General features: G+C 67.1%; 211 protein-coding genes, 3 tRNA genes and 1 riboswitch (2 of these 215 running past the window's edge). Of the genes, 105 read left to right on the top strand and 109 right to left on the bottom strand.

What is annotated here, in order from left to right; genetic code table 11:
- Positions 1–1,219, bottom strand: partial view of a dicarboxylate/amino acid:cation symporter gene (locus AC07WJ_RS13055; protein ID WP_494935023.1) — the 5' portion only. It extends 113 nt beyond the left edge of the window; the window shows 1,219 of its 1,332 coding nt (coding positions 1–1,219); its start codon is at positions 1,217–1,219; the stop codon falls past the left edge of the window.
- 312 nt (positions 1,220–1,531) lie between these two features.
- Here AC07WJ_RS13055 and AC07WJ_RS13050 point away from each other — a divergent pair, with 312 nt between their 5' ends.
- The 3 genes from AC07WJ_RS13050 (at position 1,532) to AC07WJ_RS13040 (ending at position 6,036) form a co-directional block, all read left to right on the top strand.
- On the top strand, positions 1,532–3,376 hold the full coding sequence (locus tag AC07WJ_RS13050) for a sensor histidine kinase (RefSeq protein ID WP_494935587.1): 1,845 nt from the start codon (positions 1,532–1,534) through the stop codon (positions 3,374–3,376).
- Entirely contained in the window at positions 3,376–4,707 is a 1,332-nt protein-coding gene (locus AC07WJ_RS13045) for a sigma-54-dependent transcriptional regulator (RefSeq protein WP_494935022.1), read from the top strand. Before AC07WJ_RS13050 ends, AC07WJ_RS13045 begins: the two co-directional genes overlap by 1 nt.
- 66 nt (positions 4,708–4,773) lie before the next feature.
- Positions 4,774–6,036, top strand: coding sequence for an acetyl-CoA hydrolase/transferase family protein (locus tag AC07WJ_RS13040; protein ID WP_494935021.1), 1,263 nt, complete (start codon positions 4,774–4,776; stop codon positions 6,034–6,036).
- 15 nt (positions 6,037–6,051) lie between these two features.
- Here AC07WJ_RS13040 and AC07WJ_RS13035 read toward each other — a convergent pair whose 3' ends face one another.
- Entirely contained in the window at positions 6,052–6,303 is a 252-nt protein-coding gene (locus tag AC07WJ_RS13035; protein ID WP_494935020.1) for a hypothetical protein, read from the bottom strand.
- A gap of 95 nt (positions 6,304–6,398) precedes the next feature.
- Between AC07WJ_RS13035 and AC07WJ_RS13030 the strand changes: the two genes are divergently transcribed.
- The gene (locus tag AC07WJ_RS13030; RefSeq protein WP_494935019.1) at positions 6,399–6,668 is read left to right on the top strand and encodes a hypothetical protein; all 270 of its coding nucleotides are present in this window, start codon (positions 6,399–6,401) and stop codon (positions 6,666–6,668) included.
- A gap of 504 nt (positions 6,669–7,172) precedes the next feature.
- Positions 7,173–9,062: a sigma-54-dependent Fis family transcriptional regulator gene (locus AC07WJ_RS13025; RefSeq protein ID WP_494935018.1), complete on the top strand. Its 1,890-nt coding sequence runs from the start codon at positions 7,173–7,175 to the stop codon at positions 9,060–9,062.
- Positions 9,063–9,152: 90 nt separating this feature from the next.
- Here AC07WJ_RS13025 and AC07WJ_RS13020 read toward each other — a convergent pair whose 3' ends face one another.
- Both AC07WJ_RS13020 and AC07WJ_RS13015 read right to left on the bottom strand, forming a co-directional pair.
- A complete protein-coding gene (locus tag AC07WJ_RS13020; protein ID WP_494935017.1) occupies positions 9,153–9,659 on the bottom strand; it encodes a flavin reductase family protein in 507 nt (168 codons plus the stop codon).
- A 128-nt stretch (positions 9,660–9,787) separates the two neighbouring features.
- The gene (locus AC07WJ_RS13015; RefSeq protein ID WP_494935586.1) at positions 9,788–10,888 is read right to left on the bottom strand and encodes an LLM class flavin-dependent oxidoreductase; all 1,101 of its coding nucleotides are present in this window, start codon (positions 10,886–10,888) and stop codon (positions 9,788–9,790) included.
- A gap of 348 nt (positions 10,889–11,236) precedes the next feature.
- Between AC07WJ_RS13015 and AC07WJ_RS13010 the strand changes: the two genes are divergently transcribed.
- The 3 genes from AC07WJ_RS13010 to AC07WJ_RS13000 are packed head-to-tail and all read left to right on the top strand — an operon-like array spanning position 11,237 to position 13,799.
- The gene (locus tag AC07WJ_RS13010) at positions 11,237–12,352 is read left to right on the top strand and encodes a 4-oxalomesaconate tautomerase (protein WP_494935016.1); all 1,116 of its coding nucleotides are present in this window, start codon (positions 11,237–11,239) and stop codon (positions 12,350–12,352) included.
- Positions 12,353–12,381: 29 nt separating this feature from the next.
- Complete coding sequence (locus AC07WJ_RS13005; RefSeq protein ID WP_494935015.1) at positions 12,382–13,104, top strand: PIG-L deacetylase family protein; 723 nt, start codon at positions 12,382–12,384, stop codon at positions 13,102–13,104.
- Complete coding sequence (locus AC07WJ_RS13000) at positions 13,101–13,799, top strand: 4-carboxy-4-hydroxy-2-oxoadipate aldolase/oxaloacetate decarboxylase (protein WP_494935014.1); 699 nt, start codon at positions 13,101–13,103, stop codon at positions 13,797–13,799. The genes AC07WJ_RS13005 and AC07WJ_RS13000 overlap by 4 nt, the downstream gene beginning before the upstream one ends.
- Positions 13,800–13,992: 193 nt before the next feature.
- Here the strand turns inward: AC07WJ_RS13000 and AC07WJ_RS12995 are convergent, their stop codons facing one another.
- From AC07WJ_RS12995 to AC07WJ_RS12975, 5 genes are all read right to left on the bottom strand, one after another.
- Positions 13,993–14,988 carry a Bug family tripartite tricarboxylate transporter substrate binding protein gene (locus tag AC07WJ_RS12995; protein ID WP_494935013.1) on the bottom strand — a complete coding sequence of 332 codons (996 nt, stop codon included), beginning with the start codon at positions 14,986–14,988 and terminating at the stop codon, positions 13,993–13,995.
- A 67-nt stretch (positions 14,989–15,055) separates the two neighbouring features.
- Positions 15,056–15,934: an amidohydrolase family protein gene (locus AC07WJ_RS12990; RefSeq protein WP_494935012.1), complete on the bottom strand. Its 879-nt coding sequence runs from the start codon at positions 15,932–15,934 to the stop codon at positions 15,056–15,058.
- An 11-nt stretch (positions 15,935–15,945) separates the two neighbouring features.
- Positions 15,946–16,791 (bottom strand): NAD(P)-dependent oxidoreductase, encoded by an 846-nt coding sequence (locus AC07WJ_RS12985; protein ID WP_494935011.1) that lies wholly within the window; start codon positions 16,789–16,791, stop codon positions 15,946–15,948.
- A gap of 112 nt (positions 16,792–16,903) precedes the next feature.
- Positions 16,904–17,818, bottom strand: a complete 915-nt coding sequence (locus AC07WJ_RS12980) for a LysR family transcriptional regulator (RefSeq protein ID WP_494935010.1) — start codon at positions 17,816–17,818, stop codon at positions 16,904–16,906.
- A gap of 174 nt (positions 17,819–17,992) precedes the next feature.
- Entirely contained in the window at positions 17,993–19,699 is a 1,707-nt protein-coding gene (locus tag AC07WJ_RS12975) for a methyl-accepting chemotaxis protein (RefSeq protein WP_494935009.1), read from the bottom strand.
- A gap of 511 nt (positions 19,700–20,210) precedes the next feature.
- Between AC07WJ_RS12975 and AC07WJ_RS12970 the strand changes: the two genes are divergently transcribed.
- From AC07WJ_RS12970 to AC07WJ_RS12935, 8 genes are all read left to right on the top strand, one after another.
- On the top strand, positions 20,211–20,837 hold the full coding sequence (locus AC07WJ_RS12970) for an ankyrin repeat domain-containing protein (protein ID WP_494935585.1): 627 nt from the start codon (positions 20,211–20,213) through the stop codon (positions 20,835–20,837).
- An 818-nt stretch (positions 20,838–21,655) separates the two neighbouring features.
- Positions 21,656–22,639, top strand: coding sequence for an amidohydrolase family protein (locus AC07WJ_RS12965; RefSeq protein WP_494935008.1), 984 nt, complete (start codon positions 21,656–21,658; stop codon positions 22,637–22,639).
- 28 nt (positions 22,640–22,667) lie between these two features.
- On the top strand, positions 22,668–23,690 hold the full coding sequence (locus AC07WJ_RS12960; protein WP_494935007.1) for a TRAP transporter substrate-binding protein: 1,023 nt from the start codon (positions 22,668–22,670) through the stop codon (positions 23,688–23,690).
- Positions 23,691–23,747: 57 nt separating this feature from the next.
- Positions 23,748–24,293, top strand: a complete 546-nt coding sequence (locus AC07WJ_RS12955) for a TRAP transporter small permease (protein WP_494935006.1) — start codon at positions 23,748–23,750, stop codon at positions 24,291–24,293.
- Positions 24,290–25,573, top strand: coding sequence for a TRAP transporter large permease subunit (locus AC07WJ_RS12950; protein WP_494935005.1), 1,284 nt, complete (start codon positions 24,290–24,292; stop codon positions 25,571–25,573). The genes AC07WJ_RS12955 and AC07WJ_RS12950 overlap by 4 nt, the downstream gene beginning before the upstream one ends.
- 54 nt (positions 25,574–25,627) lie before the next feature.
- The gene (locus AC07WJ_RS12945) at positions 25,628–26,614 is read left to right on the top strand and encodes a TRAP transporter substrate-binding protein (protein WP_494935004.1); all 987 of its coding nucleotides are present in this window, start codon (positions 25,628–25,630) and stop codon (positions 26,612–26,614) included.
- Positions 26,614–27,291, top strand: coding sequence for a cyclase family protein (locus AC07WJ_RS12940; protein WP_494935003.1), 678 nt, complete (start codon positions 26,614–26,616; stop codon positions 27,289–27,291). Before AC07WJ_RS12945 ends, AC07WJ_RS12940 begins: the two co-directional genes overlap by 1 nt.
- 135 nt (positions 27,292–27,426) lie before the next feature.
- Entirely contained in the window at positions 27,427–28,125 is a 699-nt protein-coding gene (locus AC07WJ_RS12935; RefSeq protein WP_494935002.1) for a GntR family transcriptional regulator, read from the top strand.
- Positions 28,126–28,175: 50 nt separating this feature from the next.
- On the opposite strand, the gene AC07WJ_RS12930 is transcribed toward AC07WJ_RS12935, so the two are convergent.
- Entirely contained in the window at positions 28,176–28,763 is a 588-nt protein-coding gene (locus tag AC07WJ_RS12930) for a bifunctional transcriptional activator/DNA repair enzyme AdaA (protein ID WP_494935584.1), read from the bottom strand.
- A gap of 100 nt (positions 28,764–28,863) precedes the next feature.
- Here AC07WJ_RS12930 and AC07WJ_RS12925 point away from each other — a divergent pair, with 100 nt between their 5' ends.
- A complete protein-coding gene (locus AC07WJ_RS12925; protein ID WP_494935001.1) occupies positions 28,864–29,556 on the top strand; it encodes a GNAT family N-acetyltransferase in 693 nt (230 codons plus the stop codon).
- On the top strand, positions 29,526–30,755 hold the full coding sequence (locus AC07WJ_RS12920) for an MFS transporter (protein ID WP_494935000.1): 1,230 nt from the start codon (positions 29,526–29,528) through the stop codon (positions 30,753–30,755). The genes AC07WJ_RS12925 and AC07WJ_RS12920 overlap by 31 nt, the downstream gene beginning before the upstream one ends.
- A 53-nt stretch (positions 30,756–30,808) precedes the next feature.
- Here the strand turns inward: AC07WJ_RS12920 and AC07WJ_RS12915 are convergent, their stop codons facing one another.
- The 9 genes from AC07WJ_RS12915 to AC07WJ_RS12875 form a co-directional block, all read right to left on the bottom strand.
- Positions 30,809–31,156, bottom strand: coding sequence for a DUF488 domain-containing protein (locus AC07WJ_RS12915; RefSeq protein ID WP_494934999.1), 348 nt, complete (start codon positions 31,154–31,156; stop codon positions 30,809–30,811).
- A 66-nt stretch (positions 31,157–31,222) separates the two neighbouring features.
- Positions 31,223–32,509, bottom strand: coding sequence for a serine hydroxymethyltransferase (glyA, locus tag AC07WJ_RS12910; RefSeq protein WP_494934998.1), 1,287 nt, complete (start codon positions 32,507–32,509; stop codon positions 31,223–31,225).
- 10 nt (positions 32,510–32,519) lie between these two features.
- A complete protein-coding gene (locus AC07WJ_RS12905) occupies positions 32,520–33,893 on the bottom strand; it encodes an L-serine ammonia-lyase (protein ID WP_494934997.1) in 1,374 nt (457 codons plus the stop codon).
- 30 nt (positions 33,894–33,923) lie between these two features.
- Positions 33,924–34,493 (bottom strand): sarcosine oxidase subunit gamma, encoded by a 570-nt coding sequence (locus AC07WJ_RS12900; protein ID WP_494934996.1) that lies wholly within the window; start codon positions 34,491–34,493, stop codon positions 33,924–33,926.
- Entirely contained in the window at positions 34,486–37,491 is a 3,006-nt protein-coding gene (locus AC07WJ_RS12895) for a sarcosine oxidase subunit alpha (protein ID WP_494934995.1), read from the bottom strand. The genes AC07WJ_RS12900 and AC07WJ_RS12895 overlap by 8 nt, the downstream gene beginning before the upstream one ends.
- Positions 37,488–37,790, bottom strand: coding sequence for a sarcosine oxidase subunit delta (locus AC07WJ_RS12890; RefSeq protein WP_494934994.1), 303 nt, complete (start codon positions 37,788–37,790; stop codon positions 37,488–37,490). Before AC07WJ_RS12890 ends, AC07WJ_RS12895 begins: the two co-directional genes overlap by 4 nt.
- Positions 37,791–37,810: 20 nt before the next feature.
- The gene (locus AC07WJ_RS12885; RefSeq protein WP_494934993.1) at positions 37,811–39,064 is read right to left on the bottom strand and encodes a sarcosine oxidase subunit beta family protein; all 1,254 of its coding nucleotides are present in this window, start codon (positions 39,062–39,064) and stop codon (positions 37,811–37,813) included.
- Between the two features lie 137 nt (positions 39,065–39,201).
- Positions 39,202–39,732, bottom strand: a complete 531-nt coding sequence (locus tag AC07WJ_RS12880; protein ID WP_494934992.1) for a DUF5943 domain-containing protein — start codon at positions 39,730–39,732, stop codon at positions 39,202–39,204.
- Positions 39,733–39,735: 3 nt separating this feature from the next.
- Entirely contained in the window at positions 39,736–40,713 is a 978-nt protein-coding gene (locus tag AC07WJ_RS12875; protein WP_494934991.1) for a dipeptidase, read from the bottom strand.
- Between the two features lie 287 nt (positions 40,714–41,000).
- Here AC07WJ_RS12875 and AC07WJ_RS12870 point away from each other — a divergent pair, with 287 nt between their 5' ends.
- From AC07WJ_RS12870 to AC07WJ_RS12845, 6 genes are all read left to right on the top strand, one after another.
- Positions 41,001–42,182 carry a branched-chain amino acid ABC transporter substrate-binding protein gene (locus AC07WJ_RS12870; protein ID WP_494934990.1) on the top strand — a complete coding sequence of 394 codons (1,182 nt, stop codon included), beginning with the start codon at positions 41,001–41,003 and terminating at the stop codon, positions 42,180–42,182.
- 33 nt (positions 42,183–42,215) lie between these two features.
- Positions 42,216–43,127, top strand: a complete 912-nt coding sequence (locus AC07WJ_RS12865) for a branched-chain amino acid ABC transporter permease (RefSeq protein ID WP_494934989.1) — start codon at positions 42,216–42,218, stop codon at positions 43,125–43,127.
- Complete coding sequence (locus AC07WJ_RS12860) at positions 43,124–44,356, top strand: branched-chain amino acid ABC transporter permease (protein WP_494934988.1); 1,233 nt, start codon at positions 43,124–43,126, stop codon at positions 44,354–44,356. Before AC07WJ_RS12865 ends, AC07WJ_RS12860 begins: the two co-directional genes overlap by 4 nt.
- Positions 44,353–45,153 (top strand): ABC transporter ATP-binding protein, encoded by an 801-nt coding sequence (locus tag AC07WJ_RS12855; protein WP_494934987.1) that lies wholly within the window; start codon positions 44,353–44,355, stop codon positions 45,151–45,153. Before AC07WJ_RS12860 ends, AC07WJ_RS12855 begins: the two co-directional genes overlap by 4 nt.
- Entirely contained in the window at positions 45,150–45,869 is a 720-nt protein-coding gene (locus tag AC07WJ_RS12850) for an ABC transporter ATP-binding protein (protein ID WP_494934986.1), read from the top strand. The genes AC07WJ_RS12855 and AC07WJ_RS12850 overlap by 4 nt, the downstream gene beginning before the upstream one ends.
- A 110-nt stretch (positions 45,870–45,979) precedes the next feature.
- Positions 45,980–47,185 carry a GlxA family transcriptional regulator gene (locus tag AC07WJ_RS12845; RefSeq protein ID WP_494934985.1) on the top strand — a complete coding sequence of 402 codons (1,206 nt, stop codon included), beginning with the start codon at positions 45,980–45,982 and terminating at the stop codon, positions 47,183–47,185.
- A 39-nt stretch (positions 47,186–47,224) separates the two neighbouring features.
- Here the strand turns inward: AC07WJ_RS12845 and AC07WJ_RS12840 are convergent, their stop codons facing one another.
- The 5 genes from AC07WJ_RS12840 to AC07WJ_RS12820 form a co-directional block, all read right to left on the bottom strand.
- A complete protein-coding gene (locus AC07WJ_RS12840) occupies positions 47,225–50,374 on the bottom strand; it encodes an efflux RND transporter permease subunit (RefSeq protein WP_494934984.1) in 3,150 nt (1,049 codons plus the stop codon).
- Positions 50,375–50,378: 4 nt separating this feature from the next.
- Positions 50,379–51,530, bottom strand: a complete 1,152-nt coding sequence (locus AC07WJ_RS12835; RefSeq protein WP_494934983.1) for an efflux RND transporter periplasmic adaptor subunit — start codon at positions 51,528–51,530, stop codon at positions 50,379–50,381.
- Between the two features lie 336 nt (positions 51,531–51,866).
- Positions 51,867–53,117: a c-type cytochrome gene (locus AC07WJ_RS12830; RefSeq protein WP_494934982.1), complete on the bottom strand. Its 1,251-nt coding sequence runs from the start codon at positions 53,115–53,117 to the stop codon at positions 51,867–51,869.
- A gap of 5 nt (positions 53,118–53,122) precedes the next feature.
- Positions 53,123–54,892, bottom strand: a complete 1,770-nt coding sequence (locus AC07WJ_RS12825; RefSeq protein ID WP_494934981.1) for a GMC family oxidoreductase — start codon at positions 54,890–54,892, stop codon at positions 53,123–53,125.
- Positions 54,893–54,952: 60 nt separating this feature from the next.
- Positions 54,953–55,705 carry a gluconate 2-dehydrogenase subunit 3 family protein gene (locus tag AC07WJ_RS12820; RefSeq protein WP_494934980.1) on the bottom strand — a complete coding sequence of 251 codons (753 nt, stop codon included), beginning with the start codon at positions 55,703–55,705 and terminating at the stop codon, positions 54,953–54,955.
- Positions 55,706–56,134: 429 nt separating this feature from the next.
- Here AC07WJ_RS12820 and AC07WJ_RS12815 point away from each other — a divergent pair, with 429 nt between their 5' ends.
- The 7 genes from AC07WJ_RS12815 to AC07WJ_RS12785 are packed head-to-tail and all read left to right on the top strand — an operon-like array spanning position 56,135 to position 62,006.
- Positions 56,135–57,007: a branched-chain amino acid ABC transporter permease gene (locus AC07WJ_RS12815; protein ID WP_494934979.1), complete on the top strand. Its 873-nt coding sequence runs from the start codon at positions 56,135–56,137 to the stop codon at positions 57,005–57,007.
- Complete coding sequence (locus AC07WJ_RS12810; RefSeq protein WP_494934978.1) at positions 57,007–57,846, top strand: branched-chain amino acid ABC transporter permease; 840 nt, start codon at positions 57,007–57,009, stop codon at positions 57,844–57,846. The genes AC07WJ_RS12815 and AC07WJ_RS12810 overlap by 1 nt, the downstream gene beginning before the upstream one ends.
- A complete protein-coding gene (locus AC07WJ_RS12805; RefSeq protein ID WP_494934977.1) occupies positions 57,843–58,616 on the top strand; it encodes an ABC transporter ATP-binding protein in 774 nt (257 codons plus the stop codon). The genes AC07WJ_RS12810 and AC07WJ_RS12805 overlap by 4 nt, the downstream gene beginning before the upstream one ends.
- 3 nt (positions 58,617–58,619) lie before the next feature.
- Positions 58,620–59,363 carry an ABC transporter ATP-binding protein gene (locus AC07WJ_RS12800; protein ID WP_494934976.1) on the top strand — a complete coding sequence of 248 codons (744 nt, stop codon included), beginning with the start codon at positions 58,620–58,622 and terminating at the stop codon, positions 59,361–59,363.
- A gap of 26 nt (positions 59,364–59,389) precedes the next feature.
- Positions 59,390–60,568, top strand: coding sequence for an ABC transporter substrate-binding protein (locus AC07WJ_RS12795; RefSeq protein WP_494934975.1), 1,179 nt, complete (start codon positions 59,390–59,392; stop codon positions 60,566–60,568).
- A gap of 52 nt (positions 60,569–60,620) precedes the next feature.
- Positions 60,621–61,307, top strand: a complete 687-nt coding sequence (locus AC07WJ_RS12790; protein WP_494934974.1) for a DUF2848 domain-containing protein — start codon at positions 60,621–60,623, stop codon at positions 61,305–61,307.
- 15 nt (positions 61,308–61,322) lie between these two features.
- The gene (locus AC07WJ_RS12785; protein WP_494934973.1) at positions 61,323–62,006 is read left to right on the top strand and encodes a GntR family transcriptional regulator; all 684 of its coding nucleotides are present in this window, start codon (positions 61,323–61,325) and stop codon (positions 62,004–62,006) included.
- Positions 62,007–62,530: 524 nt separating this feature from the next.
- On the opposite strand, the gene AC07WJ_RS12780 is transcribed toward AC07WJ_RS12785, so the two are convergent.
- Genes AC07WJ_RS12780 through AC07WJ_RS12770 form a run of 3 tightly spaced genes read right to left on the bottom strand, consistent with a single transcriptional unit; the run spans position 62,531 to position 65,055 of the window.
- Positions 62,531–62,911 carry a cupin domain-containing protein gene (locus AC07WJ_RS12780; protein WP_494934972.1) on the bottom strand — a complete coding sequence of 127 codons (381 nt, stop codon included), beginning with the start codon at positions 62,909–62,911 and terminating at the stop codon, positions 62,531–62,533.
- A gap of 30 nt (positions 62,912–62,941) precedes the next feature.
- On the bottom strand, positions 62,942–64,429 hold the full coding sequence (locus AC07WJ_RS12775; RefSeq protein WP_494934971.1) for a 4-hydroxyphenylacetate 3-hydroxylase family protein: 1,488 nt from the start codon (positions 64,427–64,429) through the stop codon (positions 62,942–62,944).
- A gap of 53 nt (positions 64,430–64,482) precedes the next feature.
- The gene (locus tag AC07WJ_RS12770; protein WP_494934970.1) at positions 64,483–65,055 is read right to left on the bottom strand and encodes a flavin reductase family protein; all 573 of its coding nucleotides are present in this window, start codon (positions 65,053–65,055) and stop codon (positions 64,483–64,485) included.
- Between the two features lie 342 nt (positions 65,056–65,397).
- Here AC07WJ_RS12770 and AC07WJ_RS12765 point away from each other — a divergent pair, with 342 nt between their 5' ends.
- Positions 65,398–65,976, top strand: a complete 579-nt coding sequence (locus tag AC07WJ_RS12765) for a MarR family winged helix-turn-helix transcriptional regulator (RefSeq protein WP_494934969.1) — start codon at positions 65,398–65,400, stop codon at positions 65,974–65,976.
- Positions 65,977–66,583: 607 nt separating this feature from the next.
- Here AC07WJ_RS12765 and AC07WJ_RS12760 read toward each other — a convergent pair.
- From AC07WJ_RS12760 to AC07WJ_RS12745, 4 genes are all read right to left on the bottom strand, one after another.
- Entirely contained in the window at positions 66,584–67,363 is a 780-nt protein-coding gene (locus AC07WJ_RS12760) for an SDR family oxidoreductase (RefSeq protein ID WP_494934968.1), read from the bottom strand.
- 44 nt (positions 67,364–67,407) lie between these two features.
- The gene (locus tag AC07WJ_RS12755) at positions 67,408–68,190 is read right to left on the bottom strand and encodes a 2-keto-4-pentenoate hydratase (RefSeq protein ID WP_494934967.1); all 783 of its coding nucleotides are present in this window, start codon (positions 68,188–68,190) and stop codon (positions 67,408–67,410) included.
- Between the two features lie 115 nt (positions 68,191–68,305).
- The gene (locus tag AC07WJ_RS12750; RefSeq protein WP_494934966.1) at positions 68,306–69,883 is read right to left on the bottom strand and encodes an ABC transporter substrate-binding protein; all 1,578 of its coding nucleotides are present in this window, start codon (positions 69,881–69,883) and stop codon (positions 68,306–68,308) included.
- On the bottom strand, positions 69,880–70,821 hold the full coding sequence (locus tag AC07WJ_RS12745; RefSeq protein ID WP_494934965.1) for an amidohydrolase family protein: 942 nt from the start codon (positions 70,819–70,821) through the stop codon (positions 69,880–69,882). The genes AC07WJ_RS12750 and AC07WJ_RS12745 overlap by 4 nt, the downstream gene beginning before the upstream one ends.
- A gap of 181 nt (positions 70,822–71,002) precedes the next feature.
- Here AC07WJ_RS12745 and AC07WJ_RS12740 point away from each other — a divergent pair, with 181 nt between their 5' ends.
- Entirely contained in the window at positions 71,003–71,482 is a 480-nt protein-coding gene (locus tag AC07WJ_RS12740) for an Lrp/AsnC family transcriptional regulator (protein WP_494934964.1), read from the top strand.
- A gap of 89 nt (positions 71,483–71,571) precedes the next feature.
- Here the strand turns inward: AC07WJ_RS12740 and AC07WJ_RS12735 are convergent, their stop codons facing one another.
- Positions 71,572–72,618, bottom strand: coding sequence for a LacI family DNA-binding transcriptional regulator (locus tag AC07WJ_RS12735; protein ID WP_494934963.1), 1,047 nt, complete (start codon positions 72,616–72,618; stop codon positions 71,572–71,574).
- Between the two features lie 394 nt (positions 72,619–73,012).
- Here AC07WJ_RS12735 and AC07WJ_RS12730 point away from each other — a divergent pair, with 394 nt between their 5' ends.
- The 4 genes from AC07WJ_RS12730 (at position 73,013) to AC07WJ_RS12715 (ending at position 77,539) form a co-directional block, all read left to right on the top strand.
- Positions 73,013–73,855, top strand: coding sequence for an amidohydrolase family protein (locus AC07WJ_RS12730; protein WP_494934962.1), 843 nt, complete (start codon positions 73,013–73,015; stop codon positions 73,853–73,855).
- A gap of 94 nt (positions 73,856–73,949) precedes the next feature.
- The gene (araD1, locus tag AC07WJ_RS12725) at positions 73,950–74,945 is read left to right on the top strand and encodes an AraD1 family protein (protein ID WP_494934961.1); all 996 of its coding nucleotides are present in this window, start codon (positions 73,950–73,952) and stop codon (positions 74,943–74,945) included.
- Positions 74,946–75,074: 129 nt separating this feature from the next.
- Positions 75,075–76,367, top strand: coding sequence for an MFS transporter (locus tag AC07WJ_RS12720; RefSeq protein WP_494934960.1), 1,293 nt, complete (start codon positions 75,075–75,077; stop codon positions 76,365–76,367).
- Between the two features lie 287 nt (positions 76,368–76,654).
- Positions 76,655–77,539: a helix-turn-helix domain-containing protein gene (locus tag AC07WJ_RS12715; RefSeq protein WP_494934959.1), complete on the top strand. Its 885-nt coding sequence runs from the start codon at positions 76,655–76,657 to the stop codon at positions 77,537–77,539.
- Positions 77,540–77,809: 270 nt separating this feature from the next.
- On the opposite strand, the gene AC07WJ_RS12710 is transcribed toward AC07WJ_RS12715, so the two are convergent.
- A complete protein-coding gene (locus AC07WJ_RS12710) occupies positions 77,810–79,015 on the bottom strand; it encodes an EAL domain-containing protein (protein ID WP_494934958.1) in 1,206 nt (401 codons plus the stop codon).
- 485 nt (positions 79,016–79,500) lie between these two features.
- Here AC07WJ_RS12710 and AC07WJ_RS12705 point away from each other — a divergent pair, with 485 nt between their 5' ends.
- Positions 79,501–80,388 (top strand): helix-turn-helix transcriptional regulator, encoded by an 888-nt coding sequence (locus AC07WJ_RS12705; RefSeq protein ID WP_494934957.1) that lies wholly within the window; start codon positions 79,501–79,503, stop codon positions 80,386–80,388.
- 1,151 nt (positions 80,389–81,539) lie between these two features.
- On the opposite strand, the gene AC07WJ_RS12700 is transcribed toward AC07WJ_RS12705, so the two are convergent.
- Positions 81,540–81,616: transfer RNA gene (locus AC07WJ_RS12700), tRNA-Arg, on the bottom strand.
- Between the two features lie 168 nt (positions 81,617–81,784).
- On the opposite strand from AC07WJ_RS12700, the gene AC07WJ_RS12695 reads away from it, so the two are divergent.
- From AC07WJ_RS12695 to AC07WJ_RS12635, 13 genes are all read left to right on the top strand, one after another.
- Positions 81,785–83,233, top strand: a complete 1,449-nt coding sequence (locus AC07WJ_RS12695) for a sodium:proton antiporter (protein WP_494935583.1) — start codon at positions 81,785–81,787, stop codon at positions 83,231–83,233.
- 100 nt (positions 83,234–83,333) lie between these two features.
- Positions 83,334–83,657, top strand: coding sequence for a hypothetical protein (locus tag AC07WJ_RS12690; protein WP_494934956.1), 324 nt, complete (start codon positions 83,334–83,336; stop codon positions 83,655–83,657).
- A 146-nt stretch (positions 83,658–83,803) separates the two neighbouring features.
- The gene (msrA, locus tag AC07WJ_RS12685; RefSeq protein WP_494934955.1) at positions 83,804–84,454 is read left to right on the top strand and encodes a peptide-methionine (S)-S-oxide reductase MsrA; all 651 of its coding nucleotides are present in this window, start codon (positions 83,804–83,806) and stop codon (positions 84,452–84,454) included.
- Positions 84,451–85,224 (top strand): CHAD domain-containing protein, encoded by a 774-nt coding sequence (locus AC07WJ_RS12680; RefSeq protein ID WP_494934954.1) that lies wholly within the window; start codon positions 84,451–84,453, stop codon positions 85,222–85,224. The genes msrA and AC07WJ_RS12680 overlap by 4 nt, the downstream gene beginning before the upstream one ends.
- A gap of 26 nt (positions 85,225–85,250) precedes the next feature.
- Positions 85,251–85,760, top strand: a complete 510-nt coding sequence (locus AC07WJ_RS12675) for a GNAT family N-acetyltransferase (RefSeq protein ID WP_494934953.1) — start codon at positions 85,251–85,253, stop codon at positions 85,758–85,760.
- Positions 85,761–85,999: 239 nt separating this feature from the next.
- The gene (locus tag AC07WJ_RS12670; protein ID WP_494934952.1) at positions 86,000–86,458 is read left to right on the top strand and encodes a hypothetical protein; all 459 of its coding nucleotides are present in this window, start codon (positions 86,000–86,002) and stop codon (positions 86,456–86,458) included.
- 11 nt (positions 86,459–86,469) lie between these two features.
- Entirely contained in the window at positions 86,470–86,631 is a 162-nt protein-coding gene (locus AC07WJ_RS12665) for a hypothetical protein (RefSeq protein ID WP_494934951.1), read from the top strand.
- Between the two features lie 140 nt (positions 86,632–86,771).
- Positions 86,772–87,113 carry a phosphoribosyl-ATP diphosphatase gene (locus AC07WJ_RS12660; RefSeq protein ID WP_494934950.1) on the top strand — a complete coding sequence of 114 codons (342 nt, stop codon included), beginning with the start codon at positions 86,772–86,774 and terminating at the stop codon, positions 87,111–87,113.
- On the top strand, positions 87,110–88,102 hold the full coding sequence (coaA, locus tag AC07WJ_RS12655; RefSeq protein ID WP_494934949.1) for a type I pantothenate kinase: 993 nt from the start codon (positions 87,110–87,112) through the stop codon (positions 88,100–88,102). Before AC07WJ_RS12660 ends, coaA begins: the two co-directional genes overlap by 4 nt.
- 354 nt (positions 88,103–88,456) lie before the next feature.
- Positions 88,457–89,230: an enoyl-CoA hydratase gene (locus tag AC07WJ_RS12650; RefSeq protein ID WP_494934948.1), complete on the top strand. Its 774-nt coding sequence runs from the start codon at positions 88,457–88,459 to the stop codon at positions 89,228–89,230.
- Between the two features lie 152 nt (positions 89,231–89,382).
- Positions 89,383–89,670, top strand: a complete 288-nt coding sequence (locus AC07WJ_RS12645; protein ID WP_494934947.1) for a DUF2218 domain-containing protein — start codon at positions 89,383–89,385, stop codon at positions 89,668–89,670.
- A gap of 180 nt (positions 89,671–89,850) precedes the next feature.
- Positions 89,851–91,179: a malonyl-CoA decarboxylase gene (locus AC07WJ_RS12640; RefSeq protein WP_494934946.1), complete on the top strand. Its 1,329-nt coding sequence runs from the start codon at positions 89,851–89,853 to the stop codon at positions 91,177–91,179.
- A gap of 170 nt (positions 91,180–91,349) precedes the next feature.
- Positions 91,350–91,997 carry a hypothetical protein gene (locus AC07WJ_RS12635; RefSeq protein ID WP_494934945.1) on the top strand — a complete coding sequence of 216 codons (648 nt, stop codon included), beginning with the start codon at positions 91,350–91,352 and terminating at the stop codon, positions 91,995–91,997.
- A gap of 68 nt (positions 91,998–92,065) precedes the next feature.
- Here AC07WJ_RS12635 and AC07WJ_RS12630 read toward each other — a convergent pair whose 3' ends face one another.
- The 3 genes from AC07WJ_RS12630 to rpsO form a co-directional block, all read right to left on the bottom strand.
- Positions 92,066–93,313 carry a TMEM43 family protein gene (locus tag AC07WJ_RS12630; protein ID WP_494934944.1) on the bottom strand — a complete coding sequence of 416 codons (1,248 nt, stop codon included), beginning with the start codon at positions 93,311–93,313 and terminating at the stop codon, positions 92,066–92,068.
- 101 nt (positions 93,314–93,414) lie between these two features.
- Positions 93,415–95,556, bottom strand: coding sequence for a polyribonucleotide nucleotidyltransferase (gene pnp / locus AC07WJ_RS12625; protein ID WP_494934943.1), 2,142 nt, complete (start codon positions 95,554–95,556; stop codon positions 93,415–93,417).
- 254 nt (positions 95,557–95,810) lie between these two features.
- Positions 95,811–96,080, bottom strand: a complete 270-nt coding sequence (rpsO, locus tag AC07WJ_RS12620) for a 30S ribosomal protein S15 (RefSeq protein WP_136960669.1) — start codon at positions 96,078–96,080, stop codon at positions 95,811–95,813.
- Positions 96,081–96,373: 293 nt separating this feature from the next.
- Here rpsO and AC07WJ_RS12615 point away from each other — a divergent pair, with 293 nt between their 5' ends.
- Positions 96,374–96,865 (top strand): MmcB family DNA repair protein, encoded by a 492-nt coding sequence (locus AC07WJ_RS12615; protein ID WP_494934942.1) that lies wholly within the window; start codon positions 96,374–96,376, stop codon positions 96,863–96,865.
- Between the two features lie 25 nt (positions 96,866–96,890).
- Here AC07WJ_RS12615 and AC07WJ_RS12610 read toward each other — a convergent pair whose 3' ends face one another.
- The 5 genes from AC07WJ_RS12610 to rph form a co-directional block, all read right to left on the bottom strand.
- Positions 96,891–97,463, bottom strand: a complete 573-nt coding sequence (locus AC07WJ_RS12610) for an ActR/PrrA/RegA family redox response regulator transcription factor (protein ID WP_494934941.1) — start codon at positions 97,461–97,463, stop codon at positions 96,891–96,893.
- 70 nt (positions 97,464–97,533) lie between these two features.
- Complete coding sequence (locus AC07WJ_RS12605; protein ID WP_494934940.1) at positions 97,534–98,925, bottom strand: ActS/PrrB/RegB family redox-sensitive histidine kinase; 1,392 nt, start codon at positions 98,923–98,925, stop codon at positions 97,534–97,536.
- A 63-nt stretch (positions 98,926–98,988) separates the two neighbouring features.
- Positions 98,989–100,170 (bottom strand): radical SAM family heme chaperone HemW, encoded by a 1,182-nt coding sequence (gene hemW, locus AC07WJ_RS12600; RefSeq protein ID WP_494934939.1) that lies wholly within the window; start codon positions 100,168–100,170, stop codon positions 98,989–98,991.
- A 9-nt stretch (positions 100,171–100,179) separates the two neighbouring features.
- Entirely contained in the window at positions 100,180–100,839 is a 660-nt protein-coding gene (locus tag AC07WJ_RS12595) for a non-canonical purine NTP pyrophosphatase (RefSeq protein ID WP_494934938.1), read from the bottom strand.
- Positions 100,839–101,552: a ribonuclease PH gene (rph, locus tag AC07WJ_RS12590; protein ID WP_494934937.1), complete on the bottom strand. Its 714-nt coding sequence runs from the start codon at positions 101,550–101,552 to the stop codon at positions 100,839–100,841. Before rph ends, AC07WJ_RS12595 begins: the two co-directional genes overlap by 1 nt.
- 150 nt (positions 101,553–101,702) lie before the next feature.
- On the opposite strand from rph, the gene hrcA reads away from it, so the two are divergent.
- Together hrcA and AC07WJ_RS12580 are read left to right on the top strand one after the other, a co-directional pair.
- Positions 101,703–102,785 (top strand): heat-inducible transcriptional repressor HrcA, encoded by a 1,083-nt coding sequence (hrcA, locus tag AC07WJ_RS12585; RefSeq protein ID WP_494934936.1) that lies wholly within the window; start codon positions 101,703–101,705, stop codon positions 102,783–102,785.
- A gap of 117 nt (positions 102,786–102,902) precedes the next feature.
- Positions 102,903–103,283: a VOC family protein gene (locus AC07WJ_RS12580; RefSeq protein ID WP_494934935.1), complete on the top strand. Its 381-nt coding sequence runs from the start codon at positions 102,903–102,905 to the stop codon at positions 103,281–103,283.
- A 106-nt stretch (positions 103,284–103,389) separates the two neighbouring features.
- Here AC07WJ_RS12580 and AC07WJ_RS12575 read toward each other — a convergent pair whose 3' ends face one another.
- Positions 103,390–104,253 (bottom strand): hypothetical protein, encoded by an 864-nt coding sequence (locus AC07WJ_RS12575; protein ID WP_494934934.1) that lies wholly within the window; start codon positions 104,251–104,253, stop codon positions 103,390–103,392.
- 394 nt (positions 104,254–104,647) lie between these two features.
- Here AC07WJ_RS12575 and dnaK point away from each other — a divergent pair, with 394 nt between their 5' ends.
- The 3 genes from dnaK (at position 104,648) to dnaJ (ending at position 108,252) form a co-directional block, all read left to right on the top strand.
- Positions 104,648–106,549, top strand: coding sequence for a molecular chaperone DnaK (gene dnaK, locus AC07WJ_RS12570; protein WP_494934933.1), 1,902 nt, complete (start codon positions 104,648–104,650; stop codon positions 106,547–106,549).
- A gap of 78 nt (positions 106,550–106,627) precedes the next feature.
- The gene (locus AC07WJ_RS12565; RefSeq protein WP_494934932.1) at positions 106,628–107,098 is read left to right on the top strand and encodes a hypothetical protein; all 471 of its coding nucleotides are present in this window, start codon (positions 106,628–106,630) and stop codon (positions 107,096–107,098) included.
- 2 nt (positions 107,099–107,100) lie between these two features.
- A complete protein-coding gene (dnaJ, locus tag AC07WJ_RS12560; protein ID WP_494934931.1) occupies positions 107,101–108,252 on the top strand; it encodes a molecular chaperone DnaJ in 1,152 nt (383 codons plus the stop codon).
- 18 nt (positions 108,253–108,270) lie between these two features.
- Here dnaJ and AC07WJ_RS12555 read toward each other — a convergent pair whose 3' ends face one another.
- Positions 108,271–108,810: a dihydrofolate reductase family protein gene (locus AC07WJ_RS12555; RefSeq protein WP_494934930.1), complete on the bottom strand. Its 540-nt coding sequence runs from the start codon at positions 108,808–108,810 to the stop codon at positions 108,271–108,273.
- An 87-nt stretch (positions 108,811–108,897) separates the two neighbouring features.
- On the opposite strand from AC07WJ_RS12555, the gene AC07WJ_RS12550 reads away from it, so the two are divergent.
- Entirely contained in the window at positions 108,898–109,464 is a 567-nt protein-coding gene (locus AC07WJ_RS12550; protein WP_494934929.1) for a TetR/AcrR family transcriptional regulator, read from the top strand.
- Between the two features lie 97 nt (positions 109,465–109,561).
- Here AC07WJ_RS12550 and AC07WJ_RS12545 read toward each other — a convergent pair whose 3' ends face one another.
- The 4 genes from AC07WJ_RS12545 to AC07WJ_RS12530 all read right to left on the bottom strand — a co-directional run bounded on the left by AC07WJ_RS12545 (position 109,562) and on the right by AC07WJ_RS12530 (position 113,281).
- Positions 109,562–110,407, bottom strand: coding sequence for an ABC transporter permease (locus tag AC07WJ_RS12545; protein WP_494934928.1), 846 nt, complete (start codon positions 110,405–110,407; stop codon positions 109,562–109,564).
- Positions 110,404–111,237: an ABC transporter ATP-binding protein gene (locus tag AC07WJ_RS12540; RefSeq protein ID WP_494934927.1), complete on the bottom strand. Its 834-nt coding sequence runs from the start codon at positions 111,235–111,237 to the stop codon at positions 110,404–110,406. Before AC07WJ_RS12540 ends, AC07WJ_RS12545 begins: the two co-directional genes overlap by 4 nt.
- Before the next feature lie 20 nt (positions 111,238–111,257).
- Positions 111,258–112,301, bottom strand: coding sequence for a taurine ABC transporter substrate-binding protein (locus AC07WJ_RS12535; protein WP_494934926.1), 1,044 nt, complete (start codon positions 112,299–112,301; stop codon positions 111,258–111,260).
- A 116-nt stretch (positions 112,302–112,417) separates the two neighbouring features.
- On the bottom strand, positions 112,418–113,281 hold the full coding sequence (locus AC07WJ_RS12530; RefSeq protein WP_494934925.1) for an IclR family transcriptional regulator: 864 nt from the start codon (positions 113,279–113,281) through the stop codon (positions 112,418–112,420).
- On the opposite strand from AC07WJ_RS12530, the gene AC07WJ_RS12525 reads away from it, so the two are divergent.
- A complete protein-coding gene (locus AC07WJ_RS12525) occupies positions 113,245–114,549 on the top strand; it encodes a pyridoxal phosphate-dependent decarboxylase family protein (RefSeq protein WP_494934924.1) in 1,305 nt (434 codons plus the stop codon). The two genes, AC07WJ_RS12530 and AC07WJ_RS12525, sit on opposite strands and share 37 nt — an antisense overlap.
- Positions 114,550–114,553: 4 nt before the next feature.
- Here the strand turns inward: AC07WJ_RS12525 and AC07WJ_RS12520 are convergent, their stop codons facing one another.
- The 3 genes from AC07WJ_RS12520 to AC07WJ_RS12510 form a co-directional block, all read right to left on the bottom strand.
- Positions 114,554–115,738 carry a DNA recombination protein RmuC gene (locus tag AC07WJ_RS12520; protein WP_494934923.1) on the bottom strand — a complete coding sequence of 395 codons (1,185 nt, stop codon included), beginning with the start codon at positions 115,736–115,738 and terminating at the stop codon, positions 114,554–114,556.
- A 126-nt stretch (positions 115,739–115,864) separates the two neighbouring features.
- Entirely contained in the window at positions 115,865–116,488 is a 624-nt protein-coding gene (locus AC07WJ_RS12515; protein WP_494934922.1) for an SCO family protein, read from the bottom strand.
- A 7-nt stretch (positions 116,489–116,495) separates the two neighbouring features.
- Positions 116,496–116,666, bottom strand: coding sequence for a hypothetical protein (locus AC07WJ_RS12510; protein WP_494934921.1), 171 nt, complete (start codon positions 116,664–116,666; stop codon positions 116,496–116,498).
- Between the two features lie 96 nt (positions 116,667–116,762).
- On the opposite strand from AC07WJ_RS12510, the gene AC07WJ_RS12505 reads away from it, so the two are divergent.
- From AC07WJ_RS12505 to AC07WJ_RS12475, 7 genes are all read left to right on the top strand, one after another.
- Positions 116,763–117,821 (top strand): ligase-associated DNA damage response exonuclease, encoded by a 1,059-nt coding sequence (locus tag AC07WJ_RS12505; protein ID WP_494935582.1) that lies wholly within the window; start codon positions 116,763–116,765, stop codon positions 117,819–117,821.
- Positions 117,818–119,455 carry a cisplatin damage response ATP-dependent DNA ligase gene (locus AC07WJ_RS12500; protein ID WP_494934920.1) on the top strand — a complete coding sequence of 546 codons (1,638 nt, stop codon included), beginning with the start codon at positions 117,818–117,820 and terminating at the stop codon, positions 119,453–119,455. Before AC07WJ_RS12505 ends, AC07WJ_RS12500 begins: the two co-directional genes overlap by 4 nt.
- A 72-nt stretch (positions 119,456–119,527) precedes the next feature.
- On the top strand, positions 119,528–120,589 hold the full coding sequence (locus AC07WJ_RS12495) for an AbrB family transcriptional regulator (protein ID WP_494934919.1): 1,062 nt from the start codon (positions 119,528–119,530) through the stop codon (positions 120,587–120,589).
- 88 nt (positions 120,590–120,677) lie between these two features.
- Positions 120,678–121,397, top strand: a complete 720-nt coding sequence (locus AC07WJ_RS12490; protein ID WP_494934918.1) for an SGNH/GDSL hydrolase family protein — start codon at positions 120,678–120,680, stop codon at positions 121,395–121,397.
- A 116-nt stretch (positions 121,398–121,513) separates the two neighbouring features.
- Positions 121,514–122,707, top strand: a complete 1,194-nt coding sequence (locus AC07WJ_RS12485; protein WP_494934917.1) for a cell surface protein — start codon at positions 121,514–121,516, stop codon at positions 122,705–122,707.
- A gap of 23 nt (positions 122,708–122,730) precedes the next feature.
- On the top strand, positions 122,731–123,663 hold the full coding sequence (locus tag AC07WJ_RS12480; protein WP_494934916.1) for a DUF6384 family protein: 933 nt from the start codon (positions 122,731–122,733) through the stop codon (positions 123,661–123,663).
- Positions 123,664–123,675: 12 nt separating this feature from the next.
- On the top strand, positions 123,676–125,133 hold the full coding sequence (locus tag AC07WJ_RS12475; RefSeq protein ID WP_494934915.1) for a hypothetical protein: 1,458 nt from the start codon (positions 123,676–123,678) through the stop codon (positions 125,131–125,133).
- Between the two features lie 498 nt (positions 125,134–125,631).
- Here the strand turns inward: AC07WJ_RS12475 and AC07WJ_RS12470 are convergent, their stop codons facing one another.
- From AC07WJ_RS12470 to AC07WJ_RS12455, 4 genes are all read right to left on the bottom strand, one after another.
- Entirely contained in the window at positions 125,632–126,330 is a 699-nt protein-coding gene (locus AC07WJ_RS12470; protein WP_494934914.1) for a pyrimidine 5'-nucleotidase, read from the bottom strand.
- The gene (locus AC07WJ_RS12465) at positions 126,330–127,355 is read right to left on the bottom strand and encodes a DUF1036 domain-containing protein (RefSeq protein ID WP_494934913.1); all 1,026 of its coding nucleotides are present in this window, start codon (positions 127,353–127,355) and stop codon (positions 126,330–126,332) included. The genes AC07WJ_RS12470 and AC07WJ_RS12465 overlap by 1 nt, the downstream gene beginning before the upstream one ends.
- Positions 127,356–127,359: 4 nt before the next feature.
- Complete coding sequence (gene argB, locus AC07WJ_RS12460; protein WP_494934912.1) at positions 127,360–128,244, bottom strand: acetylglutamate kinase; 885 nt, start codon at positions 128,242–128,244, stop codon at positions 127,360–127,362.
- 166 nt (positions 128,245–128,410) lie between these two features.
- Positions 128,411–128,650, bottom strand: coding sequence for a putative quinol monooxygenase (locus AC07WJ_RS12455; protein WP_494934911.1), 240 nt, complete (start codon positions 128,648–128,650; stop codon positions 128,411–128,413).
- 240 nt (positions 128,651–128,890) lie between these two features.
- Positions 128,891–129,016: riboswitch (TPP riboswitch) on the top strand.
- A gap of 191 nt (positions 129,017–129,207) precedes the next feature.
- On the opposite strand from AC07WJ_RS12455, the gene thiC reads away from it, so the two are divergent.
- On the top strand, positions 129,208–131,064 hold the full coding sequence (gene thiC / locus AC07WJ_RS12450; RefSeq protein WP_494934910.1) for a phosphomethylpyrimidine synthase ThiC: 1,857 nt from the start codon (positions 129,208–129,210) through the stop codon (positions 131,062–131,064).
- A gap of 65 nt (positions 131,065–131,129) precedes the next feature.
- Here thiC and AC07WJ_RS12445 read toward each other — a convergent pair whose 3' ends face one another.
- The 4 genes from AC07WJ_RS12445 to AC07WJ_RS12430 all read right to left on the bottom strand — a co-directional run bounded on the left by AC07WJ_RS12445 (position 131,130) and on the right by AC07WJ_RS12430 (position 134,115).
- Positions 131,130–131,345 (bottom strand): DUF1059 domain-containing protein, encoded by a 216-nt coding sequence (locus tag AC07WJ_RS12445; RefSeq protein ID WP_494934909.1) that lies wholly within the window; start codon positions 131,343–131,345, stop codon positions 131,130–131,132.
- A gap of 141 nt (positions 131,346–131,486) precedes the next feature.
- Entirely contained in the window at positions 131,487–132,068 is a 582-nt protein-coding gene (locus AC07WJ_RS12440; protein WP_494934908.1) for a DUF3159 domain-containing protein, read from the bottom strand.
- A 149-nt stretch (positions 132,069–132,217) separates the two neighbouring features.
- Complete coding sequence (locus AC07WJ_RS12435; protein WP_494934907.1) at positions 132,218–132,466, bottom strand: hypothetical protein; 249 nt, start codon at positions 132,464–132,466, stop codon at positions 132,218–132,220.
- A gap of 245 nt (positions 132,467–132,711) precedes the next feature.
- The gene (locus tag AC07WJ_RS12430; RefSeq protein WP_494934906.1) at positions 132,712–134,115 is read right to left on the bottom strand and encodes a carotenoid oxygenase family protein; all 1,404 of its coding nucleotides are present in this window, start codon (positions 134,113–134,115) and stop codon (positions 132,712–132,714) included.
- Positions 134,116–134,222: 107 nt separating this feature from the next.
- Between AC07WJ_RS12430 and AC07WJ_RS12425 the strand changes: the two genes are divergently transcribed.
- Both AC07WJ_RS12425 and AC07WJ_RS12420 read left to right on the top strand, forming a co-directional pair.
- The gene (locus AC07WJ_RS12425) at positions 134,223–134,903 is read left to right on the top strand and encodes a TetR/AcrR family transcriptional regulator (protein ID WP_494934905.1); all 681 of its coding nucleotides are present in this window, start codon (positions 134,223–134,225) and stop codon (positions 134,901–134,903) included.
- A gap of 99 nt (positions 134,904–135,002) precedes the next feature.
- On the top strand, positions 135,003–136,016 hold the full coding sequence (locus AC07WJ_RS12420) for an NADP-dependent oxidoreductase (RefSeq protein WP_494934904.1): 1,014 nt from the start codon (positions 135,003–135,005) through the stop codon (positions 136,014–136,016).
- 352 nt (positions 136,017–136,368) lie between these two features.
- Here the strand turns inward: AC07WJ_RS12420 and AC07WJ_RS12415 are convergent, their stop codons facing one another.
- Positions 136,369–136,899 (bottom strand): VOC family protein, encoded by a 531-nt coding sequence (locus AC07WJ_RS12415; protein WP_494934903.1) that lies wholly within the window; start codon positions 136,897–136,899, stop codon positions 136,369–136,371.
- 235 nt (positions 136,900–137,134) lie between these two features.
- Here AC07WJ_RS12415 and dapD point away from each other — a divergent pair, with 235 nt between their 5' ends.
- The 4 genes from dapD (at position 137,135) to dapE (ending at position 140,209) form a co-directional block, all read left to right on the top strand.
- Positions 137,135–137,977 (top strand): 2,3,4,5-tetrahydropyridine-2,6-dicarboxylate N-succinyltransferase, encoded by an 843-nt coding sequence (dapD, locus tag AC07WJ_RS12410; protein WP_494934902.1) that lies wholly within the window; start codon positions 137,135–137,137, stop codon positions 137,975–137,977.
- A 28-nt stretch (positions 137,978–138,005) separates the two neighbouring features.
- Entirely contained in the window at positions 138,006–138,473 is a 468-nt protein-coding gene (locus tag AC07WJ_RS12405; RefSeq protein ID WP_494934901.1) for a DUF805 domain-containing protein, read from the top strand.
- Between the two features lie 120 nt (positions 138,474–138,593).
- Positions 138,594–139,052 (top strand): DUF805 domain-containing protein, encoded by a 459-nt coding sequence (locus tag AC07WJ_RS12400; RefSeq protein WP_494934900.1) that lies wholly within the window; start codon positions 138,594–138,596, stop codon positions 139,050–139,052.
- Positions 139,049–140,209, top strand: coding sequence for a succinyl-diaminopimelate desuccinylase (dapE, locus tag AC07WJ_RS12395; protein ID WP_494934899.1), 1,161 nt, complete (start codon positions 139,049–139,051; stop codon positions 140,207–140,209). Before AC07WJ_RS12400 ends, dapE begins: the two co-directional genes overlap by 4 nt.
- Positions 140,210–140,534: 325 nt before the next feature.
- Here dapE and truA read toward each other — a convergent pair whose 3' ends face one another.
- The 4 genes from truA to AC07WJ_RS12375 form a co-directional block, all read right to left on the bottom strand.
- Positions 140,535–141,332, bottom strand: a complete 798-nt coding sequence (truA, locus tag AC07WJ_RS12390; protein WP_494934898.1) for a tRNA pseudouridine(38-40) synthase TruA — start codon at positions 141,330–141,332, stop codon at positions 140,535–140,537.
- Positions 141,332–142,258: a methionyl-tRNA formyltransferase gene (fmt, locus tag AC07WJ_RS12385; RefSeq protein ID WP_494935581.1), complete on the bottom strand. Its 927-nt coding sequence runs from the start codon at positions 142,256–142,258 to the stop codon at positions 141,332–141,334. Before fmt ends, truA begins: the two co-directional genes overlap by 1 nt.
- 2 nt (positions 142,259–142,260) lie before the next feature.
- On the bottom strand, positions 142,261–142,779 hold the full coding sequence (def, locus tag AC07WJ_RS12380) for a peptide deformylase (protein ID WP_494934897.1): 519 nt from the start codon (positions 142,777–142,779) through the stop codon (positions 142,261–142,263).
- Positions 142,780–142,897: 118 nt separating this feature from the next.
- Complete coding sequence (locus tag AC07WJ_RS12375; RefSeq protein ID WP_494934896.1) at positions 142,898–143,407, bottom strand: MarR family winged helix-turn-helix transcriptional regulator; 510 nt, start codon at positions 143,405–143,407, stop codon at positions 142,898–142,900.
- A 216-nt stretch (positions 143,408–143,623) separates the two neighbouring features.
- Here AC07WJ_RS12375 and AC07WJ_RS12370 point away from each other — a divergent pair, with 216 nt between their 5' ends.
- The 4 genes from AC07WJ_RS12370 to AC07WJ_RS12355 all read left to right on the top strand — a co-directional run bounded on the left by AC07WJ_RS12370 (position 143,624) and on the right by AC07WJ_RS12355 (position 150,132).
- Positions 143,624–144,661 (top strand): branched-chain amino acid ABC transporter permease, encoded by a 1,038-nt coding sequence (locus tag AC07WJ_RS12370; protein ID WP_494934895.1) that lies wholly within the window; start codon positions 143,624–143,626, stop codon positions 144,659–144,661.
- Between the two features lie 3 nt (positions 144,662–144,664).
- On the top strand, positions 144,665–146,425 hold the full coding sequence (locus tag AC07WJ_RS12365) for a branched-chain amino acid ABC transporter ATP-binding protein/permease (RefSeq protein ID WP_494934894.1): 1,761 nt from the start codon (positions 144,665–144,667) through the stop codon (positions 146,423–146,425).
- Positions 146,422–147,135: an ABC transporter ATP-binding protein gene (locus tag AC07WJ_RS12360; protein ID WP_494934893.1), complete on the top strand. Its 714-nt coding sequence runs from the start codon at positions 146,422–146,424 to the stop codon at positions 147,133–147,135. Before AC07WJ_RS12365 ends, AC07WJ_RS12360 begins: the two co-directional genes overlap by 4 nt.
- Before the next feature lie 657 nt (positions 147,136–147,792).
- A complete protein-coding gene (locus AC07WJ_RS12355; RefSeq protein ID WP_494934892.1) occupies positions 147,793–150,132 on the top strand; it encodes a molybdopterin guanine dinucleotide-containing S/N-oxide reductase in 2,340 nt (779 codons plus the stop codon).
- 94 nt (positions 150,133–150,226) lie between these two features.
- Here AC07WJ_RS12355 and AC07WJ_RS12350 read toward each other — a convergent pair whose 3' ends face one another.
- From AC07WJ_RS12350 to AC07WJ_RS12270, 17 genes are all read right to left on the bottom strand, one after another.
- Positions 150,227–151,603: an NAD(P)/FAD-dependent oxidoreductase gene (locus AC07WJ_RS12350; RefSeq protein ID WP_494934891.1), complete on the bottom strand. Its 1,377-nt coding sequence runs from the start codon at positions 151,601–151,603 to the stop codon at positions 150,227–150,229.
- A gap of 24 nt (positions 151,604–151,627) precedes the next feature.
- Complete coding sequence (locus AC07WJ_RS12345; RefSeq protein ID WP_494934890.1) at positions 151,628–152,818, bottom strand: NAD(P)/FAD-dependent oxidoreductase; 1,191 nt, start codon at positions 152,816–152,818, stop codon at positions 151,628–151,630.
- A 466-nt stretch (positions 152,819–153,284) separates the two neighbouring features.
- A complete protein-coding gene (locus tag AC07WJ_RS12340; protein WP_494934889.1) occupies positions 153,285–154,526 on the bottom strand; it encodes an NAD(P)/FAD-dependent oxidoreductase in 1,242 nt (413 codons plus the stop codon).
- The gene (locus AC07WJ_RS12335; protein ID WP_494934888.1) at positions 154,523–155,575 is read right to left on the bottom strand and encodes an Ldh family oxidoreductase; all 1,053 of its coding nucleotides are present in this window, start codon (positions 155,573–155,575) and stop codon (positions 154,523–154,525) included. The genes AC07WJ_RS12340 and AC07WJ_RS12335 overlap by 4 nt, the downstream gene beginning before the upstream one ends.
- A 117-nt stretch (positions 155,576–155,692) precedes the next feature.
- Positions 155,693–156,403: a GntR family transcriptional regulator gene (locus AC07WJ_RS12330; RefSeq protein WP_494934887.1), complete on the bottom strand. Its 711-nt coding sequence runs from the start codon at positions 156,401–156,403 to the stop codon at positions 155,693–155,695.
- A gap of 102 nt (positions 156,404–156,505) precedes the next feature.
- On the bottom strand, positions 156,506–157,336 hold the full coding sequence (locus AC07WJ_RS12325) for an amino acid ABC transporter ATP-binding protein (RefSeq protein ID WP_494934886.1): 831 nt from the start codon (positions 157,334–157,336) through the stop codon (positions 156,506–156,508).
- 22 nt (positions 157,337–157,358) lie between these two features.
- Entirely contained in the window at positions 157,359–158,024 is a 666-nt protein-coding gene (locus AC07WJ_RS12320; protein ID WP_494934885.1) for an amino acid ABC transporter permease, read from the bottom strand.
- A 10-nt stretch (positions 158,025–158,034) separates the two neighbouring features.
- Positions 158,035–158,700, bottom strand: a complete 666-nt coding sequence (locus AC07WJ_RS12315; RefSeq protein ID WP_494934884.1) for an amino acid ABC transporter permease — start codon at positions 158,698–158,700, stop codon at positions 158,035–158,037.
- Between the two features lie 152 nt (positions 158,701–158,852).
- Positions 158,853–159,734 (bottom strand): transporter substrate-binding domain-containing protein, encoded by an 882-nt coding sequence (locus AC07WJ_RS12310; RefSeq protein WP_494934883.1) that lies wholly within the window; start codon positions 159,732–159,734, stop codon positions 158,853–158,855.
- A gap of 164 nt (positions 159,735–159,898) precedes the next feature.
- Positions 159,899–160,873, bottom strand: coding sequence for a Bug family tripartite tricarboxylate transporter substrate binding protein (locus AC07WJ_RS12305; protein WP_494934882.1), 975 nt, complete (start codon positions 160,871–160,873; stop codon positions 159,899–159,901).
- A gap of 568 nt (positions 160,874–161,441) precedes the next feature.
- On the bottom strand, positions 161,442–162,620 hold the full coding sequence (gene pobA, locus AC07WJ_RS12300) for a 4-hydroxybenzoate 3-monooxygenase (protein WP_494934881.1): 1,179 nt from the start codon (positions 162,618–162,620) through the stop codon (positions 161,442–161,444).
- Between the two features lie 81 nt (positions 162,621–162,701).
- On the bottom strand, positions 162,702–163,862 hold the full coding sequence (locus AC07WJ_RS12295; protein ID WP_494934880.1) for an ABC transporter substrate-binding protein: 1,161 nt from the start codon (positions 163,860–163,862) through the stop codon (positions 162,702–162,704).
- Positions 163,863–163,929: 67 nt separating this feature from the next.
- Positions 163,930–164,346, bottom strand: a complete 417-nt coding sequence (locus AC07WJ_RS12290; protein WP_494934879.1) for an acyl-CoA thioesterase — start codon at positions 164,344–164,346, stop codon at positions 163,930–163,932.
- Positions 164,347–164,355: 9 nt separating this feature from the next.
- A complete protein-coding gene (locus tag AC07WJ_RS12285) occupies positions 164,356–165,600 on the bottom strand; it encodes a thiolase family protein (RefSeq protein ID WP_494934878.1) in 1,245 nt (414 codons plus the stop codon).
- Positions 165,601–165,607: 7 nt separating this feature from the next.
- Entirely contained in the window at positions 165,608–167,467 is a 1,860-nt protein-coding gene (locus AC07WJ_RS12280) for a feruloyl-CoA synthase (RefSeq protein WP_494934877.1), read from the bottom strand.
- A gap of 69 nt (positions 167,468–167,536) precedes the next feature.
- The gene (locus AC07WJ_RS12275; protein ID WP_494934876.1) at positions 167,537–168,340 is read right to left on the bottom strand and encodes a crotonase/enoyl-CoA hydratase family protein; all 804 of its coding nucleotides are present in this window, start codon (positions 168,338–168,340) and stop codon (positions 167,537–167,539) included.
- Positions 168,341–168,579: 239 nt separating this feature from the next.
- Positions 168,580–169,443: a ChaN family lipoprotein gene (locus AC07WJ_RS12270; protein ID WP_494934875.1), complete on the bottom strand. Its 864-nt coding sequence runs from the start codon at positions 169,441–169,443 to the stop codon at positions 168,580–168,582.
- Between the two features lie 214 nt (positions 169,444–169,657).
- On the opposite strand from AC07WJ_RS12270, the gene AC07WJ_RS12265 reads away from it, so the two are divergent.
- A complete protein-coding gene (locus AC07WJ_RS12265; protein WP_494934874.1) occupies positions 169,658–170,521 on the top strand; it encodes an extensin family protein in 864 nt (287 codons plus the stop codon).
- Between the two features lie 527 nt (positions 170,522–171,048).
- Here the strand turns inward: AC07WJ_RS12265 and AC07WJ_RS12260 are convergent.
- The 7 genes from AC07WJ_RS12260 to AC07WJ_RS12230 form a co-directional block, all read right to left on the bottom strand.
- Entirely contained in the window at positions 171,049–171,735 is a 687-nt protein-coding gene (locus AC07WJ_RS12260) for a response regulator (RefSeq protein WP_494934873.1), read from the bottom strand.
- A gap of 37 nt (positions 171,736–171,772) precedes the next feature.
- Positions 171,773–174,466, bottom strand: a complete 2,694-nt coding sequence (locus AC07WJ_RS12255) for a DUF4118 domain-containing protein (RefSeq protein ID WP_494934872.1) — start codon at positions 174,464–174,466, stop codon at positions 171,773–171,775.
- A 9-nt stretch (positions 174,467–174,475) separates the two neighbouring features.
- A complete protein-coding gene (gene kdpC / locus AC07WJ_RS12250) occupies positions 174,476–175,078 on the bottom strand; it encodes a potassium-transporting ATPase subunit KdpC (protein WP_494934871.1) in 603 nt (200 codons plus the stop codon).
- An 11-nt stretch (positions 175,079–175,089) separates the two neighbouring features.
- A complete protein-coding gene (kdpB, locus tag AC07WJ_RS12245; RefSeq protein ID WP_494934870.1) occupies positions 175,090–177,141 on the bottom strand; it encodes a potassium-transporting ATPase subunit KdpB in 2,052 nt (683 codons plus the stop codon).
- Between the two features lie 10 nt (positions 177,142–177,151).
- Entirely contained in the window at positions 177,152–178,858 is a 1,707-nt protein-coding gene (kdpA, locus tag AC07WJ_RS12240; RefSeq protein WP_494934869.1) for a potassium-transporting ATPase subunit KdpA, read from the bottom strand.
- A 48-nt stretch (positions 178,859–178,906) separates the two neighbouring features.
- Positions 178,907–178,993, bottom strand: a complete 87-nt coding sequence (gene kdpF / locus AC07WJ_RS12235; protein WP_494935580.1) for a K(+)-transporting ATPase subunit F — start codon at positions 178,991–178,993, stop codon at positions 178,907–178,909.
- A gap of 599 nt (positions 178,994–179,592) precedes the next feature.
- Positions 179,593–180,237 (bottom strand): DUF2026 family protein, encoded by a 645-nt coding sequence (locus tag AC07WJ_RS12230; RefSeq protein ID WP_494934868.1) that lies wholly within the window; start codon positions 180,235–180,237, stop codon positions 179,593–179,595.
- A 94-nt stretch (positions 180,238–180,331) separates the two neighbouring features.
- Between AC07WJ_RS12230 and AC07WJ_RS12225 the strand changes: the two genes are divergently transcribed.
- Positions 180,332–182,260, top strand: coding sequence for an ATP-binding protein (locus AC07WJ_RS12225; protein WP_494934867.1), 1,929 nt, complete (start codon positions 180,332–180,334; stop codon positions 182,258–182,260).
- A gap of 380 nt (positions 182,261–182,640) precedes the next feature.
- Positions 182,641–186,105, top strand: a complete 3,465-nt coding sequence (locus tag AC07WJ_RS12220; RefSeq protein ID WP_494934866.1) for a DEAD/DEAH box helicase — start codon at positions 182,641–182,643, stop codon at positions 186,103–186,105.
- Between the two features lie 310 nt (positions 186,106–186,415).
- Here AC07WJ_RS12220 and AC07WJ_RS12215 read toward each other — a convergent pair whose 3' ends face one another.
- On the bottom strand, positions 186,416–187,111 hold the full coding sequence (locus tag AC07WJ_RS12215; protein ID WP_494934865.1) for a helix-turn-helix transcriptional regulator: 696 nt from the start codon (positions 187,109–187,111) through the stop codon (positions 186,416–186,418).
- Positions 187,112–187,216: 105 nt separating this feature from the next.
- Here AC07WJ_RS12215 and AC07WJ_RS12210 point away from each other — a divergent pair, with 105 nt between their 5' ends.
- Entirely contained in the window at positions 187,217–188,146 is a 930-nt protein-coding gene (locus tag AC07WJ_RS12210; RefSeq protein WP_494934864.1) for a DMT family transporter, read from the top strand.
- A gap of 43 nt (positions 188,147–188,189) precedes the next feature.
- On the opposite strand, the gene AC07WJ_RS12205 is transcribed toward AC07WJ_RS12210, so the two are convergent.
- On the bottom strand, positions 188,190–188,537 hold the full coding sequence (locus tag AC07WJ_RS12205; protein ID WP_494934863.1) for a low affinity iron permease family protein: 348 nt from the start codon (positions 188,535–188,537) through the stop codon (positions 188,190–188,192).
- A gap of 308 nt (positions 188,538–188,845) precedes the next feature.
- Positions 188,846–189,958, bottom strand: a complete 1,113-nt coding sequence (locus AC07WJ_RS12200; protein ID WP_494934862.1) for a LysR family transcriptional regulator — start codon at positions 189,956–189,958, stop codon at positions 188,846–188,848.
- A gap of 59 nt (positions 189,959–190,017) precedes the next feature.
- Here AC07WJ_RS12200 and AC07WJ_RS12195 point away from each other — a divergent pair, with 59 nt between their 5' ends.
- From AC07WJ_RS12195 to AC07WJ_RS12155, 9 genes are all read left to right on the top strand, one after another.
- Complete coding sequence (locus AC07WJ_RS12195; RefSeq protein ID WP_494934861.1) at positions 190,018–190,617, top strand: hypothetical protein; 600 nt, start codon at positions 190,018–190,020, stop codon at positions 190,615–190,617.
- 53 nt (positions 190,618–190,670) lie between these two features.
- On the top strand, positions 190,671–191,219 hold the full coding sequence (locus tag AC07WJ_RS12190) for a GNAT family N-acetyltransferase (protein WP_494935579.1): 549 nt from the start codon (positions 190,671–190,673) through the stop codon (positions 191,217–191,219).
- Positions 191,219–191,797: an isochorismatase family protein gene (locus AC07WJ_RS12185; RefSeq protein WP_494934860.1), complete on the top strand. Its 579-nt coding sequence runs from the start codon at positions 191,219–191,221 to the stop codon at positions 191,795–191,797. The genes AC07WJ_RS12190 and AC07WJ_RS12185 overlap by 1 nt, the downstream gene beginning before the upstream one ends.
- A gap of 44 nt (positions 191,798–191,841) precedes the next feature.
- The gene (locus AC07WJ_RS12180; protein ID WP_494934859.1) at positions 191,842–192,114 is read left to right on the top strand and encodes a hypothetical protein; all 273 of its coding nucleotides are present in this window, start codon (positions 191,842–191,844) and stop codon (positions 192,112–192,114) included.
- Between the two features lie 213 nt (positions 192,115–192,327).
- Positions 192,328–192,720, top strand: coding sequence for a helix-turn-helix domain-containing protein (locus AC07WJ_RS12175; protein WP_494934858.1), 393 nt, complete (start codon positions 192,328–192,330; stop codon positions 192,718–192,720).
- Positions 192,721–192,881: 161 nt separating this feature from the next.
- Complete coding sequence (locus AC07WJ_RS12170) at positions 192,882–193,661, top strand: YbaY family lipoprotein (RefSeq protein WP_494934857.1); 780 nt, start codon at positions 192,882–192,884, stop codon at positions 193,659–193,661.
- A gap of 57 nt (positions 193,662–193,718) precedes the next feature.
- Entirely contained in the window at positions 193,719–194,396 is a 678-nt protein-coding gene (locus tag AC07WJ_RS12165) for a hypothetical protein (RefSeq protein WP_494934856.1), read from the top strand.
- Positions 194,397–194,667: 271 nt separating this feature from the next.
- Positions 194,668–194,931, top strand: a complete 264-nt coding sequence (locus AC07WJ_RS12160) for a hypothetical protein (protein ID WP_494934855.1) — start codon at positions 194,668–194,670, stop codon at positions 194,929–194,931.
- A gap of 344 nt (positions 194,932–195,275) precedes the next feature.
- The gene (locus AC07WJ_RS12155; RefSeq protein WP_494934854.1) at positions 195,276–197,432 is read left to right on the top strand and encodes an AfsR/SARP family transcriptional regulator; all 2,157 of its coding nucleotides are present in this window, start codon (positions 195,276–195,278) and stop codon (positions 197,430–197,432) included.
- Positions 197,433–198,383: 951 nt separating this feature from the next.
- Here the strand turns inward: AC07WJ_RS12155 and AC07WJ_RS12150 are convergent.
- A complete protein-coding gene (locus AC07WJ_RS12150) occupies positions 198,384–199,133 on the bottom strand; it encodes an alpha/beta fold hydrolase (RefSeq protein WP_494934853.1) in 750 nt (249 codons plus the stop codon).
- Positions 199,134–199,285: 152 nt separating this feature from the next.
- Entirely contained in the window at positions 199,286–200,074 is a 789-nt protein-coding gene (locus tag AC07WJ_RS12145) for an outer membrane protein (RefSeq protein WP_494934852.1), read from the bottom strand.
- 134 nt (positions 200,075–200,208) lie between these two features.
- Here AC07WJ_RS12145 and AC07WJ_RS12140 point away from each other — a divergent pair, with 134 nt between their 5' ends.
- The gene (locus tag AC07WJ_RS12140; protein ID WP_494934851.1) at positions 200,209–200,586 is read left to right on the top strand and encodes a hypothetical protein; all 378 of its coding nucleotides are present in this window, start codon (positions 200,209–200,211) and stop codon (positions 200,584–200,586) included.
- Positions 200,587–200,825: 239 nt separating this feature from the next.
- Here AC07WJ_RS12140 and AC07WJ_RS12135 read toward each other — a convergent pair whose 3' ends face one another.
- The 3 genes from AC07WJ_RS12135 to AC07WJ_RS12125 all read right to left on the bottom strand — a co-directional run bounded on the left by AC07WJ_RS12135 (position 200,826) and on the right by AC07WJ_RS12125 (position 202,449).
- Entirely contained in the window at positions 200,826–201,236 is a 411-nt protein-coding gene (locus tag AC07WJ_RS12135) for a hypothetical protein (protein WP_494934850.1), read from the bottom strand.
- Positions 201,237–201,764: 528 nt separating this feature from the next.
- Positions 201,765–202,175 carry a hypothetical protein gene (locus tag AC07WJ_RS12130; RefSeq protein ID WP_494934849.1) on the bottom strand — a complete coding sequence of 137 codons (411 nt, stop codon included), beginning with the start codon at positions 202,173–202,175 and terminating at the stop codon, positions 201,765–201,767.
- Positions 202,176–202,374: 199 nt separating this feature from the next.
- A tRNA-Thr gene (locus AC07WJ_RS12125) sits at positions 202,375–202,449 on the bottom strand.
- A 142-nt stretch (positions 202,450–202,591) separates the two neighbouring features.
- On the opposite strand from AC07WJ_RS12125, the gene AC07WJ_RS12120 reads away from it, so the two are divergent.
- From AC07WJ_RS12120 to AC07WJ_RS12105, 4 genes are all read left to right on the top strand, one after another.
- The gene (locus AC07WJ_RS12120; RefSeq protein WP_494934848.1) at positions 202,592–202,783 is read left to right on the top strand and encodes a hypothetical protein; all 192 of its coding nucleotides are present in this window, start codon (positions 202,592–202,594) and stop codon (positions 202,781–202,783) included.
- A 244-nt stretch (positions 202,784–203,027) separates the two neighbouring features.
- Positions 203,028–204,317 (top strand): UDP-N-acetylglucosamine 1-carboxyvinyltransferase, encoded by a 1,290-nt coding sequence (murA, locus tag AC07WJ_RS12115; protein ID WP_494934847.1) that lies wholly within the window; start codon positions 203,028–203,030, stop codon positions 204,315–204,317.
- A gap of 113 nt (positions 204,318–204,430) precedes the next feature.
- A complete protein-coding gene (locus AC07WJ_RS12110) occupies positions 204,431–204,733 on the top strand; it encodes a PilZ domain-containing protein (RefSeq protein ID WP_494934846.1) in 303 nt (100 codons plus the stop codon).
- Positions 204,734–204,906: 173 nt separating this feature from the next.
- Positions 204,907–205,446 (top strand): PRC-barrel domain-containing protein, encoded by a 540-nt coding sequence (locus AC07WJ_RS12105; RefSeq protein ID WP_494934845.1) that lies wholly within the window; start codon positions 204,907–204,909, stop codon positions 205,444–205,446.
- Positions 205,447–205,592: 146 nt separating this feature from the next.
- Here AC07WJ_RS12105 and AC07WJ_RS12100 read toward each other — a convergent pair.
- From AC07WJ_RS12100 to AC07WJ_RS12060, 9 genes are all read right to left on the bottom strand, one after another.
- Positions 205,593–205,677 (bottom strand) — tRNA-Leu (locus AC07WJ_RS12100).
- A 56-nt stretch (positions 205,678–205,733) separates the two neighbouring features.
- On the bottom strand, positions 205,734–206,657 hold the full coding sequence (truB, locus tag AC07WJ_RS12095) for a tRNA pseudouridine(55) synthase TruB (RefSeq protein ID WP_494934844.1): 924 nt from the start codon (positions 206,655–206,657) through the stop codon (positions 205,734–205,736).
- A complete protein-coding gene (rbfA, locus tag AC07WJ_RS12090) occupies positions 206,654–207,094 on the bottom strand; it encodes a 30S ribosome-binding factor RbfA (RefSeq protein WP_494934843.1) in 441 nt (146 codons plus the stop codon). The genes truB and rbfA overlap by 4 nt, the downstream gene beginning before the upstream one ends.
- Before the next feature lie 98 nt (positions 207,095–207,192).
- Positions 207,193–207,888 (bottom strand): nucleotidyltransferase family protein, encoded by a 696-nt coding sequence (locus tag AC07WJ_RS12085; RefSeq protein WP_494935578.1) that lies wholly within the window; start codon positions 207,886–207,888, stop codon positions 207,193–207,195.
- A 29-nt stretch (positions 207,889–207,917) separates the two neighbouring features.
- A complete protein-coding gene (gene tsaE, locus AC07WJ_RS12080; RefSeq protein WP_494934842.1) occupies positions 207,918–209,426 on the bottom strand; it encodes a tRNA (adenosine(37)-N6)-threonylcarbamoyltransferase complex ATPase subunit type 1 TsaE in 1,509 nt (502 codons plus the stop codon).
- On the bottom strand, positions 209,423–211,954 hold the full coding sequence (locus tag AC07WJ_RS12075) for a sensor histidine kinase (RefSeq protein WP_494934841.1): 2,532 nt from the start codon (positions 211,952–211,954) through the stop codon (positions 209,423–209,425). Before AC07WJ_RS12075 ends, tsaE begins: the two co-directional genes overlap by 4 nt.
- A gap of 187 nt (positions 211,955–212,141) precedes the next feature.
- Entirely contained in the window at positions 212,142–212,642 is a 501-nt protein-coding gene (locus AC07WJ_RS12070) for a GNAT family N-acetyltransferase (RefSeq protein ID WP_494934840.1), read from the bottom strand.
- Positions 212,642–213,331 (bottom strand): tRNA (adenosine(37)-N6)-threonylcarbamoyltransferase complex dimerization subunit type 1 TsaB, encoded by a 690-nt coding sequence (tsaB, locus tag AC07WJ_RS12065; RefSeq protein WP_494934839.1) that lies wholly within the window; start codon positions 213,329–213,331, stop codon positions 212,642–212,644. The genes AC07WJ_RS12070 and tsaB overlap by 1 nt, the downstream gene beginning before the upstream one ends.
- A gap of 41 nt (positions 213,332–213,372) precedes the next feature.
- Positions 213,373–214,257, bottom strand: a complete 885-nt coding sequence (locus AC07WJ_RS12060; RefSeq protein ID WP_494934838.1) for an AraC family transcriptional regulator — start codon at positions 214,255–214,257, stop codon at positions 213,373–213,375.
- 35 nt (positions 214,258–214,292) lie between these two features.
- Between AC07WJ_RS12060 and AC07WJ_RS12055 the strand changes: the two genes are divergently transcribed.
- Positions 214,293–214,703, top strand: a complete 411-nt coding sequence (locus tag AC07WJ_RS12055) for a DUF2000 family protein (protein ID WP_494934837.1) — start codon at positions 214,293–214,295, stop codon at positions 214,701–214,703.
- Positions 214,704–214,731: 28 nt separating this feature from the next.
- Here AC07WJ_RS12055 and AC07WJ_RS12050 read toward each other — a convergent pair whose 3' ends face one another.
- On the bottom strand, positions 214,732–215,292 hold the full coding sequence (locus AC07WJ_RS12050) for a NifU family protein (protein WP_494934836.1): 561 nt from the start codon (positions 215,290–215,292) through the stop codon (positions 214,732–214,734).
- A gap of 271 nt (positions 215,293–215,563) precedes the next feature.
- Between AC07WJ_RS12050 and AC07WJ_RS12045 the strand changes: the two genes are divergently transcribed.
- Positions 215,564–217,012, top strand: coding sequence for a GGDEF domain-containing protein (locus tag AC07WJ_RS12045; RefSeq protein WP_494934835.1), 1,449 nt, complete (start codon positions 215,564–215,566; stop codon positions 217,010–217,012).
- Between the two features lie 266 nt (positions 217,013–217,278).
- Here AC07WJ_RS12045 and AC07WJ_RS12040 read toward each other — a convergent pair whose 3' ends face one another.
- The gene (locus AC07WJ_RS12040) at positions 217,279–217,776 is read right to left on the bottom strand and encodes a universal stress protein (protein ID WP_494934834.1); all 498 of its coding nucleotides are present in this window, start codon (positions 217,774–217,776) and stop codon (positions 217,279–217,281) included.
- A 198-nt stretch (positions 217,777–217,974) separates the two neighbouring features.
- Between AC07WJ_RS12040 and AC07WJ_RS12035 the strand changes: the two genes are divergently transcribed.
- The 6 genes from AC07WJ_RS12035 to AC07WJ_RS12010 all read left to right on the top strand — a co-directional run bounded on the left by AC07WJ_RS12035 (position 217,975) and on the right by AC07WJ_RS12010 (position 221,581).
- Positions 217,975–218,463, top strand: coding sequence for an OsmC family protein (locus AC07WJ_RS12035; RefSeq protein ID WP_494934833.1), 489 nt, complete (start codon positions 217,975–217,977; stop codon positions 218,461–218,463).
- A 131-nt stretch (positions 218,464–218,594) separates the two neighbouring features.
- Positions 218,595–218,747: a hypothetical protein gene (locus tag AC07WJ_RS12030; RefSeq protein ID WP_494934832.1), complete on the top strand. Its 153-nt coding sequence runs from the start codon at positions 218,595–218,597 to the stop codon at positions 218,745–218,747.
- Positions 218,748–218,818: 71 nt separating this feature from the next.
- Positions 218,819–220,624, top strand: a complete 1,806-nt coding sequence (gene lepA / locus AC07WJ_RS12025; protein WP_494934831.1) for a translation elongation factor 4 — start codon at positions 218,819–218,821, stop codon at positions 220,622–220,624.
- A 63-nt stretch (positions 220,625–220,687) separates the two neighbouring features.
- On the top strand, positions 220,688–220,999 hold the full coding sequence (locus AC07WJ_RS12020) for an antitoxin MazE-like protein (protein WP_494934830.1): 312 nt from the start codon (positions 220,688–220,690) through the stop codon (positions 220,997–220,999).
- Positions 220,992–221,333: a type II toxin-antitoxin system PemK/MazF family toxin gene (locus tag AC07WJ_RS12015; protein WP_494934829.1), complete on the top strand. Its 342-nt coding sequence runs from the start codon at positions 220,992–220,994 to the stop codon at positions 221,331–221,333. Before AC07WJ_RS12020 ends, AC07WJ_RS12015 begins: the two co-directional genes overlap by 8 nt.
- 74 nt (positions 221,334–221,407) lie before the next feature.
- Positions 221,408–221,581: a hypothetical protein gene (locus AC07WJ_RS12010; protein ID WP_494934828.1), complete on the top strand. Its 174-nt coding sequence runs from the start codon at positions 221,408–221,410 to the stop codon at positions 221,579–221,581.
- 60 nt (positions 221,582–221,641) lie between these two features.
- Here the strand turns inward: AC07WJ_RS12010 and AC07WJ_RS12005 are convergent, their stop codons facing one another.
- Together AC07WJ_RS12005 and AC07WJ_RS12000 are read right to left on the bottom strand one after the other, a co-directional pair.
- Entirely contained in the window at positions 221,642–222,718 is a 1,077-nt protein-coding gene (locus AC07WJ_RS12005) for a class I SAM-dependent methyltransferase (RefSeq protein WP_494934827.1), read from the bottom strand.
- A 111-nt stretch (positions 222,719–222,829) separates the two neighbouring features.
- Positions 222,830–223,693: a type 1 glutamine amidotransferase gene (locus AC07WJ_RS12000; RefSeq protein ID WP_494934826.1), complete on the bottom strand. Its 864-nt coding sequence runs from the start codon at positions 223,691–223,693 to the stop codon at positions 222,830–222,832.
- Between the two features lie 273 nt (positions 223,694–223,966).
- Here AC07WJ_RS12000 and AC07WJ_RS11995 point away from each other — a divergent pair, with 273 nt between their 5' ends.
- Positions 223,967–224,704, top strand: a complete 738-nt coding sequence (locus tag AC07WJ_RS11995) for an IclR family transcriptional regulator domain-containing protein (protein WP_494935577.1) — start codon at positions 223,967–223,969, stop codon at positions 224,702–224,704.
- Between the two features lie 65 nt (positions 224,705–224,769).
- Positions 224,770–227,017, top strand: partial view of a DNA mismatch repair protein MutS gene (gene mutS / locus AC07WJ_RS11990; RefSeq protein ID WP_494934825.1) — the 5' portion only. Its footprint extends 467 nt past the window's final position; 2,248 of the gene's 2,715 nt are visible here — the first part of the coding sequence; the start codon lies at positions 224,770–224,772; its stop codon lies off the right edge, out of view.

Genomic DNA, 227,017 nt, shown 5'->3' with positions numbered 1-227,017 from the left:
TGGTGGCAACCGCGTTGCCGACAAAATTGGTCAGCGCGCGGCATTCCGACATGAAGCGATCAATGCCGAGGATCAGCGCCATGCCGGCGACCGGCACCGCCGGGACCACCGAGAGGGTGGCCGCGAGCGTGATGAAGCCGGCGCCGGTAATGCCGGCCGCGCCCTTGGAGGAGAGCATGGCGACGAGCAGCAGCAGCACCTGGTCCCACAGGCTGAGCTGGATGCCGGTGGCCTGGGCAATGAACAGCGCCGCCATGGTCATGTAGATATTGGTGCCGTCGAGATTGAACGAATAGCCGGTCGGGATGACCAGGCCGACCACCGATTTGCGGCAGCCGGCGCGTTCCATCTTCTCCATCAGGCTCGGCAGGGCGGCTTCCGAGGAGCTGGTGCCGAGCACCAGCAGCAGCTCTTCCTTGATATAGCGGATCAGCGCCAGGATCGAGAAGCCGTTATAGCGGGCGACCAGGCCGAGCACGACGAAGACGAACAGGAAGGAGGTCAGGTAGAAGGTCGCGACCAGCAGCAGCAGGCTGGCGATGGAACCGATGCCATATTGGCCAATGGTGAAGGCCATGGCGCCGAAGGCGCCGATCGGGGCCGCCTTCATCAGGATGGCGACCAGCTTGAACATGGCCTGCAGCATGGACTGCATGACATCCATGACCGGCTCGCCGCGATCGCCGACGGCGGCCAGCGCGATGCCGAACAACACCGAGAAGAACAGCACCTGCAGCACGTCGCCGGAGGCCAGCGCGCTGACCGGCGAGGTCGGGATGATGTTCATCAGGAAGGCGGTGAGGGTCTGCTCATGCGCCTTGGCGGTATAGCCGGCCACCGCCTTGGGATCGAGCGTTGCCGGATCGATATGCAGGCCGGCGCCGGGCTGGACGAGATTGCCGACGATCAGCCCGATGATCAGCGCCAGCGTCGAGAAGGTCAGGAAATAGATCATCGCCTTGCCGGCGACGCGGCCGACCTTTTCCAGGTCGCGCATGCCGGCGATGCCGGTGACGACGGTCAGGAAGATGACCGGCGCGATGATCATCTTGACCAGCTTGATGAAGGCGTCGCCGAGCGGCTTCATCTCGGCGCCGAGGGTTGGATAGAAATGCCCGAGCAGGATGCCGGCGGCGATCGCGGCCAGGACCTGAACATAGAGATGCTGGTGGAATTTCTTCTGCGCGGCCACAGCCGGCGCTTCGAGCGCATAAGCCATCCTGGTCTCCTCGCCTCTGGGCCGCGGCGCCTCGTCTTGGACGCCGTTCGTGCCGTCGCTGGGTTTCATGATCTCCGGCGCTGTTTCACACCGGGGCAGCACCACGTCCGCAAGGCCCGTGCCAGCGGCCATCGACTTGGGCCGCCGGAGCTAGCCCCTTGCAAAATCTACGATTCCCGCTGAGGCTCGCAGGACGCGACAAGAGCTGCTGTGCGGAAATCCGCACAACGTGCTAGGGTCGTGGCGGATTTTCGCACGCGGGTCCCGCCGGTTCGGCGGCGGCCGGCGGCATCGGAGAAGACAGCCCGCGTGATGTCGGCCTTCGTGTCTCCCGAGCCCGGCAGGACCAGGCGGTGGCTCACGCCACGGCGGGCGGTCGCCGTGCTGCTGGCGCTGGCGACCCTGGTCGCGCTCGATTTGGGCGCGCGTTACGCCGCCGCGCGCTGGGCCTATGCCAGTGTCCGCGTCGCCGCGGAGACCGCCGCCGAGCTGCGGGTCGCCGTGCTGCAGAGCGAGATCGAGAAACATCGCTCGCTGCCGCTGATCCTGGCCGAGGACCCGGATGTCCGCGCGGCGCTCGCCTCGAAGAACCCGGAGCGGATCGCCGCGCTCAATCCCAAGCTCGAGACCTTGAGCACCGGCGCGCGTGTCTCGGTGATCTATCTGCTCGACCCCGGCGGCATGACGATCGCCGCCAGCAACTGGCGCACGCCGACCAGTTTCGTCGGCAACAACTATGCCTTCCGGCCCTATTACCGGCTGGCCATGGAGCATGGCGCGGCCGAGCATTTCGCCTTCGGCACGGTGAGCCAGTTGCCTGGCCTGTTCCTGACCCGCCGGCTCGATGGGCCGGACGGGGTGATCGGCATCGTCGTGGTGAAGGTCGAGGTTCAGGCGATTGAAACCGAGTGGCGGCGCTTCGCCACGCCGACTTTCGTCACCGACGAACGCGGCATCGTGCTGATCTCGAGCGAGCCGGCCTGGCGCTTCCATGCGCTCGCACCGATCGCCCCGGACCAGCGCGCCGAGATCCGCGCCAGCCTGCAATTCGGCGACGCCTCGCTCGAGGTCCTGCCGCTGGCGACCCGGCTGACCGGAACTGACCGCGATGTCGTCAGGCTGCGCCTGCCGGACGGAACCCAGGACCGGATGTTCGTCGAACATGCGGCTCAGGTGCCGACCACCGCCTGGCGCCTGCATGTGCTCGCCCCCGCCGAACCGACGCTCGGCCTCGCCACCACCGCGGCCCAGGCCGTCGCCCTGCTCGCCGGGCTGATCGGCATCGGCGCCACCGGCCTCTGGCGCCTGACGCGCCGGCGCCGCGCCAACGAACGGACACGGCAGGAGCGCCTGAGGCGCGAGCTCGAGACCAATGTCGCCGAGCGCACCGCCGAGCTGCGCAGCGTCAACGGCCAGCTCTTGGCCGAGATCGACGAAAGGCAGCGGGCGCAAACAGCTCTCGACGACCTGCAGGACGAGCTGGTCCAGGCGAGCAAGCTCGCCGTGCTCGGCCAGATCTCGGCAAGCGTCGCCCACGAGATCAACCAGCCGGTCGCCGCCATCAGGACCTTCGCCGACAATGCCCGCGCGCTTCTGGCGCGCAACGACCTGGCGACCGCCGGCGGCAACCTCGCCACCATTGCCGCGCTGACCGAGAAGATCGGCAGCATTACCGGCGAACTCCGGGCCTTCGCGCGCAAGGCGCCCGCCAAGGTGGAGGCCGTGCCGCTGGCCGCCGTCATCGACGGCGCCCTGCTCCTGGTCGGCCACCGGCTGCGAATGCAGGCCGTCGACCTCGATGTCGCCATGGCCGAGCCGGACCTGGCGGTCACGGCCGACCGTATCCGCCTGGAACAGGTGCTGGTCAATCTGTTGCAGAACGCGATCGAAGCGCTCTCCGACCGCGAGGACGGCGCGATCCGGATCGCCGCGCGGCGTCAGGCCGACCAGGTCGTCGTCGAGATCGCCGATAATGGCCCGGGCTTGCCGCCCAAGGTCATGGGCGCCCTGTTCATGCCGTTCACCACCACCAAGGCCGATGGCCTCGGCCTCGGCCTGGTGATTTCCAACGATATCGTCACCGAGGCCGGCGGCAGCTTCGCCGTCGAGAACCGCAACGGTGCCGTCTTCACCATCACCTTGCCGAGGGCTCCCTGATGGACGTCGCCTTCATCGACGACGACGACATCCTGCGCGCCGCCAACGTCCAGTCGCTCGTGCTGGCCGGCCTCGACGTCGTCGCCTTTCCCTCGGCGACCGCGGCGCTCGACGCGCTCGACGCGGGTTTTGCCGGCGTCGTGGTCAGCGATATTCGCATGCCCAGGGTCGACGGCCTGGAGCTGTTCCGGCGGTTGAAGAAGATCGACCCGGACCTGCCGGTCATCCTGATCACCGGCCATGGCGACATCGCCATGGCGGTCGATGCCATGCGCGAGGGCGCTTATGACTTCGTCGCCAAGCCCTATGCGGTCGACCGGCTGATCGGCAGCATCCGCCATGCCCTGGAAAAGCGCCGGCTGGTGCTGGAAAACCGCGCGCTGCGGCGCGCCGCCGAGGCCGCCAGCGACGACCTGCCGCTGCTCGGCGTCACCCCGGTGATGGAGCGGCTGCGCCAGACGCTGCACCAGGTCGCCGATGCCGATGTCGACGTGCTGGTGGAAGGCGAGACCGGCAGCGGCAAGGACGTGGTGGCCAATGCCCTGCATCGCTGGAGCCACCGGGCGGCGCGCCCCTTCGTCGCGGTCAATTGCGGCGCGCTGCCCGAAACGGTGATCGAGAGCGAATTGTTCGGCCATGAACCGGGCGCCTTCACCGGTGCCCAGCGCAAGCGCATCGGCCGGTTCGAATATGCCCATGGCGGCACCCTGTTCCTTGACGAGATCGAGGCCATGTCGCCGGGGCTGCAGGTCAAGCTGCTGCGCGTGCTGGAGGCCCGCGAGATCACCCCGCTCGGCACCAATGAGGTGCGCCGGGTCGACGTCCGCCTGGTCGCGGCGACCAAGACCGACCTCTTGCAGCTCGCCAAGCAGGGCGCCTTCCGCGAGGATCTCTATTATCGCCTGCATGTCGTGTCGGTGCGCGTGCCGCCGCTCAGGGAACGGGCCGACGACATCCCGCTGCTGTTCGGCCATTTCCTGACGCGCGCGGCGAAGCGTTTCCGCCGCGAGCCGCCGGCGCTCGACGCCGCCGTCCGGCGCCATCTCGCCGGCCATGACTGGCCGGGCAATGTCCGCGAGCTCGCCCATTATGCCGAGCGCGTGGCGCTCGGCCTGGTGGCGCATGCCTCGCCGGCGCCCGCGACCGCCCATGCCCAGTCGCTGCCCGAACGGGTGGAGGCCTATGAGGCGGGCCTTATTCGCGAGGCCTTGGCGGCAAGCCGCGGCGACGTGCGCGTGGCGATCGAGGCGCTCGGCCTCCCCCGGAAGACCTTCTACGACAAGCTGCGCCGATATGGCATCGATCAGAACCAGTATCGCACGGCGGGGTGATGCGCGGCGTCATCGCCGCGGCGGGTCCCGGCCTGCCCGCATCACAGCGACGATGGGACAAGACCCTTGGTTCGACAGATCAGCCCCGACCACCTCGACCTCGCCGAATTCCTGCGGCCCGACGACCGGATCGTCTGCGGCCAGCTGACCGCCGAGCCGGTGACCCTCACCGAAGCGCTGGTCGACCAGGCCGACCGCATCGGTGCGCTCGAGGTGTTTCTCGGCACCAGCTTCTCGCACACCTTCGCGCCCGAGCGCGCGCCGACGCTCAGCTTTCTCAGCTATGGCGCGACCGGCACCAATACGCGCCTCGCCAAGGCCGGCCGGCTCGACGTCCTGCCACGTCACTACGGCGCGCTCAACGCCGCCTTCGAGACCGGCGAGATCCACGCCGACGTGGTGTTCCTGCAGCTCGCCGAGGGACCGGGCGGCTATAATCTGGGACTGGCCAACGATTATGTGGCGCTCGCCGCGCGGCACGCACGCTGCGTGCTGGCCGAGACCCATCCCGATATCCCGGTGACATCAGGCGCGCCCTTGCCTGACGGCGTGACCATCACCGCGACGATCCCGGCGCGCCGGCCGCCGATCGAGCTCAAGGCCAGCCGGCTCGGCGCCATCGAAGAGCGCATTGCCGACCATATTGCCGGCCTGATCGGCGATCGCGCGACGCTGCAGATCGGCATCGGCACCATTCCCGACGCCATTCTGAGCGGGCTAGGCCACCATCGCGATCTGGGTTTCCATTCCGGCGTGATCACCGACCGGGTACTCGACCTGATCGAGCAAGGCGTCATCACCAATGCCCATAAGACGATCGACCCCGGCATCACCGTCACCAATACGGTGTGCGGCACCCACCGGCTGAACCGCCACTTGCACATGAATCCCGGTGTCGCGGTCATGCCGGCGGCGCATACCCATGGGCTCGACGTGCTGAGCCGCCAGGACAATTTCATCTCGGTCAATTCGGCCATCGAGGTCGACCTGACCGGCCAGGTGAATTCGGAACTGGCCGGAGGCTCGGCGATCGGCGGAGTCGGCGGCCTCGCCGATTTCGCCCGCGGCGGCGTCGCTGCGCGCGGCGGCCGGGCGATCATCGCCCTGCCCTCGACGGTGCGCGACGGCGCGGCAAGCCGCATCGTCGCCAGCACCCGGCGCGTCACGCTCGGCCACAGCGATGTCGACCTGGTGGTGACCGAACACGGCGTCGCGGACCTGCGCAACGTGCCGCTGCACCGCCGCGCCGAACGGCTGATCGCCATTGCCGATCCGCGGTTTCGCGAGGATCTGGCGCGTCAGGCCCACGCCATGGCGCGGGAGGGGTGAGGCTTTCCGCTCGTTTCAGCCCCGCGCGGCGACAAACTCGTCGGGCACGACGCCGATCCTGAGCAGGATCTCGGCCTCGTCGAACTCGCCGAGATTGGGATCGCCCGAGCGGCAGAAGGCGATGGCGCCGCGGTCCTCGCCAGTGACGGCCAGGCGCGCGGCCGTGCGCGCCGCATCGGCGCTACGCTTCTCGATCGGCTCGCCGGGCACGATCTCGCCGTCGACCAGCCTGTAGGGCTGCACCACGTAATAGGTCGTCTTCGCCATCTCGACCTCCTGGGGATCGGCGCCAGAGGGACTTGCGTCTCATCTCCAAATGAGAACATAAAGAGAACGGAAAAGTCAAACGATGGATCAGGACCATGGCCGACCAGCCAGGCGGCAAAGCCATTCGCGAAACCGCCGACAGTCCGACGGGGCGGCGCGGCGGGCGCGAGGTCTCCGAGGCCGAGACCGCAGCTCTGCTCGGCAGAATCAGCAGGCTCCGCACGCAGTGCGTCCGCGCCCTCGCCGCGTTGCCCGTCGGAGGACCTGAATATCGGGTCGCCGCCACCGCCATGACCGCCATGGACGATCTGGCCGAACGATTGACCGGGCATTCGCCTGTGCAGGCACCGGTGATCGCCTCCTGACCGGACAGGCTGCCCGATCGGCCAATGCCGGGGCGGGAGCCGGGACCGGGGCGTCGACCGATCGGTGCCGGTCGCCGCCGGGCATGACCCGATCTCGGCGCGCGGCGGCGGCCCGGCGCCGGAATTGACATATGACGGACCGGTGCGAAACTGCCGTCGCAGCTCGGATGGCCGGGGCCGTTGCCAGCACCCGGTTTGTCCGATCCTTGCCTGAACCGGACATGTCGCGTTTCGTCTCGTCACGATGAGAGGGCCTTCATGATCGCCCCGACGCACGCACGATCTGGCCCGCGACCCAGCCTTGGGAGGCGTGCGCCGTGATGAACGCCGTGGCCTTGCGCGACATTGGCCATCCGTTCGCACGACCGGCCGGCGCGCCGCCACCCGGCTTCGGCCTCACCGCCTTGCCCACCATGACCGTCACGCCCGCGGCGGGGAATGAACGGCCGCGGATGAGACGACCCAAAACAAAAAACCACGGGGATACCGGGAGGGAGACGACGCATGGCCAGCCTGAGCACGATGCACCATGCCGAGCGCGTTCTGTCGGCGGCGCAGAACCTGCCGCGCCTCGCCGCCGACCGGCGCATCGCCAGTTCCTGGCGCCGCTGCCTCATCGACCATAAGCTCGACCCGGCCAGGAACGGGCCGCCGCGGACACTGACCCGGAGCGAGCTGAAGGATTTCATCGCGCCGATGGACGAGCTGATCCATCTGGCCATGCCGGAGATCGAGAACCTCTACCGGGTGGTGCGCGACAACGGCTATTGCGTCAATTTCACCGATACCAACGCGGTCATGATCGCCAGCCGCATTCCGCCCGCCGACGAGGCCGAATTCCGCCGCTGGAAGCTCTATACCGGCTCGATGTTCTCCGAGGCGGTGGAAGGCACCAATGGGGTGGGCACCTGCCTGGCCGAGGAACGGCCGATCACGGTGCATCGCACCGACCATTTCCGCGAGCATTGGGCGGCGATGAGCTGCAAGGTCGCGCCGGTCTTCGATCATTGCGGGCGGCTCGCCGGCGCCCTCAACATCACCTCCTGCCGGGCCGACCTGGAGCGGCCGGCCAATGATCTGGCCTTGGCGATCACGGTCGAGGCCAGCAGGCGGATCGAGGAACGCTTTTTCCGCGCGCATTTCCGCAGCGCCTGGATCGCCGCGCTGGTCCAGCATGGCCCGGATGACGAGGGCGGCTTCGTCGCCTTCGACGAGGATCAGCGCATCGTCGGGGCGAGCCGCTCGGCCAGGCTCGGCCTCGGCCTGTCGGATGCCACGATCCAGGCGGGCGCCCGCCTGTCGGATGTCGTCGTGATCGACAAGGGCGCCACGGGCGCGGAGCCCGAGACGCCGCTGGCCATGCGCCGGCCCGACGGCACGCCGCTCGGCCATATCCGGATCAGCGAACCGGCGGCACCGCGGCGGACCACGACGACGGCCCGCCACGGCGCCGATCGACGGCCTGCCGCGCGCGACGACGCGCTGATGCGGCTGGCCGGCGGCCATGGCGCGCTCGTCAGAGATGTCCAGCGGCTGGCCGCTGTCGCCGACCATGATTTGCCGGTGCTGCTGCAGGGCGAGACCGGCACCGGCAAGGACCTGTTCGCACGCAGCCTTCACGCCGCGAGCAGCCGGGCGGCGCGGGCCTATGTCGCGCTCAATTGCGCGGCCATGCCGGAGAGCCTGATCGACAGCGAATTGTTCGGCTACGAGGCCGGCGCCTTCACCGGTGCCCGCCGCGACGGATCGAAGGGGCTGATCGTCCAGGCCGACAAGGGCACCCTGTTCCTCGACGAGATCGGTGACATGCCGCCGGCGCTGCAGACCCGCCTCCTCCGGGTTCTGGAAAACCGCGAGGTGCTGCCGCTCGGCGCCGGGCGGCCGGTGCCGGTCGATTTCAGGCTGATCAGCGCGACGCACGAGGATCTTGCCCAGCTGGTGCGCGAGGGCCGGTTCCGTGCCGACCTGTATTATCGCCTGCGCGGCATGCAGGTCGCGTTGCCGGCCTTGCGGGAGCGGACCGACAAGGCCGCGCTGATCGACGCCATGGCCGGCGAGGAAGCGCCCGGGGCGCTGTTGACGCCGACGGCCCGGGCGGCCCTGCTCGCCTATGACTGGCCGGGCAACATCCGCCAGTTGCGCCACGTGCTGCGGCTCGCGGCCTGCCTGGCGCAGGCCGGTGTGATCGCTGTGGAAGATCTGGACCTGCCCGCGTCAGCGGCACCGGGCGAAAGTCCTTCACCGAGCCTTGCCGCCGCCGAACGGGCCGTGATCGACGACGCCCTGCGTTGCCATGGCGGGCGGGTGCCGGAAGCCGCCGGCGCACTCGGCATCAGCCGGGCGACACTCTACCGGAAGATCAAGCGGCTCCGGAACGGCGCCGGGCGCGTTTAGGGTTCGATCATCTGGAATCGAACCGGGCATGTGGCTATGTGCAAGCCACTTCACTCCGAAGCGATCAGCCCCTCAGCTCAACGCAAGCTCTCAGGCGATCGTCCTGACCCCATGGAAACCACCGCGGACATAGACCAGGGGGCTCGCCCCGGCGCCGATATGGCCCTCGCTGAGATAAACGTCCCGCACATTGCCGACAAAGACCGAATGGGTGCCGGTCTCGAACTCCTCCCGCAGGTCGCAATCGAAGGCGACGACGGCATCGGCGAGAACCGGCGTGCCGGTGGCGCGCGCCGCCCAATCCCCAAGCGCGAAACGCGCGTCGCCGGCGAGCCCCTTCTGGCCGGCGAAAGTGAGCGCCAGCGGCGCATGGTCCTCGCCGAGGAAATTGACCACGAAACAGCCCTCCTCGCGAATGCGCGGATGGGCGCTGGCATTGCGATTGACGCAGACGATGAGCGAGGGCGGATCGTCCGACAGCGAGCAGACCGAGGTGACGGTCAGGCCGGTCCGTCGGCCGGCCTCGCGGCCGACCGTCACCAGCGCCACGGCGCCGGCGCAGTGGCGCATGGCCTGTTTGTAGATCTGAGCTTCCATTGTCGTGAGGGTCCCCTGGCCGTTTCGACGCGCGATCCCGCGGCCGCAAGGGACATCTCCCGCGCGCCCTCGAGACCACCCGACAGGCTGTGTGGAGACGGAGCGGCGGGGCCGCCCCGTCGCTTGTCCTACGCGGCGCGAACCAGGTTCGGCGACAGGTGCTTCAGTCGCGGCATGACCTCTTTCGCCAGCAGCCGCAGGGAGTTGTGCCAGACCTCCGGATTGTCCTTGTAGTCGAAACCGAAGACCAGCAGCGTGCCGAAGCCGCCGACCTGATTGTAGATCGTCTCGATCTTCTCGGCGACCGTCGACGGCGAACCGACGATCCAGTTGTGCCGCGCGCAATAGTCGACGGTCACGTCGCTGTCGGGCACGTCGGGGGCATGTTTGAGATAGTCCTTGAAGCCGAAATGGGCGAGCAGCTGCAGGAAATACTCACTCATCATCCGGCCCATCATGCCGCCGACCGACAGCTTCCAAGCCTCCTCGTCGGTCTCGGCGACGAAGACCTCGCGCACCATGCGCCAATCCTGACGGTTGGGCGTGCGGCCGGTGCGGGCGGCACCGATCTCGACCGATTCCCAGTGGCTGGAGACATAGGCCGGGTTCAGATTGAGGCTCATCGGGATGAAACCGCGTTCGCCGGCGAGCTTCAGCGTGTCCGACCCCTTGCTCAATCCCGCCACCGCGATCGGCGGATGCGGGCTCTGGACCGGCTTGATGTGCGGTTTCAGGAAGTCGAACATCACGTCCGGCTTGGTCACCGTCCAGAACTTGCCCTGGTGGGTGAACGGGGCATCCTCGGTCCACAGCCGCAGGATGATCTCCAGCGCCTCGCGGGTCATGTCGCGGTTCTGCCCCGACATGCCATCGACATTGAACATGGCCCAGTCGCTCGGCAGGCCGCTCGCCGCCACGCCGAAATTGAGCCGGCCCTCGGACAGGTGATCCAGCATGGCGACGCGGTTGGCGAGTTCGGCAGGGTGGTGATAGGGCAGCAGGAAGCCGCCCGGGCCGAGCCGGATATTCTTGGTCTGCAGGAAGGCCTGGGCGAGCAGCAGGTCCGGCGCCGGATGCGGCTCCCAGGGCGCGGTGTGGTGCTCGCCGATCCAGGCCTCCTGATAGCCGAGTTCGTCGCACCAGCGCAGAACCTGCAGGTCCCAGTCGTGGCCGTCCTTCAGCCCTCTCTCCGGCGGATGGGACGGCATGGTGAAATAGCCGATTTCCATGGTGTTTCCCTTCATGTGGTGTCGTCGCAAGCGTCTTGTCGCGCCTTGCGGGGTCTGTTCAGCAACAGCCATGCCATGGCGAAGCGACTGCGGCGGCGGGCCGGAAAACCGAGACTTTTCAGATCTACCGATCGACGGCCCGGAAGTACGCCTGCCGATCCCGTCGCAACCTCGCGACGCCGATGTCGCAGGTGTGAGACGACATGAGACCGCGGTCCCGGCGAGCGAACGTCCGCGCGCGTCGCCCTGTGCTTTGATCGATTTGGTTCATCGATCGCGGAGAACAGATCATTTGCTTCATCAGTCGGCCGGCGTCATCGTGGCGTCATTCCACCGAGACCCAAGCCGATGCAGACAGCCCTTCGATGCATGATGATGCGCGGCGGCACGTCCAAGGGAGCCTATTTCCTGGCGTCCGACCTGCCGGCGGATAGCGCGTTGCGCGACGCCCTGCTGCTATCCGTGATGGGCTCGCCCGACCCGCGCCAGATCGACGGCATAGGCGGCGCCCACCCGCTGACCAGCAAGGTGGCGATCGTCTCGCGATCGACCGAGGCCGATTGCGATATCGACTTCCTGTTCGCCCAGGTGCTGGTCGACAAGCCACGCGTCGATACCAACCAGAACTGCGGCAATATCCTGGCCGGCGTCGCGCCCTTCGCCATCGAGCGCGGGCTGATCGCGGCGCAGGATCCGGTGACCCGGGTCAAGGTGCGCACCGTCAATACCGGCACGATCGCCGAGCTGCTGATCGAGACCCCCGGCGGCCGGGTCAATTACGCAGGTGATGCCCGCATCGACGGCGTGCCAGGCACGGCCGCACCCGTCGCCATCGACTTTCTCGACGCGGCGGGTTCGGTCTGCGGCGCGCTTTTGCCGACCGGCCGGGCCGTGGATCATGTCGCCGGCGTCGACGTCACCTTGATCGACAACGGCATGCCGGTGATCGTGCTCGCCGCCTCCGCCGTCGGCCGCACCGGCTACGAGCCGCATGACCAGCTCAACACGGATATGGAGCTGAAGGCCCGGCTCGAAGAGATCCGGCTCGCCGCCTCGCCCTTGATGAATATCGCCGACGCGGCCAACAAGAACGTGCCGAAGATCTGCCTGGTGGCGCCGCCGATCGCCGACGGCCACGTCTCGACGCGCAGCTTCATTCCCCATGAATGCCATGCCGCGATCGGGGTCTTCGCGGCCGTTTCGGTCGCCACCGCCTGCGTGCTGCCGGGCTCGCCCGCGGCCAAGGTCGCGCGCCTGCCGGAAGGGTCGACCAAGCTGGTTTCGGTCGAGCATCCGACCGGCGAATTCACCGTCCGGCTCGAGGTCGGCGGGACCGCGGATGCGCCGGTCGTCGCCCGCGCCGGCCTGCTGCGTACGGCGCGCGCGCTGTTCGACGGCACGGTCTTCGTCCACGCCGCCGTGCTTCCGGAAGGCGCCGCCCTGTTTCCCCGCGCCGCCGAATAGGCCTTCCCTTCGTCCACGAGGTTTCACCCATGTCCACGCAGAAGAGCGGTCTCGTCGTCACCGCCCATCCCGGCGATTTCGTCTGGCGCGCCGGCGGCGCCATCGCGCTGCATGCCCGTAAGGGCTACCGGATGAAGATCGCCTGCCTCAGCTATGGCGAGCGCGGGGAGAGCCAATGGGCCTGGAAGAAGGCCGGCATCAGCATGGAGGAGGTCAAGGCCGGCCGGCGCGCCGAGGCCGAAGCCGCCGCCGCCTTGCTCGGCGCCGAGATCGAGTTCTTCGACGCCGGCGACTATCCGCTCAAGCCCACGGAAGCCATTCTCGACCGGCTGATCGATATCTATCGCGAGGAGAAGCCGTCCTTCGTGCTGACCCACGCCCTGGAGGACCCCTATAATTTCGATCATCCGGTGGCCGCCCATCTCGCCCAGGAGGCGCGCATCGTCGCGCAGTCGGCCGGCCACAAGCCGGATCCGGACAGGGTCTATGCCGCGCCGCCGGTGTTCCTGTTCGAGCCGCACCAGCCCGAGCAGTGCAATTACAAGCCGAACCTGATCCTCAATATCGACGAGGTCTGGGAGCTGAAGCGCCAGGCCTTCGAGATCCTCGCCGCGCAGAAGCACCTGTGGGAATACTATACCCGCGTGGCGCTCAACCGCGGCGTCCAGGGCGGCCGCAACAGCGGCAAGCCGATGACCTATGGCGAGGCCTATCAGCGGCTGTTCCCCGAAGCCCTGGAGGTCCTGGCATGATCGGCGTCGTCGTTCGCAACATTCCACGCATCGAGCGCACCGTCACCGAGCGCTTGGCCAAGGCCGGCGTCTCCACCGTGCACGAGGCCATGGGCCGGCTCGGCCTGATGAAGCCTTATATGCGGCCGGTCTGGCCGGGCGCGGCGATCGCCGGCAGCGCGGTCACCGTGCTCGGCCAGCCCGGCGACAACTGGATGATCCATGTCGCCGTCGAGCAGTGCCGGCCGGGCGACGTGCTGGTGGTGGGCATGACCACCGATTCGACCGACGGCATGTTCGGCGATCTGCTGGCGACCTCGCTGAAGGCCCGCGGCGTCGTCGGCCTCGTCATCGATGCCGGCGTGCGCGATGTCGCGACCTTGCAGGAAATGGGTTTTCCCGCCTGGTCGCGCGCCGTCTCGGCCAAGGGCACGGTGAAGGCGACCATCGGCTCGGTGAACGTGCCTGTTGTCTGCGCGGGGGCCAACGTCCATCCCGGTGACGTGATCGTCGCCGACGACGACGGCGTGGTGATCGTACCGCACAAGATAGCCGGCAAAGTGGCGGATGCCGCCGATGCGAGGCTCGCCAATGAAGAGGACAAGCGGCGGCGACTGGCCTCCGGCGAACTCGGCCTCGACCTCTACAAGATGCGCGAGCCGCTGGCCAAGGCGGGCCTGCGTTATGTCGACAGCCTGGATGAGCTGGAGGGGTGAAGAGGGGGCTGCTCGCGAAACAACCCTCTCCCAAAGGGAGAGGGTGGCAGCGTCAGCTGCCGGGTGAGGGGTCGTCCCTCTCCAGATAGGGCGCTATGCGCGACGAGCGTCGGCTTCAGTTCGGAGACCTCACGCCCCTCACCCGGCGCCTGACGGCGCCACCCTCTCCCTCTGGGAGAGGGTTATTGGCCCCTCAACGGAACGACTGGCGCTGCAGGCCGGCCTTGTCGATGACGGCGGTCCATTTGGCGATGTCACCCTTGAGCTTGGCACCGAGTTCTTCCGGCGTGCTCGCGGCGGCCTCGATGCCGAGTTCCTGGAAACGCGCCTTGACGCCCGCGTCGTTCACCGCTTCGCGCAGGCGCTGGTTGAGCAGCGTCACGATCTCGGCCGGCGTGCCCTTCGGCGCGAAGACCGCGTTCCACGAGGTCACGTCATAGTCGGCGACGCCGGCCTCGGCCACGGTGGGCACGTCGGGCAGCGAGGCCGAACGCTTGGCGCCGGAGACCGCCAGCGGCTTCAGCTGCTTGCCGGAAATGCTGCCGCCGAGCGAGGCAAAACTGTCGATGGCGATATCGACATCGCCGCGGATCGCGCCATTGGTCAGGTCCGGCGTGGCCCGATAAGGCACATGGGCGAAGTCGATGCCGGTCGCCGACTTGAACAGCGCGGCCGAGAGATGCTGGGTCGAGCCGTAGAGAATGGTGCCGACATTGAGCTTGCCCGGATTGGCCTTGCCGTAGTCGAGCATCTCCTTCAGCGTCTGGCGCGGCGCCGTGGCGCTGGTGGCGAAGACGAAATCGAACAGGCCGAGCGTCGAGACCGGCACGAAATCATTGACCGGGTCGAATTGCAGGTTGGTGTAGAGCGCAGCACTCACCGCCGTGCCGTTGGTCAGCAGCGCCAGCGTATAGCCGTCGGCATCCGAGGTCAGCACCTGGCGCGCCGCCGACATGCCACCGGGCCCCGGCTGGTTCATGATGGTGAGCTGCTGGCCGATCAGGCCGGTCAGCTTTTCGCCGACGATGCGGGTGGTGATGTCGGCAATGCCGCCGGCCGCGAAGGGCACGAAGATGCGGATCGGCCGGTTTGGAAAGCCGGCCTGGGCCAGGGCGGGCGCGGCGAGCGGCAGGGCGGCCGCGGCGCCGAGGCCAGCCAGCACCTGCCGGCGGGTCGTGAGGTGATCCATCATCTCTTCTCCAGCCCGGTTCCGGGGGCAAAAAACAGGAGCGGCGGCGCCACCGGCTTCGCAGGTGTCAGGCGAAACGGTAGAGCCGCGCGGGATTGTCGACGAACAGCGCCTGCTGCAGCGCCGGATCGGCGGTGTAATGGGGCACGATGTCGACGAGATCGCCGTCGTTCGGCATCAGCTTGACGTTGGGATGCGGCCAGTCGGTGCCCCAGAGCACGCGCTCGGGCGCCGCCGCGATCAGCGCCCGGGCGAAGGGCACGACGTCGTGGAAGGGCGGACCGGCGGCGCTGATGCGCTCCGGCCCGGTCACCTTCATCCAGCACTTCTCGTCGGCGCGCAGCAGGTCCACCAGCGCCGCGAAGGACGCGGCGTCGTGGATCGCGCCGGCCCTCACCCCGCCCATGTGGTCGATGACGTAGGTGAGCGGCAGCGCCCGCAGCATGGGCACGAAATCCGGCACGTCCTGGGCCTCGAAATAGAGGTCGACATGCCAGCCGAGCGGCTTGATGCGCTGGACGATGCGCTGGAAGGCGGCGAGATCCGGAACGGCGCCGAGCCGGCGGACGAAGGTGAAGCGGCAGCCGCGAATGCCCTGCTCGGTCAGCCGTTCGAGCTCCCGGTCGGTAAAGCTTTCGTCGATATTGGCGACGCCGAGATAGCGCCCGCCGCTCTCGGCGATGGCATCGGTCACCACGCTGTTGTCGCGGCCATGGCAGGTGGCGTTGACGATGACGGCGCGCTCGACGCCGAGCTTGCTGTGCAGCGCGCGGAAGGCCGAAAGCGGCGCGTCATGCGGCGTATAGGAGCGGCCGGGCGCATAGGGGTAACGCGCATGCGGCCCGAAGATGTGGCAATGGCTGTCGCAGGTCAGCGGCGGCAGCGTGAAGGCCGGCGTCCTCGTGTCGGGATCGGGCGCCAGAATGGTCGGTTCGGGTTGGCTCATCGGGTGTCCGCTCATTTCGGTTTGGCGCCACGCCGGTCTCTCGCAAGACGCGCTCCGCGCTCTTGAGCATCCGCGACGGCGCGGCAAAGCCCCGGATCGATGCCGAGATCGGCAACCATCTCGGCGGCCTCGCGCATTTCGGCGGCGCGCCTGACGCCGTGTTTTTCCACGCGCTCGGCCATGTTGGCGGCGAGCGCCGGCCAGTCGATCGACGGGAAGGTCTCGGCGAGGCTGCCGAAGACTTCGGCCTCGACATTCCAGGCCTTGGCCGAGGCGGCGCTCTCGACGATCAGCGCCTCGATGCCCTTGATCATGATCGACCGGCAGAGCTTCATGGCCGAGGCGCGGCCGTGCTCGACGGCGACCGCGGTGACATCCATGCCGATGGCGTTGAGCATGACCGCGACGCGCGCGGCCTCCGGTCCGCCGGCGAGAATCGGCACACGAATGCCATAAGGCCCGACCGGCGCCATTACCGCACCCTCGACATAAGAAGCACCGGCGGCCTGAACCCGTTCGGCAGCCTGCCGCTTGGTGGTGGGCGAGGCCGAATTGACGTCGAAAAAGACCTGTCCGGCCTTCAGGAAGGGGGCGGCCGTGCCGGCGACGTCGAGCACGGCCGAGGCGGTCACCGCCGAGACGACGATATCCGCGCCGGCGATGGCGCGCGCGGCGGAAGCCGCCGGCGTCACCCCCAGGCCGCCGGCCAGCGCCCGATGGGCCTCGGCCCTGGCGGGATCGTCGAACAGGATGTCATAGGCCGTGACGCTGACATCGCCGCGCGCCAGCCATTGCCGGGAAAAGGTCTGGCCGACCTCGCCGAAGCCGATCAGCGCCAAAGACAAGGTGTTGGTCATGGATCCCCGCCGGCCCGCAGGGGCCGCCCAGCGTGAACGTCAACGGACGACACAGAAGCGAAAGCCGACCCATGAATCAAATGAGAGTTTTGATATGACTCTCCCAACCGGCTCAGCTATCGGCGTCGCCTTTCGCCCCTTCGCGCAAATGGGCGACGATCAGTTCGAGCAAGGTCGCCGCCGGCGGCGACGGCGGAATGCCGTGTTTGGAAACGATGCCGAGGGTGCGGGTAACGCCGGGATTGCGCAGCGACAGCGCGACGACGCCGGCCGGGTCGACCGCGCCGAAGGCGAGGCGTGGCACGATGGTCAGGCCGATGCCGGCCCTGACCATGCTGACCGCGGTCGCCACATGCTGGACCTCGTAGCGCCAGTCGAGATTTTCCCGGCGCGAGCCGAGGGCGTCGTCGATCAGCACGCGGTTGCCGGTCTGCGGCGCGATGCGCACCAGCGGCACGCCTTCGAGCGCCGACCAGTTGACCGCCGGCTCGCGCGCCAGCGCATGACCCTCGGGGCAGACCAGCATGAAGGGTTCCTTCAGCAGCGGCCGGATCTCCAGGTCCCAGCGATTGGCGGCGACAATGGTCAGGCCGAATTCGGCGCGGCCGGCCTGGACATGTTCGGCGATCTCGGTGGCGGAATTGTCATAGACGCGCACGCCGACCTGCGGATGGGCCTGCTTGAACGCCGCCAGCACCGTGGGCAAATAGGCGACCGCAATGGTCGGCAGGCAGCCGATGGCGATGCGCTCCAGCCGCTCCCGGCCGCGATCGCGCAGCGCCACGAAGGACGAGGTCAGCTCGGCCATCACGCCCTGCGCCTTGGGCAGCAGTTCCAGGCCGGCCGGGGTCAGCGTCACCTGGCGGGTGGTGCGGGTGAGCAGACGAACCCCGAGATCGTCCTCGAGCTTCTTCATGCGATGGCTGAGCGCCGTCTGCGACAGGTTCAGATGGGCCGCCGCGCGGTTGAAACTGCCACGCTCGGCGATCGCGACGAAGGCCTCGAGCCCCAGGAAGTCGATACGCATGGACAAGGCTCCTGCCGCGACCGGCCGGCGTCACGCCGCGCCGGCCTTAGACAGGTGCATAGAATGAATTGATGCCGCTGGAAATGCGCCACGCCTCATATAGCACCGCGAGCCGGCATCGTTTCCGGCGGCGGAGGCGAAGCCACGACGGCTCCGCCTTCGCCTTGTCCGGCGTCAGGCGGCGCGGACATTCTCCAGGAACTTGTGCAGTTCACCACGCAGCATTTCCGACTGGCGCGACAGGTCGGAGGCCGAAGCCAGGACCTGGCTGGAGGCGGCGCTGGATTCGGCCGCGGCCTGGGTCACGCCGGCGATATTGGCCGAGACCTCCGACGTGCCGGCCGAGGCCTGGGCGACGTTGCGGGCGATTTCCTGGGTGGCCGCGCCCTGCTCCTCGACCGCGGCGGCGATCGAGCTGGCGGTATCGTTGATCCGCCTGATCACCCCGGTAATGCCCTGGATGGCGGCTTCCGATTCCGTGGTCGAAGCCTGGATATCGGCAACCTGGGTGCTGATCTCGGCGGTCGCCTTGGCGGTCTGGTCGGCCAGCGCCTTGACCTCGGAGGCGACCACCGCGAAGCCCTTGCCGGCCTCGCCGGCGCGCGCCGCCTCGATCGTGGCATTGAGCGCCAGGAGATTGGTCTGGCCAGCGATATTGCTGATCAGGCCGACAATGTCGCCGATCTTCTGGGCCGCCACCGACAGCCGGCGCATCTTCTCGGCCGTGCCGTCGGCATCACCGGCGGCCTGGGTGGCGATGGTCGCGGATTCGCTGACCTGGCGGCTGATCTCCTGCACCGAAATCGACAGTTCCTCGGCCGCGGTCGCCACCGTCTGGACATTGGTGGAGGCCTCCTCGGAGGCGCTCGCCACCGCCAGCGACTGGGCCGAGGTTTCTTCCGCCGAGGCGGTCATGGTCTGGGCCGCGGCCTGCAGCTCGGTCGCCGCCGACGACACCGCGTTGACGATGCCGCCCACCGCCTTCTCGAAGCCATCGGCCAGTTCGGCCATGGCGACGCGCTTGTCGGCTTCGCTCTGCGCCTTGATGCGCTCCTGTTCCTGCTCCAGGCGGATCTTGTCGAGGCCGTTATCCTTGAACACCAGCGCCGCCTTGGCGACTTCGCCGACCTCGTCGCGCCGCTCGGCGCCGGTCACCGCGGTGGTGTAGTCGCCGCCGGCCAGGCGCTGCAGGATCGCGACGATCGAGCGGATCGGCCGGGCGATGCCGAACTGGCCGACCAGGAAGCCGAAGACCAGGCCAAGCGCGATGCCGAACCCGGCAATGGCGGTCAGCACCATGGAGGAGCGCTGATATTCGGCGGTCGCGGCGCGCGACACCGTCGCGACGCGCTGGTCGAGCTTGTCGCCCAGCGCCCGGACCGCCAGCCGCAGCTTCTCGGCCACCGCCTGGCTCGACAGAGCCTCACGCTGCAGGCGCTGCAATTCCTCGGAAGCCTGGAAATTGCGCACCGCTTCCGCGGCGACGAAAGTGCCGCGCAATTCCTTCTGATAGGCCTCGAAGGTCTGCTCGATCTCGCGCAGCGCCGCCATGTCTTCCGCGTCCAGGCCGCGGCGGGTCTCGACGAGCCGCTGGCGGAAGCGGGCGATGTCCTCGTCGATCGGCTTGCGAATGGACTGGATCACCTCGGGCCGGGGATCGCCGGCCAGCTGGAACTCGGCGCGGTTGAGCGACAGCACGATGGAGCCGAGGCGGGTCGCGCCGAGCGCGCCGCCGGAGGCGGCCTCCATGGCGTCGGTCGCATCGCTCAGCGACTTCAGCGAAACGATGCCGAGGCCGGCCACCACGCAGGCGATCAGAGACAGGAAGCCGACGATCGAAAGGACTTTGGTCAGAACGCGAAAACGCGCGAGGAACGACATGAGGGAAACTCCAGCAGCTCGGCCGATGCTCGCGCGATGCAATCGACGAATGCCGGGACGCGAGTCGTTACTCACTGCGCTAACAAGAAGATCGTTAACGCCAAGTGAAGGCGTGGAATAGGCCGCATCACTCCACCCCGAACACTCTTTGTACTATTTGAAATACTTACCAATTCTCAGGCAGCCGTTGCCAATAGAAGCAGCCGCGATACAGGTGTTGCTGGCGGCGAATGTGAGCAATTGAACGAGTGTGACACAGTCCCGCCACATTCATTGCACGCGCCGAGCCGGGGCGACGTTAGGGCAGCGCCACGCTTCGTCGGCACCACGGTACCTGAAGACTTGTCATGGCCGCACGATCACGGATCATCGGGCGCCGCGCACGACGTTTCATGACGGGCTTGTCACGGTCACACGCGAAGGCTAGCTGTCGAGAAACCTGCGGGAACCGCCGATGATCCTGACCAGAAGCCGGCTGCTGACCGGCCTCATCACGCTTGGAGCGCTCGCCATGTCCAAAGGATCGGGCCGAGCCGCCAGTGCCGCGCTCGACCGCCAACTCGTCGCGGCGGCCCAGGCCGGCGACGCCGCGGCGATCGGGCGGCTGCTCGGCGAGGGCGCCAATCCCAATGCCCGCGGCCTCAACGATGCGCCCGCCGTACTGATCGCCACCCATGGCAATCATGTCGCCGCGGCCAGGCTGCTGATCACCGCCGGCGCCGACGTCAATGCCAAGGACGGCATCCGCGACAGCGCTTATCTCTATGCGGGAGCCCGCGGCCACCTGGAGATCCTGAAGCTGACGCTCGCCCATGGCGCGGACCTGAAAAGCACCAATCGGTTCGGCGGCACGGCGCTGATCCCGGCCTGCGAACGCGGCCATGTCGAAACCGTCGCCGAGCTGATCCGCGCCGGCGTCGCCGTCGACCACGTCAACCGCCTCGGCTGGACCGGCCTGCTCGAGGCGATCATCCTGTCGGACGGCGGCCCGCGCCATGTCGCGATCGTCAAGCTGCTGCTCGAGGCCGGCGCCAATCCCAATCTCGCCGACAAGGACAGCGTCACGCCGCTCCGGCACGCCCGGCAAAGGGGCTATCGCGAGATAGTGCAATTGCTGGAGGCGAAGGGCGGGCGCTGAGCAGAGCCGTGTTGCGGGCAGCCCCTGAGTTTCGGTGGTGTGGCTGCCGCCGATGGTGACGAGATACCCCGAACATCAGACCCTCGGCCGCTTGGCCTGGCGTTCGCACACATCTCAGAAATATTCGTCCTCTTAGCGCTTTGCGCGACGGTTTGCCGTCCTTCGAGGTTCGCGTCGGAACCACGCACCCTCACCTCTTCCCGGCGGGGAGAGGTCGACCTTGAGCGTAGCGAAAGGTCGGGAGAGGGGGCGAGGCACGAGACGAGATGTCACCATGCGAAACGCGTAAAGCCTTGTTCTGAAACTGCAACTCCCCCTCTCCCGACCTCATAGCATCGAGCGAACGCGAGATGCGTTCGCACTCGCTATGCGGCCGACCTCTCCCCGCCGGGGAGAGGTAAGGAGGGGTGGTTCCGGCGCGACATCTCAAAGAGCGCCCATTCAGACTCATCTGAAAGACGTGCGCCAACGCCGGGCCGTGTGGCCGGGGGTGCCGTCCAGCCCGGCCGGGGCGGTGAACATCGGCCTTTCGCCGCTCACCAATAGCCAGCGCATTTCAATCGATTCGCTCCGGCCTTCGCGCCATTTACCTCGACCGCAGCCCTGCGGTCGTCCGATACCAGCCGCGCTTTGACAGCCTGCACTCTATGTGCAGTATACAGTGTTCAGGAACATGAAGTGCTCGCGGCAACGCCTCGGCGAACCGAAGAAGCATGACCAGGAAATGACAGGGAGACGGTGATGGCGGGCCTGACGGCACCCCTTGTTCGCGCTGGCTCGCAGCCCGGCCGCAGGCCTTGCCGCGCACCGGCCCTGGCATGCCGGTCGGCCGCGCGGTGACGGCCATGGAGGTCGCGTCGATCGACGGCCAGCGCGCGCGGTTTCTCGCCACGGGCAAGAATGCCGACCTGCCTGTTGTCGACGCCCATCATCATTTCTTCGATCTCGCGGCGAACGACCATCCCTGGCTCAAGGGCGCGCGGCTCGCGTCGTTCCGCTATGGCGACTATTCCGCGATCTGCCGCGACTTCATGCCTGCCGATTACCAGCGGGCGGCGGCCTCGCATCTGATCGTCAAGACCGTGCTGATGGAAGGCGAGTGGAACCCGGCCGATCCGGTGGGCGAGGCACGCTGGGCCTCGGGGCTCGCGGCCGGCGCCGGCCGGCCGAATGCCATCGCCGCGCAGATCTGGCTCGACCGCGACGATGTCGGCGCGGTGCTTGGCGCCTATGCCGGGCTGCCGCTGGTGCGCAGCGTGCGCCACAAGCCGAAGGCGACGACACGGGCGGATCATCACGACGGCTTCGCGGCGCCGGGATCGATGCGCTGCCCGCGCTGGCGCGACGGTTATGCCCGGCTCGCCGCAGCAGGCCTGCATTTCGAGCTGCAGGCCCCCTGGTGGCATTTCGCCGAGGCCGCCGAACTCGCCCGCGACTTTCCCGCGACCCTGATCATCGTCAACCATGCCGGCCTGCCGGCCGATCGCAGCGCCGAGGGCCTGAAAGCCTGGCGCGCGGCGCTCGATCTCCTGGCGCGCCAGCCGAACGTGGTGATGAAGGTTTCCGGCATCGGCGTGCCCGGCGAAGCCTGGACCCTGGCGCTGCAGACGCCGGTCATTGCCGGCACGCTGGCGGCTTTCGGCGCCGACCGCCTGGCCTTTGCCAGCAATTATCCGGTCGACAGCCTCTGCGCGTCGTTCACGACCATTTTCGACGTGTTCAAGGCGGCGACCGCCGATCAGGCGCCGGCGACCCGCCTGGCGCTTTTCCACGACAACGCAACGAACTGGTACCGGCTCTGACGGCGCCACCCACGGGGAGGAGGACACCATGGCATTTCACAGGCTCTTCAAGCTGGCCGGAGCGGCGCTGGCGCTCGGCCTGAGTGTCGGCCTCGCCGTGCCGGCGGCGGCCCAGCAGATCCGCGCCCGGCTCGGCACCAGCCTGCCCGACGCCCATCCGCAGACGCTCGGCGCGCGCAAATTCGCCGAGCTGGTCGCCGCCAGGACCGGCGGCCGCATCGCCGTCTCGGTCTATTCCAACGGCGCGCTCGGTTCCGACGTCCAGATGACCTCGGCGCTGCAGGGCGGCTCGCTCGAATTCACCGTGCCCTCGACCGCCACCATCGCCAATATCGTGCGCGATTTCGGCGTGGTCGGCCTGCCCTTCTCATTCACCAGCGAACGCGAGGCGGATGCGGTGTTCGACGGGCCGTTCGGCCAGGCGCTGCTCGCCAAGCTGCCGGAAAAGAACCTGATCGGCCTGGCCTTCTGGGAAAACGGCTTTCGCAACGTGACCAATAGCCGGCGGCCGATCCGCACGGTGGAGGACCTGCAGGGCATCAAGATCCGCACCATGCAGAACAATCTCTATATCGACATGTTCAACGGCATGGGCTCGAACGCCGTGCCGCTGGCGGTCACCGAACTGTTCAGCGCGCTGGAAACCCGCGCCGTCGACGGCCAGGAAAACCCGTTCACCGTGGTCTTCGCCCAGAAATTCTACGACGTGCAGCGCTATCTCTCGACCACCGGCCATGCCTATGACGCGCTGGTCCTGCTCGCCGGCAAGACCTTCTGGGACAAGCTGAGCGAGGCCGACCGGCAGGCGGTGCAGGAGGCGGCCCGCGAGGCGACCCTCTACGAGCGCCAGCAGAGCCGGACGCTGAACGGCGAATTGCGCGCCCAGCTGATCGCGGCCGGCATGCAGGTCAACGACCTCAGCCCCGAGGAGCGCGCCCGCATGCGCGAGCGCCTGAAGCCCGTCATCGACAAATATTCCGCCCTGCTCGGCCAGCCGCTGGTGACCGCCTTCTTCGAGGCGATCGCCAAGGCCCGGGCCGCCGGCCAGTAAAGCGCGAGCACCGCCGGCGGGGCCCCGCTCCGCCGGCCGACCAGGGAGGGACCCGCCATGGATATCCAGAGGCTGCTCATACGCAGCGTCGAGAACCTGCTGATCTTCGGCTTCGTCGTCATGATCGTCATGGTCTTCGGCAATGTCGTGCTGCGCTACGGCTTCAATTCCGGCATCACCGTTTCGGAAGAAGCCTCGCGGATGATCTTCGTCTGGCTGACCTTCGGCGGCGCCTTCCTGGTCGCCCGCGAAGGCGGTCATCTCGGCATGAATTCGGTGGTCGCCATGTTCGGCACGCGCGGCCGCTGGTGGTGCCGGCTCGCCGCCGAGGTGCTGTCTCTGTTCTGCATGGCGCTTGTCGTCATCGGCTGCTGGAAGCAGACGCTGATCAATCTCGACAACATCGCCCCGGTCACCGGCCTGCCGCTGGCGGTGACCTATGCGGCGGGCCTTGTCTGCGGCATCGGCATCGGCGCCTTGAACATCCTCACCATCGGCCGCCTGCTGAGGGGCGAGATCGCCGAGAACCAGCTGATGATCGGCGCTGAATCGGAAGAACTCGCCGCCTTCGAGGCGAGCCAGGCGGAGAAGAACCGCAAATGACCGTCGTCGTCTTCCTGTTCTCGCTGCTCGGCGCCATGGCGCTGGGCATGCCGATCGCCATCGCGCTGCTGGTCTGCGGCGCGGCGCTGATGGTCCATCTCGACACATTCGACGCGCAGATCCTGGCGCAGAACCTGGTCAACGGCGCCGACAGCTTCCCGCTGATGGCGGTGCCCTTCTTCATGCTGGCCGGCGAGCTGATGAATGCCGGCGGCCTGTCGCGCCGCATCATTCAGGTCGCCCTCAGCCTGATCGGCCATGTCCGCGGCGGCCTCGGCTATGTCGCCGTGCTCGCCGCGGTGGTCATGGCCAGCATTTCCGGCTCGGCGGTGGCCGATACCGCGGCACTCGCCGCCATCCTGATCCCGATGATGCGTCAGGCCGGCTACCGGCTCGACCGCTGCTGCGGCCTGATCGCCGCCGGCGGCATCATCGCCCCGGTCATTCCGCCCTCCATCGGCTTCGTCGTGTTCGGCGTCGCCGCCGGCCTGTCGATCACCCGGCTGTTCCTCGCCGGCATCGTGCCCGGAATCCTCATGGGCGTAGCCCTGATCATCACCTGGTACATCGTCGCGCGCGACGAACCGGTGGCGCGGGCGAAACGCGCCAGCCTGAAGGAGGTCGCCAAGGCGGTGATCGACGGGGTCTGGGCGCTCGGCCTGCCCGTGGTGATCATCGGCGGCATGAAGATCGGCGCCTTCACGCCGACCGAAGCCGCCGTGGTCGCCGCCGTCTATGCCCTGTTCGTCGGCATGTTCATCTATCGCGAGATCAAATGGGAGGACCTGCGTCCGGCCTTCCTGTCGGCGATCCTGACCTCGAGCTCGGTGATGTTCCTGGTCGCGGCGGCGCTGGTCTCGGCCTGGCTCATCACCATTGCCGACATTCCCGGCGAGGTCGCCAACCTGCTCGGGCCGCTGATCCAGAACAAGACGCTGGTGCTGATCGCCATGATGCTGCTGGTGGTGGTGGTCGGCACGGCGCTCGACTTCATCCCGACCGTGCTGATCCTGACGCCGGTGCTGATGCCGATCGTCAAGCAGGCCGGCATCGACCCGATCTATTTCGGCGTCCTGTTCATCATCAACAACGCCATCGGCCTGCTGACCCCGCCGGTCGGCACCGTGCTCAACGTCGTCTGCGCGGTCGGCGGCGTGTCGATGGACCGGGTGGTGAAGGGCGTCATGCCGTTCCTGATCGCCCAGCTCATCGTGCTCGCCTTGCTGGTCGCCATCCCGGAACTGGTCACCGTTCCCGCCAAATTCTTCTACGGGCGCTGACGGCGCACGCCGCCATCGCCACCACGCAATCCAACCCAACGACCGGAGGACAGCATGATGATCACCCGCCGCACGGCGCTCGCCGGCACCGGTGTCGCCCTCTTCGCCATCGGCCGGCCGGCCCGCGCGCAGGCGACGCGCCTGCGTTTCGGCCATCCGCACCCGGAAGTGGATTCCTGGCACAAGGCGGCACTGGTCTTCGCCGAGCGGGTCAAGGCGAAGAGCCAGGGCGCGCTGGAGGTGCAGGTCTTCGCCAATGGCGCGCTCGGCTCCGATCCCGCCATGATCAGCTCGGTGCGCGGCGGCACGCTCGACCTCTGCCTGACCGGCAATCCCTTCTTCACCGGGCTGGCGCAGAAGCTGAACGTGCTCGACCTGCCCTTCCTGTTCGACACGCGCAAACATGTCGCAGCGGTGCTCGACGGCCCGATCGGCGACGGACTCCGGCGCGAGCTCGAAGGCTCCAACCTGAAGGCGCTGGCGACCTGGGAGGTCGGCTGGCGCAACCTGACCAACAGCCGGCGGCCGGTGCAGACGGCCGCCGATATCCGGGGCCTGAAGATCCGCACCACGCCGAACCCGGCCCATATCCGCGCCTTCCAGCTGCTCGGCGCGGTACCGACGCCGATGGCCTTCACCGAATTGTTCTCGGCGCTCGAAACCGGCGCGGTCGACGGCCAGGAAAACCCGGTGACGCTCATCCTCAACGCCAAGTTCAACGAGGTGCAAAAGCATATCTCGCTGACCCGCCACGCCTTCACCAGCGGTCCGTTGGTGATGAACAAGACCAAGTTCGAGGCGATGGCGCCGGCGACCCGTGCCATGCTGGTCGAAACCGCGGCCGAATGCGCGGTGATCCAGCGCGAGATGAACGAAGGCAGCGAAGCCACCAGTCTCGCCGAACTCAAGAAAGAGGGCATGCAGGCGGTGGAGACGCCCGACCGCGCCTCGTTCTCGGCGGTGGTCGCGGCGGAAGTGCGCAAGGAGTTCGTGACCAAGTTCGGCAGCGAGCTGATCGACGCCATCGTGAAGGTGGCCTGATGCGCATCATCGATCTCAGCATGCCCATCGAGCAGCATTTCCGTTGGCCGACGGAGCTGCTGGTGAAAGGCGATATCGGCGCGGGCGACCAGTTCCGCGTCAGCCGCTTGCATACGACCTGCCACGGCTTCTCGCATGTCGATGCCCAGGCCCATGTCATCGCCGACAGCCCGACTATCGAGGCGACGCCGCTGGAGCGGGTGGTCGGCCCCTGCCGGGTGCTCGACCTGCGCGACGTCAGGCCGGGCGAGGCGATCGACGACATCAGGCTCGCCGCGGCCGATCCGGGCGGACCGGAGGGCGAGATCCTGCTCCTGTCGACCGGCTGGGACCGCCAGCGCGACTACAAGACACGGGATTTCTGGCTCGACGCCCCCTATCTGACCCGGGCGGCCGCCGAATGGCTCGCCGCGCGCAAGCCGACGGCGCTCGCCTTCGACTTCCCGCAGGATTACCCGATCCGGCTCCTGCTCGATAACAAGCACGTGCCGTTCAGCGAGCATGTCACCCACGATGTCTGCCTCAGGGCCGGCATCACGCTGATCGAATATCTGGTCAATACCGCGGCGCTTCCGGGCCCGCGCACCTTCCTCTGCGCCGCGCCGCTGAAGATTCCGGATGCCGATGGTTCGCCGGCTCGCATCTATGCAATCGACGGGCTGACCGTTAATGACTGAGCATCGCGCCGGGGGGTATCGCCACGCGATTCGCCGCGGCGCCATTCCCGGCCGGCCCATGACTTGCCGGCCCATGACTTGCCGGCCCAAGACCTGCCGGCCCAAGACCTGCCGTGCCCTGGAGAACGAGGCATCGTGAGCGAGCAAGCGGACCAGGGGCCGGGCGACGGCAGTTTCGCGGATGTGCCGCGCATTACGCGCCGGACGCTGCATGACGAGGTGCTCAATCACCTGCGCGACATGATCATCGAAGGGCGGCTGGCCCCCGGCGCGCGGATCAACGAGGGCCTCGTCGGCGCCATGCTCGGCGTCTCGCGCACGCCGTTGCGCGAGGCGATCAAGACCCTGGCGAGCGAGGGACTGGTCGAGATCGTGCCGGCCAAGGGCGCGGTGGTCCGCCGCCTGACCGAACAGGATCTCATCGCGATCCTCGAAGTGCTGAAGGAGATCGAGCAACTGGGCGGGCGGCTTGCCTGCGCGCGCGCCGACGACACGACGATCGCCGCCATCGCCGACCTGCATGACCAGATGATGGTGCTCTACCGGGCCCGCAACCGGCTGGACTATTTCAAGCTGAACCAGGCCATCCACGCGGCCATCGCCCGGGCCTCGGGCAATCCGGTTCTGGCCGAAACCCATGCCATGCTGCAGTCGCGCATCAAGCGGATGCGCTTCATCGGCAATGGCGAGCCGCCGAAATGGGCCGGAGCGGTGGCCGAGCACGAGGCGATGATCGTCGCCTTGAAGGCGCGCGACGGCGAGGCGCTGGCCCGCATCATCGGGGTGCATCTCGACCAGACGCTGGTCCGCGTGCGCGACGCCATCCAGGCCTGAGCCATGCGGCATGGGAGGCCACGAGCCCGGCCTTCTCGCACCGGCCGGCGTCAGGGGTGCGGCACCAAGGCCACATCACTGCGACGGCTCCTGCGGATTTCGGTCGGCGCGCGCTTGTAGACCTCGGCGAATACCGCGTTGAAGCGGCGCAGGCTGCCGAAACCGGATCGCATCGCGATCTCCGCCATGGCCAGATCCGTCTCGTCGAGCAGCCGCTTGGCCCGCTGCACGCGTGTCGTCCGCGCGACCTGGACCGGGCTCGCGCCCAGGTGCTTCTCGAACAGGCGGCTGAGATGCCGGCTGCCGATGCCGAGCCGCGCGGCGAGCGCGGCGACGCCGTCGTCGTCGAGCGCGCCGCCATCGATCAGCCGCAGCGCACGCTCGACCGTTGTCCGCGAGCCTTTCCAGGCCGGTGAGAAGGGAGCCGCCTCGGGGCGGCAGCGCAGGCACGGGCGAAATCCGGCCGCCTCCGCCGCGGCCGCGGACGGGTAGAACGTGACATTCCCGGACCGGGCCGGGCGCACCGGGCAAACCGGCCGGCAGTAGATCCGCGTCGTCCGCACGCCGGTGAAGAAGCGCCCATCGTAGCGCCCGTCCCGGCCGATACGGGCACGCTCGCACTCCTCGGGATCAAGCATCGATACCTCGAAGACGGTCAGGCGACGGAGTCCGAATCCGGCGAGCCAAGGTGATGTGCCGATGCTATCGCAGGCACCCGTCAGGGCGAAGGATAATGCCATGAGCCAGATCCTCGACAATCCTGTTTGGCATGCCTTGACCGGCCCGAACGCCACCTTCGCCGTCGGCTCGGGCCTTGCCCGTCACTTTCCGCGCGACATGGCGCCGTTTTCCGCGATCGCGGCGGCGACGCCGGCGGCCTATGCGGACCTTGCCGTCGGCCTGCCCATGGATACGGAAGCGCGGCTTTTCCGGCTTTTTGACGAGCCGCCGCCGGAAGGCTGGGTCGCGATCGATGCGTTCCCCATGCTTCAAATGGTGGCCCGGGACATCTCGCCCGGCCGGTCCGGCGAGCTCACCCCTGTTTGCCTGACGGCCGCGGACATCGGCCAGATGATGGAGCTTGCCGCGATCGCGAAGCCCGGCCCCTTTGGCGCCCTGACCCCTCGGTTCGGCACCTATCTCGGGATCCGCGAGGGCAACCGGCTCATCGCCATGGCCGGCGAACGCATGCGCGTCCCCGGCTTCGTCGAGCTCAGCGCCATCTGCACCCATCCGGACGCACGGGGCCGGAGCCTTGCCGCCCATCTGACCGCCCTGTTGATGCAGGCCGCCCGGGATCGCGGCGAGGTGCCCTTCCTCCACGTTCGCCCGGAGAACAAGGCGGCCGTCCTGCTCTATCAACGCCTCGGCTTCGCGGTCCGCCGCACGATCTGGATCCTGTGGCGCAAGCCGATGGCGCAACCGGCATGACGGCGGCGCAGCGCTTTCCCGGCTGGTCGGTCGTCTGGGTCGCCTTCATCGTCGCCGTGTTCGCCTGGGGCATCGGCTTCTACGGCCCATCGGTGTTCCTGCTGACGCTGCATATGACGCGCGGCTGGCCGATCTCGATCATCTCGGCAGCGATCACCACGCACTTCCTGCTGAGTGCGGCGATCGTCGCCTTTCTGCCCGAGCTGCATCGCCGATTCGGCATCGCGCAGGCGACCATGGCCGGCGCCGTGCTGTCGGCGCTGGGCTTATGTGCCTGGGCGAGCGCCGCGGCACCATGGCAGCTCGTTCCGGCAACCCTTCTGTCCGGCGCCGGATGGGCCCTGACCAGCGGAGCGGCCATCAACGCCATGGTTGCCCGCTGGTTCGACCATGATCGGCCGAAGGCGCTCAGCCTCGCCTTCAACGGCGCGAGCATCGGCGGCGTCGTCTTCACGCCGCTCTGGGTCGCGCTCATCACGCATCTGGGCCTGCCGGCCGCGGCCCTGGCCGTCGGGATCACGATGGTCGCGATCGTCTGGCCGCTCGCGGCACGCTTTCTCAAGGCCGGCCCGGCGGATCTCGGCTTGCAGCCGGACGGTCGGAGTGCCGCCGCTGTCGCGCCGGAACAGCACCCCAAGCTGCCACGGGCAGCATTGCTCCGGGACCACCGATTCGCGAGCCTCTCGACCGCCTTCGCCCTGGGCCTGTTCGCGCAGATCGGACTTTTCGCCCATCTGGTCGCACGCCTCGCCCCCGAACTCGGCGCGGGCGGTGCCGCGGCCGCCGTCAGCCTGGCCACGGTCAGCGCCGTTTTCGGCCGCACCTTGCTCGGCTGGTGTATCGGCGAGCGCGATCGGCGGATCGCATCCGCCGCCAATTTCCTGGTTCAGGCCATGGGCACGCTGCTCATCAGCTTCGGCACGGGCCTTGCCCCGCTGATGCTCGGATGCGTGCTTTTTGGTCTCGGTGTCGGCAATCTCATCTCGCTGCCGCCCCTCATCGCGCAGAAGGAGTTTGCGCGCGCCGATGTCGGAACCGTCGTCGCGCTCGTGACGGCGATCAACCAGGCCGTGTTTGCCCTGGCGCCGGTCATGTTCGGCGCATTGAGAGACGCATCCGACAGCTATGCCTTGCCTTTTGCATTGGCTGCCGGCGCCCAGGTCGTCGCGGCGGCGATCGTGCTGATGAGACGGCGCTGAGCCGGCCTTCGCCGAGAACCGGACAGACCGATTGGCGGCGGCGCAATCGGCCATCACGGATTTTCCAGGATATCCTTCAAAGCCACGGCCTGATTATGCACCGTGTCCCGGGCGCCGAACAAAAGCGTGACATGTTCTTTCGCGGCGAGGTCGCGCAGTGGCTCCAGCACGGCCGGCAGCAGTGCCAGCTCCGCCCGGTAGCGTTGCCTGAACATCTCCCAGCGCTCCGGCCTGTGGTCGAACCACTGCCGCAACGCGGTCGAGGGCGCGACGTCGCGCATCCATGTGTCGAGCGCCACCTTGTCCTTGGACAGTCCACGCGGCCAGACCCGGTCGACCAGGATGCGCCGGCCGTCGGACGGCTGAGCGGGATCGTAGACACGGCGTACGGAAATCTGCATCGCGGCGGTCCTTCAAGCCTTCGCGATACTCATCCAACAGCCGGGATGGGCGCGTGGCAACAGGGCTCACCCGTAGATCGGGAAAGCCCGGGTCAGCTCCGCCACCTTGGCCTTGACGGCCGCCTCCGCGCCCGATGCCGTGCCGTCATTGGAGATCGCCACCGCGTCCAGCACCTCGGCGATCAGCCGGCCAATGGTGGCGAATTCCGGCTTGCCGAAGCCACGCGAGGTGGCCGCCGCGCTGCCCAGGCGAATGCCCGAGGTCACCGTCGGCTTTTCCGGGTCGAAGGGGATGCCGTTCTTGTTGCAGGTGATATGGGCGCGGCCGAGCGCCGCCTCGGCGACCTTGCCGTTCAGGCCCTTGGAGCGCAGGTCGACCAGCATGAGGTGGTTGTCGGTGCCGCCGGACACGATGGCGTAGCCGGCCTCCATCAGCGTCTCCGCGAGGACCCGGGCATTGTCGACGACATCGGCGGCGTAACGGCGGAAGGCCGGCGTCAGCGCCTCGCCGAAGGCGACCGCCTTGGCGGCGATGACATGCATCAGCGGGCCGCCCTGGAGCCCCGGGAAGATCGCCGAATTGAGCCTCTTCGCCAGCGCCTCGTCATTGGTCAGGATCAGGCCGCCGCGCGGCCCGCGCAGGGTCTTGTGGGTGGTCGAGGTGACCACATGGGCATGCGGGAAGGGCGAGGGATGGGCGCCGCCGGCGACCAGCCCGGCGAAATGGGCCATGTCGACGAACAGCGTGGCACCGACCGCGTCGGCGACGCGGCGGAAACCGGCGAAATCCCAGAAACGCGAATAGGCCGAGCCGCCGGCGACGATCACCTTGGGCCTGTGCTCATGGGCGAGCCGCTCGACCATCTCCATGTCGACCAGCTGGTCCTCGAGCCTGACGCCATAGCTGACGACATTGAACCATTTGCCGGACATGTTGGGCTTGGCGCCGTGGGTGAGATGGCCACCGGCGGCCAGATCCAACCCCATGAAGGTGTCGCCCGGCTGCATCAGCGCCATGAACACCGCCTGGTTGGCCTGGCTGCCGGAATTCGGCTGAACATTGGCGAAACCGCAGCCGAACAGGTCCTTGGCCCGCGCGATGGCGATCTCCTCGGCGACGTCGACGAACTGGCAGCCGCCGTAATAGCGGCGGCCCGGATAGCCCTCGGCGTATTTGTTGGTCAGCACCGAGCCCTGCGCCTGCAGGACGGCATGGGAGACGATGTTCTCCGAGGCGATCAGCTCGATCTCGTCGCGCTGGCGGCCGAGCTCGTTGGCGATGGCCTCGGCGATGGCGGGATCGGCCTCGGCAATGTCGGCGCTGAAGAAGCTCTTGAGCTCGATCCTGGTCATGGCGGTCCCTTCAGCATTCGGCGAGATTGACGGCGAGACCTCCGAGCGAGGTCTCCTTGTATTTCGACTGCATGTCGCGGCCGGTCTCGCGCATGGTGGCGATGACCTTGTCGAGCGAGACGACATGGGTGCCGTCGCCCTGCAGGGCGAGGGACGCGGCATTGATGGCATTGACCGTGCCGAAGGCGTTGCGCTCGATACAGGGCACCTGGACCAGGCCGCCGATCGGATCGCAGGTCATGCCGAGATGGTGCTCCATGCCGATCTCGGCGGCGTTCTCGATCTGCTCGTTCGTGCCGCCGAGCACCGCCGCCAGGCCGGCCGCGGCCATGGAGCAGGCGACGCCCACCTCGCCCTGGCAGCCGACCTCGGCACCCGAAATCGAGGCGTTCATCTTGAACAGCGCGCCGATCGCCGAAGCGGTCAGGAGGAAGCGCCGGATACCCTCGGCATCGGCGCCCCGGCAATGGTCGCGGTAATAGCGCAGCGCCGCCGGCACGATGCCGGCCGCACCATTGGTCGGCGCGGTGACGACCCGGCTGCCGGCGGCATTCTCCTCGTTGACGGCAATGGCATAGAGACTGAGCCAGTCCATCACCTCGTGCGGCGCGCGCGTATTGGAACCGGCGGCGGCATCGAGCTTGCGTTTCAGCGCCGGCGCCCGGCGGCGGACATGCAGGCCGCCGGGCAATTCGCCCTCGGTGACCATGCCGCGATCGATACAGGCCATCATGACGCTGGCGACCCGGTCGAGATGGGCCTCGACATCCGTCGCCGGACGCCGGCTCAGCTCATTGGCCATGACCATGTCGGCGATCGTCAGGCCGGCGGCGGCGCCCATGGCCAGCAGGTCGCGGCCGGACCGGAAGGGATAGGGAACCGGCCCGCCGGTTTCGACCTGGGGCTCGCCGATCGCCTCCTCGCGCAGGACGAAGCCACCGCCGACCGAGCACCAGCGTTCGCTCGCCAGCACCACGCCCGCGTCGTCCAGTACGGTGAAGGCGAGCGTGTTGGGATGAGACGGCGTGGCGCTGACGCCGTCGAAGACGATGTCGTCGGCGGCATCGAAGCGGATCGCCCGGCGGCCGGCGAAGCGCAGCTCATGCCGGTCGCGAACGCCCGCCGCGATGCCGTCGGCGGCATCGGGATCGATGGTGTCGGGCGCCTCGCCCGCCAGCCCCAGGATGACCGCCTTGTCGGTGCCGTGGCCCTTGCCGGTCCAGGCGAGTGAGCCGAACAGGTCGGCGCGAACGCGTGTGACACGCGGCAGCAGGCCGGCGCCCGCGACGGACGCCGCGAAGGCGGCGGCCGCCTTCATCGGCCCGACCGTGTGCGAGGATGACGGGCCGATGCCGATCTTGAACAACTCGAAGACGCCGATCATCGTGCCGCCCGCTGTCCGGAGAAAAAGCCGTCAGGCGAGTTCGCCGCGCGCCTCGTCCAGCAATTGCCAGACATAGGGTGCGAAGGACCGCCAGACATCGATATGGAACCTATCAGGTGCCGGCCGCGACAGGATGACCGTCGCCTTGCCGATCAGCGTGCGCGTGCACATGCCGACCGGGAAGGTGGCGACCGAGAGGTCGAGCGGGCAGCCATGGTTGAGCACATAGGCGCTTTTCGGACCGGACAAGGCGAAGGCGTCGGAGCGATGGCTGACATCGACCAGCGAATGAGATTCGCCCGATAGCGCCTGGCCGAAGCTTTCGAACAGCACAGCCGGATCCTCGCCCGTCGCCTGCAGCAGCCATTCGTCCGGGCCGAGCCAGAAGGCCGTGCGGCCGCCCTTGGCGTTGAACCGGCAGGCCTCGCGCGGCAGGTCGAGGCCGAAGGCCCGCTCCGCCGCGGCGAGCGCCGCCGGGCGGCCGCGGAACACCAGCTTGGCGGCATCGGGCAGCACGCCGAGCTCGGCCGCCGGAATGGCGCGGGCGCGCGGAGCCAGATGGTCGAGCGCGCCGGCGCGCAGCTTGGATTGGTCAAGCATCGAGCCGTTCTCCCTTGGCGTCGTAGAACACCGGCTCGACCACCTCGACGGTGATCGGCCCGTCCGGCATGGGCACCGACAGACGCTGGCCGATGCGGGCCCGACCGCCACGCACCAGCGCCAGCGCGATGGACCGGTCGAGCGCCGCGCTCCAATAGGACGAGGTGACGTGGCCGATCATGGTCATCGGGATCGGCTGGGCGGGATCGGCGACGATCTGCGCGCCCTCCTCCAGCACGGTCTTCGGATCGACGGTGAGCAGGCCGACCAGCTGCTTGCGGTCGTCCCTGAGCATGGCGGGACGGGCGAGCGAGCGCTTGCCGACAAAATCCTTCTTGGCCTTGCCGATCGCCCAGCCGAGGCCGGCATCGTCGGGCGTCACCGTGCCGTCGGTCTCCTGGCCGACAATGATGAAACCCTTCTCGGCGCGCAGCACATGCATGGTCTCGGTGCCGTAGGGCGTGATGCCGTGGGCTTTGCCCTCGGCGACGATGGCCTCCCAGACGGCACGGCCATGGCCCATGGGCACATTGACCTCGAAGCCGAGCTCGCCGGTGAAGGAGACCCGGAACAGCCGGGTCGGCACGCCGCAGATCCGGCCCTCGCGCACGCTCATATGCGGCATGGCCTCGCGCGAAAGGTCGATGCCCTCGACCAGCGGCTCCAGCACCTTGCGGGCATTCGGCCCCTGCACGGCGATCACAGCCCATTGTTCGGTGGTCGAGGTCAGCCAGACGTCGAGATCGGGCCATTCGGTCTGGAGATAATCCTCCATCATGGCCAGCACGCGGGCCGCCCCGCCGGTCGTGGTGGTGACGTGGAAGCGGTCCGGCGCCATGCGACCGACCACGCCGTCATCCATCACGAAGCCGTCCTCGCGCAGCATCACACCGTAGCGCAGCCGGCCGGGCTCCAGCTTGGTCCAGGCATTGGTGTACATGCGATTCATGAATTCGGCGGCGTCGCGGCCGACGATCTCGATCTTGCCGAGCGTCGAGGCATCAAAAATGCCGACCGCGCGGCGCACCGCCAGGCATTCGCGCGCCACTGCCCGGTGCATGTCCTCGCCGGCCCGCGGGAAATAGTGCGCCCGCTTCCACTGGCTGACATCCTCGAAGGCCGCGCCGGCGGCCTCGGCCCAGCCGTGGATCGCCGTGCGCCGCACCGGATCGAACAATTCGCCGCGCGACTGCCCGGCGAAGATGCCGAACGTGGTCGGGGTATAGGGGGGACGGAAAGTGGTCAGGCCGATCTTCGGCACCGGCAGCTTCAGCGCCTCGGCCACGACGCCGAGCGCGTTCATGTTGGAGGTCTTGCCCTGGTCGGTCGCCATGCCCGTCGTGGTGTAGCGCTTGACGTGCTCGATCGAACGGAAGCCCTCGCGGGTCGCCAGCCTCACATCCTTTTCGGTCACGTCGTTCTGGAAATCGATCCAGGCACGGGTCTTGAGGGGATCGCGGCCATGCGGCGTCGCGCCGATGAAACCATCGCTGCCGACGCTCTCGGCCTCGACCGTGAAGGAGCCGACACCGCCGGCTTCGAAACCCGCGGCCGCGGCCGCTGCGGCGCCACCGGCGAGACCATCGGCCAGCACCTGGCCGAGATCGGTGAGGCCGCGGCAGGCGCCGGCCGATCGCTCGCGTTCGGCTGAAGCCCCCGGAAGGTAGGCTTGCAGCGCCTCGTCATAAACGAGCTTGCCGCGCGACTGCGAGAACAGGTGGACGCTCGGCGTGAACCCGCCGGACATCAGCACGAGGTCGCAGGCAAGGGTCTCGGCCGCGCCGAGCCGGCCGGCGGCGCCGAGCCGGGCCAGGGTCACGGAAGCGACGCGCAGGCGCCCGTTGGTGCCGGTGATCACGGAGGCGGGCCGCACGTCGATGCCGGCGGCCCTGGCACGCTCGACCCAGGGGCCCGCGGGCGCCGGCCTGAGATCGGCAATGGCGGCAATGACGACGCCGGCGGCCTTCAGGTCGAGGGCGGCGCGATAGGCGCTGTCGCAGGCGGTGAACACCACCGCCCGATCGCCCGGCCTGACGCCGTAGCGATTGACGTAGGTGCGGGCGGCTTCCGCCATCATCACACCCGGCCGGTCATTGTCCGGGAAAGCCAAAGGCCGCTCGATGGCGCCGGTCGCCAGCACCACTTCGCTTGCGCGCACCTGCCAGAGCCGCTCGCGCGGCAGTTTCGGGTCGGCGCTCGCGAGATGATCGGTGACGCGCTCGGAGAGGCCGAGGAAATTATGCGGGTACCAGCCGAAGGCGGTGGTGCGCGGCATCAGCGTGACGTTGTCCCGGCCGGCAAGGTCGGCCAGCGTCTCGGTGAGCCAGAGGGCGGCGGCGCGGCCATCAATGGTCGCCGTGGTTTCCGCCAGCAGCGAGCCGCCGAGTTCGGCCTGCTCGTCGCAAAGGATCACCTTGGCACCGGTCCGGGCGGCGGCGAGCGCGGCGGCAAGGCCGGCCGGGCCGGAGCCGACCACCAGCACGTCGCAATGGGCATGGACCTGGGTGTAGCGGTCGGCATCGGGCCTGGTCGGTGCCCGGCCGAGGCCCGCGGCGCGGCGGATGATCGGCTCGTAGAGCTTTTTCCAGGCGGCGCGCGGCCACATGAAGGTCTTGTAGTAGAAGCCGGCCGGCAGGAAGGCCGAGACCAGTTCATTGGCTGCGCCGAGATCGAAGCCGAGCGAGGGCCAGCGGTTCTGGCTTTCGGCGACGAGGCCATCATGAATCTCGACCTGGGTGGCCCGCAGGTTGGGCGTGTAGCGGGTCTCGGCGGCGCCGACGCCGACCAGCGCATTGGGTTCGTCCGAGCCCGCCGTCACGATGCCGCGCGGCCGGTGATATTTGAAGGAACGACCGATGAGGTGAACGCCGTTGGCGATCAGCGCGGAAGCCAGCGTATCGCCGGCGAAACCCTGATAGGTCCGGCCGTCGAAATTGAAATGAACTGGCCGGCTGCGGTCGATGCGACCGCCGGAGGGCAGGCGGAACGGCGCGCTCATCGGCCCGTCTCCTCTTGGGTCGAAGCCGGCTTCGGCCGCGGCGTGCCGGCCGGATAGCTGGTGGCGATCGCGTCGCTCTGGGTGTCGCGCAGCACATTGAAGAAGCGGCCGCAGCCATGGGCATGGCGCCAGCGTTCGGCATGCTCGCCCTTGGGATTGGCGCGCATGTAGAGGAAGGCCGCCCAGGCCTCGTCGTCGAGGCTCATGGGGTCGAGAGGCCGGGCGATATGGGCCTCGCCGCCATAGGCGAATTCGGTCTCGGGGCGCTGGCCGCAATAGGGGCAGGTGATGAGAAGCATGATCGCTCGAACTCCCGCGCTCAGTGGGCGACGGCGGCGGCCGCCGCCTCGTCGATCAGCACCCCGTCGCGGAAGCGCTCGATGGTGAAGGGCGCATTGATCGGATGCGGTTCGTCCCTGGCGATGGTCCAGGCGAAGACATGGCCGGCGCCCGGCGTCGCCTTGAAGCCGCCGGTGCCCCAGCCGCAATTGACATAGAGGCCCGGCACCGGGGTCTTGGCGAGAATCGGCGAGCGATCCGGCGTGACGTCGACGATACCGCCCCAGTTGCGCAGCATGCGCAGCCGGCGAAACATCGGCACGAGCTCGCAAATGGCGTCGAGCGTATGGGTGGTGATGTGCAGCGCGCCGCGCTGCGAATAGGAGGTATAGGCGTCGGTGCCGGCGCCGATCACCATCTCGCCCTTGTCCGACTGCGAGATATAGGCGTGGATGGTGTTGGACATGACCACGCAGGGAAAGGCCGGCTTGACCGGTTCGGAGACCAGGGCCTGCAAGGGATAGCTCTCCAGCGGCAGGCGCACGCCGGCCTGGTCCATGACGACGCTGGTATGGCCGGCGGCGGAGACGCCGATCTTCTTCGTCCGGATGAAGCCGCGGCTGGTCTCGACGCCTTCGACCGCGCCGCTGTGGCCCCGCCGGATACCGGTGACCTCGCAATTCTCGATGATGTCGACGCCGCGCGCATCGGCGGCGCGGGCATAACCCCAGGCGACCGCGTCATGGCGCGCCGTGCCGCCGCGCCGCTGCAAGGCGCCGCCGAGGATCGGATAGCGCATGCCCGGGCCGATATTGAGCGCCGGGCAGAATTCCTTGCATTCGTCCGCCGTCAGCCACTCATTGTCGATGCCGTTCAGCCGGTTGGCATGGACATGGCGCTTGAAGCTCTGCACGTCGTGAATGTTGTGGGCGAGCATCAGGACGCCGCGCGGCGAATACATGACGTTGTAGTTCAGGTCCTGCGACAGGCCTTCCCACAGTTTCAGCGCGTGTTCGTAAAGCGCGGCGCTCTCGTCGAACAGGTAATTGGAGCGGATGATCGTGGTGTTGCGGCCGGTATTGCCGCCGCCGAGCCAGCCGCGCTCGACCACCGCGACATTGGTGATGCCGTGCTCCTTGGCGAGATAATAGGCGCAGGCCAGGCCATGGCCGCCGGCGCCGACGATGACCACGTCATATTCGGCCTTGGGTTCGGGCGAGCGCCATTGCCGCTGCCAGCCGGCATGACCGCCGAGCGCGCGGCGGAACAGGGAAAGGGCCGAATAGTTCTGCATCGGAGCGGCTCCGGTGAGGATGGGCCATGCTGGACCGGCGCGCCGCCTTCCGGCGAGCACAAGACAGCCGTGGCGCTGGGACGGAAGCGACATGCGGACGCGCCCGGGCGGCCCTTTGGTTCAAGCGTCGGCCGGCCTCACGGCTGCGGCATGACCTCGAACAGGCAGTGATCGTGCAGGCCTTCCGCCGCGCAATAGACCTCGCGGGCCTTCAGCCTCTGCTTGCGGCCGGCGCTGGCCGCGACATATTCGAGCGAGCCCTCGAGCCAGGCCGCGAACATGTAGCAGACCTTGCGTCCGCCTTTCCGGTGCGCCGCGTCGACCATGGCCGAATTGTTCAGGCGGACATGAGCGGTGCCGGCCTCGGGGTCGAGATCGAGCACCTCGAACTGGCCCCAGCCGCGCTGGGTGATCCGCTTCATGTAGTGGTGGAACACCTCGACGCCGCCCATGTCGTGATGGGCGGCCTCCTTCTCGCACCAGAAAAAGGCCGAGCGGTGCCCGGCGGGCCGCAGGATCTCCTCGAGCTTGTCGGCGCCCAGCGCCGCCTCGACGGCGTAGTGGTTGTTGAGGAAGAAGTGCTGCGGCACCAGGATCATCGGCAGCGCATCGACCGACCAGCGGCCGGTCGTGTCGTCGACCTCGATGTCGACCTGCGGCTTGCCCATGGCTCAGGCTCCCCAGACGGTCTTGAGCAGGTTGAACCAGTTCTGGCCGATGACCGCCTCGATACGGCCGGTCGACCAGCCGCGCCGCTCCATGGCCGCGGTCAGGTTCGGCCACTCGCCAATGGTGCGCAGGCCTTCCGGGTTGATGACCTCGCCGAAATTGGTCAGGCGGCGGGCATAACCCTTGTCATGGGTGATCCAGTCGAAGAATTCCTGGCCATAGCCCTGGGTGAAATCGGTGCCGATGCCGACATTGCCCTCGCCGCAGATGTCGATGACATATTCGATCGCCTCGACATAGTCGTCGACATTGGCGGCCGGCCCGCGCTTCAGGAAGGGCGGGAACATGGTGACGCCGACGAAACCGCCGTGGTCGACGATGAATTTCAGCTGCTCGTCGCTCTTGTTGCGCGGATGCGCCTTCAGGCCGGCCGGCAGGCAGTGCGAATAGGCGACCGGCTGCTTGGAGGCGAGGATGACGTCGGTGCTGGTCTGGGCGCCGACATGGGAGAGATCGCAGAGAATGCCGAGCCGGTTCATCTCGGCGACCACCTCGCGGCCGAAATCCGACAGGCCGCCGTCTTTCGTTTCGTAACAGCCGGTGCCGACCAGGTTCTGGGTGTTATAGGCCATCTGGATGATGCCGATGCCCAGTTCCTTGAACAGGCCGAGATAGCCGATCTGGTCCTCGATGCCGGTAATGTTCTGCCAGCCGAGGATGATGCCGGTCTTGCCCTCGGCCTTGGCCTTGAGGATGTCGGCGGTGGTGTAGATCTGGCTGATGATGTCGCCGTGCTCGCGAAACCAGGCCTTCCAGCGCATGACGTTGCGCATGGTCTCGGTGAAGCCTTCCCAGACGCAGCAGGTGCAATTGGCCGCGGTCAGGCCGCCGCGGCGCATGTCCTCGAACACCGGCCGGCCGAAATCGGAAATGATCAGGCCGTCGATGACAACGGACGTCTGGTGCAGATCGGAGGACATGGGCTTTTCCCTGATTGCTGGCTCCGGCATCGGCGGTGGCTGCGCGCGCAGCCCGTCCCGTGCGGCCTCGACTTGGTATGGTCGGATTGTTCGGCCGGAGCGGCCAAGGCCGATAGGACGATTGCGCCATGACACTGGGACAGGCGCGTCGCGTGGTGGCAATCTTCTCCGCCCGGGCGCGATCGGAGATGACGCATTCGTTCAAGCCCGAGCGCCCTTGCGTCCTAGCTTGGCGTTTCGCCCGCCGCCTAACGTTCGGGGAGAAAAATAACTTCCGGAGATGAACCATGGCGACGATGACGAAGCGGACCTTCACCGCGCTTGCCGCATCCGGCGTGCTGCAGCTCGCCCGCGGTGCCGACCAGGCTTTTGCCAAGGACAAGGTCAAGATCGCCTTTGTCGGGCCTCTGACCGGCGCCCTGTCGCCGCACGGTATCGGCGGACGCAATTCGGCCGAGCTCGCGGTCAAGCTGATGAACGCCGATCCGGCGAGCAAATATGAATACGAGCTGGTGGTGCTCGACGACGAGTGCAAGCCGAATGTCGGCGTGCAGGTGGTCACCAAGATCGCCTCGGACCGCTCGATCATCGCGGCGATCCCGCATTATTGCTCGGCGACCGCCATTGCCACCGTCGACATCTTCAACCGTTTCAAGCTGCCGATGGTGGTGTGGGCGGCGGTCCTGCCGGAAATCACCTATGCGAAGAAATATCCGGAAGTGCATCGGGTCAGCGGCATCCTGATCGGCCAGAACCGCGTCGGCGCGCAGTTCATGAAGGAGCGCGGCTACAAGAAATTCGTCTCCTTCGTCGACTCCACCGACTACGGCAAGTCGATGAACAAGTATTTCTCCCAGTTCACCCTGGAGAACGGCAACGAGATCCTCGGCACCTTCGCCGTGCCGCCGGACCAGCAGGACCTCTCGGCCGAGCTGACCAAGATCAAGGAACTGAAACCCGAGGTGATCTATTTCGGCGGCCTGACGCCGCTCGGCGCGCGGCTGCGCACGCAAATGGAGAAGCTCGGCATCGTCGCCCAGCTCGAAGGCAATTCCGGCATCATGGGCGATGCCTTCATCGCCGCCGTCGGGCCGGAGCTCGCCGAGGGCACGCTGACCTTCTTCGACAGCCCGCCGATCTCGCGCATGCCGGGCGGCAAGTTCTTCACCGACAATTACGCCGCCGCCGGCTATCGCGATCCGCCCGAGGCCTATGGCCCGTTTGCCTATGTGGCGACCCACCTGGTGCTGGAAACCATCGAGAAGACCGGACCGGACCGCGCCAAGGTGACCGCGGCGCTCGGCGACGTGAAGGACCGTCCGTCCATCGTCGGCCCGATCAATTTCGACGATCACGGGCAGAACATCACGCCGCTGACCACCAAATATGTCGTGCAGGACGGCAAATGGGTGGTCTGGGAAGACAGCGAATATGCCAGCGGCAAGCGCAAACTGAAAAACCTGCCCTGAGTCCTGCGGACATCTGAAGTCAAGGATGCTCCCATGGGCATGATCGGCCAGCACCTGCTCAATGGCCTGATGCAGGGCACAATCTATGGCCTGGTGGCCATGGGGTTCACCATCTTCTTCGGGGTGATGAACGTCATCAAGTTCTCCCATGGCGACGTGCTGACGCTTGGCGCCTTCGGCGGCCTGGTCGCCGCCTGGGCCACCCATGCGCTGGGGCTGCCGGTCGGCATCCAGCTGATCGCGGTCTTCGCGGCGGCCATGCTGCTGTCGGCTGTGGTTGGCGCCGGCATCTCGCATTTCCTGATCATGCCGCTGCGCAACGCGCCGCCGCTCAACATGCTCTTGATGACCATGATGGTCGGAACGCTGCTGCGCGAGGCGATCCGGCTGTTCTTCCCGAATGGCACCAATCCCCAGCGCTTCCCGGAACTCCTGCCGTCGGGCGGCTTCAATCTCGGCAATGTCTTCGTGCGCAATGACGGGCTGATCCTGATGGTCGCCGGCATCGCCTCGATCGCGGTGGTGCACTGGATCATCAACCGGACCCGCTTCGGCCTCGCCATGCGGGCGGTGGCCGAGGATGTCGAGACGGCCCGTACCATGGGCATCAATTACGCGCGGGTCATCCCGCTGACCTTCGCGCTCGGCTCGGTCACCGCCGGTTTCGCCGGCACGATCTACGGGCTCTATTACAGCGAGGTCAATTACGGCATGGGCCTCTTGCTCGCGGTGATCGGCTTCAGCGCGGCGATCGTCGGCGGCCTCGGCAATATCTGGGGCGCCATTATCGGCGGCTATCTGTTCGCGGGCCTGCAGACCTTCGTGGTCGCGGCGATGCCGTCGATGAGCGACTACAAGAACGTCTTCGCCTTCGTCCTGGTCATCGTTCTGATCACCTGGCGGCCGACCGGACTGCTCGCCGAACGGGGGAGCGAGCGGGTATGACCGATCTCAGCCAAGCAAGCCGCGCCGACCAGGTCGCCGGCGACCCGCCGGCGCGCGCCGGAGCAGGCGAATGGCGCCGGCCGGAGCGGCTCGCCGCCCGCTGGCCGCTGGTGGCGGCGGTTGCCTTCGCGGCCACCGCCCTGACCGTCCTGGTGCTGATCGAGAACCAGAAGCTTCTCGGCCTGGCGCTCGCCGCGATCGCCGCCATTTGCCTGGCCGCGGCGCGCTTCGGCGGCATCGCCGCGACGGAAGCCGCCGCTTCCGACCACCCCTGGCTGCTGCGCGGCCTCGTCACGGCCGCGACGCTCGCCGTGCTGTTCGTGCTCAGGGACGACAATTTCGGCCTGCTGATGCTCGCGACCGTGCTGATCTACGCCACCGTCTGCGTCGGCCTGACCATCCAGATGGGTTATGCCGGACTGACCAATTTCGCCGCCGCCGCCTTTGTCGGCACCGGCGGTTATACCGCCGCCATGCTCGGCCAGGCCGGCGGTCTGCCCGATCCGGTCGTGCTCATCGCCGGCGGGCTGGTGGCGGTCGCCATCGGCTCGCTGCTGATCCTGCCGGTGCTGCGCACGCGCGGCCATTACGCGGCGCTGACGACGCTCGCCTTCGGCGTGATGTTCAACGTCTTCCTCGACGCCAACGAACTGCTCGGCGGGCCGCAGGGCCTGAAGATCCCCGGCATCAACCTGTTCGGCTGGGATTTTTCCGAGGATCTGCACATCGCCGGCTTTACCATTTCGTTCTACGCCAATTACGTGCTGCTCACCGGCGCGCTGGCGTCGCTCGCCATGATCGTCGCCGGCCTGATCGACCGGTCCTGGATCGGCATCTGGCTCGACGCCGTCCGGCTCGACGAGACCGCGGCCTCGGTGTTCGGCCTGAAGATCGGCCGCTGGAAGATCCTGGCCTTCACGCTGGGCAATTTCCTGGCCGGCGTGATGGGCGCGGTCTACGCAAAAATGACCGGCTTCATCGCGCCGAGCAATTTCACCTTCGGCGACTCGCTGGTCATGGTCTCGATCGTCATTCTCGGTGGCATCGGCAACCGCTGGGGCGTGCTGCCGGCAGCCCTCATCGTGGTGCTGCTGCCGGAGAAGCTGCAATTCATCCAGGAATACCGGCTGCTGCTCTACGCGCTGCTGGTCATCGTCATCCTGATCGCCCGGCCCGACGGACTGGTGGCGCGGCGGGTGCGCAAGCTTCGCCTGGAGGCGCGGTCATGACGGCAGCTTCCGCACCGGCCAACCCGGCAAGACTGCTCGAATGCCGCGGCCTGTCCGTACGTTTCGGCGGCCTCATGGCGCTGAACGAACTCGACATCGATGTCGGCCGCGGCGAAGTGCTGGGGCTGATCGGCCCCAACGGCTCGGGCAAGACCACCTTCTTCAACGTGGTCAGCGGCGTCTATGCGGCCAGCGCCGGCGCGATCCGCCTCGACGGCGTCGACGTCACCCGCGCCCAGGCACAGTCCCTCTCGGCGCATGGGCTTGCCCGCACCTTCCAGCGCTCCCGGCTCTGCCTGCCTTTGTCGGTGTTCGACAATATCGCGCTCGGCGCCCAGGGACGCCTGAACAGCGGGCTGTGGCACAACCTGTTCCGCCGCAAGGCCTTCGCGACCGAGGCCCGCGCCATGGCGGCCGAGGCGCGCGACCTCTTGCACGTGTTCAGCCCGACGCTCGCCGACAAGCTGTTCGAACCGGCCATTTCGCTCGGCATGATCGACCGCCGCCGGGTCGAGATCTGCCGCGCCCTGATCGGCCGGCCGAAGCTGGTGCTGCTCGACGAGCCCTCCGCCGGCATGACCCATGACGAGACCGACCAGCTGATGGACGAGATCCTCGGCGTGCGCCGCTCGCTCGGCGACCTCACCATCATCATCGTCGAGCACGAAATGGGGCTGATCGAGCGGGTCACCGATCGCTGCGTGGTGCTCAATTACGGCAAGAAGATCTGCGAAGGCCGGTTCCGCGACGTCGCCGCGGATCCGGTCGTGCGCGAAGCCTATCTGGGGCAATCATGACCGGGCGGCTGACGGTTTCCGACATCTACACCGCCTATGACCGGGCCGACGTGCTCTCCGGCCTGTCGATCGAGGTCGCGCCCGGCCGCATCACCTGCATTCTCGGCTCCAACGGCGCCGGCAAGTCGACGCTGATCCGCTCGATCCTGCGCCTGACGCCGCCGCGCTCCGGCTCGATCGCCTTCGACGGGCAGACGCTCGACAGCCTGCAGACCCACGAGATCGTCGGCCTGGGCATTGCCTGCATTCCCGAGGGACGGCGCATCTTCGCCAAGATGACCGTGGAGGAGAACCTCAGGCTCGGCGCCTACCGGGTCGCCTCCGAGAAGGTCATCCGGGCGCGCATGGACAAGGTGTTCGAGACCTTTCCCCGGCTCGGCGAACGCGCCAGGCAATTGGCCGGCACCATGTCGGGCGGCGAACAGGCCATGGTCTCGATAGGCCGCGGCCTGATGACCGAGCCGAAACTGCTGGTCGTCGACGAACCCTCGCTCGGCCTGTCGCCCTTGTTCGTGCAGGAGAATTTCAACGTCATCCGGCGGATCAACGAGACCGGCGTGACGGTTCTGCTGGTCGAGCAGAACGTCAACCAGACGCTGGCGATCGCCCATTACGGTTATGTGCTGTCGCAGGGGCGCATCGTCGTGCACGGCACGCCCGAGGTGCTGATGGCCGATGCCGAGGTGCAGCGCGCCTATTTCGGCGGTGCCCATTGACCTGCCCCGACCTCGCGAAGCTCCCGGCCGAGGTCGAATAATTGGCCCGATCCTTGCTGTTGTTTCCCGGACTGATAGGCTCGCCCGAGCGCGGCCATTCCGGAGGACGCATGGCAGAGTTCGGTCACCATCGCGGCCTTCCCACCGGCAAGGCGCCCCGGCGCCAATTGTCGGTCGGCTTCGTGCTCTTGCCCAATTTCACCCTGATCGCCTTTTCGGCGATCATGGACCTGTTGCGGCTGGCCGCCGACGAGGGGGACCGGAGCCGGCCGGAGCGCTGCTCCTGGAGCGTGCTGGCGCCGGATCTCAGCCCGATCACCGCCAGCTGCGGCTTGCAGGTCCTGCCCTGGGAGACCTTCGACCGCCCCGAGCGCTTCGACTATATCGTGGTCATCGGCGGCCTGGTCGACCGCGGCACGACCTATCATCCCAAGACGCTGGATTTCCTGCGCCAGGCGGCGGCCAGGAATGTTTCGATCGCCGGCGTCTGCACCGGCAGCTTCGCGCTGGCCGAGGCCCAGCTGATGCGTGGCCGCAAATGCTGCGTCAGCTGGTATCACCTGCCCGACCTGATCGACCGCTATGGCGACATGGTGCCGGTGGCCGACCAATTGTTCGTCGAGGACGGCCCGTTCATCACCTGCGCCGGGGGTCTGGCGGCGCTCGATCTCGGCGCCTGGATGGTCGAGCGGCATCTGGGCCCCGGCCGGGCCCAGAAGAGCCTGCACATCATGGTGACCGACAAGGCACGGCCGGCGGCCGGCGCCCAGCCGCAGCCGCCGAGCGCCGGCGCGGTCGACGATACCAGGGTGCGCCGCGCCATGCTGCTGATCGAACAGAACCTCAGCACGCCGCAGAAGGTCGACGACATCGCCCACACCGTCGGCTTGTCGAAGCGCCAGCTCGAGCGGATCTTTCGCAAGGTCGTCGGCAAGAGCATCCAGGAATTCTCGCGCGACCTCAGGGTCTTCTACGGCCTCTGGCTCTTGGCCAATTCCGACAAGACCATCACCATTGTCGCGACCGAAAGCGGCTTTTCGGACATTTCGCATTTCAACCGGCTGTTCCGGGCGACATTCGGCTGCGCGCCATCGGTCATCCGCCGCGAAGGACCCGAGGCGATGAAGGCGCTGATCCAGCGCTGGCAGGCAGCCCAGACCGGCCCGGTCCCGGCCAAGCTCGCCGCGATGGAACAGGCCCGCCCCGAGTGGACCGCCGCGATCGACCCGCCGGCCAGCCTGCGCGGCGCGCCCCTGTCCGACCCCGACATGGCGACGCCGGGCTTCCTGCAACGTGAACGGCGCCCCTATATCTGATCGCCGCAGACCGGGTCCGAGCTCCGGGAGCCGGCCGGACTACCCCTCGGGCCGCGGCTGGGGGGCCCTGTCGCGCCGGCGGAAAAACGCGCCGCTCCGTTCCCGCACGGTCTCCCAGAAGACATAGAGCATGGGGATCAGGAAGAGCCCGATGCTGCTGGCCGCGATCATGCCCGCGAAGACCGGCGTACTGACCGCGTGGCGCGCGATCTGCGACGCGCCGGTGGCCCAGACCAGAGGCACCAGCCCGAGGATGAAGGCGATCGAGGTCATCAGCACCGCGCGAAAGCGCATCTTGGCGCCCAGCGCCGCGGCATCGGCGATGCTCAGTCCCTGCTCGTGCTGTTCCTTGGCGAATTCGACGATCAGGATGGCGTTCTTCGCGGCCAGCGCGATCAGCACGATCAGGCCGATCTGGGCATAGAGATCGACCGTAAGCCTGGCGACCAGGACCCCGGCGATCGCGCCGAGAACACCGACGACAACCGAGAGCAGGACCGGGATCGGCACGATCCAGCTCTCATAGAGGCCGACCAGGAACAGGAAGGCGAACAGCAAGGCCATGCCCAGGACGACCGTGGTCTGGCCGCTCGCCCCTTGCTCCTGATAGGCCGTGCCGGTCCATTCGAAGGCATAGCCGGGCGGCAGCGTCTTCGCCGAGACCTCGGCCATGGCGGCGAGCGCCGTGCCCGAGGCAACGCCCGGAGCCGGGCTGCCATTGATCGTCACCGAACGGTAATTGTTGTAACGCGTGATCACCTGCGGCCCGGTGACGGTGCGCACCGCGGCGATCGATTGCAGCGGCACCATGGCGCCCTGCGAACTCCGGATGAAGATGTTCCAGAGCGCCGAGACGTCACGCCGGTCGGCCGCCTCGGCCTGCAGATTGACTTGCCACGTCCGGCCGAACAAGTTGAAATTGTTGATGAAATATCCGCCGAGCGTGGCTTGCAGGGTGACGAAGACGTCGCTGAGGGTCAGGCCCAGGGACTGGGCCTTGTCGCGGTCGATATCGAGATAGACGGAGGGCGCACTGGCGCCATAGGTCGAGAATACGCGGGCGAGCCGCGGGTCCTGATTGGCCGCGGCGACGAGACCCTGGACCACGCTGGCCATCGCCACCGGATCCGCGCCTTCCAAGTTTTCGAGCTGATATTCGAAACCGCCGGTGGTCGACAGCCCCACCACCGGCGGCAGGTTGAACGGCAGGACATTGGCGGTGCGGATCTGCTGCACGGCGCCGAACAGCCTTCCGATCAGCGCCTGCGCGGAGTCCACGGCCTGGGTGCGGTCGGCGAATGGCTTCAGCCTGGCGAGCAGGAAGGCATTGTTGCTGGCCGAATAGCCGTCCAGCAGCGAATAGCCGATGATGGCGACCGTATCCTGGACCTGCGGCATGGCTTTCAGGATGTCCTCGACCTGGCGAACCGCCTCGCTGGTCCGGTTGACCGATGCCCCGTCGGGCAGTTGCACGTTGATGAAGAAGGCGCCCTGATCCTCTTCGGGCAGGAAGCCGGTGGGGGTCAGGCGCAACAGCCCGGCGACGCCCAGGCCGAAAACCGCGACCAGCACGATCGACAGGACCGACAGGCGCAAGGTCTTGCGCACCACTGTGGCATAGCCGTCGCGCACCCAATCGATGCCTTGGCCGATGCGCCCCATCACCCCGCGGCGCGGACCGGAGTGGCGCAGAAAGACGGCGCAGAGCGCCGGCGACAGGGTCAGGGCATTGACCGCCGAGATCAGCACGGAAGCGCTGATGGTGACCGCGAACTGGCGAAACAATTCGCCCGAGATGCCGGAGATGAAGGCGATCGGCACGAAGACCGAGAGCAGGACCAGGGTGATGCCGATGATCGGCCCGGTCACCTGGGCCATGGCCTTCTTGGTGGCATCGGCCGGCGAAAGATCCGGCTCCTCCTCCATAACGCGCTCGACATTCTCGACGACGACGATGGCATCGTCCACCACGATGCCGACGGCCAGCACCAGCGCCAGCAGCGAGACGGTATTGGCCGAATAGCCGAGCGCCAGCAGGATGACGAAGCTGCCGACCAGGCTGACCGGAATGGCGATGATCGGAATGACGGTCGCGCGCAGGTTTCCCAGGAACAGGAACACCACGAGGGCGACGAGCACGAAGGCTTCGAGCAGCGCCTGAATGACCGCATTGATCGTGTCGGTGACGAAAATCGTCGAATCGTGAACGACCCGCACCTTCAATCCGGCCGGAAAGCGCCCGCCCACCTTGGCCAGCGTCGCATTGACCGCCGCGGCCACCCGGATGGCGTTGGCGCCGGGCGCCAGATAGATCGCCATGACCACGGCCGGATTGCCGTTGAGGCGGCTATAGGTATCCTCGTTCTGGGCGCCGAGCTCGATGCGGGCCACATCGCTCACCCGCAGCACCGAGCCGTCGGGATTGGCCCGAATGACGATCGCGCCGAATTCCTCCGGCGTGGCGAGACGCCCGCGGGTTTGCACGTTGAGCTGGAATTGCTGGTCGGCCGGCACCGGCCGCGCGCCGAGGCGGCCGACCGGTGCCTGGATGTTCTGCGTCTGCACGGCCCGAATGACATCGGAGGGCGCCAGGCCGAGGCTGGTCAGCCGCGTCGTATCGAACCAGATGCGCATCGAATAGTTCTGCAGGCCGAACAGGCTCGCCTGCCCGACCCCGGGCGTGCGCGACAGCTCGTCCATGACATTGATCAGGGCGTAGTTGGTGATGAACAGCGGGTCGAACGTGCCGCTCTCGTCGTAAAGCGAAATGAATTGCAGGATCGAGGACGAGCGCTTCTGGACCGTCAGGCCCTGCAGCTGGACCTCCTGCGGCAAGGTGGCCATCGCAGTCTGGACGCGATTGTTGACATTGACCGTGTTGATGTCCGGATCGGTGCCGAGCGCGAAGCTGATGGTCAGGTTGTAGCTGCCGTCGCTGCCGCTGCTGCTCTTCATGTAGATCATCTTGTCGACGCCGACGATCTTCGACTCGATCGGCTGCGCCACGGTCGATTCCAGCACCGCCGCCGATGCCCCGGGATAGACGGCCGAGACCTGGACCTGCGGCGGGACGATGTCGGGCAGCTGGGCCACCGGAATGCGCGAGAGGGCGAGCAGCCCGGCGAGCGAAATGACGATGGCGATGACGATCGCCATGCGGGGACGATCGATGAACAGCGACGAGATCATGGCGTCACCTTCCCGCCGGCGTCGGTGCGGCCGGTGCGGGCGCCACCACGATGTTCGGCCGCACACGCTGGATGCCCTCGACGATCACCTGCTCGCCCTGTTTCAGGCCGTCGAGGACGGCGGCGACGGCGGGCGTCGACTGGCCGAGCCGCACGCGCCGCTGCTCGGCCCGGTTCTCGGCATTGACGACATAGACGTAGTCGCCCTGCTGGTCGGTCAGAACGGCCGAACGCGGGATGGCCAGCACGCTCTGCGGCTGCACGGCCTCGAGCGAGACGGTGACGAATTCGTCATCGGTCAGTTCGTGCAGCGGGCTGGTGCCGACCATCTGGATGACCGGATTGGCGATCGTGCCGCGCAGCATGATGGTGTCGGTATCCTTGGCGACGGCGATATCGACGAAGTCGAGCTTGCCGGTCTGGCCATACATCCGGCCATTGGGCAGCCGGAGGCGCATCGTCACGGCGTCGAAGCCGCCCTTGTCGGCATAGCGATCGCGCAGCTCCAGGATGCGGCGCACGGCAACCGGGAAAACCACATACATGGGGTCGGCGCTGACCACCGTCGCCAGGGCGCCGCTGGTCGGGCCGACGACATTGCCGGTGGTGATCGCGGTGCGGCCGATGCGGCCGGCGATGGGCGAGCGGATTTCCGTGTAGTCGAGATTGATCTGCGACTGGTGCAATTGCGCCTGGGCTGCCTGCACCTGGGCGGCGGCCACGCGCTGCGTCGCCTGGGCGCTGTCGACCGCGACCTGGGTGCCGGCGGTTCGCTGCAGCAGCTCCTGGGCCCGGGCCAGCGTGAGATTGGCATTTTCGAGCTGGGCCTGGGCCTGGGCGACGGCGGCCTGCTTGGCTTCGACGTCGGCCTGGAACGGCGCGCGCTCGAGGCGATAGAGCAGCTCGCCCTCCTTGACCTCGGCGCCTTCGACGAACAGCCGCTCGTTCAAGAAGGCGGTGACGCGCGCAACCAGATCGACCCGTTGCCGCGCCTGGATCCGCCCGTTGATCTCGGTCGTCTCGGTCATCGGTCGAAGCTCGGCCGCCACGACACCGACCGCGGGCGGCCCCGCCGGGCCAAACTGCGCGGCGGCCGGCGCTGCCCATAAGATCGGCGCGACGAGAATGGTGGCCCGGAACAAGAAGGATGCACGCATGCTGTTTTACCCTTTTGCACGGTCGGGCTGAAAACAGTCCGCTGTCGGTCAAAGGAAAATGCGAGAGCCTTGTTCCGATCTAACCACTGATCCGGCGCCATTGCCAAGCAATCAGAAAGCTTCAAAATTGATGGATACTGCGCAACCGCCCGGTTGAATTCGCCGCATCGCCGGGAATGACGCCGCCCTGCCGCCTCCCGGCGGCCGGTCCTTCGCCTGTTCCGGCCGCAGCTCTTGCGCATCGGCCAGCGTCATCGGCAGGGCCCATGAGCACATCGCCATGGCAATACCGGGCTTCCTGCGGCGCGCCGCGCCGCTCCATCCGATCGGCATCGATCAGGGCGTCGCGCCGTCAGGGCTGAGATTGTGTTTCAAAGACGTGACCAGCGACGGCGAGACCGCCGGGGCCGCATTGCCCCAGGCATTGCGGATATAGGTCAGCACCGCGGCGATCTGCTCGTCGTTCAGCTTCCAGTCGAAGGGAGGCATGGCCGGCGCGGTCGGCGCCGTGGCGGTGGAGGCCGCGCGCACGCCCTGGCTGATCACCCTGACGAGTGTCGTGCTGTCGGGTGCCTGGACCACGGCGCTGCCCCGGAGCGCGGGAAACATGCGTGCCACGCCGGCGCCCGACGAGACGTGGCAGGCCGAGCAATTGTCGAGATAGATCGCCTTGCCGGCCACCATCACCGGATCGGTTTCGGCCAAGGGCGGCGCGGCCGACACGGCGGGGGTCACCGCCGGCAGGTCCTTCAGATAGGTGGCGATCGCCTTCAGGTCGGCCTCGGTCATGTGCTGGGTCGAGAAATAGACGACCTCGGCCATGGGTCCGGAGGCGGTCGTGCGCTGGTTGCGGCCGGTCTTGAGATATTCGACGATCTCTTCGGCCGACCAGCCGCCGATGCCGGTGCGCAGGTCGCGGCCGAGATTGGGCGCGTGCCAGCCGATCAGCGTGCCGCCGGAAAAGGCCGCGGTGGTGTTTTCGCCGCCGAGCGAATTGCGCGGCGTGTGGCAGGCGCCGCAATGGCCGAGCCCCTCGACCAGATAGGCGCCGCGGTTCCATTCCGCCGATTTGGCCGCGACCGCGCGATATTCGCCCGGCGTGAAGAACAGCATGTTCCAGCCCCACATGGAGAAGCGGATGCTGAACGGGAAAGGCAGCTGGTTGACCTGGACCGGATTGACCACGGGGTTGAGGGTGGCGAGATAGGCCTTGATCGCCAGGAGGTCGTCGCGGGTCGCCTTGGTGTAATAGCTGTAGGGCAGCGCCGGATAGAGCCGCTTGCCGCCGCGGCCGATGCCCTCGCGCATGGCGCGCAGGAATTCCGCATCGGTCCAGTTGCCGAGCCCGGTCGCCGGATCCGGCGTCAGATTGGGCGTCACCAGCATGCCGAAGGGTGTCTCGAGCGGGCGGCCACCGGCAAAGGGAACGCCGCCCGGGGCGGTGTGGCAGGAAATGCAGTCGCCGACGGTGGCGAGATAGCGGCCGCGCTGAATGGTGACGAAATCCTGTTCGGCGGCGCTCGAGCCGGTCGAACCCAGACCCAGAAGACCGGCGAGAAGGCCGAGGACGGCGGTTGCGCGCTTCATCGTCGTCACGCCTGTACCAGGGGGCCGGGATTCCTAAGATATTGCGTGCGGATGGCATCCGCCGCCCAGAGCGCCAGGGCGCCCACCGTGCCGGTCGGATTGTAGCCGGCGTTCTGCGGGAAGGCCGAGGCGCCGAAGACGAAGACATTGTGTACGTCCCAGCTCTGCAGGTAGCGGTTGACCGCGCTGGTCTTGGGATCGGAGCCCATGATCGCGCCACCGGTATTGTGCGTGCTCTGATAGGGCACGACGTTGAAATGCTCGGGCAGCGAACTCGGCCGGATCGTCTTCGCCCCCATTGCCTTGCCGATCTCGGCGCAGCGCTGGGCGATGTAGCGCGTCATCTTCTTTTCGTTGTCGTGCCAGTCGAAGGTCATGCGCAAAAGCGGCCGGCCGAAGCGATCGGTATAGGTCGGGTCGAGGTCGAGATAGCGGTCGCGGTAGCTGTAGACGCTGCCCTGGCCGCCCACCGATGTGGCGTTCTGGTAGGTCGCGGTGAGCTGCTTCTTCCAGGCCGAGCCCCAGCGCGGCCCGCCGGCCAGGCCATTGGCCGAGGAGGCGATGGGCCGGCCATGGGTATTGGCGCAGGTGATGCTGGCGCCGCCGAGGAAGCCCAAGCCAGCATGGTCGAAATTGTCGCCGTTGAAATCGTCGATGGCGGTGCCGAGCGAGCCCGCTCCGATGAACGGGTTGAAGGTCTTGCCCTCGAACAGCAGGCCGGCGCCGCCGGCCGACTGATAGGCATAGTTGCGCCCGACGGTGCCTTCGCCGGTCTTGGGATCATAGGGTTTGCCGATGCCCGACAGGAGCATCATCCGGACATTGTGCAGGCCATAGGCGCAGACCAGCACCAGGGCCGCCGGTTGCTCGAATTCCTCGCCGCTGGCATCGACGAAGGTCACCCCGGTCGCCACCTTGCCGGAAGCGTCCTTGTTGATGCGCAGCACCTCGCTCTCGCTGCGCAAGGTGAAATTGGATTTGCGCATCAGCACCGGCAGCACGCAGGTCTGCGGACTGCCCTTGGAATAATTGCCGCAGCCGAAACGCTCGCAGAAGCCGCAATAGGTGCAGGGGCCCATGGTGATGCCGAGCGGGTTGGTATAGGCCTCCGAGGTATTGGCCGCCGGCCGGATGAAGGTGTTGTAGCCCATGCCGCGCGCGGCCTGGCCGAACAGGGCGGTGGCGGCGCTCTCCTTCAAAGGCGGCAGCGGATATTCGCTGGAGCGCGGCCCTTCGAAATGGTTGCCGCCGGGCTGCTTCTGACCCTTGATGTTGCCGGCCTTGCCGGACACGCCGGCGATGCGCTCGAACTTGTCGTAGAACGGCTCCAGGTCGGCATAGGTGACGCCCCAGTCCTGGATCGTCATGTCCTCGGGCAAGGCGCTCGCGCCGTAACGCTCGGTCAGATGGCTCTTCAGGACGAAGTCGGTTTCCAGGAAGCGCCAGGTCTGGCCGTTCCAATGTACGCCTGCGCCGCCCACGCCGTTGCCGACGATGAAGGCGCCGAACCAGCGGATCGGCGCCGCCGTCGCCATCAGGTTGTGGCGCAGCGTGAAGGTTTCCTGGGCCGGACGCAGGAACAGGTCGAGCCGGATCGCATAACGCAATTCATCCGGATCCTGGGTCGGGGCGAAATCGGTGGCGGTATCGCGCCAGGGCCCGCGCTCAATGGCGACGACGTCGAGCCCGGCATCGGTCAGCTCATGCGCCAGCAGCGATCCGGTCCAGCCCAGGCCGATGACGACGACGTCCTTGGCGGGCAGTTTTCGCGCCATCTCACAGTCCTCTTCATCATGCGGCCGGGCGCCGGAACGCCGCCTGCGATGGCGGAACGATCAGCGGGCCGGCGTCCATCCGGGCCGGCCCTGAAGGCCGACCGGAGGCAAGGGATAGGGTTGGTTGGGCTTGTCGATATGGTCGCGGTAGTCGTAGCGGGCGCCGGGAAAGCCGATCAGTTTCCAGCCCGCCATGTCGCGGTTGCCGCCATAGATCGGATCCGCGAAGAACCCTTCCATGGTGTTCTGATGGACCAGGTTGAAAAAGGCGCGCGCCTCGATGCCGTCGAGCGTGACGCTGCCCTTTTCCAGCGCGGTCAGCACCTCGTCGCGCTGGGCCGGCGGCAATTCGGCGAAGGGCTTGCTGAAACTCGTGCGGCAATAGGTGTCGAGCGCCTTCAGGCCGACCCGGTATTGCGCGGCCGGCGGCAGCTCCGACTGGATGCCGAATTCCGGCGCGACCTTGACGAAGGGCGGCCGCATGTAAAGCATTTCCGCACCGCCATAGGGGCCGGCGAGCTGGCGGTCGATGAACACGGCGCAGCCGGCGTCCTTGCCGCTCGGCCCCAGTTCATCGGCCGGGATCAGGCGCTCGACGATCGCCTCGATGGCCGCGGCCTCGGGACCGGTCAAGTAGAGCCAGCCGCCGGGAACGACGGGCGTCGGCGGCGAGGCCGCGTTCGGCGCCCAGGGCACGCCGCCGGAGATCACCCGGGCGCCCACCCCGCTGGATGCCGTCATGGCCAGGAAGCTCACCGTGGAAACCAGCATGTGCCGGCGGGTCAGGCTTGCCTTGATATCGCGTCCGGCCATCTGAAAGGTTCCGAGGAACGCAGAAGCGTTCCGGGGAACGCGGGGCGGCGTCAGCTATCGGAGTTCAGAATAGTTCCAGGCAGGCAGGAGGCAAGCCGAACGGTCATGCCAAATTGCCTGAGGAGATATGCGCCAACATGTCGCAGGCGTGGCGGGCCGGCCGCGGCATCCCACGCCGCCTGACCGGCGCGCGGACCATGCTGCCGCAAAGGTCGGGTGCCCCAATTCGCAGCCATCATGCCAAGCAGCCGCCGCGACCCCCGCTGCCGGATCCCATTGCCCGAAATCTCGACGATCTGCCGCGGGCCGAGGCACGCGTCCTGCCTCCGCCGGCTGCGCGGCGTATGAAATTTCAGCTTGACTTCGATTTTAGATAGCTTTCTTCTAAAGCTAATTAAGAATGATAATTCTCAAGCGAGGAGAGTGCCCATGCTGGCGCAGCAGATCGTCAACGGGTCGATGCTGGGGAGCATCTATGTGCTCGTTGCCGTGGCTTTCACGATCGCCATCGGCATCCTCAATTTCCTGAACTTCTCGATCCCCGGCCTGTTCATGGTCGGCGGCATGGTCAGCTGGGCCATGCTGGCCGCCGGCTGGCACTGGACGGTCGCCATCGTCACCGCGCTCGCCGCCGCCGCCGCCGTCGCGCTCCTGGTCGAGCGCCTGTCCTATCGCCTGATGGCCGAGGGCGATCCGGAGATCCCGCTGGTCAGCTCGCTCGGCTTCCTGGTGCTCTTGGAAAACCTGGTGCTGATCCGTTTCGGCTCCGACCAGCAGTCCTTTCCGGCCCTGATCCCGGATTTCAACATTCGCGTCGCCGGCCTGGTGATCGGCAGCGCCCAGTTGATCAGCCTCCTGGTCGCGCTCGCCCTGGTCGCGGGATTGTCGGTCTTCCTGAAGGCGACCAATGCCGGCCGGCGCATCCGCGCCATCGCCGAGAGCCGCGAGACCGCCACCTTGCTCGGCGTCAACGTCTCCCGGCTGATCCCGCAGGTCTTCGTGTTCTCGGCGGTGTTCACCGCCATGGGCGGCATCCTCTTCGCCATGAACTACCAACAGGCCTCGCCCTTCATGGGCGAAGTGGTCGGCTTCAAGGGCGTCGCCGCCATGATCATCGGCGGCATGGGCAGCATCTGGGGCGCCATTCTCGGCGGCATGATCATTGGCCTCGCCGAGGTCCTCTCCATCCATTTCCTCGGCGCCAACATGGTCAACATCACCGTCTACGGCCTGCTCCTGGTCATCCTGGTCATCCGGCCGCAGGGCCTGCTCGGCGCCAACCTCGCGCGGGAGAAGCTGTGATGACCAGCTATCAGCTCGGCATACTCGTCATCCTGTCGTTCAACATCATCGCGGCCTATGCGGTCTATCTGCCGCTCGCCGCCGGCCAGCTCAATCTCGGCATTGCCGGCTTCATGGCGATCGGCGCCTATGCGGCGGCCTATCTGACCAACGAATTCGGCTGGTCGGTCGCGCTGGCGATCCCCGCCGGCGGGCTGCTCGCCGGGCTCGTCGCGCTTGCCGTCGCCGTGCCGGTGCTGCGCACCCACGGCATCTACCTGGCGCTCGCCACCTTCGCGCTCGGCCAGCTGATCGCCGCGATCTTCCTCAATGTCGAGGCGGTCGGCGCGGCCGCCGGCTATCCGGTCACAACCTTTGTCGGCGCGCCCTGGGTGATCGGCGCCGCCGCGGCGATCCTGCTCGTGGTGTTCCTGATCTCGCGCACGCGCTTCGCGCTCTATCTGACAGCGGTCAAAAGCGACGTGGTGGTGGCCGACCTGCTCGGCCTCAATGTCCGCGGCCTGCAGGTCGCCGCCTTCACCATCGGCGCGGTCATCGCCGGCATTGGCGGCGGCTTCTACGCCCATCACTTCAGCTTCGTCGAGGCGCAGCATTTCAGCGTGCTGCTGAGTGTCTATACCGCGCTCTACGTGCTGCTCGGCGGCACCCAGACGGTGTGGGGGCCGCTGGTCGGCGCGGCCTTCTTCACGCTGCTGCCGGAACTGCTGCGCACCAGCTCGCAATGGCGCTACGCGGCCTTCGCCGCCCTCATCATCCTGATCATGGCCGCGCGGCCACAAGGGCTCGTCACCACCGACCTGTTCACCCGCCTCAAGCGCCGTGCGGGAGGTGCCCGATGACGACCTCCTCCCATCCCGTCCTGTCGATCGCCAACCTGTCGAAATCGTTCAACGCCCTGCAGGTGGTGCGCGACCTGAGCTTCGAGGTCCGGCGCGGCGAGGCGACCGCGCTGATCGGGCCGAACGGCGCCGGCAAGACCACGGTGTTCAACCTGATCAGCGGCGTCTATGGCGTCACCGGCGGCCGGATCAGCGTCGACGGCCATGACGTCACGACCGTGCCGTCGCGCCGGCGCATCCGGCTCGGCCTGTCGCGCAGCTTCCAGAACATCCGCCTGATGACCCATCTCTCGGTCATCGAGAACCTGCTGGTCGGGCAGCACGTGCAGACCAGGGGCCTTCGGGACCTGGCCAGCCCGTTCCGGCTGTTCGCCGATCACCGCTGGCGGCGCGAGGCCCGCGCCGCGCTGGAGGAATGGGGCCTCGAAGGCTTTGCCGATGCGCCGGTGGCTTCGCTCTCCTATGGCGTGCGCAAGCGGATCGACCTGGTGCGCGCGACGCTCGCCAAGCCGACCCTGCTGCTGCTCGACGAACCGGCCGCAGGCCTCAATCCGAGTGAGACCGAGACGCTGCGCGAGCATCTCATGGCGCTCAAGGCGCGTGGCGTGACCTTGCTGGTGGTCGAGCACGACATGCATTTCGTCGACAGCCTCTGCGAACACGTGGTGGTGCTGAACTTCGGCGAGAAGATCGCCGAAGGCGCGCTCGCCGACATCCAGCGCGACCCGCGGGTGCGCGAAGCCTATCTCGGCACGACGGGAGGGATCTGACCCATGGCGCTCCTCGAAATCTCCGATCTCGCCGTCGACTATGGCCGCATCCGGGCGCTTTCGGGCGTCTCGCTGAGCGTGCGCGAAGGCGAGATCGCCACCGTGCTCGGCGCCAACGGCGCCGGCAAGAGCACGCTGTTGCGCGCCGTCATCGGCACCGCCAGGGCGGCACGAGGCGGCATTCGTTTTGCCGGCTCCGAGATCGCCCGCGCTCCTGCCCATGCGCGGCTCGCCCAGGGCATCGTGCTGGTGCCGGAGGGCCGGCGCATCCTGATCTCGCTGACCATCGAGGAAAACCTCCGGCTCGGCGCGCATCTGCGCCGTGACGGCGCGGCCGTCCGGCGCGAGATCGAGATGATCTACGAGCGCTTTCCCAATCTCGCCGGGCGCCGGACCATGACGGCCTCGTGCCTTTCCGGCGGCGAGCAGCAGATGCTGGCGATCGGCCGAGCGCTGATGGCCAAGCCGCGCCTGATGATGCTGGACGAGCCCTCGCTCGGCCTGTCGCCATTGTTCGTCGAGCGCCTGTTCGATCTGCTCGGCGAGTTCAACCGCGACGGCCTGACCATCCTGCTGGTGGAGCAGAACACCGGCAAGGCGTTGGCCGCGGCCGACAGCGCCACGGTGCTCGAGCTCGGCCGCGTGCTGATGGCCGGCGATCCGCGCCAGCTCGCCGCCGACCCGGCCCTGCAGGCCGCCTATCTCGGCGCCACCAAACCCGCACCGAGCCCCGTCACGACAAACTGAACTTCGACCACTGGAGGATCCGACCCATGCAGACACGACGTCAAGTTCTCGCCGCCGGCGCCGGCCTCGCCCTCATGTCGGGTGCCAAGGCCGCCGGACCGCAGGAGCTGATCCTCGGCTATTCCATGGCCAAGACCGGCCCCTATGTCAGCCTGGCCGCGGCCAACGAGGTGGCGGTCGATTTCGCGGTCGAGGAGATCAACGCGTCAGGCGGGATCAACGGCAAACGTCTGAAAGTGGTCAAGTTCGACACCGGCGGCGAGCCGCGCCAGGCCCAGCTCGCGGTGCGCCAGCTCGCCGAGGACAACAAGGCGCTGGCCATTATCGGGCCGTTCTCGTCGAGCGAGGTGCGGGTCGCCTTCCCGGCCGGCGACCGCGCCGGCATTCCGCAGATGTCGATGGCCTCGTCCGCCCCGAGCCTCGCCAAGGGTTTCCGCTTCGCCTTCCGCAACACCACCGACGAGGGCCAGGTCATCGACCAGGTGCTGGCCGCGATCAAGGCCAAGGGGCTGGCGGCCGGCTCCGGCGCGATCGCCTTTGCCTCCGACGACACGGTGTCGAAATCGATCGGCATCACCGTGCTGCCGACGCTCATGCCGAAACACGGCGTACCGATCCTCGGCTCGGTCGATTTCCAGCTGAACGCCTTCGACCTGTCGCCGCAGGTGTCGCGGCTCGCCCAGATGAAACCCGACATCGTCGGCCTCGGCGCGCCGCCGGAAGGCGCCATCAACCTCGCCAAGGAATTGCGCCGGCAAGGCGTCAGGACCCGCGTCATCGGCGGCACGACCATTGCCGATCCCGACCTGCCGGCCCGCATGGACGGCGCCGGCGAGACCATGACCATCGGCACGACCTTCTTCCGCGACGTCGACCAGCGCACCAGGGCCTTTGCCGAGGCCTTCGCCAGGCGGGCCAAGGCGGCGGGCCTGGCGCGCACCGAGCCGAACCAGTTCGACGCTTCCGTCTATGACATCGTCTACCTCTATGCCGAGGCAATGAAACTCGCCAAGGTCACCGGCAATCCGGCCCAGGCGGCCGAGGAGCGTGTGCAGATCCGCGATGCCCTGCGCGCCCTGAAGAACTATCCGGCGCTGGAAGGGCCGATCAGCTTCGATGCCGACGGCGACGCGATCAAGCCGGTCTATGTCATCGAGGTGAAGGACGGAAAATGGGTCCTGCTCGACCGGCGCTCGGCCTCCTGACCCCTGTCGGCGGGCCATTGCCCCGCCGGCTTCACCAACAGCGGAACCACCCATGACCTCGTCCCTGCTCTTTTCCGTCCAGCGCAAGCGCCAGCCTGGCACCGAGACCTTCACCATCGACCACGCCGTGATCGCCGGCTGGACCGGCCGCGATCCGGTGGCGCGGGAAAAACACATTGCCGAGCTGGAAGAACTCGGCGTCAGGCGCCCGGCGACCACGCCGGTCTATTACCGGGTGGCCGCGAGCCGGCTCACCACCGCCGGCCGGATCGAGGTCTCGGGGCGCGAGTCGAGCGGCGAGGTCGAGTTCATGCTGCTCAACGCCGGCGGCGTGACCTATGTCGGCGTCGGCTCGGATCATACCGACCGGCGGGTCGAGACCTATGACGTCACCGTGTCGAAGCAGATGTGCGAGAAGCCGGTGGCGCCGAAGCTGTGGCTGCTCGACGACGTCAAGGACCACTGGGACCGCCTGATCTTGCGCTCCTGGGCCACCATCGGCGGCAGCCGCGTGCTCTATCAGGAAGGGCCGGTCGACACGATGCTGCCGCCCGACACGGTGGTCGGCGGCTATGCCGGCGGCCCGTCCCTGCCCGAGGCGACCGCCATGTTCGGCGGTACGCTTGCCGCCCATGGCGGCATTCGCGCCGCCGACCGCTTCGACTTCGAGATCGAGGATCCGGTGCTCGGCCGTCGCATCCGGCACGGCTATGACGTCGTCGTCCTGCCGCTCGCCTGACCGCGGCCGGACACCTTGAGCGACGGTCCACATGACGCGGCAAGGCAACCGGCGGCATTCCCACCGGCGGCGACGTCGTGCAACGACCTGGCTTATCAGACGCTCAAGCACCGCCTGATCACCTGCGCCTACCGCCCCGGCGAATGCCTGAGCGAGGCGGTGGTCAGCGCCGCGCTCGGCCTCGGCCGCACCCCGGTGCACCAGGCTTTCATTCGCCTCGCCCGCGACGGCCTGGTCGAGGTCCTGCCGCGCAAGGGCATCCTGGTCCGGCCGATCAGCCTGGACGAGGTGCTCGACATCGCCAGCGTGCGCCTCGTCAACGAGAGCCATTGCGTGCGCCTGGCGGTCGAACGCGCGACACCGCGGGACATCACCGAACTCGACGAGAATGTCGACGAGGCCGGCCGGGCGGCGCGGGCCCGCGACATTTCCCGGCTCATGCTGCTCGACCGCCGGTTCCACCAGGTGATCGCCACCAGCGCCGGCAATCCGGTCCTGGCGGAGATATTGGCGCATCTGCACGACCGATCGCTGCGCGTCTGGTTCATGTCGCTGCGCGACGCCGAACAGCACCGGCGCGTCATCACCGAGCACCGGGCCATCGTCGCGGCGCTGCGGGCCCGCGACGCCGATGCCGCCGAACAGGCTATGCGGGCCCATATCGCCGGCTATCGCGGCCATATCGTCAGGCAGCTGTGAGGCGGGCTCGGAAGAGGAAGTCGGTTCCTTCGTGGCGAGCTGCCTGCTCTTCGCTTTCAAGCCAAGCACGACGTCCCCACCGGGCGAGCGCAGCGAGCGGAAGGGGGGTCCAGGAGCCAACAGGCCGCGTCATCAGCGCATGCGTCGCGGTGATTTTGCAGCGTTGGGGAGCGTGTCCTGCACCCCCTGGCCCCCCTTCCGCTCGCTACGCTCGCCCGGGGGTGACGTAGAGCTTGTGTCGACTGGCCGCATGCCTCGCTCTGTTGAAGCCCGGCAATCCGACGCGCTTTAGACAACGGGAACCTGTCGCCAGCACCGCCGGATACGCCGCTTTCCGCCCCATCCGTCATGACCGGCCTTGGGCCGGTCATCCACGCATTGTCTTGACCACCGAAGACGTGGATGGCCGTGACAAGCACGGCCATGACGCGGTGAAAGCCGAGGCGCCAAGAAAAAGACCCGCCACGCGAGCCGTGACGGGCCTTTCGAATGCGGATCCTGCCTCACACCGCCGGAACGCCCGCTCAGGCCGGGTCGAAATAGTGGATCTCGAGCAGCAGGCAGCCGGTCTCCGACTTGAACGGGCCGTGGAAGGCGCCGGGCGGGCGGCAGGCATAGGTGAAGGGCTGGAACGGCGTGCCGCCCTCACCGGCCTCGTCATTGCCGACGGTGAGGTCGCCGGAGACCAGGAACACCTCTTCCCAATAGTCATGCACGAAGGGCTTGGTGGTGAAGGTGCCGGCGTCGAATTTCAGCAGCCGCGTGCGGCTGCCCCGGCGGTTCGGCTCGTCGAGCGCACCCGACAGGATCTTCTGCTTGATGCCGGCCGGATAACCCTCGGGCACCGCCCAGCCATTCGCCATGTCGAGGCTATGGAATTCGTCGTGCAGCTTGTTGATGGCCATGCCTTGGCTCCCTGGAATTGGTGTCTGCGATCAGGCGGCGGGGGCCGCGGCGCGCCCCGGCACCTCGTCGCCGAGCGCATAGCCGTCGAGCATCAGATTGAGCGCGCGGTCGGCCCGCGCCCAGTCGTAGCTCCGGTAGGAATGGCCCTTGGTGACGAAAGTCGCGCCGGCATAAAACATCTCGTACTGGGTGTGGCGCGAGGCGAATTCCGAGCCGACGGCGTCCCAGGCGAGCTTGTAGAACTTCACCTTGTCGACGGCGCTGGCCGCCGGCGACTGCTGGGTCTTCTCGATCAGGCCGGCGAGCTCCGGGTTCTGGAAATCGTGGATCGACGACGGCAGCATGATCATGCCGCCGCCCGCGAGCTCCCGCAGCGTGGTCATCACCTTGGGATAGAGCTGCTGGGTCAGGGTCTGGGCGGCATAAAGCGTATGGGTATGCGGCACGAAATAGGCGCCGCGCTGCGATCCCTGCACCTCCATGCAGGCGATCAGCGCATCGACCATGCCGACTTCCGCCGCCAATTGGCCGAGCGTCTCGCGCACCTGCGGGAAGTTCACCACGCCGTTCATGTCGGCGGTGCGCTTGGCGATGCCGATCAGGAACCGCAGCTTCACCGACAGGCGGATCATCGCCTGGTAGTTCTGATAGACATGCGCCGGGGTCGCGTGGAACTGCTTCTGGCACATCTCGACATTGTCGACGACGAAGACCCGCTCCCACGGCACCTTGACGTCGTCGAAATAGAGCACCGCGTCATTCTCGTCGAAACGGCTCGACAGGGGATTGTCGAACACCGAGGGCGCGGCCGCCTCATAGGACTTGCGCGACAGGATCTTCAGACCCTTGGTGTTCATCGGGATGGCGAAGGAATAGGCGTATTTCTCCTCGCCCGGCTGCAGCGGCTGAATGATGGTGACCAGCACCTCATTGGCCATGATGCCGCCGGTCGCCAGCATCTTGGCGCCGCGCACCGTGATGCCCTCGCGGTCGCGATCGACCACGCCGGCTGCGAGAAACTCGCTCTTCTGCTGGGCCGCGCTTTTGGAGCGGTCGGCCTGCGGATTGATGATCACATAGGTCAGATAAAGGTCGTTGTCGCGGGCGTAGCGGTAATAGTCGGCGAGCGCCGCCGCGCGCTTCGGATCATAGGCCTCGAACACCTCCAGGCCCATATACATGCCGGCGATGCAGGAGGCGACGTGATCGGGCGCGCGCCCCATGAAGCCGCCATGCAGCTCGGTCCAGGCTTCCAGCGCCTTTCGCCGCTCGACCAGCTCCTGATAGGATGCCGGCAATTGCCAGATGCGGTTGGCGCGCACGCCGCTGTCCGGCGCGACAAAGGTCATCAGGTCCTGGTTGGCTGCGGCCGAATGGAAATCGAACAGCATGCCGGTGGAGCGGACGGCATTGCGATAGGCCGGATGGATGGTGACGTCGCCGACACGCTTGCCGTCGATATAAACCTCGCGGCCGTCGCGCAGCGAAGCGATATGCTCTTTGCCGTTCTTCATCATGAGAAACCTCCCTGGAGCGGTGATTGTCCTGCCGTTACGGATATGTCGGCGGGCTAGTAGTGGATCGGCAGCGGCCAGAGCGGCGCGCGCTCGCCTTCGGCGTCGACCCCGTGATATTTGCCGCGGAAGAACAGCAGAGGCTGGGTTTCCGGTTGTTCCGGCGTCGCAAAGCGCAGGACCCTGCCGACGAAGATGACGTGGTCGCCGCCGTCGTAATGGGCGTAGGGCGCGCATTCGAAATGGGCGAGCGCGCCCTTCAGGAGCGGCGCCTCGGCATGGCCGGCATGGTGGCTCACCGCCGCCCATTTGTCGGCCTGCGCCCGGGCGAACTGATTGGACAGATGTTCCTGGCCACGGCTCAGGATGTTCACCGCGTAGCCCTTGGCGGCGAGCATGGCCGGCAGGCTCAGGGCCTTGCGGTCGGCGCTGAACAGGATCAGCGGCGGATCGATCGACACCGAGTTGAACGAGCTCATGGTCAGCCCGATGGCTTCGCCGGCGCCGCCATGGGCGGTGACGACGGCGACGCCGGTGGCGAACTGGCCAAGCGCCCGCCGAAACGCCCGGCCATCGAAAGCCGGAGCCTGGGGCCCCCCTGACAGACTTGATCCGTGATCGTCGGTCATTGAAAGTATCTTTGTTAATTAGCTTATAAAGAAAGCTATCTTGAACAGTTCTTCGCTGTCAAGTGCCTTGGCCGCCGCCGGCCGCGATGCCGGAAGCGCCTGACGCCGCAGGCGATTTCGACGCTGTCGGCAAGCCATGCCGAGCGCGCCCGGCCAGGCACGAGGGGCAGGACCTCCCACCGATGCGCCAGGTGACCGCGCCATCGCCGGTGTTGACCGCCCCGAAAACGCGCTATAGGTGCGCCATCACGTCTCGGCCTCACGCCGACGCGCGGCATCCGGCGCGGCCAGGGCGAGCGAGACGGCGGCGATGACATGCGGAGGGCGGCCGGGCGGTCGGGTATGGCGAGAAAGCTCTCAGCGACGAAGGACGCCGCGGCTCAGGCCGGGCAGCCCCTGACGGTGTCCAGGCCGGAATTGCTCAAGAACGGCTCGGACCGGGCCTTTCGCCACTTCGTGCACGATACGCTCGCCTTCGCGGCGCGGATCCAGGAGGTGCGCGGCCGGCTCGGCGGGCTGATCGGCCTGACCAGCACGCAATATACGATCCTGATTACCATCGCCCATCTCGCCAATCCGGCCGGTGTCGGCATCAACGCGGTGGCCGAGCACGTCCACCTGAGCGGCGCCTTCGTGACCATCGAGGTCAACAAGCTGGTGGCCAAGAAGCTGGTCTCCAAGGAAACCAGCCTGGAGGACCGGCGCCGGGTCAACCTCACCATTACCGCCAAGGCGCGCGCCCAGCTCGACGAACTGACCGTGGTGCAGGCGCCGGTCAACGACGCGCTGTTCGCCGACCTGACCGCCGCGGAATTCGACGCGCTGCGGCAGATCATGACCCGGCTGGTCGACACCGCCGACCGGTCGCTGCACCTGTTCGAGTTCCTGGCGCCGGACGGGCGGGGCACGGACTACGCCTAGAGATTTTGCCGGCAAGCATGACCGGGCCCATTGGCCCGCGCCGAAATCGCGGCGGCGGCCGACCAGGGTCGATTGGACCATATCGGCCCCCGCGGAATGGGCCGTCCCGCCCGCCTTGGCTGCCTGGGATCGCATAGAGCGACAGCCGACACCTGGATCAAGCGCTGCCGCGAACAGGGCAATCCGGAGAGGCGCGCGCGGCCGATCAAGCCCCAGGGCGGCCCGAATCACCCCCCAGCACCTTGGTGGCGCCTGATTAAGGCAGAGGCATGCAGCCCGGAAAATGCTGCCCTGCACGGCAGATGATGCTTAGTTCTTGATCATTGTGCACTGCGAAGGCTAATGTTGCGACGCGAGATTGGCTTCCTCCCTTTTCGCTGCCCCTCGACTCGAGGGGTGTTCCCCTCTGGAAAAACAGACTTGGCCGCAGGCTTGTCCTGCGGCCTTTTTTTTCGTGCGGCGCGCGGATGCGAATGCCGGATACAGGCGCCTGGCCGGATCCGCGGCGAGCGCGACGGTCGGCACACCGCGATGGCGGCAGGCGGGCCTTGAGAGCAATCGCTTGTCGCCGCCTTCGGACCCGCGAAGGATTCCGCCGCGCGGCCGCTCAGAACGTGCCGGGATAGGCGCCGCCGTCGATGAGAATGTTCTGTCCCGTGATATAACCGGCCTGCCGGCTGCAATAGAAGGCGCAGAGCTCGCCGAATTCGGCCGGGTCACCGAAGCGTTTCGCCGGAATGCCGTCCTGGCGTCGGCGTGCCGCGTCGTCGACGCTGGAGCCCTCCGCGGTCGCCCAACTGCCGATCGTCTGCTTGAGCCTGTCGGTCAGGAACATGCCCGGCAGGAGATTGTTGATGGTGACGTTATGCGCCACCGTCTCGCGCGCCAGCCCGGCGACAAAGCCCGTCAGCCCCGACCGGGCGCCGTTCGAGAGCCCGAGAATTCCGATCGGCGCCTTCACGGCCATCGAGGTGATGTTGACGATCCGGCCGAAGCGGCGCGCCATCATGCCGTCGACAAAGGCCCGGATGAGCATGATCGGCGCCAGCATGTTGGCGTCGATCGCCTTCAGCCAGTCGTCGCGTTCCCACGCGCGAAAATCGCCAGGCGGCGGGCCGCCGGCATTGTTGACCAGGATGTCCGGCTCCGGGCAGGCCTCGGCGATCTTGGCGCGTCCGGAATCCGTCGCGACATCGGCAGCGATCGCCTGCACCTCGACCCCGGTCGATTCCCTGATCTCATCGGCCGCCGCCTCGAGCGAGGCCGCCGATCGCGCGACGATGAATACAGCCGCGCCCTGATGCGCCAGGGAATTGGCGCAGGCGAAGCCCAGGCCCTTGCTGGCGCCGCAGACGATGGCGCGCTTTCCCGTCAGCCCAAGATCCATTGGATGCCTCCCGACGAACTGATTTCAAGCGGTGTCCCGAGCGATCAGGAAAACGAGACGTCCACCGCGCCGAGGCCGGAAAGCGCGAAGCGGAAGCGGTCGCCGGCGACCGGAAACCGCGTCGGGACGAGACTGCCGGTCATCACGACATCGCCCGCCTTCAGGCTCTCGCCGCGCTGCCAGAGATGGCGGCAGAGCCAGAGCAGCGGCTCGAACGGATGGCCCATGACGTCACGGCCATGGCCGCGATCGAGGAGCTGGCCGTTCTGCTCGACGACACCCTCCATGGCCCAGAGATCCGGCCAGGACGTCTCGAACGCGCCGATGACGATGCCGGCATTCCACGAATTGTCGGCGACGAGGGTGAGCATGTCGAGCGCCTTGTAGTCGGCATGCCGATCGTCGATGAGTTCGACCGCGGGCGCGACCGCATCGACCGCCCTGGCGAGATCGGCGATCGTCGCGACGGCGCTGTCGGGACCGAGCGTCTCGCCGATGCGGACGGCGATCTCGAATTCGATGCCGAGATGGCCGAAACCCGACAGCGGAATCGCCGCCCCGGCGCGGTGCACCCGGCTGTCGAGAACCACGCCGGCGATGGGGTGCGGAATCCCGCACATTTCCTGCATCCGCAACGAGGTCAGGCCGATCTTGTAGCCGACGGCGCGATGGCCGCCGCGGTCCTTGAGGCGCCGGACCAGCTGGTCCTGGATCGCATAGGAGGTCGCGATGTCCTCGAACGGAAAATCGTCGCGGATCGACCGAAACGGCCGGGCATCGTCATGGTCGCGAAGGAGCGCCGCCGCGGCATCGTCAAACTGGAACACGGGCTTTCCTCATGCAGAGATGTGTGCGCCGGCCATGCTGTCCCGCCGGCCGGCGGGCGGCGATCCCGACGCCCCAAAAGAGCCCGGCGAGAGCCGGCGCGCGGTGCGTTTCCAGCTAGGCCCGGGCAATCGTCCAGAACACCGGAAAACCCTTGCCCACGCCGGTCAGCGACTTCCGGTAGGCGGTCGAATAGAGATACTGTCCGAGCGGCACATAGGGCACCGCGGCAAAGGCCTCGGTCTGGATATCCCGGGCCAGTTTCTTCTGGCTGTCAAGGTCCGGAGCCGCGAGCCATTGCGTCCTGAGGTCCTCGAGCTTCGGGTTGTCCGGCCAGCCCGGCGCGGCGCCCTGGCCATTGCTCCACAGCATGGTGTGGGTCATCGGATTGAGCTGATCCAGTCCGCCGGTGAAATTGTTGATCACGCTCCAGCCGCCGGCGCTGACCGGATCGCGCTTGGCGCGCCGCTGCACGACCGTTCCCCAATCGGTCGTCACATAGTCGAGATTGAAGCCCAGCTTGACCAGATAGTCGCGCCCGACCTCGGCGATGGCCGCCAGGATCGGAATGTCGGTGGCGCCGAGCATGACGATCTTCTCGCCCTTGTAGCCGGCATCGACGATCTGTTTGCGCGCCTCGCCGATCGACAGCTGTGGCGGGACACCGGCATCGCTCGCCATCGGCGTGCCGGGGCTGAAGAAGCCGACGCCGTCGCGCCACGACGACCGGTCGTCCCCCGCCGCGCCTTGCATGAACTCCGCCTGCGGCAGCGCCTGCAGGACCGCACGCCGGATGGCCGGGTTGTCGAAGGGCGGATGCAGCTGGTTCATCCGCATGATGCCGATATAGCCGGCCGGGTCCTGGATCTCGACCTGCAGGTTGCGGTCGCGGCGCAATTGCGGCAGCAGATCCGGAATCGGCAGCTCCCACCAGTCGACGCCACCGGTGCGCAAGGCGGCGCTGGCGGTGGCGGAATCGGTGACCGTCTGCCATTCGACCCGGTCGAAATTCACCACCTTGGGCCCGGAGGTCCAGTCGGGCGTGCCGGAGCCGCGCGGCACATAGCCGCTGAACCGCTCATAGACGGCCAGCGCGCCGGGCACGCGTTCGTCGGCCTTGAAGCGGAACGGGCCGCTGCCGACCATTTCCGTGACCTGTTTGAACGGGTCGGTCTGGGCCAGACGCTCCGGCATCATCGCGGCCATGTTGTTGGTCGCCTTGCCGAGAACGTCGGGCAATTGCGGAAACGGCCGCTTGAGGCGGAACTGAATGGTGCGGTCGTCGGGGGCCGAGATCTCGTCGCAGGCCGCCAGCAGCAGGCTGCCCAGGTTGTCGCGCTTGCCCCAGCGGTTGATGCTCGCGACGCAGTCGCGCGCCAGCACCGGCTGGCCGTCATGCCATTTCAGGCCGTCGCGCAGCCTGAGCTTCCACAGCAGCTGGTCGTTCTCGACGGTGTGGCCTTCCACCATCTGCGGGCTGGTGCGGAAATTGCTGTCCTGCCCATAGAGCGTGTCGAACACCATGAAAGCGTGATTGCGCGTGACATAGGCGGTCGTCCAGACCGGATCCAGCACGCCGAGATCGGCCTGCGGAATGAATTTCAGCACCTTGTTCGCCTGCGCGCCGGCGAGCCGCGGGGCCGACAGGCCGCCGGCCAGAAGCAGCGATCCCGCTAGAAATTGGCGTCGTTTCACCGCGAAGTCTCCCTGCCCTGTTCGAAGTCCATCCGGTAATATCCTTGCGCGGTGTCGTGGAAGATCGCGCGCTGCTCGTCGTCCGAGAAGTCGGCGAGCAGATCCTTGAGCGTGTCGCAGACCTGGTCGAAACCCATGCTGCGGCGTGCCACCGGATAGTCGCTGCCGAACATGGTCCGCGCCGGCCCGAAGGCCTCGATGCACGGCATCACGGTGGCGCGCAGATTGCCGATCGAGCGGTCCGGGTCGTAGGCGCCGTAATTGGACAGTTTGATCGCCACATTGGGCGCCCGCGCCATGGCGATCAGCCCGGCTTTCCAGCGCGCCAGGCCATCGGCATCGCGATCGACCGGGCTCGCGCAATGATCGACAACGAACACCTGGTCCGGGAAGTCGGCCGCCAGCGCCGCCACGTCGCCGGCCTGATAGGGGTTCATCAGCAGTTCCAGCACCAGCCCATGCCTCTTCAGCAGGCCGACGCCGCGGCGCCAGGCGGGATCGTGGAGCAGCGCCTTGTCGGTCCAGCGCTTCGCCGGATCGGGATGCCAGCGTACGGTTTCGCGCAGGCCGGCGACGCGCTCGAAGGCCACCTGGCGCTCCAGCACCCGCTCGGCATCGGCGGCATCGAGCTTCACATAGGACACATAGCGCGCGGCGATATTGCGCGGCTTGTCGGCGGCCTCGAACCAGGCGGTTTCCCCGACCGGATCACGCGCCCAGTCCCAAAGCGCTTCGATGCAGACGGTTGCCACCACGTTCTGGTTGGCCGCGTCGCGCCAATAGTCATCCGCGAGGTAATTGCGCCTCATATAGCCGATGTCGCCGAGCGCGGCGATATTGGCGGCGCTGTCGGTCAGCCAGGGATGGCGTCCCAGGCTCACGTCCCAGAGATGATGATGGGCATCGATGATCGGTCCCGCGTACCGCCGCGCCGCCATGTTGTCCGTCCCAGCCGCTCGGGCGCAAAGGCCCTGCCGATCCCGTCTGGCGATGCTGAAATGCCTCGCGACACGCGTGCAAGCCTACACGGGCCACGGCAATAATTTCATTGCGGTTATGGCCCTCGAGTGTCAAATTTTGAAATGAACATTCTGGAAAAGATCAACAATTGGAAGAATCGTGCAAGGCAAAGACTTTGACCGGATCGACATGCAAATTCTGGCGGCCTTGCAGGCCGATGGCCGCCTGTCCAGCACCGAACTCGCCGAGCGGGTTTCGCTGAGCGCGTCACCATGCTGGCGGCGTGTCAGGCGCCTGGAGGAGGACGGCGTCATCCGGGGATACCGGGCCGATATCGACGCCAAGAAGCTCGGCTTCAATGTCACGGCCTTCGTCCACATTTCACTGGATCAGAAGGGTGCCGACCGCGTTCGCGAATTCGAGGAGGCGGTCAGCCGCATTCCCGAGGTCCTGTCCTGCCATTGCGTTTCCGGCCGCTACGATCACCAGCTCACGGTGATTTCCCGCGATCTCGACACGTTCGGCGAACTCGCCCGCCACGTCCTGGGAGCGCTTCCAGGGGTCAAGGAGGTCTATACGTCGTTCGTTCTGAAAGAAGTGAAGAGCGCGGTGCAGGCAACCTGGAGCGCGCGGCGCTGACCATGTCCGTCGCGGCATGCGCAGGGCCAGGCTGAACCAGGCCGAACGCCAATAAGGTCGCGTCCGATCCAGGCTGGAGCGGCGCCGGCTCAGGTCGTTTCGCCGAAGTCCAGATGGACCGGCAGCACGACGTCCCTTTCCTGAAAACGCCCGCTGGCAAAACGGTCCAGCAGGATCTGTCCGGCGCGTTCGCCGATGGCATAGGCCGGCGACATCACGGTGGTGATCAGCGGCCGCGCATAACGGCGGGACTCGAAGCCGTTGAAACCGGCAATGCGCACCTGGCCGGGAATGGCGATGCCCCTTGCCTGCAGCAGCAGCATGGCGCCGATGGCCAGGCGGTCATTGGCGCCGAAGATGGCGTCGGGCAGCGGGTGGCTGTCGAGATAGGCCGCGACGCTGTCCTGGACGCTGTCGAAGTCTTCCGTCGCCGTGCGGATGATGTCGATGCTGGCTTCGGGCACCAGATGGGCCATCGCCTGGCAGAAGCCCGAGACGCGCGCCTCGATCGCCGACCATTCCGTTTCCGGCCTGATCACGAGATAGCGCGCGAGCCGGCGTGCCGCGAAGTGATCGGCCAGCACCCGCCCTCCGCCGGCGTCGTCCTGCCGGACCAGGCAGATATCCTCGGCCTCGGGTGCGCGCGTCTCCTGAAGCAGCACCACCGGCTGATCCAGCCGGATCAGCGCGTCGACGATCTCGGCGCGCCGGGCCGGCGGTCCGGACATGATCACGCAGAAGCCGTCCACCGCGAAGTTCTGCGTCACCATCGATTTGCTGAACTGCTGCGGCGGGATGCCCTGCACCATCAAGGTGTGGTTGTTGCGGCTCAGCACGTTGCTCAGCCCGGCGACCACCTGGGAGTTGAAGTGATCGGAGAGAAAGGCCTGGGTCTCGTCGACGACGGCGATGCCGACCGAGCGCCGATACGCGGTGCGCAAGCCGCGGGCGCTCTCCTGGACGCGGTAGTTGAGGCGCGCGATCTCCTTCTCGACCAGCTTGCGCGTCGCCTCGCCGACGAACTGGTGGCGGCCGTTGATGACGTTGGACACCGTCATCGGCGACACGTTCGCGGCGGCCGCGACGTCCTTGACGGTGACGCGCCGGCGTTTCGGATCGCGGTCGCCCGGCATCATGTGCCGCGCGCCATCAGGCCGGGCGCCGGGTCATCCTCTTTCGGCACCGCCGCCCTCCTTGATCCAGCCCTCGCCATCCGGCCTCCGGTCGTCCTCTGCCCATCCGTTCGGGATCGCCGGGATAGGAGCGATCCGCATCGCATCGACAACCCGTCCCGGGCCGAGATCCGGGCGGGCCGCATTTAACGATACAGGCCGCAGCGCGCGCCGGTGGCCCCGATACCAAATTGTCATATCCCCGATATTCGCGCCGGCCGCAAGGCAGCCAAGCGATCGGCCCGCCCCTCTTGACAGATCCGGGCCCTCTTCATGTAACGTTAAATGCCTTGAAATATCCGACACCGAATGCGGGCCGGCGGGCATAAGGGAGTGGAATGTGATCGTCGATTGCCATGTGAACGTGTTTGACGCCGCGCAGACCTTGCCGCTCTTTCACAGCCTGACCCCGACCTCCCGTCCCGGCGCCATGGGCCTCGCCGCCGACCCGGACACGCTCCACGACGCGATGGCGGCGGTCGACAAGGCGATCATCTTTTCGCTGCGCTACAAGGACTCGATCGGGGTCGACGGCGACGACGAGGTGACGGCACGGGCGGTGGCCAAATATCCCGAAAAATTCGTCGGCTTCGCCGCGGTCGATCCGCGCCGTGCCGACACCATGGATCTGCTGGTCCACGCGATCGAGGACCTGAAGCTGAAGGGCGTGAAGTTCGGCCCGATCTACAACGGCGTCTCGCTGCTCGATCCGCGCATGGTGCCGGTCTACGAATATCTGCAGAAGCACAACCTGCCGCTGACCATGCATATGGGCACGACCTTCGGCGCCAACGCGCCGGTGCACTATGGCCGACCGCTCGACGTCGACACCATTGCCGCGCGCTATCCCGACCTGAAGATGATCATGGCCCATATGGGCCACCCCTGGTACGAGGAATGCATCATCGTCGCGCGCAAGCAACCCAATGTCTATTGCGAGGTGTCGGCGCTGTATTACCGGCCCTGGCAGTTCTACAACATCCTGATCTGCGCCCAGGAATACCTGATCACCGAGCGTGACAAGATCTTCTGGGGCACCGATTTTCCCTGGAGCACAGTCGAGGAATCGATCCAAGGGCTGCGCAACATCAACGACCAGGTCGAAGGCACGCGCCTGCCGCGGGTGGCGGCCACCACGATCGACCGCATTCTCCATTCCAATCCGCTCGAGCACTGGTGGCACGGCGGCTATCCCGGCTGACCGGGCCGCGGCTTCCGGCACGCGGCCGCGCGGCACCTTCCCGTTCCAATTTCCCGTTCCCCCGCACCGCCCGTTTCGGGCGAGAGGACCATCCATGCATCTCGTTCAATACCGCGAAAACGATCACACGCGCCGGGTCGGCATCGTCGAGGCCGGTGGTTCGACCATTGCGCCGCTGGTCGGCTACGGCACCACCTACGACCTCGCCACCGCGGCGATCGCGCAAGGCTCGACGCTCGCCGCGTTCTGCGCGACGCTGCCGCGCGATGCGGCGGTCGACTATGACGATATCCTGGCGTCCGGCCGCATTCTCGCACCGCTCGATCATCCCGAGCCCGCGCGCTTCCTGGTCACCGGCACCGGCCTCACCCATCTCGGCAGCGCCGATGCCCGCGACAAGATGCATGCGCTTGAGCACGGCGAAGACGCCGAAATCTCCGATTCGATGAAGATCTTCCGGATGGGCATCGAGGGCGGCAAGCCGGCGGACGGCGCGGTCGGCGTTCAGCCCGAATGGTTCTTCAAGGGCGTCGGCACCTGCATCGTGGCGCCCGAAGCGCCGCTGGAGCTGCCGGCCTATGCGCTGGCGGGCGGCGAGGAGGCCGAGATCGTCGGCCTCTACCTCATCGGCCCCGACGGCACGCCGTGGCGCCTGGGTTTCGCCATGGGCAACGAGTTCTCCGACCAGGTGACGGAAGCGCTGAACTATCTCTACACCGCCCATTCGAAGCTCCGGCAATGTTCCATCGGACCGGAATTGCTGGTCGGCGAGCTGCCCGACCATGTCGAGGGCGCGGTTCGCATCCAGCGCGGCGGTGAGACGCTGTGGGAAGGCAAGTTCCTCAGCGGCGAAAGCAACATGTCGCACTCGATCCACAATCTCGAGCACTATCATTTCCGCTACGACACCTTCCGCCGGCCGGGCGACCTGCACGCCTATTTCATGGGCGCGGCCCTGCTCAGCTGCGCGCACGGGGTCACGGCCGAGGCCGGCGACCGTTTCGAGATCGACGTGCCGGCCTTCGGCCGGCCGCTGCGCAACACCATGACGGCGGTGGAAGCACCACGCTTCACGGTGAAGGCGCTCTGAACCATCCGGCCGGTCACCGTCCCGCTCGCGCGGCGCGGCGGCCGGCCTCCACACATCAGCAAAGACACCAGCGTGCAAAGGCGACGGCCCGGCTTTTCGCCGGCCGGCCAAAAGACTTTGGGGGGACACATGCAACCATCGGCCTTGGAACTCGAACGATCGACGATCCGCAAACTCGATCGCCGGATCATCTTCATACCCTTCATTCTCGCAGTGGTGTCGTTCATCGATCGGGTGAACATCAGCTACGCCGCCCTGCAGATGAACAACGACCTCTCGCTCACCACCACGACCTTCGCCTTCGGCGCCGGCATCCTGTTCCTGGGCTATTGCCTGTTCGAGATCCCCAGCAACCTGGCCCTGCAAAAGGTCGGCGCGCGGGTCTGGCTGGCGCGCATCGCCATCACCTGGGGCCTGATCACCATGGGCATGGCCTTCGTCGGCGGCATCTGGTCGTTCTACACGCTGCGCTTCCTGCTCGGCGTCGCCGAGGCCGGCCTGTTTCCCGGCGTCTATCTCTACCTGACCTATTGGTACCCCGATAAGCACCGCGGCAAGGCCAACGCACTGTTCCTGACCTGCATCCCGGTCGCGGTCATCGTCAGCGCGCCGCTCTCCGCCTGGCTCGTCAGCTTCGACAAGACGGTGCTGAACCTGTCCGGCTGGCAGCTGATGTTCCTGGTCGAAGGCGCGCCCGCCATTCTGCTCGGCTTCATTGTCCTGGCCGTCCTGCCGGATCGCCCCGCCCACGTCTCCTGGCTCACCGGGCCCGAGAAGAAATGGCTGACCGACACGCTCGAAAGCGAGACGCGCGCGGCCACCCGCGAAGGCCGGCACGATTTCGGCTTCGCCTTCCGCAGCCCGACGGTCTGGGGCTTCATCATCGCCTATTTCTGCTTCGCCTGCGGTTCATACGGCCTGACGCTGTTCCTGCCGCAAATTCTCGCGCAGATGAAGTTCACCACGCTGCAGACCGGCATGGTCGGCGCCTTGCCCTATGTCGCCGGCCTGGTCGCCATGGTCATCAACGGCAAGCATTCGGACGCCACCGGCGAGCGCCGCTGGCATTTCGCGCTGCCGATGATGATCGCCGGCGTCGCGATGTGGCTCGCCGGCATGACCATGGCCCAGCCGCTGGTGGCGCTGGCCTTCCTCACCATCGCCGGTGGCGGGCTCTATGCCTCGCTCGCCACCTTCTGGGCGCGGCCCATGGCCTTCCTGGCCGGCACGGCGGCGGCCGCCGGCATCGCGCTGATCAACTCGCTCGGCAATATCGGGGGCTTTGTCGGCCCCTACATGATCGGCTACCTGAAGGCGTCGACGGGCGACTATTCGATCGGCCTGATCGTGCTGGCGGGCATCCTCGTCCTCGGCGGCGTCATCTGGCTCCTGCTGCGTGACAAGCCGGCCCAGACCGCCTGAGGCCGTGCGTCTCCACGGCGAGGACGGCTTCGCGCGATCATATCGGATCGCGCGTCCGTCCTCGCTCGCGCCGTGCGGCGCCCGCCCCGGCGCCGCATTGGCCGCGGCCGGCGACGGCGAGGCCAGGGATGACGAGCCGAGGCAAACGGCCTCCTGTCGATCGTGCTGGTCAATGTCCCGACCGCGGACAACGGGGAAATACTGTTGAAAGACCTGCGGTATATCACTACCGGGAGTGGATTTTCCGATCGCGGCCGCTAGCCTTGGCGGGGTCGCGAGGCATCGAAATGGAATTTGCGCTCGACAAGACGTCTTTCGTCCCCTCGGAAAACCGGCGGGTCATCGGGAGCAGCGCGGGTCTCGGCTGGGCCGACATAGCGGGCGTGGTCGTCGACGCACCGGATCCCGACGAGAATGTCTACCATCCCGTCGAGGCGCTTGCGGTGGCCTGCTCCTTCCGTCCCTTCGAGGTGGAAGCCCTGGTCGGAGGCAAATCGCAAACCGGATCGGTCCAGAGCGGTTCCGTGACCATCTTTTCGCCGAACACGCGCATCGAGGTGCAGACCCGCGCTGCCACCCTCACATGTCACCTGTTCATGAAGCCGGCGTTCGTCTCGGGCGTGTCGAAAGAGATCTACGGCAAGACGATCGATCATTTCGACCTGGTATCGGTGCTCGGAGCCCCGGATTCGATCATTTCGCACCTGATGCAGGCCTTCAATGCCATGCTTGCCGAGCCGGATGGCCGGACGTTTCGCGGCGACTACATCGCGAGCGCCATCGCCAGCGAGCTTCTGACGCGGCATGCGGCCTTGATCGACGTGCCGCGACTGGAAGAAAATCGCGCGCGGCTCTCACCGCGCCAGATGGAAATGATCAGGGATTTTCTCGAAGGCAGCCTTGATGGCGATTTTCATTTTGGCGACCTCGCCGCAAGCATAGGCCTGAGCAGGACCACCTTCTTCGAACGTTTCACGCGCACGACCAACCGAACGCCCAACCAGTACCTTCAGTCGCTGCGCATCGGCAAAGCCAGGCAGCTTTTGAAGGAAACGAAGCTGCCGATCGCCGATGTCGCGGTGGCCAGCGGCTTTGCGGATCAATCGCATCTGACACGCTTCTTCAAGCGCATCGTCGGGATGTCTCCTGCGCATTACAGGAGAGAGTCATGAGCACAGACAACACCGACCCAAGGCGGCGGCCCATCGCATGCGGAGATGAGCAGCCCATCCGCTCCATAGCCCTCCCGTGACCGCAGCAGCTTTCGCGGCATCGCATTGGCGGCCAGGCAATCCGACCGAAGCGAGGTGGCGACGCCGCCGACAGCCAAGCAGGCCCAGCGCCACGCGCGCGCCAGCACGGGCGTTGCCGGCCGCCCAGTCTGCGATATACCCGGATGTTCGTCGAAACAGGTCGAACCCGTTTCATTTGACGGCAAAGCTTCAGCCGCCCCGGCCGCCCTCGAACCCTCCGTCCGGGCGCCTCCCGAACGGCCGCGCGACGGTCGACGATTTGTATTTTGTGATGTCGACGATCGCCAGGGAGATACCGACCACCTCGTCATCCTCGTCGCGCGCGGGCGACACCGTCGACAGCAAGATGCGACGGCCGTCGGGGGCCAGGCTTTCCATCGGCGGAAGAACGTTTCCGTTCGCGACCGCGCCGAGAATATCCGTCAGCATCGGCAGGGAATCGGGGCTCATGTCGTCGACGCGCCGGCCGACGATGTCGTTCAGTCCGATGCCGATCAAGGCGGCGAATTTCTCGTTGGCGCTGACGAAGCGGCGCGACATGTCGATGAAGCACAGGGCGAACGGCGCGGTCGCATAGATCGCATTCAGCTGCGCCAGCCGCAGGTTGCAGGAAAGATTCCGCGGCAGAATTTCGCACGCGCTCTCCCCGCGCGAGTTCAGAATGCGTCGGGCCAGCTTCGCAAGCGAGGGTCGTCCAAACAGGTAGCCCTGGCCAAAATCGCAACCGAGCCGGGTCAGCATGCGGGCCTCGTCGACGGTCTCGATCCCCTCCGCGATCACCGCCATCCCCAGGCTCTGCCCAAGGCCGATAATGGCGCTCACGATCTTGCGGCTGCCTCGTGACGTCGTCATCGTTCGTACGAAGCTCGCGTCGATCTTGATCCTGTCGAACGGCAGCGCCTGCAGCCGGGTGAGGCTGGAAAAGCCCGTTCCGAAATCGTCGAGCGCGATCCGCATGCCGAGAGCTTTCAACCGGGCGATCAAAGACCGTGCGGTTTCGAGATCGTCGATGAGCGCGCTCTCGGTGATCTCCAGGAGGATGCGCGGGAAGGGAAATCCGGTGCGCCGGATCGCCGCCTCGATTTGCGCCGGAAGGGCAGCGTCCCGGAACTGAACCGGCGAGATGTTGAAGGCGAGCTGAAACCGGCCGCCCCACTGACGGGCCGCCGTGCAAGCCGTCTCCATCAGATGTGTCGTCAGCGGCGCCATGAGCCCCGCCCGTTCCGCGACCGGGATGAAACGGCTGGGCGGCACAGCGCCCATTTCGTCGTCCTGCCAGCGTGCGAGCACCTCGAACCCCGCGACGGCCCCCACCGGCAGCGTGACGATCGGATGAAAGACCGGAAATATCTCACCGCGCTCGATCGCGCGTCGCAACCGCCTCTTGTCGATCATGGGGCGCGGAGCCGACGCCGAACCGTTCCAGGACTTTGCCGATACTGCATCCACCGCCGGGCTCCGAACATCGATCGCGAGCCCAAGATATGAAACCGGCAGCCGATGCAGACGCAATTTCGCAGAAGCGACAAGCTTCTTCAAAACGGCCAGAAATGGCGCAGTGGCCTGTTTCGAAATATTTCGACACGCGTTTGCAATAATAATATTACCGCGACTTATTGTCACGGAAAGGCCCGCAGCAACCGAACCTAAGTGCTTGGTGCCTCATGCTGGCGAGGCGGCCGAACAACTTGCGCATGTCGGAGAAGTTTTTACACACCTAGAGGTATGTAAACACCGTCAAGAGGCTTTGATAAGCTCTAAACGTCATACGTTATATTCGGATTCGGGCTACTCACGAAGATCTGCGATTCCGGTCAGAACATTTTGCATCCGTTCGATGCCGGCCCGTTCCCACGATGCCCATCCTTTGGGAGACGAACGTGGACGACGATCGCGATCTAGGACCTTTCCGCTTCGACGACGAGCCGCCAGCGCAAGACAAGGCGGCGAAATGCGCCGGGCATGTCGCGTCCTCGCGCGGCATCCAGCTGGCCGCGGTCGACGGCCGCCTGCATTCCGCTCCTTGTGCCGTCACGACCACCGGATGGTTCTTCCACGCGTTCGTCGCGCTTCCGACCGAAGGGTCGGCCCAAATCGATTCCGGCCCGGAACGGCCCATTCCGCATCTGGCGTTCTTTCGGCCCGGCCTTCCGATCAAATGGAACATCGGGTCGTTCGCCGCCGCCGTTTGTCAGTTTGAGCCAAGCTTCATGGCCGCTCTGACGGAGGCCGAACCTCACTTGCGATTGGACGCGCTGGACCTCGTCCTGGGCAAGGAATCCAAACGTCTGACTTACCTTGCCCAGCAAATTTTCCGTGAGTCGCTGTCGCCCGGCTTTGGAGCGACGCTTTTCGCGGAGGCCGCCGGCCTGGAGATCGCGCTGGAAATCGTTCGCTGCGATCGTGCCCTTGCGCTGGAAGCGGCGCCGCTGCGGGGTGGACTGGCGCCCTGGCAAATGCGACGGCTCGAATCCTATGTGGGCGAGCATCTGTCGGATGAACTGTCGCTGCAAAGCCTGGCAGCGCTGCTCGGCATGAGCCCGCGGCATCTGTCGCGCGTGGTGAAACACGACAAGGGCGTCGGCGTCCACCGCTGGGTCGCGGAACAGCGCCTGACCGAGGCCCGGCGGCTGTTGGCGCAGACCGGATTGCCGCTCCACGAAATCGCGCAGCGCACCGCGTTCAAGAGTCCCGGAGCCTTCTCCACGGCATTTCGCGCGGCCTGCGGCCTGTCGCCATCCGAATACCGGCGCCTCACGCTCCGGTGATCGCTTGGGCGAACCCGCCTCGCCACGATGGCGGCAGTTGCGCCGGCCTCGGGGAGAACGCTCATCGAAAAAAGGGAACGAAACCCGCGGATGGAAAACCATTCTGCCCGCCAACCGCTCCGCCCGGTCTCGATCCGACGCAAAGGGCTGGTATGAATCGACGACGATCAAGCATTCCGGGGCCTGCAGTTCGGCGGGTCATCGAAGGGATGGCGGACATGGCGATGTATGAACCTGGCGATTCCGGATGCCTGATTTGCGGCTTTCAAGGCTATGTCGCGCTCTTTGCGGACGGGTCGCCGACCTACGATATCTGCCCCAGTTGCGGATTCGAATCCGGTGTCGACTGCCGAGGGTGGGCGACCGAGAAGCGCAATAGGTTCCTCCGCCAACGCTGGCTCGACGACGGCGCGAGATGGTGGGCCACCGGCAGGCCACCTCCGCATGGCTGGAATGGCCTTGAGCAACTCCACGCCGCCGGGCTCATAGGGCCCCACGACGCAGACGAGGACGACAATGGCTGATCACACGACATCGCAAGCCCGATTCAGGACTGAAGATGGAATATCACCGGGCAGGGGTGTCGAAACGGACGAGAATCCGGGCTTCCATTTGGGAGCAAAGACGGCTGGCGGGCCGACGTCGAGCGGAACAAGCCACTGACCATCGTTGCAATCGTCAACGGCGAGAGGCGTTGCGTGTACGGTAAGGTGGGAGCTCTCGGTGACGAATGGAGGCCCGCTGATCGTAGTTCCGGTCCGCTACCGCCCCTACGCTGCGAGCCATATCGAGCCGAGAACCAGTTCCCTGTCGCGTTCGCCCGGACCGAACGACCTGCGCTGTCATCCGATCCGCTGCGGTGCGTCCAAAGCGAGCGCTTCTGCCAAGCGTGGTCACCTGGAACGCAATTTGCGCCGGGCGTGTGTTTCGTGGTGCGCGGTCGCTCCCGCATCACCGAAAAGATTCCGAATTGAAACGCGCCTTCATGCGCAGCTTGCGGCGGGAACAACGGCTCCCCCGCAACCGTTGGGCCGCTCGATACGAGCAGCCAGCCGTCGTGGGGGATAGCGACGGGCCATCACTGGCGGGCAGCGCAGGATGGCCGGCAATTTAAGCCGTTGATTTCGCTGACGAAATATTGACAGAATGAATGGCGCACCCATCAGGATTCGAACCTGAGACCTTTGCCTTCGGAGGGCAACGCTCTATCCAGCTGAGCTATGGGTGCAAGCCGGCGACGCAACGCGTCGGTGACACGTCTTTAGCGGATCGTCGTGGCCTCGGCAATCGCCGTTGCGCAAGGTCTTCCGTTGTCGGTGAAACAAGTGACGGATAGAAGCGCGGAGCTCGGGCGGATCGCGCCACCGGGCGCCAACGCCCGGGGGAGCCCCTTTTGCTGCATCCGTTGATCCGGACCGCCGGCCTTGTCGCCGCGACGGCTGTCGTCACCGCCGGGCTGACCCAGCCGGCCGCCGCGGCGGAAGCCCTGGACGGACGGAACCTGAGCCTCTGGTGGGGCTTGCCCTTTGTCGGCCTGCTGTTGTCGATCGCCACCGGCCCGGTGTTCTATCCCCATGCCTGGGAGCATCATTACGGCAAGATCGCCGGCCTCTGGGCCGCGCTGGTGATCGTGCCGCTGTTCCTGCTGGTGCCGCCAGGCCAGGCGGTCATCGGCCTCGGCCATGCCCTACTGATCGAATATCTGCCCTTCATCATCCTGATCTTCGCGCTTTACACCATTGCCGGCGGCATCGTGGTCACCGGCAACCTGCATGGCTCGCCGGCGACCAACGGCGCCATCCTGGCGATCGGCGCGGTGCTGGCGAGCCTGGTCGGCACCACCGGGGCCTCGATGATCCTGATCCGGCCGATCATCCGCGCCAATGACGACCGCATCCACAATGTCCATGTCGTGGTGTTCTTCATCTTCATCGTGTCGAATTGCGGCGGCGCGCTGACGCCGCTCGGCGACCCGCCGCTGTTCGTCGGCTTCCTCAAGGGCGTCGACTTCTTCTGGACCACCCGCTTCCTGCTGGCCGAGACGGTGGTGGTGGTCGGGCTGCTGCTCGCGGTGTTCTGCGCGATCGACGCCTTTCTCTACGCCCGCGAGGGCCGCACCAAACCGGATCCGACGCCGGATTCGCGCGTGGGCGTGAAAGGCCTCGGCATGCTCGGCCTGATCGCCGTGGTGGTGGGCGCGGTCCTGCTGCGCGGATCCTGGGCGCCGGGGATCTCGTTCCGCTGGCTCGGCCTCGACTTTCCGCTCCAGGACCTGGTGTCGAACCTCGCCATGCTGGCGGCGGGGCTGGCCTCGCTCAAGCTCGCCAAACCCGAACACCGCATCCAGAACGGCTTCAACTGGGGGCCGGTCGCCGAGGTCGCCAAGCTGTTCGCCGGCATCTTCGTCTGCATCGTGCCGGTTCTGGCGATCCTGGCCGCCGGCCGCAACGGCGCGGCGGCGCCGCTGGTCCAGCTGGTGTCCAGGCCCGACGGCACGCCCGACGCCGTCATGTATTTCTGGCTGACCGGCCTTTTGTCGTCGTTCCTCGACAATGCGCCGACCTACCTGGTGTTCTTCGAGCTCGCCGGCGGCGACCCGGCAACCCTGATGGGGCCGCTCGCCACGACGCTCGCCGCGCTCTCCACCGGCGCGGTGTTCATGGGCGCCAACAGCTATATCGGCAATGCGCCGAACTTCATGGTCTATGCCATCGCCAAGGACAAAGGCGTGAGAATGCCGTCCTTCTTCGGCTACATGGCCTGGTCGATGACGATCCTGATTCCGACCTTCATCCTGGTCACCGTCCTGTTCTTCATGCCGGGGGCGCCGCTCGCCGGCTGGTGACCGGCGCGGGCCCGCGGCGCGCCGCGAAGCGGGGTTCACCCGGCTTGCGGCTGCCGCGCGGCATGGTTATCTGGCATGGGGACAGGATGCCTTGCTTGCCATGATCCGCTTCGTCTTGCGCCTTATCGGCTTTGTTTTGATCGCGCTCGGCTTCATCGCGCTGGTCATCGACGGCACCAAGTCGATCGCCGGCGGCCGGCTGATCTATACGGTCATCGGCGAAACGTGGCGGACCCTGCATCCCGACAGCCTGCAGGCGGTGCAACCGGCGCTCGAAACACGGGGGCTCGGCTGGCTGTGGGACCCGATCATGCTGACCCTGCTGATCCTCCCCACCGCGCTTGCCGGCCTCGGCCTCGGCGCCCTGCTGATGATCGCCGGGCGCAAGCATGAACCGCGGATCGGCGTCATCGGCCGGCGCTGATGCGCAGCGCAGGCCGGCCATGCAGGTTCATGCAGGCTTGTTCACTCTCGCCGCCGGCTCGGGTAACGTTTGGCGGCTGCCGAGCGAATTGCGGGTTATCCTAGCCCTCTCGAGTACGGACCCCAGGACCTTCAAGGAGGTTTTCCATGTTCTCGTTCAAGAAGCTTGCAGTGCCGGCCGCCCGCGAGGCCCTGCCCGGCCGGACCACCGCCATTCCGACGGCCGAGCGCCATTTCGTCAATGGCCGGCCGCTGAAGGGCCCCTATCCGGAAGGCCACGAGACAATCATCGCCGGGCTCGGCTGCTTCTGGGGCGCCGAGCGCAAGTTCTGGCAATTGCCGGGGGTCTGGGTGACCGCCGTCGGCTATGCCGCCGGGCTGACGCCCAACCCGACCTATGAGGAGGTCTGCTCCGGCATGACCGGCCACAACGAGGTGGTGCTGGTGGTCTATGATCCGGCCCAGGTGTCGACCGAGGCGGTGTTGAAGACCTTTTGGGAAAGCCACGACCCGACCCAGGGCATGCGCCAGGGCAATGATGTCGGCACGCAATATCGCTCCGGCCTCTATGTCACCAGCGCGGCCCAGCGGGCGGCGGCGGAAGCCTCCAAGGCGGCCTACGCCAAGGCGCTGGGCGGCCAGGGTTACGGCGCAATCACCACCGAGATCCTCGACGCCCCGGAGTTCTATTTCGCCGAGGATTATCACCAGCAATACCTGGCCAAGAACCCGCGCGGTTATTGCGGGCTCGGCGGCACCGGCGTCTCCTGCCCGATCGGCACGGGAGTGGCGGCGTGAAGCCGACCGCCGAGGCCAAGGATCTCGCCGCCGCCGCCGCGGGCCATGCCCGCGCGGCCGGCCGGCTGATCGCCTCGGAACCGGATCACGTCAAGGCGGTGCATCTCGCCAGGCGCCACATCAAGCGCGCGCGCAGCCTGCTGCGCGCGCTCAAGCCGCTGGCCGCCGAGGCGGTGGCGCGGGAGAACGCGCTGCTGCGCGCCTTCGCCCACGCACTGGCGCCGTTGCGCGACGCCCACGCCCTCGACGAGGCGGCCCAGGCGGTCGGCGCCAGCGGCTCGGTCATGACCCAGGGCAATACCCTGGATCTCGACGCCTTGGGGCGGGCGCTGCAGCGCCAGGCCAAGACGATCGCACGCCTGCCGCTGGAGCGCGCGCCCCGCCAGTTCCTGGCGCGGGCCATGCAGCGCGCCTACCGGCGGGCGCGGCAGTCGTTCCGGAGCTATGAGGCCGGGCACCTGGCCGAGCCGCTGCACGAGGCGCGCAAGCGCATCAAGGACTGCCTGCATCTCATCGAGGCCCTCGACGAGGTCCGGCCGAAGGGCGCGCGGCCCAAGGCCGGCAAGCTCGATCAGCTGGGCGAGCTGATGGGCTCGATCCGCGACCTCGACCTGCTGGCCCAGCGGCTCAGGCGCGAGGCCGCGCCGGAGCACAAGCTCGCCCGCATCGCCGCGCGCCACATCCGGCTGGAGCGGGCGGTGACCCGCGCCGGCGCCAAGGCCTTCGCGGCCACGCCCAAGGCCGTCAGGCAGGCCTGGAAACACGCCTGACCATTTCGCATGTTGGAGCCGAACCCATGACCGGCATGGCGCACCGCTGGCGGCCGATGCGCAACAGCGACCTCGGCCGGGTCTCGGCCATCGCGGCCGCGGTCCATCCCGACTTTCCGGAAGACGACGCGGTCTTCGCCGAGCGGCTGGCGCTCCATCCGGCTGGCTGCTTCATGCTGGAGGCGGCCGACCAGCCGGCGGGTTATCTGCTCAGCCATCCCTGGCGGTTCGGGCAATTGCCCGCGCTCAACGCGCTTCTAGGGCGCCTGCCGGACGCGCCCTCGACCTATTACCTGCACGATGTCGCCCTGCTGCCCGCGGCACGCGGCAGCGGCGCGGCATCGGCCATCGTCGCCGCCCTGGTGTCCCATGCCGCCGGGCAAGGCCTGCCCAACCTGTCGCTGGTGGCGGTCAACGGCTCGCAAGGCTTCTGGCAGCGTCATGGTTTCTCGGTCCACGCCGATCCGGCGCTGGCCGACAAGCTCGCCAGCTATGACGCCGATGCCCGGCTGATGGTCCGGGTGATCGGCGCCTAGCCGCAAGGCTCAACGGCTCAAGGACAAGGGCCTGTTCCCGGACCACCGGCATCCACCGCCGCAAAAGGCACGCGCGGTGCTTCGCCATGCCGATCCGATCCAAGGGCCATGGTCACCGTGCGGCCTGATCCACCCCAATCCTTACGGCCTCCTTATCGCGGCCGGCCGCGTTTCCCATCGCTCCCTTACGGCGTTCGGGCCTATCACGGGCTCGATCCGCAGTGCCGAGGGAGACAGCCATGTCTTCGACCTTTCCACTTTCCCGATCGGCATTCGAGCCGCTTCGCCTCATCTGTGGCCGCAATTCCGCCGGCCTCTGGGTGCTGCAAAGCGTCGACGGCGGCTATGGCTCGCTGTTTCCCTCGCGCCACGCGGCGCTGGACGAGGCCATGACCGAGAATGGCGGCGAGCCGGTCGATATCGTGCTGGTCGCCGAGACCGTCGAGCTGGATTTTCGTCCGCGGCCGGATCTCGCCCGGGGGCCGGCGCGGATCGACCGGGGCCAGGGTGCCGGGCCGCCACGCCCCGCGGTACCCGGCAGCGCTTCCGTCATCCCCGCCTGGTTCGGCGGGACCGGCCGGCGGGGCGTCCGATCGGCCTTCGGATTTCCGGGCCTGGGCTTGCCGGGCTTCGTTACCGCCAGCATGGCGTTGATCGTCATGGCGGCCGGCCTGCTCGCCGCCATCAACCCGTTGTGAATGCAGCCGCCATGACCCGCAAGGACAGGACCACCAAGGCTCTCGCGACCCAGGCTCCGGCCGACAGATCGCGCTACGCCGAAGCCCGCCGGCGCGGCCTGGCGCTGATATTCCTGGCCAATGGCGCGGGCGTGTTGCTGGCCCTGGCGGTCGCCGCCATCCTGCGGTTCTGAACGCACCGGCGGCCCGCCGGCCTGGCCGGCATCGCCATCCCCCGTTCCGCCACCCGTGACATTTGCCGCGTTTTCTGCAAGATGCCGCGATCTTGGACCCTGTTCCTCCGGGGAATGGGGCCGCGCAGAGCGATGTGCCGATGAGTTCCTTCACGCTCGCCGATCTCGAGACCGTCGTGGCGGCGCGTGCCGCGGCCTTGCCCGAGCAGAGCTATACCGCCACGCTGATCGCCAAGGGCCCGGTGCACTGCGCCAAGAAGTTCGGCGAGGAGGCGGTCGAGACCGTCATTGCCGCCACCCAGGGCGAGCCGACCGCGCTCGTCGCGGAGAGCGCCGACCTGCTGTTCCACCTCATGGTCGTGTGGAAGAGCCGCGGCGTCAGTCTCGACACCGTGATGGCCGAGCTCGGCCGGCGCACGCATCAGTCCGGCCACGCGGAAAAGGCGTCGCGCGGCGACAAGCTTGGCGAGGCCGGCCGATGAACGAAGGTCCGCTGCCCGAGGAGATGATCGGAGCTGCCATGGTGCCGGATGCCGACGCTCCCTCGCCCTATCGTGTGTTCACCCGCGCCGAATGGGCCGCCAAGCGCGCCGACACGCCGATGACGCTCACGCCGGACGAGGTGACCAGGCTCAAATCGTTCACCGACCAGCTGTCGATCGACGAGGTCGAGGCGATCTATCTGCCGATCTCGCGCCTCCTGTCCTTCTATGTCGCGGCCCAGCAGAAGCTGTCGCGCGCCAGCCAGTCCTTCCTCGGCGCGACCGACGTGAAAATCCCCTTCGTGATCGGCGTCGCCGGCTCGGTCGCGGTCGGCAAATCGACCACGTCGCGCGTCCTGCAGGCGCTGCTGTCGCGCTGGTCCAACACGCCGAAAGTCGATCTCGTCACCACCGACGGCTTCCTGTTCCCGAACGCCTATCTGGAACGCGAAGACCTGATGAAGAAAAAGGGCTTCCCCGAAAGCTACGACACCAAGTCGCTGCTGCGCTTCCTGGCCGACGTCAAGGCCGGCAAGCGCCATGTCAAGGCGCCGGTCTATTCGCACCTGGTCTATGACGTCGTGCCCGGCGGCAGCGTCGAGGTCGACCGCCCGGACATCCTGATCGTCGAAGGCCTCAACGTGCTGCAGACGGGCCGGCCGCCACGCGACGGCAAGGCCATCCCCTACGTCTCCGACTATTTCGACTTCTCGGTGTTCATCGATGCCGAGGAAGAGGTGCTGGAGCATTGGTATCTGGAGCGCTTCATGCGCCTGCGCGAGACGGCTTTCCGTGACCCGCAGAGCTATTTCCGCCGCTATGCCGAGAAGACCGAATTCGAGGCGATGAAGACGGCCCTGGCGCTCTGGTACGGCATCAACCTGGTCAACCTGCGCGACAATATCCTGCCGACCCGCCAGCGCGCCAAGCTGATCCTGAAGAAGGACCGGAACCACCGGATCGAAAGCGTCAACCTGAGACGGGTGTGAGGCGGGCGCCGGCGCGCCCCATCCCATCGGACAGGATGACAGCGCCGCGACACTCGGTTAGGACCGCCGCTTAGTGATTATGGCTCTTCGAACGGATGGGCTGGGCGACATTTTTCGCGGGCTTTTTCGATAGCGAGCAGCTGAAGTCGTGGATGGCCGGGACAAGCCCGGCCAAGACGGAGAGAGCACGGCGATGGCGGCCCGGCACCACTTCCGTATGCTCGCGCCACTTCGTCTTGGCCGGGTTTGTCCCGGCCATCCACGCATTTATCCGTTCGCGTCAATCAAGCCGTCATAATCACTGCGCAGCAGTACCAGCTGCCGCGGCCAATCCGGAGCCTTGAGGAAACACCCATGTCCTACGAGACCATCATCGTCGAAACCCGCGGCAAGGTCGGCCTGATCACGCTCAATCGTCCGAAGGCGATGAATGCGCTGAACAGCCAGGTCATCGGCGAGATCAACACGGTGCTCGACGGTTTCGAGCGCGATCCGGGCATCGGCGCCATCGTCATCACCGGTTCGGACAAGGCCTTCGCCGCGGGCGCCGACATCATGGAGATGAAGGCCAAGACCTATCCGGAAACCTATCTGGAAGACTTCATCACCACCTGGGACCGGATCGGCCAGCGCCGCAAGCCGATCGTCGCGGCGGTCGCCGGCTATGCGCTGGGCGGCGGCTGCGAGCTCGCCATGATGTGCGATTTCATTCTGGCCGCCGATACCGCCAAGTTCGGCCAGCCGGAGATCAAGCTCGGCGTCATGCCCGGCGCCGGCGGCACCCAGCGCCTGACCCGTTTCGTCGGCAAGTCGAAGGCCATGGAAATGTGCCTGACCGGCCGGCTGATGGATGCCGCGGAAGCCGAGCGGGTCGGCCTCGTCTCGCGCGTGATTCCGGCTGCCGACCTGGTCGCCGAGGCCATGAAGGTCGCCGGCCAGATCGCCGACCTGTCGCTGCCGGCGGTCATGATGACCAAGGAATCGGTCAACCGCTCCTATGAGACGACGCTGGCCGAGGGCATCCGCTTCGAGCGCCGGGTGTTCCACGCCATGTTCGCCACGGCGGACCAGAAGGAAGGCATGGCGGCCTTCGCCGAGAAGCGCCCGGCCGACTTCAAGAACCGCTGACGGCGCGACGCGCCGCAAGCGCCGGGCCGCGCCGCGAGCGCGGCGGGAAATGCTCTGGGCGCGCGGGAGCCCTGCGGCAGGGCATGCCCGTGCGCCTTTTCATCGCCGCACAGGCGTTCATGATCGAGGCCAAGATCCTCGAAGGAATTGACATGCCTGTTTCTCTCGCCGACGTCTCCACCGCCAATGCCAGCCGCTATCTGCAACAGCTGTGCAAGCATTGGAGCCACAAGTTCCAGGTCGAGTTCGATGCCCATACCGGCAAGATCCCGTTCAGCGACGACGCGCAACTGATCCTCAGCGCCAATGGCGATGTTTTGTCCTTGCGGCTCGATGCGACGCCTGAGCGCCTGCCGACCCTCGAACAGGTCGTCGACGAGCACCTGAAGCGCTTCGCCTTCCGCGAGGAGCTGCATATCGACTGGCGGCCGGCGGCCTGACGGACCGATCGCGGCACCGCGCGAAAAGCCTCTCGCCGCAACGCAACAATCTGTGGCACCATCCCGCTGATTTGACTGTCGCATGATCGGGCGGAGACCGGCGCTCGTAAGAGGCTCGGGTTTCCGGGGTCCCTGATCCTGCTCTGAGGCCGGCTTGCCCGGCTGCTGGAGGCCGGCCGCATGACCTTCGTGACTGATCTGCTCGCAACCGTCACCCGGCGCAGCCGGCAGTTGATCGGCTGGGGTCCGGAGGCAGCCACCGGGCGCTCGCCCGCCGATATCCTGGAGCTCGCCGGCGAACTCCTGTCCCGCCGCGGCGAGGCTTCGGGCGTGGCGCTCGCGCGCGACATCATTGCCGGCTATCGGGCGCTCGATGCCAAGGGCCGCACCGCCGTTCTCGGCGCGGTCGCCGAGCGCTTCGGCGCCGACCATGGCAAGCTCGAGACGGCCATCGCCGCCTATCAGGCCGCCCCCTCGGCGGCCGCCACCGCCCATCTGCACGTCGCAGCCGAACCGCGGCGCCAGGAGCTGATCCGCCGGCTGAACCTGGCCCCGGGCGGCACGCTGTCGCTGGTCCGGCTGCGCGAAGACCTGCTGGCCCGGCTCGCCGACCATCCCGACCTGAAGGTGCTCGACACCGATCTCGTCCACCTGTTCTCGTCCTGGTTCAATCGCGGTTTCCTGGTGGTCCGGCGCATCGACTGGTCGACGCCGGCCAATATCCTGGAAAAGATCATTCGGTATGAGGCGGTGCACCAGATCCGCGACTGGGACGATCTGCGCCGCCGGCTGCAGCCGGAAGACCGGCGCTGCTACGCCTTCTTCCATCCCCAGCTCGACGACGAGCCGCTGATCTTCGTCGAAGTGGCCTTGACCACGGAAATACCCGGCGCCATCGGCCCGCTGATCGCCGAGGGCGGCGTGCCGGTGGCGGCCGACGAGGCCCGGGTCGCGGTGTTCTATTCGATCTCCAACTGCCAGGACGGGCTGGCCGGCATTTCCTTCGGCTCGTTCCTGATCAAGCAGGTGGTGGAGGAATTGAAACGGGAACTGCCGAAACTCTCGACCTTCGTGACGCTGTCGCCGGTTCCCGGCTTCGCGCGCTGGCTCAACCAGGAGCGTGAAGCCGAGACCTCCGATCTCGCGCCGGAGGACCGCGAGGCGCTGCGCGGCCTCGACAAGCCCGACTGGCGCGCCGACAGCCTGGCCGCGGAGCGAACCGACCGGGTGCTGGCACGCGCCGCCGCCCGCTATTTCATCACGGCGAAATCGGCGAGCGGGCGGCCGCTCGACCCGGTCGCGCGGTTCCATCTCGGCAATGGCGCCAGGCTCGAACGGATCAATCCGGGCGCCGACCTGTCGCCCTCGGGGTTGAAGCAATCATACGGCGTGATGGTCAACTACCTCTACGACCTGCCGCGCATCGAAGAAAACCACGAGGCTTATGCCGAACGGCGCGCGGTGGTGACCAGCGCGGCGGTCAAGAAGCTCGCCGGCAGCAAGAGCTGACGCGTCCGGCGCGGGCGCGCCCGACAAGAGCCGGCAAAGCCCCGCGCCTCCATGCAACAAGATTACGTGTCTCACAGACCTGTGTTTTGGCGGAAAATTCTTCTCTCCCTAGGGTTTGGGCGAAGCTGCGCAACAATGCGCGGCGCGCCATAACAATCCGGAGGAAGCCCATGACGATCAGCCGAACCAGCCTTCTCGCTGCCGCCGCCGTGCTCACGCTGATAGGCGGCGCGGCGCAAGCGCAACAGGCCAACATGTCCTTCTTCATCACCTCGGCCGGCCCCGGACGCGGCGCCGATCTCGGCGGGCTGGAGGGCGCCGACCGGCATTGCCAGGCGCTCGCCCAGGCCGCCGGTGCCGGGGCCCGCACCTGGCGCGCCTATCTGTCGACGCAGGGTGCGGGTGCCGTGAATGCGCGCGACCGCATCGGCCGCGGCCCCTGGCAGAACGCCCGCGGCGTGGTCATCGCCAAGGATGTCGCCGAGCTGCACGGCACCAACAATCTCAACAAGCAGACGGCGTTGACCGAAAAGGGCGAGCCGGTGAACGGCCGCGGCGATACGCCGAACATGCACGACATCCTCACCGGGTCGCAGGCCGACGGCACCGCCTTTGCCGGCGCCGACGACCGGACCTGCGGCAACTGGACCAAGAGCGGCGAAGGCTCCGCCATGGTCGGCCATCACGACCGCACCGGCCTCGACACGTCGCCGCCGGCCTTGTCGTGGAACACCTCGCATCCGTCGCGCGGCTGCGGCATCGAAGCGCTGAAAGCCACCGGCGGCAACGGCCTGTTCTACTGCTTCGCCACCAACTGAACCGGCTGGACGATGACGGCCTGCGCCGGACCCGGGGCGGGCCGTCTTCCCCGGCCGGCGCCCGGCGATCAGGCCTTCTGCCCCGGCGGCCGGTCCAGCCATAGCATCGTCAGCCAGATCGCGGCGGCAAGGCAGGCCGCCATGCCGAGTGCCAGCCCCCACCAGGACAACCCCATCAGCAGGACGGCCAGAAGAGCCAGCCCCCAAACCGGCGCGGCCGCCAGAAGCGCTGGCACCATCAGGATGGCCCCGGCGATCTCATTGTCCCAGCCGGTGAGGTCGACGCCCCAATAGATGACGATGCAACAGCCGATGGCGATCAGGCCGAGCGCCAGAAGACGCATCGTCCAGGCCCATCCGGAGCCGATGGCGGCCTGCGCCTGCGTGGTGAAATAGGCGAGATCATGGGCGCCATTGGCGGTCGTCACGGGAAACCGGCGCGCCTCCGCCGCCGAGACCGGCACGAGCCGGCCGTCCTGCTGGCGCACGATCAGCGTCACCGGCGTGGGGCCAGCGACCTGCAGGCCATAGGAGATCGCGAGATCGCCGATCCCAGGCGCCGCCGGATCGGCCGCCGACACGATGCGCCCGTCGACCATGCGCAGATCCGCGCGGCCGAGTTTTGCGGCGAGCGCCGGCAGGGCCTCGGCCGAGACCGGCTGGCGGACCAGGGGCGCGACGGCGCCTGCGAGCCGCGGATCGAGCGGCAGGTCGCCGATCAGGAAACCCGGTGCGTCGATGGTCCTCGACGTCAGCGGCATGGGCGGATTGCTGCGTCCGTCGGGCTTGCCGTCGACGGTCAGCAGCGCCGTCGGATAGCCGAAGCCGAGCCAGCGGGATACGATGGTCCGGCCGGCGGAATCGGGCGAGGCGAGCCGCATCCACTGGAACATGTCGACCTGGCGGGTGAGCCTCAGACCGTCCGCCTTGAAACCCGTATCGGGATCGACGATCGGCGCGGAGGCCGCGACATTGCCGGTGACATGGACGAGCCGGCCATTATGGGCCGGGTCCAGGCGCGCCGCATCGATCGAAACGATGCCGGCCGAGAGCCGGTCGATGCCGCGGCGCAGGCGCCGGTCGATATGCTGGCCGACCACCATGAGCAGGATCGCGGCGAGCACGCAGCCGGCGGCCAGGAAATATTGGGTCGGCAGCCGGTGCCCTGATGTCGCGGTGCTGTTCATCGCCTCGGTGCCGTCGGGTTGGCGGCAACCGAGGCTGCCCTTGCCCATGTTCAGCACGGCAATGTTTCCGCGTTCTTGCGCCTCTTCCGGAAAAGCGTTGCGCCGTCCGAAACGCCGCGGGCTGGACATGCGGGCGGTTCGCCACCCGTGGCTCGCCCAGCAAAAAGGGCGGCCTCGCGGCCGCCCTGTTGGTCGTCATGGATCGGCCCGAAGGCCTCGCAGCGAACCGCTCACTCGGCGGCGTCGCCCTCTTCCTTCTGCTTCTTCTCGAGATCTTCGCCGGTCGCCTGGTCGACGATCTTCATCGACAGGCGGGTCTTGCCGCGATCGTCGAAGCCGAGCAGCTTCACCTTGACCTTGTCGCCTTCCTTGACCACGTCGGTCACCTTGCCGACCCGCTGATTGGCGAGCTGCGAGATGTGGACGAGACCGTCGCGCGAACCGAAGAAGTTCACGAAGGCGCCGAAATCGACGACCTTGACGACGGTGCCGTCATAGATCTGGCCGAGCTCGGGCTCCTGGGTGATCGACTTGATCCAGTTGACCGCGGCGCGGATCGACTCGCCGTTGGCGGACGCCACCTTCACGGTGCCGTCGTCCTCGATATTGATCTTGGCGCCGGTCTTCTCGACGATCTCGCGGATCACCTTGCCGCCGGTGCCGATGACTTCACGGATCTTGTCGGTGGGGATCTTGAAGCTCTCGATGCGCGGCGCATGTTCGCCGAGCTCCGAGCGGGCCGCGGTGAGGGCATTGGCCATCTCGCCGAGGATGTGGGCGCGGCCGTCCTTGGCCTGGCCGAGCGCGACCTTCATGATCTCCTCGGTAATGCCGGCGATCTTGATGTCCATCTGGAGGGAGGTGACGCCCTCCGAGGTGCCGGCCACCTTGAAGTCCATGTCGCCGAGGTGATCCTCGTCGCCGAGGATGTCGGAGAGCACCGCGAAGCGCTCGCCTTCCAGGATCAGGCCCATGGCGATACCGGCGATCGGGCGCTTGATCGGCACGCCGGCGTCCATCAGCGACAGCGAGGCGCCGCAGACGGTGGCCATGGACGAGGAACCGTTGGACTCGGTGACCTCGGAGACGACGCGGATGGTGTAGGGGAACTCGTGCTTCTCCGGCAGCATCGGGCGCACGGCGCGCCAGGCGAGCTTGCCGTGGCCGACTTCGCGGCGGCCCGGACGGCCCATGCGGCCGGCTTCACCCACCGAATAGGGGGGGAAGTTGTAGTGCAGCAGGAAGTTTTCCTTGTAGGTGCCGTTCAGCGCGTCGATGAACTGCTCGTCTTCCGCCGTGCCCAGCGTGGTGACCACCAGCGCCTGCGTCTCGCCGCGGGTGAACACGGCCGAGCCGTGGGTGCGCGGCAGGATGCCGACTTCCGAGACGATCGGACGGACCGTCTTCAGGTCGCGGCCGTCGATGCGCGAGCCGGTGTCGAGGATGTTCAGGCGAACGACCTTGGCCTCCAGCTCCTTGAACACGCCGGCGACGACCTGCTTGTCCTGCTTGCCTTCCGATGCGTCGCCGGCGAACTGGGCCAGCGCGGTCTTCTTGACGTCGCCGACGGCGGCGTAGCGGGCGGTCTTCTCGCGGATCGAATAGGCGGCGCGCAGGTCCTTCTCGACCAGGGCCAGCATGTCCTTCTCCAGCGCCGAATGGTCCGGCGGGGTGAAGTCGCGCGGTTCCTTGGCGGCCTTCTCGGCGAGCGCGATGATCGCGTTGATCACCGGCTGGAAATATTTGTGGCCGAACATGACGGCGCCGAGCATGACCTCTTCGGACAGCTCCTGGGCTTCCGATTCAACCATCAGCACGGCGTCGGCGGTGCCGGCGACGACCAGGTCGAGCTTCGAGTCCTTGACGTCGTCGACATAGGGGTTGAGCACGTATTCGCCGTCGATGTAACCGACGCGAGCGGCACCCACCGGGCCCATGAAGGGCACGCCGGAGAGGGTGAGGGCGGCGGAGGCGGCGACCATGGCGACGATGTCGGGATCGTTTTCCATGTCATGCGAGAGCGTGGTGACGATCACCTGCGTCTCGTTCTTGTAGCCTTCGACGAACAGCGGCCGGATCGGCCGGTCGATCAGGCGCGACACCAGCGTCTCGCGCTCGGTCGGCTGTCCTTCACGCTTGAAATAGCCACCGGGAATGCGGCCGGCGGCGAAGTACTTTTCCTGGTAGTTGACCGTCAGCGGGAAGAAGTCGATGCCGGCCTTCGGCTCGAAATTGGAGACGACGGTGGCGAGCACGGTGGTCTCGCCATAGGTGGCGAGCACGGCGCCGTGGGCCTGGCGGGCGATCTTGCCCGTCTCGAGGACCAGCTTGCGACCACCCCAGGTGATCTCCTCGCGGTGAATATCGAACATGGCTTTTTTCCTTTCTCGGACCTACGGACGGCAAATAGCCATGGGCAAGACGGCAAGAGGCTCGTCTCGCGGCGTCAAGCGCCCCGAGCCCCTTGCGATCCTGCCATGGCGATCGGTCTGTCCAGTGTGTGGCCTTGTTGAGCCAGGGCCGCGATCTGCGCGGCCCCTCGGTGCGGGGGCTCCCGGGATGGGATAGGCCCCTCGAATGCGAAACGGCCCCGCCCGCTGTTCAAGCGGCAGGGCCGGTCCGGATATCAGCGGCGGATGCCGAGGCGCTCGATCAGCGCCTTGTAGCGCGGCTCGTCCTTGCGCTTGACATAGTCGAGCAGCGAACGGCGCTGCGAAACCATCTTCAGAAGACCACGGCGGGAGTGATTGTCCTTCACGTGGCTCTTGAAATGCTCGGTGAGGTTGGTGATGCGCTCGGTGAGGATGGCAACCTGAACCTCGGGCGAACCAGTGTCGCCGGCCTTCAGGGCGTATTCCTTGATGAGCTCGGCCTTACGGGCGTCAGAAACCGACATCGGTCAAATCCTTGTGTCATGGGTGTTGGTCTTGCGGCCGCGCCGGGATGTCGTCCAGCGTGGTCGAATGGCTCCGCGGGCAATGCTCGCTATGTGCGCCTGGGCGGACCCGGTGGTACAGATCGTGCCACCGAAGGCGCGGCTTATACACGAAAACGGCGCAAAGGGAAGCGAGACGGTGGCCCGTCGGCTCTCGCCATTCCCCGCCCGCTCCCGGCGCGGCATGATGAGCCGGCATCCGCCGGCCCGATCTCCCGAACGGAACCGCCGGAAACGACTTCTCGGATTGAACCATGACCGCAAGCACGCCCATCGCCATGCCCCAGCCGCCCGTCGACGGCCGCCAGTCGGAGCGGGCGCTGGCCATTGCCCGCGGCACGACCCGGCTCTTGGCCGCGCTCGACTTCGCCGTGGTGGCGGAACTGCCGCTGCCGTCGGGCCGGCGCGCCGACCTGGTCGCGCTCAATTCGGCCGGCACGCTGTGGATCGTCGAGGTCAAATCGTCGATCGAGGATTTCCGCACCGATCGCAAATGGGGCGACTATCGTGCCCATGCCGACCGGGTGCTGTTCGCCGTCGCACCGGATTTCCCGGTCGCGATCCTGCCCGAGGATGCCGGCCTGATCCTGGCCGACGCCCATGCCGGCGAACTGGTGCGCGACGGCGTCGCGACGCCGCTGGCATCAGCCACCCGCAAGGCCATGCTCATCCGTTTCGCCCGCGCCGCGGCCGGCCGGCTGACCTTGCTGCACGACCCCCAGGCGCGCGGCACCTGGGATCTCTAGGACGGCCGGGATCGGCGACGAGAACTCAGCGCGGCGCGCGCTTGGCCAGGATGCGCTGCAAGGTGCGCCGGTGCATGCCGAGCCGGCGGGCGGTCTCGGAGACGTTGCGGCTGCACAGTTCATAGACCCGCTGGATATGTTCCCAGCGGACCCGATCCGCCGACATCGGATTTTCCGGCAGCTCGCTCATCGGCCGGGCGACGGCCAGAAGGGCGGCGAACACATCGTCGGCATCGGCGGGCTTGGCGAGATAGTCCACCGCGCCGAGCTTCACCGCGTTGACCGCGGTGGCGATATTGCCATAGCCGGTGAGGATGACGCCGCGCGCGTCGGGACGGGCGGTCTTCAGCGCCGAAATGACGTCGAGGCCGTTGCCGTCGCCCAGCCGCATGTCGACCACGGCGAAGGCCGGCGGCTTGGCCGCGACCACGGCGAGGCCCTGGGCCACGCTTTCGGCCGGCGTCACGGCGAAGCCGCGCGCCTCCATGGCCCGGCACAGGCGCTGCAGGAACGGCTTGTCGTCATCGACGACCAGGAGCGAGCGATCCGCCGGCAATTCGACCGATGCCGTGTGGTTGGCGGATTCAATCTCGAGCATTGTCTTGCACCTCGGTCGACGGTCATGGCACCAGCGCCACCCCCCTTATCTAGGAAGTCCGCCGTTCCACTCAAGTCTCCGTGTGCACCGGCTGGGTCGGAAAGGTCCGCCGCACCGGATCGGCGAGGCCCTCGCCGAAGGCGGCGCGCGGCCAGACGACCTCGACGATCGCGCCGGTTTCGGGCGCCGTCCGGTTGCGGAACGTCGCCCGCGCGCCCGAGCGTTCCAGCAATGTCTTGGCGATGAACACGCCGAGCCCCATGCCCGACGGCTCCTCGCCGATCTGTTCCTCGTCGGTGGCGCGCCGGCCGCGCCCCTTGCCGCGGCGGGTGAGATAGGGCTCGCCGATGCGGTCGACGATATCGGGCGGAAAGCCCGGACCATCGTCGGCAATGGTGACGGCCACTTCCTTGTTGTCCCAGCGCGCCTTGATCTCGACCGCCGAACGGGCGAAATCGACGGCGTTCTCGACAATATTGCCGAGCCCGTAGAGCACGGCCGGATTGCGCCGGATCCGCGGCACGTCGTCGCCGTTCGGCGGCAGGTCGACGGCGATATTGACGTCGAAGAAGCGGTGCGGCTGCACGACCTCCTCGATCAGCTGGGCGAGCGGCATGGTGTCAAACGGCGCGTCGCCGCCCGACAGGCTCTTCAGTTTGGCCAGGATGTCGCGGCAGCGCTTCACCTGCTCGCCGAGCAGGGCCATGTCCTCGCCGATCGGACCGTCCTTGGGCAATTCGCCGGCCAGCTCCTTGGTGACCAGGGCAATGGTCGCGAGCGGCGTGCCGAGTTCGTGGGCGGCGGCCGCCGCCAGGCCGTCGAGCTGCGACAGATGTAGCTCGCGCGCGAGCACCAGTTCGGTCGCTGCAAGCGCATCGGTGAACTGGCGCGATTCCTCGGCGACCTGCCAAGCGTAAAGGCCGATGAAGCTGATACAGAGCACCAGCGCCGCCCAGACGCCGACCAGATAGAGCGTCGGCAGGCGCAGGTCGTCGCGCCATTCCCAGGGCAGCGGCAGGTGCACGAAGGCCACCACGCTGGCGCAGACCACCGCGAGCGCGCCGATCGACAGGGTCATGCGCGGCGGCAGCGAGGTCGCCGAGATCAGCACCGGCGCCAGGAACAGGAAGGCGAAGGGATTTTCCAGGCCGCCGGTGAGAAACAAGAGGAAGGCGAGCTGCAGGATGTCCCAGGCGAGCGAGGCGCCGGCTTCGGGCGCGGCCAGCCGGTGGTTGGCCGGATAACGCAGGCGCAGCGAGATGTTGAGCCAGGCCGAGGCGCCGACCGCGATCAGGCACCATTCGATCGGCAGCGACGAATCCAGCCCCCAGAACACCGATAGGATCGCCGCGGTCTGGCCGGCAATGGCGAACCAGCGCAGCCGGATCAGCGTCTCCAGGCGGACGCTGCGCCGCCAGGTGGTGGTTTCGGTGAGCAGGTTGAGCCGGAGATTCATGCGCATCGGCGGAAACTAGGCCGCATGGGTGGGAAAAGCCATGTGGCGCGGCAGCGCGCCGGGCCTCGACTACATCGCGAGATCGGCGACCACCGCGTCGAGCACCGGGAAACCCGCCGGCGTGACCTTGAGGCGGTCACCCGGCAGGCGCGCCAGGAACCCCTCGCCCTCCAGGAAGGCGATCCGTTCGGCGTCGAGCACCCGGCCCGACAGGGCCTCGTAGCGCTTCAGGTCGATGCCTTCGGCGAGCCGCAGGCCCATGACCAGGAATTCGTCCGCCGTCTCTTCCTGAACCAGGCGTTCCTCGGCGATGACGCCTGAGCCCTGGCTTTCGACCAGGCCGAGCCAGGTTTCCGGATGCTTTTCGGTGGAGGTCGCGACACGGCCGTTGCCGAGGGTCAGCCGGCCATGGGCACCGGGCCCGACGCCGGCGAAATCGCCCGAGCGCCAATAGATCATGTTGTGCCGGCATTCGGCGCCGCGGCGGGCATGGTTGGAAATCTCATAGGCCGGCAGGCCGGCCTCGGCGCAGACGGCCTGGGTCAGGTCGTAGAGCACCCGGCCCATTTCGGCATCCGGCACCTTCAGCTTGCCGGCCCGGTGCAGGGCCTCGAACACCGTGCCCGGCTCGATGGTGAGCTGGTAGAGCGAGAGATGTTCGGCGGCCTCCGAAATGGCGCGCCGGAGCTCGGCCTCCCAGGCCTCGGGGGTCTGGTCGGTGCGGGCGTAGATGAGATCGAAGGAATAACGATCGAAATGCCGGCGCGCGACGTCGACAGCGCGCAGCGCCTCGTCGACCGAATGCATCCGGCCGAGGCTCTTCAGGTCGGCGTCGTTCAAGGCCTGGACGCCGAGCGAGACGCGGTTGACGCCGGCGGCCCGGAATCCCTTGAAGCGTTCGGCCTCGACGCTGGTCGGATTGGCCTCCAGCGTCACCTCGCAATCGGCGGCCACGGTCCAGAGCCCGGCGATCTGGTCGAGCACCGCGCCAACCGTCGACGGCAACATCAGCGAAGGCGTGCCGCCGCCGAGAAAGATCGACGTGACGGCGCGGCCGGGCACGCGCGCGGCGGTCGTCTTCAATTCGCGGGCAAAGGCCGCGACGAAGCGCTCCTGGTCGGGCGCGACATGGCGGACATGGCTGTTGAAGTCGCAATAGGGACATTTCGAGGCGCAGAACGGCCAATGGACATAGACCCCGAACCCGGGATCGTCCGTGCCGCCGTCGCCGGGAACGCGAGATGTCGCCATGGCGGCTATCTAAGCCTTCGCCGCCGGATTTTGAAGCGGCGGCAGCACCGCCTCGGCGAGCCGCATGAAGGCGCGCGCCCGGTGCGACAGGCCCTGGCCGTGCGGCGGCAGGCCGTGTTTCGCTTCCGGCCCGATCTCGCCGAAGGTCTGGCTCAGGCCGTCGGGAACGAACATCGGGTCGTAACCGAAGCCCTGCCCGCCCCGCGGCGGCCAGGCGAGCGTGCCGAACACCCGGCCCTCGAAGATGGCTTCCTCGCCATCCGGCCAGGTCAGCGCCAGGGCCGAAACGAAATGCGCCTTGGCGCCGGCGGTGGCGACACCGCGCAGGGCCAGTTCGCGATCGACCCGCGCCATGGCGGCGGCGAAATCGCGCGGGTTGCCGGCCCAGTCGGCGGTGAACAGGCCGGGCGCGCCGTCGAGCGCCGCGATCGCCAGGCCGGAATCGTCGGCGACCGCCGGCAATCCGGTCGCGGCGGTCGCCGCACGCGCCTTGATCGCGGCGTTCTCGGCATAAAGCGTGCCGTTCTCCACCGGCTCGGGCAGGCCGAGCTCGGCGGCGGAGACGAGCTCGATACCGTGCGGCCCCATCAGGTCGCGAAACTCGGCGAGCTTGCCCTTGTTATGGGTCGCCACGACCAGCCGGGTGCCGGCGACGAGCTTGCGGCTCATCACGCGACCGCCGTCTTCTGCAGGTCGACCAGCCTGGCGCAACCGGTCTTGGCCAGCGCCAGGAGCTGCAGCAGCTCGGCCTCGGAAAACGGCGTCTTCTCGGCGGTACCCTGGATCTCGACGATGCCGCCGGCGCCGGTCAGCACGAAATTGGCGTCGGTATCGGCCTCCGAATCCTCGGCATAATCGAGGTCGAGCACCGGCGTGCCCTTGTAGATACCGCAGGACACCGCGGCGATGTGATCCTTCAGCGGGTTCACCTTGACCATGTCGCGGGTCTTCATCCAGGCGAGGCAATCATGCAGCGCCACCCAGGCGCCGGTGATCGAGGCGGTGCGCGTACCGCCATCGGCCTGGATCACGTCGCAGTCGATGGTGATCTGGCGTTCGCCGAGCGCCTGGAGGTCGACCACGGTGCGCAGCGACCGGCCGATCAGCCGCTGGATCTCCTGGGTGCGGCCGGAGGGCTTGCCCGATGTCGATTCCCGGCGCGTGCGCTCCAGCGTCGCCCGCGGCAGCATGGAATATTCGGCCGTCACCCAGCCGCGGCCCTGGCCGCGCAGCCAGGATGGCGGCTTTTCCTCCAGGCTCGCCGTGCAGAGCACATGGGTATTGCCGAATTTGACGAAGCAGGAGCCTTCCGCATAGCGGGCGACCGCACGTTCGAGCGAGACGGGGCGCAGCGCGTCGGACGCGCGTTTGGAGGGACGCATGGGCGGGATCCTGATCAAATGATCGCGGTTCTTACGGCGAGCCGGGCTCAAGAACAAGAACGACCCGCCCGAACCGTCCGAGCCGTGATAGGCTCTCAGGCTTGCTCATCCGGCCGCCAACGCCCAAATTCGCCGCCTGGAGGTCCCGTCTTGTCCGCCGATATCCCGCGCCCCGCCGCGAACCTGTCCGCGCTCGCCCAGCTCGACGAGCGCTCCCGCGAGATTTTCCGGCAGATCGTCGAGAGCTATCTGGCCACCGGCGAGCCGGTCGGTTCGCGCAATCTGTCGCGCATCATTCCGATGACACTGTCGCCGGCCTCGATCCGCAATGTCATGCATGACCTGGAGGAGGCCGGCCTCATCTTCGCGCCGCATACTTCGGCCGGCCGGCTGCCGACCGAAACCGGCCTGCGCTTTTTCGTCGACGCGCTGATGCAGTTCGGCGACCTCGCCGAATCCGAACGCAATGCGATCGAGGCGCAGGTCGCCGCTTCCGGCCCGGACCGCTCGATCGAAACGGTGCTGGCGGACGCCTCGCAGCTGCTGTCCGGCATGTCGCGTGGCGCCGGCGTGGTGCTCACCTCGAAATCGAACGCCCGGCTGAAGCACGTCGAATTCGTCCGCATCGAACCGGAAAAGGCGCTGGTCGTGCTGGTCTCGGAGGATGGCCAGGTCGAAAACCGCATCGTGCCGATCCCGCCCGGCCTGCCGCCCTCGGCGCTGGTGGAAGCCTCGAACTTCCTCAATGCGCGGATCCGCGGACGGACGCTGGCGGAAGCGCGCGCCGAGCTGCAGCATGGCCTGGCGACCGCCAGGGCCGAGCTCGACGGGCTCACCCAGAAGCTGGTCGAAGCGGGCCTCGCCTCCTGGTCGGGCGGCGATCCGGCCGACCGCCAGTTGATCGTGCGCGGCCAGGCCAACCTGCTCGGCGACCTCAAGGCGCTGGAGGATCTGGAGCGGATTCGGCTCCTGTTCGACGACCTGGAATCGAAGCGCGACCTGGTCGACCTGCTCGGCCGCGCCGAAACCGCCGAAGGCGTGCGCATCTTCATCGGCTCGGAGAACAAGCTGTTCTCGCTGTCCGGCTCGTCGATGATAGTGGCGCCCTATCGCGACGGCCAGAGCCGCATTGTCGGCGTGCTCGGCGTGATCGGGCCGACCCGGCTCAACTATGCCCGGATCGTGCCGATGGTCGATTATACCGCCAAGGTGCTGTCGCGGCTGATCGGCTGATATCGCGCCCGGGGCGCGGCTTCGCCGCCGCATTTCCGCCCGCAGGCAATCGGACGATGGGTCGCATGGCGGGATGCCGCCTCATCGACGATCCTTGAGGACACATGGGAGGCCGGCATGCACGGAAAGTTCAACTGGAACGAGCTGATGACCGACGACGTCGAGAAGGCCAAGGCCTTCTACGCGACGACCGCCGGCTGGACCTATCAGAAATTCCCGATGCCGGATGCCGAATACTGGATCGCGCATGCCTCCGACGGATCGCCGGCCGCCGGCATCATGTCGATGCCGGCTGACGACCCGGAGGCGACGCCGGGCTGGCTGTCCTATGTCGAGATCGACAATGTCGACCAGCGCAGCCAGGCCATCGCCGCCGCCGGCGGGCAGGTGCTGCAGGAGCCCTTCGACATTCCCGGCGTCGGCCGCATCGCGATCATCGCCGACCCCTCGGGCTGCGTCATCGGCTGGCTCACCCCGGTGGCGCCGGCGACGACCTGACGGACCGCTCGGCCGGCTGGTCCGGCGACGCGCCTGACCGGGAAGGCTCCGGCGTCCGGCCGGGGCATCCCGCAAAACCAGGATGCCCGAACCGCGCTAGCCACGATCAGTGCCGCGGCGCGCGCCGGGTGGTGGTCTCGGGCGGTGGCGCGGTCGCCAGGCGCGCCTCGAGCGCCGCCGCCCGCGCCTCGGTATATTTCAGCGCGCAATAGCCAAGGCCGGCGTCGGATGTGCCGTAATTGCGGCAGACCCGTTCGCGGTTGGCGCCGAAGCCGGCCTGTTCCTGCAGGAAGGCGCGGCCTTCGGGCGTGGTGCGCAGGCGAGCCTGCAAGGCGCGGCGCGCCTCGTTCAGCCGGCGATCGGCCGCGCCGCGTGCCCGCTCGATCTCGGCATCCGGCGGCATTTCCCGGTCGACCGGTCCCCAGATGCCGGTCGGGTCGACGATGCACTCGTCGGCGAACCGGCAGACCCCGTCCGGCGCGGACACGATGGCCGCGTCCGACAGGAGGTCGAGCACCATGGTGCAGCCCGGGAAGGCGGCTTCGAAACGCGACAGCCCGACCGGCCGGCCGAGCGGCTTCAGCACGACGGTCTGGCCGGCATTGAGATCGGGCGTGCAAATGCTGCGAATATCGTTGCCGCGCCGGCCGGCACCGGTGACGGCAATGGTAAAGCTCTGCTGGGCGCCGGTACCGACCCGGCTGATCACCATGGAACCCTGCTGGCCGAGAAAGCGCAGGCTGCGGCCCGGCAAGGTCTCCTCGCCGCGGCGCGGCGGCGGCCCGGCCGGCCCGCGATGGGCCGAGGGGCCGCCATGGACGCCCGGCGTGCCCGATGGCGGCCTGGTCGGCGCGGTGGCGCCCTGCGGCGTCGGTGCCACGGCGCCGGGCAATTGCAGCTGCGCACGGGCCTCCGGGCCGCCAAAAGCGACCAGGGCGGAAATCGCCAGGAGGAAACCGAAACGCGGCATCAGGGGGATCCAATGAATGGGTGGGTCTTGTCACATAGCGCGCCTGCGGTCGCCGGTCACCTTGCCTGAGGCGGCGGCCGGTGCGTCGGCCCGCCATTGTTGCCGATCCGCCGCAGTTGCCGGCCGCGGCCTGAAACAGCGCGAAGATCCACGCCCCGGCGGCCGAATTCCCGGCTGGGATGCGACGGCAGTTCTTGCATGCTGAAAAGCCTGTCCCTATATCGCGAACAACCAATGAGAGCTGCGAGGATTTCGCCGCTTTCGTTCATTTCAAACCCCCAGGATGAAAAGGGGTCGGCGCAGACAAGGTCCGACGGGCGCCCCGCCCTGACAGGCTTGCTGCGGTGAAGGGTGCTTCGGGCCCTGCCGACCCGCTTAGAGTGAGGAGAAGATTATGGGCAAGGTCATCGGTATCGACCTCGGCACGACCAATTCATGCGTCTCCGTGATGGAAGGTACGACGCCGAAGGTGATCATCAATTCGGAAGGCGCCAATACGACGCCCTCGATCGTCGCCTTCACCGATGAGGAGCGCCTTGTCGGCCAGCCGGCCAAGCGCCAGGCGGTGACGAACCCCGAGCGCACGATTTTCGCGGTGAAACGCCTGATCGGCCGCCGCTACGATGATCCGACCGTTGCCAAGGACCAGAAGCTGGTTCCCTACCAGATCGCCCGCGCCGGCAATGGCGACGCCTGGGTCGAGGCCGAGGGCAAGAGCTACTCGCCCTCGCAGATCTCCGCCTTCATCCTGCAGAAGATGAAGGAGACCGCCGAGTCCTATCTCGGGCAGGCCGTCGACCAGGCGGTGATCACGGTTCCCGCCTATTTCAACGACGCCCAGCGCCAGGCCACCAAGGATGCCGGCAAGATCGCCGGTCTCGAGGTGCTGCGCATCATCAACGAGCCGACCGCGGCGGCGCTCGCCTACGGCCTGGACAAGAAGAGCTCCGGCACCATCGCGGTCTATGACCTCGGCGGCGGCACCTTCGACGTGTCGATCCTGGAGATCGGCGACGGCGTGTTCGAGGTCAAATCGACCAATGGCGACACGTTCCTGGGCGGCGAAGACTTCGACATGCGTCTCGTCGACTATCTCGCGGCCGAGTTCCAGAAAGAGCAGGGCATTGACCTGCGCAAGGACAAGCTGGCGCTGCAGCGGCTGAAGGAAGCCGCCGAAAAGGCCAAGATCGAGCTGTCGTCCTCGACCCAGACCGAGATCAACCTGCCCTTCATCACCGCCGACGCCTCCGGCCCGAAGCATCTGCAGCTGAAGCTCACCCGCGCCAAGTTCGAGGCGCTGGTCGACGATCTGGTGCAGCGCACGGTCGAGCCGTGCCGCAAGGCGCTGAAGGATGCCGGCCTGTCGGCCGGCCAGATCGACGAGGTCGTGCTCGTCGGCGGCATGACCCGCATGCCGAAGATCCAGGAAGTGGTGAAGCAGTTCTTCGGCAAGGAGCCGCACAAGGGCGTCAACCCGGATGAGGTCGTGGCCATGGGCGCGGCGATCCAGGCCGGCGTGCTGCAGGGCGACGTCAAGGACGTGCTGCTGCTCGACGTGACGCCGCTGTCGCTGGGCATCGAGACGCTGGGTGGCGTGTTCACCCGCCTGATCGATCGCAACACCACGATCCCGACCAAGAAGAGCCAGGTCTTCTCCACCGCCGACGACAACCAGAACGCGGTGACGATCCGGGTCTTCCAGGGCGAGCGTGAAATGGCCGCCGACAACAAGATCCTCGGCCAGTTCGATCTCATGGGCATCCCGCCGGCGCCGCGCGGCATTCCGCAGATCGAAGTGACCTTCGATATCGACGCCAACGGCATCGTCAACGTCCAGGCCAAGGACAAGGGCACCGGCAAGGAGCAGCAGATCCGCATCCAGGCCTCCGGTGGTCTGTCCGACAACGACATCGAGAAGATGGTCAAGGACGCCGAGGCCCATGCCGCCGAGGACAAGCAGCGCAAGGAACTGGCGGAAGCCAGGAACCAGGCCGACGGCCTTGTTCACTCCACCGAGAAGGCACTGGCCGAACATGGCGCCAAGGTCGGCGAAGCCGATCGCAAGGCCATCGAGGACGCGCTTGCCGCGGTGAAGGAAGCGGCCAAGGCCGACAATGCCGAGGCGCTGAAGGAAAAGGCCAATACGCTGGCCCAGGTTTCGATGAAGCTCGGCGAGGCCATGTATGCCGCGCAGAGCGGCGAGGCCGAAGCCGGCGCCGAGCCGAAGAAGGACGATGTTGTCGATGCCGACTTCACGGAAGTGAAGGACGACAAGAACAACAAGAAGTCGGCCTGAGCGCTGGACATCTGATGGTGAAGCACCCCCGGAGGCGATCCGGGGGTGATCGCTTGAACAGGGGCAGAAGCTGGGTCGATGTTCAAGATTGGATTGGCACTCTGGGCGGCGGCCGGTCTCTCCGCAACGAGCGTCTCGGCTCAAGATGCGGGACAGACTTCTTATTTCGTCAACAAGATTGTCGTGATCGAGTCGACTCTACCTAGCCTCGTGCGTCAAGGAGACGTCAAAGCCTTGCGCGAAATGCGAATTTTCATGGACGGCATCAGCGAAGGTCTATCGGTAGCCGGCCACAGCTATCGGAAAGAGCGAGTTTGCGGATCCACGGTCTTTCATCTGGCAGAGCTTTCAAGATGGATGGAGCGAGGCTTGAACCCTGATCTCCCAACAGATCATGGCACACCGAAACCTGCCCGAGAGCAGGTTCTCGCCCGCATCGACGAGTCCGCAGGCCAATATAGAGCATCTATGGATGCCTGTTTGAAGCTGATGGATTTTTCGCCGCCGATCGTTGAGCGTCTGCCCGCCAAGCCCAGCGAGCTTTTCTGACCATGTCCAAGCGCGACTATTACGACGTTCTGGGTTGCGGCCGCGATGCCGACGATGCCGCGCTGAAATCAGCCTTCCGCAAGAAGGCGATGCAGTATCATCCCGATCGTAATCCCAACAATGCCGAGGCCGAGCATCAGTTCAAGGAACTGAACGAGGCCTATCAGGTGCTGTCGGACGGGCAGAAGCGCGCGGCCTATGACCGTTTCGGCCATCAGGCCTTCGAAAACGGCGGCGGCGGCGGCCCGCAGGGCTTCGGCGGAGACTTCTCCTCGTCCATGTCCGACATTTTCGAGGAACTGTTCGGCATGGCCGGCGGCCGCCGGCGTGGCGGCGGTGCGGGCGGCGGTGGCCGCGAGCGCGGCGCCGACCTGCGCTACAACATGGACATCACGCTGGAGGAGGCCTTTCACGGCAAGTCCGCCCAGCTGCGCATCCCGACGACTGCGACCTGCGAGGTCTGTTCCGGCTCCGGCGCCAAGGCCGGCTCCAAGCCGAAGACCTGCGGCACCTGCGGCGGCCATGGCCGGGTGCGCGCCAGCCAGGGCTTCTTCTCCATCGAACGGACCTGCCCGGCCTGCCAGGGCCGCGGCCAGGTGATCGAAGACCCCTGCGCCAATTGCGGCGGCGCCGGCCGGGTCACCAAGGAACGGGTGCTGTCGGTCAACATTCCCGCCGGCGTCGAGGACGGCACGCGGATCCGGCTCGCCAATGAGGGCGAAGCGGGTTTCCGCGGCGGCCCCTCGGGCGACCTCTACATCTTCCTGTCGATCCAGCCGCATTCGTTTTTCCAGCGCGACGGCCAGGACCTCTATTGCCGGGCGCCGGTCTCGCTGGTCACCGCGACGCTCGGCGGCTCCTTCGAGGTGCCGACGGTGGACGGCGGCCGGGCCCAGGTGAAGGTCCCCGAGGGCACCCAGTCGGGCAAGCGCTTCCGCCTGTCGGGCAAGGGCATGCCGGTGCTGCGCTCCAAGGTCACCGGCGACCTCTATGTCCAGGTCGACGTCGAGACCCCGCGCAACCTGACCAAGCGCCAGAAGGAACTGCTGGCCGAGTTCGACAAGGAAAGCTCGAAGGACACCCAGCCGGAGACGGCCGGCTTCTTCGCCAAGGCCAAGGCGTTCTGGGACGGCCTGGCCAGCAAGGAAAGCTGAGGCCGGGACCGCGTCCCGTCAGGCGGCTGGGCCGAAATCGTAGAATAGCCGCATGCAGCCCGCCGGCAGAACGTCGGCGGAGACGAGCCTGACAGTGCGCGCGAAGCCATTGGCCGGAAAGAGCGGGATGCCGGCGCCGACGATCTCGGGCACGACATAGAGTTCGAGCTGGTCGAGCGCGCCGCGCGCGATGAAGGCCTGCTGCAACTGGCCGCCGCCGACCATCCAGACATCACCGTCATCGCGCCCGCGCAGATGCCGGATCAATGCGTCGACCCCCTCGCTCCAGATCTCGATATCGCCATTGCTTCCGGAGATCGGCCGCGACGTCACCACGAGGACACGCTTGCCGGCATAGGGCCAAGGGCCCGGATGGCGGGCGACCACGTCATAGGTCGCGCGCCCCATGACCATGGTGCGAATGCCGCCGAGAAACCGGTCGAAGGCAAAATCCCCGAAATCGATCGTGTCGTATTTGCTCAGCCAATCATACGTCCCATCGACACTGGCGATATAGCCGTCGAGGCTCATGCCGGCATATCCGTGGATGCGTGCCATGGCTGTTGGTCTCCTGTTGAATCGGGGCGGTATTGAATCAGGTCCGGCCTTCTATATAAACGAACATTCATTTACAATGGAAATGCAATGCCGCGCCCCCGCTCGATCCCCGATCATGCCGTGCTCGACCAGGCCCTCGTGCTGATGCGCCGGGCCGGACCGGAAGGCGTCAGCTTTGCGGCGCTCGCCCTGGAGATCGGCCTGTCCCCGGCAACTCTCGTCCAGCGCTTCGGCAGCAAGGCAGGGCTGCTCGGCGCGACGCTTGGCCATGCCTGGGCCGCCCTGGAGGCCCGCACCGCCGCCGAGGCGGCCGTCGTGCCGCCCACTCCGGCCGGGGCGATCGATCTGCTGGTCGGGCTCTCCGGCGGCTATGGCGACGGTGACGACTATGCCGACGGGCTCCTGGTGCTGCGCGAGGATCTGATCGACCCGGAGCTGCGCCGGCGCGGCGCCGCCTGGTTCGAAACCATCGCGGCCTCGCTCGGCGCGTGCCTTGCCGATGCCGACGGCCCGCGCCCGGATCTCGGGCGCCTGATGACGGCGCAATGGCAAGGCGCCGTGCTGCTGGCGGGCTTCGATCGAAGGCTACCGGTGGCCGAGACCGTCGCGCGGAATTTGCGTGCCTGGTGCCGCGCGATCGGCCGGGAGGCCTGAACAATGCCGGCACCCGTGGTACCCCATGGGCGCTTCGAGCACGCGCCCCGACGCGTCACCCTTGACGACCGGCGGATCGACCCAGCCTCTTGTCGCTTCAATCCGTGCCGCTCCAATGGACGACCCGGCGCTCGGTGGCGTGGACAAGCCGGTCCAGGGCATAACCGAGCATCGCCATGATGGCGACCCCGACCAGGACGATGTCGGTCGACAGAAATTCGGCCGCCGTCAGCGACATCCAGGCAATGCCATCGGATGTCGCGGTCAGTTCGGCGGCGACCAGCATGGTCACGCCGATCGAGATCGACATGCGAATGGCGGTGAAGATGCCGGGCAGGCTCGCCGGCAGGACGACCCGCCAAAACACCGTCCAATGGCCGGCGCCGAGAGCCTGGGCGGCCTGAATTTTCTTCCGGCCGACCGAGCGGACCGCCTGCATCGCGCCAATGGCGATCAAGGGCAGGACCGGCCCGGCGATGACGACGATCTTCGACAGGTTGCCTATGCCGAACCAGATCAGGAACAGCGGCAGCAGCGCCAGTTTGGGAATCGGCCGTATCGCCTGGATCGGCGGCTCGAAGATGGCGCGAATGGGCCGGACCATTCCCATCAGCAGTCCGAGCGGCACGCCGATCAGGATACAGAGCGAAAAGGCCACGGCGAAGCGGTAGAGACTGACGCCGAAATGATGCGCCAGGCTGTTGCCCTGATAACCCTGTTCGACAAGCTTGAGGAACGCCCGGATCACGCTCAGCGGCGACGGCAGAAAGATCGGATTGATCAGCGGCGGCCACAGGCCGGATCCGGTGGCCACGATCCACAGCACCAGGAAGCCCGCGAAAGTCGCGGTGGTGAGCGAACGGTCGCGCCGGTCGGCGCGGCGCTCGAGCACCGCCGCGTCATAGGGTTCGGCCGTGGCGATCGCCTGGGATTGCGGCGTCATGCGCAGGCCTCCTGCCGTTGCGCCTGCTGCGCCTCGGACCGCAGCAGTTGAAGGATTTCGCGCTTGGCCGCCGCGAATTCGCTGGTCGCCCCGACCAGCGGATCCTGGCTTTCCGAAAACCGGGTCCGGAAAGAAGCCCTGGCCCGCCCCGGCCGTGCCGACATGACGATGACATGGGTGGCCAGGAACAGAGCCTCCTCGATCGAGTGGGTGATCCACATCACGGTCTTGCCGGTGCGACGCCAGATGGTGCGGATCTCTTCCTGCAGCAATTCGCGCGTCTGCTGGTCGAGCGCCGCGAAGGGCTCGTCCATCAGCAGGATTTCCGGCTCGTTGGCGAGCGCCCGGGCGATGCCGACCCGCTGCTGCATGCCACCGGACAGCTGATAGGGATAGGATCCGGCAAAGCTCGACAAGCCGACAAGCTCGAGCAGCGTCCCCGCCCGCCCGCGCGCCTCGGCGGCGGCGACACCGCGCGCGCGTGGCCCGAACGCGACGTTTTCCAGGACGCTCATCCAGTTGAACAGCGCGCCTTGCTGAAAGACCACGCCACGCTCGGGCCCGGGCGCGCTGATCGGCCGGCCGTCCAGCAAAGCCCGGCCGGAACTCGGCCGCTCGAAGCCGGCGAGAATGTTCAAGAGCGTCGTCTTGCCGCAACCCGACGGCCCGACGACGCAGAGAAAATCGCCCGGCTCCAGGCTGACGTCCATGGGTGCCAACGCCTGGATCGCGCCGGCCCCGGTGCCGAATGACTTGCTCAATTTTTCGACGACAAGCTTTGCCCCGCTGCGCCGCTCGGGGGCGTTGAGGTCGACCGGCTCGATGCTCATGGCGATCCTACTCCAATGCCCTAGACCATTCTGGCGATGAAGGAGCTGTCGACGAATTTGGAAAAATCGGCCGGCATCGCATCGACCTGGCCGGTCGCCTTGAGGAAATCGGCCTGGCCCCGGATCGTGTTCAGCACGCCGCTGGCGGTCGCGCCCGGTGCGCCCATCCATGTGTCTGTCAGCATCTCCTTGGGCGAGACCGTGTAGAGCGTCTTGGCATAGGCCAGCGCCGTGTCCCGGGATATCTGCAGGAATGGCGCCATGACCTCGGCCATCTCCTCCGGCTTGTCGCGGTAGACCGCGTTGATCCGGTCGAGCTCCTTGAGATAGGCCAGCACCAGGTCGGGATGCTGCTTCTTGAACGCGTCGCGGACGATGATGCTGTCGAAGACGATGGTGCCCTTGGCGATCAGATCGCTGCCGTCGAAGATCTGCTTGCCGCCGTCCCGCTGAAGCACCTCGAGGATCGGGAACCAGATATAGGCGGCATCGATGTCGCGGCGCTGCCAGGCCGCGGGAATGGCATCGGCCCGCAGATTCACCAGCGTCACGTCGGCAGCGGACAAGCCGACCGTCTTCAGCGCGGCGAGCAGGGCGAAATGGGCAGAGGTATTGAAAGGACAGGCAATCTTCCTGCCCTTGAGGTCGCCGAGGCTTTTCACGCCGCTGTCGCCGCGAACAATCAGCGCCTCGCTGTCCTTGATGATCTTGTGGACATAGACCATCGAGACCGGCAGCCCCTTGGCGAAGGCGACGATCATCGGGCTGGAGCCGATATTGCACAGGTCCAGGCCGTCGGCGGCCATGGCCGTCAGGATCTGCGGACCGGAATTGACGCCGACGAATTCGACCTCGGCATTGGCGCCCATCGCTTTCTGCATCGAGCCTGCGGCGCGCGCATAGTTCTGCTGGTTGGCGGATGCGAAATAGCCGAGCCGGGCGCGCGCGGCGGCGGCATTTGCCGGCGCGGCCCAAGCCGGCATCGCCGCGGCGAGCGAAGCCAGGCCGATATTGCGGCCAAGCAGCGCGAGTTCCCGCCGCGAGAACAGGTTCTTGTCGTTCATGTCATTCCCCCCTTTTTTTCAACCCATGCCGCGGCAAGCCGCGCCGCGATCCGATGCCTACGCTCGCGACCCGCCGAGGTGCGGCGTCCTTGCTCCTTGCGGTGCGCCTGTTGGCCTCAACCCACCCGCTGAAGGGACGACCGGACGCGAGCCTCGGCCAAGCCCTCGGCGACCGGAACCCCGAGCGCGCGCTCGATATCCGCGGCGGCCGCGCGAAGGAGCGGGACGGTCTGTTCGAGCCAGGCCTCGGTCATGCGGTCCCGCAGCGTCGCGATCGAAAGGGCGGCCGCTGCCCGGCTGTCCGGACCGCGGACCACCACGGCCACGCCCGCGACATCGCTGCGCCAGCCGGAGCGATTGACCGCATAGCCGCGCCGCCGGATCCGGGCGAGCTCCTCCAGGAGTGCCGCGCGGCTGCCGATCGTCTCCGGGGTGGCCTGTTCCAGCTCCTCGGGAAGCAGCTTGGCGATCTCCTCGTCGGTCAGGGCGGCGAGCAGCGCCAGGCCGGTCGAAACGCAATGCGCCGGATTGCGGTCGCCGACCATGTTGTGCACGCGCACGGCCTGCGGCGATTCCGCCAGTTGAATGCAGACCATCTCGGCGCCGTCGCGAATGGCCAGCGCAATGCCCTCCGACACAGCGCGGGCGAGCGCCGCCATGTGCGGCGCGGCGGTCCGTGCCAGCTCGAGCGGCGTGGCCAGGCAGCCGATTTCCCAGGCCTTGATGCCGACCACATAGCGCTGGTCGGGCAGGCGTGTGACGAACTTGCGCTGATCGAGGGTGGCCAGCAACTCGTGAACGCTGGACTTCGACATGTCGAGCGCGGCCGCGATTTCGGTCAGCCCGAGCGGCTCGCCTCGCCGGGCAAGGCATTCCAGCACGTCCAGTCCGCTATTGAGGCCGGATCGCTTACGTTTCGGTTTTGTCGAACTTAATTTCGTCATTGACGAACAATAGGATCGAGTGTTTAGGCTCGTCAAGAGCGAGAGGACAGGGCGACATGAGAGCGCAATTGCCTGAATGCGGACGTTCCAGGGATGTGATCCTCGGTGAATTGACCGCGCTGAAGGCGGCCGACTACGACTGGCAGCATGGCCGCGTGCCGGTCTACGTCTTCAAGACGAGCGACGAGGTTTCCGAAATCGGCCGGGCGGCCTTCTTCGAATATTTCTCCGAGAACGCGCTGGGCGCCCGGCGGGCCTTTCCGAGCGTCAAGAAGATGGAAGACGAGGTCGTCGAAATGGCGCTCGGCCTGCTGCGCGCCCCGGATCAGGCACGCGGCTTCATGACCAGCGGCGGCACGGAAAGCATTACCCAGGCGATTCAGTCATGCCGGGACTGGTCGCGCAAGCGCCGCGGCCGGCGGGATCACCGCGGCAATATCGTCGCACCGGAAAGCGCCCATCCCGCCTTCGACAAGGCCGCCCGCCTGATGGATCTCGAGGTGCGGCGAGCCCCCGTCGGGCCGGACCTGCGCGCCGACGTCGCCGCGCTCGCGGCCCTGATCGACGACGACACGATCATGCTGGTCGGGTCAGCGCCATGTTTTCCTTATGGCGTGATCGATCCGATCGCCGATATCGGGGCGCTGGCCGAGAAGCGCGGGATCTGGCTGCATGTCGACGCCTGTGTCGGCGGTTATCTCGCGCCCTTCGTGCGGATGATCGGCCGGCCGATTCCGGATTTCGATTTTCACGTCGCCGGCGTTTCGTCGATATCGGCCGACCTGCACAAATTCGGTTTCTGCCCGAAGCCGGCCTCGACCGTGTTCTATCGCAGCGCCGAACTCGCCGAATTCCATGCCTTCGACTTTGCGGACTGGCCCAGCGGCCGCTTCACCACCACCACGATTTCCGGAACACGACCGGCGGGCGCGGTCGCGGCGGCCTGGGCGGTCTTCAATTTCCTCGGTATCGCGGGCTACAAGCAGGCGGCCCGGGAACTGATGGAATTCGTCGATGGCTACCGCGCCGGAATCGAGGCGATCGCGGGCCTGAAAATCATCGGCGACCCACATCTGTCGATCGTCGCCTATGGCTCCGACACATTCGACATCTTTCGCGTCGCCGAGGCGATGAGCGGCAAAGGCTGGCTCCCGGGCCTGCTGCAAAAGCCGAAGGCCATCCATCGGATGATGTCGCAACTGCACGCCCTCGGCCTCCAGGATTACCTGTCGGACCTGCGCGCCGCGGTCGAGACCGTGCGGGCGGATAGCGGCCGGCAGGCACGGATCGAAGCGATCTATTGAGCGGCTATTCGGCTGCCAGCGAGCCCTTGAGCGGCAGCTTGGCGAGCACTTCTCCGGCGGCCGGCGGCTCGTCGAATTCGAGCGCCTCAATGCGGCCCCCCCGCTTGGCGATCTTGTCGGCCGAGGTCAGGATCTGGCCGAGATCCTCGTTGGCCTGGCCGAAATGGCGCTGCAGGTTCAACACCCGGTCCGACAGGCGCGAGACGTCGTCGAGCAGCAGGCTGACCTCCTTCTGGATGACGCGCGCCTCGTCGCGCATGCGCTCGTCCTTCAACAGGCCCTGCACCACCTGGATCGCCAGCATCAGGAGCGAGGGCGAGACCACCATCACGCGGGCGCGAAAGGCCTTCTGCATGACGTCGTCGAAATGCTCGTGCAGGTCGGCATAGATGCCTTCCGACGGCACGAACATCAGCGCCACCTCCTGGGTCTCGCCCGGGATCAGGTATTTCTCGGAAATGTCCTTCACATGCACCGCGAGATCCTGGCGCAGCCGCTGGGCCGCCATGCGGCGCAATTCCTCCGCCTTGGCCTCGCGCCAGAGCGTGATCGATTCGAGCGGGAACTTGGCGTCGACGACCAGGCCGCGCGGGTCGCCGGCGAGCCGGATCGTGGCGTCCGGGCGCTTGCCCGACGACAAAGTCGGCTGCAATTCGTAGCCGTTGCGCGGCAGGCCGTCCTGCAGGATCGCCTCCATCCGGCCCTGGCCGAAGGCACCGCGCGCCTGCTTGTTGGCGAGCACATCCTTCAGCGAGACGACCTGTCCGGCGAGATCGGTCAGGTTCTTCTGGGCCGAATCGATCACCGCCAGCCGCTCGTTCAGCTTGCCGAGATTTTCCACCGTGGTGCGGGTCTGGCCTTCCAGCGACAGGCCGAGCCGGGTGCTCATGCCATCGAGCCGTTCGCCGAGCGATTTCGACAGGTCGAACTGACGGGCGTGCAGGCTTTCGACCATGGCCTGCATGCGTCCCGCCATCTGGGCCTGGGCGCGGTTCATCTCGCCCATGCGCTCCTCGAGCTCCTGGGCATGGATGACCGCGCGTTCCGCCTCCATGGCGCGCGCCGCCGCCTGCCGGCGCATGGCGGCGAACAGCACCATGAGCAGCGCGAGAGAAAGGCCGAGGAGAGCGAGCACGCCTTCGCCCGCTGTGATCGGACGGCCGGCAATGACGAGAACGACATCGGACATGGCCGCCAACCTAGACGATTCGGCCCATTCGTGCGAACGAAGAGGGAACATCGTTGACGGAACCTTGCCGGGGCTCCTCGGCACCGGGCATGCGTCGCCAACGCCTGAGGTCGTTGACGGACCTTGCTACATGTATTTGCGCAGGTCGCTCGCCGCGACAGCCGGATCACGCTGGACATCGAAGGTCGAGACGAAATGGCCGTTGCGATCCATCAGATAGACGAAGACCGTGTGGTCCATGGTGTAGTTGCCGCCGTCCTGCGGCACCTTGCGGGCGAAGGCGCGATAAGCGCGCATGGCCTGGGCCACCTGCTCCTCGGTGCCGGTCAGGCCGAGGATGCGCGGATGGAAGCTGCCGAGATAGGTGGCGAGCAATTCCTTGGTGTCACGCGCCGGGTCGACGGTGACGAAGGCGACATTGACACGCTGTGCATCCGGGCCGAGCCGGTCGAGCACCTGGGTCATCTCGAACAGCTTGGTCGGGCAGATGTCGGGGCAATGGGTGAAGCCGAAGAACACCAGGCTCGGCTTGCCGGCGAGATCCTTCTCGGTCACCGGCTTGCCGGTCTGGTCGACCAGCGAGAAGGCGCCGCCAATGGCGGAGGGGCCGCTCGCCACCGCGCCACCACGCGGCATGGTCAGCCAGACCACCACGGCGAGCGCGCTCAGGCCGGCGATCAGCAGGGCGAATGACAGGATCAGGGCGGCGGAGCGCGGGCGCGGCGCGCCCGGCGAAGGGGGTTGGGTCATGGCGATCTCAGAAACACCAGGCGAGGCCTGCGGCGAGCGTGTCGAGAAACACCTTCGACCCCTGTGTCCACCACAACAGGCTGGCGGTCAGCATGAGCGCGGCGACACCGCCGCCGAGCGCCCAGCGCGCCAGCCGCGGCGTCCGATCGGTCGAGCTATGGGCGGTTTCAAGGCTCATGCGTTCTATTTAAGCGAGCCGGGCGCGCAAAGCAAAACACGGAGCCGAGAAGATCCGGCTCTTTTCGTCGCGGCAGGGAGTACCTAATTGCTTGCCATGCGTCCCGAAGACCTGCTCCAGCCGACGCCCCAGGGGCTCTATTGCCCGCCGGCGGGTGTGCATATCGATCCGCTCAGGCCGGTCAGGCGCGCCCTGATCACCCATGGCCATTCCGACCATGCCCGCGCCGGCCACGATGCGGTGCTCGCGACCGCGCCGACACTGAAAGTGATGGCGATCCGTTATGGCGAGGATTTCGCCGGCACGACCCAGGCCGCGGCGTGGCGCGAGCCGGTCGTCATCGACGGCGTCAGGTTCAGCTTCCATCCGGCCGGTCATATCCACGGCTCGGCCCAGATCGCGGTGGAACATGCCGGCCTCAGGATCGTCGTTTCCGGCGATTACAAGCGGGCCCATGACCCGACCGCCGAGACGTTCGAGGTGGTGCCCTGCGGCGTCTTCATCACCGAGGCGACCTTCGGCCTGCCGGTGTTCCGCCATCCCGAGGCCGGCGACGAGGTCGCCAAGCTTCTCGCCTCGGTCGCGCTGTTTCCCGAGCGGGCCCATATGGTCGGGGCCTATTCGCTCGGCAAGGCGCAGCGGGTCATGGCGCTGATCCGGCAGGCCGGTCATGCCAGGCCGATCTACATTCACGGCGCCATGGAAAAACTGACCCGCTTCTACGCGAGCGAGGGTTTCGATTTCGGCGAGATCCGGCTGGCCAAGGATGTCGACAAAAAGGACCTCGGCGGCGCCATCGTGATCTGCCCGCCGGGATCGATGAAGGACCTGTGGGCTCGGCGCTTCCCGGATCCGGTGACCGCCTTCGCCTCGGGCTGGATGCGGGTGCGCGCCCGGGCCAAGCAAGGCGGCGTCGAATTGCCGCTGGTCATTTCCGACCATGCCGACTGGGACGAGCTCGGCCGGACCATTGTCGATACCGGGGCCGGCGAGGTCTGGGTCACCCATGGCCAGGAGGATGCGCTGGTGCATTGGTGCGGCACGAAGGGCCTGAAAGCGAAGCCGCTCCGGCTGGTCGGTTATGGCGACGAGGGCGAAGCCGAGACGCCGGCCGCGGAGCCGCTGACCGCGCCGCCGGCGGAGCCCGCCGGATGAACCGCTTCGCCGCCCTGCTCGACCGGCTCGCCTATGAGCCCCGGCGCAACGCCAAGCTCCGGCTGATCAGCGATTACCTGCGCGCCACTCCGGATCCCGAGCGCGGCTTCGCGCTCGCCGCCATGACCGGCGCGCTGACCTTCCAGCACGCCAAGGCCGGGCTGATCCGGGCGCTGATCACCGAACGGGTCGATCCGGTCCTGTTCGACCTCTCCTATGACTATGTCGGCGATCTCTCGGAAACGGTCGCGCTGATCTGGCCGCGGCCGGCGGAGACGCCCGGTCACAACAACCCGCCCGGGCCGGCCTTGTCGGAAGTGGTCCATGGCCTGGCGACGACCGGCAAGCTGGCCTTGCCGAAACTCCTGGCCGGCTGGCTCGACCAGCTCGACGAAACCGGCCGCTGGGCGCTCCTGAAACTGATCACCGGCGCCCTGCGCATCGGCGTCTCGGCGCGGCTCGCCAAGACGGCGGTGGCCGATCTCGGCGGCAAGGACGCCGACGAGATCGAGCTGGTCTGGCCCGGCCTGACGCCGCCCTATGAGGAGCTGTTCGCCTGGGTCGAAGGCCGGGCCGAGAAACCCGAGGCGCGCGATCCCGCGCCGTTCCGCCCGCCAATGCTCGCCCACGCCGTCGAGGACGCGGATTTCGACAAGCTCGTCCCCGCCGAGTTCGCCGCCGAGTGGAAATGGGACGGCATCCGCGTGCAGGCGGCCGCCGGCACCCGCACCGACGGCCGGCGCGTCGCCAGGCTCTATTCGCGCACCGGCGAGGACATTTCGGGCGGCTTTCCCGACCTGGTCGAGGCGATGGATTTCGACGGCGCCCTCGACGGCGAACTGCTGATCCTGCGCGACAGCCGCGTGCAGAGCTTCAACGTGCTGCAGCAGCGGCTCAACCGGAAGCAGGTTTCGGCCGCGATGCTGGCCGAGTTCCCCGCCCATATCCGTGTCTATGACCTGTTGTTCGACGGGCCCGAGGACCTCAGGCCGCTGCCCTTCGCCGAAAGGCGAGCCCGGCTCGAGGCTTTCGTCGCGCGCCATCCCCACGCCAGGCTGGACCTGTCGCCCTTCGTCGCCTTCGACAGCTGGGACGGGCTCGCCGCGGCGCGGATCGACCCGGCCTCGGTCGGCGGCGACGCCGAGGCGATCGAGGGACTGATGCTGAAGCGCCATGACGCGCCCTATCTGCCGGGCCGGCCGAAAGGCCTCTGGTACAAGTGGAAACGCGACCCGATGGTGGTCGACTGCGTGCTGATGTACGCCCAGCGCGGCCACGGCAAACGGTCGAGCTTCTATTCCGACTTCACCTTCGGCGTCTGGCGCGATGGGGCGGCGGGCGATGAACTGGTGCCGGTCGGCAAGGCCTATTTCGGCTTCACCGACGAGGAGCTCAGAGAGCTCGACCGTTTCGTCCGCAACCACACGATCAACCGCTTCGGACCGGTGCGCGAAGTCACCCATACGGCCCAGGAGGGCCTCGTGCTGGAAATCGCCTTCGAGGGCCTGCAACGCTCGACCCGCCACAAGTCGGGCATCGCCATGCGCTTCCCGCGCATCTCCCGCATCCGCTGGGACAAACCGCCGGGCGAAGCCGATCGCATCGCGGCGCTGGAGGCCCGGCTGAAGGACTGACGGCCAGGCGTCGGCAGCCATGCGCCGGAGGCTTTGCATCGCGACGCCCGCCATGCGACAGCGGGTCATTCCATGATGACGCGCGGTGACCTCATCAGCCTGATCAAGACCTTCCTGCTGCCTTGCCTGATCGGCGCGGCGGGCGGCTTCGTCTTCGATCGCGCCGGGCTGCCGGCGGCCTGGATGTCGGGATCGCTGGTGGCGGTCTCGATCGCCGCCTTCGCGGGGCTCAACGTGCGCGTGCCCGGCCCGGTCAGCCCAGCCATCTTCCTGCTGCTCGGCACGGTGATGGGGTCAGCGGTGACGCCGGAGACGCTCCGGCTGGCCTTGTCCTGGCCGATCTCGATGGGCGGGCTCCTGGTCCTGGTGCCCGCGATCATCGGTGGCATCACCTTCTATCTGACCCGTGTCGAGGGCTTCGACCGGTCGACCGCCTTCTACGGCTCGATCCCGGGGGCAATGAACTACGTCATGGCGCTGACGGTCGGTTCCAAGGCCGATGCCCGTGCCGTCGTGGTGGTGCAGAGCTTTCGCCTGGTGCTGCTGGTCGCCGCGCTGCCGAGCTTCCTGGCGCTCGCCGGCCTCGGCGCCAGCCTGCCGAGGCCGGTGCCTGCGGCAGGCAGTGCCGCCTGGTTCGACTATCCGCTAATGGCGGTGCTGGCGATCTCCTGCGGCCTCGGCATGGAGCGCCTGCGGGTGCCCGGCGGGGCGACCGTCGGCGCCATGCTGGCCAGCGCCGTGCTGCACGCGACCGGTACGGTGACCAGCCTGGTGCCGCAGCCCCTGGTGCTCGCCGCCTTCATCGTCATGGGCGTGCTGATCGCCGCGCGCTTCGCCGGCACTTCGCTCGTCGAACTGCGCCAGATGCTCAGGCCCTCGATCGGCGCCTTCCTGATCGGCACCGCCGTCACGGTGGTGGTCGCCGCCGTCGTCGCGCGCCTCGCCGGCCTGCCGGTCGGCAAGGTCATCCTGGCCTATGCCCCCGGCGGTATCGAAGCCATGGCGATCCTCGCCTTCGTGCTCGACATGGATCCGGCCTTCGTCGGCGCCCATCACATCGTCCGTTTCGTCGGTATCGCCATGCTGCTGCCGCTGGTCGCCCGCCTCGTGCTCGGGCGGTCCGACCGGGTCTGAGCCGGCGCGAAAAACCCGACGCAATGCCGATTGCGCCGGCCCCGGCGGTTCCGCTACCAAGGATCGCAGCGCCGTCAGAGTTCTCCCGATGATCCGAAAACTCGCTTTTGCCGCTCTCGCGGCCCTTGTCGCGGCCCCGGCTTCGGCCGCCTGCCCTGCGCCTTCGGTCGCGGCCGCCACGCCGGGGGGATCGCTGCCGCAGACCAGCGCCCGGCTGCGCGGGCACCAGACGCTGAAGATCCTGGCCATCGGCTCCTCCACCACCGCCGGTGTCGGCGGCGGCGGCGCGGGCTTCGCCAATCAGCTGGGGCCGCTGATCAAATCGCGGGCGCCGCAATCGACCATCGAAGTGGTGGTCTCCGGCGTGCTGGCGGAGACGGCATCGGGAGCGGCGAGCCGGCTACAGGCCGAGATCGCCGCGCACCGGCCGAACCTGGTGATCTGGCAGCTCGGCACCAATGACGCCACCTTCGGCGTCTCGTCGGAAAGCTTTCGCGCCACTATCGCAAGCGGCCTCGCGGCGATCCGCGCCGCCGGCGCCGATGCCATGCTGGTCGACCCGCAATTCTCGCGCTGGGCCGAGGGCAGCCAGGCCACCGCGGTCAAGGCGCGGATCATCGCCGAGGAGGGCGCCCGGCGCGGCGTGCCGGTGGCGCGGCGCTTCGCCGCCATGCAGCGGCTGGCGCAAACCAACCGTCCGGCTTTCGACGGGCTGATCTCCTGGGACGGGCTGCATCTGTCGCCCGTCGGCCATGCCTGCATGGCCGAGCAGGTGGCGGGTACGATCGTCCGTACGGCGCTGCGGTAAGGCCCGACCGGCCGGCGCGGAAACACATCCCGCCGCCCGCCGTCTTGCCTTTGCAACCTCGCACCATCACATTGAGCCGGCCGGCGGCGGGCCGGTTCAGGCGAACGAGCGTTGAGATGAGCACCCCTGCGCCCACCACCACCAAAACCGTTATTCCCTCCCCGATGCAGTATCTCGACCGCGCCACCGGCGTCCTGCGCGACCTCGGGCTGATGCCCTCGAAGATCGAGGAACAGCCGATCATCGCGCTGTTGCAGAAGATCTCCGACCTCGACCAGGAGCGGGTGACGGTGATCGCGCGCACGTTGAATCAGGTCGGGGTATTCAACGAGGTGGTGCGCAACCAGGTTGCCGGCATGGAGGTCGGCGAGCGCTACGAGCAGATCACCTCCAGCTTCAATTCGATCCGCGACGATGCCAAGCGCATGGTCGAGCAATTGTCGGACGGCAAGATCTCCACCTTCGAACGCCTGGAGAACATCTGGACCAAGGTCCGGCGTGGCGACATCGCCACCCGTTTCGACGGCATCCGCACGGTCTATCTGGACGTGGCGCGCGCCACCAAGGACCAGATCCAGCGCGAGGTGACCATCCTGGATGCCTATCGCGACTTCCGCGGCGCGCTCAAGCAGTCCGAGGTGCAGGCGCTCGAGGTGCTGGAAAAGGCCGACGCCAAGCTCAAGGCCAAACAGGAAGAACTGAAGGCCGCCTCCGACAGCGTTGCCGCCTATACCGGCACCATCCCGGCCGAACGGGCCAATCTCGAACTCATCCGCGACACCAAGCTGCGCGAGATGCAGGACGAGGAAAAGCGCTACCAGATCGCCAAGGACCTCTCCGACAATCTGACCATCGGCTACAACACCTCCGAGGTCATCATGGCGCGCCTGATGCAGACGACCTCCGCCAAGGAGCGGGTCTATTCCCAGGCGATCTCGTTCTTCTCGACCAATGACGCGGTGCTGACCGCGCTGAAGGCCTCGTTCACCGGCCTGCAGGGCCTGCACGAATCGACCCGCACGCTGAACGAGATGAAGGAAGGCGTGTCGAAATCGCTCGAGACCCTGTCCGAGATCGGCGACAAGGTGCAGGAAGAGGCGCTGCGCGCCGGCTATGGTCCGACCATCCGTTCCGACGCCGTGCAGAAGCTCGTGGAGTCGGTGGTGTCGTTCCAGGAAAAGTCCGGCGAGATCATCCTGGAGATGCGCAAGCTGTCGACCCAGAACAGCCAGGAGATCCGCGACGCGGTCGAGGACGGCAAGCGCCGGCTCGCCGCGCTGGCCGAAAAGGGCGCGGCGCTCGGAATGTGAAACCCTGACGGGAGCATCATTCCATGACCGATACCGCCGTTGCCGCCGCCCCGCCGGCGCAGCCCCCCGCCCAGCTCGACGACGTCATGCTCGCCATGGACGTCGTCGACACCTTGCGTCATCGCGCCAAGCTGACCGAGCGCGAGCTCGCCGAAGGCGATCGCGAGGAAGACCTGATCGAGCGGCTGCGCGAGATCTACCGCAATCAGGGCATCACGGTTTCCGACGAGATCCTCAAGCAGGGCGTCAAGGCGCTGCGCGAGGAGCGTTTCGTCTACAAACCGCCGGCATCGACGCTGCGGGTCAAGCTCGCCAGGCTCTATGTCCGGCGCGGCATCTGGGGCAAATGGGCGCTCGGCGCGCTCGCGGCGCTCGGCATCGGCACGGGCACCCTGGTCTATCAGGACCAGGCGGCGCGGAGCGAGCTGACCACCACGATCCCGACCTCGCTGACCCAGATCGCCGCCGATATCAATCGCGACGCGACGGTCGATGTCATCAAGGCACGGGCGGCGGCGCTCGTCGCCGACGGCCAGTCGGCGGCACGCGAAGGCAAGGCCGAGCTCGCGCGCAAGGCAGTCGCCGACCTCGCCCAGCTGCGCGACGACGTGCGGTCCGAATATGACGTGCGGGTGGTCTCCCGCCCCGGCGAGATGACCGGCATCATCCGGGGGCCGAACCGCAACCGCGCCGCCAACAATTATTACCTGGTGGTCGAGGCGATCGGCCGCGACGGCCGGGCGCTGTCGCGGGCCATCACCTCGGAAGAGGACGGGTCGACGTCGGTGGTGAGCAAATGGGGCGTGCGCGTGCCGGAAAGCCTGTTCGACGAGGTCCGGCGTGACAAGGCGACCGACGGGATCATCAGGAACGCAACGCTGGGCCATAAGGCGCGCGGGCAATTGGAACCCACCTGGCGCGTCGCGCTGCCGGGCGGCGCCATCACGCGCTGGTAGGAGCATGACACCATGATCCCCGGACATTCGGCGCTGGGCGGCATCGAGGATGCGCTCGGCCAATTGCGCACCGCCGAAGCGGATTCCAACCGCCGGCTCGACGATGCCATGCGCCAGATGGCGGAGGCGAAGACCGACGAGGCGGAAGGCTATCGCGACCTCGCCGTGTTCCGCCTGAAGAGCCCGGACGGGCTCGGCGGCCAGCTGTCGCAGCTCGCGACGCGGGTGCGCGCCGTGCTGGCCATGCGCGCCAGCGACCGGATGACGCTCGACAAGCGGCTGGCGGCGACGGAAGCCGACATCGCGCGCATCGCCGCCGAGCGCCAGTCCTTTGCCGCCGAGCTGGCGGCGGCGGAAGAGAAACGCCAGGCGGTGGAGAACGAGGCGCAGGTCGGGCTTGCCGCGAAAAGCGATTACACCGACGTGAAGGCCATGGCCGAGCAGGCGGTGGGGGTCGCACAGGCCTCGGAAAAGAAAGCCAAGCTCGCCGAGGACGAGCTCGAGACCAAGCGCAAACCCTATGAGGATGACCCGCTGTTCACCTATCTGTGGAGCCGCGGCTACGGCACCCAGGACTATCAGGCCGGCAATATCGCGCGCCTGATCGACGGCTGGGTGGCCCGGATCGTCCGCTATCAGGACGCCCGGCCGAATTACGCCATGCTGACCGAAATCCCGCAGCGCCTGCGCGAGCATGCCAACCGCAGCGCGGCTCTGGCGGTCGATGCGGTGGAACGCGTCAAGGCCATGGAAAAGGGCGCCTTCGAGGCTGGCGGCGGCAACCAGGCGACCGCCGAGATTGACGAGCACCGGCGCCGCCTCGATGCGCTGGATGCCACCCGCGCCACGGCGGAGAAGACCCATGTGGCGATCGAGGCCGAAATCGACGCCTTCGGCCGCGGCGACGACCCGCGCTACAAGGAAGCCGTCGCCTTGCTCGCCGACGCGCTGCGCGGCGCCGACCTGAACCGGCTCTATCAGGAGGCGGTGGCGACGCCTTCGCCCGAGGACGAGCAGATCGTCAAACGTGTCGGCGCCGCGCGCGACCAGCAGGACCGCCTCGGCGACGCGGTCAAGCGGGTCCGCGGCGAGCTCGCGGAGATCTCGCGCCGACGCTCGGAAATTTCCCAGGTCGCCACCGGTTTCCGCAACCGGCGTTATGACGCCGACGGCTCCTATTTCGACAATGACGTGCTCGGCCATCTGCTGCGCGGCCTGGTCACCGGCGCATTGACCGGCGCCGACTACTGGTCACGCATGGAACAGGGCCGCCGCTGGAGCCAGCCGAGATCCGGCTTTCCGAGCGGTGACGGCGGCTCGAGCTGGGGCGGCGGCGCCTGGGGCGGCGGTGGCTCCTGGGGTGGTGGCGGATCGTCGGGCGGAGGCGGCTCCTGGGGCGGCGGTGGTGGCTCGTCCGGCGGCGGCAATTCGGGTGGCGACGACGGCTTCAGCACCAAGGGCGGGTTCTAGGGTTGAGCCCAACTCGGATCGGCCTATTGCATCAAGGTTAGGGCGTCATTCGAGGCTCGCTTCGCAAGACCATGGAGCCTCGTACAGCGTGTCGCGGTTCGAAGCCGTCGCAGCGGATACCGTTGCGCGGTCATTATGACGAGTTGCTTTTGGTGAGGACAATTCGTGGATGCCCGGGACAAGCCCGGGCAAGACGATGTCTTTGCCTCACGGTGTATTCGTCACTACGGGGCCGCCGCGCCTGCTCAGTCCAACGCCTATCGCTCCAGGGACAGTTCTCGTCTTGCCCGGGCTTGTCCCTGATATCCACGACTTCAGCACGACATCTTGTCGAGAGTGATCCGTTCTGGGTGCGTCGCCCAATTGGCGATTTCTGCCGGGCGCCGCCAGCGCAAGACCTCGGAAGCTCCATTCCAGTGGATGTCGCCGACCGACAAACACGCGAAGAACTTCACCACACCTGTCCAGTCAAACAGTCACAATCGTTGCGCGGCAGGACTAAAGCCTCAGCCGGATCAGGAAGGCGGTGAGGTCGTCGGTGACGAAATCGACATGGTCGTCGTCGCGGCCTTCGAACTCCCAGCTCTCGCGGAACAGCTCGCGGGTGTTTTCCGGCACCACCAGCACGGTCTTCATGCCGAGCGCGTGCGGCGCCTCGAGATTGCGCGCCAGGTCTTCGAACATGGCGGCCCGCTTCGGATCCACCCCGTGATCGGCCAGGAACTTGTCATAGGTCTGGCGGTGCGGCTTGGGCAGCAGGCCGGCATCGACAATGTCGAAGACACCGTCGAAATGGTTTTCGAAGCCGAGCCGGCGGGTGACCGCGGCGACATGCGAGCGGGTGCCCGAGGTGAAGACGAATTTCCGGCCTGGGAGCGCCGCGATCGCGGCGCCGAGCTCGGGATTGGCCTGCAGCGGCGAATGGTCGATGTCGTGGACATAGGCCAGGAAGTCGTCCGGGCTCATGCCATGCTCGGTCATCAGGCCGCGCAGCGAGGTACCGTAGCGCTTGTAGTAGTCCTTCTGCAGCGCGAAGGCCTCGTCGGGGCTGATCTTCAGGAAGCTCGCGACATAGGCCTTGATCCGGCCGTCGATCTCGGCCCACAGCGACAGGTGCGCCGGATAGAGCGTGTTGTCGAGGTCGAAGATCCAGGCTTGGACATCGGCGAAGGCGGCTAGCGTTTCAGTGTTCGACATCATGGCTCCCGAAAACGGACCGACGCGCGGCGGCGGCCGTCGAAGGTGACTTCGAGAAAGGCCACCGAAGTCGCGCCATGGGCAGCGCAATCGCCGGCGCCGGCAATCTCGAACTCGCTCGGACGAATGCAGGCGGCGACCTCGCCACCATAGGTCAGCGGCTTGCCGGCCGAAAGCACCGGGCGGCCCTCGGCATCGACGGCTTCCGCGAAAGAATAGACCCGCGCCGCCGCGGCATCGATCGGCGGCTTCAGGCAGGCGCCCGGCTCGATGCGGAACCAGCCGCGGGTGACGACGCGGCCGGCCTCCTCGACGCCGAGCGCCGCCATGATGCGGTTGCCGCTGTCGTTGCACCAGGCAAAACCCGGCCCCTCGCCGGCGCGCAGGCCGGCCATCAACGTGTCGAAAATATCAGGTGCGCCGCCGCTATCGGCCGGCAGGTTGCGATCGGCGACGAAGGCCCGGAGCGCCGCGTCGGTGCGCGGACCGTCGAGCCCGTCGATCGGGCCGGGGTCATAACCCATGCGGGTCAGCAGGCGCTGGATACCGGCGCGGCGCGCCTGCGGCAGGTCGTAATCGGCCTCTTCCGACAGGAACAGGATGGCGATGCCGTCGACGACGGTCGGCCGCATTTCGGCAAAGGGCACCAGCCGCGTGCCCGGCCGCTGGCAGGTCAGCGCGGCGGCCACCAGGAAGTCGCCGTCGCCGACGCAGAGCCGGACATTGTCGGGCTGACCGAGCGCGGCATCGGGCGGGCCGCCCACCGCGCGCGTGTTCAGGAACAGCCGACCCGGAGCCTCGGCGGTCTGCAGGATGACCCGGCACTGACCGGGGTCCAGCCTGAACCAGCCGCGGGTGGCCGCGGTATCATTGGCCATCACGCCAATCGCCGCCTCGGTGACCAGGCTGGTGCGGTTGCACAGCCTGGTCTCGGCGGCGGCCGGCGCCGACCACGCCGAAAGGGCCGCGGCAAGCGCCGCGCCCGCCAGCGCTCTCCGGGCAAGCCGTCGGACAGCCGGGCCCATCGGATCAGGCGTGGATGAGGGTACCCGCGCCGCCATGGGTGAGAAGCTCCACCAGAACCGCATGCGGCGTCTTGCCGTCCAGGATCACGACGCCTTCGACGCCGCGCTCGATGGCGTAGATGCAGGTCTCGATCTTGGGGATCATGCCGCCCGTGGCGGTACCGTCGGCGATCAGCCGCCGGCAATCCTCGACGGAGAGATCCTTCAGCAGGTTCTTGTTCTTGTCGAGCACGCCGGGCACGTCGGTCAGCAGCAGCAGCCGCTTGGCGCCGAGCGCGCCGGCAATGGCGCCGGCGAAGGTGTCGGCATTGACGTTATAGGTGTCGCCCTCCTTGGAGGTCGCGACCGGCGCCAGCACCGGGATCAGCTCCTTGCCGAGCACGGTGTCGAGTACCTTGGTGTCGACCTTGTCGGGTTCGCCGACATAGCCGAGATCGATCGCCTGCTCGATATTGGAATCGGGATCGCGCGCCGTGCGGCTGACCTTGACCGCCTTGACCATGTCGCCATCCTTGCCGCAGAGCCCGATGGCCTTGCCGCCGGCGGCATTGATGAAGCCGACGATCTGCTTGTTGATCGAGCCGGCCAGGATCATCTCGACGATCTCGACCGTCTGCTTGTCGGTGACGCGCAGGCCGTCGACGAACTGGCTCTTGATGCCGAGCTTGGCCAGCATCTGGCCGATCTGCGGGCCGCCGCCATGGACCACCACCGGATTGATGCCGGATTGCTCGAGCATGACGATGTCGCGGGCGAAGGACCGCGCGCCCTCCTCGTCGCCCATGGCGTGGCCGCCATATTTCACCACGATGATCTCGTCGTCATATTTCTGCATGTAGGGCAGCGCCTCGTTGAGAACGCGGCCGATATCATGAGCATCAACGGTCATGGCGGACTCCGGCGATCGCCTCCCTGGCGACAAACGTTGCGGGTCTTAGCCGATTTGCGGCCCGGGGTGAAAGGGAAGATCGGCCGGCGCGCGCAAATGGCCGCCCCCCGCAAGACGCGCGGCCAGGCCGGCTCCGCCCCGCCGGCAAGCGGTTCGATACCGTGTCCTAAGGGAGCTTGGCGGCCAGCACGTCCAGGTTCTGGATCGCCGGCGGCTCGGCGAACAGTTCGCCGGCCTGCGCCATCAAGGCCGCCGCCACCTTGCCCGAGAGATGCGCGGCACGGCCGGCCTCGTCGGGAAAGGCATCGAAAATGCCGAAGGTGGTCGGCCCCATCCGGATCGCAAACCAAGCCGTCGTCGCCGGCTCCTGGGCGACCAGCGGCAGGCCGCCCTTGAGGAACGTCACGACCGCAGTTTCCTTGCCGGGTTTTGCTTCCAAGCGAACATAGAGCGCCTTGGTGACCATGGCACTGGCCTCATCTGGGGTCCGCCCCTCGCCCGCACCCAGATTACTCTCTTGACGCGGGCCGGTCGATCGTCCTCGGACCAGGCGGATCCCGCGCGTCGCGACCGGCCGCTCCTGCCGGACCGCGTGGTGCCCGCCGCGCTCCCGCCTTGACTTCCTGAACCGAAGCGTCACAGTCGATCCCGCTCCAAGGGGAGCCCCGTGAGGGGGCTGAGAGGCCACGACGCCAGAGACCATCCTGGCACCGTGGCGACCCTTGAACCTGATCCGGGTCATGCCGGCGGAGGGATGGGACGCATGCCGACTTCGCTATTTCAGCGCCAAACGTTCGTGCTCACAGCCATTGCTGCGCGCACGAGGCCGTTTGTGTTGGCCAACCCGAGTTTCTCACGCGGCCAAGGCCTGGGCCAACCGGCCTGAAACCGCATGCCGCTGGCGTCGCCATGACCCTCGCCAGCTGACCAGCCAATACGCGCGCCCTCAAGGGAGCACCTGTCATGAACGCACCTCTCAAAGACATCAAAGCCGCCGTGACCACCGGGCCGATGCCCGCCTCGCGCAAGATCTTCGCGATCCCTGATGCCGCCCCCGATATCCGCGTGCCCTTGCGCGAGATCGCGCTGACCGAGGGCTCCGGCGAGGCGCCGCTGGCGGTCTATGACACCTCGGGTCCCTATACCGATCCCGACGTCGTCATCGATGTCGAGAAGGGCCTGTCGCGGGCGCGCGAGGCCTGGGTAACCGCGCGTGGCGGTGTCGAGCGCTATGTCGGCCGCGACATCAGGCCGGAGGACAACGGCCATGCCGGCAAGCACCTGGCCCGCGCCTTCCCGGTGGCGAACCCGCCCTTGCGCGGCCTGCCGGGCCAGCCGATCACCCAATATGAATTCGCCCGCGCCGGCATCATCACCAAGGAGATGATCTATGTCGCCGAGCGTGAGAATCTCGGCCGCAAGCAGGCACTCGCCGATGCCCAGGCGACGATCGCGGACGGCGAAAGCTTCGGCGCCGAGATCCCGGCCTTCATCACGCCCGAATTCGTCCGTTCGGAAATCGCCCGCGGCCGGGCCATCATCCCGGCCAATATCAATCACCCCGAACTCGAGCCGATGATCATCGGCCGCAATTTCCTGGTGAAGATCAACGCCAATATCGGCAATTCCGCCGTGTCCTCGTCGATCGAGGAAGAGGTCGACAAGCTGGTCTGGTCGATCCGCTGGGGCGCCGACACGGTGATGGACCTCTCGACCGGCCGCAACATCCACAACACGCGCGAATGGATCATCCGCAATTCGCCGGTGCCGATCGGCACGGTGCCGATCTACCAGGCGCTGGAAAAGGTCGACGGCGATCCGGTCAAGCTGACCTGGGAGGTCTATCGCGACACGCTGATCGAACAGTGCGAGCAGGGCGTCGACTATTTCACCATTCATGCCGGCGTGCGGCTGGCCTATGTGCCGCTGACCGCGAAAAGGGTCACCGGCATCGTCTCGCGCGGCGGCTCGATCATGGCCAAATGGTGCCTGGCGCATCACAAGGAGAGCTTCCTCTACACGCATTTCGAAGAGATCTGCGACATCATGCGAGCCTATGACGTGTCGTTCTCGCTCGGCGACGGCCTGCGTCCCGGCTCCATCGCCGACGCCAATGACGCCGCTCAGTTCGCCGAACTGGAAACGCTCGGCGAACTGACCCAGATCGCCTGGAAAAAGGGCTGCCAGGTGATGATCGAAGGGCCCGGCCACGTGCCGATCCACAAGATCAAGGTCAATATGGAGAAGCAGCTGAAGGCCTGCGGCGAGGCGCCCTTCTATACGCTCGGACCGCTGACCACCGATATCGCGCCGGGTTATGATCACATCACGTCGGGCATCGGGGCGGCGATGATCGGCTGGTTCGGCTGCGCCATGCTCTGCTACGTCACGCCGAAGGAGCACCTGGGCCTGCCCAACCGCGACGACGTGAAGGTCGGCGTGATCACCTACAAGATCGCCGCGCACGCCGCCGATCTCGGCAAGGGCCATCCGGCGGCGCAGCTGCGCGACGACGCCTTGTCACGCGCCCGCTTCGACTTCCGCTGGGAGGACCAGTTCAATCTCGGCCTCGACCCGGACACGGCGCGTTCGTTCCACGACGAGACCTTGCCGAAGGAAGCCCACAAGGTGGCGCATTTCTGCTCGATGTGCGGGCCGAAATTCTGCTCGATGAAGATCACCCAGGACGTGCGCGACTATGCCGCCACGCTCAACGACCAGCAGGCCGGCATGGACAGGATGAGCGAGAAATTCCTGGCCATGGGCGGCCAGGTCTATGTCGAGGCCGATGCGGTGAAGGCCAGCAACCGGGCGCTCTGACGAAAATGACCCGGCCGAAGCCAGGGCTTCGGCCGGGTCGCCTCGGGTTTCGATGAAGCGACGGGTCAGGCGGCGTGGCGCGGCGCGGCGACCGGCGGGGTGCCGTCATGGATGCCGCTGGCGATCATCGCGCGCAGTTCGGGCGTGTCCTGGTGCTTGTGCACGCTGACGGCGTGCTGGACCGCCGCCTCCAGCAATTCCTTCTCGGTGTCGGCGCTGATCGCGACCGTGCAATTCATCTCGCTCTTCATTTCACGGCAATCGATGAATTTGCGTGACATGGGTTCCTCCCGGACAGGACGAGGCATCGGGCGCGGGCCGATCGGGGCCGAGGCGCCCGGTGTCACAAGGGGAGAGCCTAGAACCGGTCCCGGGTCTTCGAAAGCCCGGAACAGAACGGAGTTACAATATTACCGCCATACTCACGGTGCACGGGACTGCGCGGCTTGCGCCTCAGCCCGGCCGAGGCGCTGCTGGCGGGCCGGATACCAGCCGGTGAACCAGATGGCGGCGGCAAGCGAGCCGACGATCGCCGCGACTCCGATCCAGAACGGCACGGCCGGCACGTAGAGGATGACGAGATCGGCCAGGACCTGGACAGCGAAGGCCGCGGTCCAGGCGCCGGTAATGGCATAGTTGGTGGCCCGGAAGCGCGGATGATCCCAGAGTTCGCGCGGCACCTGCTCGCGGGCGAATTGCAGGGTGAAGGGCTGGCGGATCAGGATCGATACCAGCGCAATCAGGAAAAGGCCGGCATCGACGGCCAGGCGGACACCGACCACGGTCCAGCTCGCCCGGGCGAGCAAGGTGTAAAGCGCCAGGCCGGCAAACAGGATGACCGTGCCGGCCTCCAGCACCTTGACCGCGCCGCCATGCCGCAAGCGATCGCGCAGGATCAGGCCGGCCGACAGGGCGGCGGCGGCGAACAGGCTCATCTCGATCGATGCGACGCGTGTCAGCAGGGCAAAGAGAATGAAGGGGGTCAGGCTGAGCAGAATGGACATGAGAGCCTCATCCGGAATGGCGGCGCGGGGCCGGCCTTTTTTTTCACGTTGCACTGCTGCGGCCACGTCGCGCCAGACGGCATGACGGCAAACAACCGGGAATTCCCTGCCCGATTGTTTGCATCATGGCGCTCGACGCGTGGCCTGGCTCAGTTCGGCGAAGCGACTTCGGGAACCGCCTGCAGGTCGATCGGCAGCGCGCGACCGGCGCGGCGAGCGACCGGCGCGGCGATGGCGCGGGCCGAGAATTCGCGCGCGATGCCGATGCGCGGCGCCGGCGACGGAACGGCCGCATCATAGGCCTCGACCTGGGCGGCATCGGCGCCGCCCTGGGCGAGAACCGGGGCCGAGACGGCGGCGAGCAGAAGGGCGGCGAGAGTGAAGGTCTTCATGGTCATGGTCCTTTCGAGTTTGGGTTGGTCGGTGGCATGAGGATTGGTGTCGTCGCTGGGATGAGCGGCTGCACGTCGGAAACCACGGCCGGCCCGGTCGACGACCGGAGGCGTGGGCAGTGTCCGCAATTGGCGCAGGAGCGCGCCGTGCGGCATTCGGGGACCGGCACGCTGCCGGGCCGGGGCGGCGGGGATGCGTCGGCGCTCGGCGACGCGGCCATGGCCATCTCCTCCGGAGCGCGAGGCGGCGATCAGCCCGCGGGAACCCAGTTGCCGTGGAAACCGAAGGGCACCCGGTGGCCGAGTTCGACGGTGGCGATCGGGCCGGCCTCGACCTCGATCGCATTGAACACGGCGAGGTCGCTGCGGTTCTCGGCGGCGCGCCAGACCACCGACAGCAGCCAGCCGTCGCCTTCCGGCGCATCGGCCGAACGCGGCACGAAGACCGGCTCGGAGGTGGCATCTCCCAGGGGCAGGAAATGCTCACGCCGCCGGCCCGCCTCGGCATCGAAATGGGCGATGCCGTCGAACAGGCCGCCGCGGGCGGCGCCCGGACGGGCGCAGGCGATCCAGCCGTGCCGGTTGGCAAGGCCGGCGCGGCGGTCGTCGATGCGCGGGAACTCGCCGGCGAGATCGTCGAGATAGGTGCGGCTGAAGGTGTCGGTGCGGCCGGACATGTCGAAGGTCCAGCGGCAGAGCCGGGCGCGCGACTTCAAGGGATCCGGCGCCGAGCCGTCGGCATGGGGAAACAGCGGCGCTTCTTCCGTCTGCATGACGTCGGCGATGATCCGATCGCCGTCTTCCCAGGCATTCATGACATGGAAGACGTAGCAGGCCTCGCCACGGAACCAGATCATGTCCGAGGCCTTGCCGCCGCGTTTCATCACGCCGACATAGGCGCCCTTCTCGGGCTCCCAGGCAAAGGCCGGGCGGCCGGAGCGGGCACGCTCCATGCTGCCGGTGAGCGGCAGGATCGGAAACAGGATGTGCCTGTCGGTGACGATGAAGTCGTGGACCATGCTGGAATAGGGCGCGTCGAAACGCTCCAGCCGGGTGACGACGCCGCCGGCATCGATGGCGCCGCAGGTCATGCCCGAGGTGAACGGGCCGTTGGCATTGTAGCCGAAGAAGATCATCTCGCCGGTGACCGGGTCGATCTTCGGATGCGCCGTGAAGGCGCCGGGCAGGCCACCGTCGTAGTCGCGATAGCCGAGGGTTGCGAGCGTGTGCCGGTCGATCTCGGTCGGCAGATGGGCCTCCTCGAGCGCCAGCAGGCGGCCGCCGTGCCAGACGATATTGGTATTGGCCACGCCGGTATCGGTGACATTGGTGGCCGGCGCGCCGGGCAGCGTCTGGCTGCCGAAGCCGGAGAAGATGGCGCGGCCGGCATCGTGCTCGGCCAGGAATTTCGGCGTGCGGACCCAGCGGTTGCGATAGCTCGCCTTGCCGTCTTCCAACGTGAAGGAATGCAGCATGCCGTCACCGGCGAACCAATGCGCCTTGGGCACGTCGAATTGCGGGTTCGGCCCGTTGCGCAGCAGGCTGCCGTTCAGTTCGCGCGGCAGGGCGCCGTTGACCTTGAGGTCGTGGACCTCGCATTCGCTGTGGATCGGACCGTAATTGCTGATATCCACTGCCTCGGCGGGGTTTGCCATCGTCGTCTCCATCGGGTATATTTACACTGTAAATATACCGCTACCGGAGCGCCGAGGCGGCGTCAAGCAAAATATTTACAGCGTCAACATTTGGAATTGAAACAGCCATGACAGAGCCGGCGCAGACGACCAGACGGCGACCCGGGCGTCCCCCCGGCAAGCGGCCGGCGGCGGAGCGCGAAACGCCCTATCACCATGGTTCGCTGCGCGTGGCCCTGCTGGAGGCCGCCGAGCGCATCCTGGAAAAGGACGGCATCCAGGGGCTGACGCTGAGGGCAGCGGCGCGCGAGGCCGGCGTCTCGCATGCCGCCCCGATGAATCATTTCGGCGACCTGACCGGGCTGCTGAGCGATCTCGCCGCCGTTGGTTTCGAGCGCTTCAACGCGGCGCTGACATCGGCGCCGAGCCCTGATGCAACGCCCGAGGAGCGGATGTCGGCGATCGGCCGCGCCTATATCGTCTTTGCCCGCCGCCATCCCGGCCTGTTTCTCCTGATGTTCCGTGGCGAACGGCTGGACCTCAGCCGGCCGGCGCTGCACGACGCGGTCAGGGCGGCCTTCGACGTGTTGAGCGGCGCCGTCGGCCAGAGGCGCGAGGAGGCGATCGCCCCGGTGCTGACCTTGCCCCAGGCGGCGCAGATCGCCGCATCCTGGTCGCTGGTCCACGGCTTCGCCATGCTGTCGCTTGACGGGCGGTTCAAGCCGATGCTGGCCAAGCTGCCGCCGGGCACCGACGAGGACGCGCTGCTCGCCACGATCTTCGCCGGCTTCGGCCAACAGGGCGGCTGAGGCCGGACCGCAGATAAGAAGGCGGCTTGCCGACACTGCCCTCGCGACGCGATCCGTGCTGACATGGCGCCAGTTTCCCGTCCCGCTCAGGTGACCATCATGTCGCAACTGAACCGCCAGGTCCGGCTCAAGGCCCGCCCCGCCGATATTCCCAAGGCGGAGCATTTCGAAATCGTCGAAAACCCCGTGCCGGCGCTCGGCGACGGCGAGATCCTGGTGCGCAACCACTATCTCTCGGTCGAGCCGGCCATGCGCGGCTGGGTCAGCGCGGTCGCCAATTATTCGACCCCCGTCGGCATCGGCGAGGTGATGCGCGCCTTCGCCGCCGGCGAGGTCGTGGCATCACGCCATCCGGGCTTTGCCGAGGGCGACAAGGTCACCGGCCTGTTCGGCTGGCAGGAGCTGGCCGTGGTCGGCGCCCAGGCGGTCACCCGCAAGGTCACCGAAACCGACCTGCCGCTGTCGCTGGCGCTCGGCGTGCTCGGGCTGAACGGTGTCACCGCTTATTTCGGCCTCCTGGCAGTCGGCGAGCCGCGGGCCGGCGACACCGTCGTGGTGTCGACCGCCGCGGGTTCGGTCGGTTCCGCGGTCGGCCAGATCGCCAAGCTCTCCGGCTGCCGCACGGTCGGGATCGCCGGCGGCGCCGCCAAGGTGGCGCAATGCCTCGACCAGTTCGGCTTCGACGCGGCGATCGACTACAAGACGAGCAATGATCTCGACGCGGCGATCGCGGCGGCCTGTCCCGACGGCGTCGACGTCTATTTCGACAATACCGCCGGGCGGATCAGCGACGCCGTCTTGAAACATCTCAACCTGCGCGCCCGGGTGGTGATCTGCGGCACGGCGTCCGTTTCCAGCTGGGACAGCTGGCCGTCGGGACCCAGGGTCGAGCGTCACCTGCTGGTCAAGCGCGCGCGCATGCAGGGCTTCCTGGTGTTCGACTACCAGGCCCGCTACGAGGAAGCCGTGAAGCGGCTGGCCCAATGGGTGCGCGAGGGCCGTCTCGCCTATGCCGAGGACATTCTCGACGGCATCGACACGGCGCCCGGCGCGATCGACGGGCTCTATCGCGGCGACAACCGGGGCAAGCGGCTGATCCGGCTGCAGGGCTGAGAGCCCGTTCGAGAATTCGTTTAAGCGAGCACGCACGTCGTCTTGGCCGACCTTGGGCCGGGTATCCAGGACCTGCTGGGACGACAATTCGTGGATGGCCGGGCCAAGCCCGGCCAAGACGAACAAGGGCCGCCCCCCAGCGTCCCGCCGCCGCGGGTCTGGCCGGCTGCGAACCGGAACGCTCACAAGACGACACACCTCGTCTTGCCCGGCCTTGGGCCGGGCACCCACGACTTGCTGCCGCGACAAGCCGCGGAAGGCCGGGACCAAGCACGGGGCTCACCAACGGTGGCGAATTGCCGGGGTGGAGATCTCAAATGGCCTCTGAGCGCGCAGCGAGATACGGCTCGCCTCAGACAACCTTCGGGGCGGCATCATCAAGCAAGGCCTGCAGGTCGAGATGGCGGTTCGACATGGCCAGCGTGCCGTCCGGGTTGCGTGGCCATTCGGCCTCCGGCCGGTCGCGGTAGAGCTCGACGCCATTGCCGTCGGGATCGGTCAGATAGAGCGCCTCGCTGACGCCGTGGTCGGCCGCGCCGTCGAGCTTGACGCCGGCCTCGACCAGGCGGCGCAGCGCATCGCCGAGCGACGCCCGGTCGGGATAGAGGATGGCCGTGTGATAGAGGCCGGTGGAGCCCGGCGGCGGTGGGCTGCCGCCCTTGCTCTCCCAGGTGTTGAGGCCGATGTCGTGGTGATAGCCGTCGGCCGACAGGAACACCGCCTGCGAACCGTAGCGCTGGGTGACGGAGAAGCCGAGCAGGTCGCGGTAGAAGGCGAGCGAGCGGTCGAGGTCGGCGACCTTGAGATGAACATGGCCGATGCGCGTGCGCGCCGCGACGGGGGCGCGGGCCGCTTCGGTCATGACGAGCTTGTTGGCGGACATTGGGAACCTCCGGAACCGGATTCGCCGACGATCACGCGGCGCGTTGGGCCATAAATGGACTGCGATGCTCCGCGGCGCGAGCCCGGCAAGCCGATTCCTGCATCGATGCAATCGCGCCGTCGGCCAGGGCCCGACCGGGAATGATACGGGAAAAAGTCGCATCAGCTTGCTTGACAGCATGCGGGCGCGCGCGGACAACCGCCCTCGGTCATCAGTTCGAGCACGGAAGACGCCCATGTCGCATGCACAGCTCCAGTCGGTCATCGAAACCGCTTTCGAGAACCGCGCATCCGTCGATGCCGCGACCAAGGGCGAGGTGCGCGAGGCCGTCGACGCCGCGCTTTTGATGCTCGACCGCGGCGAGGTGCGTGTCGCCTCCAAGGGCGCCGATGGCTGGACCGTGCATCAATGGCTGAAGAAGGCCGTGCTGCTGTCGTTCCGGCTGAACGACATGACCGCGATCTCGGGCGGCCCGGGCGGCGCGACCTGGTGGGACAAGGTGCCGTCGAAGTTCGAGGGCTGGACCGCCAATGAATTCGGGCCGGCCGGCTTCCGCGCGGTGCCGAACTGCATCGTCCGCCGCTCGGCCTTCATCGGCAAGGGCGTGGTGCTGATGCCGTCCTTCGTCAATCTCGGCGCCTATGTCGACGAGGGCACCATGGTCGATACCTGGGCAACGGTCGGCTCCTGCGCCCAGATCGGCAAGAACGTCCACCTGTCCGGCGGCGTCGGCATCGGCGGCGTGCTCGAGCCGCTGCAGGCCGGCCCCGTCATCATCGAGGACAATTGCTTCGTCGGCGCCCGTTCCGAGGTGGTCGAGGGCGTGATCGTCGGCGAGGGCTCGGTGATTTCCATGGGCGTGTTCATCGGCGCCTCCACCAAGATCGTCGACCGGGCCACCGGCGAGATCCATGTCGGCCGCGTGCCGCCCTATTCGGTGGTGGTCTCGGGCAACCTGCCCGGCAAGGCGCTGCCCGGCGAGAACTGGGGGCCGTCGACCTATTGCGCCGTCATCGTCAAGAAGGTCGACGCGCAGACCCGCTCCAAGACCGCGATCAACGAATTGCTGCGCGATTGATGCGCGGCCCCCCGGTGGTCCTGATCTGATGGCCAAGGTCGACTGGACCCAAAGGCGGATCTGGCTGCAACCGGCGGCCTGGAGCTATCTCCTGTTCTCGTTCGACGGGCGCATCTCGCGCCTGCCGTTCTGGGTCGCCGCCATCGCGCTGAATATCGCCGCCTATTTCGGCGACCGGCTGGCCTTCGACATCGGCGGCAATCCGGCCTCGGCGGTCGTCGGCCTGGCCTTCCTCTATCCGTCCCTGGCGCTCGCCGCCAAGCGCACCCACGACCGTGGCCGTTCGGAACTCTATCTTTTGGTGTTCTTCCTGCCGGCCTTCCTGGTCAGCTTCCTGCAGGTGCTGGGTTATCTGGAAGACGGCGGCGACATGAAGCCGGCCCTGGTGACGCTCGGCATCGCCGTGCTCGCCTCGATGATCGTGCTGGTCATCGATCTCGGCCTGATGCCGGGCGAGCCCGGCGCCAACCGCTTCGGCCCCAACCCCCTGGACTGAAACAATCGCCCGGGCGAGAGCCCGCGAGACTGAAACAATCGGGCCCGCAATGAACCGTTGACCTTGCGTCGTGCGGTTGCGAGTGTCGCCGCCGGGCGACACGATCCCATGGAGACCCGAATGGACTTCCAGAATCTCGACCCTCAGAAGCTGATCCCCGAATTCCAGAAATTGCTGCTGACATTCGACGGCCGAATCGCCCGCCAGGACTTCTGGATCGGCATCGTCGCGCTGTTCCTGGTCAATTTGATCGTCGGGTGGTTCCTCGGCCTGATCGGCGGACGTTTTCTCTCCGGCCTGCTCTCGCTGGTCCTGACCTATCCGACCTATTGCCTGTCGCTGAAGCGCTCGAACGACCTCGACTATCCCCAGACCTATGTCCAGGCGTTCATGGCCGCCTCCGTCGCCATCACGGTCATGTCGATGTTCAGTTTCTTCGGCCTGGGCTTCCTGACCTTCGTCATCCTGCCGATCCTGGCGATCGCCGCCATTGCGCTGATCGTCGTTCTCGGCTTCTTCCAGGGCACCACCGGGCCGAACCGCTACGGCCCCGATCCCCTCGCATCCCAGGCCATATGACCACCGACCCGATCGAACTCACCGCCAAGCTCCTGAGCTGTCCCTCGGTCACACCGGCCGAGGGCGGCGCGCTGACCTTGCTCGAAGCGACGCTGCGCGGCGGCGGCTTCACGGTTCACCGCGTGACCTTTTCGGAGCCGGGCACGCCCGACGTCGAAAACCTCTATGCCCGGATCGGCTCGCACGGCCCCCATCTGGTCTTCGCCGGTCATACCGACGTCGTGCCGCCGGGCGATGCCGCGGCCTGGCGCCACGACCCGTTCGCCGGGGCGATCGATGCCGGCGTGCTCTATGGCCGGGGCGCCGTCGACATGAAGGGCGGCATAGGCTGCTTCGTGGCGGCGGCCCTCGACCATGTCGCCGCCCATGGCGGCAAGCCGAAGGGCTCGATCAGCTTCCTGATCACCGGCGACGAAGAAGGTCCGTCGGTCAACGGCACGGTCAAGCTGCTCGACTGGGCGGCCAAGCGCGGCGAGCGCTTCGATCATTGCATCCTGGGCGAACCGACCAATCCGGTCCGTCTCGGCGACATGATCAAGATCGGCCGGCGCGGCTCGCTCTCGGCGGTCATCACCGTCGAGGGCCGCCAGGGCCATGTCGCCTATCCCCATCTCGCCGCCAACCCGATCCCGGCTCTGCTCGCGATCCTCGCGAGGCTGACCGCCAAGCCGCTGGATGCCGGCACCGCGCATTTCGATCCGTCCAATCTCGTGGTCACCTCGATCGATGTCGGCAATGGCGCGACCAATATCATTCCGCAAAAGGCGGTGGCGCGGCTCAATATCCGCTTCAACGACCAGCACAGCACGGGAAGCCTCGAGGCCTGGATCGCCGAGGCGGTCGCGGCCGCCGCCGAGGGCGACATCCGCGCCGGCGTCGCCTATGCCCGGGGCAATTCGGAATCCTTCCTCACCAAGCCCGGCGCCTTCGTCGACATGGTCCAGGCGACCATCGAAGAGGTCACCGGCATCAAGCCGAAGCTCTCCACCTCGGGCGGCACCTCGGATGCGCGCTTCATCAAGAATTATTGCCCGGTGATCGAGTTCGGCCTGGTCGGCCAGACCATGCACGCGGTCGACGAGCGCGTGCCGGTGGCCGACCTCGTGGCGCTCACCGCCATCTACCGGCGGATCATCGACCGCTATTTCGGAGGCTGATCTCTGCGTTTCCCACGGGGTTTCGCGACGTGATCTCCAGTGTGTGATCGTGTCGGATCGAAGCGTTGCAGCGCGGTTGGCCGTCCTTCGAGGCTCGCGCAAGGGCGCGAGCACCTCAGGATGAGGAATGTGGAGCATTGCAGCAGCGGCGGGGTGCTGGATGAGCGTAGGGGTCTGCGCCTCATGAGCAACCCTGATGCAGTTCACTTCCCCACCTCATCCTGAGGTGCGAGCTTTTGCGAGCCTCGAAGGACGGCTGACCGAGCTGCAGGACTTTGATCCGAGGCTTCAGGAGCGGTGCCTCACCGTCCGGTTTCAGCGACTGCTATTTCGCGGTCTGATCGGTGTCCGGCCGCTCCGGCAGCGCGATCCAGCTGTCGGGATAATCGACCTTGGTCAGGTAGAGGGCATGCGACGGGCCGACCGTGCCGCAGGCCTTGCGGTCGCGGGCTTCCAGGGCCTTGGTGACGTCGTCGGGCGTCCAATAGCCTTCGCCGACCAGTTTCACCGTGCCGACCATGGAGCGGACCTGGTTGTGCAGGAAGGAGCGCGCCGACAGGGTGCAGGCAATGCCGTCCGGCGTGCGCGCCACGTCGAACCGGTCGAGGTTCTTCACCGGCGACTTCGCCTGGCATTCGGTGGCGCGGAAGGTGGTGAAGTCGTGCCGGCCGATCAGCCGGTCGGCGGCCGCCTGCATGGCCGCGACATCGAGCCGGCGCGGCGACCACCAGGCCCGCCTGGCGTCGAGCGTCAGGCGTGGCCGGCGGTCGACGATGCGGTAGAGATAGTGGCGGCGGACCGCCGAGAACCGGGCATCGAAGTCGTCGGCCATCCGCTCGGCGGCCAGCACGGCAATGGCATCGTCCTTGAGGAAGCGGTTGATGGCGTCGCGCACGACCCGGTTCGGCCAGTCGCGGGCGAGATCGATATGGGCGACCTGGCCGAGCGCATGGACGCCGGTATCGGTGCGGCCGGCGCCGTTGACCTTGACGTCCTCGCCGCAAAAGGCGGCGACCGCCTCGACCAGGGCGCCCTGCACCGAACGGCCGAAGCTCGCGCCCTGGATCTGCCAGCCGATATAGGGGCCACCGTCATATTCGATGGTGAGCTTGTAGCGGGGCATCAGCCGAGCCGGGCGCCGGCGTCGAGCTTGGCACCGCGCAGGAAATCATCAGCCCGCATCGCCTTGGCGCCGGCACGCTGGACCTCGACGAGGCGGATCGCGCCGGATCCGCAGGCAATGGTCAGCTGATCGTCGATGACGGCGCCGGGCGCCCCTGAACCGTCGGCACGGGCCGAGCGCAGCACCTTGACCCGCTCGCGGCCCTTGCCGAGATCGGCTTCGAACCAGGCGCCGGGGAAAGGCGACAGGCCGCGCACCTTGTTGTGCACCTCGTCCGATGGCCTGGACCAGTCGATGCGCGCCTCGGCCTTGTCGATCTTGGCGGCATAGGTGACGCCGTCGGCTGCCTGCGCCACGAAATTCAGCGAACCGCGGTCGAGCGCGGCGAGCGCCCGGACCATCAGGTCGGCGCCGAGCCCGCTCATCCGGTCGTGCAGCTCCTGGGCGGTCATGTCGGGGAAAATCGCGATCTTCTCGACCATGGCGACCGGGCCGGTATCGAGCCCCTCGTCCATCTTCATCACCATGACGCCGGTCTCGGCGTCACCCGCCATGATGGCGCGCTGGATCGGGGCAGCACCCCGCCAGCGCGGCAGCAATGAGCCGTGCAGGTTGAGACAGCCGAGCGCCGGCGCCTCGAGCACGGCCGCGGGCAGGATCAGGCCATAAGCGACGACCACGGCGACATCGGCGCCGAGGCTTGCGAAATCGGCCTGCGCCGCCGGATCGCGCAGGGTCTTCGGCGTGAACACCGGGATACCGAAACGATCGGCCAGGCCGTGCACCGGCGTCTTCGTCTCCTCGAGGCCGCGGCCGGCCGGCTTCGGCGCCCGGCTATAGACCGCGACCACCTCATGGCCCTGGCCGATGATCTCGGACAATGTCGGCACCGCGAAATCCGGGGTGCCCATGAAGACGACGCGCAGGCTCACCCGATGGCCTCGCGCTTGGCCGCCTTGGTGAATTTCTTGACCACCCGCTCGCGCTTCAGCCGCGACAGGTAGTCGATGAACAGGACCCCGTTCAAATGGTCGAACTCGTGCTGGATACAGGTCGCCAGCAGGCCCTCGCACATCATCTCGATGGTCCGCCCCTCGAGATCGAGATAGCGCACGCCGCAGCGCGCCGGGCGCTCGACCTCCTCGTAATATTCGGGGATGGAGAGACAGCCCTCCTCATAGACGGCCATGTCCTCGGAGGTGAAGGTGATCTCCGGGTTGATCAGTACCATCGGCTTCTTCTCCTCGTCCTTGCGGGCGAGATCGATGGTGAACAACCGTTTCGGCACGGCGATCTGAATGGCCGCGAGCCCGATGCCCGGCGCCTCGTACATGGTGTCGAGCATGTCGGCGGCGAGCGCCTTGATCTCGGCGTCGATGCGCTCGACCGGCTCGCTGACGAGCCTGAGCCGCGGGTCGGGAATGGAAATGATGTCGCGAATGGCCATGGACGTGTCGTCTGGATTGGATCGGCGGCGACAGGGGCGTCACCGCGCGGAACAAGGGACTGTTGCGCCTGAGTTAAGCGTCCGCGGCGCGGGGGTCAACGCCCCGGCGGCCGGCCGGTCAGAGACGGGCGAGCAGATTCAGCAGCGCATCGCGGCCCTTCGCGCCCAATCGGGAGGTCACCCGCGCCTCGTGAACCGCCACCACCTCGACCGCCTCCGCGAGCAGCCGCTTGCCTTCCGCGGTCAGCACCAGGGCATGGGTGCGCCGATCGGTGTCGGAGCGCAGCCGCCGCGCCAGCCCGCGCTGCTCGAACTGGTCCATCATGGCGACGAAGTTCGGCCGCTGGATGCCGAGCGCGGCGGCGATCTCGCGCTGGCTGCGGCCGGGATTGGCGTCGATCAGCACCAGCGCGCTGAATTGCGCCGGCCTGAGGCCCAATGGCTCGAAGCACTTGATGAAATCCTCGAAGACCGACAGCTGCGCGCGGCGCAGGACGTAGCCGACCAGGCCCGACAGCGGCCCCATGTCGAGCCGGACCGCATCCGCCGGCGCCACGAACTCCGTCTCCGGCGCATCGCCACCCGATCCCGCTCCGCTCGCTGCCTTGGCTCGTCGCACCTTGTCCATGCCTCCCGGTCGTTCCGCTCGCGATGCCCCGCGAGGCGATCGATCGAATTCGTTTGCGAACGGAATAGTTATATACTATATCGAATTTATAAGAAAGATACCATGGGAGGGGATATGCCGAGGCATCATCGGTGCGCCAGCGCCAGGCGCCGATCCGGAGCAATATCCGGCCGCGCGGGCCATGTCTCGGTGCAATTCGCGGGACTGTCGTGAGCCATGGACACGACAATCCTTCTCTTTCTCCTGCAGGACGGCATCACCAACGGCGCCATCTATGCGCTCCTGGGTCTCGCCCTCGTCCTGGTCTTCGCGGTGACGCGGGTGATCCTGGTGCCCCAGGGCGAGTTCGTCGCCTATGGCGGCATGACCTTCGCGCTGCTCGAAGCCGGCAAAATGCCCGGCACCGCCTTCATGGTGGTGGTGTTCGGCATCGCCGCCTTCCTGGTCGAGATGGCGTCACGGCGCAAGGCGCTCGACCTCGCCGGCACCGGCCGTGAAGCCCTGTTCAAGCTGCTCCTGCCGCTGGCGATCCTCGGCCTGACCCAGCTCGCGGTGGCAGCCCAGGCCGGCACCGCGGTCAATGTCGCCCTGACCATAGCGATCATCGCGCCGATCGGCCCCTATCTCTACCGCGTCGCCTTTCAGCCGATCGCCGCGTCCTCCGTGCTGGTGCTGCTGATCACCGCGGTCGGCGTCCATCTCGCCATGACCGGGCTCGGCCTGGTCTTTTTCGGCGCCGAGGGCCTGCGCGCGCCGCCGATCTCCAGCGCCGTGGTGCCGCTCGGGCCGATCGTGGTGACCGGACAGAGCCTCGGCATCTATGCTGTCACCAGCGTGCTGATCGTCGCACTCTACCTGTTCTTCGGCCGGACATTGACCGGCAAGGCCCTGCGCGCCACCGCCATCAACCGTGTCGGCGCGCGCCTCGTCGGCATCCGCCTCAGCCTGTCCGGGCGCCTCGCCTTCACCCTGGCCGCGGTCATCGGCGCGGTCTCCGGCATTCTCGTCGTGCCGATGACCACGCTTTATTACGACACCGGCTTCCTGATCGGCCTGAAGGGTTTCGTCGCGGCGATCATCGGTGGCCTGGTCAGCTATCCCCTGACCGCGGCGGCGGCCATCGTCGTCGGCGTGGTCGAGGCGCTCGCCTCGTTCCTGGCCAGCGACATGAAGGAGATCATCGTGTTCACGCTGATCCTGCCGGTGCTGATCTGGCGGTCTTTCGCCAATCCCCACGCCGACGAGGAGGATTAGGCGATGCGCCGTTTCGCTCTGATCATCTTCGTCGCGATCCTGGCGGTGATCCCGCTCATCCCGGGACTGTCGGTGTTCTGGATCACCCTGCTCGACAATATCGGGCTGGCCGCGCTGGTCGCCATGGGCCTGGTGCTGCTGACCGGTGTCGGCGGCCTGACCTCGTTCGGCCAGGCCGCCTTTTGCGGCTTCGGCGCCTATACCTCGGCGGTCCTGACCACGCGGTTCGGTTTCGACCCCTGGGCGGCCCTGCCGGTGGCGCTGATCGTCACCGGGCTCGCCGCGGTCGTGCTCGGCCTCGTCACGGTTCGCCTGTCCGGCCATTTCCTGCCGCTCGGCACCATCGCCTGGGGCATTTCGCTCTATTACCTGTTCGGCAAGATCGAGCTGCTCGGCCGCCATGACGGCATCTCGGGCGTGCCGCCCCTGTCGATCTTCGGCTGGTCGCTGATCGAGCCGCAGGCGGTCTATTACGTGATCTGGGGCTTCGTCGTGCTGGCGGCGATCGTCACCACCAACCTCTTGGACTCGCGCACCGGCCGGGCGATCCGGGCCTTGCGCGGCGGCCGGATCGCGGCGGAAGCCTTCGGCATCGAGCCAGCGCGGGTGAAACTCCTGGTCTTCGTCTATGCGGCCCTGCTCGCCGGCCTGTCCGGCTGGCTCTACGCCCATGTCCAGCGGGCGGTGAACCCCACCCCCTTCGGGGTCAATGCCGGCATCGAATATCTGTTCATGGCGGTGGTCGGCGGCGCCGGCCAGATCTGGGGCGCGGTGGTCGGCGCCTCCCTCGTCATCCTGCTGAAGGACGCGCTGCAGCGGATCGTGCCTGTCCTGTTCGGCACGTCGGCGCAATATGAGACCATCGTGTTCGGCGTGCTGCTGGTCGCCATCCTGCAATTCGCCCGCGACGGCCTGTGGCCGCGCATCGTCGCGCTGTTCCCCGAGCCCGCACCGCCTTCGGTCGACCGGGAGGCCGCGCCGCTGGCCGCGCGCCCGAAGGCGACAACCCAGCCGCTGCTGGCGGTCGCCCAGGCGCGCAAGACCTTCGGCGGTCTGGTCGCGGTCAACGACGTGTCGTTCCAGGTCAAGCGCGGCGAGATCGTCGCGCTGATCGGGCCCAACGGCGCGGGAAAGAGCACCACCTTCAACCTGATCACCGGCGTGCTCGGCATCACCTCGGGCGGCGTGACCTTCGCCGGCCAGCCGATCGGCGGCCAGCGGCCGCAGACGATCGCCGGGCTCGGCATCGCCCGCAGCTTCCAGCACGTGAAGCTGCTGCCCGAGATGTCGGTGCTCGACAATGTCGCGCTCGGCGCCCATCTGCGCGGCAAGGCCGGCTTCATCCAGGGCCTGCTGCGGCTCGACCGTGCGGAAGAAAAGCGGCTGATCGCCGAGGCCGCGCGCCAGATCGCCCGGGTCGGCCTCGCCGAACACATGCACAAGCCGGCGGGTTCGCTGGCGCTCGGCCAGCAGCGCATCGTCGAAATCGCCCGCGCGCTCTGCCTCGATCCGGATCTCCTGCTGCTCGACGAGCCGGCGGCGGGCCTGCGCCACCTGGAAAAGGCGGCGCTGTCCGAACTGCTCCGGCAGCTGCGCGGCGAGGGCGTCTCGGTGCTGCTGGTCGAGCACGACATGGGTTTCGTCATGAACCTGACCGACCATATCGTGGTGCTCGATTTCGGCACCAAGATCGCCGAGGGGCCGCCGGCCGCGATCAAGCAGAACCCGGCCGTGCTCGCCGCCTATCTGGGAGCCCCGGAATGAGCGACATCCTGACCATCGATCACGTGTCGGTCGCCTATGGCCATGTCGAGGCGGTGACCGGCGTCTCGCTCAGGGTCGGCGCCGGCGAGATCGTCACCGTCATCGGCGCCAATGGCGCCGGCAAGACCACCTTGCTCAATGCCGCGCTCGGATTGCTGCCGTCGCATGGAAAGATCCATTTCGACGGCCGCGACATGGCAGCCGTCGAAGCCGAGGACCGGGTCGGCCTCGGGCTTTGCCTGGTCGCCGAGAAACGCGAGCTGTTCGGCACCATGACGGTGGAGGACAACCTGGTGCTCGGCGGTTTCCGCGTCGACCGGCGAACGTCAGCCGATACGCTCACCGCGGTGTTCGATCGCTTTCCGCGGCTGAAGGAGCGTCGGACCCAGCTCGCCGGCACGCTGTCCGGCGGCGAGCGGCAGATGCTCGCCATGGGCCGGGCCCTGATGAGCCGGCCAAGGCTCCTGATGCTCGACGAGCCGAGCCTGGGTCTCGCCCCACGCATCGTCGCCGACATCTTCACCGTCATCGCCGACCTCAGGGCCACCGGCGTGGCGATCCTGCTGGTCGAACAGAACGCCCGCGCCGCGCTCAATGCCGCCGACCGTGCCTATGTGATGGAGCTCGGCCGGATCAGCCTGGAAGGTCCGTCGGCCGAGCTCGCACGCGACCCACGGATCGCGGAGAGCTATCTCGGCCTCGGGCATTAGCGGGGCCGCCGCAGACTCTCCCACCCGCGGCGGACAAGGCCAGTCGGCGTCGCATAGCCGCACTCTATCCGGCCCGACCCAAAACGCTCTTCGTAGGATTTCCGTGACTCGTCCGATGAGCCAGGTCGGGCCTCCGCAAGGCGCGCGCGATAGTCGATCCAAACGGCGACCAGGAACGACAGAAGCATCGCAACGACGCTGGTAACGCTATTGACGCTGCCGATGAGCTGAAGCGCCAAGAAGGAAAGGGCCGCGAGCCCTAGAAACCAAAATTTGAGCCTGAGTTCGTTCCTTAGGAATCTGAGCACGTCGACCCCCAGGCCGCTTTGTCCAGGAAGGATCGCCTCCAGACGATAATAAACTGTAAGTTGCGCACGGTGAAAGCCATTCGTTAGCCGGTCAGCGCAGCCCGCAAATTCCGTTTGGCGCTTCGGTCTCGTCGCAGGGCTCGCCACGTCGCAAGCGGAAACGTCACAATACGCTGGATGCGTTTGTCCCGAACCTGCAAGCGGGTCCTACATAGGCGCGACCCTGATGCCCTACCGACGGCGTGGCCAAGCGCGCGACAATCTGCACAATGCAAAGAGCGCGCCGTCCTGGCGCACCTGACTTTGCCGGCCCGACGATCATATTGCGCCCGTTTCAGGAGATTTTTTGATGGCCGATGGCCTTGATCTCAGCGGTTCCGTGGCCAGGGACGCGGATGGCTTCACGCCTCACACCTCCCATTGGGGCGTCTTTTCGGCCCGCTGGAGGGACGGCAAGCTCGACGTCCGGCCGCATCCCGGCGATCCCGATCCCAACGGCATCCTCGACAATTTTCCGGCCGCGCTCCGGCATCGGGCGCGCATCGCTCAGCCCATGGTGCGCCGCGGCTGGCTGGAACGCGGCCCCGGACCGGACAGCCGGCGCGGCCGCGACGAATTCGTGCCGATGTCCTGGGATGCGGTGCTCGACCTCCTGGGCGCGGAACTCGCCCGCGTCCGCGACAGCCATGGCCCGGGCGCCGTGTTCGGCGGTTCCTACGGCTGGGCCAGCGCCGGGCGCTTCCACCACGCCCAGAGCCAGATCCACCGCTTTCTCAACACCGCGCTCGGCGGCTATGTCCGATCCGTCAACAGCTACAGCTCCGGCGCCTCGTCGGTGCTGCTGCCGCAGATCCTCGGCGGCTACGAGGAGATCACCAAGCGCAACGTCTCGTGGGACCAGATCGCCGAGCACAGCGACATCGTGCTGGCCTTCGGCGGCATGGCGCTGAAGAACAGCATGGTCGCCGGCGGCAGCATCAGCGAACATGTCGAGCGCGGCGCCATGGAACGCGCCAGCGCCCGCGGCTGCCAATTCGTGCTGGCCGGGCCGTTGCGCAGCGACCTGCCAGAGGCGGCCCGCGCCGAATGGCTGGGCGTCGTTCCCGGCACCGATACCGCGCTGATGATGGCGCTGGTCCATACGCTGGTGGTCGAAGGCCGGCACGATCGCGCCTTTCTCGATCGCTATACCGTGGGCTGGCCAGTGTTCGAGCGTTATCTCCTCGGCGAAACCGACGGCCAGCCCAAGGACGCGGCCTGGGCCGCCGGCCTCACCGGCATTGCCACCGAGACCATCCTCACGCTCGCCCGCCGCCTGCACGGCCGGCGCGCGGTGATCGTGGTGTCGCATTCGCTGCAGCGCGCTGAATTCGGCGAGCAGCCGGTCTGGATGGGTGCGGTGCTGGCCGCGGCCCTTGGCCAGATCGGCTTGCCCGGCGGCGGCTACGCCTATGCGCTCGGCGCCATCGGCTATTACGGCCGGCGCTACAATGCCGTGCCCGGGCCAACCTTGTCGCAGGCGCGCAACGGCGTGGCCGAATTCATTCCGGTCGCGCGCATCGCCGACATGCTGCTGAACCCCGGCACGCAATACCGCTATAACGGCCAGACCAAGACCTATCCGGACATCCGGCTGGTCTATTGGGCCGGCGGCAACCCGTTCCACCACCACCAGGACCTGAACCGCCTGCGCAAGGCCTTCGGCCGGCTCGATACGCTGGTGGTGCACGAACTCGCCTGGACCGCGACCGCGCGCCATGCCGATATCGTGCTGCCCTGCACCATGACGCTCGAGCGCGAGGATATCGGCTGCAGTTCCAACGACCCGCTGATGGTCGCCATGCAGCCGGTGGTCGAGCCCTTCGGCGAGGCCCGCGACGACTACGCGATCTTTTCGGGCCTGGCCGAGCGCCTCGGCGCGACCGAGGCCTTCACCGAGGGCCGCACGGTCCGCCAGTGGCTCGAATATCTCTACGAGCCGACCCGCGCGGCGCTTGCCGAACAGGGGCTTCCCGCACCAAGCTTCGACGAATTCTGGGCCGCCGGCAGCATGAGGCTGCCCCAGCTTCCCGACGACGGTGGTATGCTACGCCGGTTCCGTGACGACCCGGACGCCAATCCGCTGCCGACGCCCAGCGGCAAGATCGAGATCTTCTCGGCGACCATCGCCAGCTATGACGAGCCGGACTGCCCGGGCCATCCCACCTGGCTGCCACGGGTGGAGGCGCCCCGTCCGGGCACGCCGATGTTCCTGGTCGCCAACCAGCCCGCGACGCGGCTGCACAGCCAGCTCGATTTCGGCGGGCATAGCGCGGATTCCAAGCATCGCGGCCGGGAGGTCGCCCAGATGCATCCGGCCGATGCGGCGGCGCGCGGCATCAGCGACGGCGACATCATCAAGCTGTTCAACGAGCGCGGCGCCTGTCTCGCCGGCGTCCGCGTCACCGAGGACATTTGCCGCGGCGTGATCCAGCTGCCGACCGGCGCCTGGTACGATCCGGCCGACCCGGACGACGACAACGCGCTCTGCGTCCACGGCAATCCCAATGTGCTGACCCGCGACATCGGCACCTCGGCCCTGGCGCAAGGCTGCACCGGCCAGATCACCACGGTCGAGGTCCAGCGCTTCGACGGCAATCTGCCGCCGATCCAGGCCTATGATCCACCGGTGGCGGTAGCGGCTGCCTGAGCAGGCGTTGGAAGGCGCCTGAATTCGCCGCCCTGCGAGACCTCGCAGGGGCGCAGCCCGCGAGCGCAACGCTCCAATCTGCAGCGGTCAAGCGCTACAGGTGGCCCTTTTTCTCGGACGCGATCCTGGCCATCAGCGCCGGGTCGCCATAGCGGGCGAGGGTCAGCGTGCGTGCATAGTCGGGCACGGCCTTGCCGGTGACCCAGGCCGCGCACAATTCGCCGGTGGCGCAGGCGGCCATGGTGCCGAAGCCGGACAAGGCGCCGGCCATGAAGGCGCCCGGGGACGCCATCGGGCCGACCAGCGGCCAGTTTTCTTCCGTCAGGGTGTAATAGCCACCATAGTGATGCGCGTTGCGCGGCAGGCGGCCGATATAGCGCTTCAGCCCGGGATGAAGACGGCTTGCCCCGCGCAGGACGATGTCGGGAAATTGAGGATCGATCGGGTCGTCGGCATGCGGATCGCTGGCGTTGTGATTATAGGCCCATCCGAGCTTGATCCACTGGCCGTCCTCGGAGCCATCGGGGCGACAATGAATGCCGCCGGGCATGGCCTTCAGGAAACGGGCGGTCGAGGGATCCTCGCCCAGGATCTGCCGTTCCTCGTCGGTCCAGGCGATCTCCTGGCCATCCAGGTCGATGGTGAAAGGCATTTTGCGCGAGATCGCCGCTTCGCGGTCCTCGAAGGCGATCTTCTGCTGAAAGACGCAGGAGACAGGCAGTTCCTCCCCCAGCATCCGCGCGATATCGGCGAAATAGGGCCCCGCGGCATTGACGACCCGGCCGGCGGCGATCGCCCGCGGGCCGTCGGCCGTTTCCAGGTCGAGCCGGAATGCCGCCCCCCGCTCGATGCCGGCGACCTTGCCGCGCAGCAGCCGGCCGCCGGCGGCGCGAATGGCCTCCAGCATATATTGGCCCAGTTGCTGGCCGCTGATCGACCCGGCGCGGCGGATGTGCAGGATGGCCGCCACATCATCCGCATAGCCGGGAAAGGTGCGCCGGATCAGCGCCTTGTCGAGCAGCACGTCCACGCCGGCGGGCGATGTCCGCCAGTTGTCGATCTCGGGCGCCTGATAGCTCGCCGCCGGGCCGCCATCGTGGATCCGGATGATCCGCCCGGCATCGGATCCGTAGCCGGCATAGAGTTCGTCGATGAGATCATCCGGCCGCGCGCGCCGCGTCACCAGCGCATAGCCCCGGCGGGTCATCTGAATGCGGTCGCCGCTCCGCCCGGCGATCTCCTCGAGCAGGTCGATGCTGTGGTCGGTGAATTCCGCCATGATGGGATTGGGCCACCAGTTGCGGTAATTCTCGCCGGATTGAGCCGATGTCAGGCTCAGCGGATTGAGCGCGTCGACGACCACCACGTCACGGATGTGATGGCGGGTCACCAGATAATAGGCAACCGCAAGGCCGATATTGCCGGCGCCGATGACGGCGGAATCGAAATGGTGTTCGGGTGAAACTGTCACGTGTCGCTCGATCGTTGGCCGGGCCTAGATGATTCCGGTCTCGGGATAGGGCTTGTTCTCGACCACGCGGCTCCATCCGAGCCGCGACAGGTCGGTGGTCTGGAACGACCCGTCGAGAATGAGTTCGGCGATCGCCCGGCCGCTGCCCGGGCTATGCATCAGGCCATGGCCGGAATAGCCGGCATTCAGGAAGAAGTTCCCGCATTGCCCGGTCCAGGCCCCGATGATGGGGTTGCCGTCGAAATCGTTCTGGTCATAGAGGCCGGGCAGCGTCGCCTTGCATTTCGTCCGCTCGAACTGCGGGAAACGGTGGGCGAGGGCAGGCCAGACCACCTCTTCGAAATAGGCGTGATCGGCCTCGAAATTGAAGCCGCGCGGCTCGTCCAGGGTCGGCACGCCGCCGGAATAGCCCTTGCCTTCCGGCCGGAAGGCAAGGCGCCTGACGTCCTTCAGATAGGGCAGCGGCTCGATCGGCTCCGCCGCCTCGAAATAGTGCTCGTAGCGCCGCAAGGGGCTGATCGGAACAGTCATCCCCACCATGGCACAGATCTCGGCGGCCCAGGCGCCCGCCGCATTGACCACGGCGTCGGTCGCGATCGTCGCGCCCGACTTCAGCTGAACCGAGCGCACCAGCGATCCCTGCCTGGCGATGCCGGTCACCTCGTCGGCGACAAGCGTCACGCCCAGGCTCTTCACCTTCCGGCGCAGCCCCATCAGGACCGAATAGGGATCGAGCCAGCCGTCGTCGGGCGAGCGCACGCCGCCGCCGAGATCGTCGACCGTCATGGACGGGTAGGCGCTGCGCAGCATGGCGCGATCCAGCAGCTCGACATTGACGCCGAGCGACCGCTGCCTGGCGAAATTCCGTTCCAGGTTGGCCATGTGCTCCGGCGGAACGATGAACAGGTAGCCATGCTTCCTGAGGTTGATCGAGGGCCTTTCGCCATCGACCTCCATCAAGGCCTCGAAGCCGTCGAAGAAGGGAATGCTGAAATTCGACAGGTGGATGTTTTCCTCGCGCGCGAATTGCCGGCGAATTCCCCCCGATGCCCGGGGTGTCGAGGCAAGTGCGTAGGTCGGGTCTCTTTCGATCACGGTGACCGAGCAGGGCTTGGGATGGACCGCCAGGAAATAGGCGGTCGCGAGCCCTATGGCGCCGCCGCCGATAATGGTGACGTCGGCGCGCGAGTTGGGTTGGCTTGTCGCCGGATCCATGGACCTGTCCCTCGTCGATGGGCATCGGAAAACGCCGCAAGACCACGCGACAGGACATCGCGAAAGCCTCGCGCATGGCCGGTCGCCGCTCACGTCACCTTTCCTATTTTGGATCCAAAATGAAATCAAGTGGATAAAATATGATCGGATACGCCGTCATCGAAATCCGCCCGCCATGCCCTCGCGATGACGCCGGAACGCAGCGATCCGAGCTAGCGCGTGATCGTGTCAGATCGAAGCGTTGCAGTTCGGTCGGCCGTCCTTCGAGGCTCGCTTCGCTCGCACCTCAGGATGAGGGGTGTGGGTGTATGGCATTGATGCTGCTCATGAAGCTTGAACGGACGAGTGCATTTTGCACCGCCCTACATGCAAGCCCCCACACTCCTCATCCTGAGGTGCGAGCGAAGCGAGCCTCGAAGGACGGCTGACCGTGGTGCCGTGCGCTTCAATTCGAGACGACCAACCTCTAGGCTAGGCGCGCGAGCGCGAACGGCTTGGAATCGATGAAGGGCGGTTCGCCGGCGAGGAGTTCGGCGACCAGACGCCCGGTCGGGGCGGCGCCCATGAAGCCGTAATGGGAGTGGCCGAAGGCATAGAGGACGTTGCCCAGGTGCGGCGACCGGTCGATGACCGGCAGGCCGTCGGGCACGGAGGGACGCGGCCCCATCCATTCCGTGACATGGTCGAAGCGGGCGCGCGGCATCACCGCACGGCCGATCTCCAGGAGCTTCTTGGCGCGGGCGAAATTCGGCGGAGCGTCGACATTGGCGATTTCCACCGTCCCGGCGATCCGCAGGCCAATGTCCATCGGGGTGATCGCGACACGGTGATCGACATGGCTGACCACCCGGTTCGGCATCGCGCCGGGATCGGCCGCGGTGACGTGATAGCCGCGCTCGGCGATCAGACGCACCTTGGTGCCGAGTTGGGCGGCCAGGCGATCGGACCAGGCGCCGGCGGCGACCACGATGGCTTCTGCGGGATATCGTCCGCCGGCGCCGATGACCGTGGTGACGTCGCCATCGGCAATGTCGAAACCGGTCACCCTGTCCGCGACGATGGTGCCGCCGCGCTGCACGACATGCTCGGCGAGCCGCTGGACGACGCGATAGGAGTTCTTCGCGTGCCCGTTATCGGGGAAGAGCAGCCCACTCCTGATCTCCGCAAGGGTCGGTTCGAGCTGCCTGACGTCGTCCGGGCCCAGATGCTCGGTGCGCACTCCGGCCTCGCGCAGCAGATCGATCGCCAAGGGACTGCCGAGAACGGCGTCGCGGCGGCTGCTCACATAGAGCTGGCCGTTGCGCGTGATGAGATCGGCCGCGCCGGCGTCGCGCAGGAGTGGTTCGAGGCAGTCGAAGGCCGGCCGGTGAAGCGACCGCATGGCGGCCGAGATCCGTCTTGCCTCGCCCGGGCTGGATGTCCGCAGCCAATCGATCAGCCAAGGCAATGAGCGGCCGAGATCCCGCCAGCGGATCGACAAGGGCCCGAGCGGATCGATGAGGAAACCCGGCACTTGCCGCCAGATGCCCGGCATGGCCAGCGGCAGGCAGGCCCCCGGCGCGATCACGCCGGCATTGCCGAACGAACAGGCCGAGCCCGGCGACAGCGGATCGATCACCGTGACCTGGTATTGCGCGCGCTGCAGGTAGCTGGCGCAGCAGATGCCGACCATGCCCGCGCCGATGACCGTGACGTTTCCCCTGCTCATGACCCCTGCCCGCTTGTCTGAGCGGCCGCTCCGCCGGATCGTCCCGCGAGGCTGAGCAGCGACGCATAGGCCGGCGCGTCGACATCGATGCCTTCGGCCGCGGATATCCGCCTTTGCCGATATCTCCGGTCGCCCGGCAACCGGCTGGCCCCGGCATCGAGAATGGCCGCGACAAGGGCCGAAACCCGTTCGTCGAAACCGGATTGAGCCCGCCCGGGATTGATCAGCAGAAGAAACTGGCCGCCGAACGAGGTCGTCGCCGGGCCGGCCGGCGACTGGTCCTCGAAACCGAAGCGGCCGCCGGTGAGGGCGGCGGCGAGGATCTCGACCATGACGGCGAGGGACGCGCCCTTGCTGCCGCCAAAGGGCAGCAGGGCACCACCGTCGAGGATGTCGGACGCCGAGGTCGTCGGCTGGCCGAAGGCGTCGCAGCCGACACCGGCGGCCACCGCGCGGCCTTCATTGGCGGCCAGCAGCACATCGCCCTGCGACAGCACGCTCGACGACTGATCCCAGACGAGCGGCGGATGGCCGGGCCTCGGCGTGGCGAAGGCGATGGCATTGGTGCCGGTCACCGGCCGGCCGCCACCCCAGGCGGCCATCCGCTTCTTCGAATTGACGCAGGTCAGCGCGACCAGGCCGCGCGCCGCGAACGGTTCGATGTCAGGCCAGAGCGCCGCGAAGTGATGCGAGTTCCGGGTCAGCAGGACCGCGACCCCCGACGCCTCCGCCATGGCGAGCAGCCGCGGGGTCGCGACATCGAGGGCGACCTGGGCGAAGCCGTTCCGCGCGTCGACGGAGAGAAGGCTCGCCGTCTCGCCCGTGATCGCTGGTCGCGCCGTGCCGTCGGCCCAGCCGATTTCGAGGGAGTGCACGAAACCGGCCAGCCGCAGAATGCCGTGGCTCTTCACGCCGTCGCGCTCGCAGGCGACGATCGTCGCCGCGACCGGGCCGACATTGTCGGGCGCCATGCCGGCCCTCGACAGAGCCGCTTTGACAAGACCTTCCAGCTCGTCGACCGAAACCCGCTTGGATTGGCTCGAATTCATTCGAAAGGCGCTCCCGTCCGCGTCGGCGCATCAGGCCGTCCACAGCACAAGATTATATCCAAAACTTTCATCCTGGATACAATTCTTGCCGGTCGCGAGGCGTCGATGCCGCGACTCCTATCGCCGGGGACGGATCAGTCCCTCGCGCCGCGCCGCCGCCAGCAACGACTTCTGGGTGTGCTGGATATGTTGCTGAAGCAGGCGCGCGGCTTTTTCGGCATTGCCCTGCTTGCACGCCTCCAGGATGTTCCAATGCTCCTCCTGGGGCCGCCTCTTGCCGGCGGCGAGCGAAACCTGCTCGCTGGTGAAACGGCCGATCTGCTCGACATTGCTCTCGATCATGCCGATCAGCTTGGGGCGATCGCAGGCGGCGTAGATGGCCTGGTGAAACTTCCAGTTCAGCCGCGGCCAGTTGCGCGGGTCTTCCTCCTGGTCGTAGAGGCGCAGATCCTCCTCCAGCGCCGCGATATCCTCTTCGGTCATGTTGGGGATGGCCAGCGTCAGCGCCCGGCACTCGAGCGCGATGCGGATATCCATCAATTCGAGCACGTCTTCCAGCGACAGATGGGTGACCACCGCGCCGCGATTGGGATGGATGCGGACCAGCCCCTCGGCCTCGAGCTTTTGCAGCGCCTCGCGGACCGGAATGCGGCTCGTGCCGAAGCGCTCGGCCAGGGCATCCTGGCGCAGCAGCGTGCCGCTCTCGAATTCGCCGCTCATGATCGCTTCGCGCAAGCCTTCGCGCACCAGTTCGGGCGCCGGGAGCTTCGGTTCGGAACTGGCGCCGCTGCGCCCGCGAGCTAAAGGACCTGTCATCGATCGGTGCATGTCTCGGTGTTGCCCAACAATGCCTAGCGATACAGCTTGATCGTGTCACCCTGGGCACGACCAAATCGACCGTCAGGCAGCGGTCTGGTCGAAAAACCTCGCCTAATTGGCCGCCATGCGGCTCTCGGCCGCAGGATCTTCGCCTTTCAGATCGGGGATCCGGAACAGATGGAAGCCCCGGAGGAATTCGCGGGTGCGCTCCTGGGTCGGGGCGACCAGCACCTGGTCGGGCGGGCCTTCTTCATGAATGACGCCCTGATGCAGGAAGACGACCTTGCTGGCGACGTTATAGGCGAAGCCCAGCTCATGGGTCACGACGATCATGGTCATCCGCTCCTCGCTCAGCTGGCGCATGACCATCAGCACCTCGCCGACCAGTTCCGGGTCGAGCGCGGAGGTGGCCTCGTCGAACAGCATGACGTCAGGCTCCATCGCCAGCGCCCGGGCGATGGCGACGCGCTGCTGCTGGCCGCCCGAAAGGCGGGCCGGATATTGCGTCGCCTTGTCGGCGATGCCGACCCGCTTGAGCTGGAAATGGGCGCGTTCGCGTGCCGCGTCCTTGGCGAGACCACGCAGCTTCATCGGCCCGACCATGATGTTCTGTTCGACCGTCAGGTGAGGAAACAGATTGAACTGCTGGAACACCATGCCGATATGGGTCCGCAATTCGTTCAGATCGCGGGCGCGGTAACCGACCTCGGGCGGGTTGGACCCCTCCTTGATCGTGCCGACGGGCTTGCCGCGAAAATGGACCCGGCCCGAGGTCGGCGGCTCGAGGAAATTGATGCATCGCAAAAGCGTGCTCTTGCCCGACCCGCTGGAGCCGAGCAGCACCACCGTCTCACCCTGGTTCACCGTGAGGTCGATGCCGCGCAGGACCTCGTGCTCACCGAAGGATTTGCGCAGGTCCGTGACTTTCAGAACTTCGGTCATCGCTCACTCACAGCTTAAATCTTCAGTTCCGCGCATTCATTGCCGCTTCGACACGGCGGGAGACCATGCTCAGGACGTAGAGAACGGCGATGAACAGCACCGATATGGCGGTATAGGCTTCGACCGGTCGGTATTCGGTGTCGCTGAGCTGCTTGGCGGCGTACATCAGCTCGGCATAGGCGATGGTCGAGGCGATGGCGGTCAGCTTGACCACCTCGATGGCTTCATTGGTGAAGGCCGGGATCATGCGGGTGACCGCCTGCGGCAGGATGAAATAGCGCATCTGATCGACATAGCCGAAGCCGAGTGCCTTCGCGGCCTCCCATTGGCCGCGCTCGACTGACTCGATGCCGCTCCGGTAGATCTCGCCGAAATAGGCGCTGGCATAGAGCGTCAGCGCGATGGCGGAGACGATGAACCGGTCGTTGTGAATGCCGGTCAGGATCGGGATCGCGAAGAAGCACCAGAAGACCAGCACCATGGCCGGAACGTTGCGGAACGCCTCGATCCAGACGGTGCCGACGAGGCGCAGCAGAACCGAGCGGGACGACTTGGCGGAGCCTGCGATCAGGCCGAGCGCCAGGCCGCCCAGGATGCTGGTCAAGGCGAGCTTGAGGGTGTTGACCAGGCCCGCTGCTATCACCGCCCAATTGCTGACGAGGAAGGAAAAGTCCCACTGATAGGTCATGGCCGGGCCCTCACGTCGCGACCGCCAGCCGGCGTTCCAGGAACGCGGCAAAGCGCGAGAGGGTGAAGATCAGGATGAAGAAGACGAGGCCGGTGACGGTGAAGGTCTCGATCGGCCGGTAGGTGTCGGAGGATATCCGGAACGCGACATAGACGATGTCGGTATAGGCGATGGCCGAGGCGAGCGTCGTCGTCTTCAGCATCAAGGTGGCCCGGGTGAAGAACACCGGCAGCATCCGCCTGACCGCCTGCGGCAGGATGATATGGCGCATGGCGACGGCGTCACTCATGCCGATCGCGCGGGCCGCCTCCCACTGCCCCCGGCTGATCGAGGTGATGCCGCCGCGAAAGACCTCGGCGAAATAGGCCGCGCCCTGCAATCCGATCGCCAGGAAGGCCGCCGTGAAAGCGGTGAAATCCAGATTGACCAGCATCGGGAACGCAAAAAAGAACCAGAAGATCAGGACCAGCGAGGCGGCGGTCCGGAAGAAGTCGATATAGACCAAGGCGAGGCCCGAGAGGGCGCGAGACCCCGACAGCCGGAAGATCGCCAGGAGCAGCCCCAGGGGGACGGCCAGAGCGAGGCAGGCCGCCGTGAGCTTCAGGGTGCCGAAGAGACCGATCGCCAGGCCGTCGAGATTGCGCCAGACCGGTCCGAAGTCCCATTGGTAGTTCATGTCAGGCTCCGTTTGCGGTCGGGCGGGCAGTGTCAGCGCCACTGGGGCCGGCTATCCACGACGTCTCTGTCTTGAATTCGTGGGTCCCCGGACCAAGCCCGGGGATGACGAGCGGCGGCGAACTGCCTGGATGGGAGTTCTCGAACAGGCGCTCAGCGCGGCCAGTTTTCCCGGCTGATCGGGGTCACTTGCGCCGGATCGAGGCCACGGAAGACCATGTATTGGTCGTAGATCTCCTGGGTCTTGCCGGCGTTGTAGTAGTAGCTGACCACGGTGGTGAGATAGTCGCGCCACCGGCGGTCCGGTTCGATGCGCAGCGCCGCGCCGGCGGCCACCGCGTTGATCGGCTTAGGCAGAAGCGTGTGGCCCGTCTTGAGCCGGCCGCGCGCAATGTCGGCGGTCGGCGCGGTGAGGCAGCCGGCATCGATCCTGTTGGCCTGGAAGGCGGCGATGACGGCGCCGTTGTCCTGGAAGCGCGTGATGGTCGCCTTCGGCAGGACCTTGCTGATGTACTGGTCCTGCGCGGTGCCGAGGCCCACCCCGATCCGGTATTTGGGATCGTTGAAGTCGGACCAGTTGGGTGCGGTGGCCGGCTCGCGGGCGAGCAGCGACAGCGGATACCAGAGCACCGGCGCCGGCGAGAAATCGATCGACAGGGCGCGCTGCGGAGTGGGGTCTAGAATGAACATCAGGTCGAACTGATTGGCCTGAAGGCCGGCGACGCCGTTGGCCCAGGTCGTCTCGACGATCTGCAGCTTCACGCCCATCGCATTGGCGATCTCCTGGCCGAGCAGCGGGCCGACGCCGCGCCAGAGATCCGGGCCGACCCGAACGCCGCCGGCCTCCTGCGTGCTGTTGGCGTCCTTGAAATACCAGGGCTCGCTGATGGCGGCGCCTAGGCGCAGGGTCTTGGTCTCCATGATCTGGTCCCAGGTCGACCGAGGCTGGCCCTGCGCCTGGGCCGTGCCCGATGCGAGGAGGGCCGGGACCGTGGCAAGCAGGGGCGGCAGAAGGAACAGGCTACGTCGCAGCATGAGCGCGGCTCGCGGTTGGAGGCATTTTCAGGAATGGATACAAAATCACAGAAATGGATACAAGATTGCGAAATCGATGCAAGGCTCTTTCGGGAGCCACGCCGATATGCGCGGGCCTGGAAGCGATGAAGCCTTGTGTGAGAGGTCTCATCCGGGCCGGGCCTTCAGTTCGCCTGGATGCCGGCTGCATCGACGACCGGTCGCCAGCGTCGCAATTCCGCGCGCAGCAAGGCGGCGGCTTCCGCCGGTGAACTGGCGCGGGCGGAGGCGCCGATCGCCTCCATCTTCCTGCGGGTCGCCTCCTCGGCGACGACGGCCGTGATCGCTTGGTTCAGTGTCTGGATCACCGCATCGGGTGTGCCCTGGGGGGCCATGAGCATCGTCCAGGACGTGCCGGCAAGCTCCGGCATCCCCACCTCGGCGACCGTCGGCAGGTCCGGCAGAATGTCCAGCCGCGCCGGCGTGGTCACGGCCAGCGCGCGGACCTTGCCGGCGCGAACCTGTTCGGACGCCGAGGCGATCTGGTCGAACATCACTTGCGCATGCCCGGCGACGACATCGAGCAGCGCCGGCCCGTTGCCGCGGTAAGGCACATGGGTCATGGCGGCGCCGGTCAGCACCTTGAACAGCTCGGCATAGAGATGGGTGGAGGTTCCGATGCCGCCGGAGGCGAAGCTCAGGGACCCGCCCGGCCGCTTCGACAGGTTCGTCAGGTCCGCCAGCGTGCGGGCTTCGACCGTGGGATTGACGATGATGATGTGGCCGGTCTCGAAGACCATCGAAACCGGCACCAGGCGATCGATGATGCTGGTGCCGGTGTTGCGGTAGATCAGAGGATTGACGCTGACCACGCCCATGGAGCCGATCAGCAGGCTGTATCCATCAGGCTCGGACTGGGCGACGCGGTTCGCGCCGATATTGCCGCCGGCGCCCGACACATTCTCCACGAAGAACCTTTGCTGCAGCTGGTGCTCGAGCCGCTCGGCCAGAATCCGGCTGAGCGCATCGGTGCCGCCGCCGGCCGGAAAGGGAACGACGATGCGGACCGGCCGATCGGGATAGGACTGTGCCCTAGCTGGTGCCCCGGCGACGGCGACAAGGACGGCGACCGCCGACGCGACAAACCTGACAACGCCCATTGTTTGGCTCCCGAAAGACCGCGACGGCGGCGGTGGCGGATGGAGGCAGGCGTGTTGTCCGCCCCTTCGATCCGCTGGCCTCGGATCATTTGATTGGATCCAAAATCAAGTCAAGTGGATAATATTTGCACGAAGTGCCTACAATGGCATCGCTCTTGGATATCGCCTCGGCGCACGCGAGACCGCGCCCTGAGGTCCGTCCACTTGCCGCGCCGGCGGACAAGGGATGGTTCGGGACGATCGGCGGAATCGCGGCTCTCATGCAGGTGGCCCGCCGCCCCGGCGAGGGGCGCGGGGTCGCCGGGATCGGGACCGGCCCGGGATTGCGTCCAGACAGCGCCGCCGGCCCAGGCCCTTGATCAGACGGCTGTGATGGCGGCTAGAGGAGATGGACGGCCCGCACCGCTGTCATTCCTGGCCCGTTCGGCCCTGAATGAATCGCCAGCAGACAAATGCACGACGTCACCCCCACGGCAAAGCAATTGCTTTGCCGTGGGGGTGACGGAGGAGCCTGCGACAGGGCTCCGGGAAACCTTGATCTCCGGCGCCCGCTCGCCGCATCAGCTGCTCAATGCGGCAGGCCGACATAGTTTTCCGAGAGCGAGGTCATCGCCGCCTTGGACGAGACGAGATAGGCGAGATCGGCTTCCTGGATGCGCTGGTCGAAACTGGTCGCCTGCGGGAAGCGGTGCAGCATTGTGGTCATCCACCAGGAAAAGCGCACGGCCTTCCAGATGCGGGCGAGCGCGCGCGCCGAATAGGCTTCGATCCCGGCCTGCGACCGCTCGCCGTAATGCTCGATCAGCGCCTCCGAGAGATAACGCACGTCGCTGACCGCGAGATTCAGCCCCTTGGCGCCGGTCGGCGGCACGATATGGGCGGCGTCGCCGACCAGGAACAGCCGGCCGAACCGCAGGGGCTCGGCGACGAAACTGCGCAGCGGCGCGATCGATTTCTCGAAGGAGGCGCCCGTGGTCACCCGCGCCGCGGAGGCCGGATCGAGCCTCATTCGCAATTCGTCCCAGAACCGCTGATCCGGCCAGTCCTCGACCCGGTCGTCGATCGGGCACTGGACGTAGTAGCGGCTGCGATGGGTCGAGCGCATCGAGCAGAGCGCGAAGCCGCGTGGCGAATTGGCATAGATCAGTTCGTAGTCGGCGGGGGGCACCTCGGCCAGGATGCCGAGCCAGCCGAAGGGATAGACCCGTTCATAGGTGGTCAGCGCGGCCGCCGGCACGCTGGCGCGTGAGACGCCGTGATAACCGTCGCAGCCGGCGATGAAATCGCAGGCGATCTCATGGGCCACGCCATCCTTCACATAGGTCACCTTCGGACTGGCGCCGGCGAAGTCATGCGGCGTGACCGCGTCGGCCTCATAGACCGTCCTGGCGCCATGGGCCTCGCGGGCATCCATCAGGTCGCGCGTCACCTCGGTCTGGCCATAGACGGTGACCGCCTTGCCGGTCAGCGCGGTCATGTCGATGCGGTGCAGGCTCTGGTCGAAGCAGAGCGAAATGCCGTGATGGACGAGGCCGTCCTCAGCCAGGCGGTCGCCGACGCCGACTGCGGTCAGCAAGTCGACCGTGCCCTGTTCGAGCACGCCGGCGCGCACCCGCGCCAGCACATAGTCCTTCGACTTGCGCTCCAGGACGATATTGTCGATCCCGGCCCGATCGAGGATCTGGCCGAGCAGCAGGCCCGAAGGGCCGGCGCCGATAATGACCACCTGGGTCCGTGTCACGCTCATGCTGTCAGCTCGTCCTGCAACCCGCCTTGCGACGGACAATGCCGGCCCGGCCCCGAAGGCCGGACCGCCGCTCTGGTGAAATCAGGAGACCAGCGCCCAGTTGCCGTCCTTCACCGTGATCAGCACGCGGGCGCGCTCGTCGACGCCGTAGCGGTCGGTCTCGGTGAAATTGAACACGCCCTGGCTCGCCTTGATGTCGCGCTCGGTGAGCATGGCCTTGCGGATCGCCTCGCGGAATTCGACCGTGCCGGGCTTCGCCTCCTTGATGGCGACCGGCACGACCCGCTTCAGCACCTCATAGGCGTCGAAGATATGGGCGCCGAACTGGGTGCGGGTGTCCTTGCCGAACTTCGCCTCATAGGCCGTGACATAGGCGAGCCCCGGGATCTTGGTCGCGGCGCTGTCGGGCAAGAGTTCCGGCGCGATGACCGGGCCGGAAGCCATGATCACGCCCTCGGCCGCGCGGCCGGCGATGCGGATGAAGTCGCGGGTCACCGCGCCGTGGGTGTGATAGATCGGCCCGGCATAGCCACGCTCCTTCAGCGCGATCTGCGGCAGCGCCGCGCCGGTGCCCGAACCTGCCACCAGCACCGCGTCGGGCCGGGTCGCGATGATCTTCAAGGTCTGGCCGGTTACCGAGGTGTCGGCGCGGGCGTAACGCTCGTCGGCCACCAGCTTCAGCCCGGCGGCCTCGCCCTGGGTCTTGAATTCGCGCAGCCACAGGTCGCCCCAGGAATCGGAAAAGCCGATCATCGCGATATTCCTGAGATTGGCGCGCTTCATGTGGTCGAACAGCGCCTTGGCCATCAGCGAGACCGGCTGCGGCATGACCACGCTCCACTTCTCGCGGCCCGCCGGCACCGGGATCGGCGCGAAGGAGAAATGCGGCACGCCGGTCTCGAAGGCGACATTGGAGACGGCGATGCCGGGCGGCGTGGTCGACGAGCCCATCAGCACGTCGACCTTGTCCTGGCTGACGAAACGGCGGGCATTGGTGGTCGCCGCGGTCGGGTCGCCGGCATCGTCGAGCACGATGGCATTGACCTTCACGCCGGCGATCTCGGTCGGCAGGATGTCGACCGTGTTGCGGATCGGCATGCCGAGCGCCGCCGCCGGGCCAGTGATGGAAATGGTGATGCCGAGGGTGATCTGCGGCGTCTGCGCCGCGGCGCGGCCGGTCAATCCGGCAAGGCCTGCGGCGGCGCCGCCGAGCAAGGTGGAGCGTCGGGTCAGTCGGGTCATGGTTTCCTCCCAGGGGATGTGACGGGCCGTCTTGTGGCGCGGCCTCTTCGGTGCATGTCGAAAGCGGTCAGTTCATCAGGGCGTCGACGATCTCCTGCGGCACCGGGCAGGACGTGATGCCGCCGCTTGCCGGATCGCGCTTGACCAGCACGCGCGTCTCGAAGCCCTCGATGGCCAGGATATCGCCTTTGAACACGCGGTGCAGAACCTCGAAGCTGGAGCGCTTGAACGCCGGAATGGTGGTCTCGATCACGATGTCCTCGCCGAACTTGGAGGGCTTCAGAAATTTGGCACGAGTATCAACTGTTGGATAGCCCACCACTTCGAAACGGGCGAGCATGGCCGGCTTCGGAAAGCCGGCGGCTTCCAGCAGACCGGCGGTCGCCGCGTCGAACATGCCGAAATAGCGCGGATACCAGACGATGCCGGCGGGGTCGCAATCGCCCCATTCGATGCGCACGGTGCGGCGGTTGATCAAGCCCATGATGTCCCCTCAGTGTGCCGTCGCCGGATTTTCGACGAGCATGGCGATACCCTGGCCGCCGCCGATACAGGCGGAGGCGATGCCGTAGCGCAGGCCCTTGTCGCGCAGCTCACGCGCCACGGTGACGGCCAGCCGGATGCCGGTCGCGCCCAGCGGATGGCCAATGGCGATGGCGCCGCCATTGACGTTGAGCTTCGCCTCGTCGAGGCCGAGTTCGCGGGCGCAGGCCATGGCCTGGGCGCCGAAAGCCTCGTTGATCTCGAAACGGTCGATGTCCTCGACACGAATGCCGGCCCTGGCCGCGACCGCCCGGATCGCCGGCACCGGGCCGATGCCCATGATGTCGGGCGGCACGCCGACGGCGGCGGAAGCGAGAATGCGGGCGAGCGGCGTCAGCCCGGCCCGGCGCGCATAGTCGGCGCCGGCGACGATGGCCGCGGCCGCGCCATCGACCACGGCGGAGGAATTGCCGCCGGTCTGGACACCGCCGAAGGCCGGGCGGATCCGGGCCAGCGCCTCCACCGAGGACGGCCGGATATGGCTGTCGACCGTCACCGCCTCGCCCTTCTTCAGGCGGATGCCGCGCGGCGCGAGGCCGTCGCGCTCGAAGATCTCGTCGGTCACCGGAACGATCTCGCCGGCCAGGAAGCCGCGCTCCTGGGCGTCGACCGCGCGCGCGAAGGAGCGCGCCGCATAGGCGTCGACCTGATCCCTGGTGATCTGATGGTGGCGGGCGAGGTTCTCCGCGGTGCCGCCCATGGTGACATTGGCGGCGGGATCGAGCAGGGCCTCCCAGAGGAAATCCTTGAACTCGACCTGGCCCATGCGGAAGCCGCCGCGATGGGTATAGGCAGCGACCGGATTGCGGCTCATCGATTCGGCGCCGACGCAGAGCGCCACCTCGGCGCGCCCGAGCTGAATGGCGTCCGCCGCCTGCCCCAGGACTTCGACACCGGTGCCGCAGACCCGCTGGACGAGATGCGCGGGCACCGCGACCGGCACGCCGGAATAGAGCCCGACATGGCGCGGCAGCATGTAGGCGTCGTAACTCGCCTGGGCCATGGAGCCGCAAATGACCGTGCCGACATCGTCGGCCGCGATGCCGGTGCGCGCCAGCACCGCGCGGCCGACCTTGATGCCGAGATCGATCGGCGAGACCAGGCCGAGCGCACCGTTATAGTCGATAAAGGGGGTGCGCAAGCCGTCGACCAGCACGACGTCGGACCAGGTTGAAACCAGGGGTTTGGCGCTCATCGAAACCTCATTGGGCAGCGTGGATGACCCGTGCCGAGGGCATGGGCGCATAGAGTTCGTCGACCAGGGCGGCGCGGAATTCGAGCACGGCGCGCTGGTTGATCGAGCCCTTGTCGGTGATTTCGCCGCGATCGATCGACGGCGGTGCGTCCATCAGGATGGCGCGGGCGACGCGGCTCGACGAGCCCGTGGCGGTCTTCGCCAAGGCCGCCAGGCGCGTCGCGAAGGCCGCGCGCAGCGCCGGGTCGGCGGTGATCGCGGCGAGGTCGGTGACACCGGCCAGATGCGGACAGACGGCGCGGACCCCGTCGAGATCCAGGATGACGATGGCGGCCAGGTCCTGGCGGTCGATGCCGGCGATGACGGCATCGCGCACCAGCGGCGCGCAGGCGGCGACCAGCCTGGCGCGCAGCGGCCCGACGCTGACCCAGGTGCCGGTCGCCAGCTTGAAATCCTCGGAGATGCGGCCGTCGAAATCGAACCCCTTGGAAAAATCGGCGGGATCGACCGGCTTCAGCGCGTCGCCGAACTTGTAGAAACCCTCGTCGTCGAAAGACTTGGCGGTGACCTCGGGCTGGCGCCAGTAGCCGGGCGTGACGTTCGGCCCGCGCACCCTGACCTCGAGCTTGTCGCCCGACGGCACGAGCTTGATCTCGTTGCCGGCGACCGGCAGGCCGACATGGCCGGAGCGGCTGGTCTCGGGCGTCACCGACATGCAGAAGGGCGCGGTCTCGGTGGCGCCGAGCCCGGTCAGCATGGGGATGCGCGCGCCGGTCTCGGCGACCGCGATGTCGTCGAGCGCGTCCCAGACGTGGCGCGCCAATGATGCGCCGGCAAAGAACATGCAGTTCAGCCGCGAGAAGAAGGTCCGGCGCAGGCCGGCATCGGCCCGGAGATAGGCGACCAGCGCCTCGTAACCCTTGGGCACGTTGAAATAGACCGTCGGCGCGATCTCGCGCAGGTTCCTGACGGTGGCCTCGATGCCGCCGGGCATCGGCCTGCCGTCGTCGATATGGAGCGAGCCGCCGTTGAACAGGACCAGGCCGACATTGTGATTGCCGCCGAACGTGTGGTTCCACGGCAGCCAGTCGATGATGACCGGCGGCTCCTCCTTCAGGAAGGCCAGCGTCTCGCGCAGCATGACCTGGTTGGCGCAGAGCATGCGCTGGGTGTTGACGACCGCCTTGGGCATGCCGGTCGAGCCGGAGGTCAGCAGGAATTTCGCGATGGTGTCCGCCGTCACCGCGGCCTTGGCGGCATCGACCCGCGCCTCGTCGGTCGCGGCGGCCAGGGCGGCGAGCGGCGTCACGGCGCGCCCGGCGATCTCGCCCTGCGAGACCACGACCTCGGTGCCGTCGGGCACGGTCGCGCGGATGGCCGCGGCAAAAGGCCCGGCGGTGTCGGCGAAGACGAGTCCGGGCGTCAGCAGGTCGACCGCGTGCCTGAGCTTGCCGAAATCCTTCGACACCAGCGAATAGGCCGGCGAGACCGGGCAGAAGGGTATGCCGGCATGAAGCGCGGCCAGCGCCAGCATGGCATGGTCGATGGCATTGCCCGACAGGATCACCAGCGGACGCTCGGCCGACAGGCCGCGCTTCAGAAGCGCGGTGGCCATGGCGCGCGCGGTTGCCCGCGCCGCGGCATAGGTCACGCTGCGCCAGCCGGTCTCGCCGGCGCGCTCGGCCAGGAAGACCCGGTCCGGCGCGGCGGCGGCCCAATGGTCGAGGCGGTCCGACAGGCGCTCGGGATAGGCGGCGAGCGGCTGGCGCGGCCTGAGCAACAGGGCGCCATCGGGCCGATGCTCGACATCGACCGCCGTGTCGCCGAACCGGATCGCGCGCAACGGATGCGCCGCAACGGCCATCATGCCGTATTCTCCCTCTGGTGATGGTCACAGGCGCCCTCTTGGCGGGGCGCTTCGGATCTCCGCGTCCGGTCAGCCGGGCCGGACCTTGCCCGCCTTCTTGGTCAGGAAGGCCTGGATGCGGCTCTTCGCCTCGCGGTCGTTCTGGGCCACCGCCGCCATCAGCGATTCCATCAGGAGGCCGGCCTGCGGGTCGCTGTCGGCAATGCGCGGCAGCGCCTGCACCACGGCGAAATTGGTCATCGGCGCATTGCCCGCGACCTTCACGGCGAGTTCGCGCGCCGTCCGCAGCCCCTGGCCGTCCTCGGCCAGATATTGCGAGAAGCCGAGCGGCACGCCCTCTTCCGCGCCATAGGTGCGCCCGGTCAGCATCATATCGGCCATGCGGGCGACCCCGATCAGGCGCGGCAGCCGGACCGAGCCGCCGCCGCCGACGAAGATGCCGCGCTGGCCTTCGGGCAGGGCGTAGAAGGCGCTCCGCTCGGCGACCCGGATATGGCAGGCCGCGGCGAGTTCCAGGCCGCCGCCGATGACCGCACCCTGCAGGGCCGCGATGACAGGAACCGGGCCGAACTGGATCCGGTCGAAGGCCCGGTGCCACAGGCGCGAATGCATCAGGCCTTCGGTGGTGTCGCGCTCGGTCAATTCGGAGAGATCGAGACCGGCGCAGAAATGCTCGCCGACGCCATGGATCAGCGCGACCCGGACGCCCGAGGGGACCGCCTGGAAACAGGCATCGAGCGCCAGGATGGTGGCATCGTCGAGGGCGTTGCGCTTGAGCGGCCGGTTGATGCCGACCGTCATCACGCCACCGGCGATCGCGACGGCCAGCGGCCCTGAATCCGGCTGGGCACGAGCGGTTGCGGTCTTGGCCATCGGCGAACTCCAGGTGCGATATAACAATTATATTGCATAACTAATTGGCCATGGCAAGCGACCGCGGGTGGTGGCGTTTGGCGGTCATCGATGGGGGCGAGAAGGATTGTCTGGCGGGCCTAGGATGAGATGGCTTCGTATTGAAGTGCACGGCACCATGGTTGGCCGTCCTTCGAGCTCTTGCGAGCCTCGAAGGACGGCCAACCATGGTGCAACGCCCCGATCCAGCCCGATCGGGTTCAGCCCGGCCGGTCGCGCCTGGCCCGGAACGCCGAGGGTGGCTCCGGTTGATCCAGCCGGAAGATCGCCTCGGCGATCCCCGCAACGGCGGCGGCCTCGTGCCGGTCCTTGTCGGTCGGCAGCAGCACCGCCACCTGCCGGACGCCGAGGTCACGCAGCTGGAACGGCGTGCCGTGGCCGAATTCGAGATGGCCGCGGCCAATGATACCGACCACCAGCGGCGGATCGGGTTCGTCCAGCGCACGGGCGATGTTGCAGGCGAAGGCCCGGTCCCAGGTCTGCTGCGCGCGGACGAAACGATCGAAGGCCGGGTCCTGGGCATTGGTGGCCGTGCGTGCCGGACCGCCGCCGCCGGTGATGGCGAAGAGGTAGTCGCGATAGGCCGGCGTTGCCGGCGCCGCCGGGGTCAGCCCGTCACGTTCGTCCTCGGGGATCGCCGCCCAGCCCTCCTTGCCGACCCGCGTCACCAGCGGCCGGTGGCAGTTCAGCGCCAGCATGCGGACGCGTTGCTGCCGGCAGAAATGGAACAGCGGCAGGTAGAGCTCGGGATCGAAACCCCAGACCTCGTGCCATCGCACCGCCTCCAGAAAAGCCGCGGTGGAATAGGCTCCCGCCACCCAGAGGTCGAGCTCAGGCTGCAGGCGGCGCGGAAACATCTCGTAGCCGACCGCCAGGTTGGGCCTCAGCCCATGCAGGTAGGTCGCGACATGCAGCTGCCAGCGATGGATCTCGGCGACATCGTGGGTCTCGCCGAGCAGCACCACCTGATGCGCGGTCATGGCCCGCATCAGGTCGGCCTGGTCGCGCAGGTGTCCGGTCGAGGGGTCGAGCCAGCTGGCACGCGGGTGCTGGAACAGGGTCATGGCGGTCGAAACTCGCGATCGGGAGGAAAGGCCTGTCCGGATCGCTTGACGGCGCCGTGGACGCTCCCCGCTAAGGCGACTATTCGCGCCGCCGCGTCAAGGCGGCGGGTTGTCCGGGGCCGCGGCCGGAACCAGGACGGGCATGCCGCGTTGATCCGGAACCCGTTCGCACCGCGCTCGCGAACCGTTGACGAGAAGGACAGAGGTCATCGTGATGGCATCCGGCTCCGGCCGCTTCGGCTCCTGGATACCGGTGTCGCCGATGATCATGCTGGTCATGGCGGGGCTGCTGACGGTCACGGGGTTGGCGTCGCCGGCCGAGGCTGCGCGCAGGTCCCGTTGGCAGTCGCGTCCGCCGCCAGCGCTGCAGCCCGTGCCGCTGCCGATGCCAAGGCCACCGGAGGCGCCGCCCGCCGCCGCCGCCACCGCTCCAGCGCCGCCGGCGGCACCGCCGACACCGCCGGCCGTCCCGGCGCCGTCAGCCAAGCCCGAGGACGCCGCGCCGCCGGCGGCGGCCGCGACCGCCGCCTGCCTCGATCGCCTGCGCGACCTCGGCGTCCGCTTCACCACCGCGCCGGCGCCCGCGCCGGCCGCGAGCGTCTGCGCCATCGCGACGCCGGTGCGCCTCGACACCCTCGATCTCGGCGCGGGACAGGTGCTGGACCTGCCGGATCGCCCGCTGGTCGATTGTCCTTTCGCCGAGACGCTCGCCCTGTTCGCCCGCGACCTGCTGGCGCCGCTGGCCAAAAGCCAGTTCGAGACCCGCCTCATGCGGCTCGGCACCGGCCCTGGCTTCGAATGCCGGCCGCGCAACCGCGTCGCCGGCGCCCGGATCAGTTCCCATGGCCAGGGCCGCGCCATCGACATCGCCTGGCTCGGCCTTGCCGATAACCGGCGCATCGTCATCGAGCGGCCGGCCGACGAGGCTCAGAGGCGTTTCATCGGCGCCATCCGCCGCGCGGCCTGCGGCTGGTTCACCACCGTGCTCGGCCCGGGCTCGAACGCGGCCCATGCCAACCATCTGCATTTCGACCGCGAGCCGAGAGGGCGCAACGGTGAATCGCGGCTTTGCGAGTAGGGCGAGGGGCCTGAGGAACTGCGGGAGAACGCCATCCCGGCGGTTCGCCGCCAGGCGTCGTCTCAGGTCTGGGCTCGGGGGTTTGCGCAGATCTCAGAAATCTTCGTCTTCTGAGTGCTTTGCGCGGCGACTTGCCGTCCTTCGAGGTTCGCGCCGGAACCACCATCCTCACCTCTCCCCGGCGGGGAGAGGTCGACCTTGAGCGCAGCGAAAGGTCGGGAGAGGGGGCGAGGCGCGAGACGAGAGGGCGCCATGCGAAATGGGCAAAGCGTTGTTCTGAAGCTGCAATTCCCCTCTCCCGGCCTTCGGCCGACCTCTCCCCGCCGGGGAGAGGTGAAAAGGGGTGGTTCCGGCGCCGGATCTCAGAGGGCAGTGCATTCAGGCTCATCTGAAAGATGTCCGTGAACGCTGGCCGGCTTGGCCCGGGGACCTATCCATTCAAAACAGAGGAGGGCGTGGATGGCCCGGACAAGCCGGGCCAGGACGACGCGAGACCTCCCCGCACGCGTCCTCAAACTCTCCCCCGGCTATTCACCCATGCGATAACCGATGCCCGGCTCGGTGAGGATCAGCTTCGGCTCGGCCGAATCGGCCTCGATCTTCTGCCGGAGCTGGCCGACATAGACGCGCAGATATTGGGTGTCCTCGACATGGGCCGGGCCCCAGACCGCCGCCAGGATCTGGCGATGGGTCATCACCTTGCCTGCATTGCGCGCCAGCAGCAGCAGCAGCTCGAACTCCTTGGGCGTGAGCTTCAGGTCGGCGCCGGCGCTGGTGGCGCGGTGGGCCGGCACATCGATCTCGATCGGCCCGACCGCGAAGACCGACTGCTCGACCACACCGCCCTTGCGGTGGCGCATGGCGGCGCGCACGCGGGCCAAGAGCTCGCCGATGCCGAAGGGCTTGTTGACATAGTCGTCGGCGCCGAGATCGAGCGCCTCGATCTTTTCGGCCTCGCGGTCGCGGGCCGACAGCACGATGATCGGCACGTCGGAAAAAGCGCGCACCTTGGCGATCACCTCCTTGCCGTCCATGTCGGGCAGGCCGAGGTCCAGGATGACGCCGTCGGGGGCGGCTCCCGCGATGCGGCGCACCGCATCGGTGCCGGTGGTCACGCTGACCACCTGGTAGTCGGAGGCCTCCAGCGCCGGCGTCAGGAAACGATGGATCGCCGCCTCGTCGTCGACCACCAGGATGCGGGTCTTCATGGTCATGGCCCGGTCCTCACCACTCGATTCTCACTGCATGTCCTCACGACGTCGTCTTCAGGCTGGCCGGGGCCTCCGCGGGTTTGACCAGCGTGATGGTCAGCCGGGTTCCGGCGTGCCCGTCGACCGGGCTTTCGGCCCGGATGGCACCGCCATGCGCTTCGACGATACCTTTGGCAATGGCAAGGCCGAGCCCGGTGCTCTCGCCGCCGTCGCGCCGGTCGCGGCTGCCGCTCGACGCGAATTTCTCGAAAATATGCGGCAGGGCCTCGGGCGTGATGCCGGCGCCGTCGTCGGAGACCGCGATGACCGCGTCATGGTCCTGGTCGCGCACCGCGATCGTCACCCGGGCGGTCGGACCGCCATGCCGGAGCGCATTCTCGACGATGTTGGACAGCGCCTGCTCGATCAGCGTGGCGTCGGCCTCGACCAAAGGCGCGGCCTCGGCGGCGACGTCGATGACCCGGCCGGGCCAGCGCCGGCGCGCGGTGATCGCCACCCGGTCGGCGGTCTCCTTGAGATCCAGCCAGTCGCGCCGGAGCTCCAGCCCGCCGGCCTCCAGCCGGGTGATGGCCAGGAGGTCGCGCACCATCCGGTCGAGATGCTCGGTCTCTTCCTTGATCTGGGTCAGCATGTCGGCCCGGGTCGGCGACGACATCTTGTCGCCGAAGGCGATCAGCGTGGTCGAGGCGCCGAGAATGGAGGCGAGCGGCGTGCGGAAGTCGTGGCTGATGGAGGCGAGCAAGGTGTTGCGCACCCGCTCGGTCTCGGCGGCGGCCTTGACCGCGCCCATCTCGCGCGACAGCGAGGCGCGCTCGATCGCCGCCGCGGTCTGCTCGGCCAGCGTGTCGAACAGCGAGCGGGCCTCCGGGTCGAGCGGCGCGCCGTCGGCCGCCTCGGAGATGCCGATGACGCCGACGCGGGCGCGCGGCGTCTTCAGCGGCACGAACAGCCAGGGCGCGGTCGGCAAGGTCTGGGTCTTGCTGCCGGCCGGCTCGTCATGGTCATGGGCCCAGCGCGCCGCCGCCATGCTGGCCGGGTCGAGATCGTCGACCGGCGGCCACATGCCGGTCAGGGCGATGTCGCCGTCGCGGGCGAGCAGGATCACCACGTTGCGGGCGAGCGCGCCATGCATGTCGCTGGCGGCGGCCTCCGCCACCTCGTCGAGCGAGGCGATGCCGGAAATCCGGCGCGAGAAATCATAGAGCCGGCGCGTCGCGCGCATGCGGTCGGAGGCGATGCGCGCCTGGTCGCGGACCCGGCCGGCGAGCGTCGAGACCAGCATGGAGACGGCGAGAAAAACCAGCAGCGCCAGCAATTCGTGCGGCTGGGCGACGGTCAGCGTGTAGATCGGCTCGATGAAAAAGAAATTATAGGCCAGGAACGACAGGGCCGAGGCCATGATCGCCGGCCAGCGGCCGAAAGCCACCGCCGCGCCGACCACCGCCGCCAGGAACACCAGCGACAGGTTCGGCATGGTGGCATTGCCGCCGATCGCCTCGCCGAACAGCACGGCGGCGCCGACCAGTCCGGCCGAACCGAGATAGGGCCAGAGATTGAGCCGGCGCGGCAATCGCTTCGGCGCCGGCGGTTCGGATGTCTCGGGCGTCGCGGTGACCACATGGACACCGATATCGGCGGCCTGGCGCACCAGTTCCACGGCCAGCGCCCGGCCGAACAGGGTGGCGAAGCGCCCGCCGGTCGAGCGGCCGACGACGATCTGGGTAACGTTCTCGCGCCGGGCGTAGCGCAGCACCTCGCTCGGAATGTCGGAACCGACCAGCCGCTCGGTCTCGGCGCCCAGGTCCTTGGCGAGCTGCAGGCTCTCCTCCAGGCGCCGGCGCTTGGCCTCGACCAGGACATCGGTCGGCCGCTCGACCGAAATGACGGTCCAGGGCGCGTCCATGACATCGGCCATACGCTTGGCCTGGCGCACCACGAAGGGCGACAGCGGATCCGGCCCGGCCAGCGCCAGGATGCGCTCGCCGGCGGCCCAGGGGCCCTCGATGGCGGCGGCCCGCATGCGCTCGATCAGCGAGGCGTCGACCGTCTCGGCGGTGCGCCGCAGCGCCAGCTCGCGCAGTGCCGTCAGGTTCTGCGGCTTGAAGAAGCTCTGCACCGCCTGGGTCGCGGTCTCCTGGACATAGACCTTGCCCTCGGCGAGCCGCTTCAGGAGCTCGTCGGGCGGCAGGTCGACCAGCACGACCTCGTCGGCCTCCTCGAACACCCGGTCCGGCACGGTCTCGCGCACCCGGACCTTGGTGATCTTCAGGACGACGTCGTTGAGGCTGTCGAGGTGCTGGACGTTCAGGGTGGTCCAGACGTCGATGCCAGCGGCGATCAGCTCCTTGACGTCCATCCAGCGCTTGGGATGGCGCGAGCCCGGCACATTGGTATGGGCGAGCTCGTCGACCAGCAGCAAAGCCGGCCTGCGGGCGAGCGCCGCGTCGAGATCGAATTCCGGCACGGCCCGGTTGCGATAGACGATCAATTGCCGGGCAATGACCTCGAAACCCTGGACCAGGGCTTCGGTCTCGCGCCGGCCGTGGGTCTCGATGATGCCGGCGACGACGTCGACGCCCGCCGCCAGCTGTTCCCTGGCCGCGGCGAGCATCGCATAGGTCTTGCCGACGCCCGGCGAGGCGCCGAGAAAGATCTTCAGGCGGCCACGGCCCGCCCGCTCGGCCTGGGCCAGCAGAGCATCGGGGTCGGGGCGTTTCGTCTCGTCGACAGGCATCCCCTCAGCTTAAGACCTCAGCGCGTCGAGCGCGAGGTTGAGCCGGAGCACATTCACGCGCCGCTCGCCGACCAGGCCGAGCGCCCGGCCCTCGATATGGGCCTCGACCAGCTGCCGGACGCGATCGACGGCCAGATTGCGGGCCGCCGCGACACGGGCGACCTGGGCCAGCGCGTTTTCCGGCGTGATATGCGGGTCGAGGCCCGAGCCGGAGGTGGTGACCGCATCGGGCGGGATCGGACCCTGGACGCCTTCCTTGCGCAGCGCCTCGATATCGGCCTTGACCCGGTCGATCAGCTTGCCCGTCAGCGGCCCGAGATTGGAGCCCGACGAGTTCGACGCATTATAGGGCGCGTCGACCGTCTTGCTCGGGTCCTGCGGGTCGGGGGCCGATGTCGCCGACGGGCGGGGATGGAAATAGCGCTCGGAGGAGAAGGCCTGGCCGATCAGCTCGGAGCCGACGACCTTGCCGTCGCGGACGATCAGCGAGCCGTTGGCCTGGGCCGGGAACAGGCCTTGCGCGATGCCGGTCACCGCCAAGGGATAACCGAGGCCGGTGAGCACGGTGAACAAGGCGAGCAGCACGCAGGCGGGACGGAGATGGGCGAGCATGATCGCTGTCCTCAGCTGAGACCGATGGCCGTGATGGCCATGTCGATGAGTTTGATGCCGACGAAGGGCGCGACGAGGCCGCCGAGCCCGTAGACGACGAGATTGCGGCGCAGCAGCGCGGCGGCGCCCACCGGCCGGTAGGCGACGCCCTTCAGCGCCAGCGGCACCAGGGCGACGATGATCAGGGCGTTGAAGATGACCGCCGACAGGATGGCCGATTGCGGACTGGCCAGGCCCATGACGTTGAGCGCGCCGAGCGCCGGCAGCGAGGCGACGAACAGAGCCGGCAGGATGGCGAAATATTTGGCCACGTCATTGGCGATCGAAAAGGTGGTCAGCGCGCCGCGGGTCATCAGCAATTGCTTGCCGATGCCGACCACCTCGATGAGCTTGGTCGGGTCCGAGTCGAGATCGACCATGTTGCCGGCTTCGCGCGCGGCTTGAGTGCCGGTCTGCATGGCGACCCCGACATCGGCCTGGGCCAGGGCCGGCGCGTCGTTCGTGCCGTCGCCGCACATGGCGACGAGCCGGCCTTTGGACTGTTCGGCGCGGATGAAGGCGAGCTTGTCCTGGGGCGTCGCCTCGGCGATGAAATCGTCGACGCCGGCTTCGGACGCGATCGCCGCGGCGGTCGCCGGATTGTCGCCGGTGACCATGACGGTGCGGATGCCCATGCGGCGCAGCTCGGCGAAACGCTCCTTGATGTCGGGCTTCACCACGTCCTTCAGATGAATGACGCCGAGGATGCGATTGCCTTCGACCAGGCCGAGCGGCGTGCCGCCGGAGCGGGCGATGCGATCGACGGTCTCGCGGAAGCCCGGCGGCTCGGTGATCGGCTGGCCGCAGGTGGTCTGGCGGGCGAATTTCACCACGGAATCGATGGCGCCCTTGCGCAGGCGCCGACCGTCGAGGTCGACGCCGGACAGCCGGGTGGCCGCCGAGAAATCGATGAAGGTCGCGCCGGCGGGGCGATCGAGCGCGATGTTCATGCTGTTGCGGGCGAGCTCCAGGATCGAGCGCCCCTCCGCCGTCTCGTCGGCGAGCGAGGCCAGCACCGCGGCCTCCATCACCTCACGCTCGGAAACGCCGGGCATGGGAATGACTTCCGAGGCCATGCGGTTGCCGAAGGTGATCGTGCCGGTCTTGTCGAGCAGCAAGGTGTCGACGTCGCCGGAGGCTTCGACCGCGCGGCCGGAGGTGGCGAGCACGTTGAATTTCAGCAGCCGGTCCATGCCGGCAATGCCGATGGCCGACAGAAGCCCGCCAATGGTGGTGGGGATGAGGCAGACCAGCAAGGCGATGAGCACGACGACCGGCATGGCCATGCCGTGATAGGCGGCGAAACCCGGCAGCGTGCCGACAGCGACGATGAACACCAGGGTCATGCCGGCGAGCAGCACGGTGAGCGCGATCTCGTTCGGGGTCTTCTGGCGCTCGGCGCCCTCGACCAGCGCGATCATCCGGTCGAGGAAGGAATGGCCGGGCTGGGCGGTGATCTTGACCACGATCCAGTCGGACACGACCGTGGTGCCGCCGGTCACCGCCGAACGGTCGCCGCCGGCCTCGCGAATGACCGGCGCGGATTCGCCCGTGATCGCGGCTTCGTTGACCGAGGCGATGCCGGCGACGATGTCGCCGTCGCCGGGGATGATGTCGCCGGTCTCGACCCGGACGAGATCGCCCGGCTTCAGGTCGAGCGCCGAGACGGCCTCGAACTTTTGGTCGTTGTCGGCCGAGACCAGCCGCTTGGCCTGGGTGTCGGTGCGGGTCCGGCGCAGGGCATCGGCCTGGGCCTTGCCGCGGCCCTCGGCGAGCGCCTCGGCGAAGGTCGAGAACAGCACGGTCAGCCACAGCCACAGGGCGATCTGCGTGGTGAAGGCGGAGGCCTGGCCGGCGAACAGGTCGCGGATCAGGATGATGGTGACGACCATCGCCACCGCCTCGGTGACGAAGATGACGGGGTTGGCGACGAGCACGCGCGGATCGAGCTTCTTGAAGGCATCGATCGTCGCCTGGCGGGCCAGATGGCCTGCCAGCAGCGTCTGGGAGCGTTTGCGGGTCATGATATTGGCCTCAATTGGCGATCTGGCCGGCGAGCATCTGCATGTGCTCGAGAACCGGGCCGAGAGAGAGGGCTGGGAAGAACTGCAGGCCGCCCAGGATCAGGATGACGCCGGCGAGCAGGCCGACGAACAGCGGCGTATCGGTGGGGAAGGTGCCGGCGGACGGCGCGAGCTTCGGCTTGGCGGCGAGCGATCCGGCGATCGCCATGACCGGCACGATGATGGCGAAGCGGCCGAGATGCATCGCGATGCCGAGCGTGGTGTCGTACCAAGTGGCGTTGGCGGTGAGGCCGGCATAGGCCGAGCCATTGTTGCCGGCGGCCGAGGAGAAGGCATAGAGAATCTCGGAATAGCCGCGTGCGCCGGGATTGGCGGTGCCGGCCAGCGCCGCCGGCAGGACCATGGACACCGAGGCAAAGCCGAGGATCAGGAGCGGCACCACCAGCACGCCGAGGACGGCGAGCTTGACCTCGCGCGCTTCCAGCTTCTTGCCGAGATATTCCGGGGTGCGGCCGACCATCAGGCCGGCGACGAACATGGCGAGAATGGCATAGAGGATGATGCCGTAGAGGCCGGAGCCGACGCCGCCGGGCAGCACTTCGCCGAGCTGGATCAGGAACATCGGCACCAGGCCACCGAGCGGCGTGTAGGAATCGTGCATCGAATTGACCGAGCCGTTCGACGCGCCGGTGGTGAACACCGCCCAGAGCGACGACATGGGGGCGCCGAAGCGGACCTCCTTGCCCTCCATATTGGGCCCGACCAGGCCGAGCGCGTTCATTTGCGGCGTGCCCGCGCCTTCGGCCCAGTAGACCACGAGGATGCCGATCGCCAGGAACAGGATCATCACGGCGAACAGCGCCCAGCCCTCGCGCTGGCGGCCGATCATCTTGCCGAAGGCGACCGCGATGGCGAGCGGCAGGGCGACGATGGCCCAGAGCGTGACCATGTTCGACCAGGCGCTGGGGTTTTCGTAAGGATGCGCCGAATTGACGTTGAAGAAGCCGCCGCCATTGGTGCCGAGCTGCTTGATGGCGATCTGGGAGGCGACCGGCCCCTGGGCGATGACCTGGTTGGCGCCTTCGAGCGTGGTGGCATCGACCGAACCGGCAAGCGTCTGCGGCAGGCCGAGCGCCACCAGGACGAGCGCGGTGACGATCGAGATCGGCAGCAGCAGGTAGAGCGTCGAGCGGGTCAGGTCGACCCAGAAATTGCCGAGGCCCTCGGTCTTCTCCCGGGCGAAGGCGCGCGCCAGCGCCGCGAAAATGGCGATGCCGGTGGCCGCCGAGACGAAGTTCTGCACGGTGAGGCCGAGCATCTGGGTGAGATGCGACAGGGTCGTCTCGCCGCCATAGCTCTGCCAATTGGTATTGGTGACGAAGGAGATCGCCGTGTTGAAGGCGAGATGGGCCGACACCTCGCCCTGGCCGGCCGGATTGAGCGGCAGGACGGTCTGCAGGCGGATCAGCGCGTAAAGGAACAGGAAGCCGGCGGCGTTGAACACCAGGAGCGCGACGGCATAGTCGCTCCAGCGCTGCTCTTTCGCCGGATCGACGCCGGCAAGCTTGTAGAAGCCGCGCTCGACCGGCGCGAGCACCGGGTGAAGCCAGGTCTTGCGGCCGTCGAGCACGGCGGCGAAGAACAGCCCGAGCGGCCGCGCGGTGACAACCACCAAAACGAAGAGAAGAAGGATCTGCAGCCAGCCGTTCACGGTCATGGCATCACCACTGGACAGGCGCCAAGGGTTCCAACGCTCGAACGAGCGTCAGAACTTCTCGGGGCGGAGGAGGACAAGGATGAGATAGACGGCGAGCCCAAGGCCCACCGTCCCGGCGAGAACGAGATCGAACATCGTGGTGCCCTCATGCTCGCGTCGCGGCGCGGACATAAACGATCATCAGGCCGAACAGCCCGAGACCCAGTGCGACATAGATGAGATCAGACACGGCAAACCCTTCCACGGCTTGGAATGAAGTCAGCCTTACCTGCGCCCGAACGGCATCAGGGTGCGATGCGGAAGCGGGGGGTGCGGTGTAAAGGGGGTGTAAGGGGGTGGGGGGCGGTTCGATCGCGACCGCAGGGATAGAATTAGACGGCCGCTGTGCCATCGAACGCCTGTTCTTGGGCCTTTGAGGACGTTTAGGACGGCCACTTTTGGGGCGGTTCAGCTCGTCGATAGACAGCGAAGCGGGGGTCGGTCGATCAGCTCATCCGAGGGGCTTCTGGCGCCGCGTTCGCAGTGAGCGATAACTCAGAACCTGCCCCACAGCCAGTCGGGCGAACGCGCCCGAAAGGCGAAGGCTCGCCGTAGCAACCGGCGCCTCCTGAACGGCGCGCGAGCGGTCCGCATAGGTCTGCGGCGCCTAAGCGCCCGCGCCTCTGCGACAATACAGCACTCGATTGTGACGCACGGGGATCGACCGACTTTTTCCAGCGTTTTTCGCCTCGTCGCTACCAGGAGCCGGTGGCAACCGTGCTGGGCAAAGAGAGCGACAGGATGTTTCCAAGATCGTCGCGCATCGCAAACCGCGGTTGTTGTTTGGCGCGCCGAGACCCGAACCAGGCCCCAGCGACATAGACCAGATCCCTGTTCACTGGCCTGCCGACGAAGTTGTCGATCAGACGCTCGGTGAGATCTGGGTCTGGAAACGTGATGAGCCGCCCAGGCTCGGACAAATCGTCCAGCCGTTCAGACTCTGATGAGATAGGCCGCTGAAGCATCTTTCGGGGGATGGCGACGTTTGATCCTATGTTGGCGAAAGCTTCGCGAAAAATCGGCGCCATGAAGTCAATGATATGGGTCTTTGTCTGTACCCACATGTGAAAGCCGTCCTTCGACGCGCCGAGACGCCCTTGGTTGTCCTCGCCGAAAAACGCTACGTCCGGCCCGTAACCGACGCATAGGGCGAAAGCGCCCGCAACCGCGCGAGCCGGGATCTTATAGTGCTCGTTCAGCACGTACGCCCCGAACGTCGCGAAAAAGATGCAAGCCCGCTCGACGTTGCCCACATCCTTCAGGACGCCGTGAGTCACCTGATAAATCCGATTGTATTCGGCGAGCGGCAATAGAAACCGCTTTTCCTTGCCACTAGCCATCCCAGCGCTTCTGCTCCTCGCCGCGTCTTCTGTGGAGACAACCAAGGATTGGCCGGTATAGTCAACCTACGCGAATAGTCTGCAGGTTGCACAAATGACGATGGAAATAGAACCGACGCTTTTCGACGACCGCTTTCTCGACAAGCACGCGGGCGCCATCATCAGCGATCTGACCGTCGCCCTCGTCGAGCTGGTCGCCAACGCCTGGGACGCCTACGCTACCCGCGTCGAGATTCGGTGGCCAGACGGTACGCGCGACCGGTCGTTTTCGATCCGAGACAACGGCAAAGGCCTGACTCGCGAGCAGTTCGCCCAGCGTTGGCGCACCCTGAACTATAATCGGGTCGCAGCGGAGGGCGAGTTCTCCTTGCCACCGCCGGAACTCAAGGGAAGCAAGCCGCGCCGCCCCTATGGCCGCAACGGGCAGGGGCGTCTTGCGGGCTTCGCCTTCTCCGACCCTTACGACGTGGTCACGCACACCGCCGGCGAGGAGGTGACGTTCAGGGTCAAGCGCACCAGCGGGGCCTTGCCGTTCGACTGGCGAGAGGTTTCGCATCGCGCGGCCGACGGCCACGGCCTGGAAATCCGCGCAAGCCACGCCACCCGAACCCGGACGACCGCGGCGGCCGTGCGTGAAATCCTCGGAACCCGGTTCCTGACTGACCCGGACTTCACCGTCGTCGTCGATGGTGTACCGGTTACGTTCGACGACATCCCCGACGGTTTCCTGCGGGAGAGCTTTGTCGAGGTGCCCGATCACGGCCGGGCCCGGATCGTGATGATCGACGCCCAGCGCGCAGACCGCACAACCCGTCAGCACGGCATCGCCTGGCACGTGAACAACCGCTTGGTGGGAGAGTGCAAATGGCTGGGCAGCGACTACACCCGGATCCTTGACGGCCGCACGAGCGAGGCCAAGCGGTTCACCTTCATCGTCACCGCTGACTTCCTAGCTGCGGTCGATGCGGTGCGGCCGGATTGGAGTGGTTTCCACCCGGCCAACGAAGTTTGGCAGCAGACCCAGTCACTGGTCCAGGACCGGATCCGCGAAGAGATTTTCGCCCACGGTGCCCAACGCCGCAGCGAGACCAAGGAGACCGTGCGCGAACGGCTCTCCGACACCATCCGCCACGCACCGCCCTTGGCGCGTGAACGCTGGAACGAGTTCGTCGACGCCGTTGTCGACACCTGCCCCGGAATCTCCGGCGAGCAGGTCGAGCAAGTGGCCGGGATCCTCGCGAATCTTGAGGTTTCCAGCTCACGCTACGGCCTGATCGACAAGCTCCATCGCCTCAAGCCCAACGAATTGGACCAGTTGGACGCCATCCTCGGCGACTGGAGCGTCGCGACGGCGAAGATGGCGCTCGACGAGATCCAGAATCGCCTGAAGCTGATCGCCGAGCTACACGAGAAGCTGCGGGACGAGCGCGCCGACGAGGTCCGCGAATTGCAGCCGCTAATCGAACGTAGCCTCTGGGTATTCGGACCCGAGTTCGAGAGCATCGAGTTCACCTCCAACCGCGGCATGTCGGAGGTCATCCGCAAGCTGCTGGGCAGCAACGCGCGCGGTAGCCTCAATCGCCCCGACTTCGTCATTCTCGACGATGGCAGTGTTGGGTTGTTCGCCCGCCCAAAGTACGGCGACGGCTACGAAGTCGAAGGCGTTGAGCATTTGGTCATCGTCGAACTAAAGCGTCCCGGCATTTCGATCGGCATGGACCAAAAAAATCAGGCCTGGAAATACGTCACAGAGCTTCTCGACCAGAGCCTGATCGAGGAATCCACCAAGGTGACCTGCTTTGTGATGGGCTCGAAGCTCGCCCCGCGCGAGCGCGTCCGGGAGGAGGGTTCTACGCGGATTGTCCCCCTCGCCTACGATACGTTCATCCGGCGGGCGGAGTCTCGCATGTTGAACCTCTATGCCCGCCTGAAGGACGCTCCGTTCCTGCAAGGCCAGGGCGTTGACGTCGATCAGTTCGCCCAACCGCCCGTCGCTCGAGGTCTGGATCTGCAGCCGGTATGATCGAGGACCGGAGCCAGAGGTCTGAGCGCTTCACCCCCCTTTCCACAAGAGAGCCCACATCGCTTATCTGGCGCATGCAAGAGCCTAGTTAGCAGTTACCGCGAATTGCTCAACTGGGTGGGCACCGGAAATTGGTTGGACCGTGAGAGTTTCACTGGAGCACGTAAAAGGCGGACGTCTTGGGAACTCCAAGGCTTAGAGCCCACGCCGCTCAACGCAATCGGCTCGGCACCTGTTTGTGATTGAAGTGGCTGGTGCCCGCGGCCTTGGAGCCGCACCAATCAACCCAGATGAACTTGGCTTTCGCGCCCCTCGCAAATCGTGCCAAACGTTTGACGGCAACGTTGTTATGCGGGCGCTCTTTATAGGTGGGGTATTGAATGGATCTTTCCGACCTCATGTCAGATGACGCTGATAATTTTGATCGGCGGGGCGGGCGCGTTTCGATCCTTGCCGACGCAATAACCGACGACGCGCGTCGTACTTTCGATAAACTTATTGAGCCGCTTCAATCTCAAGAATATTGGAAAGCGGCTGTCGCTCAGAATCGTTATGTCCCGAGTAATGGTTTGTGGGCGCCGCAGCGTCGCGCCATCGGGCTGTCACTCGCCTATCTCGCAGCCCGCAAGGCGGATCCGTCGGCCGCCGGGGCCGCATTGGTAAAGATGCCGACCGGCACGGGCAAGACCGGCGTAATAGCGACACTCGCGTGCGCTATCCCCAACATAAAACGTGTCCTTGTTATTACACCACGGAGGGCTCTCGTCGACCAAATGGTCGTCGACCTTCATACGCGGCTTTGGGGGCGATTCAACCTCATCTATGATGGAGAGCTCGTTAGGCCGCGAAATGACAAAGATCCTGACCCCAGTGTTCGGTCCGCGAACAGCCCGGTGTTCCGGCTACTGCCCCATGATGTAGGAAAACTGTCGGCACTAGCCAGCGAGCGCATAGTCATGGTCGGCACGTTCGCGGCCCTCGAACAAATCCTTCGACCCGATCGACCAGCACATCGTCTTACTGGCCGACGCCCCGTTGGTGTGGACGAAGTGCCGCCCGATGCGGATGAAACGGGCCCGTCGGATGAGGTAGCGCGGGTAAGCTTGGTCAAGATGCTGGAAGGGTTTGACCTTGTGATCGTCGACGAAAGCCACTACGAGCCAGCCTATATCTGGTCGCAATGCATTCGCAACCTCGGACGGCCAACGGTACTTTTTAGCGCTACGCCTTACCGCAACGACTTTCGATACTTCAACATCGATGGGCGGTTTGCGTTCAGTCTTTCCTTTGAAGAAGCTGCCGAAAAGCAACTCATTCGCGCGGTAAATATCCAGGTGAGTGATCCTGGCGCGGCGCCAAGCGAAAGCTTTGCCGAACGCCTAATCCGATTTGGCGCCGAGGTCGAGAGGAGCATAAAAGCCAAACGGCCAGAGGACGCACGGGTGATCGTGCGCGCCGATACGTACGATAGCCTCGTTGCCCTACGCCAGGAACTGGCCTCGCTGAAGCAGAAAAGTGTTTTGATCCATCACAAAGAGAAGAAGGCCAACTCCAAGGAGCTGCGGTTTCCCAGCGTCACAGAGGCAATGGCCGCGCCTGATACACAGGGGGTGCGCTTCTGGCTGCACCAATGGAAGTTGCTTGAAGGCGTCGACGACAGTCGCTTCGGTGGGGTCGCCATATTCGAAGAATTCTCTACAAGCCGCGCGGTCGTTCAACAGATCGGGCGAGTTTTGCGTTACGGCACACGTAGTCACATTGAAACGGCATTGATCATGGGCCGGGACGAGCTTGGAATAGATCTCGGAGTGCGCTTCAAACGCTATCTCGGCTATGAGGCTCGATTCGACGCGGACCCATCCAATGCACTTCATCGAGAGGTTCATTTTTTTGAGACGCTGAAGGCCGCGTCTCCGTCGGTGCAGTACATCGCTGGCGACTTCCGGGACCGCTTCGACAGTTCCGCAGAACCCGTATCGTTTCGCGACATCCAACTCCCATGTCGCGCCCTCGTCATGCGTAAGACGAGGAAACAGACACTCGACGAGATTGCGAGCGCGTCAGCATTGGCCATGGGCCTCGAAGATCGTCACGACATAACCCTGGTGAGACCAATCGCGGCAGATGATCCCAAAAATCTCCGCCTCATTACATACGTTCAATGGGGCAACTCGCCTTTGCTTGTCAGTCGTGCGATGCCGACTTGGACGTTGGGCGCCATGGTGTTAGTCGAAATTGGCGAACGTATGTTTTTGCTCGACACTGAAGCTATCGTCGTCGATCCGGAACGACTTGGGCTTGCGGCTGAAGAGCCTGAGTGTATGCAACGACTTGTGCCTATCTCGGCAACTGGAGAGAGCTCGCGAGTTACCGTCGCATCGGCGATCAGCCTCGACATCTCGGATATGGGCATTCGTTCTGTCACCGCTCGGATGAGGGACTTCGGCACGAGTTTCTTCGATCTGGCTCAGGGCATGCAGGCGGCGACGTCTGTGCGGGCACAGTTCAAGAAGCCCGATGGCACGACTCTGGGGCGTTATCTTTCGCTTCAGCGAGCATCTGTCTCGGACGCCACGGGACAGTATGTCCCTGTGGCCGAGTACGTCGAGTGGATCACCACCGTTGCCCAACAGCTGGATTCCGCTATCGCCCCAAGTCGCGCCTTCAGTCGCTTCGCGCAAGCGTCACCCGCCCCCTCGGGAAGCAAGGCGATACCACTGAACGTTCTCTTTGATTTTGCTGACCTGATCGGTGAGGATGGCAGTGATGCACCAACAGGTTGGGATCTTGCTCGGACAAGATCTCTTGCAGAGGCGGACAGATGCCTCGATGTGGCTAGCGACGGGGCTTTCTCGATCGAAATCGACGGGCAGACATTTGGTGGCAAGCTGAAATACGATGTGACCGGCTCGGTTCGCAAACGGGGTCGCTACATCGTCGAGCTTCCAGCGCTCGATGCCTATCTAGTCAAGCGCAATGTAACAAAGCGCGAGAAGCCGCAACTACTCTCAGGAATGCTGACCAAGCTACAAACATTCCGCGTCCTACCTGTTGACGCATCGCTCATCTACGCGCAGCGGCATTTCTATCGGCCGATCATGAGCGTCGAAGAAATCGCAAAAGATAATGTCGGCGGCCCTCTAGAGTTCATCACGGCCTTAGCATGGCTTAGTCATGTCGAATCGGAAAAGGGTAGCGCGGCGTCAAGCATTGAAGATTGGACGGCAAAGAGTGTTTTCGGTGGATTCTATGCACAATTTGGCTACGCGGCGCATGGCGCCGCCAACAATAGTCAGGTTGATGCCATCCGAAAACATGACGCTGCCTTCGCCGACCTCCTCGATGAATTCGACATCGTGATCTGTGACGACGGTGGGACAGAACTTTGTGACTTCATCTGCGTCGACGAGACTCAGAGCCGTGTGGTGCTTATCCATGCCAAAGTTGGCGACACCAAGCTGAGTTTGAATTCAGTTCAGGCTGTCGGACGCCAAGCCCAGGCGAGTCTCGCGTTCCTGACGCAGGTCAACGAGATACCCGATCGTGTCTCGATCTGGAAAACTCCAGTCACGATCGACGCGGGGAGGCTCACGCGCCGCATCGTGCGCGGAACTACTTCGGCCAAAAATATCTGGGCGAAAGTCCGCGATGCAACGCGCTCAGTTCGGTACAGCCGCGAAATTTGGATAGTTGCTGGGCGCATCCTTGAGCGCAAAAAACTACTAAGAGATCTGAGGAAGAGCGAGCCATCCCCCCAGTCACGCCAGATGGTCTACTATCTCGCATCGCTACAGACTTCAGCTGCCCGAGCGAATGTCGGCATGAAGATCTACTGCTCACCTTAGTCGTGAAATGGCTCTCATCCGACCGCAACCGTTGCTGTCCTTCGCCTACGATGTCGCCTCGGCAACTTCGACTCATGCGAGTAGCGTCCGTCACTTTAAATCTGATCGCGGCGCTATGCTAGTTTCTGGCGTGCCCGAGATTGGGTGACCAACGGTCATCGCACATGCAAATTACAAATGTTCGCCGTTGGGCAAACGCCTAGCCTCCGCTTCTGGCGCCAGGAGCCAGCTCCCATCCACGAGACGAAGAGCGACCCCCATCCTGCGCGCCCACGCGCCCCGGCGGGCCCGCGATCCGATCCCCTACCCCTTACCCCACCCCCTCGCCCCTCCCCTGCAACGCAAACCACCCCTCCCTCAACCTGCCGCCCTCGGTCGAAAACCTCTCGTCCAGCAGGCTCGACGTGACGATCCGCTCGACGCGGAAATGCCGATAGTCGGCGCGCAGTTCGCACCAGGCGCCGATGACGGTGACGTCGACGTAATAGGCCATGGCGATGGGCCAGATGGTGCGGTGGCTGCGCTGGCCCTTGACGTCGGCATAGGTGATCCGGAGCTTGCGGGTCTCGCGGATGGCGCGCCTGATATCGGAGAGATCGATGCCCTCGGGGGTCTCGGCGCTGCCGTCGGAGACGTGGAAGGGGGCGGAGACGACGCCGGGGCGCAGCGCGTCGGGCAGGATCGTGGCGATCTTGGCGAGCACCGCGTCGGCCGCCTCCTGGAGGCCGGGGTCGCGCAGCCGGCGCACCAGCCGCGCGCCCACCGCGATCGCGTCGATCTCGTCGGCGGTGAACATCAGCGGCGGCAGGTCGAACCCCCGGCGCAGCACATAGCCGATGCCCGAGGCGCCCTCGATCGGGATGCGGCGCGCCTGCAGGGCGGCGATGTCGCGATAGACGGTGCGGATATTGACCTCGAGATGCTCGGCCAGCATGGCCGCCGTCATCGGACGGCTGGCGACACGCAGGCTCTGGATGATGTCGAACAACCGGTCGGCCCGCCGCACGGCCTTCTCCTCCCCGTCATGCCACCCGACACTCCTGACACAACGCTGTCAGTCGCCGGGGCCTAGCGTCCGGTCCGGTCGTGTCGAAACGGCGGGAGAGACAGCATGGCAGCGGCAGGCGAACCCGGCAACACGGCCCCGCAGGCGGGACCCGAGGAGGCCGACCGGGGCTGGCCGGGCGTCGTCATGATCGCGGCATCGGCGGCGGCCTTCAGCAGCGCCGGGCTGTTCACCGGCCTGCTGCCGACCGATATCTGGACCATGCTGTTCTGGCGCAGCGCCTTTGGCGGCCTGGTCATCGGCGGCTTCCTCGCCTGGAGCCACGGCGCGGCGCTCGCCGGCATGGTGCGGCGGATCGGCTTGCCCGGCCTCGCCGTCGCCGCCTGCTCGACCGCCGGCACGATCTGCTTCCTGTTCGCGCTCAGGCAGAGCAGCGTCGCCGAAGTGACGGTGATCTATGCCACCGCGCCCTTCATCGCCGCGGTGGCGACTTGGGCCTGGACCGGCGAGCGGCCCGGCCGCACGACGCTCGGCGCAAGCCTCCTCGCCCTCATCGGCGTCATGGCCATGGTCCAGGCGGCTCCGGCGGCCGGGCATCTGACCGGCAACCTGCTGGCGCTCGCCATGACCACGCTGATCGCCACCATGATGGTGATCATCCGGCGTCACCGGGAGGTCTCGATGCTGCCGGCGGCCGGCCTGTCGGCTTTCGCCTGCATGCTGGTGGTGGCGCCGGCGGCGGATCCGGCCGGGGTCACCGGGCCGGAATTTCTCGCGCTCGCCCTGTTCGGCATCCTGTTCGGCCTCGGCCTGCTTCTGCTGACGCTGGGCAGCCGCCGGATCGCGGCGGCGCGGGCGGCGCTCATCGGCAATCTCGAACTGCCGCTTGCGCCGTTCTGGGCCTGGCTGGCGCTCGGCCAGCTGCCGCCCCGCGCGGCCTGGCTCGGCGGCGCCGTCGTGCTGGTCGCGGTACTGGTCGACATCGCCGCCGGCGCCGGCAGCGCAAGGCCCGTTGTCCGGGCGCGGCAGGCCTGAACGGGCCGGAGGCGCTTCGCCGGTGGCCGCATCGGGCGGCGGCTCAGCCCGGGCTTCGATCGCCGTCGGCGCTGCGGGCGCGGTCGCGATGAGCCTCGATCACCTCGGGCTCCTCATCGTCGAGCCGGGTCAGCGCATGGGGCGTGCCGCGGCCGGCGCGCAGCAATTCGTCGAGCTTGGCCTGGATCGCCTGGGTGTCGCGATGTTCGGCGCGCTGGATCAGCAGCGTCATCGCCCAGGTGGCGAGTGTCGCCACCCCGTGCCATTCCAGCGTGCCCGGCGACAGGATCAGCCAGGCCGCGGCATAAAGCCCGACAATGGCGAAGGCGCCGGGGCGCGCCGTCATCGTGCCGAGCGTGGTGAACAGGCGTCCGATCGGGTGGTCGGTCATGTCAGGCCAACGTGGCGACTGTCAGGAGGTTCCCTGGCGACCTCTTGGCGCTGAACGGTGGATTATGATGGTGCGATGGCCGCGAGCGGATCAATGCGTGGATGCCCGGGACAAGCCCGGGCAAGACGAAGGGGGCGAGCATAGGGACGTGGTGCCAAGCCGCGATTGCCGCGCTCTTTCCGTCTTGGCCGGGCTTGTCCCGGCCATCCACGAATTCAGCTCTCCACTATCGAAAATCGTGAGAGGACGTCGCGTGATTGATCCGGTCAAAGAGCCAAAATCGTCGCGACGGAACACTCGCCGGAGCCTCAGCCGAAATCCGCGCCGGGGAACGGCGCCGGCGCCGCGTAGCCGCCGAGGCCCATCGCCTTGGCGGCATCGGCCATGCGCGGCACCAGGTCGCGCGGATGGATGAACTCGTCCTTGAAACAGGCATAAAGCGAGGGGTCGAAAATGCGCTTCAGCCAGTTGACCACCAGCATGTGCTTTTCCGAACGCTTCAGGTCGGGGTGATAGGTCAGCCAGAGATCCATGTGGTGGCGGATGCCGACATCGACGGGCACGAGGCGGGCGCCGAGCGCGATCGAGCAGGTCGGCAGCATGCCGGCGCCGACGCCGCGCTCGACGGCATAAAGCGTCGCGGTCGAGGAATTGGTGCGGATGCCGACGATGCCGGCGAGGCTGTCGACGCCGAGCGCCCGTGAATAGGCGGCTTCGTCGAGCTGTGGCGCGACCTGCTGGATGATCCGGTGCTGGCGCAGCTCGGCGATCGAGGCCGGCAGGCCGAAATCGCGGGCATAGGTTTCGGAAACGAAGGGATAGACATGCAACCGGCCGAGCCTGGCGATGATCAGGTCGGGATTGTCGGGCGGCGCGAACTGGATGGCGATATCGGCCTCCAGCCGGCCGACATCGGCCGGTTCCATGGCGCAGCGCAGATCCACCGTCAGCCGGCGATAGGTCGCCTGGAAATCGATGAGCTTGGGCAGGACCCAATAGGTTCCCACCCCCTCGGTCACGGCCAGCCGCACGACGCCTTGCGGGTCGGGGCCGGCGGCATGGGCGGCGCGGCGGAAGATGTCGAAGCTCAGCCGCTCCATCTTGCGGGCGTCGTCCAGGATGGTGCGGCCCTCGTCGGTCAGTTGCAGGCCGGCCTGGTGGCGCACGAACAAGGCGAAGCCGAGCGCCTGCTCCAGGCGGTCGATGCGGCGCATGGCGGTCGTATCGGTCATGCCCAGGACCTGGGCGGCCTTGCGGAAGCTGCGGTGATCGACGCAGACCAGGAAGATCTTCAGGTCGCTCCAGGACGCCGTGATCGATCCAGCCGCGATCGATCCAGCCGCGATGGACGGGGCGGTGATCGGCTCGACCGGCTTTTGGCGCTGCGCCGCCGCAGCAGCCCGCTGCGTTTTCTCCTGCATCGCGCCCGCCTCCCCAAGACTAGCTTAACGATCGGTCATGCCTGTCGGGGAGATTGTAGATGCCTGCCGATGCTCACGATAGTGGTACGATTTTGCCGCGCCATTCGCTGGATCTGCTGAGCCCGGCGCGGCTGGTCGATGCTTCGCCGGCGAGCTATGACGAGCTTCCCGCCATGGCCGACCTCGCGCGGCAGTCGATCGCGGCGATCCGGATCGGCAATGACGTGGTCGAGCGGGTCTACCGGCACCAGGCGCCGTCGATCTTTCCGTTCCGCGCCGGCGGCCGGATCCGCGGCGGCATCGCCTTTCTCTATCTCAATGCGCACGGCCTCGAGCACCTGTTGCTCGGCACCCTGAATTTCGCCGATCCCGACCTCGCTTTGCTCGCCGGCCCCGCCGAGACCCCGGCCGCGCTCTATGTCTGGGCGCTCGCGGCGCGGGGGCGGGCGGCGGCCGGCATCGCCGATGTCGCGGTCGAGATGATGCGCCAGCCCTTTGCCGGCGCCGACTATTACGCGCAGCCGGCAACGGATGACGGCGGGCGACTGCTGCGCCAGGTCGGCTTCACGCGCACGCCGAGCTTTCAGCCCGACCTGTGGATCTATCGCCGGCTCGTCAACCGGCCCGGCGGCGCGGCGTCGATCGGGGGCCGGTCGTGAGCGCCGAAGCCGGGCCGGCCGGCAAGGCCATCACGATCCGCATCGCCCGCACTATGCAGGATCTCATGCTGGTCACCGCCATCCGTTCGGCGGTCTATCTGGCCGAGCAGGACTGTCCCTATGAGGAAGAGTTCGACGGCAACGACCTGGTCGCCGCCCATTTCATCGGCTTCATCGGCGAAGAACCGGTGGCCTGCCTTCGGGCGCGTTTCTTCGCCGATTTCGCCAAGGTCGAGCGGCTCGCGGTTCGCCATCGCTACCGCCGGTCCACCGTCGCGTTCCGGCTGGTGCGCGAATGCGTCGGCTTCCTCAAGCGCAAGGGCTATCGGCGGATCTACGGCCAGGCGCAGGACCGCCTCGTCGATTTCTGGGCGCGCTTCGGCGCCAGGCCGCTGCAGCACAACCGCAAGATCGTGTTCTCGGATTTCAGCTATACCGAGATGGTGCTGGAGCTGCCGGCCGATCCCAATGCCATCACCATCGACAGCGACCCCTATGTGATCATTCGCCCGGAGGGGCAGTGGGACCAGGCGGGCGTGCTGGAGCGCTCGGCCAGCCGGCAGGCGTCGAGCCCGCTGCGCGACCTGAAGGTGGCGGTCTAGTGCCGGCCGGATCCTTCGCTTCCGCCGCCGACCGCCTGTGCCAGCCGGCGCCGCTGCTGATCTGCTGCGACCTGCAGCAGGAATATGTGGCGGCCGGCCGGGCCCATGCCATGCGCGACAGCGCGGCCGCGCTCGAGTCCTGCGGGCGCCTGCTGGCGGCCTGGCGCGACGGGCTGTGGCCGATCGCCCATCTGAAACGGGTGGCGCGCGCCGCCTGGTTCAATCCGGCCAGCAGCCTGACCGACTGGATCCCGGAATGGCGGCCGCGGCCGGGCGAACTGGTGTTCGAGCACCCGCTGCCCTCGGCCTATAGCTCGCCGCGCTTCGCCGATTACCTGGCCAATGTCGGCCCGCTGAACTGCTTCGTCATGGGCTTCTCGCTGGAGGAGACCATCCTTTCGACCACGATCGAAGGATTTCATCGCGGCCAGAAACTGACCTGCATCAGCGATGCGGTGGCCGGCGGCGGCCCGCATGGCGAGACCGACCAAAAAACCTATCTCGCGACGCTGATCGGGCTGGTCGCGCGTTTCGCCGAGATCAGGACCGAAGAACAGGCCCTCGCGGCCGTCGGATGAACTGGCCCGGGACAGGGCCGAACCCGCTGCAATGGGAGACCCCAATGTCGACGTCGAAACGATCCCCTTATCGATCGCCGCCGGACGAGCTGATCGTCCTGGACGACACTTTCGATGTGACCCGGTTGCGCGAGCTGGTCTATTGGAGCCAGGAACCGGGCCTCGTGGAATTGATGCGCGGCATTCTCGCCATGCCGGAACAGGCGCTGTCGCGCCTGCAGGCCTTTCTCGGCACGGTCCAGGCGCCGGAACATCTCAGCGTCGATTACGGTGCCGACGGCCATATCCGGCTGAGTGTTGCCAAACGGCACTCGTGACGGCTCAAATCGCGCAAATGCCGTTCCCGGAGGATTTACCTCGCCTGCTGCGACTTGTGGACCCCGCGAAATATCGCAATAAATGCCTGATAGTTCCGAGCATGTGTTGCGTTCAATTCCGAAGAAGCCGGTATCGATGCTTTCGAGGCGTGGGGGCGCCTTCGCGCGCTGGCGCCATCGAAAGCACACCGGCGAGAGGTTCGAGGAGGCATAATGTCGGTCAAGAATCCGAACCCGATCGACCGGCACGTCGGGATGCGCGTACGCATGCGGCGCATGATGCTCGGGATCAGCCAGGAGAAACTCGGCGAGCGACTGGGCCTGACCTTCCAGCAAGTGCAGAAATACGAAAAAGGCGTCAACCGCATTGGCGCGAGCCGCCTGATGCAGATGTCCGGCATTCTCGGGGTGCCCGTGTCGTTCTTCTTCGAGGACGCACCGAACGAAACCGAAATGGCCGAGGACCTGCTGCCGACACCGGGCGCGCTGCTGATCGTGCCGGGCGCCATCCAGCTGCTGCAAGCCTATGCGCTGATCGAGGACCCGGCGGTGCGCCGGTCACTGGTCACCATCGCCGAGAGCATCGCGCGCGCGCCGGCCAATTGAGCCGGACCGGCGGTTGCCGCGCCGCGTCGCGGGGGCGCCCGGACGATCCCGATAGGGGAGCATGGCGAGGCCGCCGCGTGGAACGCCGCCGAAGGGGGTGATTGAGGATGGCGGGTTTCGGCGGCTACTATCCCTGAGCCGTTCGAAAAGGAGCCTCACCCGTGAGCCACAAGACCGATATCGGCAAGATCTCCAGGCGCGGCTTCACCGCATTCGCCGGCCTGGCACTTTTGACGCCATCAGGCGAAGCCGCGGCGGCGACCATGACGCTGCGCGGCACGGTGGCCTATCGCGAGCGCATCGCCCTGCCGCGGACCACCGTGGTCGAGGTCAAGCTCCTCGACGTGTCCCTGGCGGACGCGCCGGCGCGCACCATCGCCGAAACCCGCATCGCCGCCGGCCCGCGCAACCCGATCCGCTACACGCTGCGTTTCGACCGCGCGCAGATCCAGCCACGGCGCAGCTACGCGCTGCAGGCCCGCATCACCGACGGCGACCGGCTGCTGTTCATCAACACCACCCGCCACACGGTCTTCGCCGGCGGGCCGAACCGCACCGACATCCGCGTCGAGCGCGTCAGCGGCCAGGGCGAGGCGCCGCGCCAGCCGGGCCTGGCCGGCCGCTGGCTCGCCGAGGACATCCAGGGCGGCGGCGTCATCGACCGGCTGCAATCGGTGCTGGAGATCGGCGCCGACGGGCAGGTTTCCGGCACCGGCGGCTGCAACCGGATCGGCGGCCGCGCCAGCGTGACCGGCACGACCATTTCCTTCGGCCGGCTGATCTCGACCCAGATGGCCTGCACCCCGGCGGCGATGAACCAGGAACACAAATTCCTCACCGCGCTCGAAGCGGCACGGAGCTGGCGCATCGACCCGCTGCGCCAGAAGCTCGTCCTCACCGGTGCCGGCGGGACGGTGGTGATGGTGCTGGCGAGGATGTGACCCCGGTCCCGGAGCGATCCCGCCCCGGCCCGGAAAGCGACCAGGGATAGCGGCGCCATGCCTGAATTCGCATTCCGATGCGTTTGCGGCGAGCCGGGGCAGCCTCCGGTGCTGGAGGCTCAGCCTTGGGCAAGGCTCGCCGGCTATTCGGACATGGCGACGCAGTGGCACGCCTCGCAGGCATCGGCGGGCCTCGGGCCCGGCCTGCCGGTGGCGCTGCTGGAACAGCCGCCCGCGGCCGGCGGCCCCTATTACCTCAAGGTCGGCCAGCCCTTCGCCGCCCGCATCGGCGAGACTTTCCATTGCCTCTACGAGCCGCCGCTGATCGCGCTGAACGGCATCTATGAGGGCATCGGCGCCGATATCCACGCCATCGCCCTGGTGCGCTGCCGCCTCGTCGACGGCGCGCTTGTGAACGACCGGCAGGGCGTCGCGACCGTCGCCGTGGAGGCGGTGACGACCGTTCACGACCTCATGAACGGGCCGTTGACGCATGGGCCGCTGCCGGCCGGCTTCTGGGACTGCCTGCTGTTCCGCGACCGCTCGGTCGAACGCGAAGGCGCGTTCGTCTGGATCACCAGCAGCCTGGAAGGCGACGTGGGCGGCTGGGCCCTGTTCCACGACGGCGCGGAGGGCAAGGACCTGCTGCTCTATTCGAGCTGGGACCAACACCACGACCATGTCTGGGCCGGGCGCGTCCGCCTGCCGCCCGATACGCGGCTGGATCAGGACTGACCTGGATCTGGCGACCGGGCCGGCGCGGATGCGCGCTCCGGCAGTCCGGGTCCGCCGGTGCTACGGATGCAGCGGCACCACGTAGGCCGCGACGAATGCGGCCAGCATCATGAAGGCGATGAATGCGGGGTCGATGCGCGCCATGGGTCCCTCCATTGACGGCTCAACCCGGTCAGGGGGTTCCGGTTCCGTCGCGGCCCGTTTCGCAGGCCGCGGCTCGACTTTTTCCGCCCGTGCAGCAGGATGGGCGAGAGCCCCTGGGGGAATGCGGATGGCCAGTTTCGATCACGCCGGACGGCGCTACGAGATCAGCGAGATCTACCGCCTCGACATCAGCGCCTATGCGGTCGAACTGCTCGATCTCTCGGCGGAGCCGCCCGATATCGTCGCGGGGGTGCGCTGCTTCGAGAATTCGAGCCAATTGCTGGTATCGGCCCATCCCCCGGTCGCCGCCGAACTGATCGAGCGCCTGATCGCCATCGCCCGCGAACGCCTGCCGCGTTGGGAGAAGAACTGGGACCGCACGCCGGATTGAGGCTTCAAGAGAAGCAGGCTCGTGGTGGCACACACCTGTCTCCCCTTCCTTTCGCCCGTTCTCACTGGACGCCGTCATCGCCGATGCCATCCTGACGTGCCCTGCGCCCGGTCCGGACGATCCTTGCTTCCGCGCTCCGGAAGATCGATCGCGTGATGGGCGCCGATGTTCTCGGAGCACCGGGACAGAGGGTCTCCCGAATCGCGGAGCAGAAACACGAATCTCCCGCGTTCGTGCTTCATGGCGTGGGCTAGACTGGTGGACCGAATGCCCATGCAATACGAATTGGCCTGGAACATCCATCGGGCCAGGCAGATTCCGTGTCGTCCAACCCCGTTTAGGACATGCTCAAGCTACGCCTTCTCGGCACATTCGAGATCATCGACGACGAGTCCAGCGCATTGCTTTCGCTTCCGTCGCGGAAAGCACGGCTGCTGCTCGCCCTGATCGCCGCCTCGCCCGAGAAGCAGATTCCACGTGCGCTGGCGGCCACGCTGCTTTGGGACGGCGACGAGGACCGCAGCCGACATAGCCTGAGACAAGAATTGAGTGCTCTCAAGCGCGCCTTGGGAACGGCCGACGCCGCATTGATCGTTCGCGATGGGCTCATTGGCCTCGACCGAGGTCGGATCAACGTCGATCTCGACGAGCTCAGCGCTGCTCTCAAACTGGACCAGGTGGACGCACTCGCATCGGCCGCAAAATGCTGGCGAGGCGATTTCGGGCTGGATCTGGACGCGCGGGGCGGCCAGATCGAGCAGTGGCTTCGGGAGCAGAGGGCGGCGGCACATCACCTGGCGGTCGCCGTCTTCGATCGCCTGGTCAGGCGCCTGGACGAAGCGAACGATTGGCAGGAGGGCCTCGCGTTCGCCTTGGCGCTCCACGCTCTCGATCCCCTTCGCGAGGAAACGCATCGCCTCGTGATCGCGCTGGAGGCAAAGGTCGCCGGCCGCGCATCGGCAATGGCACGGTTCGAGACCTTCCGGCTTCTCCTGCGGGATGAATTGGCGACCCGTCCGGAAGCTCAAACCCTCCGTTTGGTCGATGGGCTTCGCGACAAGAGCGGCAGCGTCGAGCGTCTTGCGGAAACGCGAGCCGAGGACACAATGGCGTCCGGCACTCTCAGCCCCGCGCAGGAGGCGCCGGTGGCGACGGGCCGGCCCAGAAAGCGCATCGCCATTTTCGGGGCGCTGGCTTTGCTTGCCATGACGATCGGGATCGGTGCCGCCGGGCTCCTTGCCCGGATGCGCCTACCGGAACCGATCGGATATGTCGGGGAGCACGATGGAAAGGTATCGATCGCGCTTCTGCCGTTTCGCGATGAATCGGACTCCCCGCCTCTGGCCGAGGCCCTGGTGCGACTGCACCAACGTGCCGTCAGGACCTTTACCCGCGGGCCCTTGTTCACAGTGGCCGACGCTTCCGGCGCCTTGGCCAACCGGCCGGTGGCCGAAGTCGCCCGCACGTTGCGGGTGCGCTACGTCATTCAGGTGACGATGGCGCCCATCAACGCGCAACGGGCCTTTCTCCATATCTGGGACGGCGGGACCGGCCGGAGCCTGTGGGCCCAGCCCCTGGCGCTGGCGAAGGTTCAAGGCGGCGAACCCGATTGGGACAGGCTGAACCGGCTCGTCTATTGGTCGTCGATCTTTGAGATCACGCGACATCGCGCCGGCCAACAACAGGATGCGAAGGCCGTCGACCGTGACGGTCCCCTGTGGAATGCCCGCCTGGCCCATCTGACGGCGCAATTTGGCCCACGCCAGGCCAATGAAGATGCTCTTTGGGGCGAGGCGATCAAACGAACCCCGGATCTCGTCGAACTGCGGCTGGCCTATGCGAACTTTCTGCTGGCGCGCGCTGGCCGAGACCAAAGCCCCGATAGGGCCCAGGACATCGACCGAGCCGACGCCTTGCTGCAGCCGGTGAGAGCCGCTCGGCCCCGCGCCGCGGATCTCATGTTTCAATCGGCCGTCCTGGCCAAGCTGCGGGGCGACCTCGCAAGCGCAAAGGCGCAACTCGAGGCAACGCTTCAGGTCGATCCGGCGCACTGGGGCGCCGCGGTCCAGCGGGCGCATATCCAGGCCATGACCGGCGGAACGGCCCTTGCTCTTGCGGCATTCCACAGGCTTGTGGATCCGGAAGAGATCAATCTCGGAACAGTCGATGCGGCCTATCTCGCTGGCCAGGTCGCATTGATCAACGGCGTGACCGATGAAGCACTGAAATATCTTGCCCTTGCCAAGACCGCCAATCCGCACGTGGCGCGCATCCACGCCTTGACGGCCTCGGCCTTCCACATGGCGGGCCGGCGCGAGGAGGCATCTCTCGCGGCGATCGAAGCCAGCAAGCTCGATCCGCGATACACGCCCGCGATCATGGAACTGCGAGCCAATCCAGGTCCGCATGGTCCGGCGGCCGATTTCATCCTTGGACGCGACCGCTATGTCGCGGCGTTTCGGCAGGCGCGCGAGGACGCCGGAATTGCCGATCCGCGCTAGTCGGGGCGCAAGGCCTCCGTGCGGGCCAACCCGACATCGCTGGCCGCGCGGAATCGCACGGAGGCGTCGACGCGGCGTACTGGCCGGTGCGAACGCACCTTAAAAAATCGAAGCCCTCGCAGGTGCCGGCCGTGATCGGGCGCCGCGATCTCGTCGGCTCATTTTCGGTGGATGTGACGCCGCTGTCCCTGCCTGGACGGCGGCGTCGGAATTCTTCGGCAACCGGTCAATGGCAGACGCGTCGGTCGCGCCAGCATCCGATGTCATTGCAGTCCTGGACCGTTACCCAGGTGGATCCCTGACGGATCTGCCTGGGCGTGCAAGTGCGGTGGCATTGCTGCACCCACTCCCGCACGAACCGGCAGTTCTGAGCGAACCGCACGTTCCCCTGCCCCTCGGACCCTGAATTGCCGTTCCCGCCAGGCATGGCGAATGCAACATTCGAGGTCGCGACCGCGGCAACCAGCGCGAGTGTGGCGACAAACCGTCTCCTCAGCGTGATCATTGGCAGACGCAGGTCCGGGTCGCCGAGCTCCGGCAAGGCGGATCGCCCCGCTTGCAGGCGAAGGCCTCGGGAATCGACAAGAGCGGCAGAAGAAGTCCCAGCACGAGCGTAATGCGCAGCATTTTGTTCTCCGATCAAAGAGCAAGCGCGTCATCGCGACGCGTCCGGATCACAAGGCTTCGCCATCAACAGGGCGTCAAACATGCGTCAAGAGCAAAATACTGCGGTTGTGACCGGCCTTATCCTGTCCGAGACCACCTTGGCGGTCGGTTTGGCCGCATGAGGCAATTGTCGCGACGACGTCGGATCTCGCCCTCGCTGCCGATCCCAACGCACCGGGCGGCCGCAACGGCACGCGGGCGAATTGTCGCAATTCCATCAAGAGATTGGGCCGGCTCGGGGCGCGCGCCGCCGAGACGCCCGCGCGGAATTTCCGGATGCGGCCGCTAGCGCTGCGCTATCCACTGCACAATCTGCTGGACCGCGACGACGGGCGTGCGCTGGTGATCGGCGTTGACTTCGATCCTAGATCCCGTGGCGTAAGGAGCCCGGTCGCGCATCGCCGGCCTGTCACCGGTCCCGATGACCCAGAGGACCGGCACTCTGACGCCACTCGCAGCCGCAGCCCGCGCTGCGGGGCCGCCGGGATCGAAGAAACTGAGATAGGCCTCGGCCGTGGTTGTGATCGGATAGGTCCGCCCATGGTTGAAGTCGAGGAAGGAGGCGTTCTGCCGGCCCTGGCCGGCGGCCATCATCTGCCTTGCCCGCGCCAGAGCGTCTCCCGTCGCGGTCGCGATGAAGTCAGGCCGATGGCCCGGCGCCATGGCCACCACGCCGGAGATGTCGCCCGCCATGGCTGCGTAGCCAAGAGAGATATTGGCGCCAAGGCTATGGCCGGCAAGAATGACTTTGCTCGCACCGCGCCGGCGTGCCGCGGCGACGTGTGCCGCGACCTCTCCAAGCGTCTGCTCGTATGTCCTGTAGCGCGATCTCCAGGACATCGCGGGAAGATTGACGGCGACCCCCTCCCGGCGCAGCGCTGTCGCGAGCGGCTGCAACGGGCCTTGCCCGCCGGCCTTGCCGTGTATCAGGACCACCGCGGTTCCCGGGCCAATCGCGGCAAACGCCGAGCCGATGCCGCCTGCCGCTGCAAATCCGATAAGGGCAAGGGCGCTTCTTCTGTCAGGACGAATCATGGAGTGCTCCGCAAAATGGAGCCGCCACTTCCAAGAGACAGCGTCAACGCGCCGTCAGAATGCTGTCAGATGCAGGCCAACGGGCTGTTTCGCCACGTCTCGTGGCGAAGGCGCCGACCGCCGGCAAGCGGCGACAGCCAAGGTGGACCGGCTCAGTAGCGAGCGACCACCGCTCCGCCGGTCGAGAACAGGTAGTTCATTCCAACGCGGACGGTGTGGAGATCGTTGCGCGTGCGGCTGTCGAGGCCCGTGCCGGCGAGCCCGCTGCCGGTGCCCGACATCTGCAGCGCGGTTCCGAAATTGTAATAGAGATACTCGACCTTGACCGTGATGTTGGAGGTGACCGCATATTCCAGGCCGGCGCCGACGGTTGCGCCAATGCGCGTGGCGTTGAAGCTGCCGATGGTCACGCCCGGCTGGGCCACGTCATATTCCCGGTGCCGGAAATTGCCGATGGCCGCGCCGCCGGTGACATAGAGCAGCGCCCGGTCGATCGCCACGCCGGCCCGACCGCGCAGCGCGCCGAGAAAGTTGACGCGGGTTTTGCAAACGAAGGCGCTGAACAGGCTGCAATCGCCGTCGCCATTGTTGATGCGGCCGTTGATGTCGCCGACCGAGGCATCGACCTCCAGGCCGAGCACCAGTTGACCGATCTGCCTGACATAGCCGCCTTGCAAGCCGCCGAACGCTCCGCGCGTCGTTCCCCGCTCGGCCGCCCTGAGCACGCTCGTGCCGGTTTCCCGATAATCCCATGCCGAAAGACCGGTGGCATAGCCGACATGGCCGCCGAGATAGAAGCCGGTCCAGAGATCGGCGGGCACCGCGATCATGGTGCCGGGCAGCGCCTGACGGGAACCGAGATCGGCGGCTTCGACCACGGCGGCGTCGAACAGGGTCAAGGCTGCGATCGCAGCCATAGCGGCCGATTTCAGTGAGGTCATGACGCGTCCCGTGGTTGCCTGGTCAAGCCTCCGTTAGGCTCTGGACCGGCCCGCGGCAATCGCTTCGCCGGTTGCGCGGAAGGAAATTATCATGAATGTTTTCAATGTGTTGTGTCGGAGATACAGGCGTTGCCATGGCCGACAATTCGGGTGCGCGCCAGTCCAAGCCGGGGACGCCGCAGGTTCGACGTCGCATCCTGGCGTGGCCCGGCAGCGACCTTGACGCCCCGACGCGCGACGAAGCCAATGACGGTGGCGCGCCCCTCTTTCCGGGGCCGCGTCATCAGCGCGGTCCATTCCGCAGCCCCGATGCGGGTGGTTACCTGACGATCGAACTCACCGACCTCTCGGCCGATCCACCCGATATCGTCCCGAATGTCCGCTGCTTCGAGAGGTCGAGCCAGCTGATGGTGGCGGCGCATCCGCCGGTTGCCGCCGAACGCATCGAGCGCCTGATCGCCATCACTCGCGAGCGGCTGCCGCATTGGGAGAAGAACTGGGATCGCGAATAGGGGTCGATTCTCCCGAGGATCTGATTATCCCCGCCGGCTTGGTGCGATGGCTGGGGCTTGAGCGGCCTCACCACAAGCATCGCCAGGAAGAAAGACCACCCCGGTCGCGATCGGGGCGGGCGACCTGCACGACTGGAATGGATTGGCAAAGCGCGTGTCGAATACCTTCCGCAAGGGAAGAAAACAGGCAAATAGGTACGTGTCGCGGTAGTTTTGGTCGGCACCGGATGCCGTTTGGGTTACTGCGCCTCTTTCTCGGCAACGGCGCAGATGAAGCCGACGACAAGCCATACGAGGGCTGCGAAGACACCCAACGGCGCAAACATCAGAAAGGCGAGATAGAGCCCGGCGCCATTGCCGGGTTGGTTGGCGAAGAGCACCATCAGGAGCGTGGGCGCCACCTGGACCGCCGCGACGAAAAAGATAAATCCGCCGATCGTCCCTGCGCCTTCCTTCGCCCGCACCTGTCTCACTGCGCGAGCCCCCATCACGATCGATATGAGGTGATAAGCCAGTGCAGCAATAACGATGCCGTCTATGGACATGGTCGACTCCAAAAGTTGCTTCGCCGGCAATTGCTTGCCAGCGCTTCCGGGGTGCCGGCACGGCCTCGTCCAGGCTCCGGCTTGCTTGCGCATGCGGGCAAGCATGCTGTCTCCGCTTAGCGAACAGATCCGCCCGGATGCAACCATCAAGCGAAATCATCGCTAATATTTTGCCCCCGCTTGCAACCACCACCTCGTTCGCGGCCAAGGCAAGGACCTTGAACCGCGACGCAACGGCGGAGCTTGCGCCGGATAAATCACCAAACAGCTCGGCAGACATGGGCTGCTCGAATCGAAGGCCGTGGCAACAGAGGCGGCTACCGACCTAGCCAATGTTCCAAGCTAGGCAAAGCGAACTCGTGCGCAGCCGGACGCGCACAGCCCAATGCCAAGGCTCGACTCTCTGATCTTCAGAGCGGGAAATAGGTCGACACGTGCCTATTTCGCTTTTTCCACCTGAGGTGGTTTGCCCCCCGGACGGCGTATTGACTCCAGATGACACGAAAATAGGGGAATAGGTACGGGTCACCGCAATTCCGCGTCATCAGCCGCGGTCCATTCCGCGAGCCCCCGAGGCAGGGCTACCTGACGGCCTATCAAGCCGAGCGGCCGGCCGGCTGGATCCGGTAAGCCCTACCGAACCAGCGACGACAGGAGTTCGGGATGTTGCCGCCTGAAACGATCGCCATAGGCAAACAGCGCGGCCTGGGTTTCCTCGCAAAGCCGCGCCCGCTCTTGCGCGCCGAGCTGCTGCCACATCTCGGCAGCGCCGCCCGCGATCTGATAGAACAACCGCCAATATTCCAGCTGTTCCTCCTCCGTCAGCGACCCGAACTGCAAACGGGAAATGCCCTCGGCCACGGGTTGCCAGCTGAGGGCGCGTTTGCAGATGGCGACGTAATGTGCCCGCTGGGCCGCGAATTTCGCCGCCTCGGGAATCGAGGCGGGGCCCAGCATCGGCCGCTCCTGTGCGGACGGTGCCTGGCCCCAAGCGCCGGGCGACCAGGCAATCAACGCAGCGACCAACCAACCCCGCAGGCTCATGTCCTGGCTCCCTGCCCTGTTCACCGGGCGATCTCCGCCCGAAGCGCTCCGTCTCCGGCGTGCCGTTGTAGCCGATCCGTTCAGCGTCGTCCCAGGTGCTGGCCGCGATGCGATCGAGGATGATCGTCCGGCATCTTGGCCAGGATGGCGCCAGCCCGCAGATCCGGCCCACGTCTCTGATCTCTGAGCAGGAAGAAACTGGTGCTGCGAGAGAGGATTGAACTCTCGACCTCTCCCTTACCAAGGGAGTGCTCTACCACTGAGCTACCGCAGCCGAACCAGGCGCCCGGGGCGCTCAAAAGCGGCCCCCGACGATCGGGACGCTTCCCTGCCACAGGGCAACGGGGGATGCAAGAGGCTGGGCGCGTCTTTAGCGGTTGGCAGCGCGCGATGCTGTGGAGATAATCGCCGGCGCGATGACCGACGAGATCCTGAAACCGGGCGGACAGCCGCCTTCCGACAGCAAGCCGGTCCAGCCGGGCGGCCGGCAGCCGCGCGCCGAGCGGCTGGCGGCGCAGCTGAAAGCCAATCTGAAGCGGCGCAAGGCGCAGGCCCGTGGCCGGGCGGAGGCGGACGCCAAGGCGGAGCCCGCCGAAGACCAGGATTGATTCGCCGCATGGCGCGCATGCGGCCGTGCATGGCGGGCCGCCAGGCCGGGCTGCAACCGGCGCCGCCACGGGGTCGCCGGGTTCCCTTCCTTGTTTCGCCCTGTTTGGTCGGCTAGACCGGTGCCAGACGGCGGCGGCCTCCTGGATCCCGATTCCAGGGATTCGCGCGGGCGCTCTGCTGACCGGTCCATCCCGCGCCGCTCAGCCGCATCGGTATTCCCTTAGAGCCTTCGAGGAGTTCGGCATGGATCGCATCCGCATCACCGGCGGCCGCCCCCTTCACGGGACGATCCCGATCTCCGGCGCCAAGAACGCCGCGCTGCCGCTGATGATCGCCTCGCTCCTGACCGAGGACGAGCTGACCCTGACCAATGTGCCCAGGCTCTCCGACGTGTCGAACCTGGCGCGCATCCTGGGCAATCATGGCGTCGACGTGACCATTGCCGGCAAACGCTCGGGCGACGACGTGCTGATGGGCCAGACGGTCCGGCTCAACGCCCGCTCGATCGTCGACACCACGGCGCCCTATGAACTCGTCTCCACCATGCGCGCAAGTTTCTGGGTGATCGCGCCGCTGGTCGCCCGCATGGGCGTCGCCAAGGTGTCGCTGCCGGGCGGCTGCGCCATCGGCACCCGGCCGGTCGACCTCCTGCTGCAGGCGCTGGAGCAGCTGGGCGCCCAGATCGAGATCGATGCCGGCTATGCGGTGGTCAAGGCGCCGAAGGGCCTGAAGGGCGCCGAGATCGATTTCGGCAAGGTCACCGTCGGCGGCACCCATGTGGCGCTGATGGCGGCCTCGCTCGCCGACGGCACCACGGTCATCCACAATGCCGCGCGCGAGCCCGAGATCGTCGATCTCGCGGAATGCCTGATCAAGATGGGCGCCAAGATCAAGGGTGTCGGCACCAGCACGCTCGAGGTCACCGGCGTGACCCGGCTGAAGGGCACCCATCACGCCGTGGTGGCCGACCGCATCGAGACCGGCACCTATGCCATGTGCGTGGCGATGACCGGCGGCGACGTCATGCTGGAGGGCGCCCGGCCGGAGCTGCTGCAATCGGCGCTCGACGTGCTGGGCGAGGCCGGCGTCGAGATCAACGCCACCAATGAAGGCATCCGGGTCAAGCGCAACGGCCATGGCCTTTCGCCCGTCTCGGTGACCACCGACCCGTTCCCGGGCTTCCCGACCGACCTCCAGGCCCAGCTGATGGGCCTGATGACCCGGGCCAAGGGCACCTCGAAGATCACCGAGACGATCTTCGAGAACCGCTTCATGCACGTGCAGGAGCTCGCCCGCCTCGGCGCCCATATCCACCTGGACGGCCAGACCGCGACGATCGAGGGCGTCGACACGCTGAAGGGCGCGCCGGTCATGGCGACCGATCTGCGCGCGTCCGTCTCGCTGGTCATCGCGGCGCTGGCGGCCCAGGGCGAGACCATGGTCAACCGGGTCTATCATCTCGACCGCGGTTTCGAGCGGCTGGAAACCAAGCTCGCCGCCTGCGGCGCCGATATCGAGCGCATTTCCGGCTGAGGCGCGCAAGCCCGCGGCTTTCGAGGCTGTCGCGGCACGATTGGGAAAGCATTTCCTGCTAGACGGTCCGGCACCGGTGGGCATTTCGGCCGGCCGGCGGCGGGAGTGATGGCTTGCCCAAGCCAGGTCCAGTTCGAGCCAAGCGTTCGCGGCCGCGCGCCGGCGAACCGGAGCCGCGCCAGGCCCGGCGCAAGGAGCTGCGCTACCGGGTCTCGGTCGAGACGATCGAGGACGGCCGCCGCAGCCTCTGCCTGATCCAGGATATTTCCGAGACCGGCGCCCGGCTGAGGCTGGACGATGACGTGGTGCTGCCCGAGCGGTTCCTGCTGCGGCTCGCCGAGAACCGCCCGCAGAGCCGGCTGTGCCGGCTGGTCTGGCGCGAGGGACCGGCCCTCGGCGTGGCCTTCATCGACTGACCGCCCGCCGCGGCGCGTGCCCGGGCAGGACGGGCTGAAATCGCGCCGTCCCGGGAACTGACCCGACCCCCTGCCGTTTCATCTCTATCCCGACGTACAGGCAGGCTTTCGAGCCGGCGTCCTTATCCAGGCGCCTGCGCGCGGGTTCGTTTTCGACGATCAAGGAGATCACAATGGTTCGGAACAGTTTGGCTATCGCCTCGGTCGTTGTCGCGCTCACCGGCGCGGCCATGGCCCAGACCGCGCCGCAGACGGCGCCCCAGGCTCCGGCGCAGACCGCCCCGGCCGCCCGGCAGGTGCAGAGTTCGCTGGCGCCCAACGAGTTCACCACCCGCAGCCTGGTCGGCATGACCGTCTATGCGCCCAAACCGGCCAATGCGGCGGCGAGCAGCGCCGATCCCGCGACCACGGCCTCCACCGTGCCGGCGCCCTCCGCCGCGCCGGCGATGATGGACGACGCCCAATGGCGCGCCATGCGCGAACGCCATGACAATATCGGCGAAGTCGCCTCGCTGGTGCTGACCAGCGACGGCCGGGTCAAGCAAGTCGTGCTCGGTGTCGGCGGCTTTCTCGGCATCGGCGAAAAGTCGGTCGCCATCGACTGGGCGGACCTGCGGCTGATTCGCGATTCGAACGGCAAGATGTCGGCGATCGTGATGCGGACCAAGGAACAGCTGAACGCCATGCCGAATTTCGTCGAGCCGCGAACCTGACGATTCGCGCCGGCGGGTTCAAGCCTCCCGCCACCACCGTGACGACCTGGGTCCGCGCCGCTCGGCGCGGACCTTTTCGTGCCTTGCAGCGGCTGCCCGACACGAAAACGCCCGCCCCTTGGAACCAAGGGACGGGCGCTGCAATTTGGTGCCCAGAAAAGGACTCGAACCTTCACACCTTGCGGTACACGGACCTGAACCGTGCGCGTCTACCAATTCCGCCATCTGGGCGAGGCGCGTGTCATAGCGACGCCAAGCCGGCACGTCAACGCATGCGTGAAAGTTATTCACGCCTGGAAAACAAAGACCCGTTTCGGCACCAGCTCGCCTTGCTCGACTTCGCAAACGGCGATCGGATCGCCGCCGGCCGAAACCCAGACGGTTCCGCCCACGGGGGCGTCGCGGCCACGCAGGATGGCGCTCTGGCCACGCACCAGGCGGGCGGCGACGTCACGGGTGACCTGCACCTCCGGAACCTCGGCCAGCGCCGCCTCGACCGGCAGCAGGGCATCGTCGAGCGTCTGGGTGGCGATCTTGCCGTCGAGCAATTCGCGCAGCTCCTCCAGCGTCACCGTGTCGTTCTCGCCGAAGGGGCCGACGCGGGTGCGGCGCAGCGCCGTGACATGGCCGAAGCAGTTCAGGTCGCGGCCGATATCGCGGGCGATGGCCCGCACATAGGTGCCCTTGCCGCACTCGGCCTCGAACTCGGCCGCCGCCTCGGAGAACGACACCAGGGTCAGGCTGTCGATGCTGATCGGCCGGGCCGCCAGCGTCACCTCCTCGCCGTCGCGGGCGAGATCATAGGCGCGCTCGCCATCGACCTTGATCGCCGAGAATTTCGGCGGCACCTGCATGATCGTGCCGGTATAGCGCGGCAGCAGCGCCTCGACCGCCTCGCGGCTGGGGCGCAGGTCCGAGCGCGCCGTCACCTCGCCCTCGGTGTCGTCGGTGGCGGTCTCCGAGCCCCAGGTCACCGTGAAGCGATAGGTCTTGCGGCCGTCCATGACGAAGGGCACCGTCTTGGTCGCCTCGCCCAGCGCGATCGGCAGCAAGCCCGAGGCCAAGGGGTCGAGCGTGCCGGCATGGCCGCCCTTCTTGGCGTTGAACAGGCGCCGCACCGCCGAGACCGCATGGGTCGAGGTCTGGCCGAGATCCTTGTCGAGCACGATCCAGCCGTGCACGTCGACCTTCTTGGAACGGGGCTGGTTCATCGCTCGCCATCCTCGTCCGGACCGCCATCCTTGCCACCCGGATCCCGGCCGTCGAGATCGCGGCGCACCGCTTCGCTGTCGAGCAGGCGGTCGATGCGCGAGCCCTCGTCGAAGGATTCGTCGATGCGGAAGCGCAGGTCGGGCGCATATTTCAGATTGGTGCGATGGGCGAGCTCGCCGCGCAGATAGCGCTTGTTCTGGGCGAGCGCCTGGATCACCGCTTCCTTGTCCTTGCCGCCGAGCGGCATGATGAAGCAGGTGGCGATCTTCAGGTCCGGCGACATCTTCACCTCGGGCACGGTGACGACATGCTTGGCCAGCACGGGATCGTGGATCTCGCCGCGCGACAGCACCTCGGCCAGCGCGTGGCGCATCAGCTCGCCAACGCGCAATTGCCTTTGCGACGGGCCGGAGCCCGTTTCGAAACGTTTCGCCATGCATGATCCTTCTCCCGGGGTCGGACCGGGGGATGCAAAAAAGGAGGCGGCGGAATACACCCGGCAGCGCCCGAAGGGAAGCCTCTTCGGCGCCGGCGTCAGTTTGCCGCCGCGAGCGCCGCCTCGGCCTGGCCGATCGCGGCGGGCGTGCCGACATGCAGCCAGAGCCCATCGAGCGGCAGGCCGAACAGCCGGTCCCGGGCGATGGAGGCGTTCCAGAGCTCGTTGAGCGAAAAGACCTCGCCCGGCTGCCGGCCGGCGAAATCGGCGGCCTGCATGACTGCCGCCCCGGCATAGGCATAAGGCGCGGCCGGCCGCTTGCCCCGGCGCGAGAGCCGTCCCGCGTCATCGAGGAAGAAGTCTCCCGGCCCGTCGAAGCCGACACTGCCGGCGAGCGGCGCCAGCAGCAGGAGCGTGTCCATCCGGGCAGGGTCGAAAGCCTCGATCAGCCGGACCACATTGGAGGTCGCCCGGTCGGTCCAGAAACTGTCGGCATTGCGGATGACGAAGCTGTCGCCGAGCCGCGGCAGGGCCTTGACGACGCCGCCACCGGAATCGAGCAGCATGGCGCGCTCGTCGGAAATGACGATGGACGGCTTGCGCCGCGCGCCGACCGCCGCCTCGATCTGATCGGCGAGATGGTGGACATTGACCACGGCGGTCTCGATGCCGGCCTCGACCAGCGGATCCAGCACGTGGTCGAGCATGGTCTTGCCGGCGACCGCGACCAGCGGCTTGGGAATCCGGTCGGTGATCGGGCGCATGCGCGAGCCGAGGCCCGCGGCCAGCACCATGGCGGTCCTGACGGCGCTCACGGCATTGCTCACGGCTTGGGCACGCGATCGTCGACCCAGCGCTTGACCTGGGCGAGCGCTGGATGGGCGAGGCAGCGGTGCAGATAGGCCCAGATGCGCGGGATATGCTTGAGGTATTGCGGCTTGCCGTCGCGTTTGTCGAGACGGGCGAAGATGCCGAGGATCTTGGTGGCGCGCTGGGCGCCCATGATGGCGTAGAGCCGGGCGAAGGCCGGCATGTCGAAGGACGGATCGGCGGCCTTGCGCGCGGTGGCGTAGCGCGACAGCAGCTGCAGCTCCAGGGTCTCGGGGACCGTGACCCGGGCGTCCTGCAGGAGCGAGGCGACGTCATAGGCGGCCGGCCCGAGCACGGCATCCTGGAAGTCGATCAGGCCGACCTTCTCGATGCCGTCGCGCCCGGCGAGCCAGATCAGGTTGGGCGAATGATAGTCGCGCAGGGTCCAGGTCTTGGGCGCCTTCTCGACCTCGGCGAACAGGTCGGCCCAGTGCTTGAGGAAGACATATTTCTCGCTCGCCGGAATGCGCGCCTGGGTCATCGGAATATACCAGTCGAGCAGCAGCTCGACCTCGGCGGTCAGGGCGTCGCGATCATAGGGCGGCAGCGTATAGGGGCCCTTGGGCGTGCCGAGCGTCTCCGGCCGCGGCCGCGAATGCAAATGGGCCAGCACGTCGACGGCGGCCATGTAGCGCTCCGCGATGGGCGCGCCATCGGCCACCACGCCGGCTTCACCGAGATCCTCCAGCACCAGGAAGCCCTGGTCGAGGTCGACGGCTTCGAGCTCGGGCGAGGACAGGCCGGCATCGCGCAGGCCCTCGGCCAGCGCCACGAAGGGCACCATGTCCTCGGCGAGATGGGCGATGCGGCTGTAAGGCAGGCCGTTCTTGACCGGCGGCCCGTCGGGCCGGCGCGGCGCGTTCATCAGCACGGCCCGGCGCGGGCCGTCGATGAGCCGTTCATAGGCGCGGGTCGAGGCATCGCCCTGCAAATGCCGGCGTATCGCGCCGCCCCAGCCGGCATTGTCGATGAAGGCGCGCAGCGCCACCAGCCGGGCCAGGCGCTCGGCCCAGGCGCCATGGCCGATCAGCGTCGCGGCGCGCGCCGACTGGCCCTGGGCCGGGCTCAGCGCCAGCTCCACCTCCAGCCGGTCGCCGGACAGGGCGCCGCCGAGGCGATCCGGCCATTCGACCAGCAGCAAGGCATTTTCCGAGACGTCGTCCCAGCCGAGCTCGGTGATCTCGTCGGGCGAGACCACCCGGTAGAGATCGGCATGGATGACCGGAAAGCGGGCGAGGTCGTAGGGCTGGATGATCGCGAAGGTCGGGCTCGGCACCTCCAGCTTGTCGTCCTCGGCGAGCGCGCGCACCAGCGCGCGGGCGAGCGTCGACTTGCCGGAGCCGAGTTCGCCGCTCAGCGTGACGATGTCGTTGACCTGCACCGCCATGGCGAGGTCCATGGCGAGCTGACGCGTCGCCGCCTCGTTGGCGAGCAGGATGGAGTGGCGCAGCGGTTCGGTCATTCGGCGGCCTTTGAATAATCGCCGAGATGCGCCGGGAAGGTCACCTTGACCTGAGTGCCCTGGCCGGGCGTGCTTTCGACGGAAACGTGACCCTTATGCAGGGCGACGAAGGATTGGACAATGGAGAGACCCAGTCCCGCGCCGCGGTGACGGGTGCCGGTGGTCCGGGTCTCGAACCGGTCGAAGATGCGGCCGATCATTTCCGGAGCGATGCCGGTGCCCTGGTCGCGCACCTTGAAGACGATCTCGTCGGCCTCGCGCGTCGCGTCGAGCACGACCAGGCCGCCACGCTCGGAGAAGCCGATGGCATTGGACAGGAGATTGAACAGGACCTGGCGGACGCGCTGGCTGTCGGCGCGAAACGAGCCGATATCCTTGGCCGAGCGCAGCTCGAGGCGCACCTGGCCTTCGGCCAGCCGGTCCTTCACGGCATCGGCCGCGGTCTGCATCGCGGCGCGGATGTCGATATCGGACAGTTCGAGCTGCATGACGCCGGCGTCGATGGTGGCGAGATCCAGCACGTCGTTGATGATCGACAACAGCGCCGAGGACGACACGCCGATATAGCCGAGATATTCGCGCTGCTTGTCGTTGAGCGGGCCGACCGCCGCGTCGTCGAGCACCTGGGCGAAGCCGATAATGGTCGTGAGCGGCGTGCGCAGCTGATAGGACACGTGGTGGACGAAGTCGTTGCGGATGCGCTCCGCCGTTTCCAGCGCCTCGTTGCGCTCGGTGAGCGCGCGCTCGACCATCACCATGTTGGTGACATTGCGGAACGTCACCAGCGTCGCGCCGTCGGGCAAAGGCGCGGTCACCGCGTCGAGCACCGCGCCGTCATTGCGGTCGATGCGGAAGCTGCGCGACCGGCGCTGGTCGTCCAGCGCCGCGACCGCGGTCTTGATCTCCGGCCAGGCGCTGGCGTCCTTGACATAGGGAATGCACAGGCTGGCGACCTGGTCGATATGCGGGCGCGCCTCGAGCACCGCCTGGGCGATATCCCACAGCGTCTCGAAGGCGCGGTTGTGCAGCGACAGCCGGCCGTCGGAGCCGAACACCGCGACCGCCTCGTCCAGGTGGTCGAGCGTCTCGCGCTGCACCTTGCCGAAGGCGGCGACCTGGGTCTCGAGTTGCAGGCGGCGGGTCTGGTCCTCGAAGACATAGGTCACGCCGCCGGCGGGATCGGGGTTCTGCACGACGCGCAGGAACCGCCCGCCCGGCAGCACCCATTCATGGCTGCGCGGCTCGGTGTCGATCGCCTCGTAGACGGTGTGCAGCGACTTCTTCCATTCGCGGAAATTCGACTGCTCGGGAATCTTGCGCTGCTCGCGCAGCTTGTCGAGCACGTCGCCATCGGTCGGCACCTGGTGCAGGAAGGCCGCGTCGAGACCCCAGAGCAGGCGGAACGCCTCGTTGTGGAACACCAGCCGCTTGCCGGCGTCGTAGATGGCAACCGCGGTGGCGAGCTGGTCCAGCGTCCGCTTATGCGTCTCCATCTCGACGGCGAACTGGGCGCGCACGGCTTCCAGTTCGGTGACGTCGACGGCAAGGCCGGCCGCACCGCGGGCGGCGGGCCGCTCGACCGCGTCGAAGACGCGCCGGGCGCCGGCCGATACGGCGGTGACCCGCTTGGCGAAGGGTTCGCGGGCATTGCGGCAGCGCGCCGCCTCGGCCCGGTCGGCCGGTTCCAGCAGTTCGGTCGCGCCGGCCACCGCCTGCGGTCCGCTTTCGCTGTCGGTGGCCCGAGCATAGGCCTCGTTGACCCAGGTCAAGCGCCCCTCGGCGTCGCGGATCCAGACCGGCATGGGCAAGCCGCTGAGGAAAGCGCGCACCGTCTCGGTCTCGCGGACGAATTCGCTGTGCTGTTCGCGCAGTTTGGCGAGCTCCTCGCGAATGCCCGCCATCAGGCGCAGGCGCAGCACGGCGCGTCCGCCGATCGGACGGCCCTCGGCCTCGATCGGACGGCCCTCGATGGTGAGGAATTCCTGCTTGAACGGCGTGCCGGCACGGCGCAATTGCTCGACCGCCCGGTCGAGCATGGCGGCCCGGTCGGCCGGCAGCCAGGCGCCGAAGGCCAGGATCCGGCGTGGCGCCGGCAGGTCGATCAGCAGCCCGACGTCGCCGGCGATTTCCGGCTCGTCGTCCTGGCCGCCCCAGACCACGACGACATGGGGATCGAGCGTCAGCAGCTCGTTGGCCCGGTCGAGCGACAGCTTGAGCGCATTGATTTCCTGGCGTGCCCGGAGCTCCTGGGCGGCCGCCCGCGCGCGGGTGCGCAGCAGGCCGATGCCGGTGACCACGCCGAAGACGACGACGCCGACATTCAGCCCGAGGACCGCCCATTCATGCGGCGCCAGCGCGCGCATGAGGCCCGGCGTCTGCATGGCGGTCTCGGCCGCCGAAACGAGGCAGGTGGTCGCGAGCAGGGCAGAGGCCGCCCCCGAAAGGGTGGCTCCGGCGCGTCCTGGCCGCGCACCCACCCGCGAATCGCCGTGCCCGGATGCGTCGTCGACCTTGTTCAGGTCCGGCATCGCCTATCCTTCGTCCGGCCGGCCGTCGTCCATCTCCGCACATGCGGTTTCGCGGCGGCGCCGCTCCGCGCCGCGAATCAGTGCCACTCTACCCTTGGCGCGACTCGCGGTTTAAGAGTCCGAAACGAGAACGGCGACACGAAAATTTCAGTGTTGCCCGCGTGCCGGTCCGGCACCTCCGCCGGGCTCAGATCGGCGGCAGCAGCTTGCGCATCATCACCGCGTCGGCAGTGCCCGAGGCGGTCTTGTAATAACCCTTGCGCCGGCCGATGACGGCGAAGCCGTGGCGCTTGTAGAGTTTCAGCGCCGGCTCGTTCTCGGCCTCGACCTCGAGGAACAGCGGCCCGACGCCGGCGCGCATCAGATCCTTGACGTGATCGGCCAGCAGGCGGCCGGCAAAACCGCGCCCGCGCAGGCGCGGCAGGACGGCGATGGTGAGAATCTCGGCCTCCCCCGCCACCACCCGGCTGAGCACGAAGCCGCCGACCGGTGCCGACGGGCGGCGCCGGATGACGTGGGCGAGAATGGCCTTGTCGGCCAGCATGGTCTCGAATTCATGAACGTCCCAGCCGCGGTGAAACGACGCGCCATGGATCGCGGCGAGCTCGCGTGCATCGGCCATCTCTGCGCGCTGCAGCGCCGGTTCGGCGGCCGGCCACCAGGCCCAGAAATCATAAAGCGTCATCATCAGGGCCTCACCGGCCGGAGCAGCGACCGGATCTGCGGTTTGGCGTCGGCCTCCTTCAGATAGAGCGGCCGGCACGCCGCAACGCGCGCATCGGCCGCGGCTCCGAGCCTGGCCACCCAGGCAATGTCGGGAAAGGCCGTCGCTGCGACCGGTGGGGGCGGGGCGGTATCTGCAGGCCAGGCCGCCAGCAAGGCCGGCTCGCCCGGACCGACGACGGCGGCGCCATGAGCCAGGGCCGCCGCCGCGGCAACCGCCGCCGGCATGTAGCCGGGCGCGAGGATCGTCGTGCCGTCGGCGCCGATCAGCGCCGCATAGACGTGATTGTGGCGGGCGTCGATAACCGGGAGGACGGCGACCGGGCTCGCCGCGGCCAGGTGGGGGGCGGCCAGGGCATCCAGGGTCGAGACGCCGACCGCCTCGCCGCCGGCGGCGAGCGCCATGCCCCGTGCCGCAGCGATGGCCACCCGCAGCCCGGTGAAACTGCCCGGCCCGATGGTCGCGACGAAACGACGGCAGTCGCGCACCGCGAGCCCCGCTCCGGCGAACAGCTCGGCGACCATCGGCAGCAATCGTTCGGCATGGCCCCGGTCCATGGGCTCGCAGACGCTCGCCACGAGGCGGTCGGCTGCGGTGTCCAGAATGGCGGCTGAAGAGGCGCCGAGCGCCGTATCCAAGGCAAGAACAAGCATGCACGACATCTATACCGGCCCGGGCGCGGCGCGAAGGGGGATCAACGGCCCCCAACCGATGGACCGACCATTCGGCCGGCGATGCGCATGTCCCGCCAGCGGCCGGGCGACAGGCCGAAGGCCTGCTTGAACTGGCGCGTCATGTGGCTCTGATCGGCAAAACCCGCGGCAAAGGCGGCTTCCGCCAGCGGCAGCCCGCCACGGATGCCGGCACGCGCATGATCGAGCCGGCGCATGGTGAGATAGCGATAGGGGCTGGTGCCGAGCCGGGCCCGGAAATGCCGCGCCAGGGCGAAACGGTCGAGACCGGAGGCGGCTTCGAGTTCGTCGGAGCCGACCATCCGGGCGAAATGCGCGTCGAGGAATTGCCTGGCACGCTCGACCGCGAGCGCCGAGGCGGTCACGCGCCGGGCGCCGCCGGCCGAGATATCGCGGGCGAGCAAAGCGTCGGCGATGCCGAGCACGATCTGATCGGCCTCGAGCTGTTCGAGCGGCCGGTCGAGACTGTCGAAGGCCGGGCGCAAGGCATCGAGCAGGCGGGCGTCGGCCGAAACCGCCGCCGGCACGAAAGGCAGGCTGTGCGCCCGGTCGGCCAGCGCGTCGCGGATCAGGCGCGGCTCGACATAGACCATCCGGTAGTGGAAGCCCGCCTCGACGCCGGCGCGCCCGTCATGCCGCTCGTCGGGATGCAGCACCATGACCTGGCCGGTGGCGCTGGCGGTGTAGGCGCCGCGGTAGGTGAAGGACTGCACGCCGGCGAGCGTGTAGCCGATGGCATAGGTGTCGTGCCGGTGCGGGTCATAGGCGTGGCCCGAGAAGAAGGCTTCCAGCCGCTCCAGGCCGGCCGCGGCGGGAGCAAGCCTGATCCAGTCGCCCGGCGATGGGACGCAGGATCGTTCAAGACGCGCGCCGGTCGCTTCATCCACGCTGTCGCTCATGCTTCATGAGACCGCTATCGCCGATGCGTTATGAAACCAAGATCGCCATCGTGGTGCGCGAAGATCTCGCCACCTGGCAGAAACTGAACGTCACCGCCTTCCTGTCGGGCGGCCTGGTCGGAGCTTATCCGGAATTGCCGGGCGAGCGCTATGTCGATGGGTCCGGGCGATCCTATGGGCCGCTGATCCGCCAGCCGGTGCTGATCTTCGCGGCTTCCGCCGAGGCGTTGAGCCGGACCTTGAAGCGGGCAACCGAACGCGGACTGACGCCGTCGCTTTACACCCGCGCGCTGTTTTCGACCGGCAATGACAGCGACAACCGCGCCGCGGTCGCGGCCGTGCCGACCGACGCGCTCGACCTGGTCGGGCTCGGCCTGCATGACGACCGGCGGCAGATCGACCGGATCGTCAAGGGCCTGACCTTGCATCCCTGACGCAGGCCAGCCCTGGCGCGGCAGCCGGTCAGACCGACTGGACCTCGCGGACGTCGGGCAGGAAGTGGCGCATCAGGTTCTGGATGCCGTGCTTCAGCGTCGCCGTCGAGGACGGGCAGCCGGCACAGGAACCCTGCATGTTCAGATAGACCACGCCGTCCTTGAAGCCGCGGAAGGTGATGTCGCCGCCGTCGGCTGCGACCGCCGGGCGAACCCGCGTCTCCAGCAGTTCCTTGATGGTGTCGACGGTCTCGGCATCGGACGGATCGAAAAACTCCTCGTCGCTGTCGGGCGCGATCGCGGCCTCGTTGCGCAGCAGCGGCAGGCCCGACATGTAGTGTTCCATGATCGCGCCGAGGATCGCCGGCTTCAGGTGCTGCCATTCGGCCGGCCCCTTGGTCACGGTGATGAAATCGTTGCCGAAGAACACACCGGCGACCCCCTCGATGCCGAACAGCTTCTCGGCCAGGGGCGACTGCCGCGCGGCGTCGACATTGGGCATGTGCAAGGTGCCCTCTTCCAGCACGGTGCGGCCCGGCAGGAACTTCAGGGTCGCCGGATTCGGCGTAGCTTCGGTCTGAATGAACATTTTCAAGGTCTCCTCGGACGACCGGGTCAAGGCCGGTGCCGGATTGGAATGATTCAAGCAGAACCATTCCAAGAAATCCATCGCCTTGAGATGTGGCGATGACGGGCCGGTCCGTCAACCGGGCAACCGGCGCAGCGGCCATTCCGCGACGCCGCGGCCGGAGGCCGCCGCGCCACATTCGCCGGCCTCCGGAATATTAACGCCGGTCACGCCATGATGCGTCGCACTGCCCTGCCGCCTCCAAGGGGCACGCGACTTGGGTGTCGAAGCCATGGTTCTGCTGAAAAGCCAGGGTTCACTTGCCGCAGCTCTGCCCGCCGCGATCCTGAATGCGGTCATTGTGGCGGCGGTCGTCGCGGCGAGTTCGTTTCTGGGCATCCTGACGCGTCCCGGCGGGATGCTGGCGGCCTTCTGGCCAGCCAATGCCGTGCTCCTCGGGGTGATGATCCGGCAGCCCGCACTCGCCGGACCGGCAGGCTGGCTCGGCGCGGTCGCCGGATATTTCCTTGCCGACCTGGCGGTCGGCGGCAGGCCGCTGTCGACGCTTCTCCTGACCTGCGGCAATCTCGCCGGGGTCGTGACCGGCTACCTGCTGTTCAAATGCGTCGATGCGGAAGACAGGCTGTTGAGGCGGCCGCTTTCGGTCCTCTATCTGGCGTCGATCCTGGTCATCGCGGCCGCGGCCGCCGGCGCGATCGGCATGATCGCCAATCCGGTTCTGTTCAATGGCGGCGCCGCCGAGGGCTGGATATTCTGGTTCGCCACCGAACTGGTCAATTACATCGCCATCCTGCCGGTGATCCTGACCATGCCGGACCTGTCCCGGCTGCCGCCGTTGCGACGGCCCGCCCTGGACATCACGGGAACCGGGCCGCTGCTCGCCCTGATCGCCAGCCTCGGCGCCGGCATGGTCATCGGAGGGCCCGGTGCGGTGTGCTTCCCGGTGCCGGCGCTGCTCTGGTGCGCGCTGACCTACAGCCTGTTCGCGACAACCGTCATAACCCTGCTGTTCAGCATGTCGATGCTGCTCGCCATCTCGGCGGGATATGTTTCGCTCGGCGCGGACCTGCACGGCCAGCATGCGCTGATGTCACTTCGGGTCGGCGTGACCCTGATCGCCCTGGCGCCGGTGGTCGTCGCCAGCGTCATGGCCGCCCGCAACCAGTTGCTGGAGCGGCTGGAGCAGCGCGCCAATATCGATCACCTGACAGGCACGCTGAACCGCAGCGGCTTCAGCGCGCAGGCCGGCAACTTCCTCGCGCGCACCGCCGCCGCCGGCCGTCCCGCGGCCGTGCTGATGCTCGACATCGACGACTTCAAGGCGATCAACGACACCTATGGCCATGCCGCCGGCGACAAGGTGCTGACGGTCTTCGCCAAACGCATCGCGGGCTGCCTGCGCGACACCGACGTTCACGGCCGGATCGGCGGCGAGGAATTCGCGATCGTCCTGCCCGATTGCGGGCGAGCCCAAGCCGAAGCCATCGGCGAGCGTATTCGCACCGCCTGCGGACAGGCCGCGATCGCACTTCCCGACGGACCGGAGATCTCGGCCACGATCAGCATCGGACTGGCCTTCGCGCCATCGCTGGCCGGCTTCACGGAGCTGTCGCCGCTGCTCGACCTTGCCGACAAGGCGCTCTATCGGGCGAAACAGGGCGGCAAGAACCGGCTGGACGTCACGGAATATGCCGATGCGGCCCCCACAAACCAAGCGTAGCTGGCGAAGCCGAAACGACCGGCGGCCCGGCCTCCCCCCGCATGACGCCAACACGATGTCCCGATGACATCGGCGCGCCTGCTGACCGGAGGCGCGGATCGCCGGCGGAGGCGAATATGGGGGGTGAGCGCAACGCCGAATAGCGCAGCCGAGCACGGCGGTGAGACCGCCGCGCGGGCGCAACCCTCGTCCCGGCCGGACGTGTCCCTGATCTCCGCGACGTGCTTGCGGCAAGATCAAACGGTCGTGGTCACGACGCCGCGGCCTCAGGCCAGGGCCTCGATTTCCTCATCGGTCAATTGCCCCGGCACCAGCGCGACGGGGATCGGGAAGGTGCCGGCCGAGCGGGCAAGGCTCGCCACCAGGGGGCCCGGCCCGTCCTTGCCGGTGCCGGCGGCCAGGATGAGGATCGCCACATCCGGGTCCTCCTCGATCTGGGCCAAGATGGCCTCCGCCATGGCGCCGTCGCGCACCACCAGCTCGGGTTCGACCCCCACCAGCTTCATGGCGCGGTCGGCGGCGGCATCGAGCTTGGCGCGGGCCTCGGCATGCGCCTCCGCACGCATCACCTCGGCGACGCCGAACAGGCCCTGGCCGTCGCCCAATTGCGGGTCGACCACCGCCAGCATCTGCAGGCCGTGGCCGGTGCGCGAGGCGCGCCGTGCGGCGAAGACCACCGCGCGATCGCATTCCGGGCTGTCGTCGACGACCACCAGAAATTTCGGCGCATGACCGGACTGATAGCTTGTACGCTTGCGGGTCATTCGGCCTCCATCGATCCGCAAACCATCAATCTCGCACCTGCGTCGAAGCGCTGCAAGGCGGGCGCCAGGCCGGCCGTGGGGAGACGGCCGGCCGGATGCGGACCGCCCCGGGGGGTTCGACAGGATCCCGGCCTTGCTGTTCAATTCCCGCGGGGTCCGGGCGCCGGCGCCTGCGGATCCAAGCGAGGAGAGCCCGCCATGATGACCCCCGACCTGCAAGCCGCGCTCCGCCGCGAGACGACCGCCACGCCCGGCACGGTGATCGTCGCGAGCGGTGACGTCACGGGCTTCGAGCAGCAGATGTTCGCAGGGCCGCATGAACTGATCGCCGACGAGCCGGTCGCGGACGGCGGTACCGGCAAGGGCCCGAGCCCGCACCAGCTGTTGCAGCTGGCGCTCGCCGCCTGCACCTCGATGACGATCGGCGCCTATGCGCGGCGCAAGGGCTGGGCGATCGCACCGGTGGTGGTGCGCGTATCGCGCCGGCGCGAGGAACGGGCGACCGAGGACGGCTTTCCGAGCGGCACTTTCGTCGAATATTTCGACCGCACCATCGAGCATGGCGGCGCCTTGTCGGACGACCAGAGCGAGCGGTTGGTCGAAATCGCCAACAAATGCCCGGTGCATCGCACGCTCAGCCATCAGATCGAGATCACCACGGCCTTGAAACGCGCGCCCGCACCGTGACGAGGCGGACCCGGCGGCGCTCGACGCCCCGCCGGCGATCGCTGCGCCATTCGCCGGTCCTGTGACCGCGCGCACAGCGGCGAGAGCCCGCGGCCGACATCCTCCTCCCGCGCCGTGACGAGGAGGATGCCATGAAGATGTCGGCCTGGATCCTGTCGTTCGGCGCCGGCCTGCTGGCCCTCGGCATCGTCACCGGGGCCCTGCGCGGCACCCGCCCGATCGCCCGCCAGATCCGCTACGAACTCGGCTCGCAGACCGCCTTCGCCCGGTCGGCCGACAGCTGAGCCGGACTCAATCGACCGGCAACGCGCGGCAAACCTTTAAACTTCGGCCCAGCGCTGCTATGTGCGGCCCCATGACCGACACGCCGCTCGAACTGATCCGCAATTTCTCCATCGTCGCCCATATCGACCATGGCAAGTCGACGCTCGCCGACCGTCTGATCCAGACCACCGGCGGCCTGACTGCGCGCGAGATGACCGAACAGGTCCTCGACAACATGGATATCGAGAAAGAGCGCGGGATCACCATCAAGGCCCAGACGGTCCGGCTGAACTATGCGGCTCATGACGGCAAGACCTATGTCATGAACCTGATGGACACGCCCGGGCACGTCGACTTCGCCTATGAGGTGTCGCGGTCGCTGGCGGCCTGCGAAGGATCGCTGCTGGTGGTCGATGCCTCGCAGGGCGTCGAAGCGCAGACGCTGGCCAATGTCTATCAGGCGCTCGACGCCGGTCACGAGATCGTGCCCGTTCTCAACAAGGTCGACCTGCCGGCCGCCGAGCCCGACCGGGTGAAGCAGCAGATCGAGGAGGTGATCGGCCTCGACGCCTCCGAGGCGGTGCCGATCTCGGCCAAGACCGGGCTGAACATCGAAGCCGTGCTGGAAGCGATCGTCACCCGCCTGCCGCCGCCCAAGGGCGACCGCAACGCGCCCTTGAAGGCCATGCTGGTCGACTCATGGTACGACGCCTATCTCGGCGTCATCGTGCTGGTCCGGGTGATCGACGGCAGCATGAAGAAGGGCAGCCGGATCAAGATGATGGGCACCGGCGCCGTCTATGACATCGACAAGATCGGCGTGTTCACGCCGAAAATGACCGATATCGGCGATCTCGGCCCGGGTGAGGTCGGCTTCATCACCGCCTCGATCAAGGAGGTCGCCGACACCCGCGTCGGCGACACCATTACCGACGACAAGAAGCCGACCGCCCAGGCCCTGCCCGGCTTCAAGCCAGCCCAGCCGGTGGTGTTCTGCGGCCTGTTCCCGCAGGACGCCGCCGATTTCGAGGATCTGCGCGCGGCCATGGGCCGGCTGCGCCTCAACGACGCGAGCTTCTCCTTCGAGATGGAGAGCTCGGCGGCGCTCGGTTTCGGCTTCCGCTGCGGCTTCCTCGGCCTGTTGCACCTGGAGATCATCCAGGAGCGGCTGGAGCGCGAGTTCAATCTCGACCTGATCGCCACCGCCCCATCGGTGGTCTACCAGATCCTGTTGCGCAACGGCGACCTGATCGAGCTGCACAATCCGGCCGACATGCCGGATCCGATGAAGATCGAGACCATTTCCGAGCCGTGGATCCGCGCCAAGATCATGACGCCGGACGACTATCTCGGCGCCGTGCTGAAGCTCTGCCAGGACCGCCGCGGCGTCCAGATCGACCTCAACTATGTCGGCGCCCGCGCCATGGTCACCTATGACCTGCCGCTCAACGAGGTGGTGTTCGACTTCTACGACCGGCTGAAATCGATCTCCAAGGGTTATGCCTCGTTCGACTACCAGATCACCGACTATCGCGAGGGCGACCTGGTGAAGATGTCGATCCTGGTCAATGCCGAGCCGGTCGACGCGCTCTCCATGCTGGTGCACCGGGCGCGCGCCGAGCATCGCGGCCGCGCCATGTGCGAAAAGCTGAAGGACCTGATCCCGCAGCACCTGTTCAAGATCCCGATCCAGGCCTCGATCGGCGCCAAGGTGATCGCCCGCGAAACCATCTCGGCGCTGCGCAAGGACGTCACCGCCAAGTGCTATGGCGGCGACATCTCGCGCAAGCGCAAGCTGCTCGACAAGCAGAAAGAGGGCAAGAAGCGGATGCGCCAGTTCGGCAAGGTCGACATTCCGCAGGAGGCCTTCATCGCCGCCCTGAAGGTGGATGTGTAGGAAGGCCGTGGGCAGGCGCCAGAAGAACTGTTAGCCTCAAGGAGAGGCAAGAGGTCGGAAACGATGGCCAATCCCCCTGGCAAGTCGGATCGACGCATCGTCAAGAAGCCGAAGGGCGCGGTAAAGCCGACGGCGATCCCGCGCGATGCCGACACGGGCCGCGTCCTGGATCTGCGGGAGGACGGCAAGCCCTTTCAAGGCCCGGCCGAGGGGCGTGACACCAACAAGCTCCGTGTCGTGCGCCACAGGGTTCCCGATCTGCGCCGTCAAGACGTGCGTGCGGCCATCGCAAACGAAGCCAGATTGCTCGCCGCGCATCCTGACAACGCGGCCCTGGATGATTGGGTCGATACCGCGCGCACCATCGGTGGCTGACTTGCGGCGCGGCGATGTGGTTCTCATCGTTGCACAAGGCGATATCGGCAAACCGCGGCCCGGTATCATCGTTCAAGCCGATGAACTGGGGGTAACGACAACATCCATTGTCATCTGCCCCATGTCGTCCGATGTCGACGACGCCACGCCGACACTCCGGCCGATCATCGATCCCACAGCTGAGAACGGCCTCAAGGCCCGCTCTCAGGTCATGGTCGACAAGATCACGTTCCTGCGACGGGAGCAGATCCGCGGCGTGATCGGACGTTTCGAAGGCGATGCCATGGCACGTCTCGAGAGTGCGCTCTTGGTGGTACTCGGGCTCACCAGATAGCGCGCGCAGAATCTTGCGCATGGACCGCGACTCACCCTATGTTTCCCATATGTTCTCGCCTCGTGGAGGAACACATGGCAACCAATCCGCCCCGCGGCGATGGCCATCGCATTGGCGCCGTTCGCGATCGCTCGCAGACCTATAATCCGCAAACCGACCAGTGGGTTAAGCGCGACACCGAGACTGGCCGGTTTATGGACGTCAAACAGGATGGGAACCCGTTCAAAGGTGCTCGCAAGGAGAAGTGAGGACTTCAGGAGATCGATCATCGAATCTCGTGAGTCTCCCCGTGGGTGACGCAAACCCCTCTACCCCTTGACCAGCACCAGCCGGTGCAAGGTGGCCTGTTTCAGGTTAAAGAAGGCCCAGGAGGTGGCGAAGAAGGCGAGGTATTTGTTGGTCTGCTGAATGCCGACCAGCGCGTGCGCCCGGTCGCGATTGGCCACCAGATTGTCGAACCAGGCGCGCAGCGTCGGCCGGTAATCGTGTTCGGAATCATGGGTCAGGGTGAAGCCGGCCTCGCGCGCCGCGGCCAGATGCTGGCCATGCAGCGACAGGATCGAGCCCGGAAAGAACAGCTGCGCGGTCACCATCGAGGTCGCGGTCGGATCGTCGCCGTTCAGCGAGAAGAAGTGGTGGACCGCGCGGCCCCCGGGCTTCAGCGCCGCGTGGATCTTCTTCGCCAGCGGCAGGATCTCGTCGGGGCGGACATGTTCGATGGCGCCGATCGAATAGATCTTGTCGTAGCGCTCCTGGCCGAGGTCGGTGGTGACGAAATCCTCGAGCATGACGTTGAAGCCGAAATTCTCCTCGATATGACGCTTCTGCTCGCGCGACAGGGTGTAGCCCGACAGGCTCTTCATATCGCCGGTATGGGCGCTGATATGGCGCAGCATCGACCCCCAGCCGCAGCCGAGCTCCAGGATCGCCTCGCCCGGTTTCGGATCGATCAGCGACAGGAGGTGGTTGGCCTTGTTCAGCTGCGCCTGTTCGAGCGTGTCGCCCGGCGATCCGAAGTCGGCACAGCTGTAGAACATGAAGGTCTTGTCGAGAAACAGCCGGTAGAAATCGTTCGACAGGTCATAGTGATATTCGATGCCGCCGGCATGCGACTGTTCGAGCATGCGGGCAACCAGCCGCCGGCGCCGGGCCGCCGGCGGGTAATTGTCGACGACGTACTGGATGGCACGCGGGTAGGGATGGGTGAAGAAGCGCCAGACCATCTCCGGGTCGACCGGCCGCTGCGCCCCGGTGAAGAAGTTCACCGCCGCCGAGGGCGGTCCATAGGTCAGGGCATCGGATACCAGGCGCAGCCAGCGCGCCGGCCAGGCGGTCGGCGGCACAACCAGCCGGGCCGCTGCACCCGCCTGCTCAACAGGGGCCATGACAAGCTCCTCCTGCCCACGATATGGGGACGCTAGCACGGTGATTCATCCCGTCCATCCGGACGAACCGTAAGGCAGCCATGCTGACCTTAAGGGCGCAAGATCGCGTGATCAGGCCCGGCCGCGCGCCGTTCTGGCCGGCCGCACCATGACCTCGATCCATTGGCCGATTTCGCTGCGGCGCCTGGATTTGTCGAGAATTTCAGCATCCAGGCCATGACGCCAGGCGACGGACTTGTTGGCCGGGTCGGCCTCCAGCCGGTCGAGGTCGGCGCGCCAGCGCTGCAGGTCCGCCTGGTCCTCGAAGAAGCCCTCGTCGATCAGCCGGCTGCCCAGCGCGCCGCCAATGGCCGAGACTTCGCCAAAGGAAAACTCAGGATGGTATTGCACCGCCCAGGCGATGCCGCGGCCGACCTTGATCTCGACGGCCTGAACCTCGCTCATGCCGTTGGAGGCGAGCAGGGTGGTGCCCGGCGCCATCGTATCGACCTCGTCCTGGTGCACGGCCAAGGCGTCGAAGGCGGCCGGCCGGCCGGCCAGCAAGGGATGTGCCTTGCCGGTGTCATTGGGCGCGATCTTGCGGGCAATGCCCATTTCGCGCCCCTTGGGGTTCCTGCGCACCACCCCGCCGGCCGCCGCGGTCAGCACCTGCAGGCCCCAGCACGAGCCGAACACCGGGGTTCCCGCGGCGAACACCGCCCGTGCCAGATCGATCTGCGCGGTGATCTCCGGCGTCATGTCGTAGAGGTTCAGCGAGGAGCCGGTCAGCGCCACGCCGTCATATCCTTCGAGCCCGGCGGCATCGGGCAGATTGGCCTGGCGATCGGCGGGAAAACACAGGTCGATCACGGCGTCGGGCGCCAGCTCGCGCAGCACCTCGGCATAGGCTTCGGACGGGATGGCGCCGCGCGCATTGGCATGGCGGGCACGGTCGGCGGCATTGTTGCCTTCGACGACGAGCAGGCGGAGGGTCATGGGAGCGGCTTCCAGGCGGGACAAAAGCATGTACCGCGACATGGAGACGGCGAAAAGAGGCCGGTACGCGTTACAGATCCGGCCTTCCTGCGACCCGATATCACGGTTTTGTTTCTGCCTGGCGCCCCGCCGGGGCCGCGTCGTTGCGCGCGGTTCGGCTGCCTGTTGCCCCGGCAGCGGAAAAGCGGCATCACGTGCGATGTTCGCACGCGGCCCCGGGAGGCTTCCTTGGACCTGACCACCGACAGTTTCCGGCAAATCGACCGCGACCACATGCTGGGCCTGGAGAAGGGCCTGGCGGTAATCGCCTGTTTCGACACCGACCATCAGCGGCTGACCATTGCCGACATCGCGCGCATGACCGGCCTGACACGGGCCACGGCCCGGCGTTGCCTGATCACGCTGGCGCGCATCGGTTATGCCGAAACCGACGGCAAGTTCTTCCGGCTGACGCCGCGCGTCCTGAAGCTCGGTTATGCCTATCTGTCCTCGACCCCGCTCACCGCCATCCTGCAGAGCGCGCTGGAGCGGCTGAGCGAAGCCATCGGCGAAAGCTGTTCGGCCTCGATCCTCGACGGCAGCGAGATCGTCTATGTGGCGCGCGCCGCCACCAAGCGGATCATGTCGGTGGGCCTATCGGTCGGCGCCCGGCTACCGGCCTTCTGCACCTCCATGGGCCGGGTCCTGCTCGGCGCCCTGCCCGAGGACGAGGCGCGCCGCCATGTCGAGACCTCCACCCGCCGGCCGCTGACGCCGAAGACCCGCACCGAGGTTTCCGCCATCATGGCGGCGATCGCCTCGGCGCGCGCCGACGGCTTCGCCATCATCGACCAGGAGCTGGAGATCGGCCTGACCTCGATCGCCGTGCCGGTGATCGACATCCGCGGCCGGACCTTGGCCGCCGTCAATGTCGGCACCCACGCGAGCCGGTTTTCGCCCGACATGCTGGTGCGCGACCTGTTGCCCAAGCTGAAGGCCGTGCAGGCCGAGATGTCACGCATCATCGGCTGATCGCCTGTGGGCGGATCGGCTCCGGCGGTTGAAATCGCGGCTGCCACCTGCCAGCGTCCGTCGCCATGCTGACCCGCGCTCCCAATGATTCCGACCCCGCTTCCGACGTGCCCGTGGACACCCGCGTGACGCCGATGATGGAGCAATATATCGAGATCAAGGCCACCAATCCGGACAGCCTGCTGTTCTACCGGATGGGCGATTTCTACGAGATGTTCTTCGACGATGCGGTGGCGGCCTCGCGGGCACTCGGCATCACGCTGACCAAGCGCGGCAAGCATCTCGGCCAGGACATCCCGATGGCCGGCGTGCCGGTGCACGCGGCCGAAGACTACCTGCACCGGTTGATCCAGCAGGGTTTCCGGGTCGCGGTGTGCGAACAGACCGAGGATCCGGCCGAGGCGCGCAAGCGCGGCGCGAAATCGGTGGTCAATCGCGACGTGATCCGGCTGGTCACGCCGGGGACGCTGACCGAGGATTCGCTGCTCGAGGCGCGGCGCAACAATTACCTTTTGGCGGTGGCGCGGGCGAAAACCTCCTCGGTCGCCTCGGTCGATGCCTTTGCGCTGGCCTGGCTCGACATTTCCACCGGCGAGTTCCGCGTCGCCGAAACCGATGGCGGCCGGCTGTCGGCCGATATCGCCCGCATCGATCCCGGCGAGATCGTCGTGTCCGACGCGCTGTTCGCCGATGCCGAGATCGCGCCGTTCTGGCGCTCGTTCAAGGCGGTGTCGCCGGCGCCGCGCGACGTTTTCGACGGCGCCAGCGCCGAGCGGCGGCTGGCCGGCTATTTCGGCGTCAAGACGCTCGACGGCTTCGGCACGTTCTCGCGCCTCGAACTGACGGCGGCGGCCGCCGCCGTCACCTATGTCGAGCGCACGCAGCTGGCCTCGCGGCCGCCGCTGTCGCCGCCGGTGCGCGAGGCGCAGGGCGCGACCATGCTGATCGATGCGGCGACGCGCGCCAATCTGGAACTGGTGCGCACGCTCGGCGGCGAGCGCTCGGGCTCGCTCCTGGCGGCGATCGACCGCACCGTCGTGGCCGCCGGCGCGCGCCTTCTGGCCAACCGGCTGGCCAATCCGCTGACCGATCCGGACGCGATCGCCGCCCGCCACGACGCGGTCGAGGCGCTGGCCGCGGCGACCGCGCTCAGGGCCGAGATCCGGGCGCGATTGCAGAGCGCGCCCGACATGGCCCGGGCCTTGACGCGCATCGCCATGGGCCGGGGCGGTCCGCGCGATCTCGCTGCGATCGGCCAGGGGCTGGTCGCAGCCGGAAGCCTTGCCGAACTGATCGCCGGCGAGACAGCAGGCGAGCTGGTGGCGGTCGCCCATGGGTTGTCGCAGCCGGACCCGGCGCTCGCCGGCATGCTCGCCGACGCGCTCGACGACGAATTGCCGCTGCTCAAGCGCGACGGCGGTTTCGTGCGCCCCGGTCATCTCGCCGATCTCGACGAGGCCCGGGGCCTGCGCGACGAGAGCCGGCGGATCATCGCGGGCTTGCAGACGCGTTATGCCGAGGAGACCGGCATCCGGGCGCTGAAGATCAAGCACAACAACGTGCTGGGCTATTTCGTCGAGGTGGCGCAGCAGCACGGCGACGCCTTCCTCAAGCCGCCGCTGAACGCGACCTATATCCACCGGCAGACGCTCGCCGGCGTGATGCGCTTCACCACCACCGAGCTCGGCGCGCTGGAGGCCAAGATCGCCGGAGCCGCCGACCGCGCGCTCGGGCTGGAGCTCGAGCTGTTCGAGCGGCTGAGCGAAGCCGTGCTCGGCCATGCCGCGCCGATCAAACAGGCGGCCGAAGCGATCGCGACGCTCGACGTCGCCAGCGCCAATGCGACGCTGGCCGTCGAACAGTCCTATGTCCGGCCGCTGGTCGACATGTCGCTCGCCTTCGCGGTCAAGGGTGGCCGCCATCCCGTGGTCGAGCAGGCGATCGCCCGTACCGCCGCCTTCGTCGCCAATGACTGCGAATTGTCGGGCCATGACGGCAAGGGCCGGATCTGGCTGATCACCGGCCCGAACATGGCCGGTAAATCGACTTTCCTCAGGCAGAACGCGCTGGTCGCGGTGCTCGCCCAGATGGGCGGCTTCGTGCCCGCGGCCTCCGCCCATATCGGCGTGGTCGATCGGCTGTTTTCACGGGTCGGCGCCGCCGACGACCTGGCGCGCGGCCGCTCGACCTTCATGGTCGAAATGGTGGAGACGGCGGCGATCCTCAACCAGGCGGGATCACGCGCCCTGGTCATCCTCGACGAGATCGGCCGTGGCACCGCCACTTTCGACGGCCTGTCGATCGCCTGGGCGG

Source organism: Phreatobacter sp. GW821-FHT04C01 (assembly GCF_059420385.1).
This window is presented reverse-complemented; position numbering and strand designations above follow the sequence as displayed.

Coding starts and splice junctions, on each gene's coding strand:
- AC07WJ_RS13050 (WP_494935587.1), top strand. CDS start 1,532: ATGTCGGCCTTCGTGTCTCCCGAGCCCGGCAGGACCAGGCGGTGGCTC.
- AC07WJ_RS13045 (WP_494935022.1), top strand. CDS start 3,376: ATGGACGTCGCCTTCATCGACGACGACGACATCCTGCGCGCCGCCAAC.
- AC07WJ_RS13035 (WP_494935020.1), bottom strand. CDS start 6,303: ATGGCGAAGACGACCTATTACGTGGTGCAGCCCTACAGGCTGGTCGAC.
- AC07WJ_RS13030 (WP_494935019.1), top strand. CDS start 6,399: ATGGCCGACCAGCCAGGCGGCAAAGCCATTCGCGAAACCGCCGACAGT.
- AC07WJ_RS13025 (WP_494935018.1), top strand. CDS start 7,173: ATGGCCAGCCTGAGCACGATGCACCATGCCGAGCGCGTTCTGTCGGCG.
- AC07WJ_RS13020 (WP_494935017.1), bottom strand. CDS start 9,659: ATGGAAGCTCAGATCTACAAACAGGCCATGCGCCACTGCGCCGGCGCC.
- AC07WJ_RS13015 (WP_494935586.1), bottom strand. CDS start 10,888: ATGGAAATCGGCTATTTCACCATGCCGTCCCATCCGCCGGAGAGAGGG.
- AC07WJ_RS13010 (WP_494935016.1), top strand. CDS start 11,237: ATGCAGACAGCCCTTCGATGCATGATGATGCGCGGCGGCACGTCCAAG.
- AC07WJ_RS13005 (WP_494935015.1), top strand. CDS start 12,382: ATGTCCACGCAGAAGAGCGGTCTCGTCGTCACCGCCCATCCCGGCGAT.
- AC07WJ_RS13000 (WP_494935014.1), top strand. CDS start 13,101: ATGATCGGCGTCGTCGTTCGCAACATTCCACGCATCGAGCGCACCGTC.
- AC07WJ_RS12995 (WP_494935013.1), bottom strand. CDS start 14,988: ATGGATCACCTCACGACCCGCCGGCAGGTGCTGGCTGGCCTCGGCGCC.
- AC07WJ_RS12990 (WP_494935012.1), bottom strand. CDS start 15,934: ATGAGCCAACCCGAACCGACCATTCTGGCGCCCGATCCCGACACGAGG.
- AC07WJ_RS12985 (WP_494935011.1), bottom strand. CDS start 16,791: ATGACCAACACCTTGTCTTTGGCGCTGATCGGCTTCGGCGAGGTCGGC.
- AC07WJ_RS12980 (WP_494935010.1), bottom strand. CDS start 17,818: ATGCGTATCGACTTCCTGGGGCTCGAGGCCTTCGTCGCGATCGCCGAG.
- AC07WJ_RS12975 (WP_494935009.1), bottom strand. CDS start 19,699: ATGTCGTTCCTCGCGCGTTTTCGCGTTCTGACCAAAGTCCTTTCGATC.
- AC07WJ_RS12970 (WP_494935585.1), top strand. CDS start 20,211: ATGTCCAAAGGATCGGGCCGAGCCGCCAGTGCCGCGCTCGACCGCCAA.
- AC07WJ_RS12965 (WP_494935008.1), top strand. CDS start 21,656: ATGCCGGTCGGCCGCGCGGTGACGGCCATGGAGGTCGCGTCGATCGAC.
- AC07WJ_RS12960 (WP_494935007.1), top strand. CDS start 22,668: ATGGCATTTCACAGGCTCTTCAAGCTGGCCGGAGCGGCGCTGGCGCTC.
- AC07WJ_RS12955 (WP_494935006.1), top strand. CDS start 23,748: ATGGATATCCAGAGGCTGCTCATACGCAGCGTCGAGAACCTGCTGATC.
- AC07WJ_RS12950 (WP_494935005.1), top strand. CDS start 24,290: ATGACCGTCGTCGTCTTCCTGTTCTCGCTGCTCGGCGCCATGGCGCTG.
- AC07WJ_RS12945 (WP_494935004.1), top strand. CDS start 25,628: ATGATGATCACCCGCCGCACGGCGCTCGCCGGCACCGGTGTCGCCCTC.
- AC07WJ_RS12940 (WP_494935003.1), top strand. CDS start 26,614: ATGCGCATCATCGATCTCAGCATGCCCATCGAGCAGCATTTCCGTTGG.
- AC07WJ_RS12930 (WP_494935584.1), bottom strand. CDS start 28,763: ATGCTTGATCCCGAGGAGTGCGAGCGTGCCCGTATCGGCCGGGACGGG.
- AC07WJ_RS12925 (WP_494935001.1), top strand. CDS start 28,864: ATGAGCCAGATCCTCGACAATCCTGTTTGGCATGCCTTGACCGGCCCG.
- AC07WJ_RS12915 (WP_494934999.1), bottom strand. CDS start 31,156: ATGCAGATTTCCGTACGCCGTGTCTACGATCCCGCTCAGCCGTCCGAC.
- glyA (WP_494934998.1), bottom strand. CDS start 32,509: ATGACCAGGATCGAGCTCAAGAGCTTCTTCAGCGCCGACATTGCCGAG.
- AC07WJ_RS12905 (WP_494934997.1), bottom strand. CDS start 33,893: ATGATCGGCGTCTTCGAGTTGTTCAAGATCGGCATCGGCCCGTCATCC.
- AC07WJ_RS12900 (WP_494934996.1), bottom strand. CDS start 34,493: ATGCTTGACCAATCCAAGCTGCGCGCCGGCGCGCTCGACCATCTGGCT.
- AC07WJ_RS12895 (WP_494934995.1), bottom strand. CDS start 37,491: ATGAGCGCGCCGTTCCGCCTGCCCTCCGGCGGTCGCATCGACCGCAGC.
- AC07WJ_RS12890 (WP_494934994.1), bottom strand. CDS start 37,790: ATGCTTCTCATCACCTGCCCCTATTGCGGCCAGCGCCCCGAGACCGAA.
- AC07WJ_RS12885 (WP_494934993.1), bottom strand. CDS start 39,064: ATGCAGAACTATTCGGCCCTTTCCCTGTTCCGCCGCGCGCTCGGCGGT.
- AC07WJ_RS12880 (WP_494934992.1), bottom strand. CDS start 39,732: ATGGGCAAGCCGCAGGTCGACATCGAGGTCGACGACACGACCGGCCGC.
- AC07WJ_RS12875 (WP_494934991.1), bottom strand. CDS start 40,713: ATGTCCTCCGATCTGCACCAGACGTCCGTTGTCATCGACGGCCTGATC.
- AC07WJ_RS12870 (WP_494934990.1), top strand. CDS start 41,001: ATGGCGACGATGACGAAGCGGACCTTCACCGCGCTTGCCGCATCCGGC.
- AC07WJ_RS12865 (WP_494934989.1), top strand. CDS start 42,216: ATGGGCATGATCGGCCAGCACCTGCTCAATGGCCTGATGCAGGGCACA.
- AC07WJ_RS12860 (WP_494934988.1), top strand. CDS start 43,124: ATGACCGATCTCAGCCAAGCAAGCCGCGCCGACCAGGTCGCCGGCGAC.
- AC07WJ_RS12855 (WP_494934987.1), top strand. CDS start 44,353: ATGACGGCAGCTTCCGCACCGGCCAACCCGGCAAGACTGCTCGAATGC.
- AC07WJ_RS12850 (WP_494934986.1), top strand. CDS start 45,150: ATGACCGGGCGGCTGACGGTTTCCGACATCTACACCGCCTATGACCGG.
- AC07WJ_RS12845 (WP_494934985.1), top strand. CDS start 45,980: ATGGCAGAGTTCGGTCACCATCGCGGCCTTCCCACCGGCAAGGCGCCC.
- AC07WJ_RS12840 (WP_494934984.1), bottom strand. CDS start 50,374: ATGATCTCGTCGCTGTTCATCGATCGTCCCCGCATGGCGATCGTCATC.
- AC07WJ_RS12835 (WP_494934983.1), bottom strand. CDS start 51,530: ATGCGTGCATCCTTCTTGTTCCGGGCCACCATTCTCGTCGCGCCGATC.
- AC07WJ_RS12830 (WP_494934982.1), bottom strand. CDS start 53,117: ATGAAGCGCGCAACCGCCGTCCTCGGCCTTCTCGCCGGTCTTCTGGGT.
- AC07WJ_RS12825 (WP_494934981.1), bottom strand. CDS start 54,892: ATGGCGCGAAAACTGCCCGCCAAGGACGTCGTCGTCATCGGCCTGGGC.
- AC07WJ_RS12820 (WP_494934980.1), bottom strand. CDS start 55,705: ATGGCCGGACGCGATATCAAGGCAAGCCTGACCCGCCGGCACATGCTG.
- AC07WJ_RS12815 (WP_494934979.1), top strand. CDS start 56,135: ATGCTGGCGCAGCAGATCGTCAACGGGTCGATGCTGGGGAGCATCTAT.
- AC07WJ_RS12810 (WP_494934978.1), top strand. CDS start 57,007: ATGACCAGCTATCAGCTCGGCATACTCGTCATCCTGTCGTTCAACATC.
- AC07WJ_RS12805 (WP_494934977.1), top strand. CDS start 57,843: ATGACGACCTCCTCCCATCCCGTCCTGTCGATCGCCAACCTGTCGAAA.
- AC07WJ_RS12800 (WP_494934976.1), top strand. CDS start 58,620: ATGGCGCTCCTCGAAATCTCCGATCTCGCCGTCGACTATGGCCGCATC.
- AC07WJ_RS12795 (WP_494934975.1), top strand. CDS start 59,390: ATGCAGACACGACGTCAAGTTCTCGCCGCCGGCGCCGGCCTCGCCCTC.
- AC07WJ_RS12790 (WP_494934974.1), top strand. CDS start 60,621: ATGACCTCGTCCCTGCTCTTTTCCGTCCAGCGCAAGCGCCAGCCTGGC.
- AC07WJ_RS12780 (WP_494934972.1), bottom strand. CDS start 62,911: ATGGCCATCAACAAGCTGCACGACGAATTCCATAGCCTCGACATGGCG.
- AC07WJ_RS12775 (WP_494934971.1), bottom strand. CDS start 64,429: ATGATGAAGAACGGCAAAGAGCATATCGCTTCGCTGCGCGACGGCCGC.
- AC07WJ_RS12770 (WP_494934970.1), bottom strand. CDS start 65,055: ATGACCGACGATCACGGATCAAGTCTGTCAGGGGGGCCCCAGGCTCCG.
- AC07WJ_RS12765 (WP_494934969.1), top strand. CDS start 65,398: ATGGCGAGAAAGCTCTCAGCGACGAAGGACGCCGCGGCTCAGGCCGGG.
- AC07WJ_RS12760 (WP_494934968.1), bottom strand. CDS start 67,363: ATGGATCTTGGGCTGACGGGAAAGCGCGCCATCGTCTGCGGCGCCAGC.
- AC07WJ_RS12745 (WP_494934965.1), bottom strand. CDS start 70,821: ATGGCGGCGCGGCGGTACGCGGGACCGATCATCGATGCCCATCATCAT.
- AC07WJ_RS12735 (WP_494934963.1), bottom strand. CDS start 72,618: ATGATGCCGGGCGACCGCGATCCGAAACGCCGGCGCGTCACCGTCAAG.
- araD1 (WP_494934961.1), top strand. CDS start 73,950: ATGCATCTCGTTCAATACCGCGAAAACGATCACACGCGCCGGGTCGGC.
- AC07WJ_RS12720 (WP_494934960.1), top strand. CDS start 75,075: ATGCAACCATCGGCCTTGGAACTCGAACGATCGACGATCCGCAAACTC.
- AC07WJ_RS12715 (WP_494934959.1), top strand. CDS start 76,655: ATGGAATTTGCGCTCGACAAGACGTCTTTCGTCCCCTCGGAAAACCGG.
- AC07WJ_RS12710 (WP_494934958.1), bottom strand. CDS start 79,015: ATGATCGACAAGAGGCGGTTGCGACGCGCGATCGAGCGCGGTGAGATA.
- AC07WJ_RS12690 (WP_494934956.1), top strand. CDS start 83,334: ATGATCCGCTTCGTCTTGCGCCTTATCGGCTTTGTTTTGATCGCGCTC.
- msrA (WP_494934955.1), top strand. CDS start 83,804: ATGTTCTCGTTCAAGAAGCTTGCAGTGCCGGCCGCCCGCGAGGCCCTG.
- AC07WJ_RS12675 (WP_494934953.1), top strand. CDS start 85,251: ATGACCGGCATGGCGCACCGCTGGCGGCCGATGCGCAACAGCGACCTC.
- AC07WJ_RS12670 (WP_494934952.1), top strand. CDS start 86,000: ATGTCTTCGACCTTTCCACTTTCCCGATCGGCATTCGAGCCGCTTCGC.
- AC07WJ_RS12665 (WP_494934951.1), top strand. CDS start 86,470: ATGACCCGCAAGGACAGGACCACCAAGGCTCTCGCGACCCAGGCTCCG.
- AC07WJ_RS12660 (WP_494934950.1), top strand. CDS start 86,772: ATGAGTTCCTTCACGCTCGCCGATCTCGAGACCGTCGTGGCGGCGCGT.
- coaA (WP_494934949.1), top strand. CDS start 87,110: ATGAACGAAGGTCCGCTGCCCGAGGAGATGATCGGAGCTGCCATGGTG.
- AC07WJ_RS12650 (WP_494934948.1), top strand. CDS start 88,457: ATGTCCTACGAGACCATCATCGTCGAAACCCGCGGCAAGGTCGGCCTG.
- AC07WJ_RS12645 (WP_494934947.1), top strand. CDS start 89,383: ATGCCTGTTTCTCTCGCCGACGTCTCCACCGCCAATGCCAGCCGCTAT.
- AC07WJ_RS12640 (WP_494934946.1), top strand. CDS start 89,851: ATGACCTTCGTGACTGATCTGCTCGCAACCGTCACCCGGCGCAGCCGG.
- AC07WJ_RS12635 (WP_494934945.1), top strand. CDS start 91,350: ATGACGATCAGCCGAACCAGCCTTCTCGCTGCCGCCGCCGTGCTCACG.
- AC07WJ_RS12630 (WP_494934944.1), bottom strand. CDS start 93,313: ATGTCCAGCCCGCGGCGTTTCGGACGGCGCAACGCTTTTCCGGAAGAG.
- pnp (WP_494934943.1), bottom strand. CDS start 95,556: ATGTTCGATATTCACCGCGAGGAGATCACCTGGGGTGGTCGCAAGCTG.
- rpsO (WP_136960669.1), bottom strand. CDS start 96,080: ATGTCGGTTTCTGACGCCCGTAAGGCCGAGCTCATCAAGGAATACGCC.
- AC07WJ_RS12615 (WP_494934942.1), top strand. CDS start 96,374: ATGACCGCAAGCACGCCCATCGCCATGCCCCAGCCGCCCGTCGACGGC.
- AC07WJ_RS12610 (WP_494934941.1), bottom strand. CDS start 97,463: ATGCTCGAGATTGAATCCGCCAACCACACGGCATCGGTCGAATTGCCG.
- AC07WJ_RS12605 (WP_494934940.1), bottom strand. CDS start 98,925: ATGCGCATGAATCTCCGGCTCAACCTGCTCACCGAAACCACCACCTGG.
- hemW (WP_494934939.1), bottom strand. CDS start 100,170: ATGGCGACATCTCGCGTTCCCGGCGACGGCGGCACGGACGATCCCGGG.
- AC07WJ_RS12595 (WP_494934938.1), bottom strand. CDS start 100,839: ATGAGCCGCAAGCTCGTCGCCGGCACCCGGCTGGTCGTGGCGACCCAT.
- rph (WP_494934937.1), bottom strand. CDS start 101,552: ATGCGTCCCTCCAAACGCGCGTCCGACGCGCTGCGCCCCGTCTCGCTC.
- AC07WJ_RS12580 (WP_494934935.1), top strand. CDS start 102,903: ATGCACGGAAAGTTCAACTGGAACGAGCTGATGACCGACGACGTCGAG.
- AC07WJ_RS12575 (WP_494934934.1), bottom strand. CDS start 104,253: ATGCCGCGTTTCGGTTTCCTCCTGGCGATTTCCGCCCTGGTCGCTTTT.
- dnaK (WP_494934933.1), top strand. CDS start 104,648: ATGGGCAAGGTCATCGGTATCGACCTCGGCACGACCAATTCATGCGTC.
- AC07WJ_RS12565 (WP_494934932.1), top strand. CDS start 106,628: ATGTTCAAGATTGGATTGGCACTCTGGGCGGCGGCCGGTCTCTCCGCA.
- dnaJ (WP_494934931.1), top strand. CDS start 107,101: ATGTCCAAGCGCGACTATTACGACGTTCTGGGTTGCGGCCGCGATGCC.
- AC07WJ_RS12555 (WP_494934930.1), bottom strand. CDS start 108,810: ATGGCACGCATCCACGGATATGCCGGCATGAGCCTCGACGGCTATATC.
- AC07WJ_RS12550 (WP_494934929.1), top strand. CDS start 108,898: ATGCCGCGCCCCCGCTCGATCCCCGATCATGCCGTGCTCGACCAGGCC.
- AC07WJ_RS12545 (WP_494934928.1), bottom strand. CDS start 110,407: ATGACGCCGCAATCCCAGGCGATCGCCACGGCCGAACCCTATGACGCG.
- AC07WJ_RS12540 (WP_494934927.1), bottom strand. CDS start 111,237: ATGAGCATCGAGCCGGTCGACCTCAACGCCCCCGAGCGGCGCAGCGGG.
- AC07WJ_RS12535 (WP_494934926.1), bottom strand. CDS start 112,301: ATGAACGACAAGAACCTGTTCTCGCGGCGGGAACTCGCGCTGCTTGGC.
- AC07WJ_RS12520 (WP_494934923.1), bottom strand. CDS start 115,738: ATGTCCGATGTCGTTCTCGTCATTGCCGGCCGTCCGATCACAGCGGGC.
- AC07WJ_RS12515 (WP_494934922.1), bottom strand. CDS start 116,488: ATGACCCAACCCCCTTCGCCGGGCGCGCCGCGCCCGCGCTCCGCCGCC.
- AC07WJ_RS12510 (WP_494934921.1), bottom strand. CDS start 116,666: ATGAGCCTTGAAACCGCCCATAGCTCGACCGATCGGACGCCGCGGCTG.
- AC07WJ_RS12505 (WP_494935582.1), top strand. CDS start 116,763: ATGCGTCCCGAAGACCTGCTCCAGCCGACGCCCCAGGGGCTCTATTGC.
- AC07WJ_RS12500 (WP_494934920.1), top strand. CDS start 117,818: ATGAACCGCTTCGCCGCCCTGCTCGACCGGCTCGCCTATGAGCCCCGG.
- AC07WJ_RS12495 (WP_494934919.1), top strand. CDS start 119,528: ATGATGACGCGCGGTGACCTCATCAGCCTGATCAAGACCTTCCTGCTG.
- AC07WJ_RS12490 (WP_494934918.1), top strand. CDS start 120,678: ATGATCCGAAAACTCGCTTTTGCCGCTCTCGCGGCCCTTGTCGCGGCC.
- AC07WJ_RS12485 (WP_494934917.1), top strand. CDS start 121,514: ATGAGCACCCCTGCGCCCACCACCACCAAAACCGTTATTCCCTCCCCG.
- AC07WJ_RS12480 (WP_494934916.1), top strand. CDS start 122,731: ATGACCGATACCGCCGTTGCCGCCGCCCCGCCGGCGCAGCCCCCCGCC.
- AC07WJ_RS12475 (WP_494934915.1), top strand. CDS start 123,676: ATGATCCCCGGACATTCGGCGCTGGGCGGCATCGAGGATGCGCTCGGC.
- AC07WJ_RS12470 (WP_494934914.1), bottom strand. CDS start 126,330: ATGTCGAACACTGAAACGCTAGCCGCCTTCGCCGATGTCCAAGCCTGG.
- AC07WJ_RS12465 (WP_494934913.1), bottom strand. CDS start 127,355: ATGGGCCCGGCTGTCCGACGGCTTGCCCGGAGAGCGCTGGCGGGCGCG.
- argB (WP_494934912.1), bottom strand. CDS start 128,244: ATGACCGTTGATGCTCATGATATCGGCCGCGTTCTCAACGAGGCGCTG.
- thiC (WP_494934910.1), top strand. CDS start 129,208: ATGAACGCACCTCTCAAAGACATCAAAGCCGCCGTGACCACCGGGCCG.
- AC07WJ_RS12445 (WP_494934909.1), bottom strand. CDS start 131,345: ATGTCACGCAAATTCATCGATTGCCGTGAAATGAAGAGCGAGATGAAT.
- AC07WJ_RS12440 (WP_494934908.1), bottom strand. CDS start 132,068: ATGTCCATTCTGCTCAGCCTGACCCCCTTCATTCTCTTTGCCCTGCTG.
- AC07WJ_RS12435 (WP_494934907.1), bottom strand. CDS start 132,466: ATGACCATGAAGACCTTCACTCTCGCCGCCCTTCTGCTCGCCGCCGTC.
- AC07WJ_RS12430 (WP_494934906.1), bottom strand. CDS start 134,115: ATGGCAAACCCCGCCGAGGCAGTGGATATCAGCAATTACGGTCCGATC.
- AC07WJ_RS12425 (WP_494934905.1), top strand. CDS start 134,223: ATGACAGAGCCGGCGCAGACGACCAGACGGCGACCCGGGCGTCCCCCC.
- AC07WJ_RS12420 (WP_494934904.1), top strand. CDS start 135,003: ATGTCGCAACTGAACCGCCAGGTCCGGCTCAAGGCCCGCCCCGCCGAT.
- AC07WJ_RS12415 (WP_494934903.1), bottom strand. CDS start 136,899: ATGTCCGCCAACAAGCTCGTCATGACCGAAGCGGCCCGCGCCCCCGTC.
- dapD (WP_494934902.1), top strand. CDS start 137,135: ATGTCGCATGCACAGCTCCAGTCGGTCATCGAAACCGCTTTCGAGAAC.
- AC07WJ_RS12405 (WP_494934901.1), top strand. CDS start 138,006: ATGGCCAAGGTCGACTGGACCCAAAGGCGGATCTGGCTGCAACCGGCG.
- AC07WJ_RS12400 (WP_494934900.1), top strand. CDS start 138,594: ATGGACTTCCAGAATCTCGACCCTCAGAAGCTGATCCCCGAATTCCAG.
- dapE (WP_494934899.1), top strand. CDS start 139,049: ATGACCACCGACCCGATCGAACTCACCGCCAAGCTCCTGAGCTGTCCC.
- truA (WP_494934898.1), bottom strand. CDS start 141,332: ATGCCCCGCTACAAGCTCACCATCGAATATGACGGTGGCCCCTATATC.
- def (WP_494934897.1), bottom strand. CDS start 142,779: ATGGCCATTCGCGACATCATTTCCATTCCCGACCCGCGGCTCAGGCTC.
- AC07WJ_RS12375 (WP_494934896.1), bottom strand. CDS start 143,407: ATGGACAAGGTGCGACGAGCCAAGGCAGCGAGCGGAGCGGGATCGGGT.
- AC07WJ_RS12370 (WP_494934895.1), top strand. CDS start 143,624: ATGGACACGACAATCCTTCTCTTTCTCCTGCAGGACGGCATCACCAAC.
- AC07WJ_RS12365 (WP_494934894.1), top strand. CDS start 144,665: ATGCGCCGTTTCGCTCTGATCATCTTCGTCGCGATCCTGGCGGTGATC.
- AC07WJ_RS12360 (WP_494934893.1), top strand. CDS start 146,422: ATGAGCGACATCCTGACCATCGATCACGTGTCGGTCGCCTATGGCCAT.
- AC07WJ_RS12355 (WP_494934892.1), top strand. CDS start 147,793: ATGGCCGATGGCCTTGATCTCAGCGGTTCCGTGGCCAGGGACGCGGAT.
- AC07WJ_RS12345 (WP_494934890.1), bottom strand. CDS start 152,818: ATGGATCCGGCGACAAGCCAACCCAACTCGCGCGCCGACGTCACCATT.
- AC07WJ_RS12340 (WP_494934889.1), bottom strand. CDS start 154,526: ATGAGCAGGGGAAACGTCACGGTCATCGGCGCGGGCATGGTCGGCATC.
- AC07WJ_RS12335 (WP_494934888.1), bottom strand. CDS start 155,575: ATGAATTCGAGCCAATCCAAGCGGGTTTCGGTCGACGAGCTGGAAGGT.
- AC07WJ_RS12330 (WP_494934887.1), bottom strand. CDS start 156,403: ATGCACCGATCGATGACAGGTCCTTTAGCTCGCGGGCGCAGCGGCGCC.
- AC07WJ_RS12325 (WP_494934886.1), bottom strand. CDS start 157,336: ATGACCGAAGTTCTGAAAGTCACGGACCTGCGCAAATCCTTCGGTGAG.
- AC07WJ_RS12320 (WP_494934885.1), bottom strand. CDS start 158,024: ATGACCTATCAGTGGGACTTTTCCTTCCTCGTCAGCAATTGGGCGGTG.
- AC07WJ_RS12315 (WP_494934884.1), bottom strand. CDS start 158,700: ATGAACTACCAATGGGACTTCGGACCGGTCTGGCGCAATCTCGACGGC.
- AC07WJ_RS12310 (WP_494934883.1), bottom strand. CDS start 159,734: ATGCTGCGACGTAGCCTGTTCCTTCTGCCGCCCCTGCTTGCCACGGTC.
- AC07WJ_RS12305 (WP_494934882.1), bottom strand. CDS start 160,873: ATGGGCGTTGTCAGGTTTGTCGCGTCGGCGGTCGCCGTCCTTGTCGCC.
- pobA (WP_494934881.1), bottom strand. CDS start 162,620: ATGAGCGTGACACGGACCCAGGTGGTCATTATCGGCGCCGGCCCTTCG.
- AC07WJ_RS12295 (WP_494934880.1), bottom strand. CDS start 163,862: ATGACCCGACTGACCCGACGCTCCACCTTGCTCGGCGGCGCCGCCGCA.
- AC07WJ_RS12290 (WP_494934879.1), bottom strand. CDS start 164,346: ATGGGCTTGATCAACCGCCGCACCGTGCGCATCGAATGGGGCGATTGC.
- AC07WJ_RS12285 (WP_494934878.1), bottom strand. CDS start 165,600: ATGAGCGCCAAACCCCTGGTTTCAACCTGGTCCGACGTCGTGCTGGTC.
- AC07WJ_RS12280 (WP_494934877.1), bottom strand. CDS start 167,467: ATGATGGCCGTTGCGGCGCATCCGTTGCGCGCGATCCGGTTCGGCGAC.
- AC07WJ_RS12275 (WP_494934876.1), bottom strand. CDS start 168,340: ATGGCCAAGACCGCAACCGCTCGTGCCCAGCCGGATTCAGGGCCGCTG.
- AC07WJ_RS12270 (WP_494934875.1), bottom strand. CDS start 169,443: ATGACCCTGTTCCAGCACCCGCGTGCCAGCTGGCTCGACCCCTCGACC.
- AC07WJ_RS12265 (WP_494934874.1), top strand. CDS start 169,658: ATGGCATCCGGCTCCGGCCGCTTCGGCTCCTGGATACCGGTGTCGCCG.
- AC07WJ_RS12260 (WP_494934873.1), bottom strand. CDS start 171,735: ATGACCATGAAGACCCGCATCCTGGTGGTCGACGACGAGGCGGCGATC.
- AC07WJ_RS12255 (WP_494934872.1), bottom strand. CDS start 174,466: ATGCCTGTCGACGAGACGAAACGCCCCGACCCCGATGCTCTGCTGGCC.
- kdpC (WP_494934871.1), bottom strand. CDS start 175,078: ATGCTCGCCCATCTCCGTCCCGCCTGCGTGCTGCTCGCCTTGTTCACC.
- kdpB (WP_494934870.1), bottom strand. CDS start 177,141: ATGACCCGCAAACGCTCCCAGACGCTGCTGGCAGGCCATCTGGCCCGC.
- kdpA (WP_494934869.1), bottom strand. CDS start 178,858: ATGACCGTGAACGGCTGGCTGCAGATCCTTCTTCTCTTCGTTTTGGTG.
- kdpF (WP_494935580.1), bottom strand. CDS start 178,993: ATGTTCGATCTCGTTCTCGCCGGGACGGTGGGCCTTGGGCTCGCCGTC.
- AC07WJ_RS12230 (WP_494934868.1), bottom strand. CDS start 180,237: ATGGCTAGTGGCAAGGAAAAGCGGTTTCTATTGCCGCTCGCCGAATAC.
- AC07WJ_RS12225 (WP_494934867.1), top strand. CDS start 180,332: ATGACGATGGAAATAGAACCGACGCTTTTCGACGACCGCTTTCTCGAC.
- AC07WJ_RS12220 (WP_494934866.1), top strand. CDS start 182,641: ATGGATCTTTCCGACCTCATGTCAGATGACGCTGATAATTTTGATCGG.
- AC07WJ_RS12210 (WP_494934864.1), top strand. CDS start 187,217: ATGGCAGCGGCAGGCGAACCCGGCAACACGGCCCCGCAGGCGGGACCC.
- AC07WJ_RS12205 (WP_494934863.1), bottom strand. CDS start 188,537: ATGACCGACCACCCGATCGGACGCCTGTTCACCACGCTCGGCACGATG.
- AC07WJ_RS12200 (WP_494934862.1), bottom strand. CDS start 189,958: ATGCAGGAGAAAACGCAGCGGGCTGCTGCGGCGGCGCAGCGCCAAAAG.
- AC07WJ_RS12195 (WP_494934861.1), top strand. CDS start 190,018: ATGCCTGCCGATGCTCACGATAGTGGTACGATTTTGCCGCGCCATTCG.
- AC07WJ_RS12190 (WP_494935579.1), top strand. CDS start 190,671: ATGCAGGATCTCATGCTGGTCACCGCCATCCGTTCGGCGGTCTATCTG.
- AC07WJ_RS12180 (WP_494934859.1), top strand. CDS start 191,842: ATGTCGACGTCGAAACGATCCCCTTATCGATCGCCGCCGGACGAGCTG.
- AC07WJ_RS12175 (WP_494934858.1), top strand. CDS start 192,328: ATGTCGGTCAAGAATCCGAACCCGATCGACCGGCACGTCGGGATGCGC.
- AC07WJ_RS12165 (WP_494934856.1), top strand. CDS start 193,719: ATGCCTGAATTCGCATTCCGATGCGTTTGCGGCGAGCCGGGGCAGCCT.
- AC07WJ_RS12160 (WP_494934855.1), top strand. CDS start 194,668: ATGGCCAGTTTCGATCACGCCGGACGGCGCTACGAGATCAGCGAGATC.
- AC07WJ_RS12155 (WP_494934854.1), top strand. CDS start 195,276: ATGCTCAAGCTACGCCTTCTCGGCACATTCGAGATCATCGACGACGAG.
- AC07WJ_RS12150 (WP_494934853.1), bottom strand. CDS start 199,133: ATGATTCGTCCTGACAGAAGAAGCGCCCTTGCCCTTATCGGATTTGCA.
- AC07WJ_RS12145 (WP_494934852.1), bottom strand. CDS start 200,074: ATGACCTCACTGAAATCGGCCGCTATGGCTGCGATCGCAGCCTTGACC.
- AC07WJ_RS12140 (WP_494934851.1), top strand. CDS start 200,209: ATGGCCGACAATTCGGGTGCGCGCCAGTCCAAGCCGGGGACGCCGCAG.
- AC07WJ_RS12135 (WP_494934850.1), bottom strand. CDS start 201,236: ATGCTTGCCCGCATGCGCAAGCAAGCCGGAGCCTGGACGAGGCCGTGC.
- AC07WJ_RS12130 (WP_494934849.1), bottom strand. CDS start 202,175: ATGAGCCTGCGGGGTTGGTTGGTCGCTGCGTTGATTGCCTGGTCGCCC.
- AC07WJ_RS12120 (WP_494934848.1), top strand. CDS start 202,592: ATGACCGACGAGATCCTGAAACCGGGCGGACAGCCGCCTTCCGACAGC.
- murA (WP_494934847.1), top strand. CDS start 203,028: ATGGATCGCATCCGCATCACCGGCGGCCGCCCCCTTCACGGGACGATC.
- AC07WJ_RS12105 (WP_494934845.1), top strand. CDS start 204,907: ATGGTTCGGAACAGTTTGGCTATCGCCTCGGTCGTTGTCGCGCTCACC.
- truB (WP_494934844.1), bottom strand. CDS start 206,657: ATGAACCAGCCCCGTTCCAAGAAGGTCGACGTGCACGGCTGGATCGTG.
- rbfA (WP_494934843.1), bottom strand. CDS start 207,094: ATGGCGAAACGTTTCGAAACGGGCTCCGGCCCGTCGCAAAGGCAATTG.
- AC07WJ_RS12085 (WP_494935578.1), bottom strand. CDS start 207,888: ATGGTGCTGGCCGCGGGCCTCGGCTCGCGCATGCGCCCGATCACCGAC.
- tsaE (WP_494934842.1), bottom strand. CDS start 209,426: ATGACCGAACCGCTGCGCCACTCCATCCTGCTCGCCAACGAGGCGGCG.
- AC07WJ_RS12075 (WP_494934841.1), bottom strand. CDS start 211,954: ATGCCGGACCTGAACAAGGTCGACGACGCATCCGGGCACGGCGATTCG.
- AC07WJ_RS12070 (WP_494934840.1), bottom strand. CDS start 212,642: ATGATGACGCTTTATGATTTCTGGGCCTGGTGGCCGGCCGCCGAACCG.
- tsaB (WP_494934839.1), bottom strand. CDS start 213,331: ATGCTTGTTCTTGCCTTGGATACGGCGCTCGGCGCCTCTTCAGCCGCC.
- AC07WJ_RS12055 (WP_494934837.1), top strand. CDS start 214,293: ATGCGTTATGAAACCAAGATCGCCATCGTGGTGCGCGAAGATCTCGCC.
- AC07WJ_RS12050 (WP_494934836.1), bottom strand. CDS start 215,292: ATGTTCATTCAGACCGAAGCTACGCCGAATCCGGCGACCCTGAAGTTC.
- AC07WJ_RS12045 (WP_494934835.1), top strand. CDS start 215,564: ATGGTTCTGCTGAAAAGCCAGGGTTCACTTGCCGCAGCTCTGCCCGCC.
- AC07WJ_RS12040 (WP_494934834.1), bottom strand. CDS start 217,776: ATGACCCGCAAGCGTACAAGCTATCAGTCCGGTCATGCGCCGAAATTT.
- AC07WJ_RS12035 (WP_494934833.1), top strand. CDS start 217,975: ATGATGACCCCCGACCTGCAAGCCGCGCTCCGCCGCGAGACGACCGCC.
- AC07WJ_RS12030 (WP_494934832.1), top strand. CDS start 218,595: ATGAAGATGTCGGCCTGGATCCTGTCGTTCGGCGCCGGCCTGCTGGCC.
- lepA (WP_494934831.1), top strand. CDS start 218,819: ATGACCGACACGCCGCTCGAACTGATCCGCAATTTCTCCATCGTCGCC.
- AC07WJ_RS12020 (WP_494934830.1), top strand. CDS start 220,688: ATGGCCAATCCCCCTGGCAAGTCGGATCGACGCATCGTCAAGAAGCCG.
- AC07WJ_RS12010 (WP_494934828.1), top strand. CDS start 221,408: ATGGCAACCAATCCGCCCCGCGGCGATGGCCATCGCATTGGCGCCGTT.
- AC07WJ_RS12005 (WP_494934827.1), bottom strand. CDS start 222,718: ATGGCCCCTGTTGAGCAGGCGGGTGCAGCGGCCCGGCTGGTTGTGCCG.
- AC07WJ_RS12000 (WP_494934826.1), bottom strand. CDS start 223,693: ATGACCCTCCGCCTGCTCGTCGTCGAAGGCAACAATGCCGCCGACCGT.
- AC07WJ_RS11995 (WP_494935577.1), top strand. CDS start 223,967: ATGCTGGGCCTGGAGAAGGGCCTGGCGGTAATCGCCTGTTTCGACACC.